Here is a 230,686-nt window from a genome sequence, read left to right on the forward strand (position 1 = left end):
ACTTTATAATTAAGTATGAAAAAATGTTGCTTGTAGCCTAAGACCTTTATTAGACCTACATTGTCTAAAATTCTAACTGGGCCTGAAGCAACGGTGGAGGAGCGGGGACTAATACGCAATATAGACCGCAAGTCTACAGGAGCTGATAGTTCCCCCCGCTCTTTCCACAAAAATGCACATCTTTTTCACAGTATCCGCACTCCCCCCGGGCCCCCCTCCTTAAATGCTTATAGTAGTAATAGTAGTAGTAATCTTTTTCAAAGAACTATTTTGAACTAAAGGAGGAGCAGCAGCGCTAGAGTGGGTAGGGTGACGAAGCAATCTCCTGCATCGGATGGGAGGTACTTCAGGATATGGAGGAGATTGCTTCGTCGCGGCTCCTGCACAAATCCCCGCTACTTCTCGCAATGACGACCTTTTCACAACGACGATCCGAACAAGGCCAGTTCTGCGTTAGATTTTCTCGCATTACTAAAACCGTGCACTAATGCGCTTAGTTTTAACTAACGGCTGGGACCAATAAAAAAGGGGCCGTTCTATTAGAACGGCCCCTTCAGAATATCTTTCTTTATTACACTGCGATCTCTTCTACCCAGATATGATCGGCTTCGGTTTTACGGAGGGAGAGATTATAGCCGGCAACAATAATGCATATTGGATCTCCCAGCGGCGCCACCTTTTCTACTTTTATGGTCTCTCCAGGAACACATCCCATCTCCATGAGTTTTATATGAATATCGCTTTTTTCAAATTCCCGGATTACTGCACTTTTGCCAATCGTTAGGGATGAGAGTTTAATCATAAATATTTGTTGAGCGAGTTAAAACCGATCTGTGACCATGGCCCCAGCTATTACAGCGCAAAGGTATTGCACAATGGCCAATATGCAAAAAATGAAGGTGGACGATCCGAATTTTCACTATAATTTTACACTATGGCAGTACATTTTTCCGCCCATGAAGTGAAAGTGGGTCTTAAGCACCGTACCAGGTTAAAGCAGTTCATCCGGGAGTTATTCGAAAGAGAGGAACAGGGATTATCCAATCTCCAATACATATTCTGTACGGATGAATATCTTCTACAGTTAAATGAAGAGTTCCTGAAGCATGATACCTATACAGACATCGTTACGTTCGAGCTTTCGGATGATCCGGATGTTACGGAGGGAGAGATTTACATAAGTATCGACAGGGTGAAGGAGAATGCGGATAAGTATGAGGTGACGGAAAACTATGAACTTCATAGGGTGATTTTTCATGGGGCTTTGCACTTATGCGGGTATAAAGATAAGTCGAAGAAGGAAGAAGAACTGATGAGGCAGAAAGAGGATGAATATTTACAGCTGTACTTTCAGCAATAGGGTTTACTTATTGTTGTTTCGAATAGGATGTTTGGAGGAATGTTCCACGTGGAACATTCCTCTTTTTGTTTTTTGAAGACTTGTATTTGATTTTCCGGGTAATAGAGTTTGATTATTTGGATGAAATGAAATGTTCCACGTGGAACATTGTTTATTTTTTTAGGCAATATCCCTTATCTCCCCTCCCTTTGAAAGCCGGGTCTCTCCTTCTAAAAGGAGAAAAAGAATACCCTTAGATAAGAAGTCAGCCTACTTTTTTTAATATTTCGGACTGATATCATCCTGTAACTACCCCTTACTATACTTCCCGGATGTCTTTCTCTGTATTCTATCTTGCACTCCTCCCCCGGAAACTAACCCCTTTCATAGTAATAGTACCGTACCCCTTAAAGTATGATTCCTTCCTTTTTATTGCCTTAATATATCTCAGGGTTAAATTACCTGGCTTCTCAGCAAGGTTTCCTATTCCCCTTACTCCTTCCACCCCCTCTTCTTTGATCAAAAGGAAGGAACTCATCCCTTTAGAAGTATGAAAAAGCCCAATTTCACTATCCTGTTCCTTCAGGAAATAGCTCCTTGCTCAATAAATACATTGCCTCCATGTACCTTTTGTAGAGATGGATAAGACCTGATCCACTGTCCTTTCCCTCCAGGAATCTCCTTTTACTTCCCCATACCCGCGTTCCTTTCCTTTCACCCGGATATCAAATCATACCGAATTCTTTGAAATTGCCTTCCTTTAAGACTGCTACCTTCCCCCTCCTTTCCCTCATCACCTTTCTACCCCTTTTAATCCCCTCCCCATCAATCTTTTGCCTTAACTTTGCATTCTCAAAATTCAAGTAATGTTCCCTTCTTACGATGTAATTGTTGTGGGCGCCGGACATGCCGGTTGTGAAGCCGCCGCCGCTGCCGCTAATATGGGGTCAAGGGTGCTGCTGGTAACCATGAATATGCAAACCATCGCGCAAATGAGCTGTAATCCCGCTATGGGTGGTATAGCCAAAGGCCAGATCGTTCGCGAAATAGATGCCCTCGGCGGATACTCCGGTATCGTTACAGACCAGTCCATGATACAATTCCGCATGCTGAACCGTAGTAAAGGTCCTGCCATGTGGAGCCCAAGAACACAAAACGACCGCATGCTCTTCGCCGCCAAGTGGAGAGAAGCCCTTGAAAATACGCCGAACGTGGACTTTTACCAGGATATGGTGAAAGGCCTCATCATCAAAAACGGAACCTGCCAGGGTGTGATCACCGGCCTCGGTCATGAAATCTCAGCCAAAGCAGTGGTATTGACCAATGGAACTTTCCTCAATGGCGTGATCCATATCGGGGATAAACAATTCGGCGGCGGCCGTGTAGCGGAAAAAGCAGCTACCGGTATCACCGAACAACTCGTTTCCCTGGGTTTTGAAAGCGACCGACTGAAAACAGGCACCCCTCCCCGGATAGACGGACGCTCCCTGGACTATTCCAAAATGGAAGAACAAAAAGGGGATGAAGAAATAGTAGGCTTCTCCTACATGGACGTTGAAAAAATCCGCCCGGATCAGCAACGCAGCTGCTGGATCACCTACACTTCCGAGCAGGTTCATGAGATACTGCGCACAGGTTTTGACAGATCTCCCATGTTCCAGGGTAGGATCCAGGGTATCGGCCCACGTTATTGCCCCAGCATCGAAGACAAAATCAACCGTTTTGCCGAACGCGAACGCCACCAATTGTTCGTAGAACCCGAAGGTTTTAACACTGTCGAGATCTATGTGAACGGTTTTTCTACCTCCCTCCCGGAAGATGTTCAGCTGAAAGCATTAAAAATGGTGGCCGGTTTTGAAAACGTGAGAATGTTCCGACCCGGTTATGCCATCGAATATGATTACTTCCCACCTACCCAATTGCAGTTTTCCCTTGAGACAAAACAGGTAAGTAACCTGTTTTTCGCGGGCCAGATCAACGGGACTACCGGTTATGAAGAGGCAGCTTGCCAGGGTTTAATGGCCGGCATCAACGCACATTTGAAAGTAAAAGAACAGGCGCCGCTGGTTTTGAAACGCAGCGAAGCATACATCGGGGTACTCATAGATGACCTGATCAACAAAGGAACGGACGAACCTTACCGGATGTTTACCTCCCGCGCGGAGTTCAGAACACTCCTCCGCCAGGATAATGCAGACCTCCGTTTGACAGAAAGAAGCTATAAACTGGGTCTTGCCACAGAAGAAAGAATGGAGAAAACCCGCCAGAAACTGGCCGGGGTGGAAAAAGTAAAAACTATTCTGAAGGAATTGCCGCTGGAACCGGAAGAGACAAATACCTGGCTCCAGGAAAATAACTCCGCTCCGCTTACACAAAAACAACGTGCTCACCAGGTATTACTCCGCCCGGGATTGGATATTATGTCCATGAAAAACAACCTGCCCAAACTTGCAAAAGCATTGGAAGGTTTCAGCCGGGAAGTTTTGGAACAGGTAGAAATCCAGGTGAAGTACGATGTATATATCGAAAAGGAAAATGAACTGGTGCAGAAAATGAGTCAACTGGAAGACCTGATGATTCCGGACACTTTTGATTATTCTAAACTCGTTTCTTTATCCAACGAAGCGCGTCAGAAATTCACCAGGATCAAACCAAGAACTTTGGGCCAGGCGAGCAGGATCAGCGGAGTAAATCCGAGCGACGTGCAAATCCTCATGGTTTATATGGGCCGGTAAATTTTCAACATAATTTTTCAGAGAAAGAGCATCAGTTGATGCTCTTTTTTTGTCACAAGACCAGAAAATATATAAGTAATTGACTTTCAATAAAATAAAAACAACCTCAAATTTTAACGATCTCGGCATGTATAAGGTTATGCCCTCAAAAAGGATAAAAATCGATAAAAAAGCCTGAAAATCCCCTTAAATTTGAACCAGTGATTTTTCCTCCAAAAAGAGCTTCAATTTTCGCCAGTGCATTATTTTTTTCCAGGCATCAGGCAACCGAATGAGTTAAAGCCCCGTAAACTGTAAAACAACTTTTAAAAACAGCGCGGTACCTGGTAATATTTTGTGCCGGGGGTTGTAGAAACAAAAAAGAACAGGTAGTAACAAAAAACAGTGCAGGACATTTCTGAAATCATAGCAGGCTGCAGGTCGTGGAACCGGAGCAGCCAGGAAGCACTTTACCGGCAGTTCTTCGGATATGCCATGGCTATCTGTTTGCGTTACGCGAATAACAAGAATGAGGCGATTGAAATCTTAAACGATGGGTTCTTGAAAGTTTTTTACCACATCAATTCTTACGATACGTCCCGACCGTTTAAAAGCTGGCTCAGTAAGATCATGGCCAACACGGCTATTGATCATCTGCGCAGCCGTAAGAAAATTGCTTTTGCGGAAGATATATCCCAGGCGTATGATCTTGGGGTTTCCGATGATAAAGCTTTAGACAAACTATCCTATGACGAAATTCTGCTCCTTGTTCAGAATCTCCCCCCGGCTTATAAGACAGTCTTCAATTTATACGTGATGGAAGGTTTTCAACACCAGGAAATTGCCGCTATGCTGGGAATTTCCGAAGGCACATCCAAATCGAACCTGTTTAAAGCAAAAAAAATATTGAAAGAAAAGATAGAAGAATTATCATCCCTTAAAATACCAGGCGCCGGCACGTTCGGTGCAACCGTGAAAAAATGAGCGAACAGTTTGAAAATATAATCCGTAAAAAGCTGCAGGAAGCTGAGCCTTCATTTGACCCCGCCGCCTGGGAACAAATGAAATCGAAGCTGGACGATGCAGACCGCCGCAGACCGTTCTGGTGGTGGTGGGCCGGAGGTTTGCTGCTGATCGTAGGCCTGGGTGGCTGGTGGTGGTTCGCCGCCGTTACTGATGTAAATAAATCCGGCACCGGTGGATCTGTGAACAACTCAGCGAATATCCGGGAAAATAAAGTTCCTCCTTCCGCCAATCCAGGAGCGAATAACAATGATGTGGATAAACCGGCCGGGAGACACAGGCCATATTCATCAGCACCGGCCGGCACCGCAAATCTTTATCCGCAAAGCGGGAAGAATGTGAATAACCCCGTGCGAAATTCAGGCATCTCCGCAAACATTAACAAGCAGGCAGGAAATAATCCTGTTACGGTAAATCCTTCCAACAATTCATCCGTTACGCATTCGAAAGATGTGAATAACCCCGTTGCAGGAACTGAACCGATAAAAAATAATTCATCTTCCGGCGAAAATGTGAATAACACGCCAAACACATCCGGTGTAACCCCAGGGAATCCGCAAAGTGGTTCTTCCGTCCCGGGGAATGTGAATAACCCTTCAACAATAAACCCGCTTCCCGGGATCATCCCTCTCACTCCAACAAATGTGGATAACCCGGCTCAAAAGCCAGGCACGGTAAGCGATTCAGCGATGAATACAGAAGATAAAAAGAAACCCGCGCGCAAAAAACAACAACGCGGATTTGACGGTGGCTTGTTCCTAGGTCCGGATATGAATGTGACACCCGCATTTAAAGGAATGCCCGTGGGCATCACCACCGGCCTGATCGTAAGATATCATGTGAATAACCGCTGGTATATCAGCAGCGGCGTGGGGTATGCTAAAAAATTGTACGGCGCTTCTCCTTCTGAATATTCATCCAATTATCCGCCGACCTATTACGCCATCGATGCGAACTGCGATGTGATAGACATCCCGCTGAATATAAGTTACACTTTTGCACAAGGCAAAAAAAGCAGCTGGAGCGCAACGGCCGGTGCATCGTCTTACCTTATGCTCAAGGAAAAATACGAATACCATTACCCGAACAACGTAAAATATACCCGCGAATACGACAACCAGAACCACCACTATTTTTCAGTGATCAATCTCGGCGTGACCTGGGAAAAACAAACGCGCAGCCGCCTCAGCTGGGGATTGCAGCCGTATGTAAAAATCCCCGTGAACGGTGTGGGCCAGGGAAGCGTGAGAGTATATTCCGCCGGGGTAACGGTGCAGGCTATACTGGGAAAGAAAAAAGACTAACGGGATTTTTTCTCGCGGATGTTTTTGTAAATCTTTATCGCTAGCATCAGCACCACCACAAATATTATCAGCCCAACCATCGCCCAGATCATACTGAGAAAACTTTTCAGCACTACCAGGAAAACGATGGCCACGAGAAATATAGTGGCTACTTCATTCCACACGCGGAGTTGTGTGGAAGTAAGTTTCACACGGCCCTTCATGAGGTCTTTAAAAATGCCGTGGAGAAAAAAGAAATAGACATACAGCCCCAGCACAAAACCCAACTTTATCCACAACCAGAACGGAACACTGCCTAAAAGTATCAACATCCAGGGCCCGAAGATAAGCGTGAGCACGGCCGAAGGCCAGGTGATCCCAAACCAGAGCCGCTTCATCATGATGCGGTATTGCTCCTGTAAAATTTGCCTGCGCGGTTCTTGCATCGTTTCCGCTTCCGTGTAATACACAAAAAGACGGACGATGTAAAACAACCCGGCAAACCAGGTGACAATAAAAATGATATGGAGGGCCTTAATGGTGAGATACATACCCGGCAAAATTACATAAAATCATCTACCGCCTGCATGATTCCGCGCAGGTAACATTTCCCGCTGGTGCAGCGAACGGTAAATTATCCAATGAATAACAATACCCACCAGGAAATTCAGGATACACCAGAAGGTCATCCAGCTATTCTCCTGGTAAAACCCCGCGGCGAAAAACCAGCAAAGAAAATACACGTGGAACCATCCCGGCACCAGCCAGGTTACCAATGGTAAGTGTGTTCGTGTCACCGTGCCTTTTTTCATAAAACCTAATACCGCTATGGTGATAAAGATCACAAACAAAGCCACCAGCCTGTGTGCGCTGGTAATCCCCAAAGTCCGCAGCCAGTCCGAAAGGGGGAACAGGGAAATATACAAAGCCACCTGTGAAATGAGAATAGATAATAATGGTGTGGCAATCCTCCAGGCTTTGCGGCCTGCCCACTTTACTTTTTCCAGCAGCCGTGCAAATACGGAGTAATAAAATACTACCAGCAACCAGCCGTAGAAATTACCGTAAGGAATGCCAAACCATTGGCCGGTCAATGAGAATTGAACACCGGTGCGGTTTTCCCAGTCCCAATGCCACATGTGCAGGCGGTAAGCGACCACGTCCATACTGAGATCGATGTTTATCGCCAGCAGTGTGTCTACTGCGGCCGCGGCCCAGATGGGCATATTGAGCGCATCCGTTACCAACCTTGCCGTGTACATGATCACGGCCCATCCCATGCCAATGCAAAGCGGGATATCTTTCGGGTCGTTGCCGAACATCACCCAGAACTTTCCGTATACATAACCCGCACTCGCCCTCACATTCACATACTCCAGCAGCAGGCCGAAGCCCAGGCCGCCCAGCAGGTATGCCATGTGGCCGGGCCCTTTTTTCCAGGCGTGGTATATGCACAACATGAACAGGATGTACATGCACAATTCCGTAAGAGGATAACAGAAAAAGGGCGGATAGCCGTAAGGCATGCCGGCAAAGGGTTTCATACGCGAATGTTTATAACTGTTCTTTGTCCATATACGAATCTTTCCGGCTGTCCTTGGAAACCGTATATACGATCAGGGAAATAAAAATACAAAACGCTACATACCAATAATACCAAGGCTCATGGCCAAGGTCTTTGAACCAGAGTGCGAGATATTCCGCCGTTCCGCCAAACAGCGCGACCGTCATGGCATACGGGAAACCCACGCCCAACGCGCGGATCTCAGCGGGGAACAATTCCGCTTTCACAACTGCATTGATGGAAGTATAGCCGCTTACAATCAGCAAGGCCGCGAGTATCAGGAAAAAAGCCGACCATGGTGAAGTAGTATGGCTGATAGCGGTGAGGATCGGTACGGTGAAAATAGTTCCGAGTATACCGAAGCCCATCAGTAAAGGTTTTCTCCCCACTTTATCCGACAACATGCCGAACAAAGGCTGCAGCAGCGCGTAGATCAGCATGAGGCAAAAAGTAATGAGCGTGGATTGTTCCGTCGTGAGTTTCACGGTATTCACGAGGAATTTCTGCATGTAAGTGGTGTAAGTATAAAACGCGAGCGTTCCTCCCATCGTGAGCCCGATTACAGTGAGCACGGCTTTCGGGTGGTTTTTGAAAAGCGCTTTTACAGAGCCGCGTTCTTTCTTTTTGATATCCACATTCACCGATTCGTGCATGTTCCGCCGGAGATACAAGGCCACCAGCGCCAGCATGGCACCGATCACAAAAGGAATACGCCAGCCCCATTCCGCCAGTTGTTCTTTATCGAGGAAAACTTTCTGCAACAGCAATTGGATTCCCAGCGCCAGCAGCTGCCCGCCGATGAGGGTCACATATTGAAAACTGGAGAAGAAACCACGCCGGTTTGAGTCCGCTACTTCACTGAGATAAGTGGCGGAAGTACCATACTCCCCTCCCACGCTCAGCCCCTGCAGCAGTCTTGCCAGCAAAAGCAACACCGGCGCGGCCATCCCGATACTCGAATAGGACGGTGTGCAGGCGATCATAAACGATCCGAAGGACATGAGCATAACGGACAAGGTCATGGCCGTTTTGCGCCCGCGTTTATCCGCGATGCTGCCAAAGAGCCATCCGCCGATAGGCCGCATCAGGAAACCTACGGCAAAAATAGCCGCCGTGTTCAGCAGCTGGACGGTAGGATTTCCTTTGGGGAAAAATACCGGCGCGAAATATAAAGCGAACGCCGCATAGGCATACCAGTCGTACCATTCCACCAGGTTGCCTACAGAACCGGTAAAAATGGCTTTCAGGCGCCAGGCGGTGCCGGCATTTTTAGGGATCGTGGAAGTGGTCATCCTCCAAAAATAATTAATTCCGGGTCAAGTAGGTTTTGCGGGCGGGTCTTAAAAAAGTATATATTCGGAAACTATGGAAAACAACAGGCAGGGAGTTAACCGCAACATCAGGATACGCATGAGCCAGATGCGGAAAACTATCCGAAGGATTCAGCAAAAGCAGCACCAGCAACAGCTTTCACTGCATGAAAGTTTTATGAGGATTGATAGCCTTCATGAACGTTACCGGAAAATGTGGGGGATAAAGTAACTCAACAAACAGATTTACTTCTCCCACTCCAGCGGCAGTCCTATAAATTTACCAAAAGGTTTTGCGGCTTCTTTCAGGGCTTTTTGCTGTGCCGCGGTGAAAGGTTTGAACGGGGTGTATTCCATCCCGATGATATTTTTTTTGATATTCCTCCGCCAGGTGCCGGCCACCTTTCTGTTTAGCAGGATGATGTAAGGCAGCAACCCGTTGGGCGTGGACATGGGTTTGGAAAATTCTTTATCCAGCATGAGCCCTTTATCTTTGAAGCCCATGTAATATTCGTCGAAGCCGGAAAGGAGTTTGATGCCAGTGGCGGGTTTGCCGGGTTTTATATCCGGGAGCATCCAGTATTCCTGGTCCTGTACAGTTACGGAATGCAGGGATTTCCCATGGGAAAGGAAAGCAGCTTTGCAGGCCGTGACCGGGTGACCACTCCACCAGGAAAAATCCTGTGCGGTGGCAGGCCCATGACCGGTGATAAATCTGAGCGCCAGCCGGCTTAACGCTTCCTGTTGCGGGATCTTTTTACCGGCAGGCACATAATCATCCAGCAGGGCGTATGTAAATTCTTTGCCGCGGCGTTTTCCGAAACACAGTACCTGGTCCATTCCCGCGCGATACAGCATGTGATTGAGACGTTGCGATTCGCAGTTTATCTTTTTCTTTTCCAGCAAAAGTTTCAGCTCATCCCTTGTCAACTCTTTCCCTCCCGTCAAAGCATCGCGGATAATGGTGGTACTTTTCAACAGTGTTTTTTCATCCAGCTCCAGCTTACGGTTAAGGCTGGCGCTGGTGGATACAAAACGGTCGCGTGTAAGCGCGATGAGCCACCGGGCGTCTTCCGGGTGCACGATGTGTATAGTACTTCGTACGCTATACGTCCTGATAAGTGATTTATCCGCAAAGGCCGCATCCGCCATTTCATCCGTGAAGCCTGGCATACGCAGGCCCATTGCCCATTTGGCGGCCGCGTAATCCTGCGCCTGCATGGCACATAGGTGGCTGGCCAGCCCGGGAGCCTTACCTGTAAAAGGTTTCGTGATATATTGTTGCTCCAGGCGGAGCTGAAGGATGTCAGCGATAGTCATACCCTTCGAAATTATATTTATTTTAGTGTATGCGGAAATTGATAATTGTTTGTACCTGGATGATGGGATTGTTCCTGACAGCATCGGCCCGGCAGAACCCGTTCACCGGCACCTGGAAAATGAGCAGCAAACCATGGCCCCATATCCCGGCTACCATTATGGAACTGGAAATTGGGGAACCGTCGAACGGCGTATTGTTTCCCGCGAAGCTCAACATCCGGTACAGCATCTTCTCCGCCTCCTATAAAGTATTGCTGGTAAAAAAGAATGAACGCCAGCTGGGCATCGGCAGGAACAAAGTACCATTGAGCGAAGTGCCCTTCCGGCTGGGCATCTGGCTCATGTACCTGAACGGTACGCTGGACCTGAAAGGGAAAAACCTGGAGCTGAACAGGATGTGGATAGACAACTTTGGCATCTGGATGAAAGGCCTTTACGACGATGACGAAATTTATGTCAATACAAAAGTGACCCTCCGCGATATGCTCTACCGCGATTCCCTCACTTTTCACAAAACGGCCAATACACCCTGGAAAGACACTGCTGTGCAGGAAATACTGCATCCTGAGAACGGGGACATTTTTTACGGGATGTATGACAAGATCATTTCGCATGAAAGGTCCGTCGTGCTGCAGATCAACGACCAGGAGACGCTGGACAAAGACACGGTAACGCTTGTGCACAACGGGAAGCGGCTGCTGGATAAAGCGGAAGTAAATGAAGATAACCGCCGCCAGCATATTATGCTGGACACCGGCATGAACATCCTCGCGTTTTTCGCGGACAACTACGGCCGGCTACCGCCCAACACGGGCCGGCTTTACATGGGCATCGACAAAAACGAATATTCACTGGACTTTACTTACAGGGCCAACGCATTCGCCACGTTTATGGTGGCGCAGGTAGTATATGAGCCCGGTAAAAAAGATTCGGCCACAGCAACCATAGCAGAGAACACCCGGAAAACCGAGCCCCTTGGCGCTTTCGGGGTAAACGAAAAAAATCTCACGCTCGAACTATGGGACGGGCAGGTGGAAGATGGGGACAGCGTTACCCTCCGCCTGAACGGAACGCTTATCCAGTCCGGCTTCCCGGTGAAACAAAAATTGTCGCGGGTACCGGTGGAGCTGAAGCCGGGAGAAAATATCCTGGTGTTTATCGCGGATAACCTTGGCAGCATCCCGCCCAATACCGCAGAGTTGCGCATCAGGTACGGCGGGCAAACGAAAAGTTTCGGGCTGAACACCGATATGAAACGGAATAACGAAATCAGGATCACCTATGTGCCCAAATAAAAATGGGTTGGTTTTGCAGACAGGTTATCTGCAAAACCGTTGAAACAAAGGATGATCAGATAACGTCGTTGTCCTGCACCAGTTTGGTTTCGAGACAATCAGTAATATCGAAGAAGAAATTTTCGTAGCGGTAGGAAATGTGATCCTCGCTCACTTCGCGGGTTTTGATCACAAGTTTGTCGATGGTACGGTCCTGGTGTTCAATCAGGTTTTGTTTGTGCACCTCCCAGGGCAGCCCGCGGGATTTCCAGATCAGCTCGAGGACATGATACTGTACTTCCACAAACAGGGCGCACCCGGTAATGGATATAATAATGGGCTCGTCGATGGTTTCACCAGAGCCGCCGCTGATGGGCAGGCTTACGTTGAACAGGGCAGACAGGCGCTCCCTTAAGGATTTGTGTTTCATGGGATTGGGTTATAAGTGCCTAAGCATGGAATTATTCGATGGTGCAAATATGGCGGGTTGAATGATAAATTTGGGTTAAGCAGGCCCTACAAACAGTCTACACTACAGCATATTTTTTATAATCAATTGATATTCAATCAAATTATTTGCCGGATGTAGACATCCAGGGAATCATCTTTCCCCAGTCCGAACTTCTGTTTAAGCCGGTATTTGGTCATTTGAATGCTGCGGGGCTCTATGTTCAGCAAAGAAGCGATTTGCTTATTGGAGAGTTTCATGTAAATGAGGGCGCAATACTTTTCGTCCAGCGGGGTTAATTTCTGCACGGCTTTTTCATGCAGGGAGGTATAAAAACCGGGGTGGATATTTTTGAGCGAAGCCCGGTATTCTTTAAAATCATCATCCACCTGCTGTTCCTTATGAATGAGTTTGTCCATATTGAGGCCGGGCTGATGTAGTTTTTCGCGGAGGGCCTGAAGGATGTCGTTTTTCCTTTCCAGCTGAAGGGCAGAGGCCATTACTTCTTTCTGAAGCTGCTCCAGCCGTGCGGTGACACGGGCCGTTTCTTCTTCCAGGACAAATATTTTCTCCGCCTGTGCCGCGGTTTGCTCTTCGTATAGCCTGCTGCGTAACTCGGCCTGATCCAGGTCATGGGAGAGGTTATGGTTGTTTTTTTCGAGCAGGATTATTTGGAGGCGGGCGGTTTCTTTTTCCTGGAGTAGCCGTCGTTCTTTTTGTTCTACATATTTTTTGCTATAATAAAAAGACCTGATGAGAAATGCTACACCGAGAATGGTAAGTATGGCAATGCCGCCGTATAAGGCTATCAACAGCAGCGTCAGGTTTGTAAGCGGCATCATTTTTCGTTTTGCATCCTCACCGCCGCTGCCACAGACAATCAACTTCGGATTTATCCAGGAACGATAACGGGCATACGAAAACCCGGGTGAAGAAGTCGTAATGTGGCGATCTTACAAAATAACATTATTTATAAATTTCCGCGAAATAAAGCCAGTTGAGGGAGAACGAAATAGGAACGGAAGGGTGCCGGGGAATGCCATTAACAAAAAAAGGGCGTACCTGGATAGATACGCCCTGTTCCCTTCCGCCAGAGTTAAGCAAGGATGTAGGGCCATCGTTGTGGCCGGCTTAACAAAAGATTTGCTTCATCATCATTTTTAAAACGTTCCAGCACCGGGTCCCAGTGGAGCTTGCGCTTCAGCTTCATGCCCGCATGGTTCAGCAGGCATACGGTGCAGGCGCGGTGCCCCACTTCTATCGGTGTGATGGGCGGGATGCGGCTCACGATGGACTCGAGCCAGTTTCCATGATGATCTTTGCTGTCCACCAGTCTTATTTCGTTCTCCCCGATTACGGAGGTTAATATTTTCGGGTCGCTGGCATCCAGGGCTTTGCTGTTTTTGGCTGCCTGGGTAGGATCGTTTGCCGTAGCGGAATAATTTCCGCGGGAAACAAAGATCCAGCCTTCGGAGCCAACGAACTTCACGCCATTCGGGAAACTGTTGCTGGCCAATACTTTTACGCCGTTGGCATAAATGTTCTCTGATTTGAAGGGGCCGTGTACATCCCAGAGGTTGCCTGCTTTGGGAAATTCCGCTTCAGCTGTGATTTCTATCGGGCCGGTGTATTCGGTCCCCATGCCCCAGTTCACGATATCAAAGTGATGCGCCCCCCAGCCGGTAATCATGCCTGCGCCAAACTGCTCGCAGCGGAGCCAGCCCGGGCGGGAAAAATCATTGAGCGGATGTACCCTCTTGAGGGTATACGGCGCTACCGGCGTTTCGCCCAGCCATTTTTCATAATTGAGCGAAGCGGGAACGGGCATGTCATGCTCCACGGTGCTTTCCGCCGGGTTGTCTATCGGAAGGCCCACGTAAATAGTATGCAGCTTGCCGATGCGCCCGTTGCGTACCAGCTCGCAGGCTCTTTTGAACTGCGGCATGGAACGCTGCTGGCTGCCGATCTGGAGAATGCGCCCGGACTTGTGTACTTCATTGCTGAGGAACCGTCCTTCCGCAATAGTGAGCGAAGCTGGTTTCTGCATGTACACATCTTTCCCGGCGCGCACGGCGGCAACGGCCGGCATTACGTGCCAGTGGTCCGGCGTACTGATGATCACTGCGTCGATATCTTTGTTCGCCAACAGGTCTTCGTAATTTTCATACGTTTTTACCGCGTCCGAAGCCTGGCCGGTTTTTTTGGTATAATACTCGTTCACGAGTTTCCGGGCGGATTCAACACGGTTTTTATCCAGGTCACAAACAGCAAGAATCCTGGCCTGGTCGTGCTTCCACACGCCGGGCATGTCATGTTCACGCGAAATGCGGCCGTTGCCGATGGCGCCGATATTGATGCGGTTGCTGGGCGCCATGGGCCCTTTTATAACGTGAGCGGGCACAATGGTGGGTAAATTCGTAAGCGCCAGTGTGCCTACGGCGCCTTTGATGGAATTTTTCAGGAATTTCCTCCGGGACGATTCCTGGCCAGTTTTCTTGGAATGCATGTGGAATATGGATTTAGATTTTTAAAAACCAATAGAATTGCCGCCGTCTACCGCAAGGCTCGCGCCTGTGATAAAACCGGCAGCGTCTGAGGCAAGGAAAACCGCGGCGAGGCCAACGTCTTCAGGTTTACCAAGTTTTTGCATGGGCGTTCTGCCCAGTACTTTGGACTTCCGTTCAGGGTCGTTGTTCAGCGCTTTGGCGGACATTTCCGTTTCGATAAAACCCGGCGCAATGCAGTTGATGCGGATGCCGGAGGGTGACCATTCCACCGCCAATGCTTTGGTCATACCTTCTATGGCGGACTTTGCGGCGGTGTACGCAATCACCTTGGGAATACCGTAACGGCTGGCCATGGAGCTCACCATTACGATGCTTCCTTTTTTTCGAGGGATCATTTTGCGGGCCACTTCCCGGGAAAGGGCAAACACCGCGGACTGGTTCGTGCGTACCACGTTCTCAAACTCCGCGTCCGATACATCGAGCGCATCTTTTTTGAGATGGATGCCCGCATTGTTCACCAGTACGTCCAGCGGGCCGTACTCCTGCTCGATGCGCTCCACCAGCGCCGGTATGTTTTCCAGCGCGGAAAGGTCCGCGGTGATAAACGAGGCCTGCGGCCCCAGCTTTTCCACAGCTTCCTGCAACACATTTTCCCGGCGGCCGGCAATGATCACCCTGGCGCCGAAGCGGATGAAGGTGCAGGCCATGGAAAGGCCCAGGCCCGAACCGCCCCCGGTAACCAGTACCAGTTTGCCTGACAGATTGAACTCGTTCATGTTCGCTATTTTTCTTTGGCCATGGCCTGACCAGCTGTAGTAACGTAATATTTCGTAATCATGTTGGATACTTCCCAATCCGGCACCTTCCCCGTTTTCAGGAACTGCATGTAGCGTTGTAATACCTCTGCGAAGTGCGCTTCATGGCCTGTTTTCAGGTTTTCAGGTATTTGTATTTTCCAGCGTTTATCCTGTTTTTCCAGGGTGATGCCGGGATATTTACCCGCCAGCTGCTGGATAGCAGCCTGTACTGCCTGTTCGTAACCGGCTTCAGTGCTGATGGCCTCAATATAGATCTCCGGCTTCCAGCTTTCTTCTTTCCCCTGGCGGATCACGATGTTTGCTTTGGTTCCGCGCGCAATTGCGTAGTGGGAATCTCCGCCGCCTTCGGGCGCCTGGAAGTTCCATAACGCGGACGCACGAACGTTAATGCCTTTTACCGCGTAGTGAACCGTACCATTGGCCGCCACTTCCACGATCGTATCCTGTTTTACATATGCTTTCAGAAAATCCGGGAAAGCGGCTGCACCGGTAATGGCGTTGAACTGCCCCAGCGTAAGCGGTGTTCTCCACTTATCGGCTTTGGTAAGTTGGATGTCCGACTGGTAATTCAGCGCGGTGGTATCAAACAGCATCCAGTGGGCGAGGTCCACCAGGTGGGTGTTCACGTCCACAATCGCATCGCCCTGCTGTGAGGGGTCAAAGAACCAGGACGGGCGGCGGAGCGTTTTGCCGGAAACCATTTTATAAAAATGATGAATGCTTTCGATCTCGATAGTGGGTTTATCCACAGTGCCGGGTTGCAGATCGCCGAATACGGCCGGCTGATGGATCAGTTCCTTTTGCAGGATGTTCGTGATCTCGGAGCGTTCTGTCATGATATCGTACAATAGGACTTTTTTCTCCGCCGCCGCTGTGAAAGAGGCTTTCAGCGATTCAAAATCTTCCGTGGTGATAGCCATCGGCTTGTCTGCCAGTACGTTCATACCCGCCTGTACGGCTGTACTGATATACTTTGTTTTGTCGTGGTTATTGCCGGCAATTACGACCACACTGCCTTTTTTATCGGCGGCCATTTTTTCCAGGAAATCCGGGCCGGTGTACACTTCTTCTTTCCAGTGTGTAGGATTGTCCGGGCGGGCATTGTAGGAGTTGATGAGGCTCATGTGCGCGTCCAGCTCGGGGCCTTCGGGCGCATACACATTCACGACGCTGTCGATGCCTGGTGTGGTGCTTTTCTGGACGAGCGCGGCATGAAAGTGCCCGGGAGCCAGGGTAATGAGGTGTACCATTTGCTGTTGTTCTTCTTTCGGTGTTGAGGGATTGCAAGCCGCCGCCAGCAGGCCGGCTCCCAGGATGTAGCTGTTGTATTTCATGGTTTGCGTTTGTATTTATTCATACCGCACCGGCGTCCCGGGGCTGGTAGCATAAGCTTTTGAAAGGTTACGGTTGCCGCTCTGGCTCACCACCCAGCGGAGGCCTTCGTACAGGTGGTTGACAAATACTGGCTCGGCGTAATCAAGTTTGTTGTGACCGAGGGACGTGAACCAGATATGCCCACCGTCGAAATCCTGGTACCATACCGCGGGATAGTTATTGCCAAAAGATCCCTGGTTTTTTGTCAGCACAGTATCGTTCACATCTTTCAGGCTGGATACATCATGTGCGATGAGCGTTTTGATGCCCGGGTACATTTCCTTTGAAAAATAACATTCATCCGGGCGTTCCCAAACCTTCGGTACATTGGTCATAGACGGGTGTTTGGGGTCTATCACCTGCAGGGTGAACTTCTGGTATTTGGCGTGCCAGCTGAAAGTACCGCCGATCATCATCTTGAACCAGGTCCATTTACGTTCGGTGCCGATGGCGGAGTGTACACCCATAAAACCGCCGCCGGACTGAATATACCGCATGAAGGACACTTTTTGAGCATCCGTGTCAAACACGTCGTTGTTTGTACTGGTAAAAATGAGGGCGTCGTACTTGCCGAGATTGGCGTCGTTAAATACAGCAGGATCTTCGGACACGTCCACGGCAAACCCGTGATCTGTTCCCATCTTTTGGAAAGCCGCCACAGCGCTGGGGATATTATCATGCACGAACCCTTTGCCATTCTTGGTATAAACCAGTACGCGGGTTTTTTTCCAGTTCACATCGCTGCCGCTGATGCCCGCGGCGGAGCTGCAGGCCATGCCATAAACGGCGAAACAAAATAATGCGAGGAAAATAAACGGTCTCTTAAAACTCTTACCTGTCATAAGTGAGAAAATGATTAAATGTGGAATACAATACGGCTCCCTGTTTACATAACGCGGCCCATGGTTAAAAGTAAGGATCAGTTGCGGGGAAAGCAATAACCGCATGACAATTAACCGCTTCACCCGCTATTACAACGTTTGAACATCCGGATGGCCGGTACTTTCAATCCTGCTTATCATGAAATTTTTTTAGCGTTCAACAGCCGTTTTTCCATAAAAAAGATGTAGCTTATATTAAGATTGCAATCGATTGTATTAAAAGTAAGAAACATTTAACCAACTAGGATCTATCGCGTTACTGAATATTTATTGATTCCACTAAAAAATGAAAGACTATGCAAAGGACAAGTTGCCTGTTCGTGCTAATAGCCCTGCTATTAAGCATGACGGCATATTCACAGAACAATCGTTTTTCGGGTAAAGTAATCTCAGCCTCCAACGCCCCCATCCCAGGCGCAACCGTACAGATCAAAAACTCCAAAACTGCCGTGGCTACGGGCGAAGATGGCTCTTTTGTCCTCTCTTCCGCGGAAAGCCAGGTGACGCTTGTCATCTCTTCCATCGGGTTTGTGCGGCAGGAAGTGACTGCCCGCGCCGGCGTGGCAGTACAGGTACAACTGCAGGAAGACGCCAAAAGCCTCCAGGACGTAGTGGTGGTCGGTTACGGCTCCGTCCGGAAAACGGACCTGACAGGCTCCGTATCCTCGCTGAAATCCGCCCAGCTCCAGGAGATCCCCGCCGTAAGCATCGAACAGGCCATACAGGGCAGGATGGCGGGCGTGCAGGTGCAGGCCACATCCGGGCAGCCGGGCGCGGGCATCAGTATCCGCGTGAGGGGTGTGTCGTCTTTTGCCGGCGGCAATGAGCCGCTGTATGTGATAGACGGGTTGCCGCAGTTTAACGATGACGTACGCGGCGCAAATGGTTTGTCTACCATCAACCCCTCGGATATCGAATCCATCGAAGTGCTGAAGGACGCCGCGGCTGCTGCCATCTATGGTTCCCGCGCGGCCAATGGCGTGGTGATGGTGACCACCAAAAGCGGGAAGGTCGGTCAGCCCCGCGTTACATTCGAATCTTCGCTCGGCTTCCAGACCATCCGCAAAAAGCTGGACCTGATGAATGCCGATGAATATATCAGTTTCGTGAAATCGTTTTATGATAATATGGGCCAGCCTTACCCCGCCGATATCCAGAACTTTAAAAAGACGGTGGATACAGACTGGCAGGATGAAGTATTCCGCACCGCCCTTCTTTCCAACAGTTCGCTGAACGTATCCGGTGGCACAGAACGCAACCGTTACTTTGTATCGGCCGGTTATACGAACCAGCAGGGCATTGTGCGGGGAAGCGGCTATAAAAGGGCTTCCGTACGCCTCAATCTTGACAGCAAAGTAAGCGACCGTTTCAGCATCGTGACCCGCCTGATGGCTTCCCGCGCGATACAGAACGGCTTCTCCCCTTCGCTGGGCGATAACACGAGGAACTTCGGCAAGTCCGGCATAGGCTCTATCCTGCGCTCCGTTCCGACCGTGCCCGTGAAGAATGCAGATGGGACCTATACAGATACTTCGCCTTTTAACCTGAACGGTATTGATGTGGAAAACCCGGTGGCCGTTGCAGATGAAGTGCTGGATCAGAACACTACCACCCGGGTGCAGGGTGGGCTGGACCTGAAGTTTGTAATCATGAAGGGTTTGACCAACACTACCCGCGTTTCCGCGGACTTCTACCACATCCGCCGTGATCTTTATTTTCCAAGGATCCTGCCGCGCCTGGGGAACAATATTGGCTCCGCCGAACTGGGGCTGTACGATAAAACCGCTGTGCTGGCGGAAGACTTCCTGGAATACCGTTATGATTTCGCGCCAGACACCTATATCGAGGCGATCGCGGGCGTTTCCCTCCAGCGCGACAGGCTGAATACAGTGGACCTCGCGGCATCCGGTTTCGGAACGGACGATCTGAAGAACTATAACTTCACAGCCGCCAATACCGTGGGCAAACCTGTGACTGAGATCACGGAGAGCACGCTCATCTCCGGCTTTGCGCGGGTGCGTTTTAATCTGCGGGATAAATATCTTATCGGTGCAAGTATCCGCCGGGACGGGGCCTCCGTGTTCGCGGAAAATAACAAATATGGTGTGTTCCCCTCCGTATCCGCCGCCTGGCGCATCAACCAGGAAGACTTCCTGAAGGACGCGCAGTGGCTTTCCAACCTGAAACTCAGGCTGAGCTGGGGCCAGGCGGGTAACCCGGCCATCAGGCCTTACCAGTCGCTGTTCCTCGGCCGTACGGTGAATACCGGGCAGGGAGCGGGTACCGGGCTTGCCGTAGGTCTTGGCACCACTTTCCCGAACCCGAACCTGAAATGGGAAACCACCGCCCAGACTAATATCGGGCTGGATGCGGGATTTGTGAATGAACGTTTTCGCGTTACGTTCGACTACTACATCAAAAAAACCAAAGACCTGCTGGCGCTGGTACAAATGCCGCCATCAGCGGGTATCGGCGCGGGCATCGGCACAGGCCCCAGCCAGATCATAGACAACGTGGGCGAAGTGGAAAACAAAGGATGGGAGCTGAGCCTGGGTGCGAACATTGTGAACACTTCAGACTGGTCCGTGAATGTGGAAGTGAATTTTTCCGCGAACAAAAACAAAGTGACCAAAACGAAGGATAATAAAGACATCCAGGCATCTGTAGGCGGAAACGATGCATCGGGCACTAACAGCGTGATCCGCGTGGGCGAACCGTTATCCTCCTTCCTGGGCCCGCTGTTCCTCGGGCTCGATAAAAACGGCGTGCCCATGCACCTGAATGTGAACGGCGATAAAGACCCCAACGGGAATGATATTATCGGCGCCCCGGACTGGGTGATCATCGGCAGCCCCTACCCCGATCTTTATTACGGTATCAATCCGACCATCCGCTGGAAAAGGCTCAGTCTTTCATCCATCTGGGCGGGCGTGAGCGGCGCGAAGATCAACAACGGGGGGCTTTTTGAATTGACCAGCCCCATCGTGCAGGGCACCTACAACAAACTGAAAGTAGCCAATGAACTATACCCCAAACCCAGCCAGGCCGCAGGCAACTATCACCTGCGTTCGTCCCGCTTCATGGAAGACGCTTCGTTTTTCCGTATGCGCAACATCCGGCTGGATTACAATTTCAACATGGGCCAATCCAAAACGATCAAAAATCTGAACGCATACGTAAGCGGCCAGAACCTCCTCACCTGGACGAAATATTCCGGCTTCGACCCCGAGGTGAACACCTTTAATGGCAACGACCGCAGGCAGGGCATAGACCTGGCGTCTTACCCCGCGGCAAAAACCGTAACAGTAGGCTTTGGCATCACTTTCTAAAATCTTACGAACATGAAACACACAAAACTATATACTATACTGGCTACCATAGCGCTGGTGTCGCTTACCACGGGCTGTGACAAATTGCTGGAAGAAAAGCCGAAAACGACCATCCGCGTCGGAGAACTGGACCCCACGCTGCTGGAACAAACCGTGATCGGCGCATATGAACCGATGACAAGAAGCCGTGGCAGGCTTTGGGAATCTACCGTGGGACTGGGTTTTGAGCTGATGAGCGAATATGCGGACGGCGGCTCGGTACAATCCGCCTGGAGCAATTATAACAACATCATGAATAACCCGAACGCCATGCAGCAGCCGTACACAACGCTGTATGAAGCTATTGGCAGGGCAAACGGGCTGATCAACCGGCTGGATGAAAACACGACACTGGATAATGCCCTTAAACAAAAAGCTTATGGCGAAGCATATTTCATCAGGGCCGTTTGTTATTTCTTTGCCGTGCGTACCTGGGGCCGGCTTCCGCTCAGGCTCAAACCGGTAATAACTCCCGCGGACGTACCCCTGGCCCTTTCTGACGCGGCAACGGTATACGCACAGATCATCACCGACCTGAAGTTTGCGGAAACCGCGCTGCCGCCCACCGTGAACGCCGCCAATGCGGGGCGCGCCACATCCGGTGCGGCGAAAGTTGCCCTGGCGGACGTTTATCTCCACATGGGCGACTTCACCAACGCCCGTGCTAAAGCGAAGGAAGTGATGGATACCAAAGCCACTTACGGTTACGACCTCGAAACTTCCCTGGCTACCGTTTATTCGCCCGCGCTGGCCACGAACAAAGAAGACGTATTTTCCCTGAAATTCTCCCAGGTAGTGGACCGTGGCGGATTCCTCGCTTCCTATTACGCGGATTCAAGAGCGAAACAAGCCGGGTTTTCTGTAAGCGGCAATAAATTCGGCGGGATCATATCCGTAGCCCCGCTGATCAAAAACTGGGATGACAACGACCAGCGGAAAAAATTCAGCCTGTACACGAATTATGTAATCAACGGGGTAGTGACGGCGGCAGAAATAGAACCCGGCATCTACGACGTACGCCTTGGCAAATACAAAGACCCGAATGCCCCGATTGACACGGGCAATGGCAATGACTTTTATTTCTGGCGTTACGCGGATGTACTGCTCATTTTCGCGGAAGCGGAAAACAAGCTGAACGGCCCCGGTGCAGCGGCTTACGAAGCCATCAATATTGTAAGGAGAAGAGGTTACGGCGTGAGCATGACGGCACCCAGCGCACTGGCGGACCTGCCCGCGGGCCTCACCCAGACACAGTTTGACGATATGGTATTCCGCGAAAGGGGATATGAATTCATCGGGGAGTGCAAGCGCTGGTTTGATCTTGTGCGCACCAACCGTGCGGCGAAAGAAATCGGGGATGTTCGCGCTGCAATCTCTATCCCTACCCGTAAGCCTGTGCCGAACATTTTGCTGTTCAGGCTGCCGGACGTGGAGTTTCAGAACAATCCGCTGGCGCAATAGACATTCCGGATATTTTATCAGACAGGGGAGCGGCGCAGGTTGCTCCCCTATTTTTTAGTAACGTCTTTATTGGTGGTTGGCGAGTTGTTTTACTTTTTTCACCCAACGGAGTTTCTGCGGGAAATTGTCCATGTCGCATACAAGTTCTTTCCGGCTGAGCATGTTCAGTGCCCGGCAGTCCCCGGTACCACGCGTGTTTTCTTTTAGCTGCTCCAGCGCCATCCAGCCCATAGCATGCAGCGCGTGGATCGTGATCCCGTAATTGCCTTTTGCTTTAGGGATAAAAGGCAGGCCGGCCAGTGAGCGGTTGAATTGCGCCACATCGTGGAGGAACTTTTGCTGGATGCGCTCGTAGTCGAGGTAATGATTGGGGATCGTGTAAATGCCGTTTTGTATATCCTTGTACACATCAAAAGCATCGTTGGTCAGCTGCATCAGCCCCGCCATCGGGAAAAGCATTTCGGATATGGCTTCGGACGGATAATGATCCAGGATGGAATGGAAAAGCAGGATAGAATAATAACTTTTCCGGTAAGTGATCTGGTACAGCTCCTCTTCTTCTATGCCGGGCTGCATCTGTTTCAGGGAGGCCTTTTGCCAGGTGAAAACCTGGTGCATATGCTGCAGCAGTTTCTCCCGGCAGGGCGCCTGCTCCAGCAGCAGGAGATAGATCTTCCGCAGCACATATTCCTTAAAAGAACCCGGTTCGTGATCTTCCGGGTTCAGGGTGAATGTCTCTATCTTTTCATGACTGAGGATATTGTCATCAAACAGATCGTCGTACAAAGGGCCAAAAATACTGAGCAACAAGATCCGCTGCTGTTCGCCGGCGCTTAGTTGTTTGCCCACGAGGTCGTAAAAACTGTTACAGATCACATTCAGCGCCAGCTGCCAGTATTTATTGAACCGTTTGACGGACGATGGCCCGAAAGATTCCTCCTGCCCGGTTTCCAGCGCGGCCAGCAGAGGCGGCAAGTGTTGCCTGAAATATTGATCCTGCTTTTTTAACTGCGAGTGTAATTTGTAAAGTTGTTTCGCTGTTGTCAGCAGGCTGATTGGAGGGTTTGTAGGCATTTGTTGGTTGTAGGGTATGGGGAGAAAAAACGAAATATAACAGATTTTATCCAAATGTGAAAACACCCGTGCAAGAATCCGTACCTGGTGGGAATAGTGTCATTAACAAACGTTTAACTGCTCCGGAGTGATATAATTCCTTTCTTGGCGCGTATTTTTTCACCGCTCCGGCTTGCGAAAACGGCACCAAAATGCTTCTCCCGCCTATTCATATCAACCTGGTTATCCTGGTGATCATCATTCTCGAGATCGCCATCTTTGTTAACCAGTTATTATCATATATGGCTCGGCCATATGAAAAGAACAGGCTGTATCATGTGATACTCACCGGGCTGCTTATCCTGTACAATGTCTGCGAGAACCTCTTCATCCTGCCGGACCCATATATTCCGCTCCCGCTGATGATACAGAATATTGTCAGCGACAGTGCGGGGTACTTCGTGACGATGTATATCCCGTTTTATTGTTACAAAACGCTGGGTCTGGAAAGACTGAGTTTTCACGGCAAATACGGTTACCTGTTCATCCTCGGGCCCACCGTTTTCATGTATTTTATCCATTACCCCATTTACAACGATTTTGCCTTCACCTCAAAATATTCCTATTACGCGCCGGCCATGTACGCCATCGTGGCGCTGATAGCCGCATACAGGGCCATTTACCTGAAGTACAAGGAAAACGGTGACAGGGCCGGGTTCCGGGAACGGCTCTGGATCTTCGCCGCAGTGGTGATATGGTGCATTTCCCCTGCGATCGATGATTTGTGGAGCACGCCCAAATGGGTGATCAGCGCGCTGTTCAACAATATCAACTTCATCCTGATGAGTGGCTTTTTTATGCGGCAGACCATCAAACGTTTCCTGAAAGAATACGACCTGCTGCAGAGATCAAATACCACGCTCAGCGAAAAGGTCAGGGAGAGAACGATCCAGCTGGAACGTTCGAACGAGCAGCGCACGAATACGCTGGTGAACCTGGTGCACGAAACAAAAACACCGCTGACGCTGATCAATAACTACCTGGAGGAGTATATTCATAAATACGGGTATAAAAAAGAACTGGAGATCGTCAAGAATAACCTGGACAAACTGAATAGAGACATCAGCAACCTGTTTGACCTTGAGCGGTACAACAAAGGGTTTGTGATCTACAATCACAACCAGGTGGCCAATTTCAGTAAGATATTGGCGGACAACCTTGTTTTGTTCAAAGTCTACTGCCGGAAAAAACAGGTGACTTTGCACGAAAATATCGAACAGGATGTGCTGATAAAAGCGGACCCTGGCGCGATCAACGGCATTGTGAACAACATCGTGGAAAACGCTATCAAGTATACGGATGACGGCGGGGAGATCAGCATCCTGCTGCAAACCAGCGGCGCCCGCATCAATTTCAACGTAAGGGACAATGGGATCGGTATCCCGGAAGAACTGCACGAAAAAGTATTCGAGCCCTATTACCAGATCAACTCGGAAAAGGGCGGTTTCCAGGGTATGGGGCTGGGCATGCCCATCGTCAAAAAAACACTGACGGAACTGGACGGCCGCATTACCATCGAAAGCAATCCCGCGAAGGGCAATGGCACGCTGATCGCCATTGAACTGAAAAAATATGCGCCGGAAATAAACGGTCCCGCCGTTTCAAACTACAGCGTAAGTAATTATTCCGGCCTGGAGCTGGGCCACATTGGCATTTCGGATTCCCAGTACGACGAAAAGAAACCTACCATCCTGCTGGTGGAGGACAATGCCGCCATGCTAAGCTACCTCTTCAAAAAACTGACGAAGAAATACAACGTGACCGTGGCCGTGAATGGCTCCGAAGCCCTGACCAGGATCAGGAACTACCCCGCCCTGCCGGACCTCATCATTTCGGATGTTATGATGGACAAAGTAGATGGTTTTAAACTGGCGAAGATCCTGTCTGAAGACGCTGATTTTAAACACATTCCGATCATTTTCCTCACCGCCAAACAAACCCCGGCGGACAAATCCTACGGTCTGCGCCTGGGCGCGCTGGATTATATTCAAAAGCCTTTCAACACCGAAGAACTGCTGCTGAAGATGGCCTCGATGCTGGAAATAACCTTCCAGCAAAGGCGGAAACTGCTGGACAATGCGTTAAAAGCCCTGAAATCCGCCGGCAACCTGGAGTTCCGGCAAAAGGAGGCTGCCCCTCAAACGGGTGGGAGGTTTGAGCAGAACTGTAAGTTGTACCAGCTCACCGCCCGCGAAATCGACATTTCAAAACTGATTGGCGAAGGGTATTCCTACAAAGAGATAGGGGAAACATTGTTTATTGCCGAAAGAACGGTTAAAAAACACGTCCAGAACATATTCGAAAAAGTGTCCATCACGAATAAAATACAGCTGATCAATAAACTGGAAGCCTGATGAGTTCCCCGCAAAAGTGTTTGTGTATTCCTTCTGAAACCAGCCATGGTAAAGCCTTCTTCTTCTTTGTACGTATAAAAATAGGAACATCGCCTTATTGTTTTTGCCTGCGCGGTGAGTGATTTTTGTGCTTTGAACCCAAAGCAGGAAACCTCGGATCAACCGTACATCCAAAACAAAAAACATGTCTGCACGTGAAATGGAAGCGCCGGACGCAAGCGAAGTAATGAAATCCATTTTCCGCACCACCCTGCACGAGATCGGTACGCCGATCAACGGTATCGTCAGCGCCTCGCGGCTGCTGGAGCAGGAGTTGGGCAAAGGGAACCATGAATTTATACAAGAGCTTATCCAGATGATCGGCACTTCGGCCAATTACCTGCAGGAGATATTTGAGCGGGTGCGCCTGGCCGCGCAGCAGGAAAACCTCCACCGGTTTCAGCTGGACGAGATCGTCTTCGATTTCAGCAAACTGCTGGACGGTATTCTTCGTTCTATGGCGGCACTGTTTATGGAAAAACAGATATCAGTTGTAAAACGGATGTCGGACGATTTTCCGCACACCGTATTTTCAGACCGGACCTATTTAACCCAGATCGTCTATAACCTCCTGACCAATGCACTCAAGTACAGTCCTAAATCCACGAGGGTAACCATCACTTGTTTTCTGCGTGATGGAGAAAAAATGTGCATGGAGATCGCGGACCAGGGGATTGGTATTCCCGCCAGGGAACTGCCGTATATTTTTAAGGAATATCACCAGATCGTGGCGGGAGCGCCATCCAAATTTGGGGGGATGGGGCTCGGCCTGTCCATTGTGAAGAACCTGACGGAAGTAATGGGCGGCAGCATTGAAGTGATGAGCGAAGTGGGAGTGGGCAGTGTATTCACCATTGTGCTGCCCCTGAAAAAATGAATCAGCAGAAAGGAATTAAAACGAAAAAGCCTTCGGATTTCCGAAGGCTTTTTCTGTGGTGAGGGCCGGGATCGAACCGGCGACACATGGATTTTCAGTCCATTGCTCTACCAACTGAGCTACCACACCATGCACCCCGTTTGTAAAGGGGAATGCAAAAGTAAGACAATCTTTCAAAAAACCAATAGGTTATGAAAAAATTTCCTGCTGTTGCAGGATGCAATTCCATAAAATAGATGCGGTACAACCGGCTACTGCGCGTCAATTCCCATATTCCACGAGGAATTTAATCCTCACCAGTTTCAGTTGTTCGATGGTATAGTTGCCTTCCGTCAGTTCCTCTTTCGCTATCTGCAGGCTGGAAGTTTCGCAGCCTTTGAAGTATTCGATGATTTCGTCCTGGGCATAGTCGTCCAGCTCTTCGTCGATACAATAATCCAGGTTCAGCTTGGTGCCGCTGGCTACGATGGTTTCCATTTCATCCAGCAGCTGGGGGATGCTCAGCTCCTTGTTTTTCGCGATGGTTTCCAGCGGCATCTTTTTGTCGATGTTCTGAATAATGAAAACTTTCAGGCCGCTTTTGTTCACCACGCTTTTCATTACGAAATCGTCCGGCTTCACGATATCGTTTTCCTCCACGTATTTGGAGATCACGTCCACGAACTTTTTGCCGTAGCGGATGGCCTTGCCTTTGCTCACCCCCTGGATCTTTTCCAGTTCCTGTACGGTGGTGGGATATTGTGTGGCCATGTCTTCCAGGGAAGTTTCCAGGAAGATCACGAACGGCGGCAGGTTTTTTTCCTTTGAAACTTTTTTACGGAGCTCTTTGAGCATTTCGAACAGCACGGGGTCCGCGGAAAGCACAGCTTCGCCGCCTGCATTCTCTTCATCGTCTCCCCCGTCTTCATCAAACTGGTGGTTCAGCGCCACGTAGATGGAGAAGGGCTTTTTAATGAACTTTTTGCCCTTATCGGTGATCTTGAGCAGGCCGTATTCTTCGATGTCCTTTTCGATGAGGCCTTCCAGCATCATCTGGCGGAGCAGGGAATTCCAGAAGTGAGCGTCAAATTCCTTCCCTTCGCCGAACACCTCCAGCTTATCATGCTGGAAAGTGCTGATTTGCGGGTTGGATTTGCCAGTGATGATATTTATAACGTAATCCGATCCGAAGCGCTCCTCGAGGCTGGAAATGGCTTTTAAAGCGATCACCACCCGGTTCTTCACCTCGATCTTTTCTTTCGGGTTGCGGCAGTTGTCGCATTTGCCGCAGTTTTCCGTTTCGTACTTCTCGCCGAAGTAATGCAGGATCACCTTGCGGCGGCAAACGGCGCTTTCGGCATAGGCCACGGTTTCGTTGATCAGCTGGGCGCCCATTTCGCGTTCTGAAAGGGGTTTGTCACGCATCAGGTGTTCCAGCTTCTGCACGTCTTTGTAGGAATAAAAACAAAGACAAAGCCCTTCCAGCCCGTCGCGGCCGCCACGGCCGGTTTCCTGGTAGTAGTTCTCCAGGCTTTTTGGAATATTGTAATGTATAACAAAGCGTACGTCAGGCTTATCTATCCCCATGCCAAAGGCGATGGTGGCTACGATCACCTCGCATTCCTCCAGCAGGAACATATCCTGGCGCTGTGCGCGGGTGCCGGAGTCCAGGCCGGCGTGATAGGCTACCGCTTTGATGCCGTTGGCCACCAGCATATCCGCCAGTTCCTCCGTGGTCTTGCGGTTCAGCGTATAAATGATGCCGCTTTTGCCTTTATGCAAGTGTATGAACTTCACGATTTCCTTGATCACCTGGTCCTTCTTGCGTTTGGGCCTGATCTCATAGTACAGGTTCGGGCGGTTGAAGGAGGACATAAAGATTTCGGGGGTTCTCAGTTCCAGGTTCTTCACGATATCGCTCTGCACTTTGGGCGTAGCCGTGGCCGTGAGGGCGATAATGGGCAGGTTGCTGCCTATCAGGTCGATCATTTCCTTCAGGCGGCGGTATTCCGGGCGGAAGTCGTGCCCCCATTCGGAGATACAATGCGCCTCATCCACCGCAATAAAGGAGATTTCCAGCTCCTTAAAGAAGTCGATATTTTCCTGTTTGGTGAGTGTTTCGGGCGCGACGTACAGCATTTTGGTCTTTCCGGACTGGAGATCTGTACGTACTTTTTTGATTTGCGCCTTCGTGAGGGTGGAATTAAGAAAATGCGCCACGTTGTCTTTGCTGCTGTATGAACGTACCAGGTCCACCTGGTTTTTCATCAGCGCAATCAACGGGCTCACGATGAGCGCCACCCCAGGGCTCATCAGTGCTGGCAGCTGGTAACATAAAGATTTACCGCCGCCTGTTGGCATGATCACGAATGTATCTTTTCCGGAAAGTATGCTTTTAATGATCTTCTCCTGATTCCCTTTGAAGGAATCGAACCCAAAATGTTCGTGTAATGCATCCAACAAACTTACCTTTGCAACAGCCATCACATTAAAATTTTACTTGTAATTCAGGACCTAAAACGCCTGCCGATAGATGAAAATTATTCAACATGTATTTTTGGGGGACACGAAATTACTTAAAAAACCCCTTTGTGTCAATATAAATTATATGATCGTTGGCCTTGCTTAAAAAAATGATAAATTTGCAGCTGTCGCATGAAACAGAAAACCACCGTTGACATCCGGGAAACAGGGAAAAGGACGATCAGGCTGGAATCCGCCGCCATTGAGAGTTTGGAGCAATTTATCGATGATGACTTTGAACAAACAGTGGAGCTGATCGCCCGCTGCCAGGGTCGCGTGGTGATCACCGGCATCGGCAAAAGCGCTATCATAGCCCAAAAGATAGTGGCTACCCTCAATTCCACAGGTACACCTGCCTTATTTATGCACGCTGCGGACGCCATACACGGCGATCTGGGGATGATCACCCCGGACGATGTGGTGATGTGCATTTCCAAAAGCGGGGAGTCACCGGAGATCAAAGTACTGGTCCCCCTGGTGAAAAACCTGGGCAATACCCTGGTGGCCATCGTGGGAAAACTGGATTCATACCTGGCGCAATCGGCACATTTTGTGCTGAATACGTCAGTTACACAGGAGGCCTGTCCCAATAACCTGGCCCCTACTTCCAGCACTACAGCGCAGATGGTAATGGGAGACGCACTGGCGGTGTGCCTCATTGAAATGAAAGGTTTCACGGCGGAAGACTTCGCAAAGTTCCATCCCGGCGGCACATTGGGGAAAAAACTCTACCTCAGGGTGGGGGATCTGAGCCGTCTTCACCAGGTACCGAAGGTAAAACTCGAAAGCAGCCTGCGGGAAGTGATCGTAGAGATCTCCTCCAAAATGCTGGGAGTCACCGGTGTGGTGGATGCGGAAGACCGCCTGCAGGGCATAATAACAGACGGGGACCTGCGCCGCATGCTGGAAAAGAATATGGACGCGGCCGGGGTAAAAGCCGCAGACATCATGAGCCGCAACCCTAAGACCATCCAGTTCGATGAACTGGCGGTGAACGCCCTGGAAACGATGAGAGAATTTGACATTACGCAACTACTGGTCATGAAAGGTGATCAGTATCATGGAATTATACATTTACACGATTTAATCAGAGAAGGAATTATTTGAGCGATGACACCGATGAATAATCATTTTTACGTGGCCATTATGGCCGGAGGTATTGGTAGCCGTTTCTGGCCTTACAGTCGCACGGACTACCCCAAGCAGTTCCTGGATATCCTCAATACGGGTAAGACCCTTCTGCAATGGACCTATGAACGGTTCACGCAGTTCATTCCCGAAGAAAATATCTACGTTGTTACGCATCACCAGTATGCGGATACAGTGGGCAAGCAGCTCCCCAACCTCCCGGTAGCCAATATCGTGAGCGAGCCGTCCAGGAAAAATACCGCGCCCTGCGTGGCCTATATTGCTCATAAGATCCATAAAAAGGACCCAAAGGCCAGCATGATCTGCGCCCCGGCGGACCACCTGATCATGGACCCGACGAACTTTACCAGCACCTGCCTGAACGCGCTGCTCTTTGCACAAAAGAACAACGCCCTGCTTACGCTCGGCATCAAACCCACCCGCCCCGATACGGGCTACGGATACATCCAGTATGAAACAGAACAGGTGGCCGATAATGTGTACAAAGTGAAAACTTTCACGGAAAAACCCAACCTGGAACTGGCTAAAACCTTCCTGAAAAGCGGGGATTTCCTCTGGAACGCGGGCATTTTTGTCTGGAATTCCAAAGCAATCCTCCAGGCGTTCGCCTCTTACCTCCCCGAAATGGACGAACTGTTCGTGGCGGAAAAAGAAGCGCTGAACACCCCGCGGGAAAAAGATATCATCGAGCGGATCTATTCGCAATGCACCAATCTCTCTATCGATTATGGCATTATGGAAAAGGCGGACAATGTATATGTGATCCCGTCGAACTTCGGCTGGAGCGACCTGGGCACCTGGGCCTCCGCGTACGAAAACCTGGAAAAGGATTACCTGGGCAATGCCGTGCAGGGGAAAAATGTGATGGTGATAGACGCCACAAAATGTATGGTAAAAGCACCGAACGATAAACTGGTGCTGCTTCAGGGCCTGGACGATATGATCGTGATAGATACGACGGACGTGCTGCTGATCTGTAAAAAAGAAAACGAGCAGCAGATCAAGGAATACGTGGCTGAAGTGAAACGCCACAAAGGGGACAAATACATGTAATTACCGACACAAAAAGACATAAAAAAAGCCGGAAGTGACTGCTCTTCCGGCTTTTGCTTTTTCAGATTCAGGCTGATTTCTCTGCCACCTGCAGCGGTTGTCCTACCCGCTTTGTGTGCTCGTGGAAAGTTACCACGCCTGTCTCAACATCATACATGGCTCCTATGATGCCTACTTCACCGCTGTTTATAAGATCAGCGAGAATTGCGCTCTGCTCGAGTATCGCTTGTACCGAGCGTTCAGTATGTATATTCGCAACCGCATCCACAAAATCATGGTTTTTGGAATTGCGGTTCTCCTTGAAAGTTTTTTCCTGGAACACGGCCGGGCGGATCTTGCCCAGCAGGCCGGTAAGGTTGCCCATTTCAACGCCGTCGCAGGCGCCTTTGATAGCTCCGCAATGCGTGTGATTCAGCACCACGATGATCTTGGAACCGGCTACTTTACAGGCGTATTCGAGGCTGCCCAGCACGTTGTCTGAAATTACGGCGCCGGCTAAACGGATGCTGAAAATGTCTCCCAGGCCCTGGTCGAAGATCAGCTCGGCGGAAGTACGGCTATCCATACAGCTTACGATAGCGGCGAAAGGCCATTGTCCCTCTTTGGTCTCGTTCACCTGCTCCAGCAGGTTGCGGTGCGCGCGGAGGTTGCCCACGAATCTTTCGTTGCCGTGCTGAAGCAGTTCAAGCGCGGTGGCGGGTGTCAGGTTACTTTGGACGGTTTTATTGAGTGTTCTCATGATTCTTATTTTTTTTACTGTTCTGATGATTTTACGTTTACTGATTAACGCTCTCTGAAAAGGACCCTGCCTTTACATTTAGTTTACTGATAACTCTTTCAAAAGATCTTTGTGCGTACCGTTTGTGACAGCCACAACGGGTTTTTCCTTATCCATTGATTCATGGAACATATGATCTGTATTATTGACTTTATAAGCGTCCTTAAAGCCTTTGAGCACTACTTTGATATTTTTCTGCTGTGCTTTGATCTGGGCAAACTCGCGGATGATGTCCAGCACGTCCTGGTCGATGTAGTGCGTTTTGCTGGCATCTATCACCACGGTGCAGTTTTCCGGCATCTTATCCAGCGTGAGCAGGATGTTGGCTTTGTTGAGGAAAGACACTTCCTGGCTCAGCTCAAGGTTGAACAGGTCGCCGGTGCGGTATTTTTCCTTCTGGAAGAAATAAGGCACTTTCATGTTGCCGATCATGATAAACAGGATGCTTGCGCAGAGACCTACCGCAACGCCCACCAGCAGGTTGGTGAATACGATCACCAGCACGGTAACCACGAACGGTATCCACTGGTATTTGCCTTTGGTGAACATGGCTTTGAACACGGCGGGTTTACACAGTTTATAACCAGTCACCAGCAGCACGCCCGCGAGGGTGGACAGCGGAATTTTATTCAGCACCACCGGGATCAGCGCGGCACACACCAGCAGCAGCATGCCGTGCGTCATGGTAGACAGTTTCGTACGGGCGCCGGAGTTGATGTTCGCGGAGGAACGCACGATCACGGAAGTGATGGGCAGGCCGCCGATCAGGCCGCTGACCATATTGGCGATACCCTGCGCTCTCAGTTCCCTGTTGGGACCGGAATACCTTTTCAGGGGATCGAGTTTGTCCGTCGCTTCCAGGTTCAGTAATGTTTCAATGGAGGCCACCACAGCTATGGTGCCCGCCACGATCCAGACCTGTCCGTTCAGCAGCTGGCTGAAATCGGGCAGGGAGAACTGGCTGAGGAAACCGTTGAAGGAATCTGCTACAGGCAGCGTTACCAGGTGTGACTGCTCCAGTCCCAGGTTTGAACCTGTTGCGAGGAACAACTGGTTGAGGCCAACACCTGCAAGAACCGCTACCAGTGCGGCGGGAATAGCGCCTACTTTAGGAATCTTAGACCAATAAAGCAGTATGCCGATAGACACCAGGGTAATGATCATGGCGCCTAATTGTATATGTCGAATACTGCTCAACGCGGAGGAAATAATATTTTCCCCGCTTACCTGGATAAAGGCCAACTGGCCTTCAGCCTGTTCGTCGTGCCCTATGGCATGAGGAATCTGGGTAATGATGATGCTGATACCGATCGCCGTAAGCATGCCGGTAATAACGTTGGATGGAAAATAGTTGGCGATCACGCCGGCCTTTACAAAACCCAGCAGCAGCTGAAACCCGCCCGCGATAAACACCGCCATCAGGAATGTTTCAAAAGAGCCCAGGTTAATGATCGCGGCGGCCACGATCGTGATAAGGCCCGCGGCGGGACCACTTACGCTGAGTTGTGAGCCACTGAAAAAGCCTACCACCACACCGCCAAGTATACCGGCGATAAGACCGGAAAATAAAGGCGCGCCTGAAGCCAGGGCAATACCGAGGCAAAGCGGGATGGCAATAAGAAATACAACAAGGCCGGAGGACAGGTCGCCCTTGATATTGGAGAAGATAGAAGTCTTCGTACTCATCTGATTAATGGTTTATACAGATTCCAGGCACTGAAGCCACTCCTGGCAATGCATGCAGTCATGAGATGCGTGCAGGAACGGTCCGCTCTGGCCGGGCTGTGAAAACGGGCAGCATATCCTCCGCACGTCTGCGGGTCATGCATAAAGCCGTCAAATCAGCCGCGGTTGCGGGATCGGTGCTTGATCTGTTCTTGGAATAATATAAAATAGGAAAAACATGGCGTGAGCGCACGCATGTGTGAGTTAGTTAAGCGAGGGCCACATTGGGGGGCGGCGTCTGTATTTCCTGGATCGGGCTCGCAGGAATTTCCTCGTAGTAATTATAATTAAGAGTGCTTAGGAACAATTCCGGGTTCAGCTCGGTCTCCATTTCCGCGTAGCGGTGGAAGTTCAGATCATGGGCGGCCGGTTTGGAACCTTTGGAGGAACAGCCCCCGTCCACATGTTCTTCAACGATCTGGTTGTTAAACAGCAGTTTCCCCACCTCCTTGATCGGAAGCATCTGAATACACATCAGACTCACGAGAAATATGCTGAGTAACTTTTTCATCAAATTCTTATACAAAAGCAAAAATAACCCCCTAAAACTATAAAACATATTCCGCAAGGTCAAAAAAATGTTAAATCCTACTGTAATAGATTATAAACCTGTCACTTACAGTTGATTCGGCAATTGGGTGCTTATCAGCCCCACAAACCGTTCATCACAAATCCCATTTCCCAGCAGCCAGCCAAGAATCGTTTTATAATAGCCACCATGGCTAATATGATGGATTAATGCCGGTAATGTTCTAAGCAAATTAGTTTGCAATGTAGGGTATTGTGTATTGCATAGTAGTAAATTCTTTCTATCTTTGTATCGTCAGGCTGATAAACTGGCCGGCAGACATTAAAAAGCTCACTTGCCATGAACATAGACAACACACAATCACAGATGAGAAAAGGGGTGCTTGAGTTCTGCATCCTCTCCATCATCAAGCAAGGCGAGGCTTACCCTTCAGACATTATTGAAAAAATGAAAGAAGCGAAGCTGGATATCCTGGAAGGGACCTTATACCCGCTTTTGACACGCCTTAAAAATGCGGAACTGCTCACCTACCGCTGGGTGGAAAGCAGCTCGGGGCCCCCGCGGAAATATTTCTCCATGACCGATAAAGGGGAGCTCTTTTACCGGGACCTGGAAAATACCTGGAACGAACTGGCCAATGCCGTACAACAACTCACTCAACCAAATACCATCCAATAAACGTCCATCCGTTTACCTAAAACCTAAAAACACGATTGGAAAATGAAAAAGATCATCAATATAAACTTGTCTAGCCGCCTGATCCCGATCGAGGACAGTGCCTACGAGATACTGCGGCAGTACCTGGACAGCCTCAAGCGTTATTTCTCGCAGGAAGAAGGTGCGGATGAGATCGTGGGTGACATCGAGAGCCGTATCGCGGAGATCTTCCAGGACAAGATCCGCAAAGGCGCACATTGCATCACCGATGAAGATGTGCAGTCCATCAAAACCTCCATGGGCACACCCGAACAATTCGGGGAAGAAGCCGGTGGCAGTGCGAATACCAATCAATCCAAATCCTCTTCTTCCGCCACAGAACCATTCGCACCGTACATCCGTCCCCGTAAAAGGTTTTACCGCGATACAGACAACAAAGTGCTGGGCGGCGTCTGCTCCGGCCTGGGTGCTTACTTCAATGTAGACCCGATCGTCTTCCGCATCATCTTCGCCCTCGCGGCCATCGGCCTGTATGGCGGCGGGATCGTGCTTTACTTCATTCTCTGGTTTGCCACTCCCGAAGCGGTTACCGCCGCGGAGAAACTGGAAATGCGGGGGGAGCGTGTAGACCTGAACAATATTAAAAACACCGTTCAGGAAGAAATGAACTCGTTCCGCAGCCGTATGGACAAAATGGGAGACGACGTCCGAAATTTTTCGGAGGGCCGCGGGAAACAGTTCGGTAGAGATGCCGGTTCTGCAATAGAAGGGTTCTTCCGGGGGATCTTGAATGTCATCGGCTTCATGGCCAAAGGCTTCTTCCTGTTCCTCGGCGTGGTAATGCTCTTCGTATTGGTGGTGGGCCTTATAGTGGCCGCTATCTTTTCCGCGGTCCTTATCCCGGTAAAAACGCTCATTTTCGACGCCGGCGCGCAGACCGTCCTGTTCTGGCCCGCCATCGCACTGCTGATCGGTATCCCCATCCTGGCGCTGATACTGTTCCTCGTACGCAAAATGACTGGTATCAAACAAACCAATAAATACGCAGGTTACACCCTGGGTTTCTTCTGGATCCTGGGCATTGTATTCGCCGTATGGCTGGCCGTATCGGTAACGCAGGACTTCACCGGCGCCAAACGTTACGTGAAAGAGGAAGTACACATCACCCAGCCGTCAAACGGCAGGCTTGTGATCCGCAAAGCGGAAGACATGCTGGTGATAGACGACCTGAACATCTTTGACGGCAACCTGCGCGTGGTGGACGATACCGCCATCATCGGAGACATCCGCATGTATTTCCGCGAAAGCCCTACAGACAGCTTCGCCGTGGAGGTGAAAAAGGCTTCCCATGGCAGAACTTCCAGCCAGGCCGCCATGCTCGCCAGCGAAATCAGCTACAAGATCCACCAGCAGGACTCCGTGCTCCTGATCCCCGGCGGCTTCTCCATCCCGCGTAATTCCATCTACCGCAACCAGGAAGTGGAGATCTACGTGTTCGTGCCGAAAGGCCGCGAAGTGACCGTGGACCGCGATGTGCGCCGCATTATCAACGAATGGGGGCATAAATGGTGGAGAAACCACGATTACAACTGGGACGAAGACCGCGTGATCAAGATACAGATGAACGAAAACGGCTGGGAGCCCGAAGTAAGGGAAGACCCCGTACAGCGTGGTACGGACTCCGTGTACCAGAACTACCGCTACCAGGGGCCCAGCAGGAAAAACAACATCCAGGTAGATACGGCCACGATCAATACCACCCCCGTGGAGGACAGCAAACAGAAAGATTCCGGCGCGGCGAAAAACAAACGCGGCGTGGCCATAGGGCTGCTGAGCTTCGTTTTCAGCAATGCATTTACCAGGTAACCTGAAATAATTTTCGTCACAATAAGTTTAGTTTCACATAATTCAGATAAAACCGCAGTATCCACTGCGGTTTTTTTGTGAAACAGGGCCGCCTGGCGCCCGTTTCCGGCTCAATAAGCTACCATTCCTCCATTTTTCCCGATCCGATCATTCTCCCCGCTTTTTAATTGCTAGTTTTGCATATTCAAAAATTGAAGGATCAGATAAGGATGAAGGTACCAATTAACATTGCCCTGGTCGGTAACCCGAACAGTGGAAAGAGCTCTCTCTTTAATGCGCTGACAGGATTAAATCAGAAGGTTAGTAATTTCCCCGGGGTGACCGTGGATAAAAAGACCGGTATTGCGCGGATCACGCCACAGCTGACGGCCAATATCATTGACCTGCCCGGTACTTACAGCCTTTATCCCAAAAGCGCGGATGAATTTGTGACCTACGACGTACTGCTGAACCCCAACGGGGAAGACCGGCCCGATATGGTCCTCATTATCGCCGATGCTTCCAACCTCAAACGCAACCTCCTTTTCTGCTCCCAGATCATAGACCTGAAAATGCCCGTGATCATTGGCCTTACCATGATGGACCTGGCCAAAAAGAAAGGCATTGAAATAGACCTCGCCGGCCTGGAAAGAGAGCTGGGCGTACCGGTGGTGGCCATCAACCCGAGGAAAAACAAAGGCCTTCCCGCCCTCAAAAAAAATATAGAGCTGATAGCCCAGGAGAAATTCGGCGCCCCCGCAAGGGATTTCATCGAAAATCACCAGCTGGCTCCCGGCATGATAGACGGCGTGAAACAGGCGCTCCCGGGCCTGAGCGACTATGCCGCGCTGCACGTGGCAGTGAATTACGACGAACTGGAATTCCTTGACAAGTCCCGCCAGCAGTCCATCCGAAACCTGCAGCAACAGCAGCAGTTCAATAAAACCAAAGTGCAGGCGGAAGAGATTATGCAACGTTACGCCCGCATCAAACATATTATGAACAGCACCGTGGTGGAAACCGATCCTTTGCAGCAGCAGTTGCAGACGGAGCGGATAGACAACCTGCTGCTGCATCGCTTCTGGGGATACGCCATCCTGCTGGCCGTGCTGTTCCTGCTGTTCCAGAGCATTTTCTGGATCGCCAGCTACCCCATGGACCTCATCGAAGCCGCCTTTGGCTCGCTGAGCGGCTGGGCGTCCGGCATATTACCGGATAACAACTTCAGCGACCTGCTGGTGAATGGTGTTATTGCCGGCCTTGGCGGTATCGCCGTGTTTATTCCGCAGATCATGATCCTGTTTGGGCTCATCACCGTGCTGGAAGACACCGGCTACATGGCCCGCATCAGTTTTCTGACGGACAGGCTGATGCGCCAGGTGGGGCTGAACGGGAAGTCCGTGATGCCGCTGATCAGCGGGGTGGCCTGCGCCGTGCCCGCCATCATGGCCGCGAGGAATATCGAAAACAGCAAAGAAAGGCTGATCACTATTATGATCACGCCGCTGATGAGCTGCTCCGCCCGCCTGCCCATTTATACGATCATGATCGCCCTGGTGATCCCGAACAAGCCGGTGCTTGGTTTCCTGAGCCTTCCGGGCCTGGTGATGATGGGGCTTTACCTGCTCGGGTTTTTTATGGCCATCCTCGTGGCGGCGGTCATGAAACTCTTTATCAAGATCCGCGAGAAAAGTTATTTTATCATGGAACTGCCTGTGTACCGCGCTCCCCGCTGGAAAAACGTAGGCACCACCATGGTGGAAAAAGCAAAAATATTCGTGATGGACGCGGGAAAGGTGATCATGGTGATCTCCATCATCCTCTGGTTCCTGGCCTCTTACGGCCCTTCCAAACCGATGCAGGCCGTACATACGAAATACGAACAATTGAAGTCGCAAACCAAGGACAGCACGCAGCTGGCCGATCTTGACCACCAGTTCCGGTCGGATAAACTTTCAGCCTCCTACGCGGGCATCCTGGGCCACGCCATTGAACCGGCTGTAAAACCCCTCGGCTTCGACTGGAAAATAGGTATCGCGCTGATCACCTCTTTCGCGGCCCGCGAAGTGTTTGTAGGCACGATGGCCACGCTGTACAGCGTGGGAGACGCGGACGAAAGCGACGCCACCCTCCGGGAAAAAATGGCCTCCGCCACCCGTGTGGACGGTACGCCGGTGTATACCCTTGCCACAGGTTTATCGCTTATGATATTTTACGCCTTCGCCATGCAGTGTATGAGTACGCTTGCGATCGTGAAGCGGGAAACGAAGAGCTGGAAATACCCGATTATCCAGTTTGTGTACATGACGGCGATAGCGTACGTGTGCAGCTGGGTGGTGTTTGAGATTTTTAAATAAAAGATTCCAGATAATCATTTTCGAAGACCGCCGGTATTTGCCGGCGGTTTTTTTGTGCCCGAAGCATAAGTGGTTGTAAGCCAATCTGTTTCCTCGCACTTCCTGGATACTATTATCTAACAGTTAACGTAAAGCCTTGCTGGTACTATACTAGAGTAGGGATAAGGCATATATGTCCCATAGATATCCCATATATATCCCATAGATAAGGCATATCTATAAGATATGCCTTATCTATGCTTCAACTATAGTTTATAAATGGTTTATAAATACCTTATCCAGGCTATAGGATAGTAGTACCGGAGTTTCCAGGGAACTGCAAGCCGCAGATAAGAAGGTTTTATGAAAGCTTTTAAAGTATGAATTGGTATCGCCGCGAAATGGTATTTTTGATAAAATAACCCGGCATTATGAGACACACCCTTCTGCTACTGGCCATTTTGGCCTCCCTAACCGCCCATGCCCAGATCGACTCCGCCCAGCTCATGAAAGACGTAAAAACCCTCGCCGCCGATAAAATGGAAGGCCGTAAAACCGGCACCAGGGGCAACAGGATGGCGCAGTTTTACCTGCTGGACAGGCTGAAACAATTGAAAATCAATCAGTTTAATAACACATTCGAGCAGCCGTTTTACTTTAACCGCGGCCAGGAAAGGATCATGGGTACCAACCTTTACGGGTATATCCCCGGCCGGGTGGACAGCTTTATCGTTATTTCCGCGCATTACGACCATGTGGGAACCAAAAAGGTTACTGACGGCACGGACAGCATTTTCAACGGCGCGGACGACAACGCTTCCGGCGTGGCCACCCTCCTCGCTATCGCGAAATATTTTAAAGAACACGCTCCGAAATACAACCTGATATTCGCCGCCTTTGACGGGGAAGAAATGGGGTTGCAGGGCGCAAAAGCTTTTGTAGCCCGCCCGCCGGTACCGGCCGCGAAGATCATCCTGGATATCAACATGGACATGGTAAGCCACAACGACAAAAATGAATTGTACGTGTGCGGCACCACCCCGTATCCCGTGCTGAAAGCGCCCGTAGCCGCGGCAGCGGCCCGCAGCAAGGTGAACATGCCGTTTGGCCACGACAAGGAATCAGACGGCAGCCAGAACTGGATCTCCCAGAGCGATCATTTTGAATTCCATAAAGTGAAAATTCCTTTCCTCTATTTTGGCGTGGAAGATCACGCGGATTATCATAAGGTGACGGATGAATTTGAGAAGATCAATCTGTCTTTCTTTTACCGTGCAGCGGGCAGTGTACTGGAAGTGGTGAAAGAGTTTAATAAATAAATAAATTCCGGAGAGGATAAAATGGCTGTCTCATTTGGGGCGGCTTTTTTGTGCATGTTGGTCAACCCGTAAGGCCGTTACATCTCCGGCGTGGGCACGCCATATTCGCGCAGTTCGTTCCGGATGCGGCGCAGCCAGTCCTGCTGGGCTGCCACATTCGCGCCACGGTGCACGGAGTTGTCAAAGTCTTCCTGCATACGGTTCATCTCGCGGAAAGACTCGAGGTATTCGTATTGGATGCGACTGTCGTGATCGTCCATGGTGAGGGGCATAGACAATACCTTACGGCGGAAACGCTCCGCCACCAGGCGTGTGATGTCGAAATGAAGCTGCTCGTGCTCGAGCGTGTGGCGGGTAGGCGGCATGGTGCGGGTCCAGGAGGCGCTTTTTACCCAGAAAACCTGTAAAACGAGGCGGATCTCCAGCGTGTCCCGGTACTGGCGGGTACTGCCGTCGAACGCGAAGCTGGTGTAGCTGACGGCCTCGCTGCGGCCAGAAGAGCTGCTCTGGCCGCGAAAATCGTTTGGGGTGACGTGGCGCTGGTGGTAAAAAAGCGAATCCGAAGAAGGATCTTCCGGGCGGGTCTCCTCTACAAAAACTACTTTGATGACAGGCGCCGCGGACACATTTCCCCCGTCCCCGCTCCGCGGGCACTGCCACCCGGAAAGGCAGCAGCAAACCAGTGCAATGGCAGCCGTGATCATGCTGTATTAAAGATCGGAAATGTGCCGCAAGCACCACAAAAAAGTTTGTTAAAATCCGCAGTGGGCGCAAGAATTACCGAATTGGGCGAACGGCTAAAATTCAGTAATTTACAAGATTACCAAAACAATCATTCCATGTACGGAGGTGGATACATTTTCGACGAGCCCAACAAACGGCAGTTGAACGAAGAGCAATTGCACGATGATCCGGAAAAGCTCGGGGAATTTGAGGCCCGTATTGCCCGGGGAGAAAAAATTGAACCGGGGGACTGGATGCCGTCTGAATACCGCAGGCAGCTCATCCGGTTGATAGAGCAGCATGCTCATTCCGAAATCATCGGCGCACTGCCGGAAGGCACCTGGATCACCCGCGCGCCCGGCTTCAAACGCAAACTCGCCCTTATCGCCAAAGTGCAGGACGAAATAGGCCATGGCCAGCTGCTTTACAATGCCGCCGAAACGCTCGGCAAAAGCCGCGAAGCCATGATCAACGACCTGCTCAGCGGCAAATCCAAATATTCAAACGTATTTAATTACCCTGCTGAAACCTGGGCGGACGTGACGGTGATCGGCTTCCTGATAGACGCCGCCGCCATCGTGAACCAGGTGGCCAATGCCAAAGGCTCCTACGGCCCTTATTGCCGCGCGCTGGAAAGAATTTGTTACGAAGAAAGTTTCCACCTGAAACAGGGCCACGACGCATTCATTGAACTGGCCACCGGCACGCCCGCCCAGCGCGCCATGGTGCAGGACGCGCTTAACCGCTGGTGGCAGCCCATCATGCACTTCTTTGGCCCGCCGGATAAAAACTCCGTGCATAGTGAAAAACTCATGCAGTGGAAAGTAAAAATGGCCAGCAACGACGATATGCGCAACCAGTTCCTGGACGCTTACGTTCCGAAGATATGGGACCTTGGCCTCAGCCTGCCCGATGAAAACCTGAAAAAAGACCCCGCCACGGGTAAATGGGCTTATTCAGACCCGGACTGGGACCTGTTCAAAAAGGTGATCAACGGCGGCGGCCCCTGTAATAAGGAAAGGCTGGACGTGCGTAAATGGGCCGAAGAACATGGCCGTTGGGTGCGTAAGGCATTAATGAATCCGACAGAAAAAACAACCGCCCCGGTTGCATAATAATACCAGCATGGACAACCAATCATTAGACCCGCGCGTAAAACGCCTGAAACTTAATAGCAGCGGGGAACCCGTTACCGTACAGGAAGGAGAGAACTGGAATGTTTTTGAAGTATTCCACCAGGAAAAACGTGGTGCGCATCATGAACATGTAGGTTGTGTGCATGCTCCAAGCGCCCAGCTGGCGCTCGTTTTCGCGAAAGAACAATTTGGCCGCCGAAAAAAATGCGTGAACCTCTGGGTGGTGCGCAGCGCGGACATCCTTTCTTTTGACACCGAAGACGAAGATATGTTCGCCAACAATCTCGAAAAAACCTACCGCGACGCGAGCGGCTTCAAAGTAATGGAGAAGATCAACAAGTTTAAAAAATCCGCGCATGACAAGGAATGACGCCATCAGTCAACTGCTCACCGCTATGGCGGACGACTCGCTCATACAGGGGCACCGGAACTCCGAATGGACCGGCCTCGGCCCGATCATGGAAGAAGACATTGCGTTTTCTTCCATGGCACAGGACAAAATAGGTCATGCCTGGGCCCTTTACCGCACGCTGCACGAAAACCTGGGAGGTACGGACCCCGACCGGTTTGCGTTCCTGCGCGGAGAAAAAGAATACAAATGCTGTCACTTCGTGGAAATGCCCAACGGGGAATATGATTTCAGCCTGATGCGCCACTTCCTGTTCGACCATGCGGAGGCTATCCGCTGGGAACAACTGCAGCAAAGCTCTTTTGAGCCGCTGGTGCCACTGGCGCGGAAACTGAAAGGCGAAATAAAATATCATACCCTGCACGCAAATGCCTGGATCACGCAGCTCTGCCGGGCCGGCGAAGAAAGTTACGCCCGCATGCAGTCTGCCCTCAATACCTGTTTCCCGCTGGCGCTTGGGATCTTTGAGCCCAATCCCGAGGCGGAACAGTTGCTGACCGCCGAAAAGGTGTATGCCGGGGAAGCTGCCCTCAGAGCACAATGGATGGACAGGATCTATAACATACTGGCCGTGGCCGGCCTCAACCTGCCCGATGAAAATGAGGTAACGCCTGTGTACGGCGGCCGTAAAGGATATCATACAGAATACCTCCAGCCCCTGCTGGACGAGATGGGATATGTGTTCCGGCTGGACCCGGAGGCTGTCTGGTAGCTGCGGAAGGCCGTAGGAAAACAATAAATATGACAATAACCGAAGACAAAATATACAAAGCCCTGGAACAGGTGATGGACCCGGAGATACCCGTGCTGAACGTGCTGGACCTGGGCATGATCACCGCGGTGCGGATCGGGGAGAACGATACCGTGCTCATTAAAATGATCCCGACCTTTTCCGCCTGCCCCGCCGTGGAGCTGATACGGAACAACATCCGCGCTACTGTGGAAAAAGAGCTGGGCGCCAGCGTGACCGTGGAAATAGATAAAGAGGCGCACTGGAACAGCAACCGCATGGCGGAAAGCGCGAAGGAAAAACTGAAAAACTTCGGGATTGCGCCGCCGCAGATACATAACGGCGAAGCCTACTCGGAAATACTGATGCATACCGCCTGCCCGCATTGCAACAGCGAAAACACCTACCTGCGCTCCCCCTTCGGGAGCACCCTGTGCCGGGCCATCCACTATTGCCGGGAATGCGGGCATGTGTTTGAACACTTCAAACCATTGGAGTGAGCGGACAATTTTAGGTATATTGGCACCATGAAAATCGGTTTATACTTCGGATCATTTAATCCTATCCATACCGGCCACATGATCATCGCCAGTTTCATGGCGTATCATACGGACCTTGATAAGGTGTGGCTGGTGGTATCGCCCCATAACCCGCTGAAAGCCTCCTCCAGCCTGCTCAACGAACATCACCGCCTGCACCTCGCCGAAATGGCCATCCAGGAGGAGCCGCGTCTGCGGGTGAGCAATATAGAATTTTCCCTCCCCCGCCCTTCCTTCACCATCGATACGCTTACTTACATGACGGAGAAATTCCCCACGCAGGAATTTGTCGTGATCATGGGCAGCGACAGTTTTCAGAATATTCCCCGCTGGAAAAACTACCGCCAGCTGCTGGACAATTATGAAATATACGTGTATAACCGCCCGGAACACCCTGTGACGGACACTTTTGGGGCAAAGGTCACTATCGTGAACGCACCTATGCTGGATATTTCCTCCAGCAACATCCGCAAATGGATACAGGAAGGCAAAAGCATCCGTTATATGGTGCCGGATGCCGTGTGGAAGTATATCAATGAAAACAATTATTACAAGGGCTGATCAACAATCTGTGGATTTATTCCCCCGTTTGTTTCATCTGCTTTTCTTTGGAGTGAGCGGTTTTTACCACTTTCACCTCGCGTTTCTTCACCAGGTATTCGTTTGAATAGATCTTAAGGAGCACGATAAAGAGCGATATGAGCAGCGGCCCGAATATCAGGCCGATGAAGCCGAAGAGGCTGATGCCGATGATAACGCCAAAGATGGTGATCAGCGGGTGTACGTCCCCGATCCTGCGGGCCAGCATCATCCTGAAGATATTGTCACTGGAGCCTACTACGCCAAAACCATATGCCAGCACCGCAATGCCCTGCCAGGTCTGCCCTGCGGAAAGCATATAGATCCCCATCGGCACATACACCGCCGCCGCCCCGATAATGGGCAACATGGCGCAGAAGCTGGTCACGACGAACCAGAATACCGGCTCGGGCACGCCAAAGATCAGGTACCCTATCAATGAAATGATACCCTGGATAAGTGCTATGAGCGGGATGCCGATGGCATTACTTACCACCATATTTTTCATTTCCTTGCCCAGCAATTCCACGTTTTCGTCCTTCAGCGGGATATATTCATACAGGGCTTCTTCCATTTCCCGGGCATTCACCAGCATAAAATACAGGATAAAATACATGATGGCCACGGCCGTGAGCGTGTTGAAAGTGGCGCCTACGAAGCCCGGCAGCACATTGGTGATGTATTCCTGCAATTTTTGCAGGCGGGCTTCGGTCATCAGGTCGAAACCCATGTTGTTTTTCAGCTGTTCGTTTATTTTTTCAAGCCCTTTAATCAGCTCCGAAGAGTGTGTGATCGCGTATGCTACCTTGGAAGTAAGCATATTTACCAGCAGCCCTATGGGCAGCAGGATGATCAGGAAAGAAAGGATCATGATAGTGGCCGCGGCCCAGTTCTTTTTCCATTTCCGTATTTCCACCAGCCGGAACATGTATTTCCGGGATAAAACGTAAAAGGTGACCGCCCCGAGGAACCCCGGGAAAAAGGCGTAGAGCTCCTTAAAAAGGATAATGCCGAGGAAGGCAAGGATCAGGAGGAAGGATATCTGTTTTATACGTTCGTTGTCGATTTGGCTCATGTTATAGTTGCTGTTCTTGTATAATTTACGGGATTTTAATATGATCACAAAGTCTGCCACAAATTAGCCGGGAGGCCCGGGCAATGTTGTTTTTATGTTTTCTCCGGAGGAGCTGAACAATTATGGAACAAAGTTTGTAACCATAGATGTGGAGTTGAATGGGCACCCCGTACTCTCTGAAACCCGATTTCTTTCACTTTAAAAAAATCTAGTTATGAGCAGAAGTTCAAAAGCAGTGGTATCTTTTGTAATAGGAGCCGCTGTAGGCGTAGCCGTTGGTTATTTTCTTAATTCAGACAAAAAAGAAGAACTGGTAGGCAAGCTGAAATACCAGGCGGATAAACTGAAGGATAAATTCCGCGCAAAAAAGCAACAGTTCGAAGATGCTATGGAAAATGAATTAACTTGATACCAATTCGGCATCTAAAAATCCTTATGCATGGAAGATAACTTTTCCAATTATTTTACGGAAACAGGCAAGGTAGCCAGGGAATACCTGGAAACCCGGCTGGACCTTATCAAATTGCAGGCAGCCGGAAAGCTGTCAAAGGCGTTAGGTTTGTTCTTTTCGCTGATTATGGCTTTCCTGCTGTTCTTTTTTGTGGTAGTGTTCCTGGGCATGGTGCTTGGTTTCTGGATAGGAGAAAAAACGGGCAGCATGGCCCTCGGTTTTTCCTGTGCGGCAGGCTTCTTTATTGTGCTGCTGCTGGTGATGATCTTTTTCCGTAAAGGGCTCATCCAGCGCCCGCTGGCCAATATGCTGGCGGCTGAACTGATAGAGGAGATCGAAGAGATGGAAGAAAGAAGGGAAGAGCGCAGGGAAGAAAAAAGAAAAGCATCCAATGATTAAAATTTACCCTTCTTCACATGGCGAAAGTTAAAGTCAAAGACCTTGCAATGCTGGAACAGGAGATCACGCGGCTCCAGCAAAAGAGCCGCCGCCTGGAAGACCAGCTGGGCAACCGCATCGATCATTTTAAAGGGAATTACAAAAAGATGGCCGTCAATTCCGTAGTGCCGGGCATCGCGAACAGCGGGGCCATGGGTTTCCTGGGTGGAATGGCCAAAACCCTCTGGCAGAGCGGGTCAGCAAAATCCATGCTGACCAAAGCGGCGCTCACCGCACTGGAATTTGTAGCGGTGCGTTTTGGCATCAAGCTGTTCAACAACTTCAAGAGTAAAAGGCACCGCAGGAAAGCGGAAGCCAGGGCGCAGGCAGACCCGGAAGAATAACTCTTCTACCCCCACACTTTCGTACCCTCACTACAGTTAGCGCAAATATCGATATGCTTGCGGCCCTTGATGATCTGCGAGCGGAAACGCACGTAGTTATCGTTGTGCCAGAGCGTTTTGAAGGTTGAATTTTTCAGGTCCCCAAGACGGTGCGTGGCATCTTTGTCGAAGCAGCAGGGCACCACCAGCCCGTCCCAGGTAATTACCGGCGAATGCCAGAGGCGCCAGCAATGGTCGCTGAGCCTGTTTTTGATGGCGTAGGTGCCATCTTCGTTCTTATGATACCTGGAATATTTATCGATGGTGGGTATCAGGCGGTTGCCTTCTTCATAATCATATACCTGCGCGGTCTTGAAGCGCACTTCATCCACTCCTATCTCCGCGGCCAGTTTTTTAATGTCCTCGATCTGGTGTTCATTCGGTTTCACCACCAGGAACTGGAAAAAAACGAAGGGTTTTTTTGAGTTCAGTTCCTTTTTCCATTTCACGATATTTTTTGCGCCGGCGATCACTTTGTCCAGGTGCCCGCCCACGCGGTATTGCGTGTACACGTCTTGCGTGGTGCCGTCTATGGAAATGATGAGCCTGTCCAGCCCGCTTTCCACTGTTTTTCGTGCATTCGCGTCCGTGAGGTAATGCGCGTTCGTGGAGGTGGCGGTATAAATGCCTTTGGAGGAAGCGTATTTCACCATATCCAGGAAGGCGGTATTGAGATAGGGCTCACCCTGGAAATAAAAGATCAGGTAAAGCAGCTCTTTATGCAGCTCGTCGATGGTTTTGCGGAAGAACTCATTGTCCAGCATGCCTGTCGGGCGGGTAAAAGCCCTGAGCCCGCTGGGGCATTCCGGGCAGCGGAGATTGCAGGAAGTAGTGGGCTCAAAGGAGATGGAAATGGGCAATCCCCATTGGATGGGTTTTTTCCTCCATTTGCTCCAGTAGTAGCTTCCCAGCACTTTCCCGGCATTCAGACCGCGGCGCAGTGTGAATTTGGAAAGGAAGTTCAATGCGTCGTTCAGGTTCGGTTTCGGCATAAATCGGGCCTCTTTAGGATCATAAATTTACGACAACAATATGGCCTTTCATGCACAGGACAAAAAATTGCCCTATACTTGCTGTTGATTTTTAAGGAGAACAGAAAAGCACACACCATCGTGGCAAGAACAAAACGCATGCGCCGCCGCCCCTTTATTTTCATCGTTTTAATACTCGTAGTGGCCGGAATTGCCGGCGCATGGTGGTTCCTGCGGAACAGAACGCCGCTGGAATTCGTGCGTTATGAGGAATTCGGGATCGATATGCCGGTGAGTTATACCGTGCACGGCATAGACATTTCCAAGTTCCAGGGGAATGTGAACTGGATGGCGGTACGGCAGATGCAGGTGGAGCAGATCAGGATCAGCTTTGCGTTTATCAAAGCCACCGAAGGCATCACCCGCCAGGACGCTACATTTAAGCGTAACTGGGAAAAGGCCAAAACAGCCGGTATCATCCGCGGCGCCTACCATTTCTTTTACTCCACCCGCGACCCGCTCAAGCAGGCCATCAATTTTAAGAACGTCGTGCAGCTGGAATCCGGGGATCTCCCGCCTGTGCTGGACATAGAGGTGCACAACAACCAGCCGCCCGCCGTGATCCGCAGCACCGCCCGCATCTGGCTGGAGGAAATGGAAAAAGCATATGGCGTAAAACCGATCATCTACACCAATATTCACTTCTACGAAACGTACCTGGGGAAAGAATTTGACGAGTACCCGCTGTGGGTGGCGCATTATTACCAAAAAGACAAACCCCGCAGCGCCCGCAACTGGGTATTCTGGCAGCACAGCGACATCGGGCGGGTGAACGGCATCCGCACCACGGTTGATTTTAATGTATTCAGGGGAGACAGTTCGGAGCTGGTTAACCTTTGTATTCCGTAACTTTAAGCTATGGACGAACAGAAAGACCCGGAAGAACAAAAAGATCAGTTTGACTGGCGGCTGATGGAGTTTTTCACCAGGATCATCCGAACGGTGTTCATCGGGATGTTCTGGATGCTGATCAATATATTTTTTGGATTGTACCTGGGATTTGGGGTTCCCGAGGAATCCACCCCGCTGAGGATGGGCCTCTTTTACGGGTGGTTTGCACTCAGCCTGGCCGCCTACATTTATTTCCTGTGGCGGGTATGGCGGAGGAAGATGCCCCCGCCATGAGCCACGTTTGATGAGTTATTTCGTTGTGCCGAATACCTGCGTCCAGAGATCGCCCGCACGGCCTACGCCCATTTCTTTAAAGTTCGCGTTCATGATATTTTTACAGTGACCTTCACTGGCCAGCCAGCCATTGATCACGGATTCCTCTTTTGAAGGCCCGCTGGCGATATTTTCACCCATCCAGGAGTAATTGAACCCGGCCGCTTTGATGCGGGACTGAGGTGTGGAGCCGGAAGGGCTGTTGTGATCGAAATATTTACGATCCTTCATATCCTGGCTGTGTTTGGCCGCCGCCAGCTCCAGCAGTACATTCCATTTTACGGGTTGTACAGGGGGCATCCAGGTGCCTTTGCAGTTGCAGCCTTTGGCGCGTACGTTATTGACCAGTTCAAGGAGAAGATTCTTATCCACGTTGTTCTCTATCACATCCACGGACCCGCCGGGATTGGTGATTTCCTCTTCTGTTTCAGGCTGTACGAGGTCTTCTTTACCGCAAGACGCCATGAACAGGCTGATTACTACAAATAAGGGTACAAAACGAACAAGTTTAAGTGACATTATTTCCCAGTTAATTTAAAAACAATCAGGTACTGGGTTCTTAATAGGAAGGAGGTTAAAGCACGTTGGCTTTTTCAGAGGAAAGGGTTAAGAATTATTCAGGAGCCAAAGGTAAAGCGAACGCTGAATAAACAAGCATGGGGCTTGCAAAAAATATGTTAACGAAAATAACAAATTAAAGATCAATGTAGTATGATCCGTGGTTTGTCATGTCACTGCGGAAATAATGCAGGCGGATTAGTGGCCTGGCTTAGGACTGGCAAATTCCTGGCTCCAGAAGTTGCCTACTTTGGCTACGCCCATCTCCGTAAATTTACTGTTCATAAGCACCTTGCAGTGGGTAGGGCTTTTATAGAAACCGTCCACCAGGGTTTTTTCGGAGAGGATGCCCAGCGCGATGTTTTCGCCCCAGGCGAGCCAGCTGTAACCCATGCGGCTGATGCGTTTGCCGGCGGTGTTGCCCTGGAGGTCGTTGTGAGAGAAGTAGCTGTTCCTGTCCATATCCTGGCTGTGAAGATAGGCGGCCCTTTCCAGCGACTTGTTCCACCGGATGGGTGGCGCGGGAGCCATAAAAGTATCTCCGCACTGGCAGCCTTTAGCCCTTACATCGTTCACCAAAGACAGCAGGAGCGCGGCATCCACAGGGTTGTTCATCAAAAAGGTGGTGTCTCCAATGGGCTCGGGCGGTGGCGGTGTGTAAACAGTTAATGGTTCTTTACTACAGGCTACACACGCGAGCAGCCATACGCATACGGCGGTCCTGACCGCAGGACGTACGAATCGTAAAATCATTGTCTTTTAATGATTAAATGGTGAACAATAAAGCTGGCTTTCGGAAGGCTACGGATAAAAGTATTGACAGGTTGGGGTCAGGATGATGAATGAACGGCTGTTCATAAGTATGGAGGTTGCAAAGATAATTTATCAGTCCCGGATTTTACGCCTTTCCGCATGTAAAATTACTGTTAACACATTGAATGTTAATGGTTTGTAAATTGTCTTCACAGGTACCGGGAGGTAATTTCAATAAAGCCGGTCTGATGGTACTGCTGTTTCCCCGGTAAACATACTATTGATGCGAAAACAAATATATAAACTTTTTATACAACGTAAAAATTTATATGTCATGAGAAAGTAGAGAATATAAGGACCGAAATTCCATTCTTCAGAACATTGGTCGTATTTTTATTCGCTGTTATATTAATTTGAAACTATATTAATGAAACACACTGTTACTACCTTGTATGCTCCGATATGGTTAATCCCGTTGTTGTTAATCATTATCTCATGCCATCAGGCAGCCCCTGCAAAACAAACCGCTCAGGCCATGAAACCTTTGACGGACTCAACCGTCTTAACAAAAGATTCCGTGGTGGAAGACTTCTCTGAAGAGGAGCTTTGGCAGGAATGTTACGTGGTGGTGGCGGACACCGGGATGGATTATTACGCCCTGCGCGGCATGCTGGACGGGGTGAAAGCCATTACAGGCCAGGAAATAGATACTTTGGGCCGGTATTATGACGCGGCGAAAGACAGCGTGATCCTCCCCGTAGATGATGAAGACGAAATGTGGGCCGGCGCTTATTATCCCCGTTGGGCGATAGGCCCCTCAGGCAGCATCGAATACCTGGATATCTACCGTAAACACGAGGATACTTCTTCCAGTATGCTGGCTGCGGTAGCCGGGCTTTTCGTTGAAAAGCGGGAAGCCGATTCCACCGCTGAGCTGATCCGCAAACAATATAACAAAGCCTGGGTGATGAAAACGCAGGTTTACATGGGCTGTATGCATTAACCACACCGGATGAAGTTCTTCAACAAGATATGGAGCCGGTACAGGGAAAAAGTACCGGCCGCCGTCAACCGCGATTTTTGCAAGTTCTTTAAAATGGACGAAGTGAACGGCATGCGGCTGGAGAAACGGTTCATCGGGAAACTGCACCTGCCGCGGGGTTTTATTGTAGCCTGCGACCCTCTGCTGGGGCTGCATGATACATTTCCTTTTTCGAGGAAAGTGCCGCCGGGCGAATATCCCGCCACCATGCTAATGGCCCGCTCTGGTTTCAGCCGCCGGAATGCTTTGCTGCTACTGAAATTCAAAGATCAGCAGCCGGCCAGCTTCAAACTGGCCAAACTTCCGGGCCAAACGGGCCGCTTTACCGGCAGCCACGGCTTTTTTGGTTTCACCGCGGACGCCGGCATCGGCTGCGTCTGCGACGCCTATACGCAGAAACACTACAATAACTACCTGGAGCGTTTTTTTAAAGATCACCCGGAAGGAAATATTTACGATTCGCTCTTCAACAGGACGTTTGCCCGGAAGGCGCGCGGGGAGGAACAGCTGTTTTACAACTTTTACCTGCCAACCCATCCGCAGCTGAATGTGATCATGTTCCATACCGGCTATGGCGACGGTATTTATCCCGCTTACTGGGGTATCGGGGAAGACGGAACGGTTTGCAGCCTGGTGATCGATTTCATTGTTTTATAAAATCATCTATATGCCCGCTTTAAAACAAATACTCACGCTCGCGGCCTGTTTATTCGGCGCCGCAGCTTTTGCACAGCAAAAGAACCTGAAAGAAGGGGATATCATTTTCCAGACCGACATTTCCCCGCAATGCAAAGCGATCGAGCTTGCCACGCATTCCAAATTCAGTCATTGCGGTCTTGTTTTTAAGCAAGACGGGCGCTGGATGGTGTTTGAAGCGGTGCAGCCGGTAAGCATTACCACCTTCGAAGAGTGGACCATGCGGAACAACCGGCATTACGTGGTGAAACGCCTTAAAGCGGATTCGGTTATCACGCCTGAGGTAGTGGCAAAAATGAAAGAAGAAGGCAAAAAATATCTCGGCAAAAACTACGACAGTTACTTCGGATGGTCGGATGAAAGTATATATTGTTCGGAGCTGGTGTGGAAGATCTATTATTCTACAACCGGCCTTGAGGTTGGAAAACTGAAACCGATGCGCGAATACGATCTTAGTCATCCGCTTGTGAAAGCCACCATGAAAGAACGTTATGGGAACAAAGTACCGCTGGATGAAAAAATGGTCTCTCCCGGCGTTATTTACGATAGCCCTTTACTGGTAACAGTTATAGAGCAATAAAGAGCGGTCTTACGCAAATGTTTTTCACCCAGGGAAAGTGATGTATCAATAGTGCTTTATCAACACAAATGCCTTTCGTTTGTTATCCAGTAAAAACAATCTCATGAAACAGCACCATATCATGATGCTTGCGGGAGCGCTGGTTTTTGCGGCCTGCCAGAACAGTACAAAAACCGCCGGCAAGGACAGCACGGAGGTAATACAAACATCTCCCGCCGAAGGTTATTACGAAGCCAGTCTTGCGGCAGCTTCCAGCCCCGGAAGACTGATCGGCCTCACCCTTCGCCCCACGAACGACGTGGAAATGACAACAGATTATCTCAACGCCACACCAGAAATAATACAGATGGGCAACTGGTCCACACTGGATAGCGGGAAAATATTCATCACGCTCGTTACCGTGGGAAGCGGCAACCCTGATAAGGATACGCTGATCTTCCGGCAGGATGGCGAAAGCCTACGGTATACCGGTACGGATTACGGCACGGACGGTCTTACGCTCACGAAAAAAGAAAAACCAGCCCCTGCGAACAAAGAACTGGTGGTATGGGTGAAGGCGGAAGAAGAGTGCGACCGCGGACCGGGCTTTGGCAAAACCAAATGTTACCAGGTGCAGTACGGTGATAAAATGATGGGTGAAACCTGGGACAAACTGATGGAGCCCATCGAAGGATTTACTTTTGAAAAGGGAAACATCTACAAGCTCAGGGTAAATCGCATCCCCCGCGACCCGAAGATCCAGGATGTAGGTGCGTATGAATACAAGCTGGTGGAAGTGGTCTCAAAGGAAAAGGCGAAATGATTTCCGGCATAAGACTATTTGAAGGAGGCGAAGCAGCCTCCTTTTTTTGTGCCCGGTATCCAAAACAGTAGCCGACATAAGGCCAAAGCCGGGAGCAGCCCCATGGCTATTTATTCATGCCATAGGCTCTGAAACTCCGGCTTGTGGAAAAATCCGAACCAGAAAGCGAACTGTTCATTTTCCAGCAATCCCAGCCTGGACACGATCGCCAGCGCGAAAGCCGTACCAGCCGCGCCATTGGCAGTGATCACCTGGTCCGTCGTAACCGCCGGTTTATTGACATAATTTGTTTCGCCTTTATACTCCGGCACTGCTTCTTTCAGTAATCCAAGGTCGTTGCTGGTATGCGGTATATTGTCCAGGATGCCCTGGCTGGCGAGGTAAAGCGTGGCGTCGCAGATGGCGGCCAGCAGTTTGCCTTTGCGTAGCACATCCTGGATAAAGGGGCTTATCTCGCGGTTTTTCCCTTCGGCCCAGGCGGCGCCTCCGGGAAGGATCACGATGTCCGCAAGGGTTGCATCCAGCTCCGCCAGGGACAGCTGCGGGATCACCTGGAGATTGGCGGCGGATATCACGGCTTTGCCGTCAATCGAAAAGGGGCGGACCTCATATTCGGAGAACTGCTGTAACGAAGCGGCAGCCAGCGCGGGCTCCCAGTCGGAATAGCCGTTGAAGACGAAGAGATAACAGGTTTTGTTTTTCATGATCGTTGTGCATTTAAGAGGTGAGGATACAAAGATCATGCGGGGGATTGACAGCAGTGTGTCAGCAGAAAAATGGGGGCGAGAGAATTTTTAACGGAACGGAAATGAGGAAACTCATTGTCTTTTTCGGCATAATGCGCTAACTTGCCCCTTGAAATATCTAAAAACTGTATATCATGCTGACGACTGTATTACTCAACTCTACTTATGAGATCGGCAATAAGATCGGCCACTACGGCACCTGGTTCTGTATTATCATTTTTGGCGCCATGTTCCTGTACGCCATGGTGAAGTACGTAAAACGCTAATTTAAACTTACTCTAAGATATTACTGGCTGTCCCGACTAAGTGTCGGGACGGCTTTTTTTATTGCCCTAAAGATTAGAATGCTTCCGATACAGAAAGGTAAAACCCGCTCTGCCGCTTCTCTCCCGCTCTTTTTTCACCCCAGCCATAATCCAGCCGGATGGTAAGGCGGGTATGTTTGTCGTAGAAATAACGGATGCCCAGCCCGTAGTTGGGCTTTAGCTTGTCCAGGGCGAAATCGCGGTTGGAGAAAACCATGCCGGTGCCGGCAAACCCAGCCACCGCAAAGGTCGGGTGCATATCGATAAACCACATGTTGATATGCATTTTGGGGTCGATGTAGTAGCGGTATTCAGCTTGTGCCGCCAGGTAGTTCTGGTCCCGGTAGCGGCCGGTGTAGTATCCGCGCATAATATTATCGTTGCCCATTTCGGGCAGGAGGTAAAAAGGAAGGGTGTTGCCCTGGAGAGATTGCCCGTATCCGTTCAACCCTAATGTGCTCCGCTGCGAGATACGGAAAAACTGGCTGGCCTTGGCTTCTATCCGCCAAAGCGGGTGTTTGCTCAGGAAACTTGGAGCGTAAGCGGCATTCAGGCGTACGTAGGTGCCGAGGGTACAGTAGTTCTGGTTGTCCCGGTTGTCGTAGATGGCCGTTACACCGAGGAAGGTGGCATATCCGCCTTCTTTGTCCACGAGGGTTTCCGTGGGGTAAATGCCTTTGTCCTCGTCCTGCGTGAATACATCGTGCTGGTACTGTACAGAAAGACCGGCGTAGAAATGGCTGGTGACGCGTCTTTCCACCTCCGCGACAACTTTATACCGTTTGTTGCCCACCAGCGAGCGGTCCGAATAATGCGTGGTATCGCCGAGCCCGTAGAAATAAACGGGGAAATCGTGGTACCGGAGATTGGTTTTGATATGCCAGTCGTTATTCCTCGTCCAGTTATCGGTACGCAGATCTATTTTGAACTGTTTGTTTGTGGTAAAGGTAGCGAGCAGGCTGGCGGTGGAGTTCCTGGTAAAAGGAGAGGGATTTTTTTTGTCCCCGTAATAAGAATAAAGCGCTGCAACTCCCAGTTCCAGGCCCTTTTCGGGGGAAAAACCGAGTACGGGCAAGGGGAACAGGCTGTTTTTTCGATGGGCGAGGAGGGAATCCTGCGCCTTTAAACCGGAGCTTGCCAACACGCACAGAGAGAGAGCCGAGATCGCTTTACGCATAGGGTCGCAATATGCAAAAATTTTCTTGACCGGCAATGTGTTGTTTTATTGTGCTATTTACGGTTGTTTAACATAAATATTTGTTAAAATAGCATCATTTTCGAAGATTTTTTTGAACTTGAACTACTGCAACCAAATCAATGATTTCTGCCGCGGAAGAAACCCGCAACAATATTTACAACGAACCCGATCTGGCCAGCCAGAAAAATCAACAGGGAGGCTGTCACAAACCAGGGCAGGAATTGTAGCCGCATCACGGCAAGCTCAGAATAATTATTATAGTCGAAATACCGCCTTGGCATTCCGGGCTCCGGCTCATAATGGTAGCCGCTCATGACAATGAACGTAAGCGGTAACAATACCAGGCTGAAAATATGAAATATCTGCAGCCACCGCCATTGTCTGAACCATGAAGTGGTTGTATATAACCCCGCTTCCATGACCAGGAAAATGGCATACGCCCAGGCCAGGTGGGAAAGGGCTATAACGAAATAGGTATCGTGAAGATGTATATCTATTGCACTGTTGGCGACTTGAAGCTGCCCGAGGATAACGACAATTGCAGCAATAATGAGCAACTGAATATCAGGCCGGGATAAATATTTCATAGCACACTAATATACTACAAAGCCGCCAGTTTCCTGATATCCTCAAACCGCTGATCTTTCATCACTTTCCCGTTCTCAAACACTGTTTGGAGGATGTCTTTAGCATCAGGGTTTTCCGCCTGGGGTAAGGTTTTGAACCCATCGGCGTCTTTTACCAGCTTCAGTTTTCCCGCTTTGGATTTTTTAAACGAAGTACGCAGGTTGCCTTCGGCGTCCATTTCAACGGGGGACTTATAAACATCCACGCTTTCGCCGTTTATTTCAGCATAAGAACATTTCAGGGCAAACTCCTGCGTGTCCCTGTTCACACGCTGCAGCAGCGCACCGCCCATGCCCAGCACCAGGTTTTCCGCGCTCACGCCCGCCTGTTTCAACGCTTCGTATATCTCGGGAATGGAGGCGTAGCTGATCCCGTCTCCCTGTATCACGCGCACCTGCGGCGGCAAGACGTTATATCCTTTTTCGTTGATGGTATAACCGAATTTGCCCATCAGGATCTTAAACACTTCAAGCAAAGTACGCACGGGATCGCCGGAATCCGGGCGGATCACCAGCGTGCCTTTCCTCGCCAATATTTGTTCCTTCAGCTGCGTGCCCCAATATTCGGAGCAGGCGCGGAAAATGTTGTAGGAATCGGATACGCAGGCGATGGTGCCTTCGGGAAAGGTATCCAGCACATGTTTGAAGATGGCCGCTTCGCCTTCCTCTCCCAGCAGCGTAACGATGGAATGTTCCGTAGCCGGGATGGAAAGCCCGGGCGCGGTAGCGGCATGATAATACCGTTTCGCAAAAGTGGATGCCACCAATGTATCGCTGCCACTGAAGTTCACCAGGTGCGCGCTTCCGCCGATACCCGCGCCTTCCACCGAACTTGCGCCGCGAAAGCCAAAGTCATTCAATACGAGGTCTATCCCCTGCAAAGACGCCTCGCTGGCGGTAGACAGGTAATATTGTTTCACTACTTTTTTGATCTCCCGCGACAGCGTAGCCACCGTACAGGGATACCAGACCTGCATCAGCAATGTTTCCAGGAAATTTGTAAGCCAGTAACAGGCAGGGTCTGTGTTCTCGATGGTCATCAGCACATTTTTCACAGGTACCACGGTGCCTTCGGGCACAGCGCGGATCTTCACCGGCAAATGCCCGCTATGTTTCTTAAGGATATATTCAAATCGTGAAGGATCGTACACATCGTTTCTGCCAAACACTTCAGGCAGCATCTCTCCCGCTTCGCGGATTTTTTCCGCGGTGATCACGGGCCCTTCGAGGTATGCTTTCAGGAAATATTGCAGGCCGTAAAAAACCGTTTCTTCAAATCGGCCTCCCCTGCTCTCGAGGTAAGAGTAGATATGTGAAGTGCCGGGAACATAAAGTTTGTGATGGGAGTATTTGTAAGCATCCGCCAGTAAAATGATGTTCTCCATATGCTTTTGAAGGTTAGCCTTTACGAATGTAAGGCATCAGGCCGAACTTACGTGCATTACCTGCCCTCCAAATGCATGAAATTCAATACAGATAATCGTTTAGGTGTATGTATAACCTCTTTTACGTATTTAATACACAAACTTTTGACATTTTACTTTAATGCAATATATTATTTGTGTAAAATAAATGCAAAAATTGATAATCAATATATTAAGAGAAAATCTCGATGTAGCCGTTTTTTTGCTTCAATTCCTGGAACTTCTGCCGGTTGAAGCTATATAATTGAGCCGGACGGCCTTGTAAAGGATGTTTCAATTTTTCCTGCTGAACGCTCAGCAGACCCAGTGAATGCATTTTTTTCTGAAAGTTCCGGCGGTCTATCTGGCGGTTATACACCCATTCATAGAGTTTTTCCAGCTCTGAAACGGGGAATTTGGGATCCAGTAGCTCAAAGGCCAGCGGTTCGGAACGGAGGCGTGTGCGGAGATGCTCGATGGCGCCGGCGATCACGTCCGCATGGTCGAAGGCGGTGGCGGGAAGTTCTTTTACGGAATACCAGCGTGCTTCTTTGTTGCCGGCTCCTAAAATGAGTTTGGAGGTGGAGGGTTTCACCAGCCCGAGATGCGCCACGCAAAGGATACGCCCGCGGGGATCACGCTCCGGGTGGCCCCAGGTGCGCATCTGCTCCAGGTAATTCACTTTCAGCCCGGTTTCGTCGCGGATCTCGCGGTGTACGGCATCTTCAAGCGGCTCGTCGTTATGGACAAAACCGCCCGGAAGGCCCCATTTGAAGATATGCGGAGGTATGCTGCGTTTGCTGAGCAGCACCATCATTCCTTCTTTTGACGAAAATCGCAATACTACGGCATCTGCCGTCACCCTGATATGTTGATGAACTGGCAAGGGATAAAATTTTAGGGATCATTTCCCGCTTATATATTGTTTTACCTGCGATGTTCCTTTATGCAGGTTTACAAAGAGCGGGTTTTTCTGTGGGTCAAAAACAATGATGGTTCCGGATTCCCAGGCATCCGCAGGCGCGGGCAGCACAATTTCCACCTGTAATCCGTTTTCGCGGCGGAACATCAGGCTGTCCTTCCTGATATACCTCGCTGTATAATTATTCGCTTCCAGGAAGCTCACAATACTATCCCGTCTTGCGTTCACGGTACTGTCCGCGCGGATGGGGTGTTCCCTCAGCACAAAACATTTTTCTTTGATCACATCATAGTTGGTGGTATCTGTCTTTTCACGGACAGGGTTACACGCAGCGGCGGCCAATAGGGCCAGCGTAAGGATGTTGTAACGCATGGTGCAAGTTATAAAAACCCCGATTAAAAACTGATATCAAATACTTTATCGGTTTCGCCGCGTTTGACTTTTACGGTTGTTTTGTCTCCGGCTTTGAATTTTCCGAGCGCCGTCATGTAGGTTTCGATGTCTGAAACGGGGTAATCGCCGAGTTGTGTAATAAGGTCACCCGTGAGGATACCGGCCTTTTTGGCGGGTTTTCCATCGGTTACGCCATCCACTTTTACGCCGCCATTCGTCCAGGTATAGTCCGGCATAATGCCGAGGGTAACGGAGAAACGTGCGCTGGTGCCCATTTGCTGCTCGCGGGTTTTGGTGAAGGCGAGTTTGGGCTGGGCGTTGGTTTTCTCGATGATGTCGTACACAAGTTTCACCACCGTCAGGCCGCCTTCGTAATTGATCTTGTCCGCGTCGTCGCCGGGTTTGTGATAATCTGAGTGGGTGCCGGTGAAGAAAAATAATACAGGCACGTCTTTGCGGTAAAACGAAGTATGGTCGGAGGGGCCTGTGCCGGAGGAATCATAACTTACTTTCAGGTCCGGCGGGACGGTGCTTTTCAGCACGGTGCCCCAGGCCGGGGAAGTGCCGGTACCGCCTATCTGGAGGCCTTTTTCTTTGCTGAGGCGGCCCACCATATCCATGTTCACCATGTAATTTACAGCCGTCATGGGTACTGCGGTATGTTCGGTGAAATATTTACTGCCAAAAAGCCCCAGTTCTTCGCCGGAAAAGGCTACTAATAAATAATTGTTATTCTTTAGTTTGGACGCTTTCAGGAGACGGCCAAGCTCGATAAGCGCGGCGGTGCCGCTGGCATTATCGTCCGCGCCGTTGTGAATGGCTTTTTCAGAGGGGGCGAGGGAGTTATGGTCTTCGCCGTAGCCAAGGTGGTCGTAATGTGCGCCAAGTACCACCGTAGTGGCGGCGCCGTTATCTATAAACCCTACTACGTTTGTACCGGTGCGTTTGCTGGGTTTAAAATCCACTTCCACTTCCAGCTGGAAGCCGTTCGCGTCATCGGCGGAGAGGGTTTTGCTGGCTTCCGGCCCTACCCATACGGCGGGGATGGCCAGCGGGGTTTCTTTCCCGTCCAGCCAGCGGGTGACGGTGCGGAAGTCTTCATGCCCGTTAAAAAATACGATGCCGGTAGCGCCGTTCTCTTTGGCTTCTTTGGTTTTCTTAACGTAAAAATCAAGAGGCTCGCCATGGGGATTGATCTCATCTTCCGATGCCTTTACATTGATGAGCCATACATTGTCCGGCTCGTTCACTCCCGGCAATACTTCGCCTTTAGCGGCTTTGGTTGCGCTGAAAGGCAACGGGAGGTATTGCCCGGCGGGCAGGGCGGTGTGGTTGATTATGAGCCGGGTTTTGTTCCCGGGCTCTTTTCCTTCCCGTACTATAAATGTCTGGAGATATTCGCTGTCCCCTTTGGGGCTCACGCCGGCCAGTTTCATCTGTTCCGCGATATAGACGGCGGCCAGTTGCTCCCCGGCGGTGCCGGTGCGGCGGCCCTCCAGCTTATCCGAAGAGAGATACGTAACATGGGTCTGCAGGTTTCCGAGGGTTTTCCGGTCTGCTTTCTTCTGCGGATGCGCCGCCATTGCCAAACAAACGAGCGGGAGCAACAGGTAGATCTTTTTCACTGCAAGGGGAATTTTGTGACAAAAATAGGGAATCGGTTATCAAACGCTGTAATTATCACAGGATTGTCTGACCCCGCCCTCCTCTTTGTTTTATACTCAAATTATATGCTAAATTTGCCGCACTCTGAATGAGTTACAACAAAACAGAAATAGCAAATAATGAAAAACACGCCATTTACACACAAGCACATTGCGCTGGGCGCCAAGATGGCCGCTTTTGCGGGGTACAACATGCCTATTTCCTACACAGGTATTAATGACGAACATGCCGCCGTGCGGAACAGTGTGGGAGTGTTTGACGTGAGCCATATGGGCGAATTTATCCTCAAAGGCGAAAACGCCCTGGACCTTATCCAGCGTGTAACCACGAACGATGCCTCCAAACTCACCCCCGGCAAAGCGCAGTACAGCTGCCTGCCGAACGAAGAGGGCGGTATCGTGGACGATCTCCTGGTATATTGCATCGAAGAAAATAACGTATACATGCTGGTAGTGAATGCCAGCAATATCGAAAAGGACTGGAACTGGATCAGCCGCTTCAACACTAAAAATGTTGAAATGCACGACATTTCCGACAAAACCTGCCTCCTGGCCATCCAGGGGCCTAACGCTACCAGCGCTTTACAGGCCCTGACGGACAAAGACCTCGTGAACCTGAAATATTACACCTTCGTAAAAGGCACCTTTGCCGGCGTGGAGAACGTGCTGATCAGCGCCACCGGCTACACGGGTGCGGGCGGCATTGAGATCTATTTTGAAGACAAGGACGGCGCCGCGGACAAGATCTGGGACGCCATTTTCGCCGCGGGCGCTTCCAAAGGCATCAAGCCCATCGGGCTGGGCGCCAGGGACACCCTCCGCCTCGAAATGGGCTTCTGCCTGTACGGGAACGACATCGATGACCGTACCAGCCCCCTGGAAGCAGGCCTCGGCTGGATCACCAAGTTCACCAAAGACTTTACCGCCCGCCCCATTATGCAAAAAATAAAGGCGGAAGGCATCCAGCAGAAGCTGGTTGGCTTTGAAATGATAGACAAAGGCATTCCCCGCCACGATTACGAGATCAAAGATGCGGAAGGCAATACCATCGGCAGGGTAACCTCCGGCACGCAGTCCCCCTCCCTCCAGAAGGCCGTCGGGCTGGGATATGTTAAAACAGCCTTTGCATCCCTCGATTCAGAGATATATATTGCAGTGCGCGATAAACTCCTGAAAGCGAAAGTTGTGAAGGTTCCGTTCCTGGGATAAGGCCCGGAAAGGACAATTTTACAGGAACAGCAGCGTTATTGAAGCCTATTTTAGCCATCTGATGACCATATCTTTAAAGTATCTCTGCTATGCCGCTTATTCATCTGACCACCGTTATTCATGCGCCCCTGCCCAGGGTTTTTGACCTGAGCCGGAGTATTACGCTGCACAAACGCAGCATGGAACATTTGCAGGAAGAGGCCGTCAAAGGCCGCACCAGTGGTTTGATAGATTATGACGAATCGGTAACCTGGCGGGCGAAGCACCTTACCAAAATGCGCGAGCTCACCGTAAGGATCACCGCGATGCAAAAACCACAGTATTTTTGCGATGAAATGGAAAAAGGCGATTTCACTTTTATGAAACACGAGCATTTTTTCCGCGAGATCGAAAACGGTACGGTGATGATAGACATTATGGAATTCGGTACGCCTTACGGCAGGTTTGGCAAGTGGTTTGAAAAGATCTACCTGAGAAAATACATGAAACGGCTGTTGCAGCTGCGTAATAAGATCATCAAGGAATATGCGGAAAGTGAAAAATGGCGCGTGATCCTGGATTAAAAAAGAAAAAAACGAATGACCGAGCATACAAAACCAAGGCTGGAAGTCTGTTTATCCCCGGCCCTTTTGCACCTGTTTGACGTAAAGAACAGCATTGTCGTAATAATAGATGTGCTGAGAGCTACCTCCACCATTTGCACTGCCCTGAACAACGGCGCGCTGAAAGTGATACCGGTAGCCACCGTGGAAGAATGCGTAAGCATCGGCCGCCAACTGGATGCGATCACAGCCGGCGAAAGGGACGGAAAAATCGCGGAAGGCCTGCTGCATGGCAACTCCCCTTTTGAATATCCCAATGAATTTATCGGCGGAAAAGTATTGGTGCTCACGACCACGAACGGTACCAAACTGCTGCATATGGCCAAAGACGCGGTACAGATCATCACCGGTTCCTTCCCCAACATCTCCGCCGTTTGCGAATACCTGATATCCCAGGGGCAAAACGTGATCCTCGGCTGCGCTGCCTGGAAAGACCGGGTGAATATGGAAGACACCCTGTTCGCCGGCGCCGTGGTAAACCGCATCCGCGAACACTTTGACGTGAGCTGCGATTCAGCGATTGCCGCCGAAACGCTCTACCAGTGCGCCAAAGATGACCTTTTCCGGTTCATGAAAAATGCAAGCCATTACCAGCGCCTGACCGGCTATGGCCTGGAAGAAGATATCCGCTACTGCCTCACCCCGGACGGCGCGAACGTGCTGCCGATACTCCGGAACGGTGAACTGGTAAAAGAAAAATAAATGGGAAAGGGTGAGTTTCAATAAGAAAGCTCACCCTTTTTGATTGGTTTCGTATTAATTTTTAAGCGACCAGCCCGCCGGTATGTTTCTTTGAACGGAGGACGCTGTCGATAGAATAGATCCCGCCACCGTTCATGATAAAAAAGATCATGATCAGCAGCATGGTGAACGGAGCGTACCAGTCGATGATACCCGCACCTGTGGCGCCTTTCAATATGGTGGCCATGATCATGGTAAAGGCCAGGAAAGCGGCCGCTGGGCGTGTGAACAGCCCGATGGCGAGCAGCAGGCCGCCGGCAAATTCAGCCAGTGTAGCCATCAGTCCCCAGAAAAGCGGCCAGGCGGAAATACCTACAAACTGCATGGCGGAGCCTACGCCGTTCCATACCTGTTCTCCACCGGCGATCTTCTGCCAGCCGAATACGAAGAATAATATACCGACTCCTGCGCGGAGGATTAAGAACCCGAGATTTTTTGTTTTAGCGTTGTCGAAGAGTTGTGTGTTTCCCATAGATAATTTTTATACAAAATTACTATCATATACCCCGCTTACTCAATGGATAATTTTTTGTTTCAGTTGCACAATTTTCAAAACGCATTTCCCCCAAACGTGCTATTCTGTTCCCTTCCGCACGCGCTATTTGAATTTTTATGCTTACTTTTGTGGATTGCCTTTTCATGAGCCGTTTTTAAGATGAACTGAGAAAAAGACCAGTGAAAGTCCAATAGATCAATGCATAAGAATTTGTTAAAATAACCCGGGCTGATGCAAAAAGAGGCAATCACAGGAAAAGCATGTCGCTGCCCCATTTACTAAAATATGTTTACAACAACGGAACCGATGAGGTGATCCGGCGGGGAAAACGCATCTTCGCAACCGGCGGTGTGGAACTGCTGGAAGGCGATCCTGTGCTCCGTTCTGCCTCTTTCCGTGTAAAAAGCGACACCCACGCCAACTACTATAAGGTTACCATTAATAAATACCATGAGCCGGCCACCATGAGCGTGCGCTGCCAATGCCCCTACAACCTCGGCGACATTTGCAGGCACGAAGCCGCCGCGCTTTTCCAGCTCCAGGAAATGCTGGACCGCAATCATTTTGAATCTTTCGAAACGCAATACGATCAGCAGCATACGCTGATAAAAATGAAATCCATTGATCTGAAAACGATCAAACTGCTCACCTCCAGCACCATTATGGCCGAAGCGGAACGCATCCTGCGCAAAACGCAGGCCGTGATCAAATCCGCCAAGGACGAAAAAGTAGAAGCAGAGCTGCGGCACGAAGGGAAAAAGTACCCGCTCATCCTGCAAAGGAATGAAGAACGGAACTTTGACACCCATTGTAACTGCGACGAGCACGAACATCCTATCTGCGTCCATAAAACCGCCCTGTTCCTGCAACTGCTGCATGCGCACGGCCCGTTTTATTTTGATACGCTCCGCAACTGGGACAAGGAAAAAAACAAACTCCTTTCTTTATACGGTTATTCCCTCACGGACGACCTGAACGGCAAGTTCGCCTTCTCTTACCTGAACGGCAAACCCTTCCTGCGTGTGCTGGACCCCACCATCAAAAAAGTGGAAGCTCCCGCAAATGCCAAACCGGAGCCTGTAGTGGAAGAAACCATCACGGCTACACGCCGCCTGGGCGTGGTGCTGAACGCAAACGATACGCTGTTCCCTTACTTCCAGACCGAGCTGGTGAGCGGCGAAGCCAACGAAGACGAATCAGAATTCGTATCCCTCGTAAGCAAGCTGGACCTGACCAAATACGTGGACTTTTACCAGTTCAAGGAAAGAGACCGGGACCTGATCACGCCGATCCGGAAAATACAGCATACCGAAATCAGTAAGTTCCTCAATAAGAACTCTCCCTTCGCGGGCATCTGGGAAAATATCATGCATGAAAATGAAGACGGCCTGCCCATGGAAACCATGGAGCTGATCGTGGATTACATGCATCCGAAACTGATAAAACTGTTTCCGCTGCTGGCGGAGCACGGACTGGTGTTCCTGTTAAGGGACGGCCAGCAGTTCAAAACCAAAAACCTGCAACTCCTGCAGGTGGAAAGCGATCCCCTGAAACCGTATTTTAAGGCGGATCAGGTGGATGGCCACGTGGAAGTGACCGCCTGGGTGGACATTGATGGAGAACCGGTGAACGTGTCCGCCAACCAGTGGGCCAGCCCCATGCTGTTCCTTTACAACGGCGTGATCTACACTTTCGCCAATTCGCAGGACAGCATCAGCATCATGCGGTACCAGCAGATGAACGCGTTGAAAGTACCCACCAGCGAGTGGCAGGACTTCCTGAAAGACGTGATGCTGCCCCTCGGCAAAAACTACCCTGTTCAGTTTGACACCGCACTGCTGGCCGAAGTGGATGACATCGTGCCGGAAACGCGGGTGTACCTGAAAGAAATGGGCGAAACCTTCGTGATCCAGCCGGGCTTTGCTTATCACGGCCACGAAGTGGAATGGAACGAAGAAACCCGCATCACCGTGCAGGAAGGCAATAAAGTGCTGGTGATACACCGGAACAAGGAGGCGGAAAACGCCTTCGTGACCAAGCTCCGCACGCTGCACACCAATTTTACCCACCTCAACAACTATAATTATTTCTATCTCCGCTCCAAAGAAGCGCTGAAGAACAACTGGTTTTTCCTCTTTTTTGATGCGCTGAAAGAAATGGACGTCCGTGTATTTGGTTTCGAGCAGCTGCGCAACTTCCGTTTTAACCCGCAGAAACCCGTTACCAACCTGCAGATCAGCTCCGGCATCGACTGGTTTGACGCACAGGTGGAAGTGGTATTTGGTGATCAGAAAGTAGGTATTCGTGACATCAAACGCGCACTGGTCAATAAACAAAACTACGTACAGCTGGCGGACGGCACGCTGGGTCTGCTGCCTGAAGAATGGCTGAAAAAATACTCCCTACTTTTTAAGATAGGCGAGGAAAAAGATAAAGGCGCCGGCCTCAAGCTGAGCAAATACAACTTCTCCGTTATCGACGAACTGTATGAGTTCATTGACGATGACGCCATCCTGGTGGAGCTGGATGAAAAACGCCGCAAGCTCCTGCAGTTTGACGAGATCCGGAATGTACCGCTGCCCACAAACGTAAACGCCAACCTGAGACCTTACCAGGAAAGCGGTTTCCAGTGGCTGAACTACCTGGACGAAGTGAAGTGGGGAGGCATCCTTGCGGATGACATGGGTCTTGGTAAGACCGTTCAGGCCCTTACGTTCATCCAGCATTACAAAAACGTACACGACCATTGCACCATGCTGGTGGTTTGCCCCACCACGCTGATCTATAACTGGGAAAACGAGATCAAAAAATTCACGCCGGGCATTACTTACCATATTCATCATGGTCCCGCGAGGATGAGGATATCGGAAGAGCTCCAGGCCTTCGACGTGATCATCACCACCTACGGCACCCTGCGCAGCGATGTGCAATTGCTGATGAAGATCGATTTCGATTACGTAGTCCTTGATGAAAGCCAGGCGATCAAAAACCCGCAAAGCAAGGTGACCAAAGCCGCACAGCTGCTCAATACCCGCAACCGTATTGCGCTGAGCGGTACGCCTATGCAGAACAACACGTTCGATATTTACGCGCAGATGAACTTCCTGAACCCCGGGATGCTGGGCAGCGTGGACTTCTTCCGCAACGAATTTGCCACACCTATCGATAAGTTCCAGGACGAAGAAAGAAAAGAACATCTCAAAAAGCTCATCTATCCATTTATCCTCCGCCGTACGAAGGAGCAGGTGGCCAAAGACCTGCCGGACAAGATCGAAACGGTGATCTTCTGCGAAATGGACCCCGAGCAAAGACATATTTACGACGCATACCGTAATACTTACCGCTCCAAGATCCTGGGCGTGATAGAGGACCAGGGCATGGAACGCAGCCAGCTCACCATCCTGCAGGGCCTGATGAAGCTGCGCCAGATCTGCGACTCTCCCGCCATCCTGAACGAAACGGAGAAATATCCGAATCACTCCGTAAAACTGCATGAGCTTACCCGCGAGATCTCCGAGAATATCGGGAATCACAAGGTACTGGTATTCAGCCAGTTCCTGGGCATGCTCGGATTGATACGAGACAGGCTGACGCACATGAAGATCCCCTACGAATACTTTGACGGCAGCACCTCCACCATGGACAGGGAAAAAGCCATCCAGAACTTCCAGGCGAACGACGACTGCCGCGTGTTCCTCATCTCCCTCAAAGCAGGCGGCGTAGGTCTTAACCTCACGGCGGCAGATTACGTGTACATCGTGGATCCCTGGTGGAACCCGGCTGTGGAGCAGCAGGCCATTGACCGCACGCACCGTATCGGCCAGACGAAAAATATTTTCGCTTACCGCATGATCTGTAAGGATACCGTGGAGGAAAAAATACTGGAGCTACAGGAGCGTAAGAAATCGCTGGTGAAGGATATTATTGCGGACGACAGCGGGTTTATCAAAAAACTTACCAAAGAAGACGTGCTTTACCTCTTCAGCTAATCAGCTTATACCCGATCCCCCGGATGTTCACGATCTGGATCCTGGGATCTTCTTTCAGATACCTTCTCAGTTTGGTAATAAACACATCCATACTGCGCGCGTTGAAGAAATTATCATCACCCCAAAGCTCCTGCAGTACAGCTTTCCGTTCCATTACCTGGTTTTTGTTCTTACAGAGGCGCATGAGCACTTCCGCTTCACGATGGCTGAGGAATTCAGCGTGGTTATTGCGGGTAAGGGTTTGTTTCGTATAGTTAAAAGAATACTGGCCGATCTGTACCGCGCCTTCCGGAGAGATCTGCGGTTGCTGGAAACGGCCCAGCAGCGAGCGTATCCGCACGATCAGCTCGTCCATGCTGAATGGTTTTTTGAGATAGTCGTTCCCGCCGGTTTCAAAACCTTTGATCACGTCCGCCGTTTGTGCTTTAGCAGTGAGGAAAATGATCGGCGTTTGTTTGTCCGACTTCCGCACTTCTTCCGCGAAGCTGAACCCGTCCATATTAGGCATCATGATATCCAGCACGATTACGTCCGGGCGCTGCTCCTGGTAGATGCGCAGGCCTTCCCGCCCGTCTTTGGCGCACATCATGTTGAAGCCGCGTGTTTCGAGGCTGTCCTTCACGATCTGGGCCAGTTGCCATTCATCTTCTATAAGCAGTACGCGTGGGTTCATACAGTTTAAGTTAAAGGTATTTCCAGCAGGAATTCGCTGCCTTTGTCCGGTTCGCTTTTCACCCGTACCCAGCCGCCGTGTTTCTCCACGATCTTTTTCACATAACTGAGCCCCAACCCGAAACCCTTTACGTTATGCAGGTTGCCGGTGGGCACGCGGAAAAATTTCTCGAAGATATTCTCCTGGTAAGCATGCGGGATACCGATGCCGTTATCTTTTACGCTGATCTTGAGCCGGTTTTGCTGCCGCGTGACCATAATGGTGATGCTGGCGGGTTCCGGGGAATATTTAATGGCGTTGTCCACCAGGTTGTTGATTGCGTTGGAGAGGTGTGTGCTGTCTACTTTTACCTGGGCATCGGCCAGCACGGTATAGGTGAAATCCACTTTCTTGGCGGATTTGAGCCGGTGATTGGTAATGATGCCGCTGATCAGTTCGTTGAGGTCCGTGAGTTCGGGCGTGAGTTCAAAATCTTCTTTCTCTTCCGCCGCGATGTGCAGTACTTTTTCGACGAGATCGTTGAGACGGTGCAGCTCGTTGCGCGAGATATTGAGATATTGCGAAGTGCGCTGCTGGTCCTGCAACGCGTTGAAGTGCTGAAGCGCTTCAACTGCGGCGGATACAGTGGCGATGGGCGTTTTCAGCTCATGGGTCATGTTGTTGATAAAGTCGTTCCGTACTTCAGAAAGCCTTTTTTGCCGGAGAATGGTGCGCAACATGTAGACAAAACAAAGCACCATCAGCAGCATCAGCAATGCGGATGCAAGGAGGCTCCAGATCATTTTGCCAAGAATGAGTGTGAGGGGGCTTTTGAAGGTAGCGGAAACGAGCAGGTTCTGTACCGGGTTAAAAGGAATGGGCGCGGTCTGGAGTTTATTCTCCGCGAAAGCGAAGAAAGAGTCCTCTTTTTCCATGCGCAGCGTATCCAGCCGGAAGCCGGTATGGATGCCGCGGGCGACGAGCTCCTCCGTATACATGGAGTCCAGCCGGTTCAGGGTAAGGGTGGAATCGAAGAAACGGTTCAGCACGAGGATGTTCGATATCCGCCGGGAGAGAGAATCCGCGGCCACGCGGTAAATGGTGTCCTGCGAGAGATCGACCCGGAATGTTTTCCCGTTTTCGGTTATCTCCTCATAATGTTCGCCGGTGCTGTCGTTTAAGGTGGTCGTGCTTTTGCGCATAAAAAAGGCATTCCTGCCTTTTTGCCTTATGCCTGGCAGGGTGGGTGAAGTTTTAGCAAAAACAGTTGTGCCCGCCTGCCCGCTGAGCACATGTGCGGGAAGGATGCCAGGTACCCGCATGGTATGGCTGTACCCGAGAAGTTTGCCTGCATCGTTGAACTGTTTATAAAAAACGGCTGTACGGAGGGCATCATTTATGTCCCTGTTAAATTCCTCCAGCCTTATCTGGTAGGCCTGGTAAAGCCAATAACCCTGTAAAGCGAATATACCGGCCGTGGAGGCGGTTATGAGGATGAGAATATTGCGGATTCTGTTGCGCATCGGGTGTAAATCTATCGCATCTGTATCAACGGGCGCAAAGGCTTAACACTATTTAACACTAAATAAGATTGCTTAACCCGCCGCCTGCCCGGGATACCTGAATTTTACGAAAAAATCAGAACATGAAGAAACCCATTACAACCATCCTTGCGGCCACCGCGTTACTGGCTGCGGGTATAGAAACCAGGGCCCAGCAGTCCGGCGTGATAGAATACGAAGTGACCATGCGGATGGAGGCCGGGCAAATGAGGGTAGTGACCTACAGCGCAGCCGGCGGCAGAAGCGAAGGCGCCCCGGAGGGGATGCCCGATTTACCCAACCTGATAACTTCAAAACAAACCCTGACCTTTTCCGGCGGTAAGGGGAAACTGGAAACAGAAGGCGGCGGCGGGCCAAGGATGATGATGATGGGAGGCCCGGCGGGCACGGTATCTGACCGTAGCAACACCGTTGTTGCCAGCTCCGGCGCGGTCCCGGTGGGGGCAGCGGGGCGGGGAGGCCGTCCGTTTACTGCTAATGCACTGCGCCCCCCTGTCAGTAACACGACGTATATTGATCTTGAAAACCGCAAGTACCTGGACGTATCGGAAGAGCGGAAGGACAGCGTAGTGGAAAACATCTGGTATTCGGAAGAAAACTATAAAGAGACACCGGATTTCAAAACCTCCGGGAAAACGAAAAAGATCGCGGGTTATAGCTGCAAACGCGCCACCGTTAACCAGGGAGACGAGCAGTTTGTGCTCTGGTACACCACAGAGATCCCCGTGTCTTTCTCGCCTGTAAACGGCGTGTTGCCGGAAAAGGGAGTCGTACTGTCCATTGAAAGCAGCAAACGCTCCTACATTGCTAAAAAAATAGAGTTAAAGCCCATTGCGGAAACGGAGGTAAGCCTGCCTGCCACGGCTCAGAAACTAACAGCGGCCGAACTGAAAGAGAAAAGAAGGTCCATCATGGAAAAGTGGCACAACGAACAATTCAAAAAAATGCAGCAACAAATGCAATAGACCCGGTTAAACCCCCCTTATGAAACCGAGCATGATAAATTTCCCCACATAGGAACATGCGAAGCACGCATGAGCTTCCTTTAAGAGACAATATGTGGGCGGATAATGTTTATGCGAGGTTCCATCCGACCTTTAAAAGAGACAAACAGGATGAAACAACGCTTACTTTTAACCCTGGTGGCCCTGATAGCCATCGGAACCATTGCCAAGGCACAGCAGAAAGAAAATAAGATCACAGGCAAAATAGCGGATCAATCCAATAAAGAGGCTTTACCGAATGCTGCGGTAGCCTTGCTGGAACGAAAGGATTCAAGCGTTTACACGACCGTGGTGGCGGACGCAAAGGGAGCTTTTGCCTTTACCGGTTCCAAACCCGGGGAGTATTTCCTGGTGGTATCCTATATGGGCTTTAAGCAGCTTTCGCGGCGTATAGACGTGAAAGACACCACTGCGCTGATAGAGCTGGGCACGCTCGGCATGGTACGCACAGGGCTCAATCTGAACGAAGTGGAGATCGTAGATGTGGCGCCGCCCATCCGTATCAAGGAAGATACCATTGAGTTCAACGCGGGATCTTTTAAAACCAGGGAAAACGCGGTGGTGGAGGATCTGCTGAAAAAGCTGCCGGGCGTGCAGGTGGATAAGGACGGTACGATCAAAGCCAATGGCGAGACGATAAAAAAAGTGCTGGTGGACGGGAAACCCTTCTTTGGCAATGACCCCAAAATGGCCACCCGCAACCTTCCGGCGGATATCATCGACAAGATACAGGTGATCAACCAGAAAAGCGAACAATCCCAGTTCACCGGTATTGCGGACGGAGAGATTGAAAAAACGCTGAACCTGACTGTGAAGCAGGAAAAAAAGAAAGGTTTCTTCGGGCGGGGAAGCGTTGGTTATGGCACAAACGACCGTTACCAGGCCGGCCTTACCTTCAACCGCTTCCGGGAAACGCAGCAGCTCTCCGTTTTGGGCAGTACCAACAATGTGAATGCGCCGGGCTTTGCTGTGGGGGAAGTAAGAGGTGGCCAGGGGACCGGTCTTACCAAAAGCTGGAACGGCGGTCTCAATTATAGTGACGAGCTTTTTAAAGGGATGCGCCTGAATGCGAGCTATTTTGCCGATAAAAAGGATTCCGAAAATGAAACGGTCAGCGAACGCCAGAACATCTTCCGCCCGGATTCTTCCTCCTACGTCAATAACTTCAACAACTCCCTGTCCGATATGGTGAACCACCGTGTTTTTATGCGGATGGATTACCAGATAGATTCGAGCCATTCCCTGCTGGTAACGCCTATGTTCGCCTATTCCACCGGCGGGGACGCTTCGGAATCGCGGAGTACTACTATGAACAATGCGAAGGATACGGTGAACAGCAGCCGCAACCGTTCGCTGACTACCTCCAATACGCCAAACTTCAGCACACAGGCGCTTTTCAGGAAAAAGTTCGATAAAAAAGGAAGAACGCTCAGCGCCAATCTCACCTACGGGTTCAACAGTTCGGAACGGGAATCCATCAACCAGTCTTTTATTGACTTCAGGGATGGAACCAACCAAAGGCTGGATACCGTGGATCAGAAGGTAGTCCAGGAAAGCAGCAGCCGCAAGGCCGGGGTCAGGGTGAGCTACACGGAGCCCGTATTCCGGGACCGGTTCCTGGAGATCAATTATGGATATAATTACACATTCAATTCCAACGACCGTCATACGTACGACAAGTCCAAAACCGGGGATATCTATGATGTAACGGTAGACAGCCTGACGAACCTCTTCGAAAATGTATCCAGCAACCACCAGGCCGGCATCAGCCTGATGACCCAGAAGCTGCGCTACAATTATACGATCGGCCTGAACGTCCAGCAAAACAGCCTCAACAGCGACAACCTGACAAAAGGCGATAATATCCACCAGGAAACCTGGAACGTCTCTCCGCTGGCTGTCCTGAATTACAATTTCAGCGCGAGCAAACGGCTCACGTTTAACTACAGGGGCCAGACGCAACAACCCTCGCTGGAACAATTACAGCCTGTGCCGGATATCTCGAACCCTTTACTGGTAAGGGAAGGCAACCCTGACCTAAAACCGTCCTTCAACAATAACTTTTCCCTGAGCTTTAATGACTATGTTCATGAAACCATGCGGAGCCTATTCGCGTCGGTTAACGGCACCTTTACACTGAACAGGATCGTAAATGCCAATACCATTACAAAGGAAGGGATACAGATCATCAAGCCCATCAACGTAAACGGTTCTTATAACCTTAGTGGCTACCTGGTGAACGGATTAGCACTGAACAGGAAGCAGAAATCGTATCTGAACACCAATACGGTTATAACCTACAACCGCGATATCAGCTTTGTAAACGGCCGGGAAAACATCACCAGTAACCTCAACCTCGGTCAAGGCGTGAATGTGAACTGGATCTATAAGGAACTGTTTGATGTAGTTGCCGGGGGAAATGTGAATTATAACAGCGTCCGTTTTTCAGAGAATAAAACGAATAACACGAACTATTTCAACTATACACTTACCCTGGATTTTAACGTGAACCTGCCGTTGGGATTCATTGTCGGGGGAGACCTGGATTACATAGCCAATACCGGCCGGGGAGAAGGGTTTAACAACCAGTTTACGATGGTGAACGGGTTTGTATCCAAAACGGTATTCAGCAAAAAGCAGGGCCTGCTGAAGTTCCAGGTGTTCGATCTGCTAAACCAGAACGTGAGCGTGAACCGTACTGTGATGGACAATTATATTGAAGACACACGGAGCATGGTGCTGAACCGTTATTTCATGTTGAGCTTTTCTTACTTCCTGAACCGCTTTGGCGGTAAGTCCGCAGCCATGGGCAGAGCGGGCAAGGCGGTTCCTGCCTTCTGATCGGGGGTTAACGGGTTATTGGCCGTTGATGACCCTCTTTTTCTGGTTCGCCGTCCATTGCTGGGTGATATACACCACGAAGCGGCTGATGGTAAATGTGGGGATGAAGTCCAGCCCGGGGAACAATTCCTCGATAAAGTTGAACACACCGCCGAATGCGCCCAGCGGCCCGCCGAACATCCGGTAAAAGATGATGGCCGAAATAGGCGCCCAAACCACGTCGCTCACTTCGCCCAGCAACGGCACCGCATAGCTGGCCAGACCAATCAGGTCCATCAGGAGGCACATCGTTAAACTGGGAGTAGTTTTCCTTTCCATACTCACTTGCTTTTGTATATATAATCAAATAACCTACCAAAATGTTACTGACACCGGGGACACTTTCCGGGAAAACGATGGCGAAATTCCCGGGAGTGCTTACCAGTAAAGGGTTTCGGTACGAACCGCATTGGTCAGGTATTTACCCGGAATATCAAAAAAACGTACTTTCCTCCCTACTTGCATTTGGCGGGGATTTCGAGTAAATTCACCACCGGTAAAACCGTCACGTTATGGCAACCCATTCTTCCCGCAGAGATGCGATCAAAAAAGTAGCAACTATGGCACTGGCAGGCACCGCCCTTTCCTCACTTACATCCCGTGTATCCGCGCACGAACAGGCGTTGGACGACAAACTCAAAGGCAAGATCAGGCATTCCGTATGCGCCTGGTGTTATGGAGACATCCCCCTGGAAGACCTTTGTAAGGCCGCGAATAATATAGGGATACAGAGCATCGACCTGGTGAGCCCCAAAGACTTCGATCTTATTAAAAGATACGGCCTCACGAGCGCCATGGTTTCCTCCAACAGCAAAGAATGGGGCATTACCCGCGGCTGGAACCGGAAAGAACATCACGGCCAGCTGGTAGATTATTTCAAACCGATGATCGATGCGACGGCCGCCGCCGGCTTCAGCAACCTGATCTGTTTCTCCGGCAACCGCGAAGGGCTTGACGATCAGCAGGGTATAGAAAACTGCGCGGAAGGCCTCAAAAAGATAATCAGCTACGCCGAAAAGAAAAAGGTGACCCTGGTAATGGAACTGCTGAACAGCAAAGTGGATCACGCGGATTACCAGTGCGACCATACCGCCTGGGGCGTGGAGCTCTGCAAAGCGGTAGGTTCGGACAGCTTCAAGTTACTTTACGACATCTACCATATGCAGATCATGGAAGGAGACGTGATCCGCACCATCCGCGAAAACCAGCAATACATCGCCCATTACCACACGGGCGGCGTACCGGGCAGGCACGAAATAGACGAAACCCAGGAACTGTATTATCCCGCCATCATGCAGGCGGTGCTGGATACCGGTTTTAAAGGTTTTGTAGCGCAGGAGTTTGTACCCAAAAGAGCGGACAAGCTGGCATCCCTGAAGCAGGGCGTGCTGATCTGCGACGTGTAACGATCAATGATATTTCCAGTCTTTACGAAGCATCCCCATCACGACCATGTCCACATACTGGCCGTGTAGCTTAGCACTCTGGCGGAGAATGCCTTCTTTGGCAAACCCCAGCTTGATGGGGATCTGTGCGCTTTTTTCGTTCTGCAGCACAAACCTTATCTCCACCTTATTCAGCCGCAGGGCGGCAAAGGCATAACTGATCAGGGTTTTGCAGGAGGCCGTAACGATACCTTTCCCCTGCATATCCGTTGTGATCCAGTAGCCGATCTCGGCCCTTTGCAGCGCATGGTCCCAGTCGTGGAGGTCTATCACCCCGCACAATACATCGTTGTACCACATGCCGAAAGCAATGGCATCCTGCTCTTCCGCTTTACGTTTCATCAGCTCAATAAAACGGAGGGAATGGTCTTCTGTAGTATTATAATCCACCCAGGGCAGATATTTGCGCAGGGTTTTGCGGGAGCGGCTGATCAGCTGGAAAAGCGAAGGAGCGTTTTCGGGCTGCAGCTGGCGGAGAATGATCGTATCGTTTACAGGCAGTTCTAGCATAAGTCGGGCCGGTAAACATATAAAAACTCTCTAAAAACACCAACAGGCAACCCACCCGGAGGCAGATTACCTGTTGACTTTGATTATGACGGTACTGTACTACTAACGTTTGGAGATGAGCTGCTGCTTCGTCATATCCTTTACCACCTGCTGGCTGTATACAACGGCCATTCTCGCGGCGGACGAAGGATCGAAGGTTTCCGTTTGCACGGAATAAAGCAGCTGCTTATCCTTCAGGTTATAGAGGTTGCTCTCCAGGAAGTATTTCGTGTTCGTGGTGTAATACCCCGGCTCGTAAATACGGCTGTACATCGAGCTGTAATAGGGCCAGAAACGGCCATAATACATCGGGAACGGGCGGTAAAAACCTCCTCCGGGCACGTAATTCTTCTCTTTGGATTTGTCCAGCATCACGATGGTCAGTACCTGGTCTGCATCGCTTCTGCGGATCTTGTTCATGGCTTTTTGTTCATTGAGGCCTTTGAGTGCGTGAGGACCGAACTCTGTATAGGAAGAAACGGCGTTATACCCTTTCTGCCTGAGCGCGGCCACCATTTCCTTTTCCATACTGCCCCTCAGGCTGCCCTCGCGGTCGCTCACCAGCGCCATTACGAGGATCTTCTGATCGGCGGGTATTGACACTTCCGGCTCTTTCCAGGAGGAAGTCACCTTTGTGCCGGAACAGGATGCAAGGAACAACACCAGCCCTGAAAGCATCCCTACGGTTAAAAATCTCATCTTATTCTTCATAGCTCCAGTGTTTATATTCTTTAGACGGCAAACAGGGTGCAAAAGATACATGGACATATGCTATTTAACATAACTTTTGGGCAACTGTTAAAGAATTGAAAACGAGGGAGATATTTCCCCATGATTTATCCCCGGGAAGAAAACGGCCGCATGGATCGCTGGCTGAATACCGCCGGGTTGCCCATATATCGCTGCTGCAAGGATACCGGGTGGTTATAGGATCGCTATAGGATCACTAATGGAATATTGCTCTTAATGTGGACATAAGGTGGAGATGAGGTGGACTTGATGCGCAGAACATGTTGTTTATCAATAGGTTGAAAAAGTGTCGTTTGTGGGTGTAAAACCAGGTAACGACTAATTATCAATATTTTAAATCAAAATGAAATAACTTTTTTTCGGGTAATTTACTATAAAAGAAAGGCCGTCTCACAGGAGACGGCCTTTCGTATAAACCGGTAAAGATTATCAGTAATTGATCACCTGCTCCTCTATCTGCTGCGGGATCTCGCGGAACTGGTACAGCTGGTTGCGCAGCTGCGGCTCAAATCCCGCTTCGCGGATAGCATCCTGGATGCTGCGGTAAGTAAAGCGGTGCGGCGCTCCCGCGGCACTCACCACGTTCTCTTCGATCATGATAGACCCGAAGTCGTTCGCGCCCGCATGCAGGCAAAGCTGTGCGACAGACTTGCCCACGGTGAGCCAGGAAGCCTGTATGTTCTTAACATTCGGCAGCATGACGCGGCTCATGGCGATCATACGGATATATTCCTCTGAAGTGGTCATGTTATGTACGCCGCGGATGCGCGCCAGCAGGGTATCCACATCCTGGAAAGTCCAGGGGATGAAGGCGGTGAAGCCATAATGCCCTTCCGGTTTTTCGCTCTGTACCTGGCGGATGGCCACGAGGTGTTCAAACCTTTCCAGCACGGTTTCCACATGTCCGAACATCATGGTGGCGGAAGAGGCGATATTCAGCTTATGCGCTGCCCGCATTACGTCCAGCCATTCCTGCGCGCCGCATTTGCCTTTTGAGATCAGGCGGCGTACGCGGTCGTTGAGTATCTCGGCGCCGGCGCCGGGCAGGCTGTCCATACCCGCTTTCTGCAAAGCGCGCAGCACTTCGATGTGCGTGCTTTTTTCCAGCTTGGTAACGTGCGCTACTTCGGGAGGGCCGAGGGTATGAAGACGAAGCTCAGGGTAAAGGGATTTTAATTCGGAGAAAAGGTCGGTGTAGAATTTCAGGCCCAGTTCCGGGTGATGCCCGCCCTGCAACAGCAGCTGGTCACCCCCGTATTTCAGCGTTTCTTCGATCTTCACTTTGTATTCCTCAATGCCGGTGATATAGGCATCTTTGTGACCGGGAATGCGGTAGAAATTGCAGAATTTACAGTTGGCCGTACATACGTTGGTCGTGTTCACATTCCGGTCAATCTGCCAGGTAACCTTGCCATGCGGCACCTGCTGCTTCCTTAGCTCATTGGCGATCTCCATCAGTTCGGCCAGCGGGGCATTTTCAAACATAAACACTCCTTCCTCCGCCGTCAGAAACCCGAACTCCTGCGCCTTTTTGTATAAGTCCTGTAATTGCATCTTGCAAACAAAGGTAGGGTATCCGGAGAATTTATTTTGCCGCTTGTACCAATTAGATGAAGGCGGTTTGACCAGAAATGTTAAATTTAGGTAAACACCGATGCATAGCATCTTTTGATTATGGGAGCCAAAACCTTTATTCACGTTATCGTCCTGTGCCTGCTGTTCACATCCGTACCTGCCATAGCGCAGGAAACCGAAGACACCACTGAGCCTGAAGCCAGATTACTGACGCGTTTCCCTTTCAAACAATATTATGGCGGCGTAGTGGTGATCTCCGCCCGGCTGAACAACCTGCCGGATACCCTTCAGTTCCTGCTGGACACCGGCAGCGCCGGCATTTCGCTGGACACTACCACCAGCATCAACCTCGGGCTGAAACTCACCCCCTCGGACAAGGTCGTGCGCGGCCTGGTAGCCAGCAAAAACATCTCCTTTGCCTCGGACAATACCCTGCACCTGCCCGGCCTCCAGGTGGACAGCCTGGACTTCCATATCAACAACTACGAACTGATCAGCCAGGTATACGGCATACAGATAGACGGCATCATGGGTTTCAGCCTGCTGAGCCGGTATATTTTCCAGGTGGATTATGACAAAGAGGAGATCCTGATCTATTCCAAAGGCCGTTTTAAATACCCGCGCGGCGGGCATATGCTCCGCCCGAACCTCACTTACATCCCCGTGGTGAGCGCACCCCTGCGCAGCGGCAAACACAATGTGAACCACCGTTATTACTTCGATACCGGCGCGGGCATGTGCCTGCTGCTTAGTACGCAATTCGTTAAGGACAGTTCCCTGCTGGTGAAACGTAAAGCCAAGGTGATACCCACCGAAGCGCAGGGTCTTGGCGGCAAAATGCAGATGTACATCACCACCATGAACGAATTCAGGATCGGGGCGTACAATTTCCGGAATGTGCCCACCTACCTCTTCGACGACATCACGAACATCACCTCATACCCCTCGCTGGCCGGTATGATCGGCAACGACCTCCTCCGCCGGTTCAACCTCACGCTGAACTACGCCAAAAAGGAGATCCACCTGATGCCCAACACGCATTTCCGCGACCAGTTCGACTACTCCTACACCGGCCTCATTATTTACCTGATAGACAACCGGATAGAGGTCACCGACGTGATCAAAAACTCCCCGGCGGAGAAAGCCGGCTTCAAGCCCGGCGACTTCATCCTGGCCATCAACAACAATTTCACCACCAACCTGCAGGTATACCGGGACATCCTGAAGAACATCGGTACGCGGCCCACCCTGCTCATTATGCGGGGCGGCGAACTGATGCTGAAAAAACTGCCGGTCCGCAGCATATTGTAGCTATCCGCATTTGTCGTAAATTTGTATGTTTTGGCTGACTAACGGCCAGACGGCATTTATTACCAGTAACATATGATTCACTATAACAGGTTCACTTTAGATAACGGATTACGTGTGATCGTACACGAAGACCCCACTACGCCCATGGCCGTGGTAAACGTGATGTACGACGTGGGCGCCAGGGACGAAGACCCGGCCCAGACAGGCTTTGCGCACCTTTTCGAACACCTGATGTTCGGCGGCTCCGTGAACATCCCGGAGTACGACGAACCCCTCCAGATGGCGGGCGGGGAAAACAACGCCTACACGACAAACGACCTTACCAACTATTATATAGAGCTGCCCGCGGAAAACCTGGAAACGGCTTTCTGGCTGGAAAGCGACCGCATGCTGTCCCTGGCCTTCTCCGAAAAGAGCCTGGAAGTACAGCGTAAAGTGGTAACGGAAGAATTCAAGGAACATTACATCAACAAACCGTACGGCGATGTATGGCACAAGATGCGCGAGCTGGCGTACAGCCGCCACCCCTACCGCTGGATGACCATCGGCAAGGAGCTGTCGCATATAGAACACGCAAAGCTGGATGATGTAAAATCCTTTTTTTACCGGCACTACCGCCCCGTGAACGCCATCCTTGTTGTGGCCGGGAAAGTGACCACGGAACAGGTGAAAGTTTTGGCGGAGAAATGGTTCGGCGATATAGCGAGCGGCGAAAGATACGTACGCAACCTGCCCGTGGAGCCCCCGCAGCAGGAAGCACATAAACTTGAAATAAAAGCCAAAGTACCGCTGGACGCGTTGTACAAGACCTATCACATTTATCCCCGTAAAGACCAGCGTTATTATACAGCGGACCTTCTCAGCGACATCCTCAGCGGCGGCGGCTCATCCCGCCTGCACCAGGTGCTGGTAAAGGAAAAGAAACTCTTCAGCAACATCGACTGTTATCATTTCGGCAGCCTTGACGCCGGCCTGATGGCCATAGACGGCAAGCTGGTGAAAGGCGTGAAAATGAAAGACGCGGAAAAAGCGATCCAGGAGGAGCTGGTGAAAGTACAGCAGCAGATCATCCCTGAAAGGGAACTGCAAAAGGTGAAGAACCGCGTGGAAAGTATGCTGGCCTTTGAAGACATGGGCCTGCTGAGCCGCGCGAACAACCTCGCTTTTTACGAACTGCTCGGCGACGCTTCCCTGATGAACACCGAGTTTGAGAACTACGAACGCGTAACGGCCAAAGAAATACAGGACGAAGCACAGCTGATTTTTTCGGAGAAAAACTCCAATACCATTCATTATTACGCAGGAAATTAAAGATATGATCAATAGAAGCCAGGCCCCCGCTATTAAAGACGCAGTAGATTTTGACATAACGCTGAAACCGTATGAGCTGTTTAAGCTGGACAATGGTATCCCGGTGTACGTGGTGCGCTCTGAAGAGCAGGAAACGGTGCAGCTGGAACTGGTGTTCCCGGCAGGCAGCTGGTACGAAACGGAAAACCTGGTGGCATCCGCTACCAACTTCCTGATGAAAAACGGCACCAGCAAACATTCCGCATTACAGGTAAATGAAATGGCGGAATATTTCGGCGCTTATTTGAACCGTAACTGCTACCACGAAAACGCTACCTATACCCTTCACTGTCTTACAAAACATACCGCTGAACTATTGCCCATCCTCCAGGAAGTGGTGCTGGACCCGGCTTTCCCGGAAGAAGAGCTGGCCATTTTTTCGCAGAACATGAAACAAAAGCTGGCGGTGAACCTCCAGAAATGCGAGTTTGTAGCCAACCGTCATATTGACAAATACCTCTTCGGCGAATTTCATCCCTACGGCCGCGTGAGCAGCATGGAGGCTTACGATGCTTTGCAGACGGAGAGCCTGAGAGCGTTTTACCAACGTCATTACAACTACGCCAACTGTAAAATATTCATCGCGGGAAATCTCCCGGAAAATATCATCCCGCTGCTGAACCAATACTTCGGCAGCACATTATGGAACGGCGAAACTTCCACGATCCGTCCCGAACTGCCCATCCTGCCCGCGGAAGAAAAAAAATTCCGCATCTTCAATGATGAGAACGGCGTACAGGGCGCGGTGCGTATAGCACGACCTTTCCCGAACCGCTACCACCCGGACTTCCCGAAGATGCTGGTGTTGAACACAATTTTCGGCGGCTACTTCGGCTCCAGGCTTATGAGTAATATCAGGGAGGAAAAAGGATATACTTACGGCATCCATTCACAGCTGTACAACTTCCGCCAGGCCAGCGCTATCAATATTTCAACAGAAGCCGGCCGCGATGTGTGCGAGGCTACGCTCACTGAAGTGTATAAAGAAATGGACCGCCTGCAAAAAGAAGAGATACCGGAAGAAGAGCTGAGCCTGGTAAGGAACTTTATGATCGGGTCCATCCTTGGCGACCTGGACGGGGCCTTCCAGGTGATCCAGCGCTGGAAGAATCTTATTCTCAACGACCTTGACGAAAATTATTTCCATAACAATATCAAGACCATCAAAACCATTACTGCCGCAGAGTTACAGCAGCTTGCACAGCAATATTACAACAGGGAGGATTTCTACGAGCTCATCGTGATCTGATGGCCCGCTGAACTTTCAGCATGCTTTTTGTGTAGTTTCTATATATCCAAAATTCCTCCTACCATGGGAATACTGATTCGTATCCTCGTCACCTCCCTTGCAGCCTTGCTAACGGCCTATCTTTTACCGGGAGTGGATATCAAGGACTTTACTACTGCGCTGATACTAGCTATCGTATTAGGTTTGCTGAACCTTATCGTAAAACCGATACTGGTGATCCTTACGCTGCCTGTAACCATCATTACACTGGGTTTGTTCCTGCTCGTGATCAATGCACTGATTGTGCTTTGGGCCAGCAGCCTGGTGGAAGGGTTTAAAGTGGACAACTTTTGGTGGGCGCTGATCTTCAGCGTGGTGCTGTCCATCATCAGCGGCATCATGCTCAGCCTCGGCCCGCAGGAACGCGATTAGTTATTTAGCTTAAGGACCGTCCCGTTGCGCGTTCCATTGTGTTTCCCGTTTTCCAGGGTTATTATTCCGTTTACCAGCACATACTGGAACCCGGTAGAATACTGGTGCGGGGCAGTGAAGGTGGAAAGATCTTTTACTGTCTCAGGGTCAAACACCACGATGTCCGCCGCGTAACCCGGCAGCAGCAGGCCTCTTTGCGGCAGGCGGAACTTCTGCGCGGGCAGCGAGGTCATTCTTCTCACGGCTTCTTCCAGCCGGATGACTTTTTCTTCCCTTACGTATTTGCCCAATACACGGGCATTGGTGCCATAACCCCTCGGGTGTGGAACGCCCACGCCAAACTCGCGGATGCTCGCATCGGATGCGAACATGTTGTAAGGGTATTGCATAATGTATTTGACGTCCTCTTCGCTCATGCCATGGAACACCATGCCGGCGTTGCCTATTTCCGATATATCGAGGATGGTCTGCACTTCGTTTGCCAGGGTGGATTTGCGGCCCCTGAGCTTATTGATCTCCGCGATGTTTTTGCCATTGTAAGTGGTATCCTGTTTAAAATAAGCCACCACTGCATAATCCAGGTGTTTCAGGCCACGGCGTTTATACGTTGCCGTCATTTCCGATGCAATACGTTTGCGGATCGCGGGATCTTTCAGGCGGTATACGATGGAATCCGTGCCGCCGGAGAGCGCCCAGTCCGGCAGCATGGTCCTGAGACTGGTGCTGCTGGCGGTGTAAGGATACTGGTCGATCGTTACTTCCAGCCCTTCTTTTCTTGCTTTCTCCACCATGGCCAGCGTCACGTTCGAGCGGCCCCAGTTTTGTTTTCCGCCTATTTTAAAGTGAGATATTTCCACGGGGATTTGCGCTTCCCTGCCAATGGTCAGCGCTTCGTTGATGGCGGCTTCCACGGCATCGCCTTCGTTGCGCATATGCGTGGCGTATACGCCGCCGTAACGGGCCGCCACTTTTGCAAGGCCCACCACTTCAGGCGTTTTTGCATAAAGACCGGGAAGATAGATCAGCCCGGTGGACAGGCCTACGGCGCCATCCTGCATGGCTTTGTCCACCAGTGCTTCCATTTGCTGCTGCTCCGCCGCGCTCGGCAGGCGGTCCGTACTGCCCATTACCGCCCTGCGCACATCGTTGTGCCCGATGAGGGAACCTACGTTGATGGATACTTTCAGGCTGTCCAGCTGGTAGAAATATTTTCCGAGGTCAACGTTGGAAGAGCCGCAGTTGCCCGTGATCACGGTGGTGACCCCGTCGAAGATGAAACTTTCCGCGGTGGGCACCTTCATTTCATCGCCTTCTATGTGCGTGTGTACATCAATAAATCCCGGCGCCACCACTTTCCCGCCCGCGTCTATGGTACGGGTGGCGGTGAGGTTCAGCGGCATGCGGCTGGTTTGCAGGATGCGGCCGTCTTTCACGGCTATTTCCCCGTAATACCAGTTATTGCCGGTGCCGTCTATGATGCGTGCGTTTTTGATGAGAATGTCCGCGGTCTGCGCTTTTACGGAAAAAGCGGCCAGCAGCAACGCCGGAAGAAGGGAACGTTTGAGCATACGATGTTTAGATTTTGACCTGAACGGTATACACAAAATACGCATCGGCGGGCAGTTTTTCTAGTGCAGATTTCCGCTCAGGCAGGATGGAGAAAGCTTGTCATGCGAAAGTTCGTCATTGCGAGGAGCAGCGGGAGGGTTTTGTGCGGGAGATGCGACGAAGCAATCTCCAAATATTGGGTTTGTCAGCTTTACTCAGGAGATTGCTTCGTCGCCCCATCCGCGTTAGCTCAGCTGCTCCTCGCAATGACGGGGCTTAACTTAACTGGAATGATCCGCCACGATCTTCCATTCCCCGCCGATCCTGCGCAGCAGGATGGAGAAATGTCCGGAAAGATCGCCGATCGTGCGTGCCAGGCTCCACTTGCCAATAACAAAATAAGTATCGCCGGGCAGTTTCTTAAATTCCAGCAGGTTAAAAGAAAGCGTACCCATGCCTTCTTTGCCGGGATAAGACTTTTTATAATTGTCCAGGGTGGCTTGCCAGCCATAGGTAACCCCGTTTTTGCCAATAAAAAGCAGGGAATCGGACTTCCAGTATGTACCCATAAAACCCTCCAGGTCACCGGCGTTCCAGGCTTTCAGCTGGTCGTTCATCAGGGCTTTGATGCGGGGGACTTCCGGATCTTGCGCCTGTAGTGGATTCTGGGCGTTTAGAAGGAATATTGCTATGATAATGATGAGCGAACGCATGTTAAATTTTTAGCAAAAGATAAACAGTTTTTATGATTTACGCATTCCGGGATTGTTCTACCTTTGCACAACTACAAAAATTAAATCAATATGCCCGGATTTGAACTATTTGGCGCTGAAGAGAAAAAGGAAGTAAATGACGTACTGGAAACAGGCATTTACATGCGTTACGGCTTCGACGGCCCCCGCAAAGGTATCTGGAAAGCCAAAGAACTGGAGCAGGCGCTCTGCGAAAGATTCAACGTTAAGTTTGCACAGCTGACCTCCAGCGGCACCACCGCCCTTACCACCGCTATGGCGGCCCTGGGCCTCGGCGCCGGCGACGAGATCATCATGCCCACCTTCACCTTTGTAGCCAGCTTTGAAGCGGTATTGTCCGTGGGTGCCACGCCCGTGCTGGTGGATGTGGACGATACCCTCACCCTCGCTCCCGAAGCGGTAAAAGCGGCTATCACGCCCAAAACAAAAGCAATTATGCCCGTGCATATGTGCGGCTCCATGGCGGACCTGGATGCGCTGATGGCTATCTGTAAAGAACACAACCTGCTGCTGCTGGAAGACGCCTGTCAATCCACCGGCGCCACCTATAAAGGCCGCGCGCTTGGCTCTATCGGCCATGCAGGCACCTTCTCCTTCGACTTTGTAAAAACCATCACCTGCGCCGAAGGCGGGGCGATCATCACAAACGACGAGGACGTATACACCAAATGCGACGCGTACTCCGACCATGGTCATGACCACCTGGGCGGCGCGGACCGTGGCGCGGACGGGCATCCTTTCCTGGGATACAATTTCCGTATCTCCGAACTGCACGCGGCTGTGGGCCTGGCGCAGATCCGCAAGCTGGATAAATTCCTGGCCATTCTCCGCAACAATAAAGAAGTACTGAAAAATGCACTGAGCGAAGTGCCGGACGTTACTTTCCGCCGCATCCCCGATCCGGAAGGAGACAGCTGCACACACCTCACCTTTTTCCTGCCGGACCTGGATACCGCGCGTGCAGCCACCAAAGCTATCAAAACCGCAGGCCTGCCGGCATTCCACTGGTTTGACAACAACTGGCATTATTTCCGCAAATGGGACCATCTGAAAGCAGTGTCTACGCTCACGCCCTATGCGGCGCCGCTGGCCGAGGCACTGGCAAAATATAAAACCAAAGAATTCCCGGCTTCCGATGCAGTCATCGGCCGTTGTATTTCTTTCCCCATCAGCCTCGCCTGGACGGATGAAGAGCTGCGCGACCGCGCCGCCAAACTGGCCGCCGCTGTGAAAAGTGTTTTATAATCCAAGCATCGCACATGAAGACAATCGCATTGATCCCGGCAAGATATGCAGCCACGCGGTTCCCGGGTAAAATGATGGCCGTGCTGGCGGGTAAAACCGTTATCTGGCGCACATACGAATCAGCCCGCGCCACCGGCGTGTTCGACGAAGTGATGGTAGTGACGGACAGCGAGGTCATCTTTGAAGAGATAACCCGCAACGGCGGCAAAGCCATCATGAGCAAACGCGAGCACGAAAGCGGCTCCGACCGTATCGCTGAAGCCGTGGAAGACATGACGGATGTGGATATCGTGGTGAATGTGCAGGGGGACACGCCTTTTACGCAAAAAGAACCTTTGGAAAAACTGCTGAAGGTATTTGAAGGCGAAGAAGGCAAAAAAGTGCAGGTGGCCTCACTCATGCAGGTGCTGAAAGAATGGAAGGACATTGAAGACCCCAACTTCGTGAAAGTAGCGGTGGACAAAGACTTCAACGCACTGTTCTTTTCCCGCTCGGTGATCCCTTATCCCCGCGACAAAGCTATCAATTCCGTGTATTACGAACATATCGGCATTTACGCCTTCCGCCGCGAGGCGCTGCTGCAATTCACGCGCACGCCCATGAGCCCGCTGGAAGCCGCCGAGAAGATCGAATGCCTGCGTTACCTGGAAAACGGCATCCCCATGAAAATGGTGGTGACGGATTACATGGGCGTGGAAATAGATACGCCCGAAGACCTGGAACGTGCGTCCAGGCTGCTGGAGAAATAATTTAGAACACAGAAAACTTTGTGAATACATGAAATTCAGAAACTTTAAACTGGTAGGTTACGTCATCTTCGGCCGTGGTGCTTTTAACCAGGTGGACGAGATCATTGCGCCCCACCGCAGAGGCGATGCGCCGATGATATTTTTTGTGGACCACTTCTTTGAAGGCAATCAGCCCTTCGTTTCCCGCATTCCCCTGCGCGGAAAAGACAAGATCGTGTACATAGACGTAACCCATGAACCTAAGACCGTGTATGTGGACCGGCTGAGAGACGAGCTGAAAGCGGAATTCGGTGAAGTGAGCGGCATCATCGGCATCGGCGGCGGCTCCACGATGGATATGGCGAAAGCCGTTTCCCTCATGATGGCCAACCCCGGTTCCTCCGCGGATTACCAGGGCTGGGACCTCATCAAAAATCCCGCTGTGTATAAAGTAGGCATCCCCACGCTTTCAGGCACCGGCGCGGAAGTGAGCAGGACCACCGTACTCACCGGCCCCACCAAAAAACTGGGCATGAACTCCGACTATACGCCTTTCGACCAGATCGTACTGGACCCCGAATTAATTAAGAACGCCCCGGTGAACCAGCGTTTTTATACCGCGATGGATTGTTATATCCATTGCATCGAATCCCTGGAAGGTACGTACCTGAACGCTTTCAGCCGTTCCTACGGTGAAAAGGCGCTGGAACTCTGCCAGGAGATCTACCTGAAAAAAGACCAGTGGGACGATGACGCGGACGAAAAACTCATGATGGCTTCCTACGCGGGCGGCATGAGCATCGCGTATTCGCAGGTGGGCGTGGCGCACGCGGTGAGCTACGGACTGAGCTACCTGCTGGGCACCAAACACGGCATTGGCAACTGTATCGTGTTCGACAAGCTGGAGGAGTTTTACCCCGCTGGCGTGAAAGAGTTCAAGCAGATGGTGGAGAAACACCAGGTAGAAATACCGCAGCATATCACTAAAGGGCTCACGGACGAAGATTTTAATAAGATGATAGACGTGAGCATGGGCCTCGCGCCACTGTGGGAAAACGCGCTGGGCAAAGACTGGCAGCAGCAAATGACCCGCGACCGGTTAAGAAAGTTATACGAACAACTCTAATACTTTTCATAGGGCTGCATCGATCCGGTGCAGCCTTTATTTTTATAGCTATGGAGAATATCGAAGAACTCACGAAAGAATATTCCGCGGTATTACTGAAGGTACAGGAGCGGAGAGCCTGCTGGCAGGCAAAGTCCAAACCCTTCCTGATCCGGTTCCTCGCGGGCATTACCGAAAAATACAAGCTGAAATGGAAAGCCGGCGCCAATGAAATGATGCTGGGCCTCGAAGCCGTATACCTGGTGTTTGACCATGAGCCCAGCGGCATCGTGGAGCAATCGCCGTTCAGCGTAGTGCAGAAGATGAAGATCGGCGGGTTCCTTTCTTTTTCCCAGACCCGCAACGGGCAGATCGTGGTATGGATCAGTTATCCTTTTATAGATGGGATGAACGACGAAAAACCCAAGAACGATATGCTGGAAACCATTGAGCCTGAAGAAATAACGGAAGACAGCGTGACCCGCTATATCCAGAAATTCCTGATGGAGGTGATTGAATGGGAAAATAATGCGCGGGAAGAGATCGGTTTTGTGCGCCACCGCTAGGCCGGGCTGATCTTTATCATCGTTAAAACCCCGGGGAAGCCCGAACTTTGTGCCATGCGCGACATTGAGCAAATACAGGACGTACAGCTGATGGTGGATACTTTTTATGGAAAGATCCAGCAGGATGCTTTGCTGGGGCCCGTTTTCGCGGAGCGTATCGCTCCGGAGGCCTGGGAGAAACATCTCCAGACCATGTACCGCTTCTGGGGCGCCCAACTGCTGGGCATCATGGAATACCAGGGCGCTCCCTACGCCAAACACCGCAGCCTGCCGATAGACAAACCTCACTTTGATCAATGGATCGCCCTTTTTCATGCCACGGTGGATGAATTGTTCCGCGGCCCGCGTGCTTCCACGGCGAAAGTAAAAGCCGCCTCCATCGGGCAGGTATTTTTAGGAAAAATGCGTTTTGAAAGGGGACAGTTTAATACTTAGTGCCTGCTGGCATAAGCGCGGATGCTCTTCCGCATATACCTCACATATTTGTTCCGGTAAATGAACATCAGGTAAACGGTGGCCAGGATGGTGACGATGGCCATGATATAAAACACCCTTGCAAAGTGGCTCGGGTCGTTGTTGTACCAGTGTGCTGAAAAGAACGCCCCCAGCCCGATACCTGCTTCCAAAGCAATATACATACTGCCCAAAGCGCGGCCGCGATGTTCGGGAAGACCGAGGTCTATCGTCCAGGCGGTAACGGCGGGGCTGTTGATGCCCAGGGCTACGCCATACACCAGTGCACCGCCCAGCAAAAGCGCGGGAGTGGTGGCCCAGGCGATCATCAGCATACTGATGGCCATGAGGGTGGCGGATATTTTCAGGAGCGGCACACGGCCGTATTTGTCGGACGCTTTGCCAGCCAGCAGCCGGATACCGATGGAGCTGGCCGTAAAGAAGGTAAAGAAAAGCCCTTTATTCTGAAGCCCGAGGTGCGCGCTGAAGTCCGGGATGATCGTGAGCAAAGCGCCGTAACTAAAGTAAGTGAGGAAGGTGATCACCACCGGCGCCATCACCAGCGGTTCGAAGATCTCCTGCCTGGTAACCTTCAGCAGGGCGGGCCTGAAGCTCTGGCGGTTGTGCAGCGTTTCTTTCATCCCGATCAGGATCACCACAGAAAGCAGGGCGAATACGGCAGACACCTGGAACATGGTCATGATGCCCCATGCATTGGCGATGGAGCCGCCAATGGAAGGCCCGAGCGACAGGCCAATAGTGCTGAACAGCCCGACCATGCCCATAGCCTCGGCGCGACGGTTGAACGGCACCAGATCGGCCACGTATGCGGAGGTACCCGTAGGCTTAAACCCGGTAGAGAATCCATGGAAAAAACGAAGGAGGAGGAACGCGCCCACGGAACTGATCATGGGATACAGGAGGCTGCAGATCACACATACTACAGAACCAAACACCATTACCGGCACGCGGCCGATCGTATCCGTGAGTTTGCCGGAGAACGGGCGGCTGAGCCCCGCCATCAGGGTAAACAATCCGATGATATATCCTTTGTATTCCGCTCCACCAAGGCTGGTGAGATAGGCGGGCAGCTCAGGGATCATCATGTTAAAGCTGGCGGAAAACAGCAGGTTGCTGAAGCAAAGCAACCAGAACTGCATGGTGTACATGTTCCCCTTCGACTGATCCATGCCGCAAAGTTAGGAGGATGGCCGCAAATCACGTGTGAATTTTTGCAGAATCTGCCTTCCCGCGTTCATCAGCTGACGAAAACAATTCCCGGATTGTTAATGCCCGCTCCCTTTTGCAGGGATGTGCCAGCCGCCTGCTCACTGAAACGCGCTCCAATCCTTCCACACCGGCTCATATCCCTGTTGCCGGATCATGCCGGCCACTTCTCCCGCGCTTCTTTCATCGCTGATCTCAAACTGCTCCAGGGACTGAGGGTCCACCGCATAACCGCCGGGATTGGTTTTGCTGCCCGCGCTCATGGTCGTAATGCCCAACTGCACGAGGCGGTCGCGGAACTGTCCGCTTTCGCGGGTGGAAAGGCTTAGCTCCACTTCTTCGCTGAAGAGACGGTAGGCGCAGATAAGCTGCACCAGCTCCCGGTCGCTCATATCCACCTTGGGCGCAAGGCCGCCGGAAAAGGGCCGCAGGCGCGGGAAAGAAATGCTGTAACGGGTTTGCCAGTATGTTTTTTGCAGGTAGTCCAGGTGAAGGGCGGTGAAAAAACTATCCGTGCGCCAGTCCTCCAGCCCTATCAGAACGCCCAGCCCGATCTTATGAATACCCGCCTGTCCAAGCCTGTCAGGCGTTTCGAGGCGATAGCCGAAGCGTGATTTTTTCCCTTTGGGATGATGTTTGCGATAATCCTCTTCGTGGTAGGTTTCCTGGTAAACGAGCACGGAATGAAGTCCCAGCGGGATCAGCTGTTCGTATTCATCGCGGTCCATGGGTTGTACTTCCATGGATACCTGCGCGAAATGCTGCCTGAACAGGGGGAGCGTTTTGCTGAAATAATCCACTCCCACCGTTTGATGCGCTTCACCGGTTACGAGCAGCACATGTTCATAACCCAATGTGCGCACGGCTTCTATCTCCCGCAGGATCTCGGTGCCGCTGAGCGTTTTCCGCCGCAGGGGATTGTCGTAACTGAAGCCGCAATAGGTGCAGATGTTCTGGCATTCGTTCGAGAGGTATATAGGTGCGTACAGCTGCATGGTTCTGCCGAAACGCTGCTGTGTGAGCTGCCTGCTGAGGTGCGCCATCTGCTCCAGGTATGGTGCGGCCGCGGGAGAAACGAGCGCCATAAAATCATCCGGCGTCCGGCGGCTGCGGCTGAGCGCCTGCTCCACATCGGCGGGCGTTTTGGCGTAGATGGCGGACTTTATATCGTCCCAGCGGTGCTGGCGGAATATATCTTCGAAAGACATGTGGTAAAATTGAATGATCAGGAATGACAACACTGGCTATTGATCCTTAAACCGAACTGTGGCTGTGATGCCGGAATAGCCCGGTATCGGCGGCCGGCAGCTAACAGGGCTCTGCTTACGATGCCGGAATGAAACAGACCGGTTATTCATCCAGGAATGCCACCAGCGGGCTGCTGGCGTTTGCATGTACGCTGATGCCGCCCAATCCGGCCAGGTAAGCCTCCCTGCCTGCCATCACGGCTTGCTTAAATGCGGCGGCCATCCTTACCGGCTGCCCCGCTACCGCGATGGCGGTATTCACCAGCACTGCATCCGCCCCGATCTCCATGGCCTGCGCGGCATGGGAGGGCGCGCCAATGCCCGCATCCACGATCACGGGCACCGTGCTCTGGCTGATGATGATCTCCAGGAAATCCAATGTCCGAAGGCCCTTGTTGCTGCCAATGGGAGCGCCCAGCGGCATCACGGCGGCTACGCCTGCTTCTTCGAGGCGCTTGCACAGCACGGGGTCCGCATGAATGTAGGGCAGCACCACAAAGCCCAGTTTCACGAGTTCTTTCGCGGCTTCCAGCGTTTCGACAGGGTCGGGGAGCAGGTACCGCGGGTCCGGGTGGATCTCCAGTTTGAGCCAGTTCGTCTCCAGGGCTTCGCGGGCAAGCTGGGCCGCATAGACGGCTTCTTTGGCCGTGCGCACGCCGGAAGTGTTCGGCAGCAGGTGAATGTGCGGATGTTGCAGCATGGAGATCATGCCGTCCTGCTGCGTGTTGGAAATATCCACACGTTTCAGCGCCACGGTGACGAGCTCAGACCCGGAGGCCAGGATAGCTTCTTCCATGGTTTTTGATGATCCGAATTTGCCGGTGCCGGTAAACAGCCGGCTTTCAAATGTTCTCCCGGCTATAATGAGTGGGTCCATGATGTCAGTTTTTTAACGAATAATGTTTTAACAGCTCCAGGATCTGCTCCACCACCGCCTTTTTATCAGGCGCATGCGTAATAAGCCCGGACACGGCAATACCATACACCCCGGTATCCATCAGCGCGGGGATATCTTCCAGCAGGATGCCGCCGATGGCCAGCACCGGCAGCCGGTCCCCGATGCCTTTCATCAGCTGCCGGTATCCTTCGATACCTAAGATGGGACTGAGTTTTTCTTTGGTGGCCGTGAACCGGAACGGCCCCACGCCTACATAATCCGCGCCGGATTCCGCGTGCATGAGCGCATCCGCCACGGTATTGGCGGTACCGCCCAGCCAGCATTCCGTGCCTACGATCCTGCGCGCTTCCAGCACCGGCATGTCCTGCAAACCAACGTGGAGACCGTATGCGCCCGCCGCCCTGGCAATGGTGGGATGATCGTTGATGGAGAGTTTAGCGCCGTACTGATCGCATATCTGTTTTGCTTCAAAAGCAATAGCGGAGGCATCACCGGATTTTACACGGAGCTGTACCCAGCGGCAGCCGGCTTCGCAGGCGGCACGGATGTTTTCGGTATGCGATGCGCCCGGTGTTTGTTGAGAGATGTATAAAAGACGTTCCATTTTTTGAGTGTTTTAAAAAGTACTTTGATCGGCGGTCTGCATATCGTGCCAGCCCAGTAATGCCGGGCTGCTTTGCAGGTACCTGTAAGTGTAGGCCTTCCCTTCCCGGCAGGCGTCCGCGAGGGAAAGCCCTTTTGCGAGAGAAGCGGTAATGGCTGCGGACAGCACGCAGCCTGAGCCATGTTTGGGAAATGCATCGTCGGAGGGTGGTTCAAAGTCCAGTACAGTATGCGCCTGGTACAATGTGTCCCATCCCCTGCGGTCCATGCGGTGGCCGCCTTTCAACAGCACCGCGCAGTGCCGCGCTATCTGTTGCGCGCCTTTTTCACCATGCGGCTCGCCGCTCATGGCCACGGCTTCTTCAAAATTCGGCGTAAGCAGGCGCAGGTAAGGAAGTATGGCTTCCCATTGCCGGAAGATAGCGGAGTGAAAAACGTACCCGGCGGAGGCTTTCAGCACAGGATCGAGGATGAACTGCAGCCCGGGCGTTATCTTCCGGAGCGCCGGAAACACCTCCGCCAATACATCCGGGTGAGATACGATGCCGACCTTGCAATATTCCACCGGGAACTTCTCCAGCAGCGGCAGCGCCTGTGCAATGATCTTGTCCGCGGTGAGCCATTCCACGCCCAGGAATTCACTGTCCGTCTGCGCGGTAAGCGCGGTACACACACCAAGGCCATGAAGACGGTGCGCTTCAAAGGTCTTGATATCCGCCAGCAATCCCGCGCCACCGCTGGGATCGAGGCCTGCCAGGCTCATTACGTAAGTGGACATATGATTTGAGTTGTCGTTTGTTCTGTTATTCCCATGATTGTTTTGCTTTCATGAATACTTCCACTGCCTGCTCGGGCTCCTGCCACACGGCCCCGAGCAGGGCCGCGCCGTAAAAACCCATTCCTTTCACCTTACCCGCATTACAGGGCGTGATGCCGCCGATGCCGATGGCATTGTAAGGCACGTCATCAAAATGCTGAGCCCGGTAGCCGGCTTTCGAAATACTGTCGAATACGGGGCCGAGCAACAGGTAATCCCAATCGGAGGGGGTGTTATTCGTCATTGCGGAGCCGTTTGCGCTGAATTCTCCCGCCGAGTGGATAGATGTGCTCACAAAAAAACCCGATGCCCGGAAAACGGCTGTTTCCCGCGAGGGAATGATCCCGCGCAGCCGTTCGCTGAGATGCAGCCCTTTCAGGCCGTACGGTTCCACCAGCTCGGGATATCCCGCCAGCATAATACGGTTGCGGAAACCGGGCGGTACGTTTTGTACCAGCGCCTCATACTCCGTAGCGCTCCAGCCGGGCTTGCGCAGCAGCAGCGTTTCCAGGCCCGCGGAAAACAGGTCGTACAGGATAGAAGCTTCATCCGGTACCGTATCCGGGGCTGTTACCACCCAGATCATCAGGAATAAATTTCACCGCCCTGTTCCACAAATGCTTTGGACTTTTCGGCCATGCCTTCCTGTGCGTCCGCGTAATCCCTCACTTCCTGCGAGATCTTCATGCTGCAGAAATGCGGGCCGCACATGGAACAGAAATGCGCCACCTTGGCGTTGTCGGACGGCAGGGTTTCGTCGTGGAAAGCGCGGGCGGTATCGGGGTCCAGCGAAAGATTGAACTGGTCTTCCCAGCGGAACTCAAACCGGGCCTTGCTCAATGCATTGTCCCGGTACTGCGCGCCGGGATGGCCTTTGGCAAGGTCCGCCGCGTGCGCCGCCAGTTTGTAGGTGATCACGCCCTGTTTCACATCTTCACGGTCGGGCAGGCCGAGGTGTTCCTTGGGTGTTACATAACAAAGCATGGCAGTGCCAAACCAGCCTATCATGGCTGCGCCGATGGCGCTGGTGATGTGATCGTACCCGGGCGCGATGTCCGTCGTGAGGGGGCCGAGGGTGTAGAAAGGCGCTTCGTGGCAATGTTCCAGCTGTTTGTCCATGTTTTCTTTGATAAGGTGCATGGGCACATGGCCGGGGCCTTCGATCATCACCTGCACATCCTGTTTCCAGGCCACATGGGTGAGCTCGCCGAGGGTTTCCAGTTCCGCGAACTGCGCGGCGTCATTGGCGTCCGCAATGGATCCGGGGCGCAGGCCGTCGCCGAGGGAAAAGGCCACATCGTATGCCTGCATGATCTCGCATATTTCGGCGAAGTGTGTGTACAGGAAATTCTCTTTGTGATGGGCGAGGCACCATTTAGCCATGATAGAGCCGCCGCGGGACACGATGCCCGTCATGCGGCGCGCGGTGAGCGGCACATACCGCAGCAATACGCCCGCGTGGATGGTGAAATAATCAACGCCCTGCTCCGCCTGCTCAATAAGCGTATCGCGGAACAGTTCCCAGGTAAGTTCTTCAGCTTTGCCATTCACTTTCTCCAGCGCCTGGTAGATAGGCACGGTACCGACTGGCACAGGGCAATTGCGGATGATCCATTCACGGGTTTCGTGGATGTGTTTGCCGGTGCTGAGGTCCATAATGGTATCCGCGCCCCAGCGGCAGGCCCACACGGCTTTTTCCACTTCTTCTTCGATGGAGGAGGTAACGGCGGAATTGCCGATGTTGGCATTTATTTTCACGAGAAAGTTGCGGCCGATGATCATCGGTTCGCTCTCGGGGTGATTGATGTTTGACGGAATGATGGCGCGGCCTTCGGCTACTTCTTTCCTGACAAATTCCGGTGTGATGAATGCATTGTGACGGCCGGTGCCGCGGTGCTGCTGCCAGAGGGAATTGTCCGCGCGGAATTGTTCTTCCGCCCGCTGGTTCTCCCGGATGGCGATGTATTCCATCTCCGGGGTGATGATGCCTTTGCGGGCATAGTGCAGTTGGGATACATTGTTGCCGGGCTTTGCTTTCAGCGGCAGTTGCAGGTGTTCAAAACGGAGGTGATCCAGCGCCGGGTCCGCCAGGCGGGCGCGGCCATATGCGGAGGAGAACTGTTCCAGTTCCTGCACGTCGCCGCGGCCGGTGATCCAGGGCTGGCGCAGGCGGGGAAGGCCTTTGGCCAGGTCGATGGCCACGTCCGGGTCTGTGTAGGGACCACTGGCGTCGTAAATGGTAACGGGTGCGTTGGGTTCGGTGCCGCCGTTGCGGCCGTGCAGGCGTGTATCCGAGAGGGTTATTTCACGCATGGCCACTTCGATGTTGTGAAGGCTTCCTTTCACATAGATCTTTTGTGAAGCCGGGAAAGGTGTGCGGGTGATGGTCGTTTGCATTTTTTACGGTCTTTTAAAAGTGATGGGAATAGCGGGGCTTTTCGCGCGGGAATACGCGCAAACGCCCATCCGCATCCCGCCGCTGAAGTGTGCGACGCAACGGATGCCGGAGTCGGGTCCTGAAGCCGGTTACAGGAAAAAAGATCAACCGCCCTGTGTGGCCTGGATGATCGTGACCTGGTCCGCCGGGCGCAGCGTAATGGCGTTCCAGTTGAGGCGCGGCACTACTTTCTGGTTGACGGCAACGGCAATACCCTTGCGGGTGGAGATTTGAATAAACTGTAAGAGGGCAGCGAGTGTGGTTTCCGGCTGCACCGCATAAAGTTTATTGTTTACAAGCACTTCCATGTTTGCTGGAGTTTAGGTGAAACAATAAACTTTAAGGATGTGATGAGAAGGAGTTCAGTATTACTTTTCCCTACGTCAGTGTGAACTGCATCAGGTACTGAGGGTATCATCTCAGTTCCGGTTGTAACGCCGGAACACCCCTAAAGTGGATACAAATCTACACTACAGCATGTCAAATTCCAAATGGGGTTTGAAGAGAACTGATACAACGCGGGGTGTTTAGCATTATCTTTGATAACAACCTGTAAATTCAACCGTATGATCAAACTTTGGATGCCGCTGCTTTGCCTCGTACTGCTGGCTGCCTGCCAGGCGCCTGTGCAGAAGGAAACCGCAACGGACACCTCAGCTGTGCTGCCGGCAGATAGCGTAGTGGATACCGTGGTAATGGAAGCAGATTCCGTAGCGGTAGTGCCGGACACGGTGCATATAGATTCCACCCTCATCGCGGGGCGCTGGATGCAGCCGGTGCCGGGGCTGGACAGTCTTACACAGGGCATCAATCTCCGGAAAAACGGCAAAGCCTCTTCCATCAACATGCATACGCTGCTGTACGACAAATGGTTATTAGTGAAGGATACGTTGTTTCTGTGGAGCCATTCCGAAGGCGTCAAAAATCCTGTTTCAGCGATTGACACACTCCTCGTTAAGTCGCTGGACGATACATCCATGGTATTATTCCCACTGAAGGCCGCGCCGGGTTACCTCGAAAAATACACGCGCAGGGGGAAAGGGAAATAGGATCAAGAGCAAGTTCCCCGATCCGGATTCGGGAGGTTTCATCATTTTGGGTACGGTTATTACACCGGCACCCGAAAGGAGGAACTTGTTAGCGCAATCCGCGCGGATTAAAAGTTGTACAACTGCCAAACGCCGATACCGGTGGCTACGATAGAAAGAAACAGACCGGCTACAGCCATTTGCAGTTCGTCAATATTCTTGCGGGCGATGACCAGGGACACGAGACAGGCTAAAACTCCCGCAGCGCCGAGATAAATAGCGGCTTCGGCAGATTTACTGATGAATGCAAAGGCGGCAGTGATCACACCGATAAAGATGGATGCAAATCCTGCAATCTTAGGCAGACTTGTTGGGTGGTGCATTGTAGTTGGTATTATATAGTTATCAAATAAAAAACCCTACTGTTGTTGAAATCCCGCTTGTTTTTCCGGTACAGGTACGTCCTCCCATGGCGTCTTAAGCAAAGCCCCGATCTGCCGGTACCGTTCATCCTGGTACTCATCCAGCCCGTAACGCAGGCCTGTGGTATCTTTCACCGTTACAAACGTGCCGAATAAACGGTCCCACACAGAAAATATATTAGCGTAATTGGAATCAGTTTCAGGCTGGTGGCGGCTGTGATGCACCTTGTGCATGTCCGGCGAAACGATGATCCAGCTCAGCGCCCTGTCCGCCCAATGCGGCAGGTGTATATTGGCGTGGTTGAACTGGCTCATGAGCGCGCTGACGCTCTGGTAAAACATCACCATCCAGATAGGAATGCCCGTGAGTAATATGGCCGTAAGCAAAGCGCCCACACGGAATAAACACTCTACGGGATGATGGCGCAGCGCAGTAGTAGCGTCCACCGCGGTGTCCATATGATGTACTTTATGAAAATGCCACATCCAGGTCACTTTGTGCTGTATAAAATGAACGAGGTACGCACCGATGAAATCCATCATCATGATAGCGATAACGGCGTGCAGCCACAGCGGCAGCTGGATGAGGTACAGCAGGCCGAACTGCTTTTCGGTGGTAAAGTCCGACGCTTTTACGATCAGGAAGGCAAACCCGAGGTTCACAACAGCCGTAGTAAGCGTAAAAAAGAGATTGGTGCCGGCATGACGGTATTTGTTGCCGGAGAAACGCAAACGTGGAATAGCCCCTTCCAATATCCATAATATTACCAGCCCGGCTACGAGGATCGCGGTACGGTAATAAGAGGGAATATGTTCAAAGAATTCGACCATTTGTTTCCAGGGTTGGGCCGTTTAGCCATATCAGTTACGTGAAATCCTGCATTATTGCACTTAGAATTTACAACATTTTGCCCAATTGTGGCGGGTTTCAGGGGGAGAATTTCTTCCGGGAAAATCAAGAAATTCATTCATAGAATGCTTTATATAAGAAGAAAGAATTAACTGTTTCTTAAAACAGGGGGTTTTGAAACTGATAGTTTAATTGTTTAATATATAGTGCTTTTTAATGTTTGGCCGGTTGGGGGCATAAAAAAAGGGCCGTCATCCGGAGATAACGGCCCGCGTATTTTGATGCGTTTTAATTAGTTGTTCATCAGCAGCGGCATCACCAGCATCAGCAGGTCTTCCTCATCTGTTTTTTCAACGGGGCGGAGAATGCCGGCTTTGGTGGGTGCGCTAAGGTCGATGGTGATCTCGTCACCTTCGGCCGCGTGCAGCATTTCGATCAGGAATTTCGCGTTGAAAGCGATCTGCATGTCTTCGCCGTTGTACTGGCAGCTCATGCGTTCGTTACCTTCAAAAGAGAAATCCACATCCTGCGCGGAAAGCTGGAGCTCGGAGCCGCTGATGTTCAGCGCCACCTGGTTCGTGCTTTTGTTTGCAAACACCCCAACGCGTTTCAGCGCGTTCTGGAAGTCGTTTTTCACGAGGGTGAGGCGGTAAGGGTTCTCTTTAGGGATCACCACTTTATAGTCAGGGAAACGGGCGTCTATCAGGCGGCAGATCATCTGTGCGTTCTCGTGCGTCACAAAAAAGTGATTACGGCTATACGCGATCTGGAGAGTGCTTTCGTTGTCCGGAATGGCTGATTTCAGCAGGTTCAGCGGTTTTTTAGGCACGATGAAGTTGTCCGCCTGCGGGCATTTCACATCCGTGCGGATGTATTTTACCAGCCTGTGCGCGTCCGTGGCCACGAAGGTCAGGTTTTCCGGGTTCAGCTCGAAGTATACGCCGGTCATCTGCGGGCGGAGATCATCGTTGCTGACAGCGAAAAGCGTTTTGGCGATAGCGGTAATGAGCGCGGAGGCGGGCATTTCGAACTTCGTGGCGTCTTCAGCCGCGGGTTCTTTGGGGAAATTCTCCGGGTTTTCGCCCATCACTTTATACTTACCGTTGTCTGAAGTGATCTCCACGGCAAAGGAATTCAGGTCTATATTGAAAGTGAGCGGCTGTTCCGGCAGGTTCTTCAGGGAATCCATGAGGATCTTGGCGGGGATACAAATGCGGCCGCTTTCTTTGGCTTCCACCTCCAGCTTTACCTTCATAACGGTTTCCAGGTCGGTTGCCACTACGGTCAGCTCATTCTTGTCGATTGAGAAGAGGAAGTCTTCGAGGATGGGCAACACCGTGTTAGAGTTAATTACACCGCTGATCTGTTGCAATTGTTTTAATAAAGTAGAGGAAGAAACGATAAACTTCATAAGGTTACTTAATAATTGTTGCAAATGTAAGGTTAAAGATATAAAGTTTTGCGAATGATCGCGGACGGCTTTTCCACATCCGGGAGCAATAGCAGCAGGCGTTGAAGGGAAACTTAATCCTTGCTAAAAATGCAGTAAAACGACCTGTTTTTGAACAAAACCACTGTTTTTTGCCGAAATCTTGAAAATATTGGAAACCATTGCCCGTTTCTTTTAAATTATTAATAAATCGGTTAGTTTTGCGGGCGCAAAAACAATCCATTCATTAAAACAATAAAAACAGGGGTTATGAAACTGTCTCATTTAGCCGAAACGCTGATAGGTTCCGAAATTATCAAACTTGCAGGAGAGATCAAGGAAAAGCAGGCTAAGGGTGAAAAGATTTACAATTTCACCATCGGTGACTTTGACCCCAAGGTTTTCCCCATCCCGGTTGAGTTCGAAAACGAGATCATCCAGGCGTACAGGGATAAATATACGAACTACCCGCCCGCAGACGGTATTGCCGAGCTGCGCAAAGCTGTTGGTGACTTTATCGCGGAGCGTGAAGGCATCACCTTCGACCCCGCCAGCGAGATCGTGATCTCCTGCGGCGGCCGCCCCATCATCTACGCTACTTACCGCACCATCGTGGACCGTGGCGAAAAAGTGATCTACGCCACGCCTTCCTGGAACAACAACCACTATACGCACTTCCTCGAAGGAGAGCACGTAGTACTGGAAGCCAAAGCGGAGAACGACTTCATGCCTACCGCGGCGGAACTGAAACCCCTGCTGAAAGGCGCAACCCTGCTGGCGCTCTGCTCCCCGCAGAACCCCACCGGTACCACTTTTGGTAAAAAACAGCTGGAAGATATCTGCGATATGGTACTGGCCGAGAACAAAAGCCGCGGAGAAGGCGAAAAGCCCCTCTACGTACTGTTCGACCAGATGTACTGGGTACTCACCTTTGGTGAAACCGAGCACTACAACCCCGTAACGCTCCGTCCTGAAATGAAGAACTACACCGTGTTCATCGATGGTATGAGTAAAGCGTTTGCCGGTACCGGCGTACGTGTGGGCTGGGCGCTGGGCCCCAAACACGTGATGACCAAAATGAAGGCCATCCTCTCCCACGTAGGTGCATGGAGCCCGATGGCAGAGCAGAAAGCCGCCGCCAAATACCTCGTGCAGAAAGAAGCGGTGGACAAATACCTGAAACACTTCAAAGGAGAAGTAGAAGAAAGACTGGTGAAGATCTACGAAGGGTTTGACGCGCTGAAAAAAGCGGGTCACCAGGTGGACGCCATCGCCCCGCAGGCCGCCATCTATCTCACCATCAAACTGGACCTGAAGGGCAAAAAGACCGCTGACGGTAAAGTGCTGGAAGACCAGGGCGCCGTTACCTCCTACATCCTGGATGAGGCGAAACTGGCCGTGGTTCCTTTCTACGCATTCGGTTCCGACAAATCTTCCCCCTGGTACCGCCTGAGCGTAGGCACCTGCGTGAAGGAAGAGATCCCGGCGATGCTGGCTGCTTTGAAAGCCGCGCTGGAGAAACTGCAATAATTTTCAGAGAGATATTATATTATAAGGCGTTCCGGAAGGAGCGCCTTTTTTGTTTGTAATGGCCTTTAACCGGCGTCATACCGGCGTCATACCGGCCTCGTACCGGCAACCCAACGGCCTTCCTCCCCGGTCTAACGGTGTTGTAAAAGCGGAGTAAAAGCGTTCTAACCGTTATAAATGCCGGTGTAACCTTTTTCTAACCGCTATGTAACCGTTATGTTTTTTCCGCATTTTTCGCCTGGACGGAATGTCCGGGCCGGCGACTTCAGGAATCAGCTTCACCAATCCCTTTATGCGCTATAAAATATCAATTGATTATGAGGGCCATAGAGCCGGCATATATTCTTAACCAATACCCATGCCCAAAACAGTTATAAACGCCCGCATAAGCCTAAAACCATATTAATGACGTTTTTACACATTTTATTTCAAACCTAACTTATTTCATTTTTAATTGTGTATAATGCATATTAATTATTATATCACTTCTCAAATAATTAAAAATCAATTGATATTGAGCTTTTCGTTATTTTCCGTCAATTCTTAAGCCCTTGACTTTCAATCCCCGGAAACTCCGAAAACCACCAAGCCTCCCACCATCAAAAATTAGTTAAAAATCCGTTAAATGGTCAACCGTGCTTACCAAATTCCAAAACTTATTCTAATTTTGACTTTGTAACTAAAAAAGTCAGAAAGTTAATGCACACAGAAAACAGAGACGAAATGCGCGAGCGGATCATCGAGGCGGCTCTGAAAAGGTTCACTCATTATGGCGCTTCAAAAACGACCATGAACGAGATCGCCGACGATCTGCATTGCTCAAAGGCTTCTTTATACTATTATTTCCCTGACAAACACAGCCTGCACATTGCAGTACTCGAAAAAGCCGGGGAAATGTACTTCCAGGAACTGGAACAAAGCACGGCTGCCGCCCCCACCGCCCAGGACGCCCTCCTGGACATGATACCGGTACGCCAGAACTTTGCCCGCAAATTCTGCCGCCTGGAATTATTTAAAATTTTGAAAGACAAGCAGTTATTAAACTCCGACGAAACGTTCCGCCAGGCCCGGGAAAAAGAAACGACCATCGTAACAGGAATCATCAGCAAAGGCGTCGCCAGCGGAGAACTCGTTTCGGACAACCCGGAGCAGGTAGCTGCCCTTTATATACAATCTATGATCGGCCTGCGCCTGTCCCTCTCCACACGTGAACTGACGGATGAGATCAGTGAGGAGGAGTTTGAAATGGTGCGCGAGTGGCAGGTGCAACTGGCCGACATCTTCATCAAAGGCTTAAAAAGTTGATCATGCGGGAAAGGGTACTCGAAACGGCATTAAGGCTTTGCAGAACGTTCGGCATCAAAAGCATCACCATGCAGGACATTGCCCGTGAATGCGGCATATCCAAAAAAACAGTGTACGAACATTTTGCGGATAAAACCGAGCTGGTCAACGAAGTAGTGGCCTTTATGACCAATACCTACTGCCGGCAGCTGGCGGAGTGCGCCACCGCCGGGGCCAATGCCATCGAAGAACTGGCCCTTTCCATCAAACATACGGAACACCTGGCCAGGAGCACCAATCCCGTGCTGCTCTTTGAACTGGAAAAATACCATCCCACCGCCTGGAAAACCATCCAGGATTTCAGGGAACAGCAGGTGACCGGCATTATCCGCACGAACCTGGAGCGTGGTATCAGGGAAGGGCTTTACCGCGCCACGCTGCACATCGGCATCCTGGTGCACATGCGCCTGCTGCAACTGAACGCGCTGTTCAACCCCCTGCTTTATCCCGCCGCGGAATTTGACCTCCACGAAGTGGTGGAACAAATGACGGCTCATTATATACACGGAATAGCCACCCCGGCCGGCCAACGCCTGGTGGAACAATACCTTCCCGAAAAAACAACTGCATAACAAATTCGCCATACAAACCGTAACATGAAAAAATGGATCATACCGTTCCTGCTCCTGACCGCCGGAGGAACGTTCAACGCGAACGCACAAACGAAACAGCTCACGCTGCAGGACTGCCTGCGATTTGCCCTGGACCATAACCAGACGCTGGCAGTGAGCCGCCTGGAAGAAGACATGGGCAGGCTGAAAACAAAAGAGATCCGCGCCCAGGCCCTCCCCCAGGTGACCGGCAGCGGCAACCTCACGGACAATCTTCAGAAACAGGTAATGGTACTTCCCGGCGCCTTTAACCAGGCAGAGCCCGGCAAACCCATGCCCGTGGAAGTGGGCACCACCTGGAACGCTACCGCCACCGCGGAGCTGAACCAGCAGGTGTTTAACCAGAGCGTGTTCACCGGTCTCAAAGCCGCCAAATCAGGCGAGGAATATTACAGCCTGCAAACCCAACAGACCAAAGAGAACGTGATCTACAACGTATCCGGCCTCTACTACGCGCTGCTGGTGAAAAAGGAAAAAATGAGCGTCATCCAGACGAATATCGATAAGCTGACCCGCCTCGTGGAAACCACGCAAAGCCAGCTGGACAACGGTCTTGCCAAACGCATCGACCTGGACCGCATCCGGGTGAACCTCGTGAACTACCAGACGCAGAAAAGCCAGCTGCAAAACCAGCTGCGCGTGGAAGAAAACAAACTGAAACAGATCATGGGCATGAGCGTGGAAGAAAACGTCTCGCTGCCATCGCTTGAACTGAGCGATATAGAAAGGAAAGCCGCCGTTACAACGGACTTTGGCAACTTCAACCTCAGCAACAGGACCGAATTCAAACTGCTGAAGAAAACCGAAGAGCTGCAAACCTTCCAGAAAAAAGCATACATCGCGGAATACTTCCCCAGCCTGAGTTTCAACGGCCGCTACAGCTACAACGGCCTCAGCGACAAGTTTGACCTGTTCAAAGGCGGCTCCACCGCGAACTGGTTCGGCATGGCCTCCATTGGGCTCACGCTGAAGATCCCCATCTTTGACGGCTTTGCCCGCCGCTCCCGCGTGGACCAGGCGAATGTGACGCTGGCACAGGTGAACAAACAACTGGAAGCGAACAAACTGGAGCTGACCACCGCTTTTGAAAACAGTCGGCTTGTGCTGCTGAACAGCCTGAGCACCATCAAAACACAAAAGGAAAACGTATCCCTGGCAGATGAGGTGTACGCTTCCACCCAGAATAATTACAACCAGGGCCTCGCCAGCCTGACGGACCTGCTGAACGCGGAAACCTCGCTGGCCGAAGCACAGAACAGCTACAACGAAGCCCTGCTGCAATACAAATTAGCGGAGCTCGACCTTATCAAATCACACGGTAACCTGCCATCACTCTTAAACTAATGCAAGCCATGAAGAAAGTTTTAATCTACGGCGTTTTAACAATAGCAGCACTCGCTGCCATCATGTGGAAGCTGAATGCGAACAAAAAAGCCAACACGGAAAAGACAGAATTCGTAAAACAAAGCAACACGGGCGATGTGCCGGTGCTGACAGAGAAAGTGACCAGCACCGATTTTGACCAGGCGTTTGCCGTGAACGGGAACTTTGAGCCCGCCCGCGAGCTGACCTTCCTGAGCGAAACATCCGGCCGCATCACCAAACTGATGGTAGACGAAGGAACGTACGTAAAACAAGGCCAGATCATGGCGCGCATAGATGACGAATTGCTGGGCACAGACCTGCAATCCGCCAAAGTGAACCTGGAGCAGCTGAAGGTGGATAAGGAACGATACGAAAGCGCCTTCAAAACCGGCGGTGTAACCCAGAAACAAATGGACGATACCCGCCTTCAGTACGAACTGGCTCAAAGCCGCTACGATGCAGCTTCCCGCCGCATCCGCGACACTTATGTGAAAGCCCCGATCTCCGGCATCGTCAACGCCAAATACGTGGAGCAGGGCGCATATCTTGCCACGAGCACCAAAATGTTCGACATCGTGGACGTAAGCAGCCTCAAACTGAAAGTGACCGTTCCCGAAATGCAGGTGATCCACCTGAAACTCGGCGATAAGGTAGAAGTGACCACGAACGTATTCCCCGAAACCAAATACACCGGCAGGATCACCTTCATCGCTGCCAAAGGAGACGCTACACTGAGCTATCCTGTTGAAATGGAAGTAAGCAACGTAAGCGGCAAACAACTGAAAGCGGGTATGTACGGCACCGCGAACTTCGCCATGCCACAGCAGGCCGCTGCCATCCTCGTATCCCGCAACGCGTTTGTGGGCGGTGTGAACAGCAACCAGATTTATGTCATGGAAGGCAACGCCGCCAAACTCCGCAAAGTGACCGCCGGCCGCATTTACGGAGACAGGGTAGAGATACGCGAAGGCCTTGCCGAAGGCGAAACCGTGATCACCAGCGGGCAGATCAACCTGACAGACGGAGCGAAAGTAACCGTGCAGGCCAAGTAACAGGATCGCTTACCAAAACATTTTTGACCGATGAAGATTACAGAGATTTCGATAAAGCGGCCTACCGTCGTGATCGTGTTGTTCACGATCCTTACCCTGCTGGGGCTGATCAGCTACAAAGCCCTGAACTATGAGCTGCTGCCCAAGTTCAGCTCCCCCATCGTAACGATAGCCACCGTATACCCCGGCGCCTCGCCGCAGGAAGTGGAAAGCACCGTCACCAAAAAGGTGGAGGACGCGGTGGCTTCCATGGAAAATATTAAAAAACTTACTTCCCGTTCCTCCGAAAGCCTTTCCATGGTGACGGTGGAGCTGAATAACGATGCGGATGTGGACATTGCCCTGCAGGACGCGCAACGTAAGGTGAACGCCATCCTGGCGGACCTTCCCGGCGATGCCAAACCGCCCAGCCTGAACAAGTTCTCGCTGGATGACCTTCCCATCATGACCCTTTCCGCCACCGCCAAAATGGACGATCGCCAGTTCTACGACCTGGTGGACAAAAAGATCCAGCCGCAGCTTTCCCGCCTGCCTGGCGTTGCGCAGATCACGCTCATCGGCGGACAGGAAAGAGAAATAAAGATCAATATCGACCCGAAGAAACTGGAAGCCTATAAACTCTCCATTCTCCAGGTACGCCAGATCATCACGAACGCAAACCTGGACTTCCCGACGGGTAAGGTAAAAACCGTGGATCAGCAGATCCTGGTGCGCCTTGCCGGTAAATATAAAAACGTGGACCAGCTGCGCAGCCTCGTGCTCACTACCACCGCCACCGGCACACAGGTGCGCCTCGGCGATGTGGCGGACGTGCAGGACAGCCAGAAAGACGCGGAAAAGATCGCAAGAGTGGATGGCGAAAGCGCCATTGCTATGCAGGTGCAGAAACAAACGGATGCGAACGCCGTGACCGTGAGTGAAGCCATGCAGAAAGCGATTGCGGAAATAGAAAAAGAATACGCCGGCGCCAGCCTGAAAGTAAAAGTGGCGAACGACGCATCCGTGTTCACCCTGGAGTCCGCGGACTCCGTGATCCATGACCTGGTCATCGCGATCCTGCTCGTGGCCGCGGTAATGATGCTTTTCCTGCACAGTCTCAGGAATGCAATCTTCGTAATGATCTCCATTCCCGCTTCACTGATCGCCACGTTCATCGGCATGAAACTTTTCGGTTTCTCGCTGAACCTGATGAGCCTGCTGGGCCTTTCGCTGGTGGTGGGCATCCTCGTGGATGACGCCATCGTGGTGCTGGAAAATATTTACCGCCACATGGAGATGGGCAAAAACAAAGTGCGCGCCGCGTTTGACGGGGTGAAAGAGATCGGGTTCACCGTTACCTCCATTACGCTTGTGATCGTGGTAGTGTTCCTTCCCATTTCTCTGACGAACGAGCTGGTGAGCAAGATCCTCCGCGAGTTTTGCGTAGTGGTAATGATCTCCACCATGCTGAGCCTGCTCACCTCCTTTACCATCGTGCCTTTGCTGGCTTCCCGCTTCGGTAAGGTCACGCATCTCACCGGTAAGAACGTGTTCCAGCGGTTTATCCTCTGGTTCGAAAGGCAGCTGGACAAATTCACCGCCTGGATGACGGGCCTGCTGAAATGGGCATTGGGTCATAAGACCATCACCATCGTAGGTTCCCTCGTACTGCTGATCGCTTCTTTCCAGCTTGTGGGCAGGGGCTACATCGGCGGTGAGTTTATCCCGAACGGTGACCGTGGCCAGTTCATTATCATGCTCGAAATGCCGAAAGACGCTTCGCTGGAACAAACCAACCAGGCTACCCGCAAAGTGGAGCAGTTTATGAGCAATAACAACACGGTTACTTCCCTGATCACCACCGTGGGCCAGACCTCCGAAGACGGCTTCGGCGCTTCGCAGTCCACCGCGTACAAATCAGAGATCACCGTAATGCTGGTGGATCAGCACCTGCGCGAACCATCGGACATCTTCGCTTCGAAGATCAAAAAGGAACTGAAGGACCAGCTGCCCGGCGTAAAAGTAAAAACCACACCGGTGAGCATCATGGGTACCGCGCAACGCGCCCCTGTGGAGCTGGTGGTAATGGGTACGGACCTGGACAGCGTGATGAGTTTTGCCAAGGTAGCGATGGCTGAATTGACAACGATTGAAGGTTCCAGCGAGGTGAAACTCTCCGTGGAAGAAGGAAACCCCGAGATCAACGTACAGGTGGACAGGGACAAAATGAGCGCCCTCGGCCTGACGCTGGAAAACGTGGGCAGTACTATGCAGACCGCGTTCAGCGGCACCGCGGACGATTCCAAAGTGAAGTTCCGCCAGGGTGAATATGAATACGACATCAACATCCGGTTCGACGATTTTAACCGGAAAAATATACAGGACGTTTCGCAGATCGATTTTAAAAACGATAAAGGCGAGCTGATCAAACTGAGCCAGTTTGCAACGGTTACCGAAGGCTCAGGGCCCAGCAGGCTGGAGCGCCGGGACAAAAACACTTCGGTGAACGTGCAGAGCCAGGTGATGGGCCGTCCTTCAGGCACCGTAACGCAGGAATTCGGCACCAAACTGGCCAAACTGCAAAAACCAACCGGCGTATCTTACAAGTTCGGAGGTGACGCGGAAAACCAGGGAGATTCGTTCTCCACGCTGGGGATGGCCTTGCTTATTTCGATCATCATGGTGTACCTCATCATGGTGGCGTTATACGACAACTACATCTATCCCCTGGTGGTGATGTTCTCCATCCCGCTGTCCATTATCGGGGCATTACTGGCGCTGGCGCTTACGAACAATACGCTGAACATCTTTACCATCCTGGGTATGATCATGCTGATAGGCCTTGTGGCGAAGAACGCGATCATCCTCGTGGACTTCACAAACCAGATGAAAGAAGAAGGGCAAAGCACGTATGACGCATTGATCCACGCGAACAAAGCGCGTCTGCGCCCGATCCTGATGACCACCATCGCAATGGTGATAGGCATGCTGCCGATCGCACTGGCAACGGGCGGTGTAGCCTCCACCAAGAATGGCCTGGCATGGGTGATCATCGGAGGTTTGATCTCTTCCATGTTCCTGACGCTGATCGTGGTGCCGGTGATCTACATGATAGTGGACAAGATCATGGCGAAGTTTGGTATGAACCGTATTTCGAAGAAACGTTTCATCCGCCAGCGGATGGTGGCGCCTACGGTACAGGAGCTGCAGGGCCGCGACATGGAAGCCGCTTCCATGATGAACTGATAAAATACTTGCATAAGTGATAATAGTTGTTACAAACAGTGTAACAGTTGTAGGTTTAACTAAATGGCCGGGATATTCTTATCCCGGCCTTGTTTTTTAGTTGTATCCACAAAGTTTGATTATCCTTTCACGATCTTATCATAACTGGCGGTGATGCCTTTGATGAGGGAAGAGCTGAAGCCCTGGTGTTCCATTTCGTTCAGCCCTGCGATGGTGCATCCTTTGGGGGTGGTCACCTTATCAATTTCCGCCTCGGGGTGACGGTTGCCTTTGATGAGCAGTTCCGCCGCGCCTTTTACGGTTTGTGCGGCAATGAGATTGGCCGTGGCGGCGTCAAACCCGATCTCGATACCGCCCTGGATGTTCGCGCGGATAAAACGGAGTGCGTAGGCAATGCCGCAGGCGCCGAGCACGGTAGCCGCGTCCATGAGTTTTTCATCTATGCTTACGGTTACGCCCAGTTGGTCGAACATCTCCTTTACGAAGGAGGTTTGTTCGTCCGTCATGTTGCGGCCGCAGATGCAGGTGATGGATTCCTGTATGGCGATGGCGGTATTGGGCATGGCGCGGAAAATGGGCAGGCCGGGCAGGGTGATCTTTTCAAGATCGTCCAGCAGTACGCCGGTAACCACGCTGATGAGGATCTGTTTTTTGGCGTCGAAACTGGCGCGCAGTTCGCTGAGCACTTCTTTTACGTTGTATGGTTTGAGGGCTACCACCACTACGTCCGCTTCGCTGATGGCTTTGGCGTTATCCGATTCGATGTGCACGCCTTTGTCACGCAGGGCGGCCAGGGTGGCGGTATTGCGTTTGGTAACGGTGATGCTTCCGGGTTTGCTGAATCCGCTCTTTAAAAGTCCTTCCGCTATGGCGGAACCGAGGTTTCCGCCGCCGATGATCGCTATTTTCTTATCTGCCATAGTCTACTATTTTGGAAGAGTAAGGTACGGCAAAACGCGGAAGCAAGCAAGGAGGGGTAAAAAAGGCGGTGGTCCGGCATTACGCAGGACCACCGTCAGACAACATCAAAATATGATCATTCCTGAAGATTCAGGTGTTAATCCAGGGTTACATGGCTCCAGTTCTCCCCGCTTTTGATGCGGTAGAGCTGCATTTCGCTGATGGAGAACTGTTCGGCGATCTGCTTCATGGTTTTTCTGCCGGGTTTATCCAGCAGCCGTTTGATGCTTTTCACCTTGGTCACGTTCAGCTTCAGGCCTTTCAGGCGGTGGCGCTGCAATTCCTTGTAGGCCAGCTTGGCGGGGCTGTTCTGCTGGTGTTTCTCCATTTCCTCCTTGGTTGCCCAGCGGAGGTTGGAGATCTTGTTGTTTTTTTTATTAAAGTCGAGATGAATAACGTATTTCTGTGTACGGCTGGTTTTGGGGGAAAAGAGCCGCGCCACTTCGCGGTGAAGGTAAAGGCTCTGATAGGTGTCCGCGGGTTTGATGTTGAGTACCGTATAACCTTCAACGGTAGAACCATTCAGCAATTTTCCGTCTTCGATACTTTCGTGGTAACTGATCACTCTTCCCATGTTGGACACTGCGTACTTTTTCCGCAGGGCAGATTTGTTTTTAATCTGCAAGTCTTTCCAGACCTCATTTTTCAGATTTTTAACCGTGGCCATTGTGAAAGCAGTTTTTTGGTGATTCAATTCGGGGTTAATCCGCGATACCACACGCCAGTTCTCTTTCTGTCTTAATTGCTGTTCCTTCCGAGCCAGCCATTGGGGCCATTGTCCGCTCAAATATATGATCTTTGTACTGTAATGCAACGGCATCCAGTACCGATTCTATTGCTGACGCTGTATTGCAAGTTACTAATTGTGCACGGAATTCTTTGATATGCGGCAGCCCTTTCAGGTAATTGGTGTAATGTCTACGCATTTCGAGTATCCCGACCACGTCTCCTTTCCAGCTGATCGAGTGGCGCAGGTGCTGTTTGCACACCTTCACCCTTTCTTCAACAGTTGGCGGGGGCAGATGGTTGCCCGTAGCCAGGAAGTGTTTGATCTCGTTAAATATCCAGGGGTACCCGATAGCCGCCCGGCCGATCATCACCCCGTCCACCCCGTACTTTTCCCGGGCGTTTTTGGCTTGTTCGGGCGTGCAGATATCTCCATTACCGAAAATGGGTATATGTATCTTCGGGTTGTTCTTCACTTTGCCTATCAATGTCCAGTCCGCGCTGCCCTTATACATCTGTGTACGGGTGCGGCCGTGTATGGTGAGCGCTTTGATGCCCACGTCCTGGAGGCGCTGGGCCACTTCCTCGATGTTTTTGGTATCATCGTCCCATCCGAGGCGCGTTTTGACGGTAACGGGCAGCTTTGTGGCTTTTACCACCGCTTCCGTGAGCTTTACCATCTTGGGGATGTCTTTCAGGATGCCGGCGCCGGCGCCTTTGCAGGTCACTTTTTTTACCGGGCAGCCAAAGTTGATGTCCAGCAGGTCCGGATTAGCGGTTTCCACGATCTGGGCCGCCATGGCCATAGGCTCTTCGTCTCCCCCGAATATCTGGATGCCCACCGGCCGCTCGTAGTCGAAAATGTCGAGTTTCATGCGGCTTTTGATAGCGTCGCGGATGAGGCCTTCAGAGGAAATGAACTCCGAATACATCAGGTCCGCCCCGTTCAGCTTGCATACCGCCCTGAAGGGAGGATCGCTTACATCTTCCATGGGCGCCAGCAACAGCGGAAATTCACCCAGTTCTATATCTCCGATTTTCACCATATTAATCTTGCCTGTTTTTATTTTATCGGTCAACTGGCAAACACGGTGTAAATTTACGCAAAATTACCACAGCGATAATTTATGTACCGATTACGCAGATCAACTCCTTATTCCCGGCTGGCATTGCTTTTCGCCCTGATGTTCGTTTGTTATTTCATCTTTGGGATGCTGATGGTGTCAGTTTTTCCGGCTATCAGCGGCGGCTATACGCTGGATAAAATAGAAGATCCCGCGCTGTGGGGCAACCCTTCCTTTGCTTTTGCGTTCAAAGTATTCCAGTTTTTGTACACCACCCTGGTGTTCCTGGTCCCTGCGGGCATTTTAGCATGGCTGGCCAGTCCGAAACCCGGTGAATACCTCGGGCTGGAACGGCCGGTGGGCGTTATCCAGCTGGGCCTGGTGATACTGATCATGCTTTGCGCCCTGCCGATGGTAGGCCTGCTGAATGAATGGAACCAAACCTGGAACCTACCGAAATCCTTAATGGACGTGGAAGAAGCCGCAAAAACGCAGACGGAAATGCTCCTCAAAATGCCGGACCTCCGTTCCATGCTTACCAACCTCCTGCTGATAGCCCTGGCGCCCGCCATCGCGGAAGAAGTGATGTTCAGGGGCGTGATGCAAAAGATTATCACACAGCTGGTTAAGAACGGTTGGGTAGCCGCGCTCATTACAGCTGTTATATTCAGCGCGGTGCACCTGCAATTCCTCGGGTTTATGCCCAGGGTGCTGCTGGGTTTCCTGCTGGGGGCCATATATTATACGACCGGCAACCTCTGGCTGTCCATAGCCGCCCATGTGCTGAACAACGGGCTCCAGGTAGTGTTAATTTACCTGTACCAGGTGAAGATGACCAATTACGACGCCATGGCGGATGAACATGTACCGCTGTATTTCGGATTGCTGAGCGCCCTGGTATCAGGTTTGCTGATATGGAGATTGTATAACCGATCGAAACAAAATGGGTACAGGCTGGAATCACTGGCGAAGGAACCCGAATTTACAACAACAGAAAAAGAATACTGATATGGAAAAAGACTGGGTAAAAGTATTTGCCAGCAATGTGTCCTTTGAATCCGAGATCATCAAAGGCATGCTGTTTGAAAACGAAATAGAAGCCGTGATCATCAACCGGCAGGACTCCTCTTTTGTGACCATGCTGCCGGGTATGGACGAGGTATACGTGCATAACAGCAACGAGGCAAAAGCCAAAGAACTGATCGCGGCCAGCCAGGAAGGGAAGATCGAAAACAATCCTTAGCTTTACGCCCGATCTAACTTTTTTGAGCACAGTATGAAGACCTTCATCACGCGCACTATTACCGCCCTCTTTTTTGTAGCAATTATGCTGGGGGGCATCCTGTGGAATGAATTGAGTTTCTTTCTTCTATTTTTCCTGATCAACTTTTTTGCCCTGCGGGAGTACATGAAGCTCGTACGCCTGATGGACAGCGACTATGGCGAAGTATCGCCCTGGCACCGCGTTGGCCTGCTGATAGCGGGTTGTGCAGTGATGATGGCGGTAACGGACAGGCATTTTGGGGGAAGCGGTGTGACGATGGGTGAAATAGGGTTTGTACTGGCGTTCATCTTTATCCTCTTGCTACCGCTTGGGGAGATATTGATGAGTAAAAACTTTTCGCTGAAAACCATCGGCTATTCCATGCTGGGGCTTATATACGTCACCGCGCCCTTGAGCATGATGGTGGACCTGCGGCTGGTGCCGTTTTCATATTCCGTAATACCCGGCTGGCATACAACCATCTATCCGGACACGGTGCCGCACTGGACCGGATACGCCGGATCGGAAGGAATACTGATCCCCTTACTGCTGATCATTTTTATCTGGATAAACGACACCATGGCTTACATTGTAGGCTCTTTGATCGGCCGCACGCCTTTTTTCCCGTCCATCTCCCCGAAAAAGACCATTGAAGGCACGGTGGGCGGTATGATACTGGCCATCGCCGCCGCCGGCGTGTTCGGTTATTTCTGGGGCGCCGAACGTTTCGGCCTGGCCTGGCCGCATTGGGTGGCCCTCGCTTTCATTGCCGCCATCTTCGGCACGGCGGGCGACCTGCTGGAATCCCGCCTCAAAAGGCTGGCCGGCGTAAAGGATTCAGGGAAGATCATGCCGGGGCACGGCGGTTTCCTGGACCGCTTCGATTCCCTGCTCGTAGCCGCGCCTTTCGCATGGATATACGTGAGCCTCTTTGTGCGATAAATTTTTATTTTCTTCATACCTTCGTACCGCCGGAAAAAACCGGCGATCTTTCATCATCAAAACAGAACAATGACTATCCATCGTGAGGGAACGGCTACCATCGCCATCACCTTTGTGGTACTGGCGCTGATTAATGGCGCGGTATTTTACCTGCTCCCGGGCTCCCCGGTGACCGGCTATATCGTAGCGGGCATTTCACTCGTTTTATTCCTTTTCATCATTTCCTTCTTCCGCATCCCGAACAGGGTGATGAAACAGGACGAACAGCTGGTGATCGCGCCGGCGGACGGTAAAGTGGTGGTGATTGAAGAAACTTTCGAAGCTGAATACTTTAAGGATAAAAGATTGCAGGTGTCCATCTTTATGAGCCCCGCGAACGTACATGTGAACCGCAACCCCATCAGCGGTGAAGTGAAGCTGAGCCAGTACCACGCCGGTAAGTACCTGGTGGCCTGGCACCCGAAATCCTCCACCGAGAACGAACGCCACACCGTGGTGATCGGCAACGGCAAAAACGAGATACTCGTACGCCAGATCGCAGGCGCCCTCGCCCGCCGTATTGTGAACTATCTCAAGGCAGGCATGCAGGTGAAGCAGAACCAGGAAATGGGCTTTATCAAGTTCGGCTCCCGTGTAGACATTTACCTGCCCATCGGCACCGAAGTGAATGTAGCGCTGGAACAGACCGTGAGAGGCGGGCAGACCATCATCGCCAAGCTGGGCTAAGGTTTAACAGTTCTTTAGAACGGTTTGGTTTATCTTCAGTACATCATGAAACCAAAACGAAGATCAAGATCCGGATTCAAAGAAAACATGGATGGATGGGCTACTTTGATGGGCATCCTGGAAGGGATCGTCCAGCTCCTTGATTTTTTAACATGATTTTAGGATGTATTGATCTATCTTCAGAACATGGAAAAACAGGTACAAAAATCAGAACTCAGGAAAACAACCGGGCGTTTGCAAAAAGGCCTGTGGTTCTTTGGTTTTATTATTGAGCTCCTGGGTCTTCTTGTATAAAAACTGATTACAGGTTTCTAACCGTTTTATATGAAAAAAATATTCTTCGCCCTCGCGGCAGTAACACTGATGGCCGGCCCGGCACTTGCACAGGAAAAACCTGCCGCAAAAAAGAAAGCAATGAAAGAAGCAGCCTGCCACAAAGATGGCGATGCCTGCTGTAAAGAAGAACAAACCGCCAAAGGCAAATCCTGCTGTATGCCGATGCCCTCCAAAGCCACTGCCGCTATGAAGAGCAAAGCCGCCAAACCGGCCGCCAAAGCTGAAAAGGCAAAGCCCGCCACAAAAGGATAAACCGAAGCTGACAATATTAAAAAAGGCTGTGTTCCATATGGAGCACAGCCTTTTTTGTTGCCGTCAGGCGTATTTTAAAGAATCTCCTTCAGTTCATGCAGGCTTTTGATCGTGTAGGTAGGCTGAATGCCTTCCTGCCGTTTGTCCGGCGCAAAATATACCTGGTCCATACCGGCCTGCTGCGCACCCAGGATGTCCACATCCAGCGTATCCCCGATCATAATACTTTCCGCCGCCGTGGTGGAAGAAAGTTTCATGGCATAATCGAATATTTCGCGGTGGGGTTTAAGGCTGCCTGCGCTTTCCGAAGTGATCACATGCGTGAAATAATCGTTGATGCCGGAATGTTTCATCTTCAGGCGCTGGGTATCCTCAAATCCGTTGGTAATCATGTGGATAGGATAATTTTTATCGCGGAGATAATCCAGCACTTCGGTGGCGTGGGGGAACAGCGCGGTTTTCGTGGGCAGCACTTCGATGAAGCGCGCACCCATATCGTCGCAGAGTTTGTCGTCGCAGATCCTGAAATCCAGGAAGGTCATGCTGAAACGTTTGGTGCGCAGCTCGTTCCTGTTGATAAAACCTTTGCGGAAGCGGTCCCACAGTTTGTCGTTGATCACGGAATAAGATGCATAGAAAGTTTCAAAAGAGGGAATGCCTCTTTTATCCAGTGCGTATTCAGCGTAAAGCTCCTGTAACGTGGCCGTGGCGTTGGCCTCAAAGTCCCACAGTGTATGGTCCAGGTCGAAAAAAATATGTTTATATCTCATAATGGTCTGTAGCGTTGGCAGCAATAGTTTCGCCACAAATTTACGACAATCGGCGGGAAGCGGGGTCAATTTAACGATTCCGTAATTTTTGCATTATTTTTAAGGGCTTTAAAACAGGCAACCAGGATTATGTACGCGATCATCACAGGAGCAAGCAGGGGAATAGGTAAAGCGACCGCTGAAAAGCTGGCTGCTGAAGGATTTGATATTGCCATCTGCGCCCGCAATCCAGCAGCGCTGGACGCTGCGAAAGAATCCATCGGACAGCGGCGGGAAGGCGTAAAAGTGCTCGCTGAAATAGTGGATATGGGCGACAAACAGGCGGTGCTGGCCTTTGCGCAAAAAATAAAAGATACTTTCGGCGATACACCCGCCATACTGGTGAACAATGCCGGGATATTCACGCCCGGCGCGGTGCACGAAGAGGAAGACGGCCACCTGGAAAAGATGATGGCGGTGAACCTTTACAGCGCCTACCACCTTACCCGCGCTTTTATACCCGCCATGAAAGCGGCGGGCAAAGGCCATGTGTTTAACCTTTGCTCCACCGCCAGCCATAAAGCATACCCGAACGGCGGCTCTTACAGCATCACAAAATTCGCTTTACTGGGCTTTTCGAAGAACCTGCGCGAGGAAATGAAACCGTTCGGGGTGAAAGTGACCTCGGTAAGCCCCGGCCCTGTGTGGACCGCCAGCTGGGAAGGCTTTGAAGCCCCCGCGGACAGGCTCATGGAAGCGTCCGATGTGGCGGATATGATCTGGGCCGCCTATAACCTCAGCCCGCAGGCCGTGATAGAAGACATCCTGATGCGCCCGATGCTGGGCGATATCGGATGAAATGGATCAAATCCTTTCCTGTGGCTTGTTTTAGCACTTTTTTTAACTTACTTTTAACTCACAGCGCGCGTACGCCGGTGCGGCTTTGGTTAAATTTGTTTCCAGGATGAAGGTTTATACTGCCATTTTAAAGAAAAGTTTATTCACGCTGCTGATATTCTGTTGTGCAGCCCTTACTGCCTATGCGCAGGAGTTCCGTTTTACCACCCACAGCAGCTCGAACGTGATAGCCATGGACGAGATGGTGCGCGTACAGTTCCTGCTGGAAAACCCGGTGAATTTCAGCGGCCAGGTCATACCCAATTTCAAAGGTTTCACCGTAGTACAGGGCCCGGAAGTGATGCAAAGCACTTCTTACGTGAATGGTAAAGTATCCAATTATCTTGCTTTTTCTTATGTGCTGCAGCCGCAGGCTCCCGGCCAATACACCATTCCCGGCGCTACCGCCCGTGTGGACGGCAGGATGGTAAAAAGCAACCCGATCAATATCGAAGTGGTAAAAGGCGGCCCCGGCGCGCAGATACCGCAACAGCAGCCCCAGCCACAGCAGCAGGCGCCCCGCCGCGGTTATGGGGACGTGTATGGCGAGTCGCACCCCGGTGTGATCAGGAAAGGAGAAGACGTAAAAGATAAACTCCGCAAAAATATTTTCGTGAAAGTGGAGGTGGATAAAACCACCGTGTTTGAAGGCGAACAGATCACTGCCACTTACAAACTCTACACCCGCCTGCCCACGAATTCCAATGTGACGAAGGTGCCGGCATTCAAAGGTTTCTCCGCAAAAGACATTGAGCTGCCCAATCCGCCGCGCGCACAGGAAGAACTGGTGAACGGCGCGCCATTCAACGTGTTCGTGATCCGTAAGACCCTGCTGTTCCCCCTGCAATCGGGTGAGCTGGAGCTGGACCCTGCCGAGGTGGATAACCAGGTGCATTTCGTAAAACTGGGCGGCAGGAAAAAACGCGCGGCAAACGATCCCTTCAACGACCCGCTTTTCCGGGATGCCTTCGGCGGTGCCGCGTTTGATGACTTTTTCAGCGATGACCCCTTCAGCACGCCGGAATACGAAGTAGTGCCCTACAAGATCCAGAGCCCGGTGATAAAAGTGACGGTAAAACCGTTGCCCACGGCAGGCCGCCCGGCCAGCTTCAACGGTGCGGTAGGTAAGTTCACCATGACGGCGCAAATGGATAAAAAAGAGCTTAGCACGGACGATGCACTTACCCTCAAGGTGAATATCGCCGGGCAGGGGAACGTGAACCTGCTGAGCGCGCCGCCGCTGAATATTCCTCCCGCATTTGAAAAATATGATCCTACCGTAACGGACAATATCGAAAGGAACAGCAACCCGCTCAGTGGCAGCCGCCAGTTCCAGTACGCGCTGATGCCACAGGAAAAGGGCGATTACGATCTGCCGCCGGTTGAGTTCTCTTACTTCGATCCCGCCGCGCAGGCTTACAGGACGCTTACTTCTTCTCCCTTTGCCATACACGTTACACAAGGAAAACAAACCAAAAGGGACCGCGAGGATTTTGGTGTGAACACAGAGCTGGCCGCCATCCGCGTAAGCGGGCAAAGCTGGAGCAAAAACAGCCCCTTCTTCTTTGGCAAACCGCTTTTCTGGATACTCCTGCTGCTGCCCTTACTGGGTTTTGCGGCCATCGCCTGGTATCGCAGGCGCCAGGATTTCCGCAGCAGCAATGCTGCCCTCCTGAGGCATAAACACGCGAACCGCGTGGCGCTCAAACGACTGGAGCTGGCCGCCCGTTATCTCAAAGAAGGAAAAGACAAAGCATTTTACGAGGAAACTTCCCGCGCCATCTGGGGGTATCTCAGCCATAAGTTCAAAATACCCATGGCCGAGCTGACCAAACAATTGGTACAGGATAAGCTGGCGGCCGAACTGGTGAGCGGCGCCACCATGCACAAACTGCTGGAGCTTACGGACCGTTGCGAGATGGCCCTGTACGCGCCGGCCAGCACCAGCGAGCACCGCCAGGGAGCTTACCAGGAAGCGGTGGAAGTGATCAGTGCCATTGAAGATGAACTTAAAGGCAGAGCCGGAGGCGCCGCCGGAAAATAACCGATTATGACGCGTTCTATCAGACATTCCATCCAGGTACTGCTGTGCTGCCTCCTTACCGGCACTGCGCTGAAAGTGCAGGCGCACAAAGACCCCATCTTGTTCGCTGAAGGCAACCAGCTGTACCAGCAGAAAAAATATGAAGAAGCCGCCGCGAAATACCAGCAGCTGATCGACTCAGGCTACCAGGTGGCGGACCTGTACTTCAATGCGGGCAATGCTTATTACAAAAGCAACCAGACGGCCATGGCGGTGTACAGTTTCGAAAAAGCGCTGCACCTCAAACCCGGGGACGAAGCTATAGAGCAGAACCTGGCTTTGGCAAACCAGCGCGTGGGCAGCAATATCGAAACACTTCCTTTGCTTTTCTTTGAAAAATGGTGGCTGAAATGGCAGCAGCTGCATTCCGGTGCAGGCTGGGCGGTGTGGAGCATCGTGTGGTTCTGGCTGCTGATCGCCGCCGCCGCGGTGTATTTTTTCGTGCCGGTAAAACGGAGACAATTGTTCCGATGGGCGATGGTGCTCACCGGTGTGCTTTTTATTGGTTATTTCTCCATGGCCATCTGGATGCATAACAAAGCATACAACAGCGGGGAAGCCATCGTGATGCACAACGCCGTGAAGGTAAAATCCGCGCCGGACGACGGCAGCAAAGACCTGTTTGAACTGAAGGAAGGTGTGAAAGTAAAAGTGCTGGACGGCACCAGCCAGTTTAGCAAAGTGCAGCTGGCGGATGGTAAAAGCGGATGGGTAGCCGTGAATGAACTGAAGAATCTTTAATCCTTATAATTTTTCGATCCTTGTCAGGAACTCCTGTTTCCTGTGGCGGCTGACGGGCACGCTCCGCCCGTCCGTCATGATGATCTCCCCGCCGTCTCCCTTGATATATTTGTACATGTAGGAAAGGTTGATCAGGTAGCTGTTGTGCACCCTGAAAAACCCTTTGTCTTTCAGCACGTCCTCTACTTCTTTGAGCGAGCGGCAGATGAGCAGGGGTATGGCGTGCTGCTGAAGGAACACGCGGGTGTAACTCCCTTCAGATTCGCAGTAGGTGATCTCTCGCACGGGCATCATCCGCAGGCCGTCTACCGTAGGCAGGGCCAGCCTTTCGTTTGGCTGCATGTGCTGGTGGAGGAACTGGAGGAGGGCTTCTGTTTTTGGGCCGGAAGTGTGATGCTGGCTGGTGGCTTTTTTTACGCTGGTTATCAGCTCTTCCTTGTCAATGGGTTTCAGCAGGAAATCCAGCGCGCTGTGACGGATGGCTTTGATGGCGTATTGATCGTAAGCGGTGGTGAAGATCACTGAAAAATTGGGGCGGCCAAGTTCTTCGAGGAGCTCAAACCCGTTCATGCCGGGCATTTCCACATCCAGGAACACGAGCTGCGGCTGATATTTCGCGATGGCCTTCAGCCCTTCTTCGGAGCCTGCGCACACCGCTACCACCTGCAGTTCAGGGCAATAACGGGAAAGCAGCAGATGCAACACATCGCGGCAATGTTCCTCATCGTCTATAATGATGGTAGTCATGAAAGCCCTCTATTAGGGTGATAAACAGGAATATACCTCAGCTATGCTAATTTACTTAAAAATCTCCGCTTCTTCGGGAAGAGAAGCGGCCGTTACATCCGGCAGCCTGATGAGGGTGTAAGTACCTTTTTTCTGGTGATGCTGATCGTACACATGGCCGGTGGTGATGGCGGCATGCGTGTGATAACGCGCATTGAGCCAGTGCAGTCTTTCCGCGGCTACGCGGGTACCGGGCGTGCGCTGCTGGTAACTGTGAAAGGCGCTTTGCCTTGCCACGCCGTTGTCTTCCAGCTTGATATAAAACTCCCCGTCCTTACGCCCTATCTCGATGCTGATAAGCCCTTTATGCTCCGAACCGCGGTGCAGCAGGCGATGCCAGATGGCGTTCTGAATGTAGGGCTGCACTACAAAAGGCGGCACCAGCACGGAGAGCTGCGGGCAGTCCGGCAGGCGGTGTATCACGTATTCAAACTGTCCTTCGAAGCGCAGCTGCTCCAGCTGCAGGTAGAGCTCCAGCGATTCCAGTTCTTCTTCCAGCGATATCCATTCCTTGCTGCTGTTCTCCAGGGTGAGCCGCATGAGTTTGCTGAAACGGGTGAGATAAGACGATGCGAGCTCCGTACTGGAGGAAAGGATAAAACTATGGATGGCGTTGAGACTGTTGAAGATAAAATGGGGGTCCATCTGGCTCTGGATGGTATGAAGTTCCAGCGAGGTGCGGCTGCCCTGCATGGCGATCTTTTCCTGCATATTGCGCCTGAGCTTCCGCTCCCTCCACCAGAAGTAAAGGCCGGTGGCCGCGGCCACCACGAAGAATACAATAAGAAGAATGAATACGCCGGGTAAGGGCAGTAATTCCAATGCCGGCGAGGCCGTTAAAGCATGCGATAAAACCAGTCCGCTAGTGGGGTTATACATATCAGATTCCTAAGCCGCTCAAATATATGCCGCATTCCACGCCCGGAAAAGGGGGATTGAATAGCTGGCGGAGGCGGCCTTACAATCGGCAGCGGAACAAGGATAGTTGGTTCAGGGGATATTTCAGCCGTCGGTGAACTTGTAGCCTACCCCGCGTACGGAGTGGAAATACTGGGAGTTGCGGCTGTCCTGCTCGAAATATTTACGGAAGTTGAGAATGAAGTTGTCTATGGTACGGGTGGTGGGGTACACGTTGTAACCCCATACTACCTGGAGGATCTTTTCCCGGGTCACCACTTCGCCTTTGTTTTCGATCAGCAGCTTGAGCAGCATGGTTTCTTTTTTGCTGAGCTCGTGGTGTTTGCCGTCTTTCCCCACGCATTCCTGCGCGGCAAAGTCTATCATGTTGTTGCCAAAGCGGTACACATTGGGCACGGAATCCTTGTCCTGGATCTTTTTGTTTTTGACGATCAGCTTTTCAACGCGGAGGAGCAGCTCTTCCAGGTTAAAAGGTTTGGTCATATAGTCGTCTCCGCCTTTCTTCAGGCCCAGCACACGGTCCGCGCTGCTGTTTTTGGCGCTGAGGAAAAGGATGGGTACTTCATTGTTCTGTATGCGGATGTTTTCGCACACGGCCAGGCCGTCCATTTCTGGCAGCATGATATCGAGGATGATCAGGTCGAAGTATTCGTTCTTAACGGCTTTCAGTGCACTTGTTCCATTATCTACGGCCGTTACCTCATATCCTTCCAGTTCCAGGTTCAGCTTAAGGGCTTCCTGGAGATTTTCTTCATCTTCTACCAGCAATATTGATGCTTTCGTCGCTTCCTTCATATTGATGCATTGGGTGATGGTGAACGGTAAGTGGTATTTTGCTTATTGCCTATAAAATTACGCACAACCGGTTAATTTTATACAGATTGTACGGAATAATCATGCCATGTGATCTCAAAACAGGTGCCTTTGGGGGTATTATCTTTCACGGTTATACTCCCGCCATGCTGCTCCACGATCTTGCGGGTGAGGTACAGCCCCAGCCCGGAGCCTTTGCTTTTGCGCGTGTTTTCGTTGCCGATGCGGTAAAACTTCAGGAAGATCTTGTTCCTTTCCTCCTGCGCAATGCCTTCACCTTCATCGCTTACCACCAGTTTGAGGGCGTCGCCGGACCGGAAGAGCTTCACGTGTATGTTCGTTCCTTTCGGGGCGTATTTGATCGCGTTTTCCACCAGGTTGTTCAGCATGAGGGTGATCATAAACTTATCCCCCTGCAGTTCCACTCCCGGCATAATGTCCGAATCGATGTGGTGGCTTACGGTGCGGCACTGCAATTCTTCCACCGAGTCTTTCAGCAGCCTGGAGAAGTCCAGGTGTTCCAGGAAGGGCTGGTACTTCCGGTGCTCGAACTGCGATGCCAGCAGGATGTTGTTGCACAGCTGGTCCAGCCGGTTCGTTTCGCGGATGGTGGCATCCAGCAGCTTGCGTTGTTTTTCTTCATCCAGTTTGTGGCGGCGGAGCGTTTCCAGGTTCAGCTTCGCAACGGCGATGGGGCTTTTCAGTTCATGCGTTACCGCCATCATAAAGTTCTGCTGCTGCTGGCCGAGTTTCATCTGTTTCCACACGGCGCGGTACACGATGGCTGCGCCTGCCAGTATCAGCACCAGGAAGATCACGCCTTCCCCGATGTATTTAAAAGTGCGCATCTGCTGTTCCTTGTGGAGGCGTTGCATTTCCTGCATAAACTCCGCGGGATGGTGCAGCTCGTTCATTTTGTGAACAAGCGCGCCCTGTTCGTACTTAGCGATCTGTACGCTTTGCTGATGGAGCAGCAGGCCCCACCACAGCAGCTGTACGACGGTGTAGACGAGTACAAAAACATAGATGCCGGTGATCATCTTCTTGCTCGGCAGTTCGGATGAGGATTGTTTACCCATATCACTTCCGCAGCGCGGCTTTTTCTATACGCAGGCCCACGCTCAGCATATCGGGGAGGGGGGTCTGACGCATGTTCTGCTCATAAGTAAAGCGGTACATACCGGGCTTCGAAAAGATGGCATTCTGCTGAATGGGGATGCGGTGCTCATAGATATCGTCCATGCCGCTTCCCAGCCATTTGCCGTACGTATCTGCAAGGGGCAGCTCCACCCGGCGGGTAACCGCGGTACTGTCTCCCGGCAGCTGCGTGCTTACAAGCAACCAGAGGTTGTTGTAAGGATATGCGTCCGTATGCCGCACGTTTACATAAATGTTGTAAGCGTAGGCGGTATCTTCCGGAGAGAGCTCCAGCTCAAATACCGGCCTGTTGTCCGCCGCCCATTCGGAATTGGGTATGTCCCTGTTCTTTTCAAATGTTTCCAGCCTGGGAGGCTTGCAGGCAAATGCAAGCAAACATAACAGGAGGGCGGCGTATCCCTGGTTCGTCTTTACGGTCATAGTATATTTCAGCTTATAGTACGTTCAGTACCTGCTCTTTAGCTTTTTCCAGTTCGTCCTTCATCATTACCACCCATTGCTGGATGCCGGCGTCGTTTGCCTTGGAACCGGTGGTGTTGATCTCGCGGCCGATCTCCTGCAATACGAACCCGAGCTTTTTGCCTTTGGCGGGCTCTGCTTCGGCGAGTATGTCTTTGAAGTAGCGGCAGTGATTCTGGAGTCGGATCAGTTCTTCGGAGATGTCCAGTTTTTCCAGGTAAAAGATCAGTTCCTGCTCCATGCGGTTCGCGTCCACGTTTTCTTTACCTACGTGTTCGGCCAGGAGGCCTTCGAGGCGGGCGCGCGCTTTGTCTTTGCGCAGGGGGTCCAGCTCTTTTACCTTTTCGGTGTACAGCAGGATGTTGTCTATACGGAGCAGCAGGTCTTTTTCCAGCATGGCGCCTTCATCTATACGATGGGCATCCATATCGCCCACGGCTGTGCGGATCACTTTTTCCACTTCCAGCCATTCGGATTCTTCCATTTGTTCGGAAGCGGGGGTTACCACTTCGGGAAGTTTCATCAGCACATTCAGCATGTCTTCCTGCGGAAGGGAAAGCTCGGTGGCCATGGAGGAGATAGCGGTGTGATAGTAACGCGCCAGCTCGGTGTTGATCACAACGGGGCGGGTGGCGCCGTTCTGCTTGATGTTAATAGTGGCATCCAGCGTACCGCGTTGCAGTTCCTGCTGCAGGAGGTTGCGGATGTCGAATTCGTAGGGCTTTAACAGAGGGGACATCTTCAGGTTCACTTCAAACTGTTTGCCGTTCAGCGACTTTATTTCCGCCACAACGGTTGTTTCTCCCCGGGTTACCTCCGCACGGCCGAAGCCGGTCATGGATTTGAGCATATTATCTGTTTAATGTGACAAATCTAGTTAAATGAACCCATATTTCTGATTGGGAACCAGGCCATTTTGGGGAGGGAGGATGTTAACGAAAGAGGGCTTTGTACATTTCCTGCTGTGAATGCTCTACTATATCGCCGGGCTGCATGTTGTCCAGGCTGAGGTTTTCTATCCTGTAACGGATGAGCCTCAACGTGGGGAAACCTAGGGCAGCAGTCATTTTACGCACCTGCCTGTTTTTCCCTTCCTTCAGGATGAGCCGTATCCAGGGGGCGGGTATTTGTTTGCGGAAACGGATGGGCGGGTTACGGTCCGGCACGATGGGGTCAGTCTCAAATATCCCGGCGTCCACGCCACGGGTCCGGTAAGGTTTGCCGTCTATGGTGATGGTCACCCCTTCCTGCAGCTGCCGGATGGCCTGGTTCGTCACTGCGCCGTCCACCTGCGCCCAGTATTCCCTTTCATGGGCGTGTTTGGGGTCCAGGAGGCGGTGGTTGAGCGATTTGTCGTTGGTAAGTATCAGCAGGCCCTCGCTGTCATAATCCAGCCGGCCAACGGGGTAAACATCGCGGGGTACGTCAAAGAAGTCGGACAAGACGGCTTTATCTCCCTCTTTTCCGAAGCGGGTCAACACTTCGTATGGCTTATACACGGAAAAATAGTGCAGGCTCACAATGCTTACTTTGGTTAAGGGCCTGTAAATTAGTAATTTTGCCGCATCCTTAGAGGTTTTATGGCATATGATATGTTAAGCGATCAAACAGAATGCCGGTTCTGCAACAAATACCTGGGCGAAATATTTTCCGCGGCCACACCTGAACATGTGGCGGAAATTGCCAACGCCAAAGAGTGCAAAGTGTACAAAAAAGGCCAGGTGATATTCCAGGAAGGCGCACATCCCTATGGCATCTACTGTATCAATACAGGAAAGGTGAAACTTTCGCACAGCGGTGACGAAGGGAGGGAGCAGATCATCCGCCTCGTGAAGCCCGGTGATCTCATCGGATATAAAGCGCTCATAGACAACGAACCATATACCGCAACAGCTACCGTGCTGGAAGACAGTGCGGTGTGTTTCATCCCCCGCGATATTTTCCTCCAGATATTACAAACGGATACCGCGCTTTCCCTGAAGATGATGCAGATCATCACCAGCGAACTGAGAAGGGCGGAAACAAAGATCACCCATCTTGCGCAGAAGCCCGTGAGGGAACGGCTGGCCGAAACCCTGCTTACGCTGAAAGAAACTTACGGCCTGGAAGAAGATGAACAGACCATCAACGTAACCCTTTCCAGGGAAGAGATCGCGAACCTTGTTGGCACCGCTACCGAGTCCGCGATACGCCTGCTCTCCGAGTTCAAAAAGGAAAAGGTGATAGACCTGACGGGTAAAAAGATCAGGATACTCCGCCTTCAGCAACTCATTAAGATGGCTAACCTCCAGGATTAACCTCTCCGGTTCCGCTGTAACCAAAAATTTTTGCCTTCAAAAGTGCTTAAAAGGGTCTTTCCGATGAAAAAACGGGGAAGGGGTAAAGGTCAGCTGAACGCTTTAATCCGTCAAAACCGGGTGTTCTTTTTGCTGATGATGTAGTGCGTGAAAAAAATGAATGCTTTGAAACGCTTTGCTGCCGCGGGTTACAGGGGCAATAAAAAAAGTCTGACCGTGAGAACAATCAGACTTTCTTGTTATGTGAATGGGTTAGTAAGTACAGGGAAATAAAATTCCCTACACAATATTAAAAAGAATTTCATCACAAAAGAAAAATTTTACAAGAAATTTTATTCACAGGCAGAAAAAAAGTGTGGATAACGCCCCCTAACTTTGCTGTCTACTTTAAAGATGAACTATGAAGTTTGAAGCACCGATTGCGGTAAAAGAAATAGCAACGCTCATTGGAGCAGAGTTGGTAGGCGATGATACACTCATGGCTACCGGCATCAACGAGATTCACAAAGTGGAAACGGGAGACATCTCGTTCGTGGATTTCGAGAAGTATTACAACGCCTGTCTTACTTCCCCCGCCACGATCATCATCATCAACAAGAAGGTGGACGTGCCCGCCGGCAAAGCGCTGCTGGTCACCGCGGACCCTTTCAGCGCGTACGTAAGCCTCGTGAAGAAGTACCGTCCCTTTGTACCGGTTACTTCCCCCATCAGCGATACCGCGGTGGTAGGTGAAGGCACCGTTGTATCTCCCGGCGTTGTCATCGGGCACCATGTCACCATCGGAAAGAACTGCATCATCCACCCGAACGTAACCATCTACGACCATACCACCATCGGGGACAATGTTATCATTCATGCGGGCACCGTCATCGGCGCGGATGCCTTTTATTTCAAAAGAAGGGCGGACCGGGCCGTGATGTACGACAAACTCCTGAGCTGCGGCCGGGTGATCATCGAACATGATGTGGAGATCGGGGCAAGCTGCACGATCGACAAAGGAGTGAGCGGCGATACCATCATCGGCGCGGGCACCAAGTTCGACAACATGGTGCACATCGGTCACGGCGCGGTGATCGGGAAGAACTGCCTCTTTGCCGCCCAGGTAGGCGTAGGCGGTAAAGCGATCATCGAAGACAACGTGATCCTCTGGGGACAGGTGGGTGTGAACAAAGACCTGACCATCGGCAAAGGCGCCGTTGTGCTCGGGCAAAGCGGCATCGGCAAATCCATCGAAGGCGGCAAAACCTACTTCGGCTCACCCGTGGAAGATGCCCGCGAAAAGAAAAAGGAATTGGCCTGGATCAAACGCATCCCGGAGATCTGGTCAAAGCTCAACAGCTAGTTCAAATACCATGATAAAAACTATTTACGGCCCCGTTATCGCCCTTTGCCTGCTTTTTACTGCCTGTGCCACCGTGAAGAAGCCCGCCGCCGATCCGGGTCTTTATATTGCCGCAAATGAACTGCCCGTTAAGATCAAGGACGGCTGGCTTACCGCCAAAACGCTTACGCTCGGCGCCTATACCACCTCCTCCCGTACAAACGGCGTGGCGGCGAACACACCGGCCAAACAATTCAAAAGCACCTCGGACGCTTTTTATTTCACCGTAAAAGGCCAGGATGCGGAACTGCCCGTGCAGGTGCTCAGCACCGGGAAGATCACCTTTTCCAACCGCCCCCTTCCCGCTTACCTGAATACATTGCCGGGCGACGCGCCGCTTTGGTACATCTTTGCCGGCGGCACCGCGCAGGACCCGCTGAAGAGCTGGGAACTGCTGCTGAAAAAGAACATTGCCTTCCTGGAACTGAACGACAATAAACCGGTAGGCATCCTCCGCTCCTCCACGGACGAGATCAGGATCACCGCGCATAACCGCTACGGCATCCGGAACAGTACGGAGAAGATCTGTTATGAATTCCAGCTGAAGGGCGTGCCTGTAGCCGCCGTGGTCACCGGCGAAAATCCCCGGGCATGGATACACAGCAAAGCGGATGCAAACCTGCAAAGAACACTTGCGGCAATAATGCTCGGGCTGCTGTTTAAATCATAAAAGGAAGGATAACGTCCTGACGATTAACAAACCCGCAAAGCTGTTAGAGCTGCGGGACGATAAAATATCCTGAAAGGGCTGCCCGGGAAAGGCGGCCTTTTTATTTGATACCAGGTGAAGGGAGGGAGATTCGTTAAAGGTTATCAGGCATTCCGGGAAACAAGGTAATCCCTGCTTACGTCCGTCACCGTTTCATCCAGGGGCCTGAAGCGGAAGCCGGGCAACGTCTGCGTGATCTTCGCACTGCTGTAATATACTTTCAGCTGTGCGGTACGGGCCGTTTCGCGGGTGATGAGCGGGCGCTTGCCAGTGAAGAGGCTGCGGAACTTTTCCACTCTCCATACAAGGGCGGCCATCCATGGTTTAGCGCCAATATGCGGCGGTCTTTTGCCCATTACTTCCGCCATGCGGGTAAAGAGGTGGCGGTATGCCCAGTTGTCCCCGTTGAGCACAAACCTTTCGCCGCTGAGGGGGCTGTTCATCAAACGGATCATCGCTTCCGCCACATCGCGTACGTCCACGAATCCGTTCACGCCTTCCGTATAATAAGGGAATTCTTTCCAGGCATTTTTCAGCATCAGCCCGGTGCCGTCGTGCCAGAAACCGCTGCCGAGTATAATGGAGGGGTTCACGATCACGGCATTCAGCCCTTCGGCGATGCCGCGCCATATTTCCATTTCGCTGAGATGTTTGCTGATAGCGTAGTTCGAGTTGTTGTCGCTGTCTTCCCACTGTGCATCTTCATTCAGCGCGGTTTGCTGCCTGGCCCTGCCGAGCGCCGCCACCGAACTTACATGCACGATCTTACGGATGCCCGCATCAATCGCCATGTTCACCACGTTAGCCGTGCCTTCGATATTGGTCCTGAACATTTCATCCCGCTTTTCCGGGTGGAAAGAAACAATCGCCGCGCAGTGATAAATTTCAGTGATGCCCTGCATGGCGTCTTCCAGCGCGCCGGTGTCCAGCACATCAGCCTGAAACCATTCCACTTTGTCTTTGAAATCATTCACCTGCCCGGGGATGCGGTTGCGGTACAAGGCGCGCACAGGTTTGCCGGACTTTACCAGTGCCCGCAAAAGATAGCTGCCTAAAAAACCTGTTCCTCCGGTTACAAGGATCATGATAGATGAATTGTTATTGCGGCACAAATGTAAATCAATAGTTGTAAAAACCTTTGCCGGTTTTGCGGCCCAGCTCGCCTTTTGCTACAAGGGCGGCCTGCATGGCGCCGGGTTTAAATCGTGGCGCGCGCTCAAAGGCTTCGTAGAGGGAAACGGTGACAGCGTAATTGACATCATTGCCGATGAGGTCCATCAGGGCAAAAGGCCCCATCCTGAAACCCGCCGCTTCCAGCAGGCGGTCCGTAGCGGAGATGTCCGCATTGCCGGCTTCCACCGCTTCCATCGCTTCAAGATAATAATGACGGGCTACACGGTTCACGATAAAGCCGGGCGAATCTTTTACCCTTACCGGTGTTTTTCCCATCTCCATGGTCAGCGCATAGAGGAGGCGGGCGGTGTGAGGGGTGGTTTGTTCCCCGCTTACCACTTCCACCAGCTGCATGAGGTGAGCGGGGTTAAAAAAATGCATACCGGCCACACGCCCCGGGTGCGCCACCTGCCGGGCGATCTCCGTAACGGAAAGAGATGATGTATTGGAAGCGAAGATGGTGTCCGTTTGATTGATAGCAGCCAGCTGGTTAAAAAGCGAAACCTTTACATCGATCTTTTCGACGATGGCTTCGATCACAACGTTTGCCTTGCATTCCGCCATGTCATTACAAAGGGTGAGGCGGGCAAGGATGTCCGTCATCTGCTGCTGCGGCATTTTGCCTTTGTCCACCGCTTTCTGGAGATTGCCGCGTATCTGCGTATAACCTTGCTGAAGGGCTTTTTCATCCAGGTCAAAAAGGCGGGTATGAAAACCCGCGGCGGCGCTCACCTGTGCAATGCCGGCGCCCATCGTTCCAGCGCCGCAAACGGCAATTACCTTGATGTCCTGTACAGCTTGCATATGTGGGAAGATTAGGGTAAACACGGGGAAAAAACAAGGCCGGAAACGTGTTGTTCCGGCCTTGAAGGAAATTTATACAGCGCCCTGGAACTGCTTCAGGAAACGGAGGTCGTTTTCCGAGAACAGCCGGAGGTCTTTGATCTGGTATTTGAGCATGGTCAATCTTTCGATGCCCATGCCAAAGGCGAAGCCGGTGTATTTTTTGGAATCGATGCCGCAGTTTTCCAATACCTGCGGGTGTACCATGCCGCAGCCGAGTATTTCCACCCAGCCGGTATGTTTACACACGTTGCAGCCTTCGCCGCCGCAGATCAGGCAGGAAATATCCATTTCCGCGCTGGGCTCTGTGAACGGGAAAAAGGAGGGGCGGAAACGTACTTTGAAGTTCTCGCCGAAAAACTCCTGTACGAAATAATACAGCGTTTGTTTGAGATCGGCGAAAGAAACGTTTTCAGCGATGTACAGCCCTTCTATCTGGTGGAAGAAACAATGCGCGCGGGCGCTGATCGTTTCGTTGCGGTATACGCGGCCCGGGCAGATAATGCGGATAGGCAGCTTGCCTTCTTCCATCACGCGCACCTGCACGGAGGAGGTATGCGTACGCAGCAGCCAGTCCGGGTTGTTATGTACGTAAAACGTATCCTGCATGTCCCGGGCGGGGTGGTTTTCGTCCAGGTTGAGGGCGGTAAAGTTATGCCAGTCGTTTTCGATCTCGGGGCCTTCCGCGATGGTGAAGCCAAGGCGTTCGAAAATGCGGATGGCTTTGTTCCGCACGATGCTGATAGGATGGCGGGTGCCCAGGCGGTGCGGCTCGCCGGGAAGGGTAAGGTCCTGGTGGGCAGAAGCGTCCGCGGCGCCGTTTTTCAGGTGCTCAAACTCCTCGTATCGGCCTTCGGCGAGCAGCTTAAAGCTGTTCAGTACCTGCCCGAACTCTTTTTTCTGTTCATTGGGCACGGATTTCATTTCCCCGAAGAGGGCTTTCACCAATCCTTTGGTACCGAGGAATTTAATGCGGTATTGTTCCAGTTCTTCCGCCGTTTTTGGCTGGAAGGCGGCAATTTCCTGCTTATATGCTTCTATTTGCTGCACTATCTGCTCCATGGGTGCAAATATAACGTGCTGCGGAGAAAAAAGAGTAAATTGGAGTGGAATTTGGGGAATCCAATGCCTATAACCGTTTATATCGCAATTGTCTCTGTGCTTTTACTCCTGCTGGCGGTCCTCTACCGCCGGATGGCCAGGTACAGGCGGCAATATAGAACGGAAGCCACACTCAACTACTTCACCACTTCATTATTCGGCAAAAACACCGTGGACGACATCCTCTGGGATGTAGCCAAGAACTGTATCTCACGCCTTCACCTGGAAGACTGTGTGATCTATCTCCTGGATGATGAACTGGGCGTACTGGTGCAGAAAGCCGCCTACGGCCCTAAAAACCCCGTCCGTTTTGAGATACGGGACCCCATAGAGATCAGGCTGGGCCGCGGTATCGTAGGCACGGTGGCGCTTACGGGCCGGCCGGAGATCGTACCGGACACCTCCAAAGATCCGCGGTATATCGTGGATGATGAACGCCGCCTGTCCGAGATAACCGTGCCCATCATAGACGCCGGTAAAGTGATCGGCATCATCGATTCGGAGAACTCGCACCGGGACTTTTATACCACGGAGCATCTCCTCTTGCTGGAGCGGGTTGCGGCCATCTGCGCTTCTAAGATCTCCCGTACGGTGATGGAAGAAAAAAGCCGGCGGCAGGCCATGGAAGTACAGCTGCTGCACAAACAGCTGGCAGAGTTCCGGCTGGTGACGCTTAAGAGCCAGATGAACCCGCACTTCCTGTTCAACTGCCTGAACGGAATTTATCATTGTATCCTGTCTTCGGATATAGACAAAGCTTCCGATTACGTGTCCAACTTCGCGAGGCTGCTGCGGATGGTACTGATGCACGCGGAAAAAAATTTTATCTCCCTGCGGGAAGAAGTGGAGCTGCTGGGGCATTACCTGAAGATAGAAGCGCTGCGGACAAACAAACCGTTTCATTATTCCATTTTTATAGACGAGGGTATTAACCCGGACGAATACTTTGTGCCCGGCATGCTGATCCAGCCGTTCCTCGAAAATGCCATCTGGCATGGGCTGATGAATAAAGAAGGGGACCGCAGCCTGCATATCCACTGGCGCAGACCGAAGGAAAAAGAACTGCTGTGCGAGATCACGGACAACGGTGTTGGCCGCGCACAGTCCACCCGGCGCCAGCCTTCCAGCCATGCTTCCAAAGGTATGAGCCTGTGTATGGAGCGGGTAGAGCTGTACAAAGTGCTTTTTAACTCCACTTTCCATATCCGGGTGATAGACCTGTACAGCGAAGACGGCGCAGCGCAAGGCACAAAAGTGAACATCGCTTTTGAGATCGCTCCCGGTGCGGGAGTGGCGCATATGGGTTGAGAAAACTTTACCCGGACTTAGGAGGGGTATTTTGGGAAAATCCGGAGAGTTTTTATGGAAATCACCGGGGAGGGCATCTACATAAAAATACCCATGTTATGCTGAAGTTATCCTCCATCCTGGTTGCCGTAATGCTGCTGGCGTGCACTGCGCTCTCTGCCCAGGAAAAAAAGACCACGCCCGCAAAAGCAAAAGAACCGCAGTTTACTCCTCCTGTAATCAAACAGGTTTCTCCTTCCAAAGGAAAAGTACCACCGCCTCCGCCGCCCGCATTGCCCCGGGTACAGAAGGACGCCCCCGGCTTCATCCGGAGTAAAATTCACGCCGCCGGTGCTTAAAAAAGATGCAGCTGCTAAAACAAATAAAGAAAAGGAAGTACGGTTCACTCCTCCTGTGATCAAAAAGGAGGCTTCTCCGAAAAGTGAAATGGTACCTTTCACTCCTCCCGTGATCAAAAAAGACGAACCCGTGAAAAAAGACTGAGAAAAGAATGAATCACCGGGCTCATTCCCCGGCTCAACAGAATGACGGCGCTCCGCCTCCGCCGCTTAATTGTATTAATCCCGCCTGATGAATAAAGAAAAGCGCACGATAGGTGCGCTTTTCTTTTATACGGTATAGCAGGTATTCTCACCGATCACCACTGTTTGTTTCCAGCGGTTGCAACTGGAGAATGGCTCTCCCGTTACTCAAAAACCACCGTTTTATTCCGGTAGACGAACACCCTGTCGCTGAAAACGAGGCGGAGCGCCTTCGCCAGCACGGACACTTCTATTTCCTTGCCAGCCTTTACCATATCCGCCGTGGTGAACGAATGGTTCACCGGGATCACCTGCTGGGCAATAATGGGCCCTTCGTCCAGCTCGTTCGTCACAAAATGGGAGGTGGCGCCTATCAGTTTCACCCCTCTTTCAAAAGCCTGTTTGTAAGGGTGCCCGCCGGCGAAAGCGGGAAGGAAGGAATGATGGATGTTGATGATCCGCTCCGGGTACCGGGCCACAAAATCCGGGCTTAGCACCCGCATGTATTTCGCCAGTATAATATAATCCGGGTTATAACCGGCAATCACCGACTGCACTTTTTCTTCAAAGGCGGCTTTGCTTTCCTGCTCGTGGGAGATATAATGAAAAGGAATGGCGAACCGCTGGCAGATGTTCTCCAGCACCTGGTGGTTGCCGATCACGCATTGCACGGTAGCGCCCAGGGTGTTGAACTGGTTGCGCACCAGGATGTCCGCCAGGCAATGGTACTCCCGGGTCACCATCACCACGATCTTTTTTTCCGGCCGGGGGTTAATGCTGACAAATGCCTCCGGCGGAAGCACCAGCCGGATGGCCGCTTCCAGCGCCACGGGGTCGCTGTCGTTTTCGGCTTCTATACGGATGTAAAAACGGTTGTCTGTTTTATCCACAAACTCCCTGAGCGAAACAATGTTCAGCCGCTCCTTCGCCATAATGGCGGATATACCAGCCACAAGGCCTACCCGGTCTATCGATTGAATCAGGACTATCATAGGACGACCAATTTATTAAAATAAATCCGCCTCTAATAATGTATTCCACGCCTGTTTCCGGGCGGCGGGTAATTTAGTACGGAAAAATGGTAAGATCGGATCATTAATTAAGCCCGCGATTATTGGTGATTTACGTAGTTTTAACTGCATAAATTATTGAAATCGCGTGGCTTTGGCCGTAAATATGTATGATAAGCAACCTGACGAAACGCTCCTGCAACTAATTGCCGCGGGAGATGACGTTGCATTTACCATCATGTACCGCCGTTATGAGCAGCACATCCGCGAGGTGGCGCTCATGTACACGAAAGACCCCGAAGCCTCCCGGGAGATCGTCCAGGAAGTGTTCCGCCGAATCTGGGAAAAACGCGAAAAACTCACTGAGATCAAAAGCCTCAAAGATTACCTGTTCATCATCGCCCGCAATCTTATTTTCAACCAGTTCAAAAAAGCCGCGCAGGAGCTTGCTGTACGCAAGCAGCGCCTGTACGAAACCCTTGAAACGATCAACGATGCGGACTTTAAGGTAAGGAACCAGGAATGCGAATTTATCCTCAATACCGCCATTGCCAGCCTTCCGCCCCAACGGAAAAAGATATACCAGCTGGCCAGGGAAAAAGGCCTTTCCTATGAAGAAATAGCCACCGAACTACGTATTTCCCGCTTCACAGTTAAAAACCAGATGGTGCAGGCGCTGCAATCCATCAGGCTCTACCTTCTCCACCACATGCATACCCTGCTGCCTTTGCTCTGCATCAGCATACTGGGATAAAAATTTATTTTTCGCCGGAATAGTCCTCCGGCATTTCAGCATTGTCTTTATTTCAACTTGACCGCCAGAAGGCACTAACAGTACATCAATGACAGAACAGGAATTTTTGGATTTGCTGGCCAGGTATAAACATGGGAAGCTCAGCGGCGCAGAGATGCAGCAATTTGCGCAGGCCGTTGCGGACGGAACATTTGATGACCTGGTAAAAGAAGATGTGCTGAAGACCCTGCATGAGCCGAAAGTATCGGGAAAAAAAGGCATTCTCAGGATATTGACAGTGCGCCGATACAAGGTAGCGGCAGCAGTAGTGGCAGGCGTAGTGGCAGGCGGCCTTTCATTCCTCTTGTTAACCCGGCACAGCAGGCAGGCGGACATTACCGCCCGCCGGAACGTTGAGGCGGACTTCCCGCCCGGCTCCCACAAAGCGGTACTGACACTGGCGGACGGCTCTGTAGTAGAGCTGGACAGCACAGGGGCGGTAATACCCGCGCAGGGAAACGCCATTGCGCAGGCATCCGGCGGCCAGCTTCATTACCAGGGCGGCAGCAGCGGCCCTGAATCTTTGTACAACACACTCCGCACGCCACGGGGAGGACAATATAAGATCAAACTGGCGGACGGCACGCAGGTATGGCTCAATGCGGGCTCTTCCCTGCGTTTCCCGATACAGTTCCATAAAGGAGAAAGAACGGTGGAGCTGAAAGGCGAAGCTTATTTTGAAGTGGCGAAAGACGCTGCCAGGCCCTTCAGGGTAAAGGCCGGCAAAATGGATGTGGCGGTGCTGGGCACGCACTTCAATGTGATGGCCTATGAGAATGAAGAAACCATCCAGGCTACACTGCTGGAAGGCGCGGTGAACGTGATGGCAGGCAACGAACAGCAGCGGCTGGCACCGGGCCAGCAGGCCAGTATGCCCGCCTCAGGCCACATTGCCGTGAAAGAAGTGGACGTGGAAGAAGCGGTGGCCTGGAAAAACGGCCTGTTCATCTTCCAGGACGCCGGCATCACCACCATCATGCGGCAGATCGAAAGATGGTACGATGTGGAAGTGGAGTACGAAGGCGCGCCCAAAGACATACAACTGAACGGAGAAGTATACAGAAGCTATAATTTATCGCAGGTGCTGGCAGTGCTGAAAGCTGCCGGTCTACAGTTTAAAATCGAGGGAAAAAAGGTAGTAATCATTTCCTGATAAAAGTTTAACGGACGAGTGAACAACACAGCTGCACATAAACTGGCGGCAGGGGAGCCGCATTTTTCCACACTAAAACTACTCTTTATGAAAATGTAATCTGACTATTTGCTGCCGGTAATAAAAAACCGGTGGTGCTGGACACACCACCGGCGGATTTATCCGGATGAGCGTAACTGACCAATCGTTGCAGACCACTTACACTTCACCCAAACATTGCAAAATTATGCATTTGAAACCTAATGGAAGTACTCCGTTACGTGCGGGGTATGGAACGACCAAAATCTGGATGGTTATGAAAATGACCTCATTTCTGCTACTCGCCGGACTGCTGCATGTAAGCGGCAAGGCCCTTCCGCAGTCCATCACACTGTCGCTCAAACAGGCCACGCTGAAAAAAGTATTCAAAGAGATCCGCAAACAGAGCGGCCACCTCTTCCTGTACGACGACAAGATCATAACGCCGCTCACTCACGTGGACATCTACGTGAAAGACGCGCCCCTGCAGCAGGTGCTGGAAACAGCCCTGAAAGACAGCGGCCTGGAATTCGAGATCGTGGAACGAAACATCGTGCTGCGCAAAAAGAAGCCCCTGCGCATATTCCCCAACATGCTGGCGGACACCTCCATCCTGCCTGAAGTGACCGGCAGGATCCTGGATAACACGGGCGAAGTGCTGATCGGCGCCAGCGTGATCATCAAAGGCACCACCTCCGGCGTTGTGGCGGATGCCAACGGCACGTTCAGGCTGAAGAACGTCCAGAAAGACGCCGTGCTGGAGATCCGCTTCACCGGTTATGTGACCAAAGACGTGCCCGTAAACGGCCGCAGCGCCATCGAGGTAAGCCTCGTGGTGGACGATAGCAAGCTGAGCGAAGTAGTGGTGGTAGGCTATGGCACCCAGAAAAAAGCCAATCTCACCGGCGCGGTGGACCAGGTGAGCGGCGAAGTGATGGAGAACCGCCCCGTGACACGCATTTCACAGGCCCTGCAAGGCATGGTGGGCAACCTGAACATCGGCACCACCAGCGCGGGCGGAGCCCCCAACGCCACCCAAAGCATCAACATCCGCGGGTATACCGGTATGGGCACCACCGGCGGCCCGCTGATCGTAATAGACGGCGTGCCCGGCGGAGACATCAACTCCATCAACCCCAGCGATATCGACAATATTTCCATCATCAAAGATGCTGCGTCCGCAGCTATTTACGGTTCCAGCGCACCTTACGGCGCCTTGCTCATCACCACCAAACAGGGAAAAAAAGGGAAGGCGCCTTCTATTTCCTACAACAACAACCTCAGCTGGGCGCAGCCCATCAACCTGCCGCAGATGCTCAACTCGCTTGAGTTCGCGGAGATGTACAACGAAGCGTTCACCAACGCGAACCGCGCCAAATTCTTCAGCGACGACGCCATTCAGCGCATCAAAGATTACCAGTCGGGCAAAATGAAGGACGAAACCATCAAAAGCCCGAATGCCAACGGCTGGGAATCCTGGAACGGCGGCAATGCGAACAACGACTGGTTTAAGATATACTTCCGCGACGTGGCCTTCAGCCAGCAGCACAACATCGGCGTATCCGGCGGCGGCAGCAACTCCAGCTACTACGTAGGCCTGGGCTACAACGACCGCCAGGGCATGTACAACTTCGGGGACGACCGTTACAAACGTTTCAACGTACGGGCGAACCTGAGCAGCAACCTGACCAACTGGCTCACGGTGAACGTGCGTAACTCCATGTCCCGCGAGATCTACAATACACCCAACACCTACGCCGGCCAGACCGGCGGCAACTACATGCACCAGTTTGCGCGTAAGTTCCCCAGCGTGCCGCTGTACAATCCTGACGGCCGCTATTCCGCCACCAGCAACGTAACGCTGCATACCGAAGGCGGACGGCTGAAAAACGTCAAAGACCAGGTATTCCTGACCGGCGAATTTGTATTCAAACTCGCCAAAGGCTGGAACCTGACCGCCAACTATACTTTCGACGGTATCAGGCAGGATGAGACGAATCACACCAAAACCGTCCTCGAATACCTGCCGGACGGCACCACGGCCAATGTGGGCGGCACCTTTCCGAACGCTTTCTCCCGCTGGACCAGCAACCGCGAGCATCACGTGATCAACGTGTATTCCTCCTACGAAAAAGAGATCGGGCACCACCAGTTCAAGGTAATGGGCGGTTATATCAAAGACCTGATATCCCTGACGGAATTCAGCGCGGGCAACAACCAGCTGTACTCCGACAATATCCCGGCGCTGAACCTGGCGTACGGCCTGAGCCCTTCTGTTTCTGACCTGGTGCGCAAGCTGGCTTCCGAAGGATTTTTCGGAAGGGTGAACTACTCGTACAAAGAAAAATACCTGTTGGAGCTGAATGGCCGGTATGACGGTACTTCACGGTTCCTGGACGATGCGCGCTGGAGGTTTTACCCCGGTATGAGCGCCGGCTGGAACCTGCACAAAGAGAACTTCTGGGCGCCGCTCGCCAAAACCATCAACACTTTCAAAATAAGAGGCTCCTACGGCCAGCTGGGCGACCAGTCTTTCCTGGATGCCAACGGACCTAATTATTACCCCTTCTTCCCGAGCCTCGGCACCAGCCGCCCCACCAGTACGAACTGGCTTTTCGGCGGCACACAGCAGGCATCCGTATCGCAGCCGGGGCTGGTGAACCAGGATCTTACCTGGGTAACCACCACCAGTTCAAACGTAGGCGTGGATGCATCTTTCCTGCAGGACAGGCTGACCGCTTCTTTTGACTGGTACATCCGCAAGGCCAGCAATTTCGCAGGCCCGTCCCAGGTATTACCGGCAGTGCTGGGCACCGGCGTGCCGCAGGCAAACAATACGGACATCGAAACACGCGGCTTTGAGCTGATGATCAATTGGGCGGACCGCATCGGCAAAGTGAATTACCACCTTCGCGGCGTGCTGAGCGATTACCGCGGCTCCATCCTGAAATACCCCAATCCTACCGGTCTGAACACGACCTGGTACGCCGGTCAGAAAATGGGTGAGATATGGGGTTACACCACGGTAGGATTCTTTACCAGCAACGACGAAGAGGCCAAGGGCCCACGCCAGACCAAACTATCTTCCGCCAACTGGACGGCGGGCGACGTGAAATACGCGGACCTGAACGGGGACAATGTGATAGACTGGGGAAACAATACCCTGGCCAATCCCGGCGACCGCAAAGTGATCGGCAACAACACCCCGCGTTATTCCTACAGCTTCATCGGCGAAGCAGACTGGAACGGGTTTGATTTTTATGTATTCCTGCAAGGGGTGGCAAAAAGAGACGCATGGGTAGGCTCCAACTATTTCTGGGGCATCGTGGGCGACGAATGGCAAAGCTCGCCTTTTACCGTGCACCGCAACCGCTGGACGCCTGAAACCCCGAACGGTTATTTCCCCAAGTATTATATGAGCGGGGAGAACGGTAAGAACACGCAGACGCAGACGCGTTACCTGCAAAATGCGGCCTATATGCGCATCAAAAACGTGCAGCTGGGTTATTCCCTTCCCGCGCATGTCATTCAGCGTATAAAGGCTCAGAAAGTACGGTTTTATGTAAGCGTGGAAAACCTTGCCACCTTCACCAATCTCGTGAAGACCATGGACCCCGAGCTGTCCATCGGCGATGCCAAGATCTACCCTCTTCAACGCACCTATTCCGGCGGCCTTAACGTAACCTTCTAAAACTGATCACTATGCGACTGAACAAAATATGGACGATACTGGCTATAACAGCAACCACGATGGCTTCGTGCTCCAAAGATTTCCTGGACAGGGCGCCGGAAACGAACATCAGCGAAGCGGATTTCTGGAAAACGCCCAATGACCTGAAACTTTACTGCAATAACTTTTACAATAACTTCCTGCCTGCTTATGGCGGCTTTGGCAACATCGGCATATACGGCCTGGATGCGGACCAGGGTAGCGACCAGATGATCTCCATGGGGGTGAACGGCTCGCTGAACGGCGAGATCACCGTGCCGGCCACCAGCGCCAGCTGGGCCTGGGGCGGCATCCGCAACACGAATTATTTTCTCGCGAACTACGGCAAAGTAATCGCCTCCTGGGACAACGTAAAAGGATACGTGGGCGAAGCGTATTTCTTCCGCGCATACCAATACTTCAGCATGATGAAGATCTACGGCGCGCTGCCCTGGATCGCGAAACCGCTGAACCTCACGGATACGGAGCAACTGTTCAGCGCCCGCCTGCTCAGGAATGTGATCGCCGATTCCATCATCCAGGACCTGGACAAAGCGATAGAATACCTGCCCTCCAAACCCCAGGCGCAGGCCTCCCGGATCACGAAAGAGATCGCGCAGGCTTTCCTTACAAGAGTGGCGCTGTATGAAGGCACATGGGAAAAGTACCATGCCGGTACAGACTTCGGCGTAGCCGGCTCCAACGGCGCCAAATACCTGCAAAAGGCCGCTACCGTTGCGGAAGCGCTGATGAACAGCAATGTGCATTCGCTGGATAACGAAGGCGTGGACTTCGGTTACTGGAAGATATTTAACCAGACGGATCATACGAACAGCAAGGAAGTGATGTTCTGGCGCAAGTTTGACCTTACGCTGAACCTCACGCACAACTGGCACCGCTACACCACCGGCGGCGCGGGCCGTGGCATGACCAAAACTATGGTGGACTATTATCTCTGTACGGACGGGCGGCCCATATCCTCCAGCCCGCTGTACCGCGGCGATGATTCCCTTGCGAGAGTGGCGGCGAACCGTGATCCCCGCCTGGTGCAGACTATGTACGTACCGGACGGCAAACACATTATCACCTCGAACCAGCCCGGCGGCGCGCCCAACCGGCTGTTCACCCTGCCGTCTTTCGAGCAGGCGAACGAAGGCAAGCCCGCTACCGGCTACCAGCTTTACAAAGGTCATAACCCCGATTACCAGCAGCAATACGCAGGGAATGTGGGCGTAACGGCCGTGATCTTTTTCAGGTATGCGGAAGTACTGCTCAACTTCGCGGAGGCCAAAGCCGAACTGGGAACCTTTACCCAGGCGGATGCGGATAAGTCTGTGAACAAACTGAGGACCCGCGCGGGTATGCCGGCCATGACGGTGAGCAGCGTAGAGGCGGACCCCGCCTGGCAATTTCCCGCGCTGAGCGGCATCATCAATGAAGTGCGCCGCGAAAGAGGCGTGGAGCTGGCCGCGGAAGGTTTCCGCAGGGATGATGTATTCCGCTGGGCCGGTGCGGACGAACTGCTGGTGGGTAAAAAACCGAAAGGCGCAAAACTGTCGCAATGGCTCACCGTAGTGCCTGCCGGGCAGCTCAGCACTTACCCTGTAGATGCGGACGGATATATCGAACTGTTTAAAAATATTGCTTCCATGGCTTCAGGATACAGGTTCAATGTACAGCGCGACTACCTGTTGCCGCTGCCAACGAACGAACTGACGCTGAACCCGGCACTGGCCCCTCAGAATCCGGGATGGTAGCTCATTTGACCAACTATTAAATTCCTATGAAACCCAAAAAAGGCTGTCTTTCCAGGCAGCCTTTCTTTTTTTATGATAGCGATAACAGCCGTTCCAGTAATTTCCACGGCTGCGATGTTAAGTTCATATTAAGCGTGGAATGTGCATAGGTATGCCGGCATTTTGTCGTAAATTCAGGTTGACCCCTCAATTGTATTACCCAAAAAACACATCTTATGGGCAAATTTGTCATCGCCAATGGCCCTTCGGGCTCTTTTTATTTTAACCTGAAAGCCGGCAACGGCGAAGTGATCCTCACCAGCGAACATTACACCACCAAAGACAAATGCCTGGAAGGCGTTGCGTCCGTAAAAAGGAACGCGGTGATGGACAGGCAGTATGAGGACAGGACGGCCAACGACGGAAGGCTGTATTTTGTGCTGAAAGGCGGCAACCAGGAAGTGATCGGCACCAGCCAGATGTACCAGGGCAGCAGTGGCCGTGAAACGGGCAAAGCCTCTGTGAAGGCGAACGCCGCCGAAGCGGCGATTGAAGAAGAATAAGCAATTGTGTTGGAAAATAAAACAGGCTGGCCGGGAATCTTCCGGCCAGCCTGCGTTTTGAGAGACAGGTTGTTTTATTTGATCCCCAGCTCCTGCTGTATCTGTTCCAGCGATTTCCCTTTTGTTTCCGGCATTACGCGCCAGATGAACAGGAAAGATGCCAGCATCATCACACTGTAAAAAATGAAAGAATAAAAACCGCCGTTCGGGCTGCCTTCCACGATGATGGGAAAGGTCCAGGAGATGATGGCGGCCATGATCCAGTGGGTGAAGCTGCCGAGTGAGCCGCCCTGTGAACGTACGGCGTTGGGGAATATTTCAGAAATGAATACCCATATCACCGCGCCCTGGGAAAAAGCAAAACAGGCGATAAACCCGATCAGGTAGATGATCACGCTGCTACCGCCGCCGCCCGGACTGTTGAACGCGATGGCCGTGAGCGCAAGGAATACGAACATGCCCGCCGCGCCGATCAGCAATAGTTTTTTCCTGCCAAAGCGGTCTATCACGCTCATGGCCAATAGGGTGAAAAGGAAGTTGGCCGCGCCGATGTACACCGACTGCTGGAAAGCGCTGGCCTGGTTAAAGCCGGCCATTTCGAATATCCTTGGGGCGTAATAAATGATCGCGTTGATGCCGGAGAGCTGGTTGAACATTGCCAGCAGCATGGCATAGAAGATGGGTTTGTTATATTTCCCGGAGAAAAGGCGCTCTTTAATGCCTTGTTTTGCCAACGCATGTTCTTCCCTGATGAGCGCAGCGATGCCTGTTTCGCCGGTACGCGCAAAGATCTTTTCCGCCGCTTCATCCTGCCCGTTCAGCACCAGCCAGCGCGGGCTTTCGGGGATGGTCCTCACCAGTAAAGCAAACACTGCCGCAGGTATCGCCATTACACCGAGCATGTATCTCCAGGCATCGTCTCCCGTGCCTGCCAGCAGGAAGTTTGCCAGGTAAGCCACGAGGATGCCCGCCACGATATTCACCTGGAATGATCCAGCCAATGCGCCCCTGATCTTTGCCGGGGCTATCTCCGAGATGTACATCGGACCTACCACGGAAGACGCGCCCACTGCCAGCCCGCCGATAAAACGGAACAATACGAACAGCAGCCAGGCTGAGCTGAGCGCGCAGCCTATCGCGGATAGGAGATACATAAGGGCGATCACGATCAGTACTTTTTTCCGGCCGTATTGCTGTGCCGGCCCCCCGGTGAGCAAAGACCCGAATACCGTACCGATAAGGCTGGATGCTACGGTAAAGCCCTGCCAGAAAGAGTTCAACGACCATAACTGTTGGATAGTTTTTTCAGCGCCGGAGATAACGGCCACTTCTATACCGAATAAAAAGCCGCCGAGCGCGGCTATGAGCGATACGCGAACGGCGTAACCATAGTCTTTGACGGCTGTACGTGGAATTGCTGTAGTCATGTGGATTTTTTAGGATGGACTGAAATTAAGCGATGTTTTCGGGAAATCATAGGTGGGAGGCTGCTAAAACGGGTGCTAAAGTTTTGAGCGGGAAATGTGCATTGCCGTAAATGAACGCCGGAGTACTAGTACCTCCGGCGTCATTTGGCAACCGCATGGGTTACAGGGACAGATCCGCGCTGGTTACATTACCGGGCATGTCGCGGGCTTCTATCCTTGCTTTTACTGCGCCTGTCAGGGCATTGGAAAGGATATAAGCCCAGATGTCCTTTCCTCCGGCGGCAGGTGATGCCTGGCCTTGTTCAAGGATATCCCCTGTTTCATTGAGGATGGCAATATGCACGGACTGGACTTTGAAGTCGTCTATGACATATGCTGTGATGGTATCCCCCAGTGATCCGCTGAAGTTTCCGGCATCTGCGCTGACGATGACGGGGGCATGGAAATAATCGGCCATTGCCACATTGTTAGCGGTCAGGCCATCTTTGGCTTTAGCAGCGTAAGCGGCTTTTTTCAATGGATCGGCCAGTGCCGTCTTTGCATACAGAGATGCTTCCTGGAACTTCGTCCTTATTTCCTGTTGGGACTCAGTCGGGTTGTCTTCCCTGGGCAAAGGCGGAAGGCTGATGATCGTCTTGCCGGCGCGCTGCCTGAAAATGAGTTCAGTGCCCAGTGCGCCGCTGACGCCTTTCATAATTGAATTACGAGATTGTTTCATTGTTTAAGTTTTTAGTTAATAAAATTGTTTACTCAGTAACTACGGGCCCTTTCGTTACAATTACAAAGTTGGGTTATCGCACACCGAAAGGATTTACTTAACGGGAGAAAAAGTATACCGAATGGGAAAATCTCGTTGAGACAAATACTTTTTTAACCAGAATGAAAGAGCAAGGATCGTCGAACGATCGTCGAAGGAAGGAGCAAGGAGAGAGCAAGGAGAAGAGTGGTTAAAATAGTATTAGGGGCGTTTTGCATTCAGGTTAACCGACAGGTATAAACAACTCCGCCACGGCAATTGCAGTGGCGGAGCAGAAATTTATAATCGTAGATATTTACAATCCCAGCCTTTCCCTCAACTGGCTTAGCATTTCCACATCTTTATCCCTCATTTTCCCTTCACGGCTCGGAGGGGAATTGATGATGAGGATATTGTCCTGCGTGGTGGTTTTTTTGAACAGGTCTTCCAACTGGTCCAGTGATTTGTATTTGGTGTCCTGGGTGTTGTAGAACCATTTCCCGCTCATACATACCGTGGATTCCCAGGGCATGTAATAGTATTTGCCGTCGTGCGAAAATACCTTCGGGTCGGGGTTCGCTGGCAGGTAAGGATCGCCGATGCGGAAATCGCTGGGGAAATAACGGATCGGGTAACCTTCTTTTTGTTGGGTGGGCAGTACCATGTGCTGGTCCGGGTTGCCCGGTGCCCCGATGCTCCAGTTGATGCCCACCTGGCATTCCGGTTCGCGGGATTTGATGGTCTGGTAGATTGCTTCTACAGGCCAGCGGTGGTTGGGCTTCGTCCATCCGCCATCGAACCAGAACTCAACGATGGAGGTATGTTTTTTCGTGATATCGATCAGTTCGGCCAGCTGGTCTGTCATCAGCTTATTATAAGCGGCATCGAGGGTGGAGTCTTTTACATTATCGTTGTGATGCCTGTCCCACAGCGAATAATACAGCCCGAGGCGGATGCCGCTTTTGGCGCAGGCTTTGGCAAGGGCTTCTATCACATTGGTTTTGTTGCCGGATTCGGCTACGTCGTAAGTGGTGTATTTGCTATCCCAGAGGCAGAAGCCGTCGTGGTGTTTAGTGACGAGGATCACGTATTTCATGCCGGCGGCTTTGGCCGTCTGCACCCATTGTTCAGCGTCAATGGCGGTGGGTTTGTAGGAAGATGGTGGCAGTGTTCCGTCCGTCCATTCCTGGTCGTGAAAGGTGTTGATGCCAAAGTGAATGAACATTCCGTATTTCCTTTCGATCTGTTTTTTCTGTGCTTCGTTTGGAACGGAGGAAGGCACGGGCGCGAGTGACGCCGTTTTTTTGGATACACTGCAACCGGCCATTAATACCGGTATGCCTAGCAGGCAGCATAGTTTTCTGATCATACAAAATTATGTTAAAGAGTAGTGGGTTGGGGGGGAAGATAATAAGAAATGGGGTAAATACATCTATATTCGATCTGCTCTTTTTACCTGAACCCTTGTATGATATGAAATTCTATTGTTGCATCCTCTTTTTATGGTTACTGCCATCTACCTTTTGTTACAGCCAGGCAGACAAGAAGGCCCCCGGCCCCGCTACCGTTTTGATCTTTGATAGTATACCAAAGTTCACCAGGGAAGTCCGCCAGTTTTCGAACCTGACGCATGTTCACACGCAACCACAGGCCTATATCCGGGATAATTTTTATACGCAGGGTATTAATCCACGGTCCCGGGTAAAGGATACGATCGTTTTATATCCGAAAGGCGGATACATCGTATTATCCTTTTTCTATTCGATGATGCATCAGCCGTTCGACTATGTTATCCGGAAGGGAGATACGGTCACCATCCGGTTTAGAAATGACATGTCCTATGCTACGTCAACAGACCAGGGCTATACTGATTATCTCAATCATGAATATAGCCGGCGTATGGCCGGGACTCCGGAGCATACCCCGTACGAGATCTATATAAATTATGCTATTGTGGCGAAAAGCCTGAATGAGCTTATGAACAACGAGCCTACGGCCAAAGCTGACTGGTACCCTAAAGCCAGGAATTACCTGTTGAATGAATTGAGATCCTTGTCTGAAATGCCCGGTCTTAGCGGGAAGTACCCGATGATGTTTAACTTTTTCCAGGATAAACTGACTTACCTGGTGAAAAGACTGGATTTTGAGCAGAATAAACTCCCTGCGGATAGCCTCCGGGACCTGCTCCGGGTAAACAAAACAATGCCGTCCGATATGCCATATTCATATTTCCTGCCTTTCCTGGAGACGGTTGCGAGGAAAAACATCGTCAGCAGGGCCCGTGTCTTTAAATATGAGCATGGGAATATCGTCGATTACAGGGAAGTATATGACAAAGTAAGCGCGTGGGATGAGATCAATGATCTTTATAGGAAGCAGCTATTGTACGGGTATCTGAAAGAGATTGGGACCGGGTTTTCGGTGACTGATTTTAATAAATACCTGTCCAGGTTCTCGTCTTTTACAAATGATACGATACTCATAAAGGAGATCAGGCAGGAGTTTCCCGCTCCGTATGACATAACATCTCAAAGCGGGGATTCTTTACTGATGCTGGATGCGCGGGGCAATCAAACAGACCTGCAAACTTTTGTAGCGCAAAACAAGGGCAAGGTGATCTATATCGATTTTTGGGCCAGCTGGTGTGTGCCCTGTAGAAGTGAAATGAAAAGTGGAGAGGCGTTGAGGAAAAAATTTAAGGATAAGGATGTTGTGTTTGCCTATTTCTCCATCGACCGGCAGAAGTCGCAATGGACCGAAGCGTATAATGCGGATAAGCTCAATGAACTGCCGCATAATTATATTCTGCTGAACTGGGGCTCTTCCCGGTTTCTGAAATCCATTGGCTTTGGCCCTATTCCCCGGCATCTTTTGTATGATAAGTCCGGGCGGCTGGTTCATAAAAATGCGCCGGGGCCGGGATCGGCGGAAACAGCGCGTTTGCTGGAGCAATATGTTTCTCAGAAAAGCTCCCTTCCAATTGAAGGGAGCAAAAGATGATACTTACTTTTTTTGAAGCTGGCGGAGTTGTTCTTCCAGTTGCATGATTGTTTCTGTTGCCGGTCTATCTGTTCCTTTTGCCGTAAAAGATAGAGGGTAAGTTCTTCCACCTTTTTTACGATGGCGGCCTGGTTTTCGCCAAGGTCGAGATGTTCGTCTGCAACTTGTTTTGCGGAAGGCATTCCGGGAAGATGTCCTTTTGTTTTGATGAAAGCGGCTACTTCCTGCAATGATGGAAGCTGGTACGTGTCGCTGAAAACATAGTCCGGCCATGCGGAACTTCCACTTTTTTCATATCGAGGGATATTTTAGTCCAGGTCAGGGATTGAAGATCAATATACCTTGGGAATAAGAAATTTTGCGTAATCGAACTTTACTTAGATTGTTTTCTCTCCAACTCTTTTAACCGCTTACCCAGCTCCAGCAATTCCTGCTGTTGCTTTAATATCAATTGTTGTTGCATTTCTACCTTCTTATTTTGATCAATCAGGTATAAAGTCAACTCTTCAATTTTCTGCATTTGCCTTTGCTGCATATCTCCAATATCTAATCCTTGTTGCTGTATTTCTTCTGCCGCAGGGATGCCCGAAAGATGCCTGTATGTTTTCACATGGCTTTCAACATCCTTTAAAGGTGGCAATACATACGTTGAATCGAAAACAAAATCGGCCCATACTTCCTGGGTAACCTTTACTTTTCTGGCAGCAAAAGTACCTTCAACAGCGAGTTTATAGTTAGTCGGCGCAGAGGTGCCAATTCCTACATTGCCATTGTCTGCAACCGATATTCTTTCCAGCCCCAGTGTGAAAAACTTCATTCCACCATAACCACTCATCCATAAAGTTGGGCCGGCTGCCGTCCAACTATCCATTACCCATTGCATTCCATAATGTGGCTGATACTTAGTATCATAAGTAAAACGGTCATTCAAAGATACTCCAAGATGATCCCCTAAATTTCCCAAAGAGATATTTCCATTTACCATAAATTTTTGCGTAGGAGTATTTATGTCAATACCCACGTTTCCTGTTTCAGCAAGGAAAATGCCTGAATTCGTACTGTTATCGGCTGCGTTTTGTATAGCAAACGTGCTACTGTTTCGTAAAAATCCCATACCTGCAATAGTCCGCCATGACCTTATAAATGATAGATGAAAAGCATTGTCACCCTGATCTGCTGGCCTTGAAATCTGGATCCCCTTCCCATATGCAATTGGGTCATATTCTTCTCCAAAATTCACAATACCATAGTATCTTGAAGCCCCAGCGACCTGGAGAGAAAAAGGGGAATTTGCCCCTATAGTTACAGGGCCAGTGGACGGAAAAGAATTTTGCGCATGAAGCGTACAAACAAAATAGAAAAGAAGGCAATAGGTTAGATAGATTTTTTTCATGTTCTTTTTAATTATTGTGTTACAACGTAAATCTTTTGGCATAAAAAAATTCGCCAGCGATGTGCATTGGCTTGCAGTATACATGCGAATAAAAATGTGGGAATGATCCGGGTTATTTTTTTCATGTCGAGGGATATTTTAGTCCAGGTCAGGGATTGAAATCAATATACGATGGGAATAAGAAATATTAAATATAAAAAGGGTTGCCATACACATGCAACATTACTATCTACTTTCAATTACTATGGTTTTTGTCCCATAAATTCAACGCCTCCAAAAGACGCTCTTCCATCTCAGCTATAAATTTCTCCCTTGAAAAATCTTTTGGGTAGTATTCAGTCCCTCCGGTTTCAATTTCCCAGATCTCTAGGTGATAGCAGTAACAATCCCATAAGCCTAGTTCTTGAAAACTGTAAACGGATCCATCAACTGCGTTATAGATTTCGCAAAATCCATCATAAGGGCTTTGTGAAAGGGAGTTTATTCGTTTTATGATGGACGTAATGTAAAATTCCAGGGCCTCCTTTTTGTCAGGTAAGACTAAGTTATTTTCAGCTAATGCACTAGCGAAATACGCCCGTAATTCAAATCCATTGTCCGAGGAAGACATCCCGGCAAGGATGAGGAGTGAATCCGAATCCCTTCCATTAGTAAGTGCAGTTATTGCAATGTCAGGCAAGTCTTTTTCTGTAAGATAACCAAGTACGTACGAGGCAATCTTTTCCTCAAAATTCGTTTGGGTCATAAGTGAAAATTACTGACGCAAAGCTAAAAAGCGAAATATAACTATTTCAGCGTAAAAAAATTGGGTATTTTATACTGGGAAATTATCTCCATCGGAATCGGGAGCAACGGCACCCGCTCCGGGTTATCCGTCTTGATACGGTTCTTGATAATAACAAATGTACGTCGCGGTTCTGCTCACCGATTTGCTCACCGAATGATTTGAACATCTTTGTGAAAATTTGTACAAATTACTCGTAAAAAAACCGCGCAAACGCAAGGCTTACGCGGGTTTCAGCAAATTTGCCCAAGTAATTCGGGCTTCTAGAAAGTGGTCCCACCTGGGCTTGAACCAGTCCCAGAATGCAATACAGTTAAGGGTTTCAGCATATAATGGCTCATTTGCCCACCTTTAGGACACCTTTTGGTGGATTTAAGGCATCTTTTTGAACTTTTAGCAGGCTGGAAATATCCTTCACGATTATTTCAGCTTCGTGGATAATTCTTTCCCTGTCAGCAATTGACAGGTCTGTGTGCTTTGGCTCATTCATCCTTTTGTAGAAAAGGCTGTGATTGTAGCCCAATTCCTTACAAACCCTATTGCGAAAGGTCTTTCCTGAGCCAAGAAAAGCCAAATAAAACTCCTTCAGAATGCTTACTGATTCAATTTCAAATGTTTCCATCGATTAACTTTTGTGAAGTTCTTCAAAAATGCCCAAAATGGTGTCCTCTTTGGTGTAGTTCTCCCTTAAAATGGAGGTGGTGCCCCAAAAGTTGCAGCTATAGTTCCTGTAGACCAGCTCCCCCAGATCAATTAATTCATCCCCCATCCAGTGAGGAACCAGCAGCCACTGGAAAACATATCTTTCCTTGGGGTTGAGCTTTTCCAGCTTTTCTTTTTCAGCCTTTAGGGTTTCCAGCCTACTTTTATGTTGTTCCTGCTTTTCTGAAGTAATAAGGGGATTGAAAAGCTCTTTGGTCAAAATGGACACTTCCCTGTCTATTCGCAAAATCAGGTCTTTTACAAACAGGCTGGTGCCTTTATGCAATCTTCCTTCCAGCAGAATCTCGTAGGCCAAAGAATTGTGCATGAAGGGAAGTTGATCCTTTTCAGGTTTTTCCAAAAGGAAGGTGTTAATAAGGTGCGTCTGATCTGCCAGAATAGCTTTCTGGGCAAAAGCCTGAAATTTTGCAATCTGATCTTCTTTCATGTTAATGTTTTTTGGTTAAGGAATTAATTCAGGTTGGTTATACTTCAGATGGTTAAGAGAGGGGGAAGTACCAAACCTTAAAATATGGAAGGGGGAAAGGTGGAGGGGTGCTCAATAATGCTATATATTTATATTAACATCAAATTTTTGGGGCTGGAAAATTCTGGTGAAAATGTTCAGCTATATAGCAGCTACAATCGTGTGTGTGTGTTGAATGAAAATGAAAGAATCACAGTGATAGGATGAATAGCATTTTATAATAATGTGGAAATTCTATTTTAACTTGTTGTCTATATGCCAAAAACTATGAAATACTTAATTGTAATACTCCTAAATACACTTTTGTTAACAGAATCATATTCGCAAGATTCCACTTTCCAATCTTATAATCCAGATAAAATAAAAGAAGAGATTAGTAAAGAAAATAGGTTAGAAGAAGACATGAAGAAATTGAGGGAATATGATGAGAAGAGGAATATCTCATATCCTACAATACAAGGCAACGACAGCCCTCAAAAAAAAACTGAATTAGATCAACTTATAGAGAGTTTAGAATCAGATAATGGCCCCAATATGAGTTCTAATCCTGCAACACATCCTGTTGCGCCTAAAGGGGTTTACAATACATCTGATACCAGCAAGATTAATACTGATGCTGAAATTTTTGCACCAGCAGAAAGCTCAGAGAAAAAGAACAATCACAACACACTTATTCTAGTTGGGGTGATTGCCTTCATTTCTTTAGCTATTATTGTAATAACGATAAGTTCAAAATAGCTTGTATAAGATAAGTAACCAGTTAAGCAGTATTCCACATGCACCTAACTAGCACTTAATTAAGTGCTAAAAACTGATTTGACAACTTTTAAGCAAGGGAATATTGTTTCAAACTTGCTCGACACCAAAATATCAACCATTAAACTGTGTGGAAACGCAATATTTGGAAGCTTATTACATGAACATTCAGTTGCTAGAATAGATTTTTTTCAATGCTATTGGCAGATAATTTAGTCCAATGTAATTTTACATTTCGATTTTAAAAATGAGCGAAATTTTGAAAAGAAATTTTGGTCAGGTGGTATACAACTATTTCACTTTTAAACAAGTAAAAAATGAAAAAATTATTCAACAAGCAATCATCTTTTAACAAGTTGATTTTCAAAATTCTATTTTTGAATGACCAGACAATTATTTTACATTCCTGAGAATATAGATATAGATGATATTCTCAGGAAAAACCCAATCAACCACATAGTTGGCTTTAACAGAGATAAGCTACTCTACATTTTACATCTTCTTGCAGAAATCCCCTCCAACAACAAAGATTTAACAAACGAGGATGGTTATGTTCCAATTAATGCTGAAATCTTGAAACAGTGGATTGGCAAGGGGTATTCAGATTATTTAACCTACTTACAGGAAGCTGGCATTATCGAATCAGACAACCATTTTATTACAGGGATAAAATCCAGAGGGTACAGATTTTGCGCCAAGTACCAACAGCCTCTAAAATCAATCCCTGTAACCAATTTAACCCTGCTCAAAAAGATGGCGAATAACAGGCAGGTTGAGAAGGATGAAGATGAAATAATTGCAAAACCCACTGCATCTTCTAAGATTGATCTTTCTACTATTGCCAGAAAATATAAGCCCATTGAGAAATGGTACCAGTCTGGTGGCTTAAAAATCAACGATAAACTTGCACATGCTTACAATGCAGAAATATACCTGCAAAAGAAAAAAGACAGATCGAAATGGGATAAAACTATTGTAAGCAAAGGGATTAAATGGAAAAACCCCTATGCGCAGTATCTTGGCACCCATTTGAATATTGAGAAGCTAAGGAGAGGCTTATTTAACCCACATTTCGACCAAAATGTATTCAGGTATCATTCTGCACTGACATCCTGCAAAAGAGAAATCAGGAATGCCATTAATTACGATGGGGAACAGTTGGTTGCCATTGATTTGTCTAATAGCCAACCCACTTTGCTTACTTTGCTGCTAGATGATGAGTTCTGGACAAATGAGGCGAAGGGAGGAAAATTAAATTCTTCAGTTATTCCTTACCTATTCATTACTCCAATATTCTCCAACCACAACAGCTTCACCAATTCCATTACTCTGTGTAAAAATGCCCAGAATAATAGAATAAAGGAGGGAGATGAAATGTGGAATTATTATAGAATGGTAAGTAGTGGAAATTTTTATTCTGAATTTCGTCAGCTACTAAAAGACAAACTGGGATTAGATTTTATAACTAATGAAGAAGTGAAGCCCATATTGTTCACAGTGCTGTTTACAGATAACAGATTCATTGGGCAAGAAGAAGCTGCTCCCAAAAGGCTTTTCAGAGATATATTTCCTAAGATATACGAGATCACAGCATCCATTAAAAGGGCCAAGGCTGAAAATTTGCCTATCCTGCTGCAAAGGGTTGAGAGTTATATCATGTACTATCGCATAGTGGTAAGAATTACACAGGAAAGACCATACCTGCCAATTTTCACACTCCACGATTCAGTTGTAACATTGAAGGGGTACGAAGATTATGTAGAAAATGTGATGAAAGAGGAATTTGGGAATTGCTTAGGATTTTCACCACATTTTAAGAAAGATTACTGGCATGGAGATAAATTGAAGCTGGTAGTGTAGCTGAAAAAGGTGCAGGTAAATAAATCCTGCACCTTACATAAAATTGATTCAACTACAGACAGCACCAAAAACAAAGCAACATTAGTATTAATACGCCCAGTATTATTTGCACCACAGGATTTTCTTGCATTTTGGGATATTTATGTGGTATGATATATTTACTGATAAAAGTTCCCAAACCCCAACAAATCAACACCAGCATCAAAACTGTCCAGATCAGGATGATATTATTCATTGGATGCTGTTTTGAGGTTATTAGATAGCTTTTCCTTCAGCTCCTGCATATCCTGGCTAACCTTCATATCAGTTACCATTGCATACTGATGAGTGATCTTGGTAGAGGTATGCCCAAGGATTTTGGAAATACTTTCAAGTGAAACCCCATTAGCCAAAGCAATTGTGGTGGCAAAAGTTCTCCTGCCCACATGGGAGGTGATGTTTTTATTGATTCCACAGACATCAGCAATTTCATGCAGATAGGAGTTAAATTTCTGGATGCTGTAGAATGGAAGAATAGGCTTATCTGCCCCTGCATTGTATTTATCCAGCAGGGCCAATGCTTTAGGCAGCAGGGGAATTGCACTTCTTACATCTGTTTTCTTTCTTCTGGTGATAATCCACCTACCCCCATCTATGCCCATAGAAATGTCCTCCTGCCTCAATTTTGCCATATCAGCAAAGGCTAACCCTGTGTAGCACTGAAATAGGAATATATCTCTTGTGATCTGTAGCTTTCTGCTGCTAAAAGTTTTATTTTCAATCTGTTCCAGCTCCTGCTGCGTTAAATACACTCTGTCCACATCTTTATAGCTGCATTTGAAGGCTGTAAAAGGGTTTGATTTAATCCAGCCATTCAGCAGAGCCATGTTTATGATCTTTTTGAGGTTCTTGCAGTGCTTGATGGCTGTATTGTGGTCATTGTGATGAACTGTTTTCAGGAAGTGTTCAAAATCTGCCATGAATTTATAGCTCAGTTCCTTCAGCTTCAGGTCTGGTTTTGAAAAGGAGTGCTGGACAAATTCCTTGATTCTGCTAAAAGTTACCCTGTACTTTTTAAAGGTGGACAGGGAAAAGTCTGTGCCTATTCTGGATTCAAAGTTGTCGTTGTGATATTGAATCAGTTCTAATAAGGACATATTGCCCTCATCCCTCCCAAGGAATTTATCTACCAGTAGCCCAAGACTTACATTTTCATCCAGCAGCATATCTTTAAACAGGCTCAGGATTTTACCCTTTACCTCATCGATATATTTATTGGTCTGTGTTGCATCTTCTGTCTTGCCTTTCACCTTGTATTTGCTGCTATCCCACTTTTCAGGGTCAACAGCCAAGCCTGTAGAAAATTCCTTTCTCTCATTATTGTAGGTAAGCCTGAGCATGAGGGGAACTTGGCCCCTCTTATTGGCTCTGTTCTTTTTTATCCAGAAAAGTATGTTGATATTATTTGACATTGCTGGAAGGTTTTAGATGTTCAGCTTTGAGGAATCTGAACAGTTGTCAATTAGTTTTAATTTGACAAACCCTTACCTGTACTGCATTTGGGAGGAAAAAATGTACACCTCTCTGTTTTGGGCATGTCCCCTTTTGGGACACCTTCAAAACAAGGAAAACCACACATTCCAGCAGGCCATAAAATGAAAATGCCCTACCAGCTTATAATAACTGATAAGGCTTTTTCAATAAAGTGGTCCCACCTGGGCTTGAACCAGGGACCCTCTGATTATGAGTCAGATGCTCTAACCAACTGAGCTATAGGACCGGTGCCTTTGCAGGCAAAAATATATAGAACTTGATTGGGCCCCCTTTCCCGGGGGACGGCAAAAGTAAATATTTTTTACTGAATCTTTTACAAATTTTTCCTCCCGCGCCCTAACTTTACCCCGCCATGCAAGGAATCAAACACATCATTTTCGATCTCGGGGGCGTCATCCTCAATATAGACTACCGGCTCACCAGCCAGGCTTTTAAAGACCTCGGCGCGCAGAATTTCGACGAACTGTACAACCAGTTCCACGCCAATTCGTTATTTGAAGACCTGGAAACCGGGCGCGTGACGAACGGGGATTTCCTGGCCAGCATCAAAGAACACCTGCCGGAGGGTACTACTGACGAACAGATCGTCCACGCGTGGAACGCTATGCTGCTGGATTTCCCGGTAGCAAGGCTGCAACTGCTCCAGCAGCTCCGCAATCACTACGACCTCTTCCTGCTGAGCAATACCAATGCCATCCACCTGGAAGCGTTAAATAAACAACTGGAAAGGGAAAGAGGTATCCCCTCACTGGCCTCGTTCTTCGACCGGAGTTATTACTCCAACCTCATCGGTTACCGTAAGCCCGAGAAAGAATCCTACCAGGTGATCCTGGACGAAAACGGGCTGAAACCGGAACACACCCTGTTCATAGACGACACCCTGCCGAACATTGACGGTGCGAAAGCCCTGGGCATACAGACGATTCACCTGCAGGCGCCCAAAACCATCCTGGATATTTTCCGGAAAGGGTAGTTTGTTCCTCGGAAAGCCCGCTGTGGTTCACACAGGGAGTTCGTGGGAAAACGGTAAAGATTAATTCTTGATTTCCTCAAAGTCGATGTAATCGCCTTTTTTGTCCTGCCTGATCGGCTCAGCGGGGCGGGGCGGGGCCTGTTGCTGCTGGCCCTGCTGCTGTTGCTGTTGTTCGAATTGCTGGCGCATGGCGTCCTGCATGTCGCGCACCTGGCGGCGGACTTGTTTGGTGCCCCGGTAAACCGGGATGAAGAAGTCGAATACCAGTTTATATAAGAGCCATCCTAAAAAGATGTAGAATAGAAGCTTTAACATAATGTCACAAAGATAGCGGTATCTCCATTTTTACGGTCCATTTTAAGGTTTTTTTAACGAACGCGCTAAAACTTGCCGATCATGGAGGCTACTTCGAGGGACACCTGTTTGTTGTATTCCCAGGTGAGCTTACGGTAGTTTACGGCATCTATGATAGTGCCGATAAAGCAGAAACCGCAGGTGAAAAGGAACAGCAGTCCCATCAGGATCTGGTCCATCAGGAAGCGGTGTATCCCGTTTACCAGCACGAAGCCCAGGAGGCAGGTGAGCAGGATGGTTTGCGGGTCTTTGCGGCGGCCCTGGTAGAGATAGAGGAATTTTTTCCGGGCTTCCGGGTCGAACTTCTTGGTAAGTTCTTCCAGCCAGATCAGCTCCTCGTGATCGATGCCGGGCAACATGGCGAAATAGAAGTCATTCATATCTGAAAGTATAATATTGGTCTTTGGATAATTTGCCGATGCGCCATAGCAGCATCAGTAATACGGGCGCCCCGAGTTTGTGATTTTCCCAGCTTTCCAGCCATTGCCCGTGAAAAAGGTGGGAAATGGAGCGGCCGAGTCCGCATCCGGGGCAGCTGCCGAGGCCGGCGAGCTTTGACAGGCAGAAGCTGGGCAGGCCGGCGTGCGGGTCGAGGAACGCGAGGAGGATAAGCCCCAGCGTCCAGGCCACCAGTTCGATATTGATACGGGAAATCATATCTATCTCAAATTAAGATAATCCCGGCGGCTATCCAATTATAATAAATGATAATGTGTGCTGGCCGGGGTTCCGTGGGGTTATATTTAGAAGAAATTGTTCTTGGAATGAAAATAAATGCTAATTTTGTAAAGGTAAAATGATTCAAATGAAGGGGACGCGAGAGTCCCCTTCTTCTATTTCATATGGCAAACGAACAAGTGATAACGCGCATCAGGGAAATGCTGGAAGCGTTGCTGGCGGACAAACCAGAGTATTTTTTAGTAGAGATCAGGATTAAGCCCACCAATAATGTAAAGGTGTTTGTGGATGCTGACAATGGTGCCTCGATAGACAAACTGGTGTCCCTGAACCGCCAACTATACCCCCAGCTGGAAACCTCCGGGTTATTTCCGGACAATGATTTTTCCCTGGAAGTATCCTCCCCCGGGCTGGATGAACCGCTGAAAACTCCACGACAATTCGTGAAAAACACCGGCCGCAAGGTAGAAGTGACCCTGCTGGACGGGGCCATCAAGGAAGGTAAGCTCCTGAGCTTCACCGATGAGGCGTTGACGCTGGAAGAGACGGTAGGCAAGAAAAAAGAGATTTTTATAACAAACATCAATTTATCCGAAATAAAGCACACAAAGGTGTGTATCGTGTTTTAAAAACTATAACAGAACATGGCTAGTATTAACCTGATTGAGTCATTCACCGAATTTAAGGAGGCGGAAAACATTGACCGCCCCACGCTGATGAAGGTGTTGGAAGATGTGTTCAAGACGCTGCTGCGTAAGAAATATGGCTCAGATGAGAACTTTGACGTGATTGTAAATACCGAGAAAGGTGACCTGGAGATACTCCGCCGCCGTACCATCGTGGACGATGGCACCGTGGAAGATGACAATGCCCAGATCGCCTATTCCCAAGCTATATTGGTGGAGCCTGACTACCAGGTGGGTGAAGACCTCTACGAAGAAGTGGAGATCATGGATTTCGGCCGCCGCGCCATCCTCGCAGCAAAACAAACGCTGACCGCGCGCATCGGGGACCTGAAGAAAAATATCCTGGTTAAGAAATACGCCGACCGTGTAGGCGAGATCGTAACAGGCGAAGTATACCAGGTGTGGAAAAAGGAAGTTTTATTATTGGATGATGAAGGGAATGAGTTAATATTGCCTAAATCCGAACAAATACCGACAGATTACTTTAAAAAGGGTGAAAACGTACGGGCGGTGGTAAAGAAAGTGGAGCTGAAGAACAATTCCCCGTTGATCATCCTTTCCAGAACACATCCCTCCTTCCTGGCTAAACTCCTCGAAATAGAGGTGCCGGAGATCTTCGACGGGCTGATCGTGATCAAAAAGATCGTGCGTGAGCCGGGCGAAAGAGCCAAAGTAGCCGTGGAATCCTATGATGACCGGATAGACCCCGTAGGTGCCTGCGTGGGTATGAAAGGTAGCCGCATTCACGGCATCGTTCGTGAGCTCCGGAACGAAAACATCGATATTATCAACTATACCGCCAACATTCAGCTGCTTATCCAGCGCGCGCTTACGCCCGCAAGGATCAGCCGGATGGACGTGGATACTGAAAATAAATACGCATCCGTTTACCTGAAACCTGACCAGGTATCACTGGCGATCGGTAAAAAGGGCGTAAACATTAAACTTGCCTGCGAACTCACCGGAATGGAAATTGATGTATTCCGCGATGAGGAACAGGAACAAACTGAATTCGACATCGATCTGGAAGAATTTGCAGACGAAATCGAAGCCTGGGTGATAGACGAACTGAAAAGAATCGGTTGCGATACCGCCCGCAGTGTGCTTGACCTGACTCCGGAAGAACTTGTACGCCGTTCAGACCTCGAAGAGGAAACCGTACATGAGGTGAGAAGGATCTTGCAGGAAGAATTTGAAAAAGAATAAAGCCGGCCGCTACTACCTTCCCATGGGGTAGGCTTTTTTGATTGCAGAGATATTTGAGTTATTGTTAAATGTTAAAAGAATTACTCCGCCGGTTGGTGGGGATTAAACGGGAAGGACGAGAATACGATATGCCTGAAGTAACAAACAACACACCGCGATTGCTGGCTGCGGCCAAGGAATTCAACATTGGAAAGGATACGCTCGTCGAATTCCTCGCCAATAAGGGCTTCGATATGGACGGATTCGGGTCTCCCAACGCCAAACTCACAGCCCAGATGTACAATTCCCTCCAGCAAGAGTTCCAGCAGGACAAGGCAAACAAGCGCAAAAGCGACCAGATTGCCCTGCCTAAAGGAACGGTGTTAGACGCAGCGAAAAAGAAGGAGAAGGAAGAAGCGGAACTGGCGGCAAAGAAAAAGGAAGAGGCGGAAGCTGCAACCAAAAAGAAAGAAGAGGCCCAGCCCAAAGCAGAGCCTCAGCCTGAACCGGAAGCTCCCAAACCTGCTCCTGCTCCCAAACCGGAAGTAAAAGCGGAAAAACCAGAGCCCAAGCCTGAACCTCAGCCGGAACCCAAACCGGTAGCGGAAGTGAAACCAGAGCCCAAACCTGAGCCTAAAGCGGAACCCAAACCGGAACCCGCTCCCGAGCCACAGGCCAAAGCCCCGGAAGCGCCCGCCCCTGCCCCGCAGCAGGAAGAAGCTCCCAAAGCGGAAGCGCCCCGCGTAGCCGGTCCCAAGATCATGGGCACCATAGACCTGGACGCGCTTAATGCTGCCAACCGCAGCAAAAAGCCCGCAGCTAAAAAGGAACAACCGGAAGAAAAAGCCGCTCCCGCTCCCCGGCAGGATGCGCCCGCTCCGGAACCTACAGAAGCGCCCGCTACTCCCGCCCCCAAAGCGGAAGTAAAGGAAGAGCCGAAAAAAGAAGAGCCTAAGGAGGTGAAAGCTGAAAAGCCCGCCCCTGCTCCCAAAGCGGAAGAAAAACCCGCTGAAGCAACGCCTCCCCCCGCAAAGGAGCCCAAAGCTCCTGAGGTGGTGAAACCCGCTGCAACCAAGGAAGCACCAGCACCCGCTGCTCCCGCTCCCCAGGCCGCGCCGGAAGCTGCCGATAGCAACGACCCCGCCGTTATTGAGAACATACAGGCTACCAGGCTTTCCGGCCCGAAAGTGATCGGAAAGATCGAACTGCCGGTTGCCCAGGAACGCAGGGACAACAAGAATTTCAACAAAGACGAAAAACGTAAGCGCAAGCGCATCGTTATAGAAAAGAAACCCGAGCCCATTAAACCGGGCGAATTCGCCAAAGAAGGCGGCCAGGGCGGTCCCGGAAACAGGGACAACCGAGGCCCCGGAGGCGGTGGCGGACAGCACCAGGGCGGCAATCGCGGCCCGGGCGGTGGCGGTGGTCATCACCAGGGTGGTAACCGTGGCCCGGGTGGCGGCGGTCAGCACCAGGGCGGTAATCGCGGCCCAGGCGGTGGCCAGGGTGGAAACCGCGGTCCGGGCGGTGGCGGAGGCCATCACCAGGGCGGCAACAGGCCCGCAGGGGCTCCAGGCGGCGGTCCGAGCCGTCCGCATCAGCGCAGGGACCAGCGTCCCGGCCAGGGCGGAGGCGGATACGGGCAAGGCGCACCACGCAGACCTGATGATAAGGAGATCGATAAAAACGAGATCCAGAACAAGATCAAAGAAACTATGGCCAAACTGGGAGGCAACTCCCGTGGCAAAAATACCAAAGCCAGCCGCCGCCGCGACAAACGGCACGAAATGGCCGAACGCCGCGAAGCACAAAGCGGAGCAGATGGCAACAAACTCCAGGTAACGGAATTCGTTTCCGTGAGCGAGCTGGCCAACCTGATGGACGTGAGCTTTGCGGAAGTGATCTCGAAATGTATGGGCCTCGGCATCATGGTATCCATCAACCAGCGCCTGGACGCAGAGGTGATAGAACTGGTAGCCGGCGAGTTCGGATACGAGGTGGAATTCATTGGCATAGACGATGCAACGGAGGAAGATGAGGAAGAAATCGTGGACGATCCGGAAGACCTGACGCCCCGCGCCCCCATCGTTACCATCATGGGCCACGTGGACCACGGTAAAACCTCCCTGCTTGACTACATCCGCAGTGCGAACGTAGTAGCCGGTGAAGCCGGTGGTATCACCCAGCACATCGGTGCATACCAGGTAACCACCGCCAGCGGCAAAAAACTGACCTTCCTCGATACCCCCGGTCACGAAGCGTTTACCGCGATGCGTGCCCGTGGTGCCAAGGTAGCGGACATTGCCGTGATCGTTGTAGCAGCGGATGACGCCATCATGCCCCAGACGCGTGAGGCCATCAGCCACTCACAGGCGGCAGGCCTCCCCATGGTGTTTGCCATAAACAAGATCGATAAAGACGGCGCCAATCCTGAGAAGATCAAGGAACAGCTGGCCGGCATGAACCTCCTGGTGGAAGACTGGGGCGGTAAATACCAGAGCCAGGAGATCTCAGCGAAAAGCGGCCTGAATATAGACGTACTCCTCGAAAAGATCCTGCTGGAAGCGGAATTGCTGGAACTGAAAGCCAACCCTGACAGGGAAGCTATCGGTACCGTAATTGAAGCGACCCTGGATAAAGGCCGCGGCTACGTAACCACCGTACTGGTACAGAACGGTACACTCGAACAGGGTGACACCATCGTATCTGGCGCTCACTTCGGTAAGATCAAAGCCATGTTCAACGAACGTGGCCAGAGAGTGGAAAAAGCCGGTCCTTCCGCACCCGTACAGCTGCTCGGCCTCAACGGGGCACCGCAGGCAGGTGAGAAATTCAGGATGTATGAAGATGAATCTGAAGCCAAAGACATCGCCAACCGCAGAGCCCAGATCGTTCGTGAACAAGGTATCCGTACCAAGAAACACATTACGCTGGATGAGATCGGCCGCCGTCTCGCACTCGGAAACTTCAAACAGTTGAACCTGATCATCAAGGGCGACGTGGACGGTTCCGTGGAAGCATTGAGCGATTCACTCCAGAAGCTCTCCACAGAAGAGATCGTAGTGAGCGTGGTGCTGAAAGGCGTGGGCCAGATCACCGAATCCGACGTACTGCTCGCTACCGCATCAGACGCATTGATCATCGGCTTCCAGGTACGCCCGTCCATGAACGCGAGCCGCCTGGCGGAAAAAGAAAATATCGAGATCAGGACCTACTCCATCATCTACGATGCCATCGACGAGCTGAAAAGCGCGATGGAAGGGATGCTGGAACCCAAGATCGAGAAGAAGGTCACCGCCAACGTGGAGATCCGCGAAACTTACAAGTTCGACAAGGCTACCGTGGCTGGCTGTTACGTGCTGGATGGCAAACTCTTCCGCAATTCGCGCATAAACCTGGTTCGCGACGGTATCGTGGTGCACACAGGGGAGCTCCAGAGCCTGAAACGCTATAAAGATGACGTGAAAGAAGTCGTATCCGGTATGGAATGCGGTCTTTCCATCAAAAACTACAGCGACCTCAAGGTGGGAGACATCGTGGAAGGCTTCGAAGAGGTGGAAGTTAAAAGAACACTCTAAAATCCAATTGCGCAGGGCTGTGTAAGCCCCGCGCAATCCCGAAATTTTTGTTAAATAGATTAGCCGTCTTTGTGCGGCTAATTTTTTATTGGTTACTTTGAGATTACAGTAACGTTACTATGAAAAAATTTCTTATATCCTCCTTTGGCGCAATGCTCCTTTTACAAGGCGCTTTTGCACAGCAACAGAAAATGGTGGCCGACAAGATCGTGTCCAAAGTAGGTGAAAAAATTATCCTGAAATCGGATATTGAATCTGCCCTGGTAGACATGCAGCAGCAGGCCCTCGAAGGCCAGCAGCAGCTCCCCGCAAACGCTACCTGCCAGGCGATAGAACAGATCATCGCACAAAAGATACTCGTACTCCAGGCGGAACGTGACAGCTTGCCCATCAGCGAAGCGGATGTGGACGGCCGTATCGAAAGCCAGATCCGCTGGGCGGAACAACGTTACGGCAGCCGTGAGAAAATGACCGAAGTGACCGGTTATACCATCTACCAGCTCCGTGAACGTTTCCGCGACGCCATCCGCGAAAGCATGCTGGCTAAAGCCATGCGCGATAAGATCGTAAACTCCGTGAAAGTAACGCCCACCGAAGTGAAGAACCACTTCGAAAAGATACCGAAAGACAGCCTGCCGTTCTACGAATCGGAGCTGGAGATCGGCCAGCTGGTAGTACTGCCCAAAGCGAGCTACGAAATGGATAAATATGCCATCGACAGGCTGAATGATTTTAAAAGCAAAGTGGAGAAAAAAGAAGGCGAGTTTTCCACCTACGCCAGCCTTTACTCTGAAGACCCCGCGGTGAAAGAGAACGGCGGCACATACGTACTGAACCGTAACGACAAAAACTGGGACCCCGCCTTTATGCAGGCCGCTTTCCGCCTGAAAGAAGGAGATATGTCCAGCCCCACTAAATCCGCATTCGGCTACCACCTGATCAAAATGATCAAAAGGGCCGGTGACAACGTGACCGTTCAGCACATCCTCATCAAACCGAACGTACTGACCGCCGATATCAACAACGCGATCAATAAACTGGATACCATCCGGGCAAACATCATCTCCGGTAAAAGCACGTTCGGCGAAGCCGTTACCAAATACAGCGACGAGCCGATGGCCAAGTTCAACGGCGGTATGCTGCAGAACCCGAACACGGGCAGCACTTACATCACCATCGACCAGCTGAACGACCCGTCCACTAAGGACATCGTGATGCTGCTGGACAGCCTGAAACCCGGTGGCGTAACCAAACCCCTGATCTTTGATGATGAGCAGGGCCGCAGAGCCGTACGCCTGGTATACCTGAAAACCCGCACCGAACCTCACCGCGAGAACCTGAAAGACGATTACTCCCGCATCCAGCAAAGGACGCTGCAGGAAAAACAGGTGACCGCGCTGAACAAATGGCTGCAGGACAAGATCCCCACTTTCTATGTACACGTAGAACCTGAATACAGGCAGTGCGAGAATATATCGAAGTGGACCGCCACGAATGCCGTGGCCGCCAAGTGACGGCACAAATAGTTTGAAAGATATTGCATCCCGGGTCCGAAACAGGCCCGGGATGTTTATTTACAGGCATTTCCCTGCCTAAATCGTATCACTGTTAGCGGAATGCTAAAGGCGAAGGTGGTTTGGATATTTAAGCGTAACTTTGCGACTTCAATTTTACAGCATGAGTGACGCGATAAAGCATGAATGCGGTTTGGCATTCATAAGATTAAGAAAACCATTCTCTTATTATCAACAACAATACGGAACGGTTTTCTACGGACTCAACAAGCTCTACCTCCTCATGGAAAAGCAGCACAACCGTGGGCAGGACGGCGCAGGGGTAGCCACTGTAAAATTACACACCGAACCAGGTGTTCCCTTCATGCACCGGATACGCAGCAGCCAGCCACAGCCTATCGGCGATGTATTCGGTAAGATCCGCGACGAAATAGCAGAAATAGAAAAATACCAGCCGGAGATCACCAAGTACCCCGGACTTATGAAAGGTCACGTACGGTTCCTCGGTGAACTGATGATGGGCCACCTCCGCTATGCCACCCAGGGCAAAAACAACGTGGAGCTCTGCCACCCCTTTGTCCGTTACAACACCATCCCCGCCCGCAACCTTAGCATGGCAGGGAACTTCAACCTGGTGAATGTGGACGAGCTGTTCAACTACGTAAAAGTATCGCCCGGCGAAACCCATAAAAACAGCGACCTCGCAGCCATGCTGGAGGTAGTGGCCCACTTCCTGAACAAAGAAGACGAGATCCGCCAGAACGGGCTGGACGTAAAAGCCATCCTTCAGCAGGCCTTCGGCATGTTCGACGGCGGCTACCACGTATGCGGCCTCATCGGTTCCGGTGACGCCTTCGTGATCCGTGACCCGCACGGTATCCGTCCTTCCTATTATTATGTGAACGACGACGTGATCGTGGCCGCTTCCGAAAGGGCCGCCATCCGCACCACCTTCAACGTGGGCGAAAACGAAGTGATGGAACTGATGCCCGGCACCGCCCTGATCGTAAAAGAAAACGGCGATTACAGCATCGAAGAGATCATTCCCGCCAAAGAACGCCGCGCCTGCAGCTTTGAACGTATCTACTTCTCACGCGGCAACGACGAAAAAATATACAAAGAACGCTCCGCGCTCGGGTATCACTTATCCGAAACCGTGCTTAAAGCCATCGACAACGACCTGCGCAACACCATTTTCTCCTTCATCCCGAACACCGCGGAAGTGGCGTTCTACGGCCTCATCAAAGGGCTGGAAGATTACCTGAACCGCATTAAGGTGGAAAGGATCATGAGCTGGGGTAAAGATTTTGACGAAGAGAAGCTCAACGAGATGGTGAACCGCCGTGTGCGGATCGATAAGATCGCTATCAAAGACGTGAAAATGCGCACTTTCATTACGGAAGATTCCAGCCGTAACGAAATGGTGCAGCACGTATACGACATCACGTACGGTACGGTAAAACCCGGCACCGATACGCTGGTGGTGATAGACGACTCCATCGTGCGCGGTACCACCCTGCGCGAAAGCATCATCAAAATGCTGGACCGCCTGGGCCCCAAACGCATCATCATCATGAGCTCCGCCCCCCAGATACGTTACCCGGACTGCTATGGCATAGACATGAGCAAGATGGGCGAGTTCGTAGCCTTCCAGGCCTGCATTGCGCTGCTCCGCGAGCAGGGCAAGGAATACATCCTCCAGGAGGCTTACGGATTGTGCAAGGAGCTGGAAAGAACCAATACCCTCAACGCGCAGAACGTGGTGAAAAACATCTACAAACCTTTCACCCCTGAAGAGATCTCCGCGAAAATTGCCCAGATCATCACCCCCGTAGGCATCAATGCCAATGTGGAAGTGATCTACCAGAACATAGAAAGCCTGCACGCCAGCTGCCCGAACAACCTGGGCGACTGGTACTTTACCGGCAATTACCCCACACCCGGCGGTAACCGCGTGGTAAACAAGGCGTTTATGAACTATATGGAAGGCAAGAACGAAAGGGGTTACTAATCCTCACAAAACATGTTAATTTTCTTTTAATTCGGGGTCATCGTTTCACCTCCCGGGAAAAAGACGTATTTTCGGATAGTGTTTGTACTCAATTGTTTACCCAATGTGTATGAAAACTTTACTGTTAGTCCGTCACGCAAAATCCAGCTGGAACGATCCGGAAATGGATGATTTTGACCGCCCGCTGAACAAGCGTGGTAAACTCAATGCCCCGGAAATGGCCACCAGGCTGCTCTCCAGGGGAGTTGTGCCCGAGCTCATCATCTCCAGCCCGGCGAAACGCGCCCGCGCTACCGCCCGCATTATGGCCAAAGAATGGAAGTACCCCAAAGAAGCCATTTTGCTGGAGGAAGAGCTGTATCTCTGTTATGCCTCCACTTTCCTGAAGGTGATCACCAAAATAGACGACGATTTTAATGCCGTTGCCATTTTTGCCCACAATCCGGGTATTACCGACTTTGCCAATTACCTGACCGAAGAGATAAGAATCGACAATGTGCCCACTACGGGCATTTTTGGTATTGAGGCGAATACGGAGCACTGGGAGGAGTTCGACCGCGCCAAAAAACGCTTCCTTTTCTTCGATTACCCCAAGAGCGAAGGCCTCGTTTAACCCCATTGGCACTTTCCTGATGCCCTGTTAATCTGGCAGGAGCGTAAAATAACCCTTGATACGTTATTTACCCACTGGTTATGAATTGCGTTTAAATAGTATGTATTGATTATTTGTGTAAAATGGCCGTTAATCCTTTTTCCACTATTTCCAGTTGTTTTAAGCAATTGAGCGCCCTAAGTGGCTGACAGAGTTGCAGTTGTGATCCCTTCTAGGCTTCCAAAGGAACCGGCCGTTTATACTCATCGATCGCCACAAAAGTGAAGGTTCCGCTGATGGCTTTATACCGTTCCGTGGAATACATTTCCTCCACAAAAATTTCCACCAGCACCTTCAGGCTGGTATTCCCCGTTTCCACCACCCGGCCGATCAGCTCTATGATCGTACCCGCCGGTATCGCCTTTTTGAAGTCTATTTTGTCCGAGGAGACGGTGACCATCCTTTTCCGGGCGTACCGGGTGGCGGCGATAAAGGCCACTTCGTCCATGAGCTGCATGGCGGTGCCGCCGAAAAGGGTATCATAATGGTTGGTGGTGTTGGGAAACACGGCTTTGAAGATGCGGGTTTCCGACTGTTGTATCCTTAATTCCTTGTTCATCAGTTTGTTTTATTCTTTTGTTACCTCCACCATCCATTCGGGGCCGCTGGCCACCTTGTGTTTTTCGGCGAAGTTGCCAAAGTTGATGGCAAATGAAAGGTTCATCAGGCTGTTCTGATACGCCAGCGGGGAACCCTCCGGTACGGACGCAAAGGTGGTCACGTAAGGCATTACCCCGTTGAAGATCACCATTTTATCCTTTGATATTTTGATCCGGAGCTTATCCCCGAATTTCAAATGGAGGGAAGCCAGCGTTTTTTCATCGATGTTCGTCCAGGCGTTGCCATACTGGACGTCCAGGATGGGGATGTTCCCGTATACGGTATTGTTCCTGAAGGTGGGTTGCTGGTAAGGAATGTGCAGCACGGTGTCCGGCAGGCGGTGGCCCACGGAGTCGAAAGGAATGACGCCGGCGGCCAGCCTGGCGCCGGTATATGCGTACACATCCCGGCCGTGAAAGGTATATGAGGCGGAAGAGCCCGGGAGGCGGTTCCGTTTTTCATCAATTTCCCGCACGGCTTCTATGCCCAGGCTTTCCGCGATGAGCGTGAGGGTGCCATTGTCCGGGCTCACGAAATAATGCCCGCTTTTTGTTTGCAGCACCACGGATTTACGCTCCGAGCCCACGCCCGGGTCCACGACGGATACAAACACGGTGCCTTTGGGCCAGTAAGCGGCCGTTTGCTGAAGGCGGTATGCGGCTTCCCATATATTAAAGGCCGGGATCTCGTGGGTGAGGTCGAATATTTTCAGTTCGGGCGATACGCCAAAGGCCACGCCTTTCATGGCGGATACGGCGCCGTCCTTTAACCCGAAATCTGTTTGTAACACCAAAGCATGGGACTGCGAAAAAGCGGTTCCTTTCAACAACATGAAAAGGGCCAGCAGGAGGTTAAACGGTTTCATGCCAATGAAATTAAAGAATTTTAGTTCAATTCGAAGTGTGAGGAGGAGAGAGAGCTAGTTCATTTCCTTGCGCAGTACCTGGAGCGCGTTGTGAAGCGTGTTGTAAACGGTGCGTTCCGTAAGCCCGGTGACTTCGGCGATCTCCTTAAACCCGCGCCCTTCAAAATATCTCAGCTGCACCAGTTGCAGCTGGCGGCCGGAAAGTTGTTTCAACGCAAGCTGGAGGCGGGCTTTCACGCCTTCATCCGTTTGGATCTCGATCAGCATTTCTTCGTAGGAAGACTGGGTAAGCTCAGGATGGGCGGCCTCGTTGAACTGCACTTCTTTGCGCCCGTTGGAAGACTTATAAAGGATACGTTTGAAAATGGTGATCACATACTGCTGGATGTTCTGCACGCCGGTAAGCCGCTCCCTGATCTTCCAGAGTTCCAGGAATAGTTCATTGATGCAGCCTTGTACAAGGTCTACATCGCGGTAGAGGGAAACGCCCAGGCGGAAAAGATCGTCGTAAAAAAGGTCAAAACATTCGTACAGGCCCTGACGGTCTCCCCCGGCGAGCAATTGCCAGTTCTTTTCTATTTTTTCATGGCGATGCGGGTTCATCATCAGACGATGAAAACGGTTCTTTTGGTTGATCAGGAGTAAAATAAATTATTTTTTGCATTTCCTTGGTAAAAAGGGAAGGTTTCCCGCACTTGTATAGTATCAACCAGATCAGCACATGCATTATTCGCATCAGACGGCAGAAGAATTGCTGCTTATAGAATCATTTATCCACTATTGCAAAGGCGCGCCTGAGGCTGATGTACAATATTGGCAAGCGTTGCTGCGTAATTACCCGGACCAGCAGCCCGAGGCAGCCCGCGCCCGGGAAATATTCCATGTTATGCAAGGATACCCGCCTGTTTCACTAAAAGCCGCCGCATTGGAGCGGTTAAAAGAAAGCCTGGACGCGCAGGAAACAGATACATCTGAGACAGTTACCCGTGTACGCAGGCTCCCCTACCGCTGGATGGCGGCCGCGGGCGTTGCTGTCATTGCGGCATCCGCCTTCCTGCTGATGCAGAACCCTGAAAAACACATCATTCACTACAATACCCTCGCACAAACCGGCATGCAGGACCGTAAGACCCTCTCCCTGCCCGATGGCTCCGAAGTACTGCTCAGTACCGCCAGTACCCTGCAGCTCAGCGATGCCTTCGGAAAAAAAGACCGTAACGTATACCTCGAAGGCGAAGCGTTTTTCACCGTAAAATCCAATACCAACCTGCCCTTTACCGTAGTTACCCGCAAAGCCGCTACCACCGTGCTGGGCACCACTTTCAAAGTACGTTGTTACGGCGACGATGCCCAGGTAATGCTGGCCAGCGGTAAGGTGCGCGTAGAGGCGGACGCGGCTGCGATGGAACTGCAGCCCGGGGAAGAAGCCGTGGTGGAAAACGGCGCTCCGCTGAAAAAGATGGTTTATCAGAAAGAGGAAATGCAGCGCTGGATAAACCGGAAAGTGGAATTCGCCAATGCAGATATGGATCAGATCACCGCTATACTGAAAGAATATTATGGCGTAAACGTGAGGATGGAAAAACGCCCGGCCGGCAAAGTAATGTTTACCGGCATATTTCATGACCAACAACTGAATGTAGTACTGGACGCAATTAGCTTTACCAACAACTTTACCTACCGCCTGGAACATAATGAGGTGGTGATCCGCTTTTAGACAGGGACGCAATTTATCAGATTCTAAATCCTTTATACATGAAGAGAACTATACCACGTTCATGTATGATGCCGGCATTGCTATGGCTTTGCCTTACCATCAGTACAGCAACCAGAGCGCAACAAAAAGTTTATTCGTTTAACTGGGAAAACACAGCACTATCCAGCGTGTTCAGGCAAATTGAACAGGCCGCCAACGTCAGGTTTTCCTACAACCCCTCGGGCATCAAAGAAGATATGCCCATCAAACTCCGGATCGACAGCCAGCAGCTGGATGCTGTGGTTGCCCGGCTTTGCCAGGCCATTAACTCCAATTACCGCATTACGGAAAACATTGTCATGATACGCCCCTCCGGAGAATCGGCCACCGCGGCGGATTACCGGCTGCATGGCAAAGTGACCAATGAAAAAAACGAGCCATTGCCGGGTGTGACCGTTCACAACCAGCGGCTTAAAAAGGCTGTGCATACATTAGCAGATGGTGTTTTCAGCATCGACGCCGCGCCGGGAGACCAGATCGAATTTACCATGATCGGGTTTGAACGGCAGGTGCAGAAAGCAGGCGCCGAAGGCTCGCTGCTGAACATCACCATGAAGGAAAAAGTGACGGACCTGGGCACCGTAGTGGTAACGGCCCTTGGTATCCGGCGCGAAGCCCGGGCGCTGGGTTACGCGCACGCCGAAGTGAGCGGCGACGATATGAAACGCGCCCGCGAAACCAATGTGATCAATTCCCTCGCCGGTAAAGTGCCCGGCCTGATCATCAACAGCACGGCAGGCGGTCCGGCAGGCTCCAGCCGCGTAATCATCCGGGGAAATACTTCCATCTCCGGCAACAACCAGCCGCTGTACGTGGTAGACGGGGTGCCCATAGACAACTCCAACTACGGCCAGGTGAGCGGCGACAAATACTCCAGCGGCTTCGACTTTGGAGACGCTATCTCCGCCATCAACCCGGACGATATTGAAACGATCAGCGTGCTGAAAGGCCCTTCCGCCTCCGCATTGTACGGCAGCCGCGCGGGCCATGGCGTGATCCTGATCACGACCAAAAAAGGGTCGCTGAAAAAGGCCCTGGGCATAGAGATCAACAGCACCGCCACCATGGAAAAACAACTGACCCGTTTTGACGACTATCAATACGAATACGGTCAGGGTACGGGCGGTACCATTCCCCGCGACAGGGACCAGGCGCGCACCACGATGTTCAGCAACTTCGGCGCCAGGCTCGATCCCACGCTGATGGTGGCCAGCTTCGACGGCAAACAGCGCCCTTACGGCCTGGTGCGCAACAACATCGAAAATTTCTTCCGCACCGGCTCCACTTTCACCAATACGATTTCCCTCACCAGCGCCACGGACAACACGGCCTTCCGCCTCTCCCTGTCCGACCTGAAGAACAACGACATCGTGCCCACCAGCGACATGCGGCGCAACACCGCGAACTTCTCCAGCAACTCCAAGTTCGGCAAACGCCTGAGCGTGGACGCCAAGGTGATGTACATGCGCGAGGAAGTAAACAACCGCCCCGCGCTCGCGGACGATGCCGGCAATATCGGCAACGCGTTTGTAGGCCTTGCGAATAACATCGATCAAAGCATCTTTTCCTCCGGCTACAAAAACGACAATGGCGACTATGTAGACTGGGGCGGTGGCGAATACCGTCTGAACCCTTACTGGGTGATCAACGAAATGAGCAATAAAACGAAGAAGGACCGCATCATGGGGAACATCGTGGCGAACTACCAGTTTGCCGACTGGATCGCTTTACAGGGCCGCTTCTCCACGGACATCACCTATTTTAAATACAGGAAATACAGCCCGCCCAGTACACCGGGCTCTATCACCGGCCGCTACGAAGGCATCGACCAGAAGTTCCAGACCACCGAAGCGGACGTGCTGCTTACCCTGCAGAAACAGTTCACGCCCAACTGGTACGGCGCGGCCCGCCTCGGCAGCAGCCTTTCCCAATATTCCCGCCCGGGCACCAACCTGCTGGGCACTGATATGGCGCTGGAAGAAATTTCCATCAACAGCTTCAACGACCGCGTGGCTACTGAAATTGAATCCCGTCAAAGGACCAATTCCTTCTACGGCCTTTTCAGCGGAGCGTATAAAAACTGGGCTTACCTGGACGTGACCCTGCGCAGGGATGCCACTTCAACCTTACCAAAATCATTCAACTCATACCTTTATACGTCTTTCTCCGGCAGCTTCATTTTCACCGATGCGTTTAAAATGAAAAACAAAGTGCTGACCTATGGCAAGCTGCGCGGGTCCGTTGCGGAAGTAGGCAGCGGCACCGATCCGCATATGCTCAATCTCAATTACGCACTGCTGCAGCAGAAAATAAACGGTGAAGCCGCGGGTGGCATCAGTACGACGGTGCTGCCTCCCGGTGATCTGAAACCAACGCGCACACGCTCTTATGAGATAGGCACCGAAATGAAGTTTTTAGATAACAACATCGGGCTGGATGTAACCGCCTACACACAGGATTCCCGCGACCAGATCAACTACGTGCCCATTCCTACTTCTTCAGGTTTCCGTACCATGCTGGTAAATGCCGGTGTGATACAGAACAAGGGCATTGAGATCGCGATATCCGCCACACCGGTGCGCACCGAAAACTTCCGCTGGGACATCAGCGTGAATGCGGCCCGCAACAAAAATACCGTAAAGAGCCTGGCGGAAGGCATTCCCTTCCTGACGCTCTCCGATGCACGCTGGCTGGGCGTTTCTGTAGTAGCACAGCCCAATGCCCCGTACGGCGCTATTCTCGGATATGATTACCAGAAAGATCCTTCCGGCAATATCATTCTCGACTCCATCACCCTCACCCCCGTACCTACGGACGAACGGAAGGTGATGGGCAAAGGCACCTGGGACTGGACGGGCGGTATGACCACCTCATTGTCTTACAAAAACTTTACGTTCAACGCCATCCTGGATATGAAACAGGGCGCCGACCTTTTTTCCATGACGAACCTGTTCGCCGTACTGAGAGGTAGCCATGAGACTACGCTGGAAGGCCGCCAGGAATGGATACATTCAGAAGAAGAAAGAATGGCTGCCAACAAAACGCCGGTGGAATGGCAGCAATCAGGAAATGTAAGAGGGTATGTGCCGCAGGGCGTAGTAAGGAACGGACTGGATAACTCGGGTAAACCGGTGTATGTGAAAAACACCCGGGCTATGGATCCCGGGCAATACTGGTCGCTGTTTTACGCAGATGCAAAAGGCATCACCACACCATTCCTGTACGACGCCTCCTACATCAAGGTGCGCGAGCTGTCGCTGACGTACAGCCTGCCGCAGTCGATGCTGAGAAAAGCGAAGATCGGCGCGGTAACCGTATCTGTAGTGAGCCGCAATCCTTTCATCCTGCATAAAAATGTACCGAACGTAGACCCGGATTCCAATTACAACAACGGGAACGGTCAGGGCCTCGAATACGGCTCCCTGCCTTCACGCAGAAGCTGGGGCTTGAATCTTAATGTGCGCCTTTAAACTGATGCCGTATGAACAAACAAAAAAGAACCCGTATGAAACGTTATTATAATTTCCTGGTATGCCTATGCCTGCTGATGGTGGCGGGGTTCACGGGCTGCGATGATTTCGGGGATATGAACACCAATCCCACGCAAAGCACCACCATGGACCCTGCCCTGCAACTGGTGCAGGTACAGGCCCGGTTTTCCGGCGACCTGGAATCCAATGAAAGGGTCAGCACTTTCCTGTGTATGCCCATGGTACAACAGCTGGGCGGAGCCTGGGCCTGCCAGTACGGCGGCTTCTACGTGAAGCAGCAGCAGTACATGAGCATTCTCTGGGAGCTGAACTACACCAATGATATCCTTAACCTGTCGGACGCCGTGAGCCGCGCCAAAGATGATCCGAAGCGGCCGAACCTTTACAACATCCTGCGGATCATGAAGGTGTACCTCTTCGCACGCCTCACCGATCTTTACGGCGATATCCCTTACAGCGAGGCATCAGCCGGTTATACGCAGAAGATCGTGCGCCCGAAATACGACAAGCAGGAAGATATCTACAACGACTTTTTCAAGGAGCTGACCGAGGCCTCCACCGCGCTGGACGCCTCCAAAGACAATGTGAGCAACGAACAGTTCTATAAAGGAGATATCGCAAAATGGAAAAAATTCGCCAACAGCCTGCACCTCCGCCTGGCCATGCGCCTCGTAAAAAGAGATGCGGCGAAAGCCCGTGCCGAAGCTGAAAAAGCTTTCCAGCGCGGCGTATTCGCAAGCAACGATGATATCTGCAAAATGACCCATGCGGACATCCTGAACAATTATGCGGACGTGCGCGGCAACGGCCTCTCCGCATCCATCACACAAGGTGAAGTGATCGCCTACCGTTACAACCAGGTGTTCCTGGATGCGCTCCGCAATACGAACGACCCGCGCCTGAATCACATCGGGAAATACTATATAGACAAACCCTACGCCTTCATGGAACGCACCGATATTACCACGGAAGTAAAAGCCGTGGTAGGTATTACGGGTTGCAAAAACGGGGACTTTGTGTGGGACGACTGGAAGAACACTTTCACCATCCAGGTGCCCGGCATCGGCTCTTACGACGTGGGCAACAATACACAGAAGATGCAGCTGGCGAATTTCCTGATAGCGAACGATGCGCCTTTCCTTCACCTTACTTATGCCGAAACAGAACTGCTGCTGGCCGAAGCGTGTTTCCGCTGGGGCCTCAACCTCAATGGCGATTTCCTGGCACATTACAACCGTGGCATAGAAGCCGCCATGAAGCAGCTGAGCCTTTACCCCGGCGGCCCGCAGATCACCGACGCGGAGATCAGCAAATACAAATCAGACAACGTGATAGACCAGGGCAAGGAACTGACGATGATCAACCACCAGCTGTGGGTGGCGCTTTTCATGAACGGCCCCGAAGCGTATGCCAACTGGCGCCGCACAGGCTTCCCCGTGCTTACGCCGGGTTACAAGCCAGGTTATTCCAGCGTGAACACGATTCCCCGCAGGTTTGAATACCCGCTTTCAGAAAAGGAACAGAACGCTGAAAACTATAACAAGGCAGTGCAGGCGATAAACGTAAAGGAGAACGACTGGACCGGCCGTGTATGGTGGGATAAGGAATAAGCATTTCAATCATTAACAAACAAGGTCATGCACAAGAAACTATATATACTGCTGGTTAGCATCCTCGCCCTGGCCGCTTGCGGGAAAGAACGCATCAAAGACCCCGAGTTTGGGCCCGGGGATTACCCGCGCATCTTCGACATCCAGAATGCTTTTATCTCGCCTGTGCGCATCATCAATGAAGGGCAGACGGCGGATTACAAAGGCCTGGTATATTCTCCCGGCGGCAAAGTGAATATTTCCTGGAAAGTGAACGGGGAAGAAAAATCCAAAGACACTGTTTTTTCCTTTACCCCCACCGCCGGCGGCGAATACACGATCTCGCTGGAAGTGGAGCTGAACGGCATGAAAAGCCAGCGTTCCTCCAAGGTGCTGGTAAAGCCTGCCACTTATACGCCGAAACCTTATGATAAAGTGATCATGGCGTACCTCTCCGCGGAAGGCACCGCCCTGGGCGTGAACTGGGAGCAGGCCACGCACGTTACTTTCCTCGCCGGCAGGGTAGCCTCAGACGGCACCGTGGACCTCTCCGCGGGGGAGATCAACCAACGTATGGATGAAATGGTAGCCCGCGGCCACATTGCCGGAAGGGCAGTACTGCTGGGCCTGGCAGGTCGTCTTTCTCCCGTAGACGGCTGGGCGCTTTACGAAGCGAACGACTTCGGCGAAGCGATCCGCACACCCGCTACCCGTGCAGCGTTGGTAGCTTCCGTTGCAAACTACGTAGCCACCCGCAGGATTGACGGGGTGGATATTATGATGAGCGACATCAACTCCGGCGCTTATGCGCAGAATGTAGCCGCCATCGCGCCATTCATCGCCGAGCTGAAAGCCGCTCTTCCCGCAAACTCCATCGTAACCGTAACGGTGGGCGCAGGATGGCAGCACTGGGATTATCCCAGCCTCTCGGCAGCCACCTGGGTGAACGTACGCGCATTTGAAGACGGCATTCATGTAGGCCCCGGAGCTCCGCGCGGCCAGGCTTCCTCTTACGATTATATGCTGGCGGCAGCCAAGATCTGGGTGGACTTTCACCTGCCCGCGGACAAACTGGTGATAGGTATACCCGCATTCGGATTGAGATACAATGCAATAGACGGTGTGGGCAACAACCTTGACTGGGGCTCGTACGATTATGTAGCCTACAGAACCATCCTGGGCTACGATCCGCAGGCCGCTACCAAAGAACTGGTGAATCATGCATTTGGCGTGTATTACAATGGCCAGCCGCTGGTAAAACGGAAAGGAGACTTCATTAAAACCTCCGCTTACAAAGGCGCATACCTCTGGGCGGCGGACTATGACAGCGGTGACGACAAAGCGTTGCTGAAAGAATTACATAACTCATTGAAATAGTACATTTTTGGTTAATTGAGCAAAGGGTCGGCCGCGAGGCTGGCCTTTTGTTTTTATTGTTTAACTTTATTTACACCAAAGCAATTGTTATTGCAACCTGAGCAGGTATTCCCTACCGAAGAAATACTCCTCGCGAAGCTGCGTGCCGGCGATATTGCAGCGAGGCAATGGCTGTATGACCGCTATGCCGCGCCTCTTTACGGGCATCTCCTTCTGCTGGCGGGCACGAAACTTCTTGCTGATGAACTGCTTATAATTTCTTTCGAACGAATTTTTAAAAATATCCGTGAATATGACCAAAGCCACGGAATATCCTTATTTTCGTGGGTAATAAAAATGGCGCGGGAAACAGCAATTAAAATGCTCCCGTCTGCCGGATTAACTGGTAATGAATTAACTCACAGCAGAAGTGGAATCCTGCATTTTACGAATACACTCAGCGAACAATGCCGAAAGGTGTTTGTTTTGTGTTACTGCAGGGGACTTTCAAGAATTGAAGCGGGTAAGCAATTAGACATGACAGAAGAAGAGGTGCTTCGTTGCCTGAAGGAAGCATTGACAGAACTCAGAAGATTTTCCAAACGCAGTTGAATCTGGAAGAATACATAAAAAATGGTATGGTTGAAAGCTACGTGCTCGGCCTGTCTACTCCTGACGAAAAGGAGGAGATGGAAAGACTATTGCATGACCATCCCGAATTACAAACCGAGCTGCGGATCGTTGAAAACACTTTTCACAAGCTCTGGCTGGAAGATGCATATCCTCCGCCGATAGAACTGCGCCAGCGCACGCTGCAACCTTACAACTGGGCTGATACCAGCGCCGGCCCGGAGAAAAAACCGAATTATACTTTCATCAATATTGCGCCCAACCAGTCGGACTTCATCACCGTACACAAGGTTTGGAAATGGATCTTTATTGCAGCTTTCCTGTTGTTTAAGCTCTGTCTTTTCACCGCGATCTATTTTTACTTCAAATACCGCCAGGTGGAAGAGCGCCAGATTGAGCGCGAAAAGGTGAGACAGGAATACCAGAACCAGAATATCCCCCGATAACATTCAGGCAGTCAGTTTAATCCCCCCGTTAATACCTTCCAGCAGCATCTGTACGCCCAGTACGGCCAGTATCAACCCCATCATTTTAGTGATCACGATCATGGTATTGTTTCCCACCCATCTTACGATCTGCCCGCCGGAAATGAACAGGATATAAGCAATGTAACACAACAGCCCGTATATCCCGATCACGATGAACGTATGCACGGGGTCACTGCTGGCGGTGTAATTCATGGCGGTGGTGATGGTGCCGGGCCCTGCCATCAAAGGCATGGCCAGCGGCGTTACCGCCACGCTGATGCCGGGATCCGCTCCCGTGGTGTCTATTCTTTTCTCCGGCTCCACTTTGTTTTCCAGGATCATCCTGTAACCGATCACGAAAAGTAAAGCCCCGCCTGTGATACGCAGGGCCGGCAGGGAAATGTTCAGCACCCTGAAAATAGCAGTGCCGGCTACACAGAAGATGGTGATAATGATAAACGCCACCACTACCGATTTGAACGCGATCTTTTTGCGCTGCGCCGGCGTCATGTAGCCGGTGAGGTCCAGGAACACGGGTACATTGGCAATGGGATTTACGATAGAGAAAAATCCCATGAACACAGCCGCGGCGAAACCGTAATAGTTAGCGGTCATGTGGCGGTTTTTTAGGATGAACAATATTCGGTTTTATCTTCCGTCCCGTCGTCTGCCTGATGATCCACTCAGCGCCGAAAGACAGCGCGAGGAATATTCCCGTTACCCATAGTTGCAAAGGAGCGGACAAAACATCTACAACAATTACCAGCAGCACCGTGCCAGCACTTACCACCACAGCCGCCCATGACCAGAAAACGTTTGCGCCTGTTTCTTTCAGCAGCCGCAGGTGCCCGATGTTCACCATGCTGTAACACAGCAGCATGGCCATACCGCCCAGCGAAGCAATCACCGTGAGATCGAATAACATGATGAGCCCGATGATACAAACACCGGTGATAGCCAGCCCTTCCGTGCCCCGGCCCCAGAGATGTTTTTCAAATGTTTTGGGCAGCGTGCCGTAGGCCGCCATCACGTATGCATTGTTCCCGGTGGAGAACAGGTTTGCATTGATGGCCGTAATGCTGGAGATGAGCGCGGCAATGGAAATGATCACGAATCCCGCCTGGCCGAGGAATGGCCTTGCCGCTTCAGCCAGGGCCGTTTCTTTTGCGGCAATCACTTCCGGGGCGCTGAGATTGCCAAATACGACCACGGCCAGTATCACATAAATGACCGTTACCAGCAGCACGGTGGTCATGATGGCGCGGGGAAGCGTTTTGGAGGGATTTTCCATATGTTCCACCGCCCCGCTGATCACATTAAAGCCCGTATAGGCAAAAAAGGTAACCGCCACGCTGGAAAGAATATTGCCGGCGGGTAGCGGGGTCGGCCATTGAAGATTGACCGGCCGGATGGTGAAAAAACCGAGTATGGCAAACCCGAACAGGGCGACAAGTTTGATGGCCACGAATATTTTTTCCACCCGTGCAAAAGCCGAGACGCTGATAAAATTCAGTATGACCAGTACCGCCACAATACCGGCTGCCAGCAGGTTCTGTATCCATGGGGAGCCGGTATGCCCCAGCAGGGAAGCGCCATACGCGCCAAAGGATTTTGCCACCACGGCGGAGAGCACGATCATACTCACGTAATAAAAAATGCCCATCCCGCCGGAATAGACATTTACGCCATAAGCCTGCACCAGGTATTCCAGCACGCCGCCGTTTGACGGGTACCGCGCACCCAGCCGGGCAAAAGTATAACCACAAAGAACCGTAATACCGCCGGCCAGCAGGAAAGACAACCAGGTAGCCGAGCCTACAATGGCGCCGGTCTGCCCCAGCAGGGCAAAGATCCCGGCCCCGATCATGGCGCCTACACCCATAGATATGGCGGCTGCCAGGGATATTTTACCTTTGTTTTTCATAGTGGCCCGTTGGTTACTTATGTAATGCCCCAACGCGGAAATTGTTCATTCTGGTCCTTAAAACAAATTCCTGAGTTCCACTGTTTTAATGAAAGTATTCCTAAACCATTCAAAAAATAGCAGATGGCACAACGTCGTGAACATGACTTCCTGGGAGAACGTGAGATCCCGAAAGATGTATATTATGGCATCCAGACCCTTCGGGCGATAGAAAATTTTCACATCACGGGCATCCCGCTGAAAGTGGAGCCGCTTTTTGTACAGGCGCTCGGGTATGTAAAAAAAGCCGCGGCTTTGGCAAATTCCGAGCTGGGCGTGTTCGACAAAAAGATTGCCTCCGCAATCGTAAAAGCCAGTGACCGCGTGATCAACGGGGAGTTTAACGACCAGTTCATCACAGACCTCATCCAGGGCGGAGCAGGCACCTCCGTGAATATGAACGCCAATGAAGTGATCGCCAATGTGGCGCTGGAAATGATGGGCAAAGAAAAAGGCGATTACGAATTTTGCCATCCGAACAATCATGTGAACTGCTCGCAATCTACGAACGATGCGTATCCCACCGCATTCCGCATTGCGCTGATGAACAAACTGACTGATTATAAAACCAGTCTTGAAAGGCTGGCGCAGTCTTTTGAAAATAAAGGCGAAGAATTTAAACAGGTGCTCAAAATGGGCCGTACCCAATTGCAGGATGCCGTACCCATGAGCATGGGCGACGAGTTCAAAGCCTTCGCTACCAATCTTCGCGAAGAACTTTCCCGCATAGAAGACAGCAAACGCCTGATCTCCGAGATCAATATGGGCGCTACCGCCATCGGTACTGGCGTGAATGCGCCGAAAACATATCCTGAGCTGGTGACCAAACACCTCCGCGAGGTGACCGGCCTGGACCTTTCCCTGGCTACGGACCTGATTGAAGCGACGTATGACACGGGCGCGTACGTGCAATTGTCTGGTGTGCTGAAACGTACCGCCGTAAAGGTTTCCAAGATTTGTAACGACCTCCGCCTGCTGTCATCCGGCCCACGGTGCGGCCTGAATGAAATAAACCTTCCGCCCATGCAGCCGGGCTCTTCCATCATGCCCGGCAAAGTAAACCCCGTGATCCCTGAAGTGGTGAACCAGACCGCGTTTTATGTGATCGGCGCGGATCTTACCCTCACCATGGCCGCGGAAGCCGGTCAGCTGCAACTGAATGTGATGGAACCGGTGATCTCTTTTTCCCTGTTCACTTCCATCACCTACATGACAAATGCCTGCAACACGCTCCGCGAAAAATGCGTGGACGGCATTACCGCGAACGCGGATCATACACAGCAGATGGTGATGCAAAGCATCGGCATCGTGACCCAGCTGAACCCGATCATCGGGTATGAAAAATCCGCTGCCATTGCGCGGGAAGCTTTGGAAACAGGCAAGTCCGTACACGATATAGCCGTTAAAGAAAAGAAACTGGTGACCCAGGAAAAGTGGGATGAAATATTCACGTTCGAGAATATGATCCGCCCCACATTCATCAACAGCTAATGTTTTACCCATGAAACCCATCACCTTACTATTGCTGGCCTGCGCCTTATGCGGCCGCGCTGAAGTAATAGCGCAGGCAACCACCGGGAAGCTCCCCCATGTTGTGATCCTCGCCACGGGAGGCACCATTGCCGGCGCCGGGGAATCCAGCGTGGGCACGGCTTATACCGCTGGCAAACTCCCCATCGAGGTATTGCTAAATGCCGTGCCGGAAGCGAAAAAAATAGCGAACATCAGTGGCGAGCAGATCGCATCCGTAGGCAGCCAGGCCATGCACGACAGTGTGTGGCTGAAACTCGCTAAAAGGATCAACGAGCTGACCGCGAGGCCCGATGTGGATGGCATTGTGATCACCCATGGAACCGATACCGAAGATGAGACCGGCTTTTTTCTCCAGCTCACCGTCAAAACCTCCAAACCCGTGGTGCTGGTGGGCGCCATGCGGTCCGCCACAGCTATTTCGGCGGACGGGCCGATGAACCTGTACAACGGCATTGTAACCGCGGCTAGTCCAAAATCAGCCGGCAGGGGCGTGCTGGTATGTATGAATGACAGGATCTATTCCGCACGGGAGGTGACAAAAACCAATACCACCAACGTAGCTACTTTTCAAAGCCCGAACGCGGGCCCGCTGGGTGTGGTCTATGACGGGGATGTGGCATATTATCACAAGATACTGCGCAAACATACTGTCGAAACAGAATTTGATATCAGCGGGGTGAATACATTACCAAAAGTAGATATCTTGTACGGCTATTCGAATATGAATCCTATACTGGTAGACGCGTTGGTGAAAGACAAAGCACAAGGCATCGTGATAGCGGGTGTTGGCAACGGGAATCTTTACCCTACGGTAGAGCAGCGGATCAAAAAAGTTACAAGCTCCGGCATAGTGGTGGTGCGGGCCTCCCGCACGGGAAGCGGCCGGGTGACCTTAAACGCGGAAACGGACGATAAGGCGCTGGGCACCGTGGTGAGCGACGATCTTAATCCGCAGAAAGCCCGCATCCTGCTGCAACTGGCGCTGCTTAAGACAAAAGATCCGAAGAAGATCCAGGAAATGTTTTTCGAATATTAGCATTCATTCCACATCGTAAACATAAATCGAAAACATGATCTGGCTTCAATTTGCAATCCTTTTAGCGGCTATCTTCATTGGCGCCCGGATGAAAGGCATTGGCCTGGGCGTAATGGGTATGGTCGCTCTTGCCCTGTATATTTTCCTTTTCCGTATGCGGCCCGCCGAACCGCCGATAGACGTTATGCTGATCATCCTTGCCGTGGTTTCCACTGCCGCCACCATGCAGGCGGCGGGCGGAATGGACTACCTGGTGCGGGTGGCGGAGAAGATCCTCCGCAGCAAACCCTCCATGATCACCCTGATGGGGCCGCTGGTGACTTTTTTTTTCACCGTATTTGCCGGCACCGCACATGTCACCTATTCCCTGCTGCCCATCATCGCTGAAGTAGCCACCAAAAAACGCATCAGGCCGGAGCGGCCTTTGAGCATTTCCGTAATCGCCTCGCACCTGGGTATTACCGCCAGCCCGATATCCGCCGCTACCGCAGCGATGATCACCATATTGCCCGGGGGGCTGGAGCCCATACAGATCCTGAAGGTATGTATCCCCGCCTGCCTGGTAGGTATCCTGGCGGGTGTGGTAGTGGTTTGGAAAAAAGGGAAAGAACTGGAAAAAGACCCCGTGTTCCTCGAAAAAATGAAAGACCCTGAGTTTGCAGCCGAACTGGACGCGGAGACAAAATCAGATACCAAACCGCTGAAACCAGGCGCCAAAATCTCCGTGATCATATTTGCCGTAGCCGTACTGGTCATCGTGCTGGCCGGCGCTTTCAAAGGCATGTTGCCCACATTTGAACCGGGCGTGGCCAATCTTTCCGTGAATGCGAACGGCACGATCAAAATGGCCGCGGTGATAGAACTGGTGATGCTGGCCGCCGCCGCGCTCATGCTGCTGTTCACCAGAACTTCCACCACCGAGGTAGCCAAAGCCAGCCTGTTTACCGCGGGCGCACAGGCGGTGGTATCCATTTTTGGGGTGGTATGGATGAGCGCCACCTTTATGGCCGCCCACGAAACGACGATCGAACATGCGCTGGGAGATATGGTCACCGCCGCCCCCTGGACGTTCGCGATCGCGCTGTTCGTGCTTAGTATGCTGCTGTTCAGCCAGGCGGCTACCACCAAGGCGCTGATGCCGCTGGGCGTGTTGCTGGGCATTGCCCCGCACAACCTCGTGGCCATGTTCCCCGCCACGAACGGGGATTTTGTACTGCCGGGTTATCCCACCCTGCTGGCTGCCATCAATTTTGACCGTACCGGGAGCACCCATATCGGGAAGTATCTCGTGAACCATAGTTTTATGATACCCGGACTTGTGAGCGTGAGTGCATCTGTAGCGGCGGGGTTCCTGTTTGCCAACTTATTCTGGTAGAAATAAGTTAAACACCCGGATATGAACTGCAAAAGCAAACTGATGTTTTTTTTGCTGCTCTGGCTGCCCCTGACGGCGGTGGCCCAGCAGCAGGAAGACACCTCGTACAGCATTTACAAACCCATTGTGCCGGTGAGTAAACAGACCCTGCTGGCGAACGTGGATGTGATCGCCAACATGCAGATGAGCTTCCAAAACGAGTTCGAAGACGGGACCTACATCCGTTCACGGTTTGTCATGAACCAGTTCAGGCTGGAGATCAAAGGGAAGGTGCATGAAAAAGTGTACTTCCGCTTCCGGGACCGCTATACAAGGACGGTCGTGCCCCAGTCCATCGACAATATCAGCCGCTCCACAGACCTGGCGTACCTCCGTTTTGACGTGGATGAACACTGGAAGATCTATGGCGGGAAGCTCTGTGCGGATTGGGGCGGGTATGAATTTGACGCGAATCCCATCGATATTTATGAATATTCAGATATTATTGAGTACGCGGACAACTTTCTGGTGGGCGCCGGTGTTAGTTATGCACTCAATAATAAAAAGCACGAGTTCACCCTCCAGCTGCTCAATGCCCGGACGGCCAATTTTTTCGAGTTGTACGATACCATCCCCGGCATACAGGAAGCCCGTTTTCCTTTTGCGGCAGTGCTGAACTGGCGCGGTAGTTTTTTCGGAGGGAAATTCAACACCATCTGGTCCTATTCCATTTTCCGCGAAGCGGAATATGAATACATGAATTATTTCGCGCTGGGCAACCAGTATAAAGGAAAAAAATTCCAGGTGGAGTACGATTTTAAATGGAGCGACGAACAGCTGGACCGGAAAGGGATCGTTTCGTCCTTTACGGATAACATTGGCATCAAAACCGCCCGGAATGTACGGTACGTCAGCCATTGGACGCGGCTGGACTATCATCTCAGCAACAAAGTGAATCTCTTTTTTGTTGGTATGTTAGACGATGCTTACTGGCAGGAACCGCAGGCGGACAGCAGGACAAAATTGCGGCAGGCCTGGGGGTACATACCAGGAGTAGAGGTTTATCCGTTTAAGAATTTAAACCTGAAAGTGTTTGGCGCGTTCATCGGGCGTAAATACAATTACACGGATTACGCGAAACAAACTTTGGGCATGACCAATCACGATAACTACAGAATATCCATTGGTATCATCAGTCCTTTGGTGATACTTTGATACTCGGGCGGTTCTCCAAGCGCGACCGGATTCAGCGGACAAATACATATTACCGGTCGAAGGAGGGAACCGCCTATCTTTGCTAAAAAATAGCAGTATTCATGAGCTATACCGTTCCGGCACAAACCCGCATCGGGCATGTGCACCTCAAAGTTTCCGACCTTCAGCGTTCGCTGGATTTTTATTGTGGTTTACTGGGATTTGAACTGATGACAAAATTCGGGGACCAGGCTGCTTTTATTTCAGCCGGCGGTTATCATCATCACATCGGGCTGAACACCTGGCACAGTAAAGGCATGCCGCCCGCACCCGTAAATGCCGCGGGATTGTATCACGTAGCCATCCTGTACCCGGAAAGGAAAGACCTGGCGGCTATCTACAAAAGACTTACTGAAGCAAAAGTGCAGTTTACCGGCTTTGCCGATCACGGAGTATCCGAGGCATTGTATCTCAACGATCCGGATGAAAACGGGCTGGAGTTGTACTGGGACAGGCCAAGGGACCAATGGCCGGTGGATGGGGAAGGCAACCTTACCATGTATACGGAACGGCTGAACCTTTCAGGCCTTTTGCAGGAGCTGGGGAAATAATCAGGCTTTCAGTTTCACCTTCACTTTAGTTTCCGTGTTTTCCATCGCTTCTTCAATGGAATGGGACCTTTTCAGGTCCAGGTTCTTCTGCATCTCAGAAGCCAGCTTCGTATAAAAACGGTGAAGGGTATTTAATTCCTCTTCGGATAAAGATTCCACATCTATCAGCCGGTTGCTGGCCGTTTTAGTGGCGGCTATCAGCTCATTGAGCTTCAGCTGGATGGATTTGGAATCTTTATTCTGCGATTTCTGGATAATAAACACCATCAGGAAAGTGACGATGGTGGTGCCCGTGTTGATCACCAGCTGCCAGGTGTCCGAAAAGCCGAACAAAGGGCCGGTGATGCCCCATACAATTATAGTGGCCATTGCCAGGATAAAAGCCCAGGGACTGCCGGTGGCGCTCACCACTTTGGTGGAGAACCGCTCGAAAACCGGAGCTTTGTTATTCTTGCCCGCCGGAACCGTGGGTTTAGTTTCCATGTATCAATAATTGATGTTCAGCAGGCGTAATTTATTGTAAAGGGTCTTGCGGTCGATGTTTAATAACTGGGCGGCTTTGGTTTTGTTGTACTTCACCGCCTTCAGTACGTTGATGATCTTGTTGTACTCCGCTTTGAGCGCAACGGATTTCAGGTCATTTTCGTCCAGCATGGGCAGGTCCGGCATATCGTCGCTGTCTTCTGCTACACCGGCGGATGCTGCCATAGCGGAGGAGTTGAGGCGGGAGAAACCACCGGCTTTCATTTCCAGCGGCAAAGCGGCCATGGTGATCTCTTTTCCGGCGGGGGTAAGAAGGCTCGCCCGGCGGATCACGTTCTTCAGCTCACGGATGTTGCCCGGCCAGTCGTACTGGCGGAAACATTCCCATACTTCCTCCGTCATTACCGGCTCGGGTTTGTTCAGCTCCTTGCTCACCTGGCTCAGGAATGAATCCACGAACAGCGGGAGGTCTGCATTCCTCACCCGCAGCGGGGGTATATGAATGGTAAATTCATTAAAACGGTGGAAAAGGTCTTCGCGGAACTTACCTTTTTGTACGGCTTCAAAGAGATTTTCATTTGAAGCGACGATCAGGCGGGTATCCACGGCAATTTCTTTCATGCTGCCCACCCGGCGGATCTGTTTTTCCTGGATCACGCGCAGCAGGGCAACCTGTATGTCGTAAGAGAGGTTTGCAATTTCGTCGAGGAAAATGGTGCCGCCGTGAGCTTGCTCAAAGGCGCCTATTTTGGTGTTGATGGCCCCGGTGAAAGCGCCTTTTTCGTGACCGAACAGTTCGCTGGCTGCCAGTTCTTTTGAAAGGCTGCCGCAATCTATCGCAATAAAGGGCTGATTGCTGCGGCTGCTGTGGTCGTGTATGAGGTGCGCCACGGATTCTTTACCCGTACCGGTTTCCCCGAAAAGGATCACACTGTAATCCGTGGGGGCTACGAGGGTGAGTTCGCGGAAAAGTTCTTTGGAAGGTTCGCTTTCGCCATATACGTATTTGCCTCCGCCGTTTTTACCGGGCTCGCTGTGTTGCGGGGTCCTTTCTTCGTGTACGTACGGCGCGACGGGCGTGCCCTGCACGGAGGGCGCGGGTTGGGAAAGGGCTTTATTTACAAGACTGAGTATTTCGTCCGGATATAATGGTTTTGAAATATAATCGTAGGCCCCGTTTTTCACCATTTCCACGGCTATCCGCACGTCGGAGTAACCGGTAATGATAATCACGACCGTCTGCGGCCTGAGCGCCCGGATGTCGTTCAGCAACTGGGCGCCGTCTGTGTCTTTCAGCCGGTAATCGCAGAGCACCAGGTCATAGGCTTCTTCTTTCATCATTTTCAGGGCCTGGGCGCCGGTCATCGTACTGTCTGTCTTAAAGCCATGTTTGCTCAGGAATTTGCTGAGCAGGGTACAAATGTTTATTTCATCATCAATAATGAGGATACTCTTCATAATATATCGATATTGGACGGATATTAAATTTACAAATAATTATGCACTTGGATGGTCAGTCAGCTTTTTACTTCGAACAGGATTTCCTGTAATTCCCCAACATTAAAAGGCTTCGGCAAAAAGTGGGCCGCTCCTGCTGTTAACGCTTTCTGTTTCTCCATCCCGTTGTCATAGGCACTGATCGTGATCACGGGGAGGTTCGGGTACCGGGATTTGATGAGAGGCAGCGCATCCAGGCCGGACCCGTCCGGCAGGTGGATATCCAGGAAAAGTACGTCTGGTTGCTGGCGCTCCAGGAACTTCATACCTTCTTTAAGGCCGTGCACATATTTCACCTTGTACCCGTGTTTACCCAGGCTGAGCTGCAAAAGTTGGCAAATATCCGGCTCGTCGTCTATTATTAAGATCAGATCTCCCATGGCGTTGGGTTTTGTCGGATTTGAGGGGTTGCTGATATCACGGGAATGTACGCGGTAGGCACTAGGTATGTTTTTTCCTGGATTCATAAACTCACTGTCCGTTTTTTGATAGAATTACTTTTTACAATTAAATACACTAATTAGACCATTGCAAACATTCTGCCGGACTGATTACATGTCTAAACAGCAATAGATGGGTAATATTTTCCACAGTTTTACCTCCTGCTGTTTCCCCAATCTGCGATAATATACAAACAAAATCATGGCTGAAAGCGCAATTGGCATGGTGGTACATTAATTGCACTTTTTCCTTTAAACACTATCGTATGGATTCACTGCAATTAAAAGGAGCGTGGAACGAGATCAAAGGTAAGCTGAAACAAAAGTATGCGGACCTGACAGACGATGATCTCCTTTACACCGAAGGGAAAGAGGACGAACTCTACGGAAAGCTTCAAACGAAACTCGGAAAGTCCAAAGAAGAAGTTGAAAAGCTAATCAACGAGCTATAGCCGTTTTACAACCGGTTATACTTTTATCATAGCTGTTGTTTTAGTTATTGGCTGCTTTATATGGTTATAAAATGTTGAGCAGTATTACAACAGGTATCCAGAACCGGATTACATGTTCAATGCACAAGCAAAACATATTTACAACCTGAAAGCTTGCCAGGCTGTCCTGCACCATAGGGTGCGGGACAGTTTTTTAAGATATCCGTTCTTTGTTGCCCGGCACGCTCCATAGTCACTTAGCCCCAACCTTCTTGTCATAGATTGATCCTTCATTTTTTTCTCATCCAGCAGGTTACCCCGAAACAACGATTTTTGCTTAAAAAAAGACAGTCCCGGTAAATTTCCGGGACTGTCTTTTTTATTACCTGTTCACGGCTTCCACATCGCGCATGTGGCGGATGTTGTCGTGGGAGGTTTTCAATTTGTCCTGCTGCTGGCGGATGATTGTGCGGAGGTCTTCCGGCAGGTAGTCCTGCTCCATTGCCTGGCGGTATGATTTCTGGGCGGCGTCCTCGCCATATTCGCAGGAGGCCAGTATCGCGTGGCGGTCCGCGCCGCCGAAAGACACCTTTACGTCCATCCAGGTGCGGTAGATCTTCCCTGCGAAGGTGGTGTCCCTTTCCCGGTCTTCACCCATATTACGGAGGTAACGGTTCAGTTCCGCCGTAAAATGTTTGCTGTCCGAGATCATGGTGTCAAAAAGTGTCTTCAGGTCTGATTCGTCCGTTTGTTTCGCGGCTTTCTCGTAACCCTCAATGCGGTCGTTATTAATTTTGACAAGGTCTTCTACGACAGCTGCGATTTTCTGATGATTTTCCATGATGGTTAAATTTTTTGAGTGATCTGATAACCCATCCTGTCCAAAAAGGACGCCATGCGGATACCGCGCCTTAATGGCGCCCTGATGGCGATCTATCACCACTGATGGGGGAAGCGCTTCCACATACCGGGGGCTGAAATCCGCTACAGCATTAATAAACAGGCGTTTTAGGATTGGCATAATATTTTAACTGTATCTTCTGAACTAAACATCATATGCCATGAGTAATTTACTTTATCTGATCGCGGTGATCCTTATTATAGGATGGTTACTCGGATTCTTTGTTTACTCCGCAGGCGGCCTTATTCACGCATTGCTGGTACTGGCGATCATTGCCGTGCTGATCAATATCATCCGTGGCAGGGCCGTATAAACACCAAGGGTAAAAATTCGATCCATAAAAACGGGGAAAGGGCAATCCTGTAAGACTGCTTTTTTCCCGTTTTGTTTGTAAATTCCACCTATGAATACAATTTTGTTGCCCTTCCTCCTGTTTTTCGCACAGCAGCGCATGCCTCCCATACTGATCACAGATCAGGCGCAGCACCGTATTATTATGGCCGATGCCACATCCGGAACCGTTTATTGGGAATGGAAAGCGGACGATGTGCCGGATGGGCACAAAAAATGGTTCAGCAATCCCAGCGATGCAAAAATGGTATTGAATACGGAATACGTGCTTACCTGCGCTTCCGGCGGCGGTGTGGCGCTTATCAGGCTGCGGGACGGGAAGACGGTATTTTATGATTATGCCGGAGGCAACACACATTCAGCGGACATCCTCCCCGATCTGAATATTGTAACAGCGTCCAGCACCGGGAATTACCTCTGCGTTTTCAGGGCGGACACGGCCGGCGGTTACCAGCAGGGCCGGCTGAAACAAAAGATCTTCCTGGCGGACGCGCACAGCGCCGTATGGTATTATGGCCGGCTGTGGGCAGCGGGCCGCAGCAAACTGTATTCCTTCCGGTACAACGGCTCCCGCGAAACGCCCACCCTCAACAAAGAAGATTCCTTAAAGATCCCCGGCAAAAATGCGCATGACATGATCGTGGCGCCCGCTACACAAACCATGTGGCTCAGCATGGAAGACACTTTGCTGGAGTTTCATGTTCCCAGTAAACAATTCGGCCCCGTCAAAAGCGCGCTGCAGCATGACGTGAAAAGCGTATCCCCCGGCCACGGCACACCATCGCTGGTCACCGTGCCGAAAGAACAATGGTGGACGGATGAGATCTTTAACACGGAGGGTAAAAGCGTATTAAAAAAAGAAGGACTGAAGATCTATAAAGCCCGCTGGGCGGCGTCCATAAGGTCTACTGTGTATACGGTAGAACCGGACGGCTCCAGGGGCAGGCCGATATTGATGCCGCGTTCCAACTAAGACAAAGGTAATATGATCGTGAAAAGCGTTCCTTCCCCGGGCGCGCTTTCTACATGTATGGTCCCTTTGTGATTGATAATGATATTCTGCGTGGAAGTTAGTCCAAGGCCGGTTCCCTTTGTTTTTGACGTAAAGAACGGGTCGAACAGGCGGGCTTTGTTATCCTCGGGGATGCCCATCCCGTTGTCCCGGATGCGGATGTAGGCTTTGCCGTTTTCCGATTGCGTGCTCACCGTCAGGATGCCTTCGCCGGGTATCATGGCTTCCACCGCGTTGATCAGGATATTCAGCAGCGCGATATTCATTTTTTCGTCATCGGCCTGCAAGGTTACATTTTCTTCGGTGTAAAACTCCTTCAGTCGGATATTATTCAGCTGGAGGCGGTCGTAAGCCAGGGCCAGCGCATTTTTCAACAGCGTGTTCACGTGCCAATCCTGCAGGTGCAGCTCCATCATCCGGGTGGATTGCAGCAGCTCCGTCACCAGCTGGTTGATGCGGGTACAGTTCCGTTCTATGATATCCAGGTACAGCTGGTGGTCTTCCGAGTCCGGCGTGCCATCCTGGTTGAACTGGCCCACGGCCAGCAGGATATTGGTAAGCGGGTTCCGCACTTCATGCGCAATCACACGGGCGATGCGGCCGGAGATCACGAACTTTTCCTGCTGGCGTTTTTCCAGCTCTTCCCTTTTCTTTTCGGTAATATCTTCCGCCACGCAAAGGAATGTGCCCAGCTGTTCGTCCAGTTTGTTGGCATTTACCAGCACTTCTATCTTTTGCCCGCTTTTATTTTTAAAGGAAAATTCTTTCTGAATGATCGCATCGTCCTCACAGATGTCCAGCAGGAACTGCAAAGCCTCCGCTTCGTGTACGAACAGGTCCTTAAGGTTCATTTTCAGGAATTCATCGCGGCTGTACTGCATTTTCCGCAGCACGGTCGGGTTCACCTCGATGATGTTCTTGTTGCAATCGGCCAGTACGATAAGGTCATGGCTTTTCTCGAATATCCCGAAATACTTGCGTTCGTTTTCCGCGATGGTGCGCAGGTGTTTGAACTCCATGATGCCATAACGGATGGCGCGCTCCAGCTCGGGGCCGGTGATCTCGCCTTTCACAAGGTAATCGGAGGCGCCCGCCATCATCGCTTCATTATCTATCGCATAGTCTCCCTTGCCCGTGAGCATGATCACGGGGGCTTCGTAGCCTATTTTCTGAAAATGACGGAGAATATCAAGGCCGGTGTAGCGGCCCAGGCGGTAATCCACGAGGTACAGCTCGTGTTCTTTTTTTTCAATGGCTTCAATCGCTTTGTCGTAAGTAGCGGCCCAATCTATGGTGTACTGGTTGCTAGTAACGTCCTGCAGTAGTGTATTGACAAGAAAAAAATCATCCTCATCATCGTCCACCATCAATATGCGTTTCCGGGTGTCTTTCATTGTTGTTTCCCAATAGTTAGATTTCTTAATGCAATAAACATGCAAAACATTTTAATCGTCACTCTTTTGTTTTACGGGGAGTACGATCACGAAGGTGGAGCCCTCGCCGGCTGTGCCAAAGGCGCTGATATAGCCGTTGTGGGAGTCCACGATCTTTTTGCAGATGGCCAGGCCTATACCGGTGCCTTTGTATTCGCTGACGCCGTGGAGGCGCTGGAAAAGTAGGAATATCCTGTCCGCATACACCTGGTCGAATCCAATGCCGTTGTCTTCAAAGGAAATGCGGCAATAGGTATCTCCCCATTTTTTTTCGCTGGCCATGCCGGCTTCCCGGCCGGTGATCAGTTCCCGCCGGATGCGGATCTCCAGGGGCCGGTCCGGGTGGGCGAATTTGATGGAGTTGGACAGGAGGTTGAGGAACAGCTGGTGGAAACCGGTATCGCTGCCTTCTATGACGGGTAGCTGGTCGAAGAGGATGGAGCCTTTTTTTTCCTGGAGGGATACTTCCAGGTCGCCGATCACGTCCTGGAGGATCTCGTTGAGGTCGATCGGTACGAGGCTTTCAGGGGTAATGCGGCCGGCGCGGGAAAATACGAGCAGGTCGTTGATGAGCACGCGCATACGGCCCACCGCCGCTACCATACGGTCAATGAGCTGACCGGCCTCATCCGGCAGCTCGTTCCGGTGTTTCGTGAGCAGCCGGTCTGAGAACGTGGATATCTTGCGCAGTGGCTCCTGGAGGTCATGAGAGGCTATGTAGGCAAACTGTTCCAGTTCTTTGTTGGTTTTGTTCAGCAGTGTGATGTTTTCCTGTAATTCCCGCTGGTAGCTTTTCATGCGGGTTTCGATATGCAGCTGGAGGCGGAATTCGCGGGTGAGCGTAACATATGAATAGATCCCGATAAGAATGGCTATGAGGGAAATGACGAATACGACGGGAATGGAGAGGCCGGAGAAAAAATGGAACATGCGTGTTTTTTCATTCAGCTGCGCCTGTTCTATCAGGATCATCTGCTCCACTTTGGCGTCTATCCGGTCCATGGACACCTCCGCTTCCTGGATGGTGGCCGTACTCGCGTTTTTTTCCTGCCCGGCGGTGAGCTGCATGTATTTCACGTCCAGCAGCCGTTTGAGCGTGTCCAGGTTGCGCTGCTGTACGGGATCGTCTATAATACGGCGAAGCTTGCGGTATTCATTTTCTATCTTAATGCTCCGCTCTTCCATGCTCGGGTTCAGGAAAGCCTGTTCTTTGGTGAGATTGTAGCCCCTGATAGCGGCTTCCGCGTCTTTCAGGTAACGGGTAATGGCATCCAGCCGCTTGGACACTTCCACGGCATGGCTCAGCCTGTCCGCATTGTGCATGAGATTTCTGGCAATCACATATGACACGACGGAAGCCACTACTATTATCGTAAATGCGATAAAAAAACCGATCCTGATTTTTTTTTGTACGCTGATATGCATGAATTCAAACGTTTTATGTCCCCCTTTTTCCTGTGAACGATTTTCTACATAGTGAAAACGTAATTCTACAAAGAAATTCCCCCTCCGGGATTTAACAGGATTGAATTTACAAAAAGCCGCTCAAAACGCGGATTAAACAGCAGGTGGAACGCATCCGGGTAGCTGTTTATATTGTTGTTGCCCATTTCACAGCAAAACATATGCCCCGCATTGGAATGCCGTTTGGACTACCTATTGGGTAAACCTGAAATCTACAGAGACTTTCACTGTGTTACTATCAGAATTTTTTTACACCTTAAAACTGTGAGTTATGAAGAGCCAAGCCAATCAGGACACCCAGGCCAAGCCCGGACAAAAAGGCCAGAACAGCCAGCAACCCCCGGGAAAGGAAGGGAACCAGGAGCGAAACCGTGACCAGGGAAGCCATGGCCAGGGAGGCGGACAGCCTAAACCAGGCCTCGACAAGGGTGAAGACGAAACAAAGCCCGAAATTCCCAAGGAAGTGCCCAAACGCGAAATAGAGCGTAAGCCCAGCGACCCTCAGTCCGAACCGGAAACAGGCCCAAAGCCTGAAATACCTGACAAAGGGCCCGATAAAAGCCCTAAACAACAGGTTCCCGAAAACGAAGAAAATAACGACGTGGAAGAACAATCACCGGACATCACAGGAGAAGAGAAAAAGGAAGAAAGCCTGGTGGATCCCCGCGATCGTTTCCCATTTCCTAACAAGTAGTCAATCAACGCAATTCATCACCAGATAATCTTCTCATGTTATGGCAACTAAATCCACAGGTTCCCGCAACGGAACCGGCAAAAACACCACGAAACGTACGACGGCCGCAAAAAGCGCCGCCCCCACCCGTAAAAACACCGCAAAAAGCAACGGGAAAAACGGTGATATGCCCAATTCAAAATTCCACCAGCTCTTTATGGATGAGCTGAAAGATATCTACTGGGCAGAGAAACATCTGGTAAAAGCATTGCCCAAAATGCAGAAAGCGGCTACCTCTTCCGAGCTGATAGACGCATTTGCGGATCACCTGGCCCTTACAAAAGGGCACGTCACCCGCCTGGAAGAAGTATTTGAGCTGATGGGCGCAAAACCTGTCGCCAAAAAATGTGAGGCCATGGACGGGCTCGTGACCGAAGCCCAGGAACTGATCAGTGAAGAAGAGGAGTCATCCGTACTGGATGCCGGGCTGATCATCGCCGCGCAAAAGGTGGAGCATTACGAGATTGCCACATACGGCAGCCTCCGCACCCTGGCCACCAGGATGGGGCATATGGAAGCCGCCAATATCCTTGGCCGGACGCTGGACGAGGAAAAGGAAACGGATTCTTTGCTCACGCAGATCGCAGAATCTTCCGTGAACGAAGAGGCAATGGCGGAATAGCCGCCGTTGCGGGAAAGAGGCTGAAGACGGTCACCCGTTCCAGCCTCTTTTCATTTTTAACAACGGAACTATGCAGAAATCAAATAAAAAAAAGGATATACGCCCGCCGCAGCACCAGAACCGGCAGCCGGGAATAGAATCGAAAATGATACCGCAGCCCGTGGCTGAAAAAACAGATAAACCCGCGGGCGGAAAACTCCAGGACAGGATCGCGGTGATCACAGGCGGGGACAGTGGCATTGGCCGGGCCGTGGCACTGGCGTTTGCCGCCGAAGGCGCACATATCGTCATTTCTTATTATGATGAGGACGGGGATGCGGAAGATACCGCCGCCAGGGTACGAGCTTTGGGGCGGGAGGTGCTGCTGGTGCCGGGCGATATCAGCAGGGAGAAACACTGCCAGAAGATCATCAAAAAAACCGTGGACCGCTTTGGCAGGGTAGACGTGCTGGTGAACAACGCCGCCGTTCAGTTCCCGCAAAAAAAAATTGAAGACATTACATCTGAGCAACTGGTCCGCACTTTTTCAGTCAACATCTTTGCACAATTTTATATGGTACGGTTTGCCCTGCCGCATATGCGGAAAGGCAGTTCCATTATTAACACCACTTCCGTAACGGCCTACCGCGGCAGCGGCCACCTGGTGGATTATTCCTCCACGAAAGGGGCCATCGTGTCATTTATCCGCTCCCTTTCCTCCATGCTGGCGGACAGGGGGATCAGGGTGAACGGCGTAGCCCCGGGCCCCATCTGGACCCCGCTCATCCCCGCAACGTTCCCCGCTTCGCATGTGGCGGAATTTGGCTCGGATGTACCGCTCAAAAGAGCCGGCCAGCCTGTGGAAGTGGCTACCAGTTACGTTTTCCTGGCATCAGACGATGCGGGATATATAACCGGCCAAATACTGCACCCCAATGGAGGAGAAATTGTTAACGGCTAATGACCCCGCCGCGATGGCCCAGGCGGCCCGCCTGCGCTACGTTTCGCCGGCCCGCCCGGGTTATGCGCGTGTACGCGAAGGCAAGGAATTTTCTTACCTCGATACCTCCGGCAAAAAGATCACCGACGAAGAGATCATTGACCGCATCAAAAAACTGGTGCTGCCGCCCGCCTGGGAAGACGTGTGGATATGCCCTTACCCGAACGGTCACCTCCAGGCCACCGGCACGGACGCGCTCGGCCGCAGGCAATACCGCTACCACACCCGTTGGGCCTCCATGCGCAACCAGACGAAATACAACCGGCTGCTGCAATTCGGGCGGGTACTGCCGCGCATCCGCGCGCAGATCAAAAAAGACCTCCGCAGGAAACAGCTGGACAAACAACGCGTATGCGCCATCGCCCTGCGGATCATGGAAGAAACGCTCATGCGCGTGGGCAACGCCGAGTATGAAAAGAAGTATCATTCCTACGGCCTTACCACCCTGCACAACAACCATGTGAAAATAAGCGGCAACGAATTATTTTTCCGTTTCAAAGGCAAAAAGGGCGTGGAACAAAAGATTTCGCTGCGCCATGCTTCGCTGGCGAGGCTGCTGAAAAAAGTGCGGGACATCCCCGGCCAGGAACTGTTTCAATATTATGAAGACGGTGAAGTGAAAAGCCTGGACTCCGGCGAACTGAACGATTACCTGAAGGACATTACAGCCGAAGAATTTACCTGCAAAGACCTGCGCACCTGGGCCGGGACATTGGAGGCGCTGCACCTGCTGGCGGCCTGCGAGCCCTTTGAGTCACAGGCGGCCTGCAAAAGGCAGATCGTGGAAGTGATCGATCATGTGGCGAAGAAACTGGGGAATACCCGCGCAGTGTGTAAAAAATACTACGTTCATCCCTGCCTGCTCACCCTTTATGAAGAAGAAAAACTGGGGAAATATTTGCAAAAAGATGTGGATGAAAAACTACTGTTACGCATCCTGAAGGACCAGGCGCAAAAAAAATAGAGACGACCGTGAAGTACGTCTCTATTCTCTTATTACCCTCATTCATCACAGTCCGCCGAAGATCACCTGGTCTTCCCTGTCTTCAACAGGTATCTTCTTCAGGAACTCATCAAATCCTGCTTCGTCGTGGGAGGAATACATGCCATACGCATCCAGTACATAGCCTTTATGGCCTTCCTGGTCTTCCAGGAGGTACAATACGGAATTATCCGATGGGTCCGATTCTCCTTCAAAACGGTAGGTCTTGATGATCTTCAAATCTTCCGGGTTATAGATTTGTTCCCCGTCAGGAGATTGCATCCTGCCGTGGTCGCTTACTTTAAATTCATTGTCGTAACCTTTGGAGTGCAGCTTGGCCAGCACCTGGGAAAGGGTGGTCATTTCATTGGGTCTATTTGGTGTGGGTGTTTCCATAATTGTATCGGGTTTGTTCTACCGTTAAATGCCAAAACCTATGCCATAGAATCTGGCCTGATTGTTGGCTTGTATTTTTTAGAAAGTATTAACACCAACCGTTAAATACGATATTTATTCGAAGAATGTATTCCCCCCAATAGTTATGCATATTAAAGAAAACACGGCCGTTCGGTTCCCCGGGCGGCTTATTTTTTTGTGCCCGGTGGTATAATCATTGTTGTACAAAGGAAAAACCATCTTCCATGAGATCAATATGGACAGGCAGCATAGGCTTCGGGCTGGTGAACATCCCGGTGAAATTATACAGCGCCGTCCAGGACAGTCGCCTGGACCTTGACATGCTGGATAAAAAAGATCACTCCCGTATCCGCTTCCAGCGGATCAACGAAAAAACAGGCAAAGAAGTGGCCTGGGAAAACATCGTGAAAGCTTACAACTACAACGATGAATACGTGGTGCTGGACGATTCCGATTTTGAGGACGCCAGCCCGAAAAAAAGCAAAGTCATAGAGATCACCACCTTTACCGCCACGAACGAAATAGATGCTGTGTATTTCGAATCGCCTTATTTCATCGCGCCGGATAAAAGCGGCGCCAAGGCTTATGAACTGCTGCGCGCAACGCTTGAAAAAACAGGCAAGGTAGGCGTGGCCCTTTTTGTACTGCGCTCGCAGGAACACCTGGCGGTCGTCCGCGCAAAGGATGATTACCTGATGCTGCACCGCCTCCGCTTCGCGGAAGAAGTACGGGAACCGGATGAGATTTCCTTCCCCGCTAAAACCGCCATCCCTAAAAAGGAACTGGACATGGCTATGAAACTGGTGCAGCAATACACGGAGCCATTTGACATTGCCGGGTACAAAGATGAATACAGGAAGGAATTGCTGCGCATCATCAAAGCCAAAGCCAGCGGCAAACGCGCCAAAGTGAAGAAGATGAAAGTGGTCACGACCAAGAGCACGGACCTGTTCGATCAACTGAAAGCCAGTCTTGGTACGGGCAGTAAAAAACGAGCATCATGAGCCTTCAGAAATATAACCAGAAGCGGGACTTCAAACAGACCTCGGAGCCGAAGTCCGGCAAAAACAAAGGCAAGGAACATATTTTCGTGGTACAGCGGCATCATGCCACCCGCCTGCATTACGACTTCCGGCTGGAGATGGACGGTGTGCTGAAAAGCTGGGCCGTGCCGAAAGGCCCCAGCCTGAACCCGGAAGACAAACGCCTGGCGATGGAGGTGGAAGACCATCCCTACGACTACAAGGATTTTGAGGGAGAGATACCGCCGGGCAACTATGGCGCGGGGTACGTGTACGTCTGGGACAAGGGCACTTACGAGTTGCTGCATGAGAACGGGAAATCGTTTGACGCATCGGCGCTGAAGGAATGGAAATCCGGGAACCTGAAAGTGGTGCTGCACGGGAAAAAACTGAAAGGCGAATTTGCTTTGGTGAAAATGAAAGGGCGTGAAGAAAATGCCTGGCTGATGATCAAACACCGGGACAAATACGCGGTGGATGAAGCCTACGACAGTGAAGAACATACGCCGAAGCGGATCATTGAGAAGCTGAAAGGCCCGTCTAACAATAAAGTCGCGGAGGCGAAAGGGAGAAAGGCGCCGGCGAAAAAGGCCCCGGCGAAAAAGGCGGCGGCAAAAAAGGCTACGCCTAAAAAGAAAGCGGCGACCGCGAAGAAAGCCACGCCCCGTGCTAAAAAGAGCGCATCCGCCACAAAGACTAAAACGGCCGCGAAAAAAGAAACCGAGCGTACATCCGCCATAAAGGGATTTTATAAGCCAATGCTGGCCACGCTTGTAGACGCCCCCTTTGACCGGGAAGGCTGGATCTTCGAAACCAAATGGGACGGCTACCGCGCCATCGCTTCCGTGAAGAACGGGAAGGCTGAGCTGTACTCCCGCAACAAACTTTCTTTCAACGAAGCCTATGCGCCTATCGTTGAGGCTGTGGAGAATATTCCACACAATGTAGTGCTGGACGGAGAGATCGTCATCCTGGGCACGAACAAAAGATCGGATTTTCAGGCTTTGCAGAACTATCGTTCTACAGGCAAAGGGAAGCTCATTTACGAGGTATTTGATCTTTTGCATCTTGATGGCCATAAATTGGAAGATCTGCCCTTGCTGGAGCGGAAAATACTGCTGGAAGAGATCGTGAAACAGTTGAATGATCCGAGGGTGCAATACTCCGGGCATGTGAAAGACAAAGGCGTACAGTTATTCGAAAAGGCCGCAAAGGCAGGATGGGAAGGCATTATCGCTAAAAATGGGGAAAGTAATTACGCAGGCGGCGTGCGTACGCTCAACTGGCTGAAGATGAAAGTGCTGAACCGCCAGGAAGCCGTGATCTGCGGATATACCGAGCCCCGTGGCGCCCGCAAGAACATCGGCGCGCTGCTGCTGGGCGTATACGAAGGCAAAAAGCTGCAATACATCGGCCTTTGCGGCGGCGGGTTCAATGACGCCGGTCTCAAAAGCCTTTACAAAACATTACAGGAATACCGCCGTGATACTTCGCCGTTTGAAGAAAAAATAAAAACGAACATGCCCGTCACCTGGCTGGAACCGAAGCTCGTATGTGAAGTGAAGTTCTCCGAATGGACGCAGGGAGGGATTTTAAGACAACCCATTTTTATCGCGCTGCGTGAAGACAAACCCGCCACCGCCGTAAAACGTGAAGTGGCCAAACATATCACTGGCGCCGGGAAACCACCGGCCGCCGCTAAAAAAGCTGCTATGAAAAAGTCCGAAGCAACCATGCAAAACCCGTCTGAAGTAGAAAAGGACCGTGTGCTGAAGCTGAACAAACAGGACGTTCAGCTCACTAACCAGCAAAAGTTCTACTGGCCGAAAGAGAAGATCACCAAAGGCCAGCTGATCGATTATTATTTGTCTGTGGCGGATTACATCCTGCCGCACCTGAAAGACCGCGCCCTGTCGCTGCACCGCTACCCGAACGGGATCGCGGGCACCAGTTTTTACCAGAAAGACCTGGACCTGGACCAGGTGCCCGGCTGGCTGAGGACCACACCGGTGCATTCCGAATCCACCAATAAAGTGATCGATTACCTGGTGTGCAACAACGAGGCTACGCTTGCCTATATGGTGAACCTGGGCTGTATCGAGATCAACCCCTGGCTCTCCCGCATCCGTAAGCCGGACTATCCTGATTATGTGGTGATAGACCTTGACCCGGAAGACATTGCTTTTACCAGCGTGGTGGAAACCGCGCAAACCATCCGCAAGATCCTCGAAGCGCATGATATCGTTTCCTATTGCAAAACCTCCGGCGCCAGCGGCCTGCATATCTATATTCCCACCGGCGGAAAGTACCCGTACGAAACCTGCCGCCTGTTTGCGGAATACATTGCACAGGAGGCGAACGAACAGTTGCCCGAAATGACCAGTATCATCCGCGCCAAAGCAAAAAGGAAAAAGAAAGTCTACATCGACTTTTTACAGAATGCCTGGGGGCAGACGATAGCCAGCCCCTATTCCGCAAGGCCGCAGCCCGGCGCGCCCGTAGCCACGCCGCTGCACTGGAAGGAGGTGAATGCCAAACTCAACGTAAAAGATTACCATATCGGCAATACATTAAAAAGACTGGAAAAACAGGGAGATCTCTGGGAAAATATCCTGAAAGAAAAAAACGACCTGAAGACAATTCTGAAAACGGTGGCACAATAGGCACGTTATTGGCTTTGTTTAAAACATTGGATAACGGGGGTGTGAATGTGGAATGATGTTTTTAACCAAATCCAATGCGTATGCAACAAACAATTCAATCACCACGTAAACTGCCGTGGATATACGGTGTACTGATAGGACTGATCAGCATTTTATTCACCCTGTTCTTTTATATCACGCAGTGGATATCCGACCTGTGGACCGGTTACTTCGTCAATACGTTGATCTTTGTCGGGGTAATGGTATCTGTGATACACGCGAACAAGGCGTATGGCGGAAGAGCATCGCTGGGCAGGTTGTTTATGACAGGCCTTCTCACAGCCTTTGTGGCGGTGGTGATGGTGTCTACCGCCAATATCCTCTTCCAGCTGGGTACGGAACCCGTGATGGGTACAGGGGAAAACATCCCGTCTGACGGGGCGCGGATGAACGAATACAGTGACTACAAAAGACAGGGGTACTGGATATTTACGATCACGAGCGTATTTGTGACCAATGCCGTACTGGGCGCGCTTGGCGCATTGCTGGGCGCGGTAACGGTGAAGCGCAACCAGAAGACCACCGATGCAAAATAAAGTATAACGGATCAATCATAGATAACCGGGGCCGGTCTGAGGACTGCGCCCCGGTTTTTTTATTTAATGTGGATTACTGATTACTTTTGCTTCCATGTCAAAAGGCACCATACTGATTATCGATGATGAAGAACAGCTCCGTAAACTGCTGGGCAGGCTGCTGGCGCTGGAAGGGTACACCATCCTGGAAGCGGGAAATGTCAAAGCTGCGCAGAAGCTGCTGGAGCGGGAGGAGGTGCAGGTGATCCTGTCCGATGTGAAACTCCCGGACGGCAACGGGGTGGAACTTACACAGTCCATCAAACAGAAATACCCGGAGACGGAGATCATCGTGCTCACGGCCTACGGGAACATCGAAGACGGTGTGCAGGCCATTAAAAACGGCGCTTTTGACTACATCACCAAAGGAGATGACAATAACCGCATCCTGCCGCTGGTGAGTAAAGCCATGGACAAAGCGTTCCTCCAGTACCGGGTGCGTTCGCTGGAAGACAAAATAGGCGGCAAACACGATTTTGATAACATTATCGGCGAATCGGCTGAAATAAAAGAAGCCATCGCGCTGGCCCGCAAAGTGGCGGGTACGGACGTGACGGTGCTGCTGCTGGGCGAAACCGGCTCTGGCAAGGAAGTATTCGCCCAGGCCATTCACCGCGCCAGCGAACGCGGCTCACAGCCTTTTGTGGCGGTGAACTGCAGCGCCTTTGGCAAGGAAATACTCGAAAGCGAACTGTTCGGCCACAAAGCAGGCGCCTTCACCAGCGCCATAAAAGATAAAAAAGGTTTCCTGGAAGAAGCCCACAACGGCACCATCTTCCTGGACGAGATCGGCGAAATGGCCATAGAGCTGCAAGCCAAGCTGCTGCGTGTGCTCGAAACGCGGGAGTTCTACAAAGTAGGGGATTCCAAACCCATTAAAGTGAACATCCGGATCATCGCCGCCACCAACCGCGAACTGGAAAAAGAGATCGCGGAAGGCCATTTCAGGGCGGACCTGTATTACCGCCTCTCCGCTTTCCAGATCACGTTGCCTTCCCTTAATGAGCGCAGGAAAGACATTCCGCTGCTCGCGCAATATTTTATACAGCAGCTCGCCCCCAAAAACAGCCGGAAAATTTCCGGGATGACGGAAGCCTTCAGCAAAGCCCTGCGCGAGCACAGCTGGAAAGGTAATATCCGGGAACTGCGGAACGTGATAGAAAGGGCCGTGATCCTTTCGGACACACCCGAGCTGGATATCTCCGCCCTTCCCCTGGATTTCAGGATGAACGGCCCGGCGGATGACGCCCTCACCCTCGCGGATGCGGAACGCAGACACATTATCCGCATCCTTCACCACGTAAAAGGCAACAAAACGAAAGCCGCCGAAGTTATGCAGATCGGCCTCACCACCCTGTACAATAAGATCAAAGAATACAATATCCAGTAGCCCTTTTGGAGTAGTATTCCGGTCCGCTTTCCGGCGGATCTGATAGTATTTTGCTTTTTGCCTGGGAATTACCTCGTAAATACAGGAAACCTATATGGAGCCTATAGGAGAGGTATAGGCAAGGCGGAGTTGAGGTGGAGATGAGGTGGACTTGATCAGGACGAAAACCGGGTAATATGCTATTAATCCGTAATCTCCCCGAACTACCCGTTTTTGCAAACACCCTTCAGATTCTGCATGGTTCCGTGCATAGGCATACAGTGCCTGAAAACTACTAATTGTTTGTTTGTCAGAAGGTTACGACTTGCTTAAACCATTTGGCATTTCAATGGTTAATAGGGGGTCAAACGTAATCATTATGTTACCGGACGCAAAAGTACCGTTACTGATCGCACACCAGATACCCGCATTGTCGGGCATACAACAGGGCGCGGTACTGACAAAAATCATCGGCGTATTTTCCGCCTATACCCGTAATGCCATCAGGGAAGGCCAGGTTCCTGAAATCAGGAAATGCCTGTCCATGGCAGGGGTTCTATACAAAAACGGCAGCAAGGGCCTTAAAAATGCGATAGAATCTGTTTTTCTCTACAGCATCTCTCCCTTCCTGGACTCTCCGATCAAATCTTACCTGCCGGTTTCACTGAGACAAATCCGTCATCAAATCATCTTAAATAACGCATTATGTTAATCGGACTATTGCTCCTTGCGGGCCTCGTTTGCTTCTGGCTGTTCTTTAAATCTGTGGACTATTTCGAAAACATTTAAACCGAACGCTTTATGATGAACGCACTATTCGTCTTATCAATCCTGGTATTCATCTACATGATCTATGTACTCCTGAAACCGGAAAAATTCTGAATCCCTAACAGCTATTTAAACAATGAATACAGAACTCTTAGGCGTCATAGCCTCCTATGCGCTGACATTGATCATAGCCATCTTTCTTGGCCGGTACATCGCCAAAACATTTGCCGGCGAAAAGACCTGGATGGACTTCCTGGCGCCGCTCGAAAGATTTATTTACAAGATCTGCGGCATCAATCCCAAAGAGGAAATGAACTGGAAACAGCACCTCAAGGCATTGCTTACCATCAACATGCTCTGGTTTGTATATGCCTTCTTCCTGTTGATTTTCCAGGATAAACTTCCCCTCAACCCGGATGGCAACCCGGGCCAGACGCCGGACCTGGCGTTTAATACGGCCATCAGTTTCCTTGTGAACTGTAACCTTCAGCACTACTCCGGCGAATCCGGCCTTACTTATTTCACCCAGCTGTTCGTGATCACCTTCCTGCAATTCGTAAGCGCAGCTACCGGTATCGCGGCACTGATCGTCGTGTTTAAAGCCTTCAGGGACAAAACCACTACCAAGCTGGGCAACTTCTGGGACTTCCTGGTAAAAACCAATACCCGCATCCTTCTCCCGATCTGCGTGGTGATTGCGCTGATACTGGCATTTAACGGTACACCCGCCAGCTACGCCGGTAAAGATACCATCGTAACCATGCAGGGCGACACCGTAGGCGTATCCCGCGGCCCCGCAGCCGGCATGATCGCCATCAAACACCTGGGTACTAACGGTGGCGGCTGGTTTGGAGCCAACTCCATCCACCCGCTGGAAAACCCGAACTACCTCACCAATATGACGGAAGTTATTTCACAGGTGATCATCCCCATCGCCATGATATTTGCTTTTGGCATATTCATCAGGCGCCGCAAATTCGCCAATATCATATTCGGCGTAATGACATTGGGCATGCTGATCCTGCTGATCCCTTCCATTATACAGGAGACAGGCGGCAACCCCGCTATCGCCAAAATGGGCGTTTCGCAACTGACCGGGGCCATGGAGGGCAAGGAGGTCCGGTTCGGGCCTACGGCCACTGCATACTGGAGTACCGTCACGACGATCATCTCCACCGGTTCGGTAAACGGCTTCCACGACAGTACCATGCCGCTCACCGGTATGATGCAGCTGGTAGCCATGATGACGAACTCCTTCTACGGCGGCTGTGGTGTGGGGATACTCAACTATTTCATCTTTATCATCATCGCGGTATTTATTTCAGGGCTGATGGTAGGGCGGACGCCTGAGTTCATGGGCCATAAGGTAGAAGCGAGAGAGGTGAAGATAGCGGCGCTGGTCGCATTGCTCCATCCTTTCCTGATACTGGCGGGCACCGCGCTTTCATCTTTCGCAATAGCACACGGCTGGGGCGCCAATTGGGCGGTACAACCGGGCAACTGGCTGAACAACCCCGGGTATCACGGTTTCTCCGAGATGTTATACGAATACACTTCTTCAGCGGCGAACAATGGTTCCGGCTTTGAAGGGCTGGGGGATAACAATATTTTCTGGAACGTATCCACTGGTTTTGTGCTGATCCTGTCCCGTTACCTGCCGATCATCGGACCGGTAGCTATCGCGGGCCTGCTGGCGCAGAAGAAATATGTACCCGAATCTGCCGGTACGCTGAAGACGGATACAGCCACCTTCGGTATCATGACCTTTGCCGTGATCGTGATCATTGCCGCGCTGGCATTTTTCCCTTCACTGGCCCTGGGGCCTATTGCGGAATATTTCTCCCTGTATTAATGAAAAATGCTGAATGATCATGAAAACAAAAGATAATACACTGTTCCCGGCGGATCTCGTAAAGGAAAGCCTGAAACAATCCTTCGTAAAACTGAACCCACGGGTATTGATTAAAAACCCGGTGATGTTCACCGTAGAGCTGGGCACCATCGTGATGCTGATCGTTACGCTCCGGACCTTATTCACCGGAGACGTATCACAGGGCAGCTTCGGTTACAACCTCACTATTTTTATCGTGCTGCTGCTCACCGTGCTGTTCGGCAACTTTGCAGAAGCTATTGCGGAAGCGCGCGGTAAAGCGCAGGCGGAAAGCCTTCGTAAAACAAGGGAAGAAACCCCGGCCAAAAAGATACTGGCCGTAGGCGAGATCTTCACCGATGAAATAAAAGTAGTATCCTCCTCCCTGCTCAAAAAAGGAGACCTGTTCGTCTGCGAACCGGGCGACATCATCCCCGCAGACGGTGAGATCGTGAAAGGTCTTGCCAGTATAGACGAATCGGCCATCACCGGCGAAAGCGCCCCTGTGATCCGCGAAGCGGGCGGGGACAAAAGCAGCGTGGTGGGCGGTACCAAAGTACTCAGCGACCGCATCGTGGTAAGGGTGACCACCGAAGCCGGGGAATCTTTCCTGGACAAAATGATCGCGCTGGTAGAAGGCGCCACCCGCCAGAAAACACCGAACGAGATCGCGCTCACTATCCTGCTGGCCAGCTTCACCCTGGTGTTCATCATCGTGTGCGTGACGCTGAAACCTTTCGCGGATTATGCGAACACACCTATCACCATCGCGGCGTTCATATCGCTCTTCGTATGTCTCATTCCCACCACCATCGGCGGCCTTTTATCCGCCATCGGTATTGCGGGCATGGACCGTGCGTTGCGCGCCAATGTGATCACCAAATCCGGTAAAGCCGTAGAAACCGCCGGTGACCTGGACGTGTTGCTGCTGGATAAAACCGGTACCATCACGATCGGTAACCGTAAAGCCACCAACTTTTATCCTGCAAACGGGTACTCCAATGAAGAATTCATCCGCATCAGCGCCCTCAGTTCCCTGGCGGACGATACCCCGGAAGGTAAATCCATCGTAGAGCTGGCCGGTAAAGAGATCGTGAGCCGCCTCTCGCTGGACGGCGCCACCATGGTGAAATTCACCGCGGAAACCCGCAGCAGCGGCATCAACCTGACCGATGGCACACGCATCCGCAAGGGCGCATACGATGCCATCCGCAACCTTGCCCAGCACGAAGGCCAGCCCTTCCCCGCCGAAACGCACCAGATGGTGAAACAGATCTCCGGCAATGGCGGTACCCCGCTGGTAGTAGCCGTGAACAGCAAGATCATGGGCGTGATAGAACTGCAGGACATCATCAAACCCGGTATCCAGGAACGTTTTGAACGCCTGCGCAAAATGGGTGTGAAAACCGTGATGGTAACTGGGGACAACCCGCTCACCGCCAAATACATTGCTGAAAAAGCCGGTGTGGATGATTTTATCGCCGAGGCAAAACCGGAGGATAAAATGAACTACATCAAAAAAGAACAGCATGAAGGCCGCCTGGTAGCCATGATGGGTGACGGTACAAACGACGCGCCCGCCCTCGCGCAGGCCGATGTGGGAGTAGCTATGAACAGCGGTACCCAGGCTGCGAAAGAAGCCGGGAACATGGTGGACCTGGACAACGACCCCACCAAACTCATCGAGATCGTGGAGATCGGTAAACAGCTGCTGATGACGCGCGGTACACTCACCACCTTCTCCATAGCGAACGACGTGGCTAAATATTTTGCGATCGTGCCGGCCCTCTTCATCCTGTCTATCCCCGCTTTGCAGGGCATCAACATCATGAAGCTGCACAGCCCTGAAACGGCTATCCTCAGCGCGGTGATCTTCAACGCCCTCATCATCCCGCTGCTGATACCGCTGGCCCTGAGAGGGGTAGCGTACAAACCGATAGGCGCCAGTGCCTTGCTTCGCCGGAACCTGCTGATCTACGGCCTCGGCGGTGTGATCGTGCCTTTCATCGGTATCAAACTGATAGACCTGGTGGTTGCTTTATTCTTTTAATCTGAACTGAACATGAAAAAATATTTCTTTCCCGCATTAAAACTGACCGCTGTACTGATAGTGCTCACCGCGGGTATATATCCCCTGCTGATCGCAGGCGTCTCAAAACTGGCCCCCGGCAAAGGGGACGGCGTGACGGTAGAAAATAAAGGCCGCGTGGTGGGTTATGCCAACGTGGGCCAGAATTTCACCGACGACAAATATTTCCAGGGCCGCCCTTCGGCCGTTGGTTATAACGCTGCCGGTTCCGGCGGTTCCAACAAAGGCCCGTCCAACGAAGATTATCTGAAAGTAGTGCAGGAAAGGATAGACACCTTCCTGGCACATAACCCCGGAGTGAAGAAGGAAAACATTCCTGCGGAACTTGTAACAGCATCAGGTAGCGGGCTGGATCCCCATCTGTCTCCAGCTGCTGCCCTGTTGCAGGTTCCCAGGATTGCCAAACTCCGCAATCTGCCCGAAAGCAAACTGAACGACCTGGTGAAGGCGCATACGGACGGCCCGCTGCTGGGCATGTTCGGCCCTTCCAAAGTGAACGTTCTGAAACTGAATATTGCGCTAGACAATCTGTAATAGTTCACACACAGCCCCTACCTATGAAAGGCCCCAGAAAAAAGTACATGCCACGCTTCACCAGGATAGAACACGATCCTGGAAAGCGTGAGCAGTACAAACCAATTAAAAAAGCTTATAAACACCATCTATAAAAATGAAGAAAACACTGATGATCGCCGCTGGTTCCATCCTTTGCATGAGTGCAATGGCGCAGGACCAGCCTGAGAAAACCGAACCGAAGCTGACTTTTTCCGGTTACGCGGAAGCGTATTATTCTTTCGACTTCAATGAGCCGGAGAACCATACCAAACCTGGTTTTTTGTACAACCACAACCGCCACAATGAACTGAACATCAACCTGGCATTCCTGAAAGCGAATTATAGCAGTGACCGTGTAAGGGCAAATGTGGCCCTTATGGCGGGCACCTACGCTCAGTACAACATGGCGGCTGAACAGGAACTGACGAAATACATCTACGAAGCAAACGTGGGCGTAAGGATCGGCAAAAACGTATGGGTGGACGCGGGTATCATGCCTTCGCACATCGGCTTCGAAAGCGCCATTTCCAAAGACTGCTACACCCTTACCCGCAGCATCATGGCTGAAAACACGCCTTACTATGAGGCCGGTGCAAAAGTAACCTGGACGCCGAATGAAAAATGGACCGTTTCCGCCATGTACCTGAACGGCTGGCAGCGCATCAAACGCCCGGACGCGAACCAGACACCTGCTTTCGGCACACAGCTGACCTTTAAGCCCAGCAGCAGGGTAACCCTGAACTGGAGCACGTTCATCGGCAACGACAAGCCCGATTCCGTACGCCAGATGCGTTACTTCAACGATGTTTACGGTATCTTTAACATCACGGATAAATTCAGTCTCATAGCCGGCTGCGATTATGGCATTGAACAGAAACAGAAAGGTGAAAGCGACATGAACAGCTGGTACAGCCCGATGGCCATCGCCCGCTACGCCTTCACAGACAAAGTGGCCATGGCGGCAAGGTATGAGTATTATAACGATGAACAGGGTGTAATAATCGCCACGGGAACGCCGAACGGTTTTAAGACCAGCGGTTATTCCCTGAACCTGGATATTGCTCCCGTGAGCAATGTGCTGTTCCGCGTGGAAGGGAAATTATATAACAGTAAAGACGACATCTTTACCAAAAACCTGGAACCAAAGAACACGAACGTGGCTATCACCACATCCCTGGCAGTTTCATTTTAAATCCTTAGCAAAATCCCATCTTAACAGCGGAGCCTTGTGTACAAGAGCTCCGCTGAGGTGGTTTAACAGACCGGCACATGATGCAACGTTTTTTACATCTGGCCAATAAGGCCGGGCGCGGGGAATTCAAGATCTACATTGGCATGAGCGCGGGTGTGGGAAAGAGTTTCCGCATGTTACAGGAAGCGCATTCCATGCTGCGCAAAGGCATCAATGTGCAGATCGGGTATATCGAGACGCATGGCCGGAAAGAAACCGAGGCCCTGATGGAAGGGCTGCCCGTGATACCCCGCCGGCAGGTATTCTACAAAGGCAAGATGCTGGACGAAATGGACCTGAACGCCATCCTGCTGCTGGCGCCGGAATGGGTGATCGTGGACGAGCTGGCCCATTCCAACATCCCCGGCTCCAAGAACGAAAAACGCTGGCAGGACGTGATGGACCTGCTGAACGCCGGCATCAACGTGATCTCCGCCGTGAACATCCAGCACATGGAAAGCATCAACCACCAGGTGAAAGCCATCACCGGCGTGGAAGTGCAGGAACGCGTGCCGGACAGCATGCTCCAGATCGCGGACGAAGTGGTGAACATAGACCTCACCGCAGACGAGCTGATCACCCGCCTGAAAGAAGGCAAAATATACGACCAGAGCAAGGTGGAGAACGCCCTGCGCAACTTTTTCCAGTCGGATAAGATACTCCAGCTGCGCGAGCTTGCCCTGAAAGAAGTAGCTTCGCAGGTGGAAAGAAAGGTGGAGATTGAAATACCGAGGAACCAGCAGATGCGCCACGAACGTTTCCTGGCCTGCATTTCCAGCAACGACGAGATCGCGAAAAAGGTGATCCGGAAAACGGCCCGGCTGGCCGCTTACTACCATGGCGAATGGTACGTCCTGTACGTGCAGACGCCGAAGGAAAGCGTGGGCCGCATCAAACTGTCGAACCAGCGGCACCTGATCAACAACCTGAAGCTGGCCACGGAACTGGGCGCCGAAGTGTTGAGAGTGCAGCACACCAACGTTGCCCATGCCATCATCGAAACGGCCCGGGAAAAAGAGATCACCACGGTGAGCATCGGCAAACCGCATATCAGCCTGTTCGGCATCATTTTGCGAACAAGTGTATTCAACCAGTTGTTAAAAACGTTATCCTCTCACGAAATCGACCTCGTAATACTGTCATGACAAGGTTAAGGCTCAAATCAAAGATCACCATCGGGGTGCTGTTCCTTTTCATCATGCTGCTGCTGGTGAGCGTCCTCGGATATTATTACATAGACCGGGTGAACCGCGTCTCCCGCGCCATCCTGGAAGACAACTACGAATCCGTGGAATATACCCGGAACATGCTGCGGGCTATGGATACCTGGGGCCTGGTACCTTTTACTTCAGAACAGGAGTTTGAGGCCAATCTCAAAAAACAGGAAGTGAATATAACGGAGCCGGGCGAAGGCATCCCTACCCAATCTGTTCGTAAACGATATGAATTGCTCAGGAAAGGTGACAGTTCACAGATACCCGCTATCAAAAAAGACCTTTACACCGTGATGGAAGTGAACATGAAAGCCATCGTGAACAAAAACGAAGCAGCCATGGACACGGCGGACAAAGCACTGCTGTACATCGCCATCATCAGCGGCATCTGTTTTTTGCTGGGCATCACGTTCGTGTACAACTTCCCTGGTTATATCGCCAATCCCATCCGCGAGCTGACGGAAGGCATCCGGGGAATCGCGGAGAAAAAATATGAGCAGCGCCTGTACTTCAAATCCGATGACGAATTCGGGGAGCTGGCCGCCGCGTTTAATACCATGGCGCAAAAGCTGGATGAATACGAGCATAGCAACCTGGCCCGCATCATGTTTGAAAAACAACGGGCGGAAGCAGTGATCAGCAGCCTGAAAGACGCCACTATCGGGCTGGACAACAGCGGCACCATTCTATTTGCCAATACCGAAGCCTTGCAACTCCTCAATGTTTCAGATAAAGAACTGGTAGGGCAACCCGCGCCCGAAGCCGCCAAACGCAACGATCTCCTGAAATTCCTGATGGAAAAAGGCCCCGGCGGCCCGGTCAAGATCGTGGTAAACAACCGGGAAAGCTTTTTTATGCGCGAAACAGTGGACATCTTCCACGAAAAAGAGAAGATCGGCTATGTGATCATCCTGAAAAACATCACCACGTTCAAGGAGCAGGACCTGGCGAAGTCGCATTTTATCGCCACTATCTCCCACGAGCTTAAAACCCCGCTGGCCGCTACAGACTTTAGCCTCAAACTGCTGGACGATGAACGCACCGGCCCGCTGGTAGCAGAACAGAAGGAACTGCTCGAAAGCATCCGTAACGACAACCGGCGGATGATCCGCATGGTGAGCGAACTGCTGGATTTTTCGAGGGTGGAAAGCGGGAATATACAATTGCAGATACAACCCGTAGAGCCCCAGCAGATCGTACAATACGCGCTGGACACGGTGAGCAAACAAGCCGCCGGCCGCCAGGTAAATGTTCGTACCACGCTGCCTCCCGATCCTGTGCAGATCAATGCGGATGCGGAAAAGAGCGCCTGGGTGCTGGTGAACCTGCTTACCAACGCCATCCGTTATTCCTCCCCCGGCTCGGATGTGGAGCTGGACGTACTGTCCACCGGCACGGGCGCGCTGCACTTCAGCGTCCGCGATCATGGCAAAGGCATCGATCCGGCGTTCAGGAACAAAATATTTGAAAGATTTTTCCAGGTGCCCGATTCCGATGATACAAAAGGAAGCGGGCTGGGGCTGGCCATTGCAAAGGAATTCATCGAAGCACAGGGCGGCTCCATTGGTGTGGAAAGCGAGCCTGGCAAAGGCAGCCGTTTCTGGTTTGCTTTGCCTTTGTACAAAGCGTAATTAAGAAAGTTTGTTAACCTCCTTCAGCAACACACTATGCGCATCCTTGTATAGTTTGATGGCAAGGTGAATATTCGGCAGGACGGTATGAAGGCTCTCCCTGTTCCTTGCCTGCTGCTCAATTTCATGAACGATCGCGGAAAGCGGCTGTATCCGGACCACCATCAGGCTGCTGCGTAAAAGACCGGCGTGCTGGCTGGTTTCGTCCCAGGCTTCCAGCTGCGCGCTGTTTTCCATGTTTGTGAGCATACTGTCTGTTCTTTCCAGGAAAGTGTTCAGGATGTCCAGCATGTATTCGGGGTTATCGTCCACTACGTCGCGCAGGTACCGCAGGTCTACCAGGGACGGTACTCTCTGTTCTTCATAATCGGGCCCGGTGAATTTGGCAAATACCGGGTCGCGCTCGCCCAGGGCTTCCAGTATCTTCTGGAAAAGGTCGTTCGGTATAAAAGGTTTGGAGATATAATCGTTCATGCCCGCCAGCAGGCAGCGTTCGCGGTCGCCTTTGAGGGCGGAAGCGGTCATGGCGATGATGGGAATGGCGGACCCCGAGTCACGGATCTTGCGGGTGGCTTCCAGCCCGTCCATTTCCGGCATCTGGATGTCCATCAGGATACAATCGTATTTATGATGCCGCAGCTTTTCCAGCGCTTCCAGCCCGTTTTCCGCCAGCTCCACTGCTGCGCCGGCATTGGCCAGGGTACGGATGGCGAGTTTCTGGTTTACGAGATTATCTTCGGCCAGCAGGATGTTTTTCCCCTGTAAAGGCGGCAGCAGCAACGTTTCTTTGCTGGCCTCCGGAACGAATACTGGTTCCTGCACCTGCCGGTTGTACGGAATGATGAAGCGGATGATGGTGCCGCCTTCCGGGTTGTTGCAAATGTGGATGGTGCCCTGGTGAAGGCCCACCAGCTGGCGTACGAGCGCCAGGCCCAAGCCGGTTCCGCCGTGTTTCCGGTCATTGCCGGCATGCACCTGGATAAACGTCTCGCCCATTTCATGATGCAGATGCCCGGGTATGCCGATGCCGGTATCCTTCAGTTCAAATGCATATTTCAGCTGCTTCTCGTTTTCCTCCTCAATACTTACAGACAGGCTGATGCTACCATTTTCCGTGAACTTGATGGCATTGTCTATGAGATTGTTCAGGATCTGTTTCAGCCGGAGCGGGTCGCCCAGTACAAGGCCTTCCATGTTCTCCTGCATGTCGCAAAGCAGTTGCAGACCTTTTTTTTCAGCCAGGGGACGGTATTTGTCGGCTTTCTGGGCAATCAGTTCGCGCAGGTCGAACGCGGCGTGCTCCAGCACCATGCGGCCGGTTTTGATACGCGAGAAGTCCAGCAGGTCGTTCACAAGCGCCAGCAGGTTGTTTGCCGAATCCAGTATTTCACGTACGTATTCGGACTGTTGGGGATTGGTGGCCGTTTGCTCCAGCAGGTAAGTGAAACCAAGGATGCCGTTCAGCGGCGTACGCAGTTCATGGCTCATATTGGCCATAAAAAATTCCTGCGCGCGGCGGGCGTCTATCGCTCTTTTTCTTTCATCGATCAGGGCATGCTCGTGCTGTATGCGCTCGGTGATGTCCGTGGCGATGCCGCAGAGGCCGTACACGCGGTGGGTATGGTCGCGGAGGGGGAACTTGGTGATAAAAAAGTAATGCGTTTTGCCGTTGATCTCGATGCTGTCCTCCGATTCAACGGGCTTTTCATGCAGCAGTACCGCCCTGTCCGATTCAATGCTTTTCTCCGGCTTGAGTTTGGAGGGGAAGTCTTTATCCGCCCGGCCCAGGATGTTTTCGCTTTTGATGCCGAACACCTCTTCGAAACGCCTGTTGATCAGGACGTACTTACTGTTGATGTCCTTGATGAAGATCATGGACGGCGAGTTCAGCAGGATGGATTGAAGCCTTGAATGCAGGGTATTCATCTCGTTTTTTGTCTTCACCACTTCTTCGTCCGCCATCTTTTTGGCGTGAATATCTTTCACAATGCACTGGTAGCCGCTGAAGATGCCGTGCTGGCGCAGCAGCACCACATGCTGTTCCACCCACTTCTGGTCCCCGTTCTTGCAGCGGATGGGGAAGCGGAGCGATGATTCGGTGGTGCCTTCAAACGCCTGTTTTTCATAATGCTCACGGAGCCGTTGCTGCTCCGGAGGGTCTATGAGCATAGTGTATTGTTTGTCTATAAGTTCCTGCGGCGTATAGCCGGTGAGGTCCAGGGCTTTGCTGTTCACATATTTGAAAAAACCGCCACGGTTGGTGGTGAACATGGTGGCGCCCGCGTCTTCGATCAGCCTGCGGTACTTGGCTTCGCTGGTGCGCAGGGCGGACTCGCTGGCTTTGGTCTTACGCATATCCTTCACCAGCTTGTACAATCCCCAGAAAATAACGCCCAGGGCCAGGGCGCTGGCGGTGAGGGTGACGAGGAAAGGCAGGCGGTTCGGGAGGCTGCTGCTGAGGCGGGCCTCCATGTGGCTGTATTGATCTTCCAGCAGCCGGTCTATCAGGCTGGTGAGCGGATCGGGTGGGGCGGGCGTCTGCACAGGGCGGATCATGGCTCCGGCTATCACGGGCGATTCCCTGGTGGAACTGATGAGATAATTAAAATAGACGATACGCTGGTACACCATGGCGCGCAGGGAATCCATGGCGTGGGCCTCCCGGCTGTCGGAGGCCAGGAACTGCAGGTTTTCTACGGGGGTGCGCAGCTGTGTTTCGGTAAAGTCCTCCCTTGTCAGGAAACCACTGTCCCCGGTGATAACATATGCTCTCACGGAAGATTCCAGGCTCTTAACGGTATAGGCTACCCTTTCAAGGAGGCGGATCTTGTCGTTGGTGAGTTGAATGCGCTCGTTCCTCTTAATGGCATCGGCATCTGAAAACCAGGCACTCCAGGCAAACCAGGCAACGGACACGATGGCAGCAACAAAAACAATGATAACGGGGCTGCTGATCTTTTTCATGCATCGAATTGTTTTCAGAATCCTTCTCTGCGTGTGGCTTTTTTCCGGAACAAGGGGATATTTTCAGTATTCGGTCGTCTGTCCAATTTACTTAAATTCTGCTTAACGGGCACCGTGTAATTACCATGCATTATTTTTGCAATATTTTAACCTATTGATTTATTTGCATTCCATTAAATTTGCCTGATATTCTTTTTGCCAAGCATTTAAACATATTATGAAAAAATTACTTTTTACGCTGGGATTAATCGCGGTTTCCGCAAGTGTATTTGCACAGGACAATGGGGCTGGCGCGGCGGCCATGGGTAAAGCCCGGGAAAAGGTTTCCTTCTCAAGGGACTTCCTGGTGATCGGTTTCTCTTATGACGGCTGGGCATCCGCTCCGGACAGCGTTCAGACCAAAGGCCTGAGCCGTGGGTTTAATATCGCCCTGATGTATGACATTCCCATTTCGAAAGAGCATTTCAGTGTGGCGGCAGGTCTTGGCTTCAGCTCCAGTAACATTTTCCTTGACGATCAGTACATAGATATGAGCAATGGCCAGTCCAATGCGGTAAAATTCGTCAGCTCAGATAAGTACAAAAAATATAAAGTATCCACCAACTACCTTGAGATTCCCCTGGAATTCCGCTACCGTGCAGTGTCCGACAATGCCAACAAAGGTTTCAAAGCCTCCATCGGCGCCAAAGTGGGCATGCTCGTAAACGCACATACGAAAGGGAAAAACAGCCTGGGCGGTGAAAAGAATATCATTAAAGAACAGAACAAACGTTTCTTTAACCCCTGGCGTTTTGCCGGTACTGCGCGCATAGGGTACGGGAACTTTGCCGTGTTCGGCACCGTGAACCTGAACCCCCTGTTCAAGGACAACACGAACCTGGACGTCCGTCCGTATTCCATCGGTATTGCCCTTAGCGGTTTATAATACAAACGAAGTTTTAACAAAAAAGCCGTCCCGGGGTCATTCCCGGGACGGCTTTTTTATGTGGACAAGTCAGCGGCGAATACTATGTACTTATAGCCGTCATTGCGAGGAGCCGCGGAGGGTTTTGTGCAGGAGGCCGCGACGAAGCAATCTCCCAATATCGGGGTATCCCATTCAATCCAGGGAGATTGCTTCGTCGCCCCACCCACTTTGGCGCTGCTGCTCCTCGCAAATGACGGGTTGTTTTGCTTTGGCGCTGTTGCTCCTCGCAGTGACGGGCTGTTATTTTCCTTTGAAAGCGGGTTTCCTTTTCTCCAGGAACGCTTTCACGCCTTCTTCGTTATCCTCCGTGTTCCCCGCTATTTCCTGGCAATATGCTTCATAATCCAGTACGGCATCCAGCCCTTCGGTCATGCCTTTGGTCAGCATCTTTTTCATCAGCGCAATGGCCTTCGTGGGGGCGTTCGCGTAAAATTCCGCCTCTGCCTGTACCGCGGCGTCCAGCTCTTCGGGTTTCACGACCTTATTCACCAGCCCCATCTGTAAAGCTTCGGCCGCGGTGAGTTTGGTGGCTTTGGTGGCCAGTTCGAAGGCACGGTGGTAGCCTACGGTGCGCGGCAGGAAATAAGAAGAGCCCGAATCCAGCACCAGCGCGATATTGATGAATATCTCGATCATGCTGGCCTGCTCCGATGCGATGATCACGTCGCAGGCCAGGGCCAGGGAGCAGCCTGCGCCCGCCGCCACCCCGTTCAGCTTGCAGATCACGGGTTTGGGCATATTGCGGATGGCGCGGATGATGGGATTGTACCTTTTATGCAATGAGTCCCCGAGGTTCCTTTTGCCGGTGGATTCCAGGGAAGCCTTCAGGTCCTGCCCGCTGCTGAAAGCCTTGCCGGCGCCGGTGAGCACGATGGCGCGCACGGCGGCGTCTTTCTCTGCCTGTTTTAATGCGTCCTGCAGTTCGTAGCTGAGCGCATCGTTGAAGGCATTGTATACGTCCGGCCGGTTGAGGGTAATAGTGGCGATATTGTTTTGGACGTCGAGGTTAAGCGTGGTGAACATGGAATGGTTTTTTATAAAGGGATACGGCCGGGAAGCCGTATCCCGTAAGGATTATAATGTTTCTTTCAGCCAGCCGAAGAACTCCCGTTGCCAGGTGATCGCGTTTTGCGCGCCCAGCACCCAGTGGTTTTCTTCAGGGAAATAGACCAGTTTGCTCTTCAGCCCTTTCAGCTGGGCGGCCTGGTAGGCCTGCAATCCCTGCTCGATGCCCACCCGGAAGTCTATGCCGCCCTGCACGATCATGATGGGCGTGTTCCAGTTATTGACAAAATTGCTGGGATTGTACTGGTCATATGTTTTGGCGTCCGCTTTGTTGAAATACGCACCCAGGTCCCAGTTGGCGAACCACAGCTCTTCCGTGGTGCCGTACCAGCTGCGGAGGTCAAACAGGCCGTCGTGGGCGATAAAACTCCTGAAACGGTTCTGGTGAACGCCCGCCAGCATAAACACGGAATAACCGCCATAACTGGCGCCTACCGCGCCCAGGCGGGCTTTATCCACGTAGGGTTCTTTGCTCACATCGTCGATGGCGGAGAGATAATCCCGGATGGGCTGGCCTCCCCAGTCCTTGCTGATGTCCGCATTCCATTTCACGCCATGGCCGGGCATACCCCTGCGGTTGGGCGCTACTACGATATAGCCCTGCGCCGCCATCAGCTGGAAGTTCCAGCGGTAGGAGTAAAACTGGCTCACAGCGGACTGCGGGCCGCCCTGGCAGTACAGCAGGGTGGGATATTTTTTGGAAGCGTCGAAGCCCGGCGGGTAGATCACCCACACCAGCATCTGCTGCCCGTCCGTGGTTTTTACCCAACGTTCTTCCACTTTGCTTTGCTGAAGGCTGCTGTTGATATCATTATTTACGTCTGAAAGCTGCTTCACAGCGCCGCTTTTCAGGTCTACCGCATACAGTTCCGCCGCATGGTTCATGTCCGTACGGGTTACGATCATGGTATTGCCGTGCTGGCCCACGAAGCCGTTCAGGTCATGCTGGCCTTTGGTGAGCTGGCGTACCGTGGTGCCGGACAGTTCAAACAACTGCTCGGTGCCTTTGGCCACCGCCAGGAACCAGATCCTGCTGCCATCCGCGCTGTAGCGGGCTGCGCTTACGGTGCCATCCCATTTGGCGGTGAGGTTATTGCGTTTGCCTGTGGCCAGGTCGTATTCGATAATGTCGTTTTTGTCCGCCTCAAACCCGTCGCGCTCCATGCTGAGCCAGAGCATCCGTTTGCCGTCCGTGCTGAAGGCGGGCGCCACATCGTAGCCCATCATGCCTTCGGAGAGGTTCTCGGTTTTGCCGGTGGCCAGCGTGTAACGATAAATGTCGGTATTGGTGCTGATGGCGTATGCTTTGCCGTGTTTCTTTTTGGTGACGTAAATGATCTGCTTGCCATCCGGGCTCCAGATGAAGTCTTCACCGCCGCCGAAAGGCATCTGCGGGCAGTCGAACTTTTCATCTTTCATGATGTCCACAGGCTCGCCGATTTTGCCGGAGGCAGCGTCCCAGGTGGCGTAGAATACGTGGTTGTAGTTACCGTCTTCCCAGGTGTCCCAGTGGCGGTAATTGAGATGGGTATAGATCTGTACGCTGGATTTGGGGAGATCGGGGTAGAAGTCCGCCCCGCTTACCTTTTCCAGCTTTACTTCTTTGGAGAAAAGTATGTGCGCGCCATCGGGTGAAATGCGCACATTCTGCATACCGCCTTCTATTTCGGTACGTTGTTTGGCATTGGCCCCGTCTTTGTCCATTTCCCATAACTGGCCTTTGTAAGCGTACAGGATGCGGCCGCCGGGCAGCAACTGCACTACGGATTCAGCGCCGGGCGAGGTGGTGAGTTGTCTGGCTGCGCCGCCCGTGGCCGGGATGGCCCAGAGGTTGCGTTCGCTTTTGTTTTCCTGCATGTTGTAGCGGGAAACGCCGAATAGGACCGTACCATCGTCTGTCACTGTTTCCCCGCTTACCCTGCCCAGTTGCCAGAGCAGCTCAGGGGTCATTTTTTGTTGTGCCATGCTTTGCTGAATGAATAAAATACCTGCTAACAGGAATGTTTTACGCATTGGTGTAGATTTTGTTGTGGTGAGGCGTAAATGTAGGAAAATTTAACCTCATGCCTCACCCGGCGGTAATTCATTAACTTTGCAAAAATTCTGAATATACTTTGATAGAAAAAACACAAGTAGTAGCCCAGGACGAGAGAGCAGTGCTGATAGGCCTGATCCATAAAGAACAAACGGAAGCCCAGGTGCACGAATACCTGGACGAGCTGGCTTTCCTGGCGGATACGGCAGGCGCTACGGCGGTAAAACGCTTTACCCAGCGGCTCCCGCACCCGGACAGGGCTACCTTCATCGGCAAAGGCAAGCTGGAGGAAGTAAGGCAATACGTGGTGGGGAAAGACGTCAGCCTCGTTATTTTTGACGATGAACTGTCCGGCTCCCAGATCTCCAACATACAGAAAGAGCTGAAAATAAAGGTGATCGACCGGAGTGACCTGATCCTCGACATCTTCGCCCGCCGCGCCCGTACGGCCCAGGCCAAGGTACAGGTGGAGCTGGCGCAATACCAGTACATCCTGCCCCGCCTCCGCGGTATGTGGACGCACCTTGAACGCCAGAAAGGCGGTATCGGTATGAGAGGCCCCGGTGAAACGGAAATTGAAACGGACCGCCGTATCGTGAAGGACAAGATCTCTCTGCTCCGCAAACGCCTGGCTGAGATCGACAAACAATCCCTCACCCAGCGCAAGGAACGCGGGGAATACATCCGCGTGGCCCTGGTAGGATACACGAACGTGGGTAAAAGCACGATCATGAACCTCATCAGCAAAAGCGACGTATTTGCTGAAAACAAACTCTTCGCCACACTGGATACCACCACCCGCAAAGTAGTGTTTGAGCAAACACCTTTCCTGCTGAGCGATACCGTTGGTTTTATCCGCAAGCTGCCCCACCACCTGGTGGAAAGCTTCAAGTCCACGCTGGACGAAGTACGGGAAAGCGACATCCTCATGCATGTGGTGGACATCAGCCATCCCAAATACGAAGACCAGATCGAAGTAGTGAACCGTACCCTTACGGAGCTGAAATCCATAGACAAGCCCACCATCCTCATCTTCAACAAAATGGACCTGTACGAAAAACAGACCTTTGATGAATGGCTGACGGATGATATCAAAAAGGATATCCTGGACCAGCTGAAGGAAAGCTGGCAGCACCGCTCCAATGGCAACTGCGTATTTATTTCCGCGACCGAAAGGAAAAATATCGAGGAACTGCGCAAAACCATACTGGATAAGGTGATACAGCTTTACCGCGAGCGTTATCCCTACAAATCCGAATATTTCTTTTAATGGCCAAAGAGTACAACTGGCACCGTTTTGCCGATGCAGGCGATCCCGTGACGGGCGAAGCGGCCATTGCCGTACATGAAGTGAATGGTAAAAAGATCTGTTTCACCCGTTTCCAGGGCGAGTTGTATGCCTTTGCGCATAAGTGCCCCCACGCCGGCGGCATGATGTCCGAGGGATTTATTGATGACCGGGGGAACGTGGTATGCCCGCTTCACCGGTATAAGTTCAGTCTGCGGAACGGCTACAACAGCAGCGGAGAGGGTTTTTACCTGAAAACTTATCCTTTGGAACAAAGGGAGGACGGCCAGTACCTGGGCCTGGAGAAAAGCTGGCTGAGCTGGTAAATAAAAAGGCCGCCCCCGTTGGAGCGGCCTATACCGGTGGGAGAACCCACCGGCACGTTATTGACCAAAATTTACTTTGATCGCATTATAACTATTTGGCACCACCACTTTTAATACCCCGCAACTGATCACAGGATTGGTTTCTCCCGTGGGATCGAAGCGGGATATGGGTTGTGTGAATGATGTTTTTCCTTTCTCGGCATTCACCTGTTTTCCTTCCACGGAAATATTTTCCTGCCCGGCAAACCCATGCAGGATCAGCTGGATGTTTTTGAACTTAGAAGCCAGCTTCCCACTTGCCTTTTCCAGCAATAGCACGCCCTCCTGCGGACGGTATGAAATGTTGCGCCGGAAATATCCTTCCTTTTCATAGTCGAAAGTTTCCCCATCATCTTCATAGTACATGAAATCGTTTGCAATATTGCCCTTATAAATGTGCAGGAACAGGGTATCGGAAGGTTTTTCCTTCGTGGTCTGCACCAGGCTTTGCATGGGGATGATGCTGCTTTCTTTTACGTACACCGGTAGCGTGTGCATGCCGAGGGTCAGCATTTTTTCCTGACCGCCTGTTTCTTTGGTATCATCATACAGACTGTACCAGTCGCCTTTCGGGAAATATACGGGCGCGTATGCCTGTTTACTTTCAAAGGGCGCGATGAGAAATGCGGGGCCAAACTGGTACTCGTTCTGAAAACGCGTGTCGTACACTTTCGGGTCGTGCGTATCCGTGAGCGCGAGGGTGCGCATGAGCGGCAGGCCGGTCTGCGTGGCGTTGTAGAAGCAGGAATAAATGTACGGCAGCAGTTTGTACCGCAGGTTGATGTAGTTGCGGGAGATCTCCAGCACTTCTTCGCCATAGGCCCATGGTTCGGCGGACTTCGTGTTGATGCCGGTGTGGCTCCTGCAATAAGGCGTGAACGCGCCGATCTGTATCCAGCGGGCGTACAACGCGGGGCCGCCGTTGCCGGTGAACCCGCCGATGTCCATACCGGTGAAAGCGACACCGCTGAGGCCGAGGCTGTTCATGAGGCGTACGCCCAGCAGCATGTGATCGTCTTCCGCGCGATTGTCCCCCGTCCAGATGGCGGAGTAACGTTGCAGGCCGGCGTAGCCGGCGCGGGTCAGGATGAAGGGCCGTTCATTGGGCAGGGCTTCTTTCGCGCCTTCGTAGCTGGCGCGCACCATGGCAAGACCGTACACGTTGTGCGCCTGCTGGTGCGTAACAGGGTTACCTTCGAAATCGAACAACACATTGTCCGGCATACGCTGGCCCCAGGTGGCGATTTCGTTCATGTCGTTCCAGAGGCCTGAAACGCCGGCGCTGGTATAACTTTTCACCTGCTGTTTCCACCAGGCCCTGCCCTTGACGCTGGTGAAGTCCGGGAAGTGGCACCAGCCGGGCCATACCTGGCCGGTGTAGTTCTGCCCGTCGCTGTACTTGATGAAGATGTTGTCCTTCAGGCCGCTTTCATACGCATGGTAGCCCTTTTCCACTTTGATGCCCGGGTCCACGATCACGGTGGTCCTGAAGCCGAGCTTTTGCAGCTGCGCGTTCATACCTGCCGGATCGGGGAAACGTTGTTTGTTCCAGGTGAAAAGTTTGTAGGCGTCCATGTAATGGATGTCCAGCGTGATGCCGTCCGCGGGCACCTGTTTTTCGCGAAGGGTCTGCGCAATACGCATCACTTCGGCTTCGGGGTAATAACTGTAACGGTTTTGCTGGTAGCCGAGGCTCCAGAGGGGCGGCATTTTCATGCGGCCGGTTAGTTGTGTGTATGCTGAAACAATACCCGCTACCTGCGGGTGATAGATAAAGTAATAATTCATTTCCCCGCCGTTGGCGGTGAAGGACGAAAAGCGGTTGTTGCTCGCGCCGAAATTAAAATCGCTGCGGAAGGTGTTGTCAAAAAAGATCCCGTAGCTGAGGCCGTGATGTATGCCGATGTAAAACGGGATGGTGGAGTAGATCGGGTCCTGGGTGACGGTGTAACCGTAGGCATCGGTGTTCCAGTTCGTATACGAACTGCCTTTGCGATCCAGGTTGCCGGTCTTTTCTCCCAGGCCTACAAAGCGTTCGCCTTCCTGCATGGTTTTGTAGGTGGTCACTTCTTCGCCTATCCAGCTGGTGCCCAGCCCGGGCTCATCCGCGCTGATCACTTCGCCGGATTTCGTATAAAAAGTAATGGAGAAAGGATCTTTGCCGATGCGTGCCACCAGCGAATCCGTTTCTATCCTCACTTCCTCCCCGTTCTGCGTCACCCGCGGCGTAAACGCCTGTGGCTGGCTGATAACGGCGTAGGAGAAGTCTTTTGCCAGCGGCTGCTTGTCCATTCTCACGCGGATCACGGAAGGACTATAAGCCGTGATCACGGCAAAACTGTTTTGGGTGGTGATATTTACTTCCTGTCCTTTGATGTTCACAGCGGTTACCTTTCCAGGAGTTTTTACCGGCTGTGCCATCAGGGCCGCGGGGAGCAGCAGGCAGCAGTAAAGCGCTATTTTTCCTATCATCTGTCTTAGGTTTTTACAAAAAAGAATCCGGGGGCTGACTAAAAAGGGTACCCCCTCTCGGGGAGGTGATGGAGAGGAAATAGCGTTTATGCGATTCTCAGCGCCTTCATTTACCTTTTGGGTCAGCCCCTGGGATGATCTCCTGGGTAAGCAGGATCTAATATCCGGGATTCTGTTTGAGGTTGGGGTTAACAGCCAGATCGCTTACGGGTATCGGGAAGAGCAGGTACCTTGGATTGTCGGTAGGTTTCAGCTGCCAGGGCAGCAGGAATTTGTTGAACCTGATGAGGTCCTGGCGGCGCCATCCTTCCCAGTACAATTCACGGCCGCGCTCATCCAGCAGGATGTCCAGCGTTACGGCTCCCAGTACGGTGGCTTTGCGTTTGGCGCGCAGCTCGTTCACGATCGGGAGGGCCAGGCCGGCCTGGCCGTTGCGGATAAGGGCTTCCGCTTTCATGAGCATCACGTCCGCGAGGCGGAAAAACACCCAGTCATTGTTGCCGTTGTTGCTATTGGAGCCGCCGGGGGTGACCATATCCGGGGGATATTTCACTACACGGATGCCTTTGATCTCAAGATCGTTGCCGCTTTCCTGCAAAGAAAGTTCGCGGGTGAAAGCAAGATTGTTGCCTTTACGGTCTTTGAGTGCGGTGCCATTTTTATCGAATTGCTGGCCCACGAGCATACCTACGTGCAGGCCGGTGACCGGCGTTACGCTGGCGTAGGGGCCGCCGCGGCGGGTATCCACCGCTTCAAATTTGTCGTAAAAATCGGATACGGTAGAGAAGCCGTTCCAGCCGCCCGGCGTCTGGTGATAGTGCAGGGTGGGCGCCCAATGACAGAAAGCCGCGTTACCTCCGCGCACGGTGCTGAAGCCAGGGCCGTTCTGCTGGGTAAAGATGTTTTCTGTCCCGATCTCGTCGTTGTTATAAGCAAGGTTGTCCCAGTAATTGTTGGCGAGGGAATAACGGCCGGAGGTGATGATCTGGTCCGAGAGGGTGATTACCTGCGTGAGGTCCGCCGCATCAAACGTAGGCTGCGCTGGGTTCAGGAACGCGCCTTTGTTCAGGTGCGTTTTGATCAGCAGCGTACGGGCAGCGTCTTTGTTCGCCACATAGGCGGCTACGCTGGCGGAGCGTTCGGGCAGGTCGGGTATGATGGCAGTGAGTTCAGCAATAATAAAACTCACCGCTTCCGCGCCTTTCAGCACTTTGGGCGCCTGGCGAAGGTCTTCGCCGGGCTCACGGAAAGGCACCTGGCCAAATGCGTCCAGTACGGAGAACATGGACAGGGCGCGGAGGAAACGGGCTTCGGCCGCCTGCTGTTTGGACGGGCGGAAGTTCAGTACGTTCGTGGCGGAGTATTGCAGCAGCAGCAGGTTCGTGAAAGTGCCGCCGATGATCGGGTGCTCGGCCGTCCAGGAGTGGGTTTTGAGCGAGCGCCACTGACCATTGTCATCCCAGTCGCCGCCGCGGGTGGGCGCCACCGCTTCGTCTGACGGCATTTCCTGCAGGGCCCAGAGATTGCTCTGGTCCTGGTAGGGCAGTTGTAATCCGTCGTAAGCGGTTTTTAAAAGGGATGCTACCTGTATCACGGAGTCCGCCTGGCTTCTTTCGAGGGTGGAGCCCAGTTTTTCGTCCAGCTTGGTGCAACTAACCAGCGTGAAGCCGGTGAGCGCGAGCATTGATATTTTTTTATAGAAATTCATGATCGTAGTTTTTGAGTGAATAATGGATTAGAGGGATACGCTTACGCCGAGGATGATATTCCTTGCCGTTGGGTAAGGGGAATATTCGATGCCGAATGAATTCACGCCGTTGATGCTTTTATCCGTATTCACTTCCGGATCGAACCCACTGTAATTGGTGATCACAAAAAGGTTTTGGCCGGTGAGGGAGATATTTATGTTTTTGAAGGTTTTGCCGATGCTGCCGAGGCTGTAGCTGATGGTGGCGTTCGTGAGTTTCAGGAAGTCGCCATTTTCGATATAACGGGAAGAGGTGGTGATCGGGTTCGCGAGGTTCTCGTTATTGCCTTTCAGTGCGGCGGCGATGTTGCGGGAAGAAAGGTTGTTCACCGGCAATACGGTATTGGCGGTGTTGTTGTAGATATCCTGCCCGAATGCGCCGTTGAAATTAACCGCTACGTACCATTTTTTGTAGGAAAGGTCTGTGCTGATGCCGAGCAGTTGTTTCGGGTTGGGATCGCCCATGTAGTACATGGTGTTGCCATTGTCCGCATACTGGGCCAGGCCGTCTTTGTCCAGGCCTTCGTATTTACGCACGTAAAACACGTTCAGCGGGTGGCCGTTTGCAAAACGCTGCACGGTGGCGCCTGTAACGCCCTGGCCGCTGATGGCGCCGGTGAGCACGTCCGGCCCGGTGTAGTTCTGCAATTCGTTGCTGATAAATGTAGCGTTTACGCCGATGCCCCAGTTGAGGTTTTTGCCGCGGATGATGTCCCCGCGCAGGGCTACTTCCACGCCTTTGTTCGTGATGTCTCCCGGCATGTTGATCCAGAGGTTGGATGCGGGGCCGGGCACGATGGCGGTGTAATTGAAGAGGAGGTCGGTGGTCTTTTTGTTAAAATAATCCACGCTACCGGTAAGCCTGTTGCCCAGGATCGCGAAGTCAAGACCTGCATTTATCTGGTTTGATTTTTCCCATTTCAGGTCAGGATTGGCCACGTTCACTTGTCTTGCGCCACCCGCGCCGGCCAGGGCATATTGTTCCTGCGCCGCGCCGGCGGGGAATTCCTGGTTGCCGGTGATGCCCCATCCGAGGCGTAATGCCAGGTTCTGGAAGAAGGTGCCGCCTTTCATGAAACCTTCGCTGCTGATGTTCCATTTAGCCGCGAAAGAAGGGAAATAACCATAGCGGTTGTTTTTCCCGAACTTATTGGACCCGTCCGCACGCATGGTGGCGGTAACGAGGTATTTGTCGTGCAGGTTCGCCGTAACCCTTCCAAAGATGGATTGCAGTTCAGACTGCGGGTTCACGAAGGAAGAAATAAAGGTATTGCTCTGCAGGGCGTTCTGGAGGATGCTGGTGTAAGGCAGCGCGTCCGTGGTAAAGCCGAGCGCGCCCAGGTCCACTCCCTGGTAAGCAAAATCCTGGTATTCATAACCCACCACTGCATTCAGGTTGAAGGCGGTGGAGAGCTGTTTGTTATAGCTGAGGGTGTGGGTGAACAGTTTGGTGGTCAGTTCCGCGTTGCCGTAATAGGCCTGGCCGAGGCCTTCCACGCCGGGGATGGTGATGTATCCTTTCATTTCCGTACGGCGGATACCGGTCTGGCGGTTGATGGAAAAGAGGAAACGGTATTCCAGGTCGTCCGTGATCTTGAAGTAGGGGCTGATGCTGCCGAGGATGTAAGAGATATTGGGCTTATCGTCCCATGCTTCGGACATGGCGATCGGGTTGATGGCGGAGTTGCCTCCCAGCTGGTTGAACGAACCGTCCGCTTTGTAGAGGGGCACGGTAGGGTTCCACTGGAGGGCCTGGCCAATGAGGCTGCCCCTGAAATCGGCGTTGTTGCTGATGGGCGCCAGTTGTTCAACCGTCTGAGCTGCCATCAGGTTAAAGTCGAGACCGAGTTTTTTGCTTTCCAGGAATTTAAACTGCCCGGAGAGGTTGCCGGTATATTTTTTGAGGCCGGATTTGCGGACAATGCCTTCCTGGTTCATGAGGCCGAAAGAAGCGCGGTAACGGGCGTTTTCGGAGCCGCCGCTGATGCCCAGGTTGAAGTTTTGCGTGATGCCGGTGCGGGTGATGGCTTTCATGCCGTCTTCATTGGCGCCGCCGTCGCCGCTGGTTAAGTTATAGGATTTGAGTACGTCGCGGAACTCGTTCGCATCCAGCACTTTCAGTTTTTTCATGATGCTGGACATGCCTACGGAGTAGTTAAAGTCCAGTTTTGCGGGCCCTTCGGAGCCTTTTTTGGTGGTGATGATAATTACGCCGTTAGAACCGCGGGAGCCGTAAATGGCGGTGGCGGAAGCGTCTTTCAGCACGTCCATGGAGGCGATGTCGAAGGCGTTCACGAAGTTCAGCGGGTTAGCATCCGGGGTGATGCCGAGGCCGTTCGCATTGATGTTTGGCCGGGCTACGCGGCCGTCCAGCGGTACGCCGTCTATTACGTACAGCGGCTGGTTGCCGGAGCGTACGGAAGATACCCCGCGGATGCGCACGGTGGTGGCTGCGCCGGGGGCGCCGCTGGTGTTCACCACCATAAGGCCGGCCACTTTACCCTGGATGAGTTGATCGGGGGCATTGGCGATGCCTTTGTTAAAATCTTTGGCTTTCAGGGATGCTACGGAGCCGGTGAGGTCCTTTTTGCGGGCGGTGCCGTAACCCACCACTACCACGTCTGTAAGGGTGGTGTTTTCCGTTTGCAGCACCACATTTACTTCAGAGGTGTTGGCGATACTTACCTCCTGCTGGGTGTAGCCGATAAAACTCACGAGGAGGGTGGTGGCGGAGGCAGGGACGTTGAGTTTGAAGATCCCGTTGTTGTCCGTAACGGTGCCGGTGGAAGTTCCCTTCACCTGGACGCTGGCGCCGATGATGATCTCGCCCCTGTCGTCTGTGATTTTACCGGAAACTGGTTTTGTCTGGGCCAGGACTTCTGTCGCAAGAAAGATCAGCGGACAGAAAAGCAGCGCTTTTAGTAGTCGCATTTTGGTCATAACGTAGTATTTAGAGAATTTTTAGGATAAGTACAGTGGGTGGAATACTGTACGTGGAATCATTTTTTGGTTGAACAGTATCAAAGTAAACGGGTATAACAGTGGCGGCAAATTAGTATGGGCTAATTATAGAAATTATCAAGCTCATCCGCTGGTTGTCTCGACTTAAATCATTGATGTATAAAGAGTTGTTGATATATATAAATATTCGTAATATAGGTTGATTTATATCTTAATTTGCATGATCCGGTCTTCAAATTCGTCGTTTGGGAGGGTGGATTTGTTCCGGATGCGGGTTTTATAGGCGTAAATGGTGTTTACGGAATATTCGAGGATGCGGGCGATCTTTTCGTTTTCGGAGATGCCGATGCGGATGAGGGCGTAGATGCGGAGGTCTGTGTTGAGCAGTTCGTTTTCTTTGAGGTGTATGCGGTCTTCTTCTTTAAAGAAGGAGTTGAATTCGGTGACGAAGTTCGGGAAGATGCGGAGGAAGATGCGGTCGAAGTTGTGGAAAAGCTCTTCCCTTTCCTGTTTGATATTGATATTGTTGACGATATAGCGGATCTCGGCGTATTTGTGATCGGTGAGGCGGCTGTCCACCTGGGTTTTCAGTTTTTCGATCTTGTCTATAAAGGCGGAGGCGATATGGAAACAATAACCGATGTATTCTTCCTTTATCTTATTGGATTCCAGTAGTTTGTCGTTGATTTCCTGCTGGCGGATGTGTGCTTTGGTGATGATATCCTGGGCATTTTTCAGTTTCCTGAACTGTTTGAAGATGATAAACGACAGTACGACTGAGGCCAGGAGCATAAAAATGGCGATGCCGAGGTAGACGAACAGCCGGTTTTTCTGGCTTTCCACAGTATTGAAGCGTTCCCCTTCGATGATGGGGAGGATGGCGCTTACCTGTACTTTACGCTGGCGGGCGCCGTAGAAAGTGGCGTCTTTGATGGCTCTTTCGATATAATGGGAGGCATTTTTCACGTCGCCGGTCTGGAAAAGGATGGAGGCGAGGTTAAAAGCCGCGGTGGTTTCTTTGATGGAGCCTTTGGCATCCGCCATGGCGGACTGTGCCAGCAGCTCGATGGCTTTGTCGTATTCCTTTTTCGCCACATATATGGAGCCGAGGTTTGCCTTGATCATGGCCTGCTGGTGGTAAGTGAGATCCAGGGCGAGGCAGCGGCCCAGGTAATACTGGGCGGAGTCCATCTCTCCCATTTTGAAGAACTTGTACCCGAGGCAGCTGAGGCGTTCGAAATGGTTTTCGGGGTACATAGCGGCGGCGGAGTCGGTGAAGCGGTTGGCTTCCCGGAGGTATTGGGGGGAATAATGGCGGTCGTTCACATAATCGGCCAGGTCGTAATAATACCGGCGCATGAGCACATAATATTCAGCCCGCATGGAATCCGGGAGGTGGCGGATGCGGAGGGTGTCCATGACGGCGGCCGTTTCGCGGAACATGCCGGAGGACAGGAGGATGAAGCCCAGCTTGATATTGGCGTACGCCATGCGGTTGGGATCCTGCATTTTGTCGGCGATGGACCCGAGGAGGAGGGCATAGGCGAAGGCGGAGTCGTAGTTGAAGGCTTTATAGGCTTCGTACAGTTTGAGGCAGGCCGAGTATTTTTGTTCAGGCAGCCGGGCGTTGTGAAAGGAAGCTTTGAGGGTATTCAACCGGGCATATTTCAGCGCATCGAATTCCGCGGTTTTTTCGAGGGTGATATTGAGTTGATGCAACGTGCTGTCTTTACCGTGCAGGGCGGAGGCCCTGGCATTTGTGAAAAGCAGTAGCAGGGTGAACAGGATCCACTTCATATTAATTCTGGCTGCTATAAAGATATCAGAAATAGGGATGTTTAGAAAAAAAGTTGAAATAGATTTTGCGGAAATAAAATTTTGTCTATTTTTGCAATCCCAATTTGCGATTGAGATTCAATAGTGAAGCGGGAAATCTTCCTCCTTAGCTCAGTTGGTTAGAGCATCTGACTGTTAATCAGAGGGTCGTTGGTTCAAGTCCAACAGGGGGAGCGGAGAAACGAAGCCATGGCATTTTGCTATGGCTTTTTTATTTGATGATGTTAAGCGAGTTAACATCAATTTTGTTCAGAGATTCTCTCATGGCAAATGCAATACAAGAATAGTTACCACCATATCTGATTGGCCCTTAATTTTACATCGGGTAGCCACCTGAATTCCAGTTCCGCATACTTCTAAGTAAAAAATATTTGCGCCTTATAGATGGCTGGTTATTTGCGATAGCCGTTATAACAGCGATCAGTAGTTTATAATCTTTTATTGCAATAAGTTATCTTCTTATGGATGTACATGATAAAGCAACACGAGCCTACAACATGAGTCGAATAAAAGGGCAGAATACAAAGCCTGAAATGCTTGTACGCAAATTCCTTTTTAGCAATGGACTGCGTTACCGGTTGCATGTAAAGGAGTTGCCGGGCAAGCCTGATATCGTGCTGTCAAAGTATAGAACCGTAATATTTATTAATGGCTGTTTCTGGCACGGGCATGCAGGGTGTAAATACTATGTAGTGCCTAAAACAAGAAC

Annotated in this window: 210 protein-coding genes, 3 tRNA genes and 1 riboswitch (1 of these 214 cut by a window edge); of the genes, 117 read left to right on the forward strand and 96 right to left on the reverse strand. The window is 51.3% G+C overall.

The features are described 5' to 3' along the window. Positions 1-571: 571 nt before the first annotated feature. Positions 572-802, reverse strand: a complete 231-nt coding sequence (locus tag EG028_RS23850; RefSeq protein WP_120518863.1) for a FeoA family protein — start codon at positions 800-802, stop codon at positions 572-574. 132 nt (positions 803-934) lie between these two features. Here EG028_RS23850 and ybeY point away from each other — a divergent pair, with 132 nt between their 5' ends. From ybeY to EG028_RS23870, 4 genes are all read left to right on the forward strand, one after another. Next, positions 935-1,360 carry an rRNA maturation RNase YbeY gene (gene ybeY / locus EG028_RS23855; protein WP_120518864.1) on the forward strand — a complete coding sequence of 142 codons (426 nt, stop codon included), beginning with the start codon at positions 935-937 and terminating at the stop codon, positions 1,358-1,360. Positions 1,361-2,205: 845 nt separating this feature from the next. Beyond that, a complete protein-coding gene (gene mnmG / locus EG028_RS23860) occupies positions 2,206-4,074 on the forward strand; it encodes a tRNA uridine-5-carboxymethylaminomethyl(34) synthesis enzyme MnmG (protein ID WP_120518866.1) in 1,869 nt (622 codons plus the stop codon). A gap of 384 nt (positions 4,075-4,458) precedes the next feature. Next, positions 4,459-5,037, forward strand: coding sequence for an RNA polymerase sigma factor (locus EG028_RS23865; protein WP_206614511.1), 579 nt, complete (start codon positions 4,459-4,461; stop codon positions 5,035-5,037). Further along, positions 5,034-6,380, forward strand: coding sequence for an outer membrane beta-barrel protein (locus EG028_RS23870; protein WP_120518868.1), 1,347 nt, complete (start codon positions 5,034-5,036; stop codon positions 6,378-6,380). The genes EG028_RS23865 and EG028_RS23870 overlap by 4 nt, the downstream gene beginning before the upstream one ends. Here the strand turns inward: EG028_RS23870 and EG028_RS23875 are convergent. The 4 genes from EG028_RS23875 to EG028_RS23890 all read right to left on the reverse strand — a co-directional run bounded on the left by EG028_RS23875 (position 6,377) and on the right by EG028_RS23890 (position 10,553). Further along, complete coding sequence (locus EG028_RS23875) at positions 6,377-6,910, reverse strand: CopD family protein (protein WP_120518869.1); 534 nt, start codon at positions 6,908-6,910, stop codon at positions 6,377-6,379. The two genes, EG028_RS23870 and EG028_RS23875, sit on opposite strands and share 4 nt — an antisense overlap. Positions 6,911-6,931: 21 nt before the next feature. After that, positions 6,932-7,903, reverse strand: a complete 972-nt coding sequence (locus tag EG028_RS23880; RefSeq protein ID WP_120518870.1) for a carotenoid biosynthesis protein — start codon at positions 7,901-7,903, stop codon at positions 6,932-6,934. Between the two features lie 10 nt (positions 7,904-7,913). After that, positions 7,914-9,215, reverse strand: a complete 1,302-nt coding sequence (locus EG028_RS23885) for an MFS transporter (protein ID WP_120518871.1) — start codon at positions 9,213-9,215, stop codon at positions 7,914-7,916. 264 nt (positions 9,216-9,479) lie between these two features. Continuing rightward, a complete protein-coding gene (locus EG028_RS23890) occupies positions 9,480-10,553 on the reverse strand; it encodes a winged helix DNA-binding domain-containing protein (RefSeq protein WP_162946621.1) in 1,074 nt (357 codons plus the stop codon). A gap of 29 nt (positions 10,554-10,582) precedes the next feature. Here EG028_RS23890 and EG028_RS23895 point away from each other — a divergent pair, with 29 nt between their 5' ends. Further along, positions 10,583-11,848, forward strand: a complete 1,266-nt coding sequence (locus EG028_RS23895; protein WP_162946622.1) for a hypothetical protein — start codon at positions 10,583-10,585, stop codon at positions 11,846-11,848. Between the two features lie 55 nt (positions 11,849-11,903). On the opposite strand, the gene EG028_RS23900 is transcribed toward EG028_RS23895, so the two are convergent. The 6 genes from EG028_RS23900 to EG028_RS23925 all read right to left on the reverse strand — a co-directional run bounded on the left by EG028_RS23900 (position 11,904) and on the right by EG028_RS23925 (position 17,816). Continuing rightward, entirely contained in the window at positions 11,904-12,257 is a 354-nt protein-coding gene (locus tag EG028_RS23900) for a hypothetical protein (protein WP_120518874.1), read from the reverse strand. 137 nt (positions 12,258-12,394) lie between these two features. Then, positions 12,395-13,117, reverse strand: coding sequence for a helix-turn-helix transcriptional regulator (locus EG028_RS23905; protein WP_120518875.1), 723 nt, complete (start codon positions 13,115-13,117; stop codon positions 12,395-12,397). A gap of 254 nt (positions 13,118-13,371) precedes the next feature. Then, positions 13,372-14,781 carry a Gfo/Idh/MocA family protein gene (locus EG028_RS23910; protein WP_120518876.1) on the reverse strand — a complete coding sequence of 470 codons (1,410 nt, stop codon included), beginning with the start codon at positions 14,779-14,781 and terminating at the stop codon, positions 13,372-13,374. A 21-nt stretch (positions 14,782-14,802) separates the two neighbouring features. After that, positions 14,803-15,558, reverse strand: coding sequence for an SDR family NAD(P)-dependent oxidoreductase (locus tag EG028_RS23915; RefSeq protein ID WP_120518877.1), 756 nt, complete (start codon positions 15,556-15,558; stop codon positions 14,803-14,805). A 5-nt stretch (positions 15,559-15,563) separates the two neighbouring features. Next, positions 15,564-16,934 (reverse strand): putative oxidoreductase C-terminal domain-containing protein, encoded by a 1,371-nt coding sequence (locus tag EG028_RS23920; RefSeq protein WP_120518878.1) that lies wholly within the window; start codon positions 16,932-16,934, stop codon positions 15,564-15,566. A 15-nt stretch (positions 16,935-16,949) separates the two neighbouring features. Next, a complete protein-coding gene (locus EG028_RS23925) occupies positions 16,950-17,816 on the reverse strand; it encodes a ThuA domain-containing protein (protein ID WP_241559213.1) in 867 nt (288 codons plus the stop codon). 335 nt (positions 17,817-18,151) lie between these two features. Between EG028_RS23925 and EG028_RS23930 the strand changes: the two genes are divergently transcribed. Beyond that, positions 18,152-21,184 carry a SusC/RagA family TonB-linked outer membrane protein gene (locus EG028_RS23930; protein WP_120518880.1) on the forward strand — a complete coding sequence of 1,011 codons (3,033 nt, stop codon included), beginning with the start codon at positions 18,152-18,154 and terminating at the stop codon, positions 21,182-21,184. Positions 21,185-21,196: 12 nt separating this feature from the next. Next, positions 21,197-22,684 (forward strand): RagB/SusD family nutrient uptake outer membrane protein, encoded by a 1,488-nt coding sequence (locus tag EG028_RS23935; RefSeq protein WP_120518881.1) that lies wholly within the window; start codon positions 21,197-21,199, stop codon positions 22,682-22,684. Between the two features lie 66 nt (positions 22,685-22,750). Here EG028_RS23935 and EG028_RS23940 read toward each other — a convergent pair whose 3' ends face one another. Then, complete coding sequence (locus tag EG028_RS23940) at positions 22,751-23,659, reverse strand: class 1 isoprenoid biosynthesis enzyme (RefSeq protein ID WP_123864781.1); 909 nt, start codon at positions 23,657-23,659, stop codon at positions 22,751-22,753. Positions 23,660-23,949: 290 nt separating this feature from the next. Here EG028_RS23940 and EG028_RS23945 point away from each other — a divergent pair, with 290 nt between their 5' ends. Both EG028_RS23945 and EG028_RS23950 read left to right on the forward strand, forming a co-directional pair. After that, positions 23,950-26,151 (forward strand): ATP-binding response regulator, encoded by a 2,202-nt coding sequence (locus EG028_RS23945; RefSeq protein ID WP_120518883.1) that lies wholly within the window; start codon positions 23,950-23,952, stop codon positions 26,149-26,151. Positions 26,152-26,335: 184 nt separating this feature from the next. Continuing rightward, entirely contained in the window at positions 26,336-27,067 is a 732-nt protein-coding gene (locus tag EG028_RS23950) for a sensor histidine kinase (protein WP_120518884.1), read from the forward strand. Positions 27,068-27,123: 56 nt separating this feature from the next. On the opposite strand, the gene EG028_RS23955 is transcribed toward EG028_RS23950, so the two are convergent. Then, positions 27,124-27,196 (reverse strand) — tRNA-Phe (locus tag EG028_RS23955). 132 nt (positions 27,197-27,328) lie between these two features. Beyond that, entirely contained in the window at positions 27,329-29,530 is a 2,202-nt protein-coding gene (recQ, locus tag EG028_RS23960) for a DNA helicase RecQ (protein WP_120518885.1), read from the reverse strand. A gap of 171 nt (positions 29,531-29,701) precedes the next feature. Here recQ and EG028_RS23965 point away from each other — a divergent pair, with 171 nt between their 5' ends. Continuing rightward, the gene (locus tag EG028_RS23965; RefSeq protein WP_120518886.1) at positions 29,702-30,676 is read left to right on the forward strand and encodes a KpsF/GutQ family sugar-phosphate isomerase; all 975 of its coding nucleotides are present in this window, start codon (positions 29,702-29,704) and stop codon (positions 30,674-30,676) included. A 3-nt stretch (positions 30,677-30,679) separates the two neighbouring features. Continuing rightward, entirely contained in the window at positions 30,680-31,771 is a 1,092-nt protein-coding gene (locus EG028_RS23970) for a mannose-1-phosphate guanylyltransferase (RefSeq protein ID WP_120518887.1), read from the forward strand. A gap of 67 nt (positions 31,772-31,838) precedes the next feature. On the opposite strand, the gene EG028_RS23975 is transcribed toward EG028_RS23970, so the two are convergent. The 3 genes from EG028_RS23975 to EG028_RS23985 all read right to left on the reverse strand — a co-directional run bounded on the left by EG028_RS23975 (position 31,839) and on the right by EG028_RS23985 (position 34,737). Further along, positions 31,839-32,555 carry a carbonic anhydrase family protein gene (locus EG028_RS23975; RefSeq protein ID WP_317127254.1) on the reverse strand — a complete coding sequence of 239 codons (717 nt, stop codon included), beginning with the start codon at positions 32,553-32,555 and terminating at the stop codon, positions 31,839-31,841. Positions 32,556-32,588: 33 nt separating this feature from the next. Beyond that, positions 32,589-34,235 (reverse strand): SulP family inorganic anion transporter, encoded by a 1,647-nt coding sequence (locus tag EG028_RS23980; RefSeq protein WP_120518889.1) that lies wholly within the window; start codon positions 34,233-34,235, stop codon positions 32,589-32,591. A gap of 247 nt (positions 34,236-34,482) precedes the next feature. Then, the gene (locus EG028_RS23985; RefSeq protein ID WP_123864782.1) at positions 34,483-34,737 is read right to left on the reverse strand and encodes a hypothetical protein; all 255 of its coding nucleotides are present in this window, start codon (positions 34,735-34,737) and stop codon (positions 34,483-34,485) included. A 405-nt stretch (positions 34,738-35,142) separates the two neighbouring features. On the opposite strand from EG028_RS23985, the gene EG028_RS23990 reads away from it, so the two are divergent. The 4 genes from EG028_RS23990 to EG028_RS24005 all read left to right on the forward strand — a co-directional run bounded on the left by EG028_RS23990 (position 35,143) and on the right by EG028_RS24005 (position 40,960). After that, on the forward strand, positions 35,143-35,481 hold the full coding sequence (locus EG028_RS23990; RefSeq protein WP_120518891.1) for a PadR family transcriptional regulator: 339 nt from the start codon (positions 35,143-35,145) through the stop codon (positions 35,479-35,481). Between the two features lie 42 nt (positions 35,482-35,523). Beyond that, entirely contained in the window at positions 35,524-37,326 is a 1,803-nt protein-coding gene (locus tag EG028_RS23995; protein WP_120518892.1) for a PspC domain-containing protein, read from the forward strand. 209 nt (positions 37,327-37,535) lie between these two features. Further along, positions 37,536-39,662, forward strand: a complete 2,127-nt coding sequence (gene feoB, locus EG028_RS24000; RefSeq protein WP_120518893.1) for a ferrous iron transport protein B — start codon at positions 37,536-37,538, stop codon at positions 39,660-39,662. 410 nt (positions 39,663-40,072) lie between these two features. Further along, the gene (locus tag EG028_RS24005) at positions 40,073-40,960 is read left to right on the forward strand and encodes a M20/M25/M40 family metallo-hydrolase (RefSeq protein WP_120518894.1); all 888 of its coding nucleotides are present in this window, start codon (positions 40,073-40,075) and stop codon (positions 40,958-40,960) included. Between the two features lie 77 nt (positions 40,961-41,037). On the opposite strand, the gene EG028_RS24010 is transcribed toward EG028_RS24005, so the two are convergent. Beyond that, entirely contained in the window at positions 41,038-41,664 is a 627-nt protein-coding gene (locus EG028_RS24010) for a hypothetical protein (protein ID WP_120518895.1), read from the reverse strand. Positions 41,665-41,799: 135 nt separating this feature from the next. Between EG028_RS24010 and paaA the strand changes: the two genes are divergently transcribed. From paaA to nadD, 5 genes are read left to right on the forward strand one after another with little or no spacing between them, the layout of a single operon-like run. Then, positions 41,800-42,798 (forward strand): 1,2-phenylacetyl-CoA epoxidase subunit PaaA, encoded by a 999-nt coding sequence (gene paaA, locus EG028_RS24015; RefSeq protein ID WP_120518896.1) that lies wholly within the window; start codon positions 41,800-41,802, stop codon positions 42,796-42,798. 10 nt (positions 42,799-42,808) lie between these two features. Beyond that, on the forward strand, positions 42,809-43,189 hold the full coding sequence (locus tag EG028_RS24020) for a 1,2-phenylacetyl-CoA epoxidase subunit B (RefSeq protein ID WP_123864783.1): 381 nt from the start codon (positions 42,809-42,811) through the stop codon (positions 43,187-43,189). Next, positions 43,176-43,940: a 1,2-phenylacetyl-CoA epoxidase subunit PaaC gene (gene paaC, locus EG028_RS24025; protein ID WP_120518898.1), complete on the forward strand. Its 765-nt coding sequence runs from the start codon at positions 43,176-43,178 to the stop codon at positions 43,938-43,940. Before EG028_RS24020 ends, paaC begins: the two co-directional genes overlap by 14 nt. 29 nt (positions 43,941-43,969) lie before the next feature. Then, a complete protein-coding gene (gene paaD / locus EG028_RS24030) occupies positions 43,970-44,458 on the forward strand; it encodes a 1,2-phenylacetyl-CoA epoxidase subunit PaaD (RefSeq protein WP_120518899.1) in 489 nt (162 codons plus the stop codon). Positions 44,459-44,485: 27 nt separating this feature from the next. Next, the gene (nadD, locus tag EG028_RS24035; RefSeq protein WP_120518900.1) at positions 44,486-45,058 is read left to right on the forward strand and encodes a nicotinate (nicotinamide) nucleotide adenylyltransferase; all 573 of its coding nucleotides are present in this window, start codon (positions 44,486-44,488) and stop codon (positions 45,056-45,058) included. 16 nt (positions 45,059-45,074) lie between these two features. Here the strand turns inward: nadD and EG028_RS24040 are convergent, their stop codons facing one another. After that, on the reverse strand, positions 45,075-46,151 hold the full coding sequence (locus EG028_RS24040; protein ID WP_120519086.1) for an AI-2E family transporter: 1,077 nt from the start codon (positions 46,149-46,151) through the stop codon (positions 45,075-45,077). Positions 46,152-46,365: 214 nt separating this feature from the next. On the opposite strand from EG028_RS24040, the gene EG028_RS24045 reads away from it, so the two are divergent. From EG028_RS24045 to EG028_RS24055, 3 genes are read left to right on the forward strand one after another with little or no spacing between them, the layout of a single operon-like run. Then, positions 46,366-46,560, forward strand: a complete 195-nt coding sequence (locus tag EG028_RS24045; RefSeq protein ID WP_120518901.1) for a YtxH domain-containing protein — start codon at positions 46,366-46,368, stop codon at positions 46,558-46,560. Between the two features lie 30 nt (positions 46,561-46,590). Beyond that, positions 46,591-47,001 (forward strand): hypothetical protein, encoded by a 411-nt coding sequence (locus tag EG028_RS24050; protein ID WP_120518902.1) that lies wholly within the window; start codon positions 46,591-46,593, stop codon positions 46,999-47,001. A 17-nt stretch (positions 47,002-47,018) separates the two neighbouring features. Continuing rightward, positions 47,019-47,384, forward strand: a complete 366-nt coding sequence (locus EG028_RS24055; protein ID WP_120518903.1) for a hypothetical protein — start codon at positions 47,019-47,021, stop codon at positions 47,382-47,384. A gap of 5 nt (positions 47,385-47,389) precedes the next feature. On the opposite strand, the gene EG028_RS24060 is transcribed toward EG028_RS24055, so the two are convergent. Further along, the gene (locus tag EG028_RS24060) at positions 47,390-48,415 is read right to left on the reverse strand and encodes an SPASM domain-containing protein (protein WP_120518904.1); all 1,026 of its coding nucleotides are present in this window, start codon (positions 48,413-48,415) and stop codon (positions 47,390-47,392) included. 120 nt (positions 48,416-48,535) lie between these two features. Here EG028_RS24060 and EG028_RS24065 point away from each other — a divergent pair, with 120 nt between their 5' ends. Next, positions 48,536-49,303, forward strand: coding sequence for a glycoside hydrolase family 25 protein (locus tag EG028_RS24065; RefSeq protein WP_241559214.1), 768 nt, complete (start codon positions 48,536-48,538; stop codon positions 49,301-49,303). Positions 49,304-49,312: 9 nt separating this feature from the next. Beyond that, positions 49,313-49,579, forward strand: a complete 267-nt coding sequence (locus tag EG028_RS24070) for a hypothetical protein (RefSeq protein ID WP_120518905.1) — start codon at positions 49,313-49,315, stop codon at positions 49,577-49,579. 15 nt (positions 49,580-49,594) lie between these two features. Here EG028_RS24070 and EG028_RS24075 read toward each other — a convergent pair whose 3' ends face one another. Both EG028_RS24075 and EG028_RS24080 read right to left on the reverse strand, forming a co-directional pair. Next, the gene (locus tag EG028_RS24075; protein WP_120518906.1) at positions 49,595-50,137 is read right to left on the reverse strand and encodes a CAP domain-containing protein; all 543 of its coding nucleotides are present in this window, start codon (positions 50,135-50,137) and stop codon (positions 49,595-49,597) included. Positions 50,138-50,374: 237 nt separating this feature from the next. Continuing rightward, positions 50,375-50,929: a CAP domain-containing protein gene (locus EG028_RS24080; RefSeq protein WP_120518907.1), complete on the reverse strand. Its 555-nt coding sequence runs from the start codon at positions 50,927-50,929 to the stop codon at positions 50,375-50,377. Positions 50,930-51,464: 535 nt separating this feature from the next. Here EG028_RS24080 and EG028_RS24085 point away from each other — a divergent pair. From EG028_RS24085 to EG028_RS24100, 4 genes are all read left to right on the forward strand, one after another. Continuing rightward, positions 51,465-51,932 carry a hypothetical protein gene (locus EG028_RS24085; protein WP_123864784.1) on the forward strand — a complete coding sequence of 156 codons (468 nt, stop codon included), beginning with the start codon at positions 51,465-51,467 and terminating at the stop codon, positions 51,930-51,932. 9 nt (positions 51,933-51,941) lie between these two features. Beyond that, positions 51,942-52,628: a DUF4241 domain-containing protein gene (locus EG028_RS24090; RefSeq protein ID WP_120518909.1), complete on the forward strand. Its 687-nt coding sequence runs from the start codon at positions 51,942-51,944 to the stop codon at positions 52,626-52,628. A 10-nt stretch (positions 52,629-52,638) separates the two neighbouring features. Then, positions 52,639-53,247 carry a YiiX family permuted papain-like enzyme gene (locus EG028_RS24095; RefSeq protein ID WP_120519088.1) on the forward strand — a complete coding sequence of 203 codons (609 nt, stop codon included), beginning with the start codon at positions 52,639-52,641 and terminating at the stop codon, positions 53,245-53,247. Between the two features lie 103 nt (positions 53,248-53,350). Next, entirely contained in the window at positions 53,351-54,049 is a 699-nt protein-coding gene (locus EG028_RS24100) for a DUF4377 domain-containing protein (protein ID WP_123864785.1), read from the forward strand. 110 nt (positions 54,050-54,159) lie between these two features. On the opposite strand, the gene EG028_RS24105 is transcribed toward EG028_RS24100, so the two are convergent. Further along, positions 54,160-54,753, reverse strand: coding sequence for a DJ-1/PfpI family protein (locus EG028_RS24105; protein ID WP_162946623.1), 594 nt, complete (start codon positions 54,751-54,753; stop codon positions 54,160-54,162). 176 nt (positions 54,754-54,929) lie between these two features. Between EG028_RS24105 and EG028_RS28030 the strand changes: the two genes are divergently transcribed. Then, the gene (locus EG028_RS28030; protein WP_262707125.1) at positions 54,930-55,061 is read left to right on the forward strand and encodes a hypothetical protein; all 132 of its coding nucleotides are present in this window, start codon (positions 54,930-54,932) and stop codon (positions 55,059-55,061) included. Between the two features lie 73 nt (positions 55,062-55,134). Here the strand turns inward: EG028_RS28030 and EG028_RS24110 are convergent, their stop codons facing one another. The 6 genes from EG028_RS24110 to EG028_RS24135 form a co-directional block, all read right to left on the reverse strand. Next, positions 55,135-56,277, reverse strand: a complete 1,143-nt coding sequence (locus EG028_RS24110) for a BamA/TamA family outer membrane protein (RefSeq protein ID WP_120518912.1) — start codon at positions 56,275-56,277, stop codon at positions 55,135-55,137. Between the two features lie 137 nt (positions 56,278-56,414). After that, on the reverse strand, positions 56,415-56,885 hold the full coding sequence (locus tag EG028_RS24115) for a heme-copper oxidase family protein (RefSeq protein WP_120518913.1): 471 nt from the start codon (positions 56,883-56,885) through the stop codon (positions 56,415-56,417). Between the two features lie 14 nt (positions 56,886-56,899). Continuing rightward, positions 56,900-58,309, reverse strand: a complete 1,410-nt coding sequence (locus EG028_RS24120) for a nicotinate phosphoribosyltransferase (protein ID WP_120518914.1) — start codon at positions 58,307-58,309, stop codon at positions 56,900-56,902. A 211-nt stretch (positions 58,310-58,520) separates the two neighbouring features. Next, positions 58,521-59,213, reverse strand: coding sequence for an NUDIX hydrolase (locus tag EG028_RS24125; RefSeq protein WP_120518915.1), 693 nt, complete (start codon positions 59,211-59,213; stop codon positions 58,521-58,523). 18 nt (positions 59,214-59,231) lie between these two features. After that, a complete protein-coding gene (locus EG028_RS24130) occupies positions 59,232-59,621 on the reverse strand; it encodes a hypothetical protein (RefSeq protein ID WP_120518916.1) in 390 nt (129 codons plus the stop codon). A 23-nt stretch (positions 59,622-59,644) separates the two neighbouring features. After that, entirely contained in the window at positions 59,645-61,267 is a 1,623-nt protein-coding gene (locus tag EG028_RS24135; RefSeq protein ID WP_123864786.1) for a M28 family peptidase, read from the reverse strand. 159 nt (positions 61,268-61,426) lie between these two features. Between EG028_RS24135 and gcvT the strand changes: the two genes are divergently transcribed. The 3 genes from gcvT (at position 61,427) to EG028_RS24150 (ending at position 63,819) form a co-directional block, all read left to right on the forward strand. After that, positions 61,427-62,515, forward strand: a complete 1,089-nt coding sequence (gene gcvT, locus EG028_RS24140; protein ID WP_120518918.1) for a glycine cleavage system aminomethyltransferase GcvT — start codon at positions 61,427-61,429, stop codon at positions 62,513-62,515. An 89-nt stretch (positions 62,516-62,604) separates the two neighbouring features. Beyond that, the gene (locus EG028_RS24145; protein WP_120518919.1) at positions 62,605-63,078 is read left to right on the forward strand and encodes an SRPBCC family protein; all 474 of its coding nucleotides are present in this window, start codon (positions 62,605-62,607) and stop codon (positions 63,076-63,078) included. A 15-nt stretch (positions 63,079-63,093) separates the two neighbouring features. Next, positions 63,094-63,819 carry a 2-phosphosulfolactate phosphatase gene (locus tag EG028_RS24150; protein ID WP_120518920.1) on the forward strand — a complete coding sequence of 242 codons (726 nt, stop codon included), beginning with the start codon at positions 63,094-63,096 and terminating at the stop codon, positions 63,817-63,819. Between the two features lie 61 nt (positions 63,820-63,880). Here EG028_RS24150 and EG028_RS24155 read toward each other — a convergent pair whose 3' ends face one another. Next, positions 63,881-64,330 carry a DoxX family protein gene (locus tag EG028_RS24155; RefSeq protein ID WP_120518921.1) on the reverse strand — a complete coding sequence of 150 codons (450 nt, stop codon included), beginning with the start codon at positions 64,328-64,330 and terminating at the stop codon, positions 63,881-63,883. Positions 64,331-64,614: 284 nt separating this feature from the next. Between EG028_RS24155 and EG028_RS24160 the strand changes: the two genes are divergently transcribed. Then, complete coding sequence (locus EG028_RS24160) at positions 64,615-68,343, forward strand: DEAD/DEAH box helicase (protein ID WP_120518922.1); 3,729 nt, start codon at positions 64,615-64,617, stop codon at positions 68,341-68,343. On the opposite strand, the gene EG028_RS24165 is transcribed toward EG028_RS24160, so the two are convergent. Both EG028_RS24165 and EG028_RS24170 read right to left on the reverse strand, forming a co-directional pair. Beyond that, the gene (locus EG028_RS24165; protein ID WP_120518923.1) at positions 68,336-69,016 is read right to left on the reverse strand and encodes a response regulator transcription factor; all 681 of its coding nucleotides are present in this window, start codon (positions 69,014-69,016) and stop codon (positions 68,336-68,338) included. The two genes, EG028_RS24160 and EG028_RS24165, sit on opposite strands and share 8 nt — an antisense overlap. 5 nt (positions 69,017-69,021) lie before the next feature. Continuing rightward, complete coding sequence (locus EG028_RS24170; RefSeq protein WP_120518924.1) at positions 69,022-70,518, reverse strand: sensor histidine kinase; 1,497 nt, start codon at positions 70,516-70,518, stop codon at positions 69,022-69,024. A gap of 122 nt (positions 70,519-70,640) precedes the next feature. Here EG028_RS24170 and EG028_RS24175 point away from each other — a divergent pair, with 122 nt between their 5' ends. Together EG028_RS24175 and EG028_RS24180 are read left to right on the forward strand one after the other, a co-directional pair. Beyond that, entirely contained in the window at positions 70,641-71,522 is an 882-nt protein-coding gene (locus EG028_RS24175) for a GLPGLI family protein (protein ID WP_120518925.1), read from the forward strand. Positions 71,523-71,672: 150 nt separating this feature from the next. Next, positions 71,673-74,402 carry an outer membrane beta-barrel family protein gene (locus tag EG028_RS24180; RefSeq protein ID WP_162946624.1) on the forward strand — a complete coding sequence of 910 codons (2,730 nt, stop codon included), beginning with the start codon at positions 71,673-71,675 and terminating at the stop codon, positions 74,400-74,402. A gap of 15 nt (positions 74,403-74,417) precedes the next feature. Here EG028_RS24180 and EG028_RS24185 read toward each other — a convergent pair whose 3' ends face one another. Next, entirely contained in the window at positions 74,418-74,720 is a 303-nt protein-coding gene (locus EG028_RS24185) for a hypothetical protein (RefSeq protein ID WP_120518927.1), read from the reverse strand. 233 nt (positions 74,721-74,953) lie between these two features. On the opposite strand from EG028_RS24185, the gene EG028_RS24190 reads away from it, so the two are divergent. Continuing rightward, positions 74,954-75,847, forward strand: a complete 894-nt coding sequence (locus EG028_RS24190; RefSeq protein WP_120518928.1) for a hydroxypyruvate isomerase family protein — start codon at positions 74,954-74,956, stop codon at positions 75,845-75,847. A gap of 3 nt (positions 75,848-75,850) precedes the next feature. Here the strand turns inward: EG028_RS24190 and EG028_RS24195 are convergent, their stop codons facing one another. The 3 genes from EG028_RS24195 to mqnC all read right to left on the reverse strand — a co-directional run bounded on the left by EG028_RS24195 (position 75,851) and on the right by mqnC (position 78,739). Continuing rightward, the gene (locus tag EG028_RS24195; protein WP_120518929.1) at positions 75,851-76,396 is read right to left on the reverse strand and encodes a GNAT family N-acetyltransferase; all 546 of its coding nucleotides are present in this window, start codon (positions 76,394-76,396) and stop codon (positions 75,851-75,853) included. A gap of 102 nt (positions 76,397-76,498) precedes the next feature. Beyond that, positions 76,499-77,146, reverse strand: coding sequence for a hypothetical protein (locus EG028_RS24200; protein WP_123864787.1), 648 nt, complete (start codon positions 77,144-77,146; stop codon positions 76,499-76,501). 468 nt (positions 77,147-77,614) lie between these two features. After that, positions 77,615-78,739: a cyclic dehypoxanthinyl futalosine synthase gene (gene mqnC / locus EG028_RS24205; protein WP_120518931.1), complete on the reverse strand. Its 1,125-nt coding sequence runs from the start codon at positions 78,737-78,739 to the stop codon at positions 77,615-77,617. 120 nt (positions 78,740-78,859) lie between these two features. Between mqnC and EG028_RS24210 the strand changes: the two genes are divergently transcribed. From EG028_RS24210 to EG028_RS24225, 4 genes are all read left to right on the forward strand, one after another. Then, entirely contained in the window at positions 78,860-80,071 is a 1,212-nt protein-coding gene (locus tag EG028_RS24210; RefSeq protein ID WP_120518932.1) for an aspartyl protease family protein, read from the forward strand. 72 nt (positions 80,072-80,143) lie between these two features. Beyond that, entirely contained in the window at positions 80,144-81,382 is a 1,239-nt protein-coding gene (locus tag EG028_RS24215; RefSeq protein WP_120518933.1) for a M16 family metallopeptidase, read from the forward strand. A 4-nt stretch (positions 81,383-81,386) separates the two neighbouring features. After that, on the forward strand, positions 81,387-82,670 hold the full coding sequence (locus EG028_RS24220) for a M16 family metallopeptidase (protein ID WP_120518934.1): 1,284 nt from the start codon (positions 81,387-81,389) through the stop codon (positions 82,668-82,670). 63 nt (positions 82,671-82,733) lie between these two features. Beyond that, positions 82,734-83,081, forward strand: a complete 348-nt coding sequence (locus EG028_RS24225; RefSeq protein ID WP_120518935.1) for a phage holin family protein — start codon at positions 82,734-82,736, stop codon at positions 83,079-83,081. Here the strand turns inward: EG028_RS24225 and EG028_RS24230 are convergent. Further along, positions 83,078-84,649: an N-acyl-D-amino-acid deacylase family protein gene (locus EG028_RS24230; RefSeq protein ID WP_120518936.1), complete on the reverse strand. Its 1,572-nt coding sequence runs from the start codon at positions 84,647-84,649 to the stop codon at positions 83,078-83,080. The two genes, EG028_RS24225 and EG028_RS24230, sit on opposite strands and share 4 nt — an antisense overlap. Positions 84,650-84,910: 261 nt before the next feature. After that, complete coding sequence (locus tag EG028_RS24235) at positions 84,911-85,342, reverse strand: YybH family protein (RefSeq protein ID WP_120518937.1); 432 nt, start codon at positions 85,340-85,342, stop codon at positions 84,911-84,913. A gap of 90 nt (positions 85,343-85,432) precedes the next feature. Here EG028_RS24235 and EG028_RS24240 point away from each other — a divergent pair, with 90 nt between their 5' ends. From EG028_RS24240 to EG028_RS24260, 5 genes are read left to right on the forward strand one after another with little or no spacing between them, the layout of a single operon-like run. Continuing rightward, entirely contained in the window at positions 85,433-86,626 is a 1,194-nt protein-coding gene (locus EG028_RS24240) for a DegT/DnrJ/EryC1/StrS family aminotransferase (protein WP_120518938.1), read from the forward strand. A 14-nt stretch (positions 86,627-86,640) separates the two neighbouring features. Further along, positions 86,641-87,375: a 3-deoxy-manno-octulosonate cytidylyltransferase gene (gene kdsB, locus EG028_RS24245; RefSeq protein ID WP_120518939.1), complete on the forward strand. Its 735-nt coding sequence runs from the start codon at positions 86,641-86,643 to the stop codon at positions 87,373-87,375. A 28-nt stretch (positions 87,376-87,403) separates the two neighbouring features. After that, positions 87,404-88,480, forward strand: coding sequence for an iron-containing alcohol dehydrogenase family protein (locus EG028_RS24250; protein ID WP_120518940.1), 1,077 nt, complete (start codon positions 87,404-87,406; stop codon positions 88,478-88,480). A gap of 50 nt (positions 88,481-88,530) precedes the next feature. Further along, positions 88,531-89,025: a hypothetical protein gene (locus tag EG028_RS24255; RefSeq protein ID WP_120518941.1), complete on the forward strand. Its 495-nt coding sequence runs from the start codon at positions 88,531-88,533 to the stop codon at positions 89,023-89,025. 54 nt (positions 89,026-89,079) lie between these two features. After that, a complete protein-coding gene (locus EG028_RS24260; protein WP_120518942.1) occupies positions 89,080-89,460 on the forward strand; it encodes a group III truncated hemoglobin in 381 nt (126 codons plus the stop codon). Here EG028_RS24260 and EG028_RS24265 read toward each other — a convergent pair. The 8 genes from EG028_RS24265 to thiS all read right to left on the reverse strand — a co-directional run bounded on the left by EG028_RS24265 (position 89,457) and on the right by thiS (position 97,015). Next, on the reverse strand, positions 89,457-90,668 hold the full coding sequence (locus EG028_RS24265; RefSeq protein WP_120518943.1) for an MFS transporter: 1,212 nt from the start codon (positions 90,666-90,668) through the stop codon (positions 89,457-89,459). The two genes, EG028_RS24260 and EG028_RS24265, sit on opposite strands and share 4 nt — an antisense overlap. 138 nt (positions 90,669-90,806) lie before the next feature. Next, on the reverse strand, positions 90,807-91,913 hold the full coding sequence (gene thiH, locus EG028_RS24270; protein ID WP_120518944.1) for a 2-iminoacetate synthase ThiH: 1,107 nt from the start codon (positions 91,911-91,913) through the stop codon (positions 90,807-90,809). A 142-nt stretch (positions 91,914-92,055) separates the two neighbouring features. Then, the gene (locus EG028_RS24275) at positions 92,056-92,829 is read right to left on the reverse strand and encodes a thiazole synthase (RefSeq protein ID WP_120518945.1); all 774 of its coding nucleotides are present in this window, start codon (positions 92,827-92,829) and stop codon (positions 92,056-92,058) included. A 4-nt stretch (positions 92,830-92,833) separates the two neighbouring features. Next, positions 92,834-93,454, reverse strand: a complete 621-nt coding sequence (gene thiE / locus EG028_RS24280; protein ID WP_120518946.1) for a thiamine phosphate synthase — start codon at positions 93,452-93,454, stop codon at positions 92,834-92,836. A gap of 12 nt (positions 93,455-93,466) precedes the next feature. Then, a complete protein-coding gene (locus EG028_RS24285) occupies positions 93,467-94,231 on the reverse strand; it encodes a hydroxymethylpyrimidine/phosphomethylpyrimidine kinase (protein ID WP_120518947.1) in 765 nt (254 codons plus the stop codon). Positions 94,232-94,256: 25 nt separating this feature from the next. Then, positions 94,257-94,856 (reverse strand): thiamine phosphate synthase, encoded by a 600-nt coding sequence (locus tag EG028_RS24290; protein WP_120518948.1) that lies wholly within the window; start codon positions 94,854-94,856, stop codon positions 94,257-94,259. Beyond that, positions 94,856-96,667, reverse strand: a complete 1,812-nt coding sequence (gene thiC / locus EG028_RS24295; protein WP_120518949.1) for a phosphomethylpyrimidine synthase ThiC — start codon at positions 96,665-96,667, stop codon at positions 94,856-94,858. The genes EG028_RS24290 and thiC overlap by 1 nt, the downstream gene beginning before the upstream one ends. Before the next feature lie 144 nt (positions 96,668-96,811). Then, positions 96,812-97,015: a sulfur carrier protein ThiS gene (gene thiS / locus EG028_RS24300; protein WP_120518950.1), complete on the reverse strand. Its 204-nt coding sequence runs from the start codon at positions 97,013-97,015 to the stop codon at positions 96,812-96,814. 50 nt (positions 97,016-97,065) lie between these two features. Next, positions 97,066-97,167, reverse strand: a riboswitch (TPP riboswitch). Positions 97,168-97,273: 106 nt separating this feature from the next. On the opposite strand from thiS, the gene EG028_RS24305 reads away from it, so the two are divergent. Continuing rightward, entirely contained in the window at positions 97,274-97,756 is a 483-nt protein-coding gene (locus EG028_RS24305) for a lipocalin-like domain-containing protein (RefSeq protein WP_120518951.1), read from the forward strand. Between the two features lie 107 nt (positions 97,757-97,863). On the opposite strand, the gene EG028_RS24310 is transcribed toward EG028_RS24305, so the two are convergent. From EG028_RS24310 to dnaN, 3 genes are all read right to left on the reverse strand, one after another. Next, complete coding sequence (locus tag EG028_RS24310; protein WP_120518952.1) at positions 97,864-98,118, reverse strand: hypothetical protein; 255 nt, start codon at positions 98,116-98,118, stop codon at positions 97,864-97,866. A 36-nt stretch (positions 98,119-98,154) separates the two neighbouring features. After that, a complete protein-coding gene (locus EG028_RS24315; RefSeq protein WP_120518953.1) occupies positions 98,155-98,988 on the reverse strand; it encodes a sterol desaturase family protein in 834 nt (277 codons plus the stop codon). A 311-nt stretch (positions 98,989-99,299) separates the two neighbouring features. Then, complete coding sequence (gene dnaN, locus EG028_RS24320; RefSeq protein ID WP_120518954.1) at positions 99,300-100,418, reverse strand: DNA polymerase III subunit beta; 1,119 nt, start codon at positions 100,416-100,418, stop codon at positions 99,300-99,302. 288 nt (positions 100,419-100,706) lie between these two features. Between dnaN and EG028_RS24325 the strand changes: the two genes are divergently transcribed. The 6 genes from EG028_RS24325 (at position 100,707) to EG028_RS24350 (ending at position 109,563) form a co-directional block, all read left to right on the forward strand. Further along, on the forward strand, positions 100,707-101,966 hold the full coding sequence (locus EG028_RS24325; protein ID WP_120518955.1) for a pyridoxal phosphate-dependent aminotransferase: 1,260 nt from the start codon (positions 100,707-100,709) through the stop codon (positions 101,964-101,966). Between the two features lie 699 nt (positions 101,967-102,665). Beyond that, a complete protein-coding gene (locus EG028_RS24330) occupies positions 102,666-103,271 on the forward strand; it encodes a TetR/AcrR family transcriptional regulator (RefSeq protein WP_120518956.1) in 606 nt (201 codons plus the stop codon). A 2-nt stretch (positions 103,272-103,273) separates the two neighbouring features. Beyond that, positions 103,274-103,882, forward strand: a complete 609-nt coding sequence (locus EG028_RS24335; RefSeq protein WP_120518957.1) for a TetR/AcrR family transcriptional regulator — start codon at positions 103,274-103,276, stop codon at positions 103,880-103,882. A gap of 24 nt (positions 103,883-103,906) precedes the next feature. Next, positions 103,907-105,265 carry a TolC family protein gene (locus EG028_RS24340; RefSeq protein ID WP_120518958.1) on the forward strand — a complete coding sequence of 453 codons (1,359 nt, stop codon included), beginning with the start codon at positions 103,907-103,909 and terminating at the stop codon, positions 105,263-105,265. Between the two features lie 8 nt (positions 105,266-105,273). Further along, complete coding sequence (locus EG028_RS24345; RefSeq protein WP_120519089.1) at positions 105,274-106,338, forward strand: efflux RND transporter periplasmic adaptor subunit; 1,065 nt, start codon at positions 105,274-105,276, stop codon at positions 106,336-106,338. Between the two features lie 30 nt (positions 106,339-106,368). Further along, positions 106,369-109,563 carry an efflux RND transporter permease subunit gene (locus EG028_RS24350; RefSeq protein WP_120518959.1) on the forward strand — a complete coding sequence of 1,065 codons (3,195 nt, stop codon included), beginning with the start codon at positions 106,369-106,371 and terminating at the stop codon, positions 109,561-109,563. Positions 109,564-109,682: 119 nt separating this feature from the next. Here EG028_RS24350 and proC read toward each other — a convergent pair whose 3' ends face one another. The 3 genes from proC to dusB all read right to left on the reverse strand — a co-directional run bounded on the left by proC (position 109,683) and on the right by dusB (position 112,295). Continuing rightward, positions 109,683-110,483, reverse strand: a complete 801-nt coding sequence (gene proC / locus EG028_RS24355; RefSeq protein ID WP_120518960.1) for a pyrroline-5-carboxylate reductase — start codon at positions 110,481-110,483, stop codon at positions 109,683-109,685. Between the two features lie 137 nt (positions 110,484-110,620). Continuing rightward, entirely contained in the window at positions 110,621-111,190 is a 570-nt protein-coding gene (locus tag EG028_RS24360; protein ID WP_120518961.1) for an HNH endonuclease, read from the reverse strand. Positions 111,191-111,224: 34 nt separating this feature from the next. Further along, positions 111,225-112,295, reverse strand: a complete 1,071-nt coding sequence (gene dusB / locus EG028_RS24365) for a tRNA dihydrouridine synthase DusB (protein WP_120519090.1) — start codon at positions 112,293-112,295, stop codon at positions 111,225-111,227. 81 nt (positions 112,296-112,376) lie between these two features. On the opposite strand from dusB, the gene EG028_RS24370 reads away from it, so the two are divergent. The 5 genes from EG028_RS24370 to EG028_RS24390 all read left to right on the forward strand — a co-directional run bounded on the left by EG028_RS24370 (position 112,377) and on the right by EG028_RS24390 (position 115,833). Continuing rightward, the gene (locus EG028_RS24370) at positions 112,377-113,321 is read left to right on the forward strand and encodes a CPBP family intramembrane glutamic endopeptidase (protein WP_120518962.1); all 945 of its coding nucleotides are present in this window, start codon (positions 112,377-112,379) and stop codon (positions 113,319-113,321) included. A gap of 1 nt (position 113,322) precedes the next feature. Further along, positions 113,323-113,556, forward strand: coding sequence for a putative signal transducing protein (locus EG028_RS24375; RefSeq protein WP_162946625.1), 234 nt, complete (start codon positions 113,323-113,325; stop codon positions 113,554-113,556). Between the two features lie 33 nt (positions 113,557-113,589). Next, positions 113,590-114,519, forward strand: a complete 930-nt coding sequence (locus EG028_RS24380; RefSeq protein ID WP_120518964.1) for a phosphatidate cytidylyltransferase — start codon at positions 113,590-113,592, stop codon at positions 114,517-114,519. A 69-nt stretch (positions 114,520-114,588) separates the two neighbouring features. Then, on the forward strand, positions 114,589-115,245 hold the full coding sequence (locus EG028_RS24385) for a phosphatidylserine decarboxylase family protein (RefSeq protein WP_120518965.1): 657 nt from the start codon (positions 114,589-114,591) through the stop codon (positions 115,243-115,245). 324 nt (positions 115,246-115,569) lie between these two features. Continuing rightward, positions 115,570-115,833: a hypothetical protein gene (locus tag EG028_RS24390; RefSeq protein ID WP_120518966.1), complete on the forward strand. Its 264-nt coding sequence runs from the start codon at positions 115,570-115,572 to the stop codon at positions 115,831-115,833. A 74-nt stretch (positions 115,834-115,907) separates the two neighbouring features. Here EG028_RS24390 and EG028_RS24395 read toward each other — a convergent pair whose 3' ends face one another. Then, positions 115,908-116,603 carry a YjjG family noncanonical pyrimidine nucleotidase gene (locus tag EG028_RS24395; protein WP_120518967.1) on the reverse strand — a complete coding sequence of 232 codons (696 nt, stop codon included), beginning with the start codon at positions 116,601-116,603 and terminating at the stop codon, positions 115,908-115,910. 129 nt (positions 116,604-116,732) lie between these two features. Between EG028_RS24395 and EG028_RS24400 the strand changes: the two genes are divergently transcribed. The 3 genes from EG028_RS24400 to EG028_RS24410 all read left to right on the forward strand — a co-directional run bounded on the left by EG028_RS24400 (position 116,733) and on the right by EG028_RS24410 (position 120,303). Further along, positions 116,733-117,440, forward strand: a complete 708-nt coding sequence (locus EG028_RS24400) for an SDR family oxidoreductase (RefSeq protein WP_120518968.1) — start codon at positions 116,733-116,735, stop codon at positions 117,438-117,440. A gap of 106 nt (positions 117,441-117,546) precedes the next feature. Then, positions 117,547-119,523 (forward strand): BatD family protein, encoded by a 1,977-nt coding sequence (locus tag EG028_RS24405; protein ID WP_120518969.1) that lies wholly within the window; start codon positions 117,547-117,549, stop codon positions 119,521-119,523. A 6-nt stretch (positions 119,524-119,529) separates the two neighbouring features. Then, on the forward strand, positions 119,530-120,303 hold the full coding sequence (locus EG028_RS24410; RefSeq protein ID WP_120518970.1) for a tetratricopeptide repeat protein: 774 nt from the start codon (positions 119,530-119,532) through the stop codon (positions 120,301-120,303). 3 nt (positions 120,304-120,306) lie between these two features. On the opposite strand, the gene EG028_RS24415 is transcribed toward EG028_RS24410, so the two are convergent. The 7 genes from EG028_RS24415 to EG028_RS24445 all read right to left on the reverse strand — a co-directional run bounded on the left by EG028_RS24415 (position 120,307) and on the right by EG028_RS24445 (position 125,957). Further along, positions 120,307-121,050, reverse strand: a complete 744-nt coding sequence (locus tag EG028_RS24415; protein WP_120518971.1) for a LytR/AlgR family response regulator transcription factor — start codon at positions 121,048-121,050, stop codon at positions 120,307-120,309. 51 nt (positions 121,051-121,101) lie between these two features. Beyond that, positions 121,102-121,911 (reverse strand): sensor histidine kinase, encoded by an 810-nt coding sequence (locus EG028_RS24420; protein WP_162946626.1) that lies wholly within the window; start codon positions 121,909-121,911, stop codon positions 121,102-121,104. Between the two features lie 180 nt (positions 121,912-122,091). Beyond that, positions 122,092-122,802, reverse strand: coding sequence for a response regulator transcription factor (locus EG028_RS24425; RefSeq protein WP_120518973.1), 711 nt, complete (start codon positions 122,800-122,802; stop codon positions 122,092-122,094). 77 nt (positions 122,803-122,879) lie between these two features. After that, positions 122,880-123,899 carry a sensor histidine kinase gene (locus EG028_RS24430; RefSeq protein WP_120518974.1) on the reverse strand — a complete coding sequence of 340 codons (1,020 nt, stop codon included), beginning with the start codon at positions 123,897-123,899 and terminating at the stop codon, positions 122,880-122,882. Between the two features lies 1 nt (position 123,900). After that, positions 123,901-124,398 (reverse strand): gliding motility lipoprotein GldH, encoded by a 498-nt coding sequence (locus tag EG028_RS24435; protein ID WP_120518975.1) that lies wholly within the window; start codon positions 124,396-124,398, stop codon positions 123,901-123,903. Positions 124,399-124,411: 13 nt separating this feature from the next. After that, complete coding sequence (locus EG028_RS24440; protein ID WP_120518976.1) at positions 124,412-125,287, reverse strand: YicC/YloC family endoribonuclease; 876 nt, start codon at positions 125,285-125,287, stop codon at positions 124,412-124,414. An 82-nt stretch (positions 125,288-125,369) separates the two neighbouring features. Continuing rightward, positions 125,370-125,957, reverse strand: coding sequence for a pseudouridine synthase (locus tag EG028_RS24445; protein ID WP_120518977.1), 588 nt, complete (start codon positions 125,955-125,957; stop codon positions 125,370-125,372). Positions 125,958-126,029: 72 nt separating this feature from the next. On the opposite strand from EG028_RS24445, the gene EG028_RS24450 reads away from it, so the two are divergent. The 3 genes from EG028_RS24450 to EG028_RS24460 all read left to right on the forward strand — a co-directional run bounded on the left by EG028_RS24450 (position 126,030) and on the right by EG028_RS24460 (position 128,785). Next, a complete protein-coding gene (locus EG028_RS24450; protein ID WP_120519091.1) occupies positions 126,030-126,734 on the forward strand; it encodes a Crp/Fnr family transcriptional regulator in 705 nt (234 codons plus the stop codon). Positions 126,735-127,134: 400 nt separating this feature from the next. Further along, positions 127,135-128,076 carry a UDP-3-O-(3-hydroxymyristoyl)glucosamine N-acyltransferase gene (locus EG028_RS24455; RefSeq protein WP_120518978.1) on the forward strand — a complete coding sequence of 314 codons (942 nt, stop codon included), beginning with the start codon at positions 127,135-127,137 and terminating at the stop codon, positions 128,074-128,076. A 10-nt stretch (positions 128,077-128,086) separates the two neighbouring features. Further along, entirely contained in the window at positions 128,087-128,785 is a 699-nt protein-coding gene (locus EG028_RS24460; protein ID WP_120518979.1) for a hypothetical protein, read from the forward strand. 143 nt (positions 128,786-128,928) lie between these two features. On the opposite strand, the gene EG028_RS24465 is transcribed toward EG028_RS24460, so the two are convergent. From EG028_RS24465 to pheS, 3 genes are all read right to left on the reverse strand, one after another. After that, positions 128,929-129,909, reverse strand: a complete 981-nt coding sequence (locus EG028_RS24465) for an NAD-dependent epimerase/dehydratase family protein (RefSeq protein ID WP_120518980.1) — start codon at positions 129,907-129,909, stop codon at positions 128,929-128,931. A gap of 34 nt (positions 129,910-129,943) precedes the next feature. Further along, entirely contained in the window at positions 129,944-130,801 is an 858-nt protein-coding gene (locus EG028_RS24470; RefSeq protein WP_120518981.1) for a 3-hydroxyacyl-CoA dehydrogenase NAD-binding domain-containing protein, read from the reverse strand. Between the two features lie 72 nt (positions 130,802-130,873). Beyond that, positions 130,874-131,902, reverse strand: coding sequence for a phenylalanine--tRNA ligase subunit alpha (gene pheS / locus EG028_RS24475; RefSeq protein ID WP_120518982.1), 1,029 nt, complete (start codon positions 131,900-131,902; stop codon positions 130,874-130,876). 63 nt (positions 131,903-131,965) lie between these two features. Here pheS and EG028_RS24480 point away from each other — a divergent pair, with 63 nt between their 5' ends. From EG028_RS24480 to EG028_RS27800, 3 genes are all read left to right on the forward strand, one after another. Next, on the forward strand, positions 131,966-133,249 hold the full coding sequence (locus EG028_RS24480) for a histidine kinase (protein ID WP_120518983.1): 1,284 nt from the start codon (positions 131,966-131,968) through the stop codon (positions 133,247-133,249). A gap of 98 nt (positions 133,250-133,347) precedes the next feature. Next, on the forward strand, positions 133,348-133,587 hold the full coding sequence (locus EG028_RS24485) for a hypothetical protein (protein ID WP_120518984.1): 240 nt from the start codon (positions 133,348-133,350) through the stop codon (positions 133,585-133,587). Next, positions 133,580-133,732, forward strand: coding sequence for a hypothetical protein (locus EG028_RS27800; RefSeq protein WP_162946628.1), 153 nt, complete (start codon positions 133,580-133,582; stop codon positions 133,730-133,732). Before EG028_RS24485 ends, EG028_RS27800 begins: the two co-directional genes overlap by 8 nt. Positions 133,733-133,934: 202 nt before the next feature. Here EG028_RS27800 and purU read toward each other — a convergent pair whose 3' ends face one another. Continuing rightward, positions 133,935-134,762 carry a formyltetrahydrofolate deformylase gene (gene purU, locus EG028_RS24490; RefSeq protein ID WP_174235436.1) on the reverse strand — a complete coding sequence of 276 codons (828 nt, stop codon included), beginning with the start codon at positions 134,760-134,762 and terminating at the stop codon, positions 133,935-133,937. Between the two features lie 184 nt (positions 134,763-134,946). On the opposite strand from purU, the gene EG028_RS24495 reads away from it, so the two are divergent. The 5 genes from EG028_RS24495 to EG028_RS24515 all read left to right on the forward strand — a co-directional run bounded on the left by EG028_RS24495 (position 134,947) and on the right by EG028_RS24515 (position 142,752). After that, positions 134,947-135,534 carry an RNA polymerase sigma-70 factor gene (locus tag EG028_RS24495; protein WP_120518986.1) on the forward strand — a complete coding sequence of 196 codons (588 nt, stop codon included), beginning with the start codon at positions 134,947-134,949 and terminating at the stop codon, positions 135,532-135,534. Positions 135,535-135,622: 88 nt separating this feature from the next. Further along, entirely contained in the window at positions 135,623-136,726 is a 1,104-nt protein-coding gene (locus EG028_RS24500) for a FecR family protein (RefSeq protein ID WP_120518987.1), read from the forward strand. Positions 136,727-137,021: 295 nt separating this feature from the next. Further along, a complete protein-coding gene (locus EG028_RS24505; protein ID WP_162946629.1) occupies positions 137,022-140,435 on the forward strand; it encodes a TonB-dependent receptor in 3,414 nt (1,137 codons plus the stop codon). Between the two features lie 11 nt (positions 140,436-140,446). Then, complete coding sequence (locus EG028_RS24510) at positions 140,447-142,210, forward strand: RagB/SusD family nutrient uptake outer membrane protein (RefSeq protein ID WP_120518989.1); 1,764 nt, start codon at positions 140,447-140,449, stop codon at positions 142,208-142,210. Between the two features lie 215 nt (positions 142,211-142,425). After that, a complete protein-coding gene (locus EG028_RS24515; protein ID WP_120518990.1) occupies positions 142,426-142,752 on the forward strand; it encodes a YegP family protein in 327 nt (108 codons plus the stop codon). 74 nt (positions 142,753-142,826) lie between these two features. Here the strand turns inward: EG028_RS24515 and EG028_RS24520 are convergent, their stop codons facing one another. The 3 genes from EG028_RS24520 to EG028_RS24530 all read right to left on the reverse strand — a co-directional run bounded on the left by EG028_RS24520 (position 142,827) and on the right by EG028_RS24530 (position 146,284). Continuing rightward, positions 142,827-144,179: a sugar porter family MFS transporter gene (locus EG028_RS24520; protein WP_120518991.1), complete on the reverse strand. Its 1,353-nt coding sequence runs from the start codon at positions 144,177-144,179 to the stop codon at positions 142,827-142,829. A gap of 160 nt (positions 144,180-144,339) precedes the next feature. After that, complete coding sequence (locus EG028_RS24525; RefSeq protein WP_123864788.1) at positions 144,340-144,897, reverse strand: hypothetical protein; 558 nt, start codon at positions 144,895-144,897, stop codon at positions 144,340-144,342. Between the two features lie 334 nt (positions 144,898-145,231). Continuing rightward, positions 145,232-146,284, reverse strand: coding sequence for an alpha-L-fucosidase (locus EG028_RS24530; protein ID WP_241559215.1), 1,053 nt, complete (start codon positions 146,282-146,284; stop codon positions 145,232-145,234). A 104-nt stretch (positions 146,285-146,388) separates the two neighbouring features. Between EG028_RS24530 and EG028_RS24535 the strand changes: the two genes are divergently transcribed. Then, positions 146,389-147,915: a TlpA family protein disulfide reductase gene (locus EG028_RS24535; RefSeq protein WP_162946630.1), complete on the forward strand. Its 1,527-nt coding sequence runs from the start codon at positions 146,389-146,391 to the stop codon at positions 147,913-147,915. Here EG028_RS24535 and EG028_RS24540 read toward each other — a convergent pair. The 5 genes from EG028_RS24540 to EG028_RS24560 form a co-directional block, all read right to left on the reverse strand. Beyond that, positions 147,876-148,097, reverse strand: a complete 222-nt coding sequence (locus EG028_RS24540; protein ID WP_123864789.1) for a hypothetical protein — start codon at positions 148,095-148,097, stop codon at positions 147,876-147,878. The genes EG028_RS24535 and EG028_RS24540 overlap by 40 nt on opposite strands. Before the next feature lie 191 nt (positions 148,098-148,288). Then, positions 148,289-149,308 (reverse strand): hypothetical protein, encoded by a 1,020-nt coding sequence (locus EG028_RS24545; RefSeq protein WP_123864790.1) that lies wholly within the window; start codon positions 149,306-149,308, stop codon positions 148,289-148,291. 235 nt (positions 149,309-149,543) lie between these two features. After that, positions 149,544-150,053 carry a hypothetical protein gene (locus EG028_RS24550; RefSeq protein WP_120518997.1) on the reverse strand — a complete coding sequence of 170 codons (510 nt, stop codon included), beginning with the start codon at positions 150,051-150,053 and terminating at the stop codon, positions 149,544-149,546. Positions 150,054-150,429: 376 nt separating this feature from the next. After that, positions 150,430-150,714, reverse strand: coding sequence for a hypothetical protein (locus tag EG028_RS24555; protein ID WP_120518998.1), 285 nt, complete (start codon positions 150,712-150,714; stop codon positions 150,430-150,432). Between the two features lie 3 nt (positions 150,715-150,717). After that, on the reverse strand, positions 150,718-151,242 hold the full coding sequence (locus EG028_RS24560; RefSeq protein WP_120518999.1) for a hypothetical protein: 525 nt from the start codon (positions 151,240-151,242) through the stop codon (positions 150,718-150,720). Between the two features lie 294 nt (positions 151,243-151,536). On the opposite strand from EG028_RS24560, the gene EG028_RS24565 reads away from it, so the two are divergent. After that, positions 151,537-152,019, forward strand: a complete 483-nt coding sequence (locus tag EG028_RS24565; protein WP_120519000.1) for a hypothetical protein — start codon at positions 151,537-151,539, stop codon at positions 152,017-152,019. A 399-nt stretch (positions 152,020-152,418) separates the two neighbouring features. Beyond that, complete coding sequence (locus tag EG028_RS24570) at positions 152,419-153,897, forward strand: hypothetical protein (protein ID WP_120519001.1); 1,479 nt, start codon at positions 152,419-152,421, stop codon at positions 153,895-153,897. Positions 153,898-154,124: 227 nt separating this feature from the next. Here the strand turns inward: EG028_RS24570 and EG028_RS24575 are convergent, their stop codons facing one another. Beyond that, a complete protein-coding gene (locus tag EG028_RS24575; RefSeq protein ID WP_120519002.1) occupies positions 154,125-155,348 on the reverse strand; it encodes a site-specific integrase in 1,224 nt (407 codons plus the stop codon). Between the two features lie 234 nt (positions 155,349-155,582). Beyond that, a tRNA-Ile gene (locus EG028_RS24580) sits at positions 155,583-155,656 on the reverse strand. A 126-nt stretch (positions 155,657-155,782) separates the two neighbouring features. Here EG028_RS24580 and EG028_RS24585 point away from each other — a divergent pair. After that, a complete protein-coding gene (locus EG028_RS24585; RefSeq protein WP_120519003.1) occupies positions 155,783-156,403 on the forward strand; it encodes an HAD family hydrolase in 621 nt (206 codons plus the stop codon). 60 nt (positions 156,404-156,463) lie between these two features. On the opposite strand, the gene EG028_RS24590 is transcribed toward EG028_RS24585, so the two are convergent. The 3 genes from EG028_RS24590 to EG028_RS24600 form a co-directional block, all read right to left on the reverse strand. Next, positions 156,464-156,718: a hypothetical protein gene (locus EG028_RS24590; RefSeq protein ID WP_120519004.1), complete on the reverse strand. Its 255-nt coding sequence runs from the start codon at positions 156,716-156,718 to the stop codon at positions 156,464-156,466. A 65-nt stretch (positions 156,719-156,783) separates the two neighbouring features. Beyond that, complete coding sequence (locus EG028_RS24595; protein ID WP_174235437.1) at positions 156,784-157,137, reverse strand: TM2 domain-containing protein; 354 nt, start codon at positions 157,135-157,137, stop codon at positions 156,784-156,786. Beyond that, positions 157,130-157,414 (reverse strand): DUF2752 domain-containing protein, encoded by a 285-nt coding sequence (locus tag EG028_RS24600; RefSeq protein ID WP_120519005.1) that lies wholly within the window; start codon positions 157,412-157,414, stop codon positions 157,130-157,132. Before EG028_RS24600 ends, EG028_RS24595 begins: the two co-directional genes overlap by 8 nt. Positions 157,415-157,599: 185 nt before the next feature. Between EG028_RS24600 and EG028_RS24605 the strand changes: the two genes are divergently transcribed. The 6 genes from EG028_RS24605 (at position 157,600) to EG028_RS24630 (ending at position 167,022) form a co-directional block, all read left to right on the forward strand. Next, positions 157,600-158,064 carry a ribosome maturation factor RimP gene (locus tag EG028_RS24605; RefSeq protein ID WP_120519006.1) on the forward strand — a complete coding sequence of 155 codons (465 nt, stop codon included), beginning with the start codon at positions 157,600-157,602 and terminating at the stop codon, positions 158,062-158,064. A gap of 15 nt (positions 158,065-158,079) precedes the next feature. Then, positions 158,080-159,327: a transcription termination factor NusA gene (gene nusA, locus EG028_RS24610; protein WP_120519007.1), complete on the forward strand. Its 1,248-nt coding sequence runs from the start codon at positions 158,080-158,082 to the stop codon at positions 159,325-159,327. Positions 159,328-159,455: 128 nt separating this feature from the next. Beyond that, positions 159,456-162,884, forward strand: a complete 3,429-nt coding sequence (gene infB / locus EG028_RS28035; RefSeq protein WP_120519093.1) for a translation initiation factor IF-2 — start codon at positions 159,456-159,458, stop codon at positions 162,882-162,884. Between the two features lie 119 nt (positions 162,885-163,003). Next, positions 163,004-164,398, forward strand: coding sequence for a peptidylprolyl isomerase (locus EG028_RS24620; RefSeq protein ID WP_120519008.1), 1,395 nt, complete (start codon positions 163,004-163,006; stop codon positions 164,396-164,398). A gap of 283 nt (positions 164,399-164,681) precedes the next feature. Beyond that, positions 164,682-166,409, forward strand: coding sequence for an amidophosphoribosyltransferase (locus tag EG028_RS24625; RefSeq protein ID WP_241559216.1), 1,728 nt, complete (start codon positions 164,682-164,684; stop codon positions 166,407-166,409). Positions 166,410-166,518: 109 nt separating this feature from the next. After that, a complete protein-coding gene (locus EG028_RS24630) occupies positions 166,519-167,022 on the forward strand; it encodes a SixA phosphatase family protein (RefSeq protein ID WP_120519010.1) in 504 nt (167 codons plus the stop codon). A gap of 211 nt (positions 167,023-167,233) precedes the next feature. On the opposite strand, the gene EG028_RS24635 is transcribed toward EG028_RS24630, so the two are convergent. The 3 genes from EG028_RS24635 to EG028_RS24645 are packed head-to-tail and all read right to left on the reverse strand — an operon-like array spanning position 167,234 to position 169,132. Further along, positions 167,234-167,620 (reverse strand): acyl-CoA thioesterase, encoded by a 387-nt coding sequence (locus EG028_RS24635; RefSeq protein ID WP_120519011.1) that lies wholly within the window; start codon positions 167,618-167,620, stop codon positions 167,234-167,236. Between the two features lie 9 nt (positions 167,621-167,629). Next, positions 167,630-168,526, reverse strand: coding sequence for an SAM hydrolase/SAM-dependent halogenase family protein (locus EG028_RS24640; protein ID WP_120519012.1), 897 nt, complete (start codon positions 168,524-168,526; stop codon positions 167,630-167,632). Positions 168,527-168,580: 54 nt separating this feature from the next. Next, positions 168,581-169,132, reverse strand: coding sequence for an RNA polymerase sigma factor (locus EG028_RS24645; protein ID WP_120519013.1), 552 nt, complete (start codon positions 169,130-169,132; stop codon positions 168,581-168,583). A 115-nt stretch (positions 169,133-169,247) separates the two neighbouring features. On the opposite strand from EG028_RS24645, the gene EG028_RS24650 reads away from it, so the two are divergent. The 6 genes from EG028_RS24650 to EG028_RS24675 all read left to right on the forward strand — a co-directional run bounded on the left by EG028_RS24650 (position 169,248) and on the right by EG028_RS24675 (position 177,794). Continuing rightward, the gene (locus tag EG028_RS24650; RefSeq protein WP_120519014.1) at positions 169,248-170,243 is read left to right on the forward strand and encodes a FecR family protein; all 996 of its coding nucleotides are present in this window, start codon (positions 169,248-169,250) and stop codon (positions 170,241-170,243) included. Positions 170,244-170,281: 38 nt separating this feature from the next. Next, positions 170,282-173,752: a SusC/RagA family TonB-linked outer membrane protein gene (locus EG028_RS24655; RefSeq protein ID WP_120519015.1), complete on the forward strand. Its 3,471-nt coding sequence runs from the start codon at positions 170,282-170,284 to the stop codon at positions 173,750-173,752. A gap of 11 nt (positions 173,753-173,763) precedes the next feature. After that, a complete protein-coding gene (locus EG028_RS24660; RefSeq protein WP_120519016.1) occupies positions 173,764-175,383 on the forward strand; it encodes a SusD/RagB family nutrient-binding outer membrane lipoprotein in 1,620 nt (539 codons plus the stop codon). A gap of 27 nt (positions 175,384-175,410) precedes the next feature. Then, entirely contained in the window at positions 175,411-176,739 is a 1,329-nt protein-coding gene (locus tag EG028_RS24665) for a glycosyl hydrolase family 18 protein (protein ID WP_120519017.1), read from the forward strand. A gap of 90 nt (positions 176,740-176,829) precedes the next feature. Continuing rightward, complete coding sequence (locus EG028_RS24670) at positions 176,830-177,330, forward strand: RNA polymerase sigma factor (protein ID WP_162946631.1); 501 nt, start codon at positions 176,830-176,832, stop codon at positions 177,328-177,330. Between the two features lie 26 nt (positions 177,331-177,356). Next, on the forward strand, positions 177,357-177,794 hold the full coding sequence (locus EG028_RS24675) for a hypothetical protein (RefSeq protein ID WP_123864791.1): 438 nt from the start codon (positions 177,357-177,359) through the stop codon (positions 177,792-177,794). A 3-nt stretch (positions 177,795-177,797) separates the two neighbouring features. Here the strand turns inward: EG028_RS24675 and EG028_RS24680 are convergent, their stop codons facing one another. Next, positions 177,798-178,430, reverse strand: coding sequence for a MarC family protein (locus tag EG028_RS24680; RefSeq protein ID WP_120519020.1), 633 nt, complete (start codon positions 178,428-178,430; stop codon positions 177,798-177,800). Then, on the reverse strand, positions 178,420-179,739 hold the full coding sequence (locus EG028_RS24685) for an APC family permease (protein WP_120519021.1): 1,320 nt from the start codon (positions 179,737-179,739) through the stop codon (positions 178,420-178,422). The genes EG028_RS24680 and EG028_RS24685 overlap by 11 nt, the downstream gene beginning before the upstream one ends. 123 nt (positions 179,740-179,862) lie before the next feature. Between EG028_RS24685 and aspA the strand changes: the two genes are divergently transcribed. From aspA to EG028_RS24710, 5 genes are all read left to right on the forward strand, one after another. Then, positions 179,863-181,269 (forward strand): aspartate ammonia-lyase, encoded by a 1,407-nt coding sequence (aspA, locus tag EG028_RS24690; protein ID WP_120519022.1) that lies wholly within the window; start codon positions 179,863-179,865, stop codon positions 181,267-181,269. A gap of 10 nt (positions 181,270-181,279) precedes the next feature. Next, entirely contained in the window at positions 181,280-182,347 is a 1,068-nt protein-coding gene (locus tag EG028_RS24695) for a type II asparaginase (protein ID WP_120519023.1), read from the forward strand. A gap of 34 nt (positions 182,348-182,381) precedes the next feature. Continuing rightward, complete coding sequence (locus EG028_RS24700; protein ID WP_120519024.1) at positions 182,382-183,722, forward strand: anaerobic C4-dicarboxylate transporter family protein; 1,341 nt, start codon at positions 182,382-182,384, stop codon at positions 183,720-183,722. A 21-nt stretch (positions 183,723-183,743) separates the two neighbouring features. After that, positions 183,744-184,916: a porin gene (locus EG028_RS24705; protein WP_120519025.1), complete on the forward strand. Its 1,173-nt coding sequence runs from the start codon at positions 183,744-183,746 to the stop codon at positions 184,914-184,916. A gap of 101 nt (positions 184,917-185,017) precedes the next feature. Further along, the gene (locus EG028_RS24710; RefSeq protein WP_120519026.1) at positions 185,018-185,506 is read left to right on the forward strand and encodes a VOC family protein; all 489 of its coding nucleotides are present in this window, start codon (positions 185,018-185,020) and stop codon (positions 185,504-185,506) included. On the opposite strand, the gene EG028_RS24715 is transcribed toward EG028_RS24710, so the two are convergent. From EG028_RS24715 to EG028_RS24725, 3 genes are read right to left on the reverse strand one after another with little or no spacing between them, the layout of a single operon-like run. After that, on the reverse strand, positions 185,507-185,989 hold the full coding sequence (locus EG028_RS24715; RefSeq protein ID WP_120519027.1) for a low affinity iron permease family protein: 483 nt from the start codon (positions 185,987-185,989) through the stop codon (positions 185,507-185,509). A gap of 3 nt (positions 185,990-185,992) precedes the next feature. Then, positions 185,993-187,447, reverse strand: coding sequence for a sigma-54-dependent transcriptional regulator (locus EG028_RS24720; protein WP_120519028.1), 1,455 nt, complete (start codon positions 187,445-187,447; stop codon positions 185,993-185,995). A 59-nt stretch (positions 187,448-187,506) separates the two neighbouring features. Then, entirely contained in the window at positions 187,507-187,866 is a 360-nt protein-coding gene (locus EG028_RS24725; RefSeq protein WP_120519094.1) for a response regulator, read from the reverse strand. A 326-nt stretch (positions 187,867-188,192) separates the two neighbouring features. On the opposite strand from EG028_RS24725, the gene EG028_RS24730 reads away from it, so the two are divergent. Then, positions 188,193-188,378 carry a CsbD family protein gene (locus EG028_RS24730; protein WP_120519029.1) on the forward strand — a complete coding sequence of 62 codons (186 nt, stop codon included), beginning with the start codon at positions 188,193-188,195 and terminating at the stop codon, positions 188,376-188,378. Between the two features lie 361 nt (positions 188,379-188,739). Here EG028_RS24730 and EG028_RS24735 read toward each other — a convergent pair whose 3' ends face one another. Next, complete coding sequence (locus EG028_RS24735; protein ID WP_120519030.1) at positions 188,740-189,198, reverse strand: ferritin-like domain-containing protein; 459 nt, start codon at positions 189,196-189,198, stop codon at positions 188,740-188,742. A 220-nt stretch (positions 189,199-189,418) separates the two neighbouring features. On the opposite strand from EG028_RS24735, the gene EG028_RS24740 reads away from it, so the two are divergent. Beyond that, entirely contained in the window at positions 189,419-189,571 is a 153-nt protein-coding gene (locus EG028_RS24740; protein WP_120519031.1) for a lmo0937 family membrane protein, read from the forward strand. A 90-nt stretch (positions 189,572-189,661) separates the two neighbouring features. Continuing rightward, positions 189,662-190,582 (forward strand): DUF6528 family protein, encoded by a 921-nt coding sequence (locus EG028_RS24745; RefSeq protein WP_120519032.1) that lies wholly within the window; start codon positions 189,662-189,664, stop codon positions 190,580-190,582. On the opposite strand, the gene EG028_RS24750 is transcribed toward EG028_RS24745, so the two are convergent. Both EG028_RS24750 and EG028_RS24755 read right to left on the reverse strand, forming a co-directional pair. Beyond that, positions 190,579-192,015 carry a hybrid sensor histidine kinase/response regulator gene (locus EG028_RS24750; RefSeq protein WP_120519033.1) on the reverse strand — a complete coding sequence of 479 codons (1,437 nt, stop codon included), beginning with the start codon at positions 192,013-192,015 and terminating at the stop codon, positions 190,579-190,581. The genes EG028_RS24745 and EG028_RS24750 overlap by 4 nt on opposite strands. Positions 192,016-192,066: 51 nt before the next feature. After that, positions 192,067-193,479, reverse strand: a complete 1,413-nt coding sequence (locus EG028_RS24755) for a sensor histidine kinase (RefSeq protein WP_120519034.1) — start codon at positions 193,477-193,479, stop codon at positions 192,067-192,069. Positions 193,480-193,789: 310 nt separating this feature from the next. Here EG028_RS24755 and EG028_RS24760 point away from each other — a divergent pair, with 310 nt between their 5' ends. The 4 genes from EG028_RS24760 (at position 193,790) to EG028_RS24775 (ending at position 196,816) form a co-directional block, all read left to right on the forward strand. After that, on the forward strand, positions 193,790-194,212 hold the full coding sequence (locus EG028_RS24760; protein WP_120519035.1) for a hypothetical protein: 423 nt from the start codon (positions 193,790-193,792) through the stop codon (positions 194,210-194,212). A 40-nt stretch (positions 194,213-194,252) separates the two neighbouring features. Next, the gene (locus EG028_RS24765; RefSeq protein WP_120519036.1) at positions 194,253-194,873 is read left to right on the forward strand and encodes a YciE/YciF ferroxidase family protein; all 621 of its coding nucleotides are present in this window, start codon (positions 194,253-194,255) and stop codon (positions 194,871-194,873) included. A gap of 70 nt (positions 194,874-194,943) precedes the next feature. Beyond that, a complete protein-coding gene (locus tag EG028_RS24770) occupies positions 194,944-195,813 on the forward strand; it encodes a glucose 1-dehydrogenase (RefSeq protein WP_120519037.1) in 870 nt (289 codons plus the stop codon). Beyond that, on the forward strand, positions 195,788-196,816 hold the full coding sequence (locus EG028_RS24775; RefSeq protein ID WP_120519038.1) for a DNA topoisomerase IB: 1,029 nt from the start codon (positions 195,788-195,790) through the stop codon (positions 196,814-196,816). The genes EG028_RS24770 and EG028_RS24775 overlap by 26 nt, the downstream gene beginning before the upstream one ends. A 45-nt stretch (positions 196,817-196,861) precedes the next feature. Here EG028_RS24775 and EG028_RS24780 read toward each other — a convergent pair whose 3' ends face one another. Continuing rightward, positions 196,862-197,230, reverse strand: coding sequence for a hypothetical protein (locus EG028_RS24780; RefSeq protein WP_120519039.1), 369 nt, complete (start codon positions 197,228-197,230; stop codon positions 196,862-196,864). Positions 197,231-197,475: 245 nt separating this feature from the next. Here EG028_RS24780 and ku point away from each other — a divergent pair, with 245 nt between their 5' ends. The 12 genes from ku to EG028_RS24840 all read left to right on the forward strand — a co-directional run bounded on the left by ku (position 197,476) and on the right by EG028_RS24840 (position 212,277). Further along, entirely contained in the window at positions 197,476-198,255 is a 780-nt protein-coding gene (ku, locus tag EG028_RS24785; RefSeq protein ID WP_120519040.1) for a non-homologous end joining protein Ku, read from the forward strand. Beyond that, positions 198,252-200,936 carry a DNA ligase D gene (ligD, locus tag EG028_RS24790; RefSeq protein WP_120519041.1) on the forward strand — a complete coding sequence of 895 codons (2,685 nt, stop codon included), beginning with the start codon at positions 198,252-198,254 and terminating at the stop codon, positions 200,934-200,936. The genes ku and ligD overlap by 4 nt, the downstream gene beginning before the upstream one ends. An 80-nt stretch (positions 200,937-201,016) precedes the next feature. Next, a complete protein-coding gene (locus tag EG028_RS24795) occupies positions 201,017-201,511 on the forward strand; it encodes a DUF4199 domain-containing protein (RefSeq protein WP_120519042.1) in 495 nt (164 codons plus the stop codon). A 94-nt stretch (positions 201,512-201,605) separates the two neighbouring features. Beyond that, entirely contained in the window at positions 201,606-202,940 is a 1,335-nt protein-coding gene (locus EG028_RS24800; RefSeq protein WP_120519043.1) for a sigma-54-dependent transcriptional regulator, read from the forward strand. 358 nt (positions 202,941-203,298) lie between these two features. After that, positions 203,299-203,631 (forward strand): DUF7674 family protein, encoded by a 333-nt coding sequence (locus EG028_RS24805; protein ID WP_120519044.1) that lies wholly within the window; start codon positions 203,299-203,301, stop codon positions 203,629-203,631. A gap of 92 nt (positions 203,632-203,723) precedes the next feature. Then, complete coding sequence (locus EG028_RS28120; RefSeq protein ID WP_394364031.1) at positions 203,724-203,801, forward strand: potassium-transporting ATPase subunit F; 78 nt, start codon at positions 203,724-203,726, stop codon at positions 203,799-203,801. A gap of 22 nt (positions 203,802-203,823) precedes the next feature. After that, a complete protein-coding gene (gene kdpA / locus EG028_RS24815) occupies positions 203,824-205,539 on the forward strand; it encodes a potassium-transporting ATPase subunit KdpA (protein ID WP_120519046.1) in 1,716 nt (571 codons plus the stop codon). Between the two features lie 13 nt (positions 205,540-205,552). Beyond that, positions 205,553-207,607 (forward strand): potassium-transporting ATPase subunit KdpB, encoded by a 2,055-nt coding sequence (gene kdpB / locus EG028_RS24820; protein WP_206614512.1) that lies wholly within the window; start codon positions 205,553-205,555, stop codon positions 207,605-207,607. A 12-nt stretch (positions 207,608-207,619) separates the two neighbouring features. Beyond that, positions 207,620-208,180 carry a K(+)-transporting ATPase subunit C gene (locus EG028_RS24825; RefSeq protein WP_120519047.1) on the forward strand — a complete coding sequence of 187 codons (561 nt, stop codon included), beginning with the start codon at positions 207,620-207,622 and terminating at the stop codon, positions 208,178-208,180. A 136-nt stretch (positions 208,181-208,316) separates the two neighbouring features. Continuing rightward, the gene (locus tag EG028_RS24830) at positions 208,317-209,393 is read left to right on the forward strand and encodes a porin (RefSeq protein WP_120519048.1); all 1,077 of its coding nucleotides are present in this window, start codon (positions 208,317-208,319) and stop codon (positions 209,391-209,393) included. A gap of 77 nt (positions 209,394-209,470) precedes the next feature. Then, on the forward strand, positions 209,471-210,577 hold the full coding sequence (locus EG028_RS24835) for a sensor protein KdpD (RefSeq protein ID WP_120519049.1): 1,107 nt from the start codon (positions 209,471-209,473) through the stop codon (positions 210,575-210,577). After that, entirely contained in the window at positions 210,574-212,277 is a 1,704-nt protein-coding gene (locus EG028_RS24840; RefSeq protein WP_120519050.1) for a sensor histidine kinase, read from the forward strand. The genes EG028_RS24835 and EG028_RS24840 overlap by 4 nt, the downstream gene beginning before the upstream one ends. Here EG028_RS24840 and EG028_RS24845 read toward each other — a convergent pair whose 3' ends face one another. Continuing rightward, complete coding sequence (locus EG028_RS24845; protein WP_120519051.1) at positions 212,278-215,241, reverse strand: PAS domain S-box protein; 2,964 nt, start codon at positions 215,239-215,241, stop codon at positions 212,278-212,280. It lies immediately after the preceding gene. Between the two features lie 217 nt (positions 215,242-215,458). Between EG028_RS24845 and EG028_RS24850 the strand changes: the two genes are divergently transcribed. Further along, entirely contained in the window at positions 215,459-216,166 is a 708-nt protein-coding gene (locus EG028_RS24850; protein ID WP_120519052.1) for a porin family protein, read from the forward strand. 282 nt (positions 216,167-216,448) lie between these two features. On the opposite strand, the gene EG028_RS24855 is transcribed toward EG028_RS24850, so the two are convergent. Together EG028_RS24855 and EG028_RS24860 are read right to left on the reverse strand one after the other, a co-directional pair. Further along, positions 216,449-217,231, reverse strand: coding sequence for an enoyl-CoA hydratase-related protein (locus tag EG028_RS24855; RefSeq protein ID WP_120519053.1), 783 nt, complete (start codon positions 217,229-217,231; stop codon positions 216,449-216,451). Between the two features lie 51 nt (positions 217,232-217,282). After that, on the reverse strand, positions 217,283-219,286 hold the full coding sequence (locus tag EG028_RS24860) for a S9 family peptidase (protein ID WP_120519054.1): 2,004 nt from the start codon (positions 219,284-219,286) through the stop codon (positions 217,283-217,285). A gap of 101 nt (positions 219,287-219,387) precedes the next feature. On the opposite strand from EG028_RS24860, the gene hflX reads away from it, so the two are divergent. Together hflX and EG028_RS24870 are read left to right on the forward strand one after the other, a co-directional pair. Then, entirely contained in the window at positions 219,388-220,578 is a 1,191-nt protein-coding gene (hflX, locus tag EG028_RS24865) for a GTPase HflX (RefSeq protein WP_120519055.1), read from the forward strand. Beyond that, positions 220,578-220,922 carry a Rieske (2Fe-2S) protein gene (locus EG028_RS24870; protein WP_120519056.1) on the forward strand — a complete coding sequence of 115 codons (345 nt, stop codon included), beginning with the start codon at positions 220,578-220,580 and terminating at the stop codon, positions 220,920-220,922. Before hflX ends, EG028_RS24870 begins: the two co-directional genes overlap by 1 nt. A gap of 57 nt (positions 220,923-220,979) precedes the next feature. Here EG028_RS24870 and EG028_RS24875 read toward each other — a convergent pair whose 3' ends face one another. The 4 genes from EG028_RS24875 to EG028_RS24890 form a co-directional block, all read right to left on the reverse strand. Then, complete coding sequence (locus EG028_RS24875) at positions 220,980-223,433, reverse strand: glycoside hydrolase family 31 protein (protein WP_120519057.1); 2,454 nt, start codon at positions 223,431-223,433, stop codon at positions 220,980-220,982. Positions 223,434-223,590: 157 nt separating this feature from the next. After that, entirely contained in the window at positions 223,591-225,141 is a 1,551-nt protein-coding gene (locus tag EG028_RS24880) for a RagB/SusD family nutrient uptake outer membrane protein (protein ID WP_120519058.1), read from the reverse strand. 27 nt (positions 225,142-225,168) lie between these two features. After that, positions 225,169-228,120 (reverse strand): SusC/RagA family TonB-linked outer membrane protein, encoded by a 2,952-nt coding sequence (locus EG028_RS24885; RefSeq protein ID WP_120519059.1) that lies wholly within the window; start codon positions 228,118-228,120, stop codon positions 225,169-225,171. Positions 228,121-228,345: 225 nt separating this feature from the next. Beyond that, entirely contained in the window at positions 228,346-229,938 is a 1,593-nt protein-coding gene (locus EG028_RS24890; protein WP_120519060.1) for a DUF6377 domain-containing protein, read from the reverse strand. A gap of 139 nt (positions 229,939-230,077) precedes the next feature. Between EG028_RS24890 and EG028_RS24895 the strand changes: the two genes are divergently transcribed. Together EG028_RS24895 and EG028_RS24900 are read left to right on the forward strand one after the other, a co-directional pair. Beyond that, positions 230,078-230,151, forward strand: a tRNA-Asn gene (locus tag EG028_RS24895). Positions 230,152-230,438: 287 nt separating this feature from the next. Further along, on the forward strand, positions 230,439-230,686 hold the 5' portion of the coding sequence (locus EG028_RS24900) for a very short patch repair endonuclease (RefSeq protein WP_120519061.1). It continues 169 nt past the right edge of the window; the window shows 248 of its 417 coding nt (coding positions 1-248); it begins with the start codon at positions 230,439-230,441; its stop codon lies beyond the right edge, outside the window.

It is taken from the genome of Chitinophaga barathri (assembly GCF_003807585.1).
In the GTDB taxonomy this organism is placed as follows: Bacteria; Bacteroidota; Bacteroidia; order Chitinophagales; family Chitinophagaceae; genus Chitinophaga; species Chitinophaga barathri.

Excerpts from the sequence above, each read along its gene's own strand:
- EG028_RS23850 (WP_120518863.1), bottom strand. The coding sequence starts at position 802 with ATGATTAAACTCTCATCCCTAACGATTGGCAAAAGTGCAGTAATCCGG.
- ybeY (WP_120518864.1), top strand. The coding sequence starts at position 935 with ATGGCAGTACATTTTTCCGCCCATGAAGTGAAAGTGGGTCTTAAGCAC.
- mnmG (WP_120518866.1), top strand. The coding sequence starts at position 2,206 with ATGTTCCCTTCTTACGATGTAATTGTTGTGGGCGCCGGACATGCCGGT.
- EG028_RS23870 (WP_120518868.1), top strand. The coding sequence starts at position 5,034 with ATGAGCGAACAGTTTGAAAATATAATCCGTAAAAAGCTGCAGGAAGCT.
- EG028_RS23875 (WP_120518869.1), bottom strand. The coding sequence starts at position 6,910 with ATGTATCTCACCATTAAGGCCCTCCATATCATTTTTATTGTCACCTGG.
- EG028_RS23880 (WP_120518870.1), bottom strand. The coding sequence starts at position 7,903 with ATGAAACCCTTTGCCGGCATGCCTTACGGCTATCCGCCCTTTTTCTGT.
- EG028_RS23885 (WP_120518871.1), bottom strand. The coding sequence starts at position 9,215 with ATGACCACTTCCACGATCCCTAAAAATGCCGGCACCGCCTGGCGCCTG.
- EG028_RS23890 (WP_162946621.1), bottom strand. The coding sequence starts at position 10,553 with ATGACTATCGCTGACATCCTTCAGCTCCGCCTGGAGCAACAATATATC.
- EG028_RS23895 (WP_162946622.1), top strand. The coding sequence starts at position 10,583 with ATGCGGAAATTGATAATTGTTTGTACCTGGATGATGGGATTGTTCCTG.
- EG028_RS23900 (WP_120518874.1), bottom strand. The coding sequence starts at position 12,257 with ATGAAACACAAATCCTTAAGGGAGCGCCTGTCTGCCCTGTTCAACGTA.
- EG028_RS23905 (WP_120518875.1), bottom strand. The coding sequence starts at position 13,117 with ATGATGCCGCTTACAAACCTGACGCTGCTGTTGATAGCCTTATACGGC.
- EG028_RS23910 (WP_120518876.1), bottom strand. The coding sequence starts at position 14,781 with ATGCATTCCAAGAAAACTGGCCAGGAATCGTCCCGGAGGAAATTCCTG.
- EG028_RS23915 (WP_120518877.1), bottom strand. The coding sequence starts at position 15,558 with ATGAACGAGTTCAATCTGTCAGGCAAACTGGTACTGGTTACCGGGGGC.
- EG028_RS23920 (WP_120518878.1), bottom strand. The coding sequence starts at position 16,934 with ATGAAATACAACAGCTACATCCTGGGAGCCGGCCTGCTGGCGGCGGCT.
- EG028_RS23925 (WP_241559213.1), bottom strand. The coding sequence starts at position 17,816 with ATGACAGGTAAGAGTTTTAAGAGACCGTTTATTTTCCTCGCATTATTT.
- EG028_RS23930 (WP_120518880.1), top strand. The coding sequence starts at position 18,152 with ATGCAAAGGACAAGTTGCCTGTTCGTGCTAATAGCCCTGCTATTAAGC.
- EG028_RS23935 (WP_120518881.1), top strand. The coding sequence starts at position 21,197 with ATGAAACACACAAAACTATATACTATACTGGCTACCATAGCGCTGGTG.
- EG028_RS23945 (WP_120518883.1), top strand. The coding sequence starts at position 23,950 with ATGCTTCTCCCGCCTATTCATATCAACCTGGTTATCCTGGTGATCATC.
- EG028_RS23950 (WP_120518884.1), top strand. The coding sequence starts at position 26,336 with ATGTCTGCACGTGAAATGGAAGCGCCGGACGCAAGCGAAGTAATGAAA.
- recQ (WP_120518885.1), bottom strand. The coding sequence starts at position 29,530 with ATGGCTGTTGCAAAGGTAAGTTTGTTGGATGCATTACACGAACATTTT.
- EG028_RS23965 (WP_120518886.1), top strand. The coding sequence starts at position 29,702 with ATGAAACAGAAAACCACCGTTGACATCCGGGAAACAGGGAAAAGGACG.
- EG028_RS23970 (WP_120518887.1), top strand. The coding sequence starts at position 30,680 with ATGACACCGATGAATAATCATTTTTACGTGGCCATTATGGCCGGAGGT.
- EG028_RS23980 (WP_120518889.1), bottom strand. The coding sequence starts at position 34,235 with ATGAGTACGAAGACTTCTATCTTCTCCAATATCAAGGGCGACCTGTCC.
- EG028_RS23985 (WP_123864782.1), bottom strand. The coding sequence starts at position 34,737 with ATGCTTCCGATCAAGGAGGTGGGGAAACTGCTGTTTAACAACCAGATC.
- EG028_RS23990 (WP_120518891.1), top strand. The coding sequence starts at position 35,143 with ATGAACATAGACAACACACAATCACAGATGAGAAAAGGGGTGCTTGAG.
- EG028_RS23995 (WP_120518892.1), top strand. The coding sequence starts at position 35,524 with ATGAAAAAGATCATCAATATAAACTTGTCTAGCCGCCTGATCCCGATC.
- feoB (WP_120518893.1), top strand. The coding sequence starts at position 37,536 with ATGAAGGTACCAATTAACATTGCCCTGGTCGGTAACCCGAACAGTGGA.
- EG028_RS24005 (WP_120518894.1), top strand. The coding sequence starts at position 40,073 with ATGAGACACACCCTTCTGCTACTGGCCATTTTGGCCTCCCTAACCGCC.
- EG028_RS24010 (WP_120518895.1), bottom strand. The coding sequence starts at position 41,664 with ATGATCACGGCTGCCATTGCACTGGTTTGCTGCTGCCTTTCCGGGTGG.
- paaA (WP_120518896.1), top strand. The coding sequence starts at position 41,800 with ATGTACGGAGGTGGATACATTTTCGACGAGCCCAACAAACGGCAGTTG.
- EG028_RS24020 (WP_123864783.1), top strand. The coding sequence starts at position 42,809 with ATGGACAACCAATCATTAGACCCGCGCGTAAAACGCCTGAAACTTAAT.
- paaC (WP_120518898.1), top strand. The coding sequence starts at position 43,176 with ATGACAAGGAATGACGCCATCAGTCAACTGCTCACCGCTATGGCGGAC.
- paaD (WP_120518899.1), top strand. The coding sequence starts at position 43,970 with ATGACAATAACCGAAGACAAAATATACAAAGCCCTGGAACAGGTGATG.
- nadD (WP_120518900.1), top strand. The coding sequence starts at position 44,486 with ATGAAAATCGGTTTATACTTCGGATCATTTAATCCTATCCATACCGGC.
- EG028_RS24040 (WP_120519086.1), bottom strand. The coding sequence starts at position 46,151 with ATGAGCCAAATCGACAACGAACGTATAAAACAGATATCCTTCCTCCTG.
- EG028_RS24045 (WP_120518901.1), top strand. The coding sequence starts at position 46,366 with ATGAGCAGAAGTTCAAAAGCAGTGGTATCTTTTGTAATAGGAGCCGCT.
- EG028_RS24050 (WP_120518902.1), top strand. The coding sequence starts at position 46,591 with ATGGAAGATAACTTTTCCAATTATTTTACGGAAACAGGCAAGGTAGCC.
- EG028_RS24055 (WP_120518903.1), top strand. The coding sequence starts at position 47,019 with ATGGCGAAAGTTAAAGTCAAAGACCTTGCAATGCTGGAACAGGAGATC.
- EG028_RS24060 (WP_120518904.1), bottom strand. The coding sequence starts at position 48,415 with ATGCCGAAACCGAACCTGAACGACGCATTGAACTTCCTTTCCAAATTC.
- EG028_RS24070 (WP_120518905.1), top strand. The coding sequence starts at position 49,313 with ATGGACGAACAGAAAGACCCGGAAGAACAAAAAGATCAGTTTGACTGG.
- EG028_RS24075 (WP_120518906.1), bottom strand. The coding sequence starts at position 50,137 with ATGTCACTTAAACTTGTTCGTTTTGTACCCTTATTTGTAGTAATCAGC.
- EG028_RS24080 (WP_120518907.1), bottom strand. The coding sequence starts at position 50,929 with ATGATTTTACGATTCGTACGTCCTGCGGTCAGGACCGCCGTATGCGTA.
- EG028_RS24085 (WP_123864784.1), top strand. The coding sequence starts at position 51,465 with ATGAAACCTTTGACGGACTCAACCGTCTTAACAAAAGATTCCGTGGTG.
- EG028_RS24090 (WP_120518909.1), top strand. The coding sequence starts at position 51,942 with ATGAAGTTCTTCAACAAGATATGGAGCCGGTACAGGGAAAAAGTACCG.
- EG028_RS24095 (WP_120519088.1), top strand. The coding sequence starts at position 52,639 with ATGCCCGCTTTAAAACAAATACTCACGCTCGCGGCCTGTTTATTCGGC.
- EG028_RS24100 (WP_123864785.1), top strand. The coding sequence starts at position 53,351 with ATGAAACAGCACCATATCATGATGCTTGCGGGAGCGCTGGTTTTTGCG.
- EG028_RS24105 (WP_162946623.1), bottom strand. The coding sequence starts at position 54,753 with ATGAAAAACAAAACCTGTTATCTCTTCGTCTTCAACGGCTATTCCGAC.
- EG028_RS28030 (WP_262707125.1), top strand. The coding sequence starts at position 54,930 with ATGCTGACGACTGTATTACTCAACTCTACTTATGAGATCGGCAATAAG.
- EG028_RS24110 (WP_120518912.1), bottom strand. The coding sequence starts at position 56,277 with ATGCGTAAAGCGATCTCGGCTCTCTCTCTGTGCGTGTTGGCAAGCTCC.
- EG028_RS24115 (WP_120518913.1), bottom strand. The coding sequence starts at position 56,885 with ATGAAATATTTATCCCGGCCTGATATTCAGTTGCTCATTATTGCTGCA.
- EG028_RS24120 (WP_120518914.1), bottom strand. The coding sequence starts at position 58,309 with ATGGAGAACATCATTTTACTGGCGGATGCTTACAAATACTCCCATCAC.
- EG028_RS24130 (WP_120518916.1), bottom strand. The coding sequence starts at position 59,621 with ATGCGTTACAACATCCTTACGCTGGCCCTATTGGCCGCCGCTGCGTGT.
- gcvT (WP_120518918.1), top strand. The coding sequence starts at position 61,427 with ATGAAAAACACGCCATTTACACACAAGCACATTGCGCTGGGCGCCAAG.
- EG028_RS24145 (WP_120518919.1), top strand. The coding sequence starts at position 62,605 with ATGCCGCTTATTCATCTGACCACCGTTATTCATGCGCCCCTGCCCAGG.
- EG028_RS24150 (WP_120518920.1), top strand. The coding sequence starts at position 63,094 with ATGACCGAGCATACAAAACCAAGGCTGGAAGTCTGTTTATCCCCGGCC.
- EG028_RS24155 (WP_120518921.1), bottom strand. The coding sequence starts at position 64,330 with ATGGGAAACACACAACTCTTCGACAACGCTAAAACAAAAAATCTCGGG.
- EG028_RS24160 (WP_120518922.1), top strand. The coding sequence starts at position 64,615 with ATGTCGCTGCCCCATTTACTAAAATATGTTTACAACAACGGAACCGAT.
- EG028_RS24165 (WP_120518923.1), bottom strand. The coding sequence starts at position 69,016 with ATGAACCCACGCGTACTGCTTATAGAAGATGAATGGCAACTGGCCCAG.
- EG028_RS24170 (WP_120518924.1), bottom strand. The coding sequence starts at position 70,518 with ATGCGCAACAGAATCCGCAATATTCTCATCCTCATAACCGCCTCCACG.
- EG028_RS24175 (WP_120518925.1), top strand. The coding sequence starts at position 70,641 with ATGAAGAAACCCATTACAACCATCCTTGCGGCCACCGCGTTACTGGCT.
- EG028_RS24180 (WP_162946624.1), top strand. The coding sequence starts at position 71,673 with ATGAAACAACGCTTACTTTTAACCCTGGTGGCCCTGATAGCCATCGGA.
- EG028_RS24185 (WP_120518927.1), bottom strand. The coding sequence starts at position 74,720 with ATGGAAAGGAAAACTACTCCCAGTTTAACGATGTGCCTCCTGATGGAC.
- EG028_RS24190 (WP_120518928.1), top strand. The coding sequence starts at position 74,954 with ATGGCAACCCATTCTTCCCGCAGAGATGCGATCAAAAAAGTAGCAACT.
- EG028_RS24195 (WP_120518929.1), bottom strand. The coding sequence starts at position 76,396 with ATGCTAGAACTGCCTGTAAACGATACGATCATTCTCCGCCAGCTGCAG.
- EG028_RS24200 (WP_123864787.1), bottom strand. The coding sequence starts at position 77,146 with ATGAAGAATAAGATGAGATTTTTAACCGTAGGGATGCTTTCAGGGCTG.
- mqnC (WP_120518931.1), bottom strand. The coding sequence starts at position 78,739 with ATGCAATTACAGGACTTATACAAAAAGGCGCAGGAGTTCGGGTTTCTG.
- EG028_RS24210 (WP_120518932.1), top strand. The coding sequence starts at position 78,860 with ATGGGAGCCAAAACCTTTATTCACGTTATCGTCCTGTGCCTGCTGTTC.
- EG028_RS24215 (WP_120518933.1), top strand. The coding sequence starts at position 80,144 with ATGATTCACTATAACAGGTTCACTTTAGATAACGGATTACGTGTGATC.
- EG028_RS24220 (WP_120518934.1), top strand. The coding sequence starts at position 81,387 with ATGATCAATAGAAGCCAGGCCCCCGCTATTAAAGACGCAGTAGATTTT.
- EG028_RS24225 (WP_120518935.1), top strand. The coding sequence starts at position 82,734 with ATGGGAATACTGATTCGTATCCTCGTCACCTCCCTTGCAGCCTTGCTA.
- EG028_RS24230 (WP_120518936.1), bottom strand. The coding sequence starts at position 84,649 with ATGCTCAAACGTTCCCTTCTTCCGGCGTTGCTGCTGGCCGCTTTTTCC.
- EG028_RS24235 (WP_120518937.1), bottom strand. The coding sequence starts at position 85,342 with ATGCGTTCGCTCATCATTATCATAGCAATATTCCTTCTAAACGCCCAG.
- EG028_RS24240 (WP_120518938.1), top strand. The coding sequence starts at position 85,433 with ATGCCCGGATTTGAACTATTTGGCGCTGAAGAGAAAAAGGAAGTAAAT.
- kdsB (WP_120518939.1), top strand. The coding sequence starts at position 86,641 with ATGAAGACAATCGCATTGATCCCGGCAAGATATGCAGCCACGCGGTTC.
- EG028_RS24250 (WP_120518940.1), top strand. The coding sequence starts at position 87,404 with ATGAAATTCAGAAACTTTAAACTGGTAGGTTACGTCATCTTCGGCCGT.
- EG028_RS24255 (WP_120518941.1), top strand. The coding sequence starts at position 88,531 with ATGGAGAATATCGAAGAACTCACGAAAGAATATTCCGCGGTATTACTG.
- EG028_RS24260 (WP_120518942.1), top strand. The coding sequence starts at position 89,080 with ATGCGCGACATTGAGCAAATACAGGACGTACAGCTGATGGTGGATACT.
- EG028_RS24265 (WP_120518943.1), bottom strand. The coding sequence starts at position 90,668 with ATGGATCAGTCGAAGGGGAACATGTACACCATGCAGTTCTGGTTGCTT.
- thiH (WP_120518944.1), bottom strand. The coding sequence starts at position 91,913 with ATGTCTTTCGAAGATATATTCCGCCAGCACCGCTGGGACGATATAAAG.
- EG028_RS24275 (WP_120518945.1), bottom strand. The coding sequence starts at position 92,829 with ATGGACCCACTCATTATAGCCGGGAGAACATTTGAAAGCCGGCTGTTT.
- thiE (WP_120518946.1), bottom strand. The coding sequence starts at position 93,454 with ATGGAACGTCTTTTATACATCTCTCAACAAACACCGGGCGCATCGCAT.
- EG028_RS24285 (WP_120518947.1), bottom strand. The coding sequence starts at position 94,231 with ATGTCCACTTACGTAATGAGCCTGGCAGGCCTCGATCCCAGCGGTGGC.
- EG028_RS24290 (WP_120518948.1), bottom strand. The coding sequence starts at position 94,856 with ATGATCTGGGTGGTAACAGCCCCGGATACGGTACCGGATGAAGCTTCT.
- thiC (WP_120518949.1), bottom strand. The coding sequence starts at position 96,667 with ATGCAAACGACCATCACCCGCACACCTTTCCCGGCTTCACAAAAGATC.
- thiS (WP_120518950.1), bottom strand. The coding sequence starts at position 97,015 with ATGGAAGTGCTTGTAAACAATAAACTTTATGCGGTGCAGCCGGAAACC.
- EG028_RS24305 (WP_120518951.1), top strand. The coding sequence starts at position 97,274 with ATGATCAAACTTTGGATGCCGCTGCTTTGCCTCGTACTGCTGGCTGCC.
- EG028_RS24310 (WP_120518952.1), bottom strand. The coding sequence starts at position 98,118 with ATGCACCACCCAACAAGTCTGCCTAAGATTGCAGGATTTGCATCCATC.
- EG028_RS24315 (WP_120518953.1), bottom strand. The coding sequence starts at position 98,988 with ATGGTCGAATTCTTTGAACATATTCCCTCTTATTACCGTACCGCGATC.
- dnaN (WP_120518954.1), bottom strand. The coding sequence starts at position 100,418 with ATGAAGTTTATCGTTTCTTCCTCTACTTTATTAAAACAATTGCAACAG.
- EG028_RS24325 (WP_120518955.1), top strand. The coding sequence starts at position 100,707 with ATGAAACTGTCTCATTTAGCCGAAACGCTGATAGGTTCCGAAATTATC.
- EG028_RS24330 (WP_120518956.1), top strand. The coding sequence starts at position 102,666 with ATGCACACAGAAAACAGAGACGAAATGCGCGAGCGGATCATCGAGGCG.
- EG028_RS24335 (WP_120518957.1), top strand. The coding sequence starts at position 103,274 with ATGCGGGAAAGGGTACTCGAAACGGCATTAAGGCTTTGCAGAACGTTC.
- EG028_RS24340 (WP_120518958.1), top strand. The coding sequence starts at position 103,907 with ATGAAAAAATGGATCATACCGTTCCTGCTCCTGACCGCCGGAGGAACG.
- EG028_RS24345 (WP_120519089.1), top strand. The coding sequence starts at position 105,274 with ATGAAGAAAGTTTTAATCTACGGCGTTTTAACAATAGCAGCACTCGCT.
- EG028_RS24350 (WP_120518959.1), top strand. The coding sequence starts at position 106,369 with ATGAAGATTACAGAGATTTCGATAAAGCGGCCTACCGTCGTGATCGTG.
- proC (WP_120518960.1), bottom strand. The coding sequence starts at position 110,483 with ATGGCAGATAAGAAAATAGCGATCATCGGCGGCGGAAACCTCGGTTCC.
- EG028_RS24360 (WP_120518961.1), bottom strand. The coding sequence starts at position 111,190 with ATGGCCACGGTTAAAAATCTGAAAAATGAGGTCTGGAAAGACTTGCAG.
- dusB (WP_120519090.1), bottom strand. The coding sequence starts at position 112,295 with ATGGTGAAAATCGGAGATATAGAACTGGGTGAATTTCCGCTGTTGCTG.
- EG028_RS24370 (WP_120518962.1), top strand. The coding sequence starts at position 112,377 with ATGTACCGATTACGCAGATCAACTCCTTATTCCCGGCTGGCATTGCTT.
- EG028_RS24375 (WP_162946625.1), top strand. The coding sequence starts at position 113,323 with ATGGAAAAAGACTGGGTAAAAGTATTTGCCAGCAATGTGTCCTTTGAA.
- EG028_RS24380 (WP_120518964.1), top strand. The coding sequence starts at position 113,590 with ATGAAGACCTTCATCACGCGCACTATTACCGCCCTCTTTTTTGTAGCA.
- EG028_RS24385 (WP_120518965.1), top strand. The coding sequence starts at position 114,589 with ATGACTATCCATCGTGAGGGAACGGCTACCATCGCCATCACCTTTGTG.
- EG028_RS24390 (WP_120518966.1), top strand. The coding sequence starts at position 115,570 with ATGAAAAAAATATTCTTCGCCCTCGCGGCAGTAACACTGATGGCCGGC.
- EG028_RS24395 (WP_120518967.1), bottom strand. The coding sequence starts at position 116,603 with ATGAGATATAAACATATTTTTTTCGACCTGGACCATACACTGTGGGAC.
- EG028_RS24400 (WP_120518968.1), top strand. The coding sequence starts at position 116,733 with ATGTACGCGATCATCACAGGAGCAAGCAGGGGAATAGGTAAAGCGACC.
- EG028_RS24405 (WP_120518969.1), top strand. The coding sequence starts at position 117,547 with ATGAAGGTTTATACTGCCATTTTAAAGAAAAGTTTATTCACGCTGCTG.
- EG028_RS24410 (WP_120518970.1), top strand. The coding sequence starts at position 119,530 with ATGACGCGTTCTATCAGACATTCCATCCAGGTACTGCTGTGCTGCCTC.
- EG028_RS24415 (WP_120518971.1), bottom strand. The coding sequence starts at position 121,050 with ATGACTACCATCATTATAGACGATGAGGAACATTGCCGCGATGTGTTG.
- EG028_RS24425 (WP_120518973.1), bottom strand. The coding sequence starts at position 122,802 with ATGAAGGAAGCGACGAAAGCATCAATATTGCTGGTAGAAGATGAAGAA.
- EG028_RS24430 (WP_120518974.1), bottom strand. The coding sequence starts at position 123,899 with ATGGGTAAACAATCCTCATCCGAACTGCCGAGCAAGAAGATGATCACC.
- EG028_RS24435 (WP_120518975.1), bottom strand. The coding sequence starts at position 124,398 with ATGACCGTAAAGACGAACCAGGGATACGCCGCCCTCCTGTTATGTTTG.
- EG028_RS24440 (WP_120518976.1), bottom strand. The coding sequence starts at position 125,287 with ATGCTCAAATCCATGACCGGCTTCGGCCGTGCGGAGGTAACCCGGGGA.
- EG028_RS24450 (WP_120519091.1), top strand. The coding sequence starts at position 126,030 with ATGTTAAGCGATCAAACAGAATGCCGGTTCTGCAACAAATACCTGGGC.
- EG028_RS24455 (WP_120518978.1), top strand. The coding sequence starts at position 127,135 with ATGAAGTTTGAAGCACCGATTGCGGTAAAAGAAATAGCAACGCTCATT.
- EG028_RS24460 (WP_120518979.1), top strand. The coding sequence starts at position 128,087 with ATGATAAAAACTATTTACGGCCCCGTTATCGCCCTTTGCCTGCTTTTT.
- EG028_RS24465 (WP_120518980.1), bottom strand. The coding sequence starts at position 129,909 with ATGATCCTTGTAACCGGAGGAACAGGTTTTTTAGGCAGCTATCTTTTG.
- EG028_RS24470 (WP_120518981.1), bottom strand. The coding sequence starts at position 130,801 with ATGCAAGCTGTACAGGACATCAAGGTAATTGCCGTTTGCGGCGCTGGA.
- pheS (WP_120518982.1), bottom strand. The coding sequence starts at position 131,902 with ATGGAGCAGATAGTGCAGCAAATAGAAGCATATAAGCAGGAAATTGCC.
- EG028_RS24480 (WP_120518983.1), top strand. The coding sequence starts at position 131,966 with ATGCCTATAACCGTTTATATCGCAATTGTCTCTGTGCTTTTACTCCTG.
- EG028_RS24485 (WP_120518984.1), top strand. The coding sequence starts at position 133,348 with ATGCTGAAGTTATCCTCCATCCTGGTTGCCGTAATGCTGCTGGCGTGC.
- purU (WP_174235436.1), bottom strand. The coding sequence starts at position 134,762 with ATGATAGTCCTGATTCAATCGATAGACCGGGTAGGCCTTGTGGCTGGT.
- EG028_RS24495 (WP_120518986.1), top strand. The coding sequence starts at position 134,947 with ATGTATGATAAGCAACCTGACGAAACGCTCCTGCAACTAATTGCCGCG.
- EG028_RS24500 (WP_120518987.1), top strand. The coding sequence starts at position 135,623 with ATGACAGAACAGGAATTTTTGGATTTGCTGGCCAGGTATAAACATGGG.
- EG028_RS24505 (WP_162946629.1), top strand. The coding sequence starts at position 137,022 with ATGAAAATGACCTCATTTCTGCTACTCGCCGGACTGCTGCATGTAAGC.
- EG028_RS24510 (WP_120518989.1), top strand. The coding sequence starts at position 140,447 with ATGCGACTGAACAAAATATGGACGATACTGGCTATAACAGCAACCACG.
- EG028_RS24515 (WP_120518990.1), top strand. The coding sequence starts at position 142,426 with ATGGGCAAATTTGTCATCGCCAATGGCCCTTCGGGCTCTTTTTATTTT.
- EG028_RS24520 (WP_120518991.1), bottom strand. The coding sequence starts at position 144,179 with ATGACTACAGCAATTCCACGTACAGCCGTCAAAGACTATGGTTACGCC.
- EG028_RS24525 (WP_123864788.1), bottom strand. The coding sequence starts at position 144,897 with ATGAAACAATCTCGTAATTCAATTATGAAAGGCGTCAGCGGCGCACTG.
- EG028_RS24530 (WP_241559215.1), bottom strand. The coding sequence starts at position 146,284 with ATGATCAGAAAACTATGCTGCCTGCTAGGCATACCGGTATTAATGGCC.
- EG028_RS24535 (WP_162946630.1), top strand. The coding sequence starts at position 146,389 with ATGAAATTCTATTGTTGCATCCTCTTTTTATGGTTACTGCCATCTACC.
- EG028_RS24540 (WP_123864789.1), bottom strand. The coding sequence starts at position 148,097 with ATGCCTTCCGCAAAACAAGTTGCAGACGAACATCTCGACCTTGGCGAA.
- EG028_RS24545 (WP_123864790.1), bottom strand. The coding sequence starts at position 149,308 with ATGAAAAAAATCTATCTAACCTATTGCCTTCTTTTCTATTTTGTTTGT.
- EG028_RS24550 (WP_120518997.1), bottom strand. The coding sequence starts at position 150,053 with ATGACCCAAACGAATTTTGAGGAAAAGATTGCCTCGTACGTACTTGGT.
- EG028_RS24555 (WP_120518998.1), bottom strand. The coding sequence starts at position 150,714 with ATGGAAACATTTGAAATTGAATCAGTAAGCATTCTGAAGGAGTTTTAT.
- EG028_RS24560 (WP_120518999.1), bottom strand. The coding sequence starts at position 151,242 with ATGAAAGAAGATCAGATTGCAAAATTTCAGGCTTTTGCCCAGAAAGCT.
- EG028_RS24565 (WP_120519000.1), top strand. The coding sequence starts at position 151,537 with ATGCCAAAAACTATGAAATACTTAATTGTAATACTCCTAAATACACTT.
- EG028_RS24570 (WP_120519001.1), top strand. The coding sequence starts at position 152,419 with ATGACCAGACAATTATTTTACATTCCTGAGAATATAGATATAGATGAT.
- EG028_RS24575 (WP_120519002.1), bottom strand. The coding sequence starts at position 155,348 with ATGTCAAATAATATCAACATACTTTTCTGGATAAAAAAGAACAGAGCC.
- EG028_RS24585 (WP_120519003.1), top strand. The coding sequence starts at position 155,783 with ATGCAAGGAATCAAACACATCATTTTCGATCTCGGGGGCGTCATCCTC.
- EG028_RS24590 (WP_120519004.1), bottom strand. The coding sequence starts at position 156,718 with ATGTTAAAGCTTCTATTCTACATCTTTTTAGGATGGCTCTTATATAAA.
- EG028_RS24595 (WP_174235437.1), bottom strand. The coding sequence starts at position 157,137 with ATGAATGACTTCTATTTCGCCATGTTGCCCGGCATCGATCACGAGGAG.
- EG028_RS24600 (WP_120519005.1), bottom strand. The coding sequence starts at position 157,414 with ATGATTTCCCGTATCAATATCGAACTGGTGGCCTGGACGCTGGGGCTT.
- EG028_RS24605 (WP_120519006.1), top strand. The coding sequence starts at position 157,600 with ATGGCAAACGAACAAGTGATAACGCGCATCAGGGAAATGCTGGAAGCG.
- nusA (WP_120519007.1), top strand. The coding sequence starts at position 158,080 with ATGGCTAGTATTAACCTGATTGAGTCATTCACCGAATTTAAGGAGGCG.
- infB (WP_120519093.1), top strand. The coding sequence starts at position 159,456 with ATGCCTGAAGTAACAAACAACACACCGCGATTGCTGGCTGCGGCCAAG.
- EG028_RS24620 (WP_120519008.1), top strand. The coding sequence starts at position 163,004 with ATGAAAAAATTTCTTATATCCTCCTTTGGCGCAATGCTCCTTTTACAA.
- EG028_RS24625 (WP_241559216.1), top strand. The coding sequence starts at position 164,682 with ATGGAAAAGCAGCACAACCGTGGGCAGGACGGCGCAGGGGTAGCCACT.
- EG028_RS24630 (WP_120519010.1), top strand. The coding sequence starts at position 166,519 with ATGAAAACTTTACTGTTAGTCCGTCACGCAAAATCCAGCTGGAACGAT.
- EG028_RS24635 (WP_120519011.1), bottom strand. The coding sequence starts at position 167,620 with ATGAACAAGGAATTAAGGATACAACAGTCGGAAACCCGCATCTTCAAA.
- EG028_RS24640 (WP_120519012.1), bottom strand. The coding sequence starts at position 168,526 with ATGAAACCGTTTAACCTCCTGCTGGCCCTTTTCATGTTGTTGAAAGGA.
- EG028_RS24645 (WP_120519013.1), bottom strand. The coding sequence starts at position 169,132 with ATGATGAACCCGCATCGCCATGAAAAAATAGAAAAGAACTGGCAATTG.
- EG028_RS24650 (WP_120519014.1), top strand. The coding sequence starts at position 169,248 with ATGCATTATTCGCATCAGACGGCAGAAGAATTGCTGCTTATAGAATCA.
- EG028_RS24655 (WP_120519015.1), top strand. The coding sequence starts at position 170,282 with ATGAAGAGAACTATACCACGTTCATGTATGATGCCGGCATTGCTATGG.
- EG028_RS24660 (WP_120519016.1), top strand. The coding sequence starts at position 173,764 with ATGAACAAACAAAAAAGAACCCGTATGAAACGTTATTATAATTTCCTG.
- EG028_RS24665 (WP_120519017.1), top strand. The coding sequence starts at position 175,411 with ATGCACAAGAAACTATATATACTGCTGGTTAGCATCCTCGCCCTGGCC.
- EG028_RS24675 (WP_123864791.1), top strand. The coding sequence starts at position 177,357 with ATGGTTGAAAGCTACGTGCTCGGCCTGTCTACTCCTGACGAAAAGGAG.
- EG028_RS24680 (WP_120519020.1), bottom strand. The coding sequence starts at position 178,430 with ATGACCGCTAACTATTACGGTTTCGCCGCGGCTGTGTTCATGGGATTT.
- EG028_RS24685 (WP_120519021.1), bottom strand. The coding sequence starts at position 179,739 with ATGAAAAACAAAGGTAAAATATCCCTGGCAGCCGCCATATCTATGGGT.
- aspA (WP_120519022.1), top strand. The coding sequence starts at position 179,863 with ATGGCACAACGTCGTGAACATGACTTCCTGGGAGAACGTGAGATCCCG.
- EG028_RS24695 (WP_120519023.1), top strand. The coding sequence starts at position 181,280 with ATGAAACCCATCACCTTACTATTGCTGGCCTGCGCCTTATGCGGCCGC.
- EG028_RS24700 (WP_120519024.1), top strand. The coding sequence starts at position 182,382 with ATGATCTGGCTTCAATTTGCAATCCTTTTAGCGGCTATCTTCATTGGC.
- EG028_RS24705 (WP_120519025.1), top strand. The coding sequence starts at position 183,744 with ATGAACTGCAAAAGCAAACTGATGTTTTTTTTGCTGCTCTGGCTGCCC.
- EG028_RS24710 (WP_120519026.1), top strand. The coding sequence starts at position 185,018 with ATGAGCTATACCGTTCCGGCACAAACCCGCATCGGGCATGTGCACCTC.
- EG028_RS24715 (WP_120519027.1), bottom strand. The coding sequence starts at position 185,989 with ATGGAAACTAAACCCACGGTTCCGGCGGGCAAGAATAACAAAGCTCCG.
- EG028_RS24720 (WP_120519028.1), bottom strand. The coding sequence starts at position 187,447 with ATGAAGAGTATCCTCATTATTGATGATGAAATAAACATTTGTACCCTG.
- EG028_RS24725 (WP_120519094.1), bottom strand. The coding sequence starts at position 187,866 with ATGGGAGATCTGATCTTAATAATAGACGACGAGCCGGATATTTGCCAA.
- EG028_RS24730 (WP_120519029.1), top strand. The coding sequence starts at position 188,193 with ATGGATTCACTGCAATTAAAAGGAGCGTGGAACGAGATCAAAGGTAAG.
- EG028_RS24735 (WP_120519030.1), bottom strand. The coding sequence starts at position 189,198 with ATGGAAAATCATCAGAAAATCGCAGCTGTCGTAGAAGACCTTGTCAAA.
- EG028_RS24740 (WP_120519031.1), top strand. The coding sequence starts at position 189,419 with ATGAGTAATTTACTTTATCTGATCGCGGTGATCCTTATTATAGGATGG.
- EG028_RS24745 (WP_120519032.1), top strand. The coding sequence starts at position 189,662 with ATGAATACAATTTTGTTGCCCTTCCTCCTGTTTTTCGCACAGCAGCGC.
- EG028_RS24750 (WP_120519033.1), bottom strand. The coding sequence starts at position 192,015 with ATGAAAGACACCCGGAAACGCATATTGATGGTGGACGATGATGAGGAT.
- EG028_RS24755 (WP_120519034.1), bottom strand. The coding sequence starts at position 193,479 with ATGCATATCAGCGTACAAAAAAAAATCAGGATCGGTTTTTTTATCGCA.
- EG028_RS24760 (WP_120519035.1), top strand. The coding sequence starts at position 193,790 with ATGAAGAGCCAAGCCAATCAGGACACCCAGGCCAAGCCCGGACAAAAA.
- EG028_RS24765 (WP_120519036.1), top strand. The coding sequence starts at position 194,253 with ATGGCAACTAAATCCACAGGTTCCCGCAACGGAACCGGCAAAAACACC.
- EG028_RS24770 (WP_120519037.1), top strand. The coding sequence starts at position 194,944 with ATGCAGAAATCAAATAAAAAAAAGGATATACGCCCGCCGCAGCACCAG.
- EG028_RS24775 (WP_120519038.1), top strand. The coding sequence starts at position 195,788 with ATGGAGGAGAAATTGTTAACGGCTAATGACCCCGCCGCGATGGCCCAG.
- EG028_RS24780 (WP_120519039.1), bottom strand. The coding sequence starts at position 197,230 with ATGGAAACACCCACACCAAATAGACCCAATGAAATGACCACCCTTTCC.
- ku (WP_120519040.1), top strand. The coding sequence starts at position 197,476 with ATGAGATCAATATGGACAGGCAGCATAGGCTTCGGGCTGGTGAACATC.
- ligD (WP_120519041.1), top strand. The coding sequence starts at position 198,252 with ATGAGCCTTCAGAAATATAACCAGAAGCGGGACTTCAAACAGACCTCG.
- EG028_RS24795 (WP_120519042.1), top strand. The coding sequence starts at position 201,017 with ATGCAACAAACAATTCAATCACCACGTAAACTGCCGTGGATATACGGT.
- EG028_RS24800 (WP_120519043.1), top strand. The coding sequence starts at position 201,606 with ATGTCAAAAGGCACCATACTGATTATCGATGATGAAGAACAGCTCCGT.
- EG028_RS24805 (WP_120519044.1), top strand. The coding sequence starts at position 203,299 with ATGTTACCGGACGCAAAAGTACCGTTACTGATCGCACACCAGATACCC.
- EG028_RS28120 (WP_394364031.1), top strand. The coding sequence starts at position 203,724 with ATGAACGCACTATTCGTCTTATCAATCCTGGTATTCATCTACATGATC.
- kdpA (WP_120519046.1), top strand. The coding sequence starts at position 203,824 with ATGAATACAGAACTCTTAGGCGTCATAGCCTCCTATGCGCTGACATTG.
- kdpB (WP_206614512.1), top strand. The coding sequence starts at position 205,553 with ATGATCATGAAAACAAAAGATAATACACTGTTCCCGGCGGATCTCGTA.
- EG028_RS24825 (WP_120519047.1), top strand. The coding sequence starts at position 207,620 with ATGAAAAAATATTTCTTTCCCGCATTAAAACTGACCGCTGTACTGATA.
- EG028_RS24830 (WP_120519048.1), top strand. The coding sequence starts at position 208,317 with ATGAAGAAAACACTGATGATCGCCGCTGGTTCCATCCTTTGCATGAGT.
- EG028_RS24835 (WP_120519049.1), top strand. The coding sequence starts at position 209,471 with ATGATGCAACGTTTTTTACATCTGGCCAATAAGGCCGGGCGCGGGGAA.
- EG028_RS24840 (WP_120519050.1), top strand. The coding sequence starts at position 210,574 with ATGACAAGGTTAAGGCTCAAATCAAAGATCACCATCGGGGTGCTGTTC.
- EG028_RS24845 (WP_120519051.1), bottom strand. The coding sequence starts at position 215,241 with ATGAAAAAGATCAGCAGCCCCGTTATCATTGTTTTTGTTGCTGCCATC.
- EG028_RS24850 (WP_120519052.1), top strand. The coding sequence starts at position 215,459 with ATGAAAAAATTACTTTTTACGCTGGGATTAATCGCGGTTTCCGCAAGT.
- EG028_RS24855 (WP_120519053.1), bottom strand. The coding sequence starts at position 217,231 with ATGTTCACCACGCTTAACCTCGACGTCCAAAACAATATCGCCACTATT.
- EG028_RS24860 (WP_120519054.1), bottom strand. The coding sequence starts at position 219,286 with ATGCGTAAAACATTCCTGTTAGCAGGTATTTTATTCATTCAGCAAAGC.
- EG028_RS24870 (WP_120519056.1), top strand. The coding sequence starts at position 220,578 with ATGGCCAAAGAGTACAACTGGCACCGTTTTGCCGATGCAGGCGATCCC.
- EG028_RS24875 (WP_120519057.1), bottom strand. The coding sequence starts at position 223,433 with ATGATAGGAAAAATAGCGCTTTACTGCTGCCTGCTGCTCCCCGCGGCC.
- EG028_RS24880 (WP_120519058.1), bottom strand. The coding sequence starts at position 225,141 with ATGAATTTCTATAAAAAAATATCAATGCTCGCGCTCACCGGCTTCACG.
- EG028_RS24885 (WP_120519059.1), bottom strand. The coding sequence starts at position 228,120 with ATGACCAAAATGCGACTACTAAAAGCGCTGCTTTTCTGTCCGCTGATC.
- EG028_RS24890 (WP_120519060.1), bottom strand. The coding sequence starts at position 229,938 with ATGAAGTGGATCCTGTTCACCCTGCTACTGCTTTTCACAAATGCCAGG.